The organism is Synechococcus sp. CCY9202 (assembly GCF_034931685.1).
Lineage (GTDB): Bacteria > Cyanobacteriota > Cyanobacteriia > PCC-6307 > Cyanobiaceae > CBW1002.
The window spans coordinates 1-176,475 of sequence record NZ_JAYGID010000030.1; the positions used below are offsets into that span (position 1 = coordinate 1).

Here is a 176,475-nt window from a genome sequence, read left to right on the forward strand (position 1 = left end):
AGCTCTAAACTTTCGCTTGAGCTTTCATCGCAGAGAAGTTTGTCGCTCACCCAAATCCTGCACTGGCGCACAGTCTTCAGTTGGGACCACCTTTCGACTGACCGAAAGGGTTCGAGAGTGCACACAATTATTTAGCCTTCCTTCTGGACTTCTCCATTTGGATCTCTCCTCATGGTTCTTTCCTTTCGGTTCGCTTCACAATCCCGTGACTTTCCCAGATCTCAGATCCGGTTCGCTTCAGTCACCCACAGCTGGTTTTCACCCAGTTCTGACCCAAGGCGTGAGACCTCAAGGCAGCACCACATCACCGCAGGTTCCCGTCGCTTAAAATGTTTGACGGGACCTCACACCTCTACCGCTCGTTTCGTCATCCTCGACACCGCATCAAACGGGCTTTGACTCCACACTGGCGCCAGCACAAGGCTGGTCCACTGCGAACTCAGAACCGTTCGATCCGATCAAAATGACGCGGTAGAAGCGTCAGTTCCTAAACTTTTCAATTGTCCAGGTGCTGCCTCCACTCCCTTGGCCTCTCGGCTCCGGGTCGTCTCGGCGCGTCGCCTCTCAGCGACTCAGGAAACCTACAACACCGGTGGCTCGCGCCTCCTTCGTCGTAAGCACGCACCCTTCACCCTTCCAGGCAAACGGCACTCGCCCTCAGTGCCTCGCGGCACCGAAGACTCTGCGTTTCCACCGGTGCTCTCGCTCCCGGTGTGCTGCGCAGTCCAAAACCATACCCCATTCACCTTCGATTGCGCAAGCCCCCACTGATGGGGCCTTTCACCGCTTGCCTGGCAGTCCCGACCTCTGAAAGCCAGCTCAGCCGGACCGGCGCCGGCCGAAGCATCTTCATTGGAAGGCACAGGGGCCTGGAGCAGCGACGAATCAAGCGCCAGAGGGGAACAGGCAGGAAACAGAGAAAGGGGAAGGCAGGGATGGTCGGACAAAACCCGGAACCCCTGAGCACCCTGATCTGGTCGACAGGCTGGGCGGACCTCCGCTCAGACTCAGACGCGAGCGGGGCAGGGACGTCTGAACCTTTGTTGCATGCCAAGACAGCTGCAGTCGCAGACACAACCCAAGTCCAAGCTCCCGATCCAGGCCTGGACCACATCGCCAGCTACGGATCCAGCCCTGGCCCTGAGATCTCCTTCTTGGACCTGAGACCTCCTTCTTAAACCTTGCAGGGCTGCGCCGAAGCAGCTGTGCGCATGGAAAGCTCTGCTGCAGCGATCAGGCCCCATGCATTCCTGAATTGTTCCAGCCGTGGTTCATGGCCGGTACAACGTTTCTACCGTTGGCCCAAGCTCCCATGGAGGCCCGTGTCCCGACCGTTCAGCCAACAGCACCAAAGGGTTCGGCCCAGCTCCAAAGAAGACGCCGTGGTGATCCGCGCCCAGGAGCACTTCGAGCGCACCCTGGTGAGGGTCAAGGGTGAACTGGTGGGATCGGTGGCCGCGCTCGACCATCCGCGCCGCTCCGGAGAGGCCAATTACGGCGAGGTGTTCCTGCGGGACAACGTGCCGGTGATGATTTACCTGCTGCTGCAGGGCCGTTTTGAGGTGGTGCGCAACTTCCTCTCTGTCTCGCTGGAACTGCAGAGCAACGACATCAAGACCCGCGGTGTGTTTCCCACCAGCTTTGTGGAGCAGGACGGGGTCGTGCTGGCCGACTACGGCCAGCGATCGATCGGACGGATCACCTCAGTCGACGCCAGCCTGTGGTGGCCCATCCTCTGCTGGCTGTATGTGAAGCGCAGCCGTGACATGGAATTCGGTGCCAGTCAGCAGGTGCAACGCGGCGTGCAGTTGCTGCTGGACCTGGTGCTGCATCCCACCTTTGAGGGCACGCCCGTGCTGTTCGTGCCGGACTGTGCCTTCATGATTGATCGTCCGATGGATGTCTGGGGCAACCCGCTGGAGGTGGAGGTGCTCCTCTACGGCTGCCTGCGCAGCTGCTGCCACCTGATGGAACTGGCCCAGCGTGACCGCATGAGCCGACTGCTGCATCAGCGGATCGAACTCACCCAGGAGTGGATGCATGATCTGCGATCCTTCCTGCTGAAGCACTACTGGGTGACCAGCAAAACGGTACAGGTTCTGCGGCGCCGGCCCACCGAGCAGTACGGCGACCACCAGCACGAGAACGAGTTCAATGTGCAGCCTCAGGTGATCCCCCCTTGGCTGCAGGACTGGCTCGAGAACCGGGGCGGCTACCTGATCGGCAATATGCGCACCGGCCGGCCGGACTTCCGCTTCTACAGCCTCGGCAACTCCCTCGCCTGTCTGTTCGGCCTGATCACGGCACCCCAGCAGCGGGCCCTGTTCCGGCTGGTGCTGCACAACCGCGAACATCTGATGGCGCAGATGCCGATGCGCATCTGCCATCCCCCCATGGAGGCCGACGAATGGATGAATAAAACGGGATCAGACCCAAAGAACTGGCCCTGGAGTTATCACAACGGCGGGCACTGGCCCAGTCTGCTCTGGTATCTGGCCGGTGCTGTGCTTCTGCATGAGCAGCGCCACCCCGAGGCGGACGTGCTGCTGATGGGTCAGATGCGGGCCATGATGGAAGAGTGCTACTGGGCCCAGCTCAACCAGCTGCCGCGTCAGCAATGGGCCGAGTACTTCGACGGACCCACCGGCACCTGGGTGGGTCAGCAGGCACGTACCTACCAGACCTGGACGATCGTGGGCTTTCTGCTGCTGCACCACATGCTGCGAGTCAACCCCAGCCAGGTGAGCCTGATTGATATTGAGACCCCTTGAAGAAAGAGCAGCGCAACCCAGCCTGGTCAGATAGCGAGCGATGCACGTGCAACTAATTCGCTGCATGAAAAAACCCCGGAATCTACCGGGGCTTCATTAGTAGCAGACTGTTTGCTCGTCGTTATAGCAGCTGATCAGAACAGGCCGAGGGTCAGAGATTTGTCGATCGGCAAAGCGGCTCCAATGCCGAGATAAATCGTGAAGACGGTGCCGAACAGAAACGCTGCCATGGCGACCGGGCGACGGAAGGGATTCTGGAACTTGTTGAAGCTCTCGATGAAGGGAATCAGCATCAAGCCGAGGGGAACCATCGTCTGCAGAGCAATGCCCAGCAGCTTGTTGGGCACAACCCTCAGGATCTGGAAAACCGGGTACAGGTACCACTCCGGCAGAATTTCGAGAGGAGTGGCAAAGGGATCAGCCTTATCCGCCAGCATGGCGGGATCAAGCACGGCGAGCCCAACCACACAGGCGATGGTGCCCAGGATCACCACCGGGAAGATGTAGAGGAGATCGTTGGGCCAGGCTGGTTCACCGTAATAGTTGTGGCCCATGCCCTTGGCCAGCTTGGCCCTCAGCTTGGGATCGGTGAGGTCAGGCTTCTTGAGGATGTGCATGACGGAGGCCGTGAAAGGGGAGCCGGCAAGCCGGCGTGAACCTGGAGTTGAAAGCTAGGAAGGAGACAGGCTCGAGGGAGGCAGCAAGCCAGACCAGTCCTGCTGGATTGCAACACTTCGCAAACCGGAGCCCAGGCCAAGGGTGGCCTGGACCGGCCTGGATCACAAGGGACCAGAGATTCCTTGCTTGCGAATCATCAGGAAGTGCATGAGCATGAAGACAGCCAGCAGCCAGGGCATCACAAAGGTGTGCAGGCTGTAGAAGCGGGTCAGCGTGGCCTGGCCGACACTTTCACCACCCCGCAGCAGTTCGACCATGAAGTCGCCCACCACAGGAACGGCTGCCGGAACGCCACTGACGATCTTCACGGCCCAATAGCCCACCTGATCCCAGGGGAGCGAGTAGCCGGTGACACCGAACGACACGGTGATCACGGCCATGGTGACGCCAGTGACCCAGGTGAGCTCACGGGGACGTTTGAAACCACCGGTGAGATAGACGCGGAACACATGAAGAATCAGCATCAGCACCATCATCGAGGCGCTCCAACGGTGGACCGAACGGATCAGCCAGCCAAAACTGACATCCGTCATCAGGTACTGAACCGAAGAGTAGGCCTCAGCGACCGTGGGCTTGTAGTAGAAGGTCATCGCAAACCCAGTGGCGAACTGGATCAGGAAGCAGACCAGAGTGATGCCGCCAAGGCAATAAAAGATATTGACGTGCGGTGGCACGTACTTGGCGGAGATGTCGTCGGCGATCGCCTGGATTTCCAGGCGCTCCTGGAACCAGTCGTATACAGGTGACGACTTTGCGGCAGGAGAGGAATTCGCCATGCAGCGGGCGGCTTTGGTTGCGAGAGTCTACCGACCGCCCGAAACCCTCCGTGAGCGCGCAACGGCAGTCCCCCCCGCCGAACCGAATCCCGTCGCAGAGCCCGCCCAGCCGCAGGCCCTGGCTGGCGTGGGCACGTGAACCCTGGCAGCGCCGGCTGGGACGGGGGCTTGGGCTCACCCTCTTGCTCGTCCTGCTGCTGGCGCCCTGGAGCGCCCCGGCGGCACTGGCCCTCAACGACGCCCAGCAACTGGTGGTGGAAGCCTGGCGGCTGGTGAACCAGAGCTACGTGGATCCCGGCCGCTTCGTGCCGATTCACTGGCGCAGGCTGCGGCAGAAGGCCCTGGAGCAGCCGATCAGCAGCTCGGCGGACGCCTACGCGGCCATCGAAACGATGCTGACCCCACTCGACGACCCCTACACCCGCCTGCTGCGACCCGCCGAATTCAGCACCCTGCAATCCGCCACCCAGCAGGGCACCGTGACCGGCGTGGGCCTGCAGCTTGGCCTGCGTGCCGACGACGAACAGATCGTCGTGATCGCCCCGCTGGACGGCTCTCCGGCTGCCGATGCCCACATCGCCAGCGGTACGGAGGTGCTGGCCGTGGATGGCCTCGACACCACTGGGCTGGGACTCGATCTGACCGCAACCCGGCTGCGGGGCGCTTCCGGCAGCACCGTTCTGGTACAGCTGCGGGACCCGCAGGGTCAGGAGCGGGAGGTCGAACTGGAGCGGCGCCAGGTGGACCTGCGGCCGGTGCGCAGCAAACGGCTGCGCCAGGGCAACCTCACCCTCGGCTACCTGCGCATCACCCAGTTCAGTGAACCGGTGCCGGAACTGGTGCAGCAGGCGATCGCCGACCTCACCGGCAAGGACATCGAAGGCCTGATCCTCGATCTGCGCAACAACTCCGGCGGACTGGTGAGCGCCGGGCTCGCCGTGGCCGACGACCTGCTCAATGGGTCCGTGATCGTGGAGACCGAAGACCGCGGCGGCATCGGGGACCGCCAACAGGCCCATCTCGGCGTGCTCTACGACGGCCCGATGCTCACCCTGGTGAACGGCGGTACGGCCAGTGCCAGCGAGATCCTGGCCGGCGCCCTGCAGGACCAGGAGCGCAGCCGGCTGGTGGGCAGCCGCACCTTCGGCAAGGGCCTGATCCAGACCCTGATTCCCCTGGGAGATGGCAGCGGTCTGGCGGTGACGGTGGCCCGCTACCTCACCCCGGATGGTCGCGACATCCAGAACCAGGGCATTCGGCCTGATCTGGAGCTAAGGGCGCCGGAACCGCTCGATCCGGGGGGGGAGGACGACACCTGGTTGGAGGAGGCCCAGCGGCTGCTGACCCACCAGATCCAGCAGGCACAAGCGCCGACCCAGGCCCAGTGATGGGCCAGCGCACCTATCACGATCCCCTGCATGGGGCCATCCAGCTGGATCGGCAGGATCCGGCCGAAGCCCTGGCGATCGACCTGATCGACACCGCACCGTTCCAGCGGCTGCGCCGGATCCGCCAGCTTGGACCGGCGTTCCTCACCTTTCACGGTGCCGAATCGAGCCGCTTCACCCACTCCCTCGGCGTGCTGCATCTGGCCCGCCTCGCCCTGCAGCGGCTGATCCGCCACGACCCCTCCCTGGAGGAGCACAAGGCGGTGCTGTTTGCCGCGGCCCTGCTCCACGACCTGGGCCACGCCCCCTTGAGCCACACCGGCGAGGACATGTTCGGGCTGCGCCACGAGCGCTGGTCTGCGCGGCTGGTGCGGGATCACCCGGCTCTGCGGCAGCGCCTCGATGCGGAGGGCGCCGGTACCGCCGATGCGGTGGCGGATCTGCTGGAGCACGGCCGCTATCCCCGCCAGGCGATCGGGGCCCTGGTGAGCAGCCAGCTCGACTGCGATCGCCTCGACTACCTGGTGCGGGACAGCTACAGCGCCGGCATCCGCTACGGCCAGCTCGATCTCGAACGCATCCTGGCGGCCCTGACGCTCGCGCCCGACGGCAACCTCGCCCTTCACCCCAAGGGGCTGATGGCGGTGGAGCACTACCTGGTGGTGCGCCAGCTGATGTATCGCAGCGTCTACAACCACCGTCTCAACGTGGTGTGCAACTGGCTGCTCAGCCAGGTGATCGCCGTGGCGCGGCGGCTGGGTCCAGGGCAGGTGTTCAGCGACACGGTGATGGGCCGCTGGCTGTGGCACAGCGACGAGCTGGACCTGGAGACCTACCTGGCCAACGACGACCTGCGCTGCGGCTATCACCTGCTGCGCTGGCGGGAAGAGGGGCCCGAGGAGCTCAGGGAGCCCTGTGCCCGTCTGCTGGATCGGCGCCTGCTCAAGGCCACCGACGTGAGCGATCTGGCCAGCACCCAGCGACTGGAGCTGCTGGCCGAGGTGCAGGGGATGGCCCGGCGCCAGCAGCTGGTGGCGGAACGCTGCTGCGGGCTGCAGCAGAGCCAGAACCGGGGCTATCACCCTTACAAAGGGGGGCTGCGGCTCTGGGATGGGGAACGGCTTGAGGCGCTCGAAACCCGGTCGCCCCTGGTGCGAAGCCTGATCCAACCGGTGGAGCAGGCCTGGCTGATCCATCCTGCGGAGGTACGCGAGCCCTTGCAGCAGCGCCTGGCGGAACTGCACACCTAGCCTTCGCCCCAATCGAATCCGGAACGGATGGCAGCGGTGTTCCTGGCGGAGGCTCCGGGCCAGCCCCACCGGCTGGTGCTGAATGCGACGCCTGATGGGGCCAGCGGCGTCGAGGAGGTGCGCTATGCCCTTGGGGCCTCACCGCCACCGGGCTGGGTGGAACTGGAGGCACTGGATCTGAGCCTCACCCTGCCGCAGCTGCGGGCCATCCAGGAGCTGCTGGACACGGCAGGGCACGCCCTGCTGCGGGTCGTCAGCCGCAGCGACGACACCCTGGTGGCCGCGGCCGCCCTCGGCGTCGAGAGCGGCTGGCCGCCGCCACCGCGGAACGCTGAGCTTGGAGCCGATCCCGGCGAGATCCCTGCCTCAGCAGTGGCTTGCACAACCGGCCAGGAGCTCGAATTCCTGATCCATCGGGGCACCCTGCGCTCCGGGGATCATCTGCAGGCCCCCGGCTCGGTGCTGCTACTGGGGGACGTGAACCCCGGAGCCCGGATCAGCGCCGCCGGCGATGTGCTGGTCTGGGGCCGGCTGCGGGGCGTGGCCCATGCCGGCTGCCAGGGCGATGACCGGGCCCGGATCGTGGCCCTGCAGCTGCGGCCCCTGCAGTTGCGCATCGCCGCGGCCGTGGCCCGGGGCCCTGCGGAGCCGCCACCGCCTGGCCTGGCGGAGGAAGCCCGGTTGATGGACGGAACGATCCGGATCGATCCCGCCGGCCCCCAGCTGCTGCGGCCCGGGGGGAGACTGAGCGCAGCCGAGCGGTTCAGCGGTTGATCAGCCCGAAGCCGCCCAGCACCCCGGCCACCGCCATGAACCACAGGGGGGAGATCCGGGTGCGCAGCATCAGCACACACACCACCACAGACACCACAACCCCGGGGGGGTTGTTATCGGCGGTGTGGAGGATTTTCAGGCCCACCGCGAACAGGATGCCGAGGGTGATCGGCCCCAGACCCCGCTCAAAGGACACACGCCAGGGGGAAGTGCGGAAGCGCTGCCAACCCAGACAGGCCAGCACCATCAGCAGGGTGGAGGGCAGCAGGATGGCGCATTCGGCGCCGTAGGCCGACAGCAACGCCCAGAAGGGACCCTCACGCTGGGCCGCCCCCAGGCCAAGCAGGCCCACGATCATCGAGCTGGGTCCGGGCGCCGCCTCGGCCAGGGCGTAGAGATCGGCGAACTGGGCATTGGTGAGCCAGCAGAACTGCTCGACGCTGAGATGGTGGTATTCGGCCAGCAGGGTGTTGCCGCCCCCCAGGGAAAACAGCGACAACGACAGAAACTCACCGATCACGCGCAGCAAGGTGCCCAGATCCGAAAGGGACGCGGGAGTGCAGGCCTGAGCCGTGGTCAGAAGGTGGGTCGATGGGGACACCCAGATCAGAGGCGGCATCAGGAAGGGCCCGATGGAGTTGTGCCTGGACGGGGCCAGTACCAGGCCATCGCCAGCGGACCCAGGACCAGCACCACCGGAACGAGGCGCAGATGCCCCAGGGTCAGGGCCAGGAAGGTGACGGCCGCCAGCAGCAGGGCCATGCGGTCGTTCAGATAGGTGTGCAGGATCTTGAACCCCATCGACAGGGCCATGCCGGCGGCGGCGGCCACCACGCCGGCAAGCACCCGATCCACCGCCGGCAGCCCATGCAGCTGGAAGTAGGCCAGCCCCACCAGCATCAGCAGAGTGAAGGGCACCAGCAACATGCCGGCCAGGGCCACCAGAGCGCCGGGCAGGCCGCCAAACCTGGTGCCGATGTAGATGGCCATGTTGATCTGATTCGGCCCAGGAAACAGACGGGCCACCGTGAGCCCGGTGATGAAGGCCTCATTGCTCATCCAGCGACGCTGTTCCACCACAATCCGCTGGCTCCAGGCCGACAGGCCACCGCCGAAGGAGGAGAGGGCGACCTGGAGCATGCCGCCGAAGAGGGCCCCCAGCCCGGGGGGCGGGGCCAGGGCGAGATCCTCGTCATTGGGATCCCGATCAGGGAGGACCACGCCCTCAGGAGGGGCACCCATCAGTCGTGCACGAAGTGGGGATCGGGCGGCAGCTCACCCGCCTCATGCAGGCTCGGATCCAGCGGGTCGGGAGCCTCGTATTTGCAGGCCTGGTCCCAGTCGGCCTCGAAGGTGGCCTTGAGGCGCTGCACCACCGCGGGGGCATCACTCTCGATGCCGAGTTCACGCCGCAGGTCGAAGGCGCTGCGGTCGATGTTCATCGAGCCGGTCTGGGCAAAGGCCCCATCCACCAGGATCAATTTGGCGTGCAGCTTGAGGTGCCTCTGCCGGCGCACCTTCACCCCGAAGCGCCGCATCACCCGCAGGGAGGAGAAGGTGTCGTAGATGTCCCAATCACTGATGCCGTGCTTGCCGCCGCACAGCACCCGCACCTTCACGCCCCGCTCCCGCGCCGACAGGATGCGCTCGAGGATCACCGCATCCACGAACTTGGGATGCTGGATCCAGAGGGTGCGACGGGCGGCGTCAACGATGCGGGCCATCTGGCCTCGGCTGTGCATGCTGCTCCACACCAGGCCCACGGAGAGATCGGGCTGGAAGAAGGTGCGGTTCCAGTCGGCCTCGAAGCCAGCGATCACCTGCTCGATCACCGGCGCCGCGTAGGTGACCACGCCGTAGTCGCGGGTCTGGGTGAAATATTTGTCTGAGAGGTTGAAGGTGGCGATCAGGGCACAGTCGCGATCCACCACCAGCGACTTCTCATGGGTCACCGGAAAGGCCTCGCTGGTCCAGGCCACGGCAATCCCCCAGCCCTGCAGGCGGGCGTAGGTCTCGTCGTTCCAGCGGTCGCCGCCGGAGGTGTGGGGATTGAGCATCACGCGCACCTGCACGCCCCGCTGCTGCGCCCGCAACAGGGCCTGCTCCACCGCCTCGGACTGGAGCTTGAACTGCTTGAGACGCAGCTCCGAACGGGCCTGGTCGATCAGCGCCACCACCGCATCGGCTCCGTCGTCCGGCATCACGATCAGGTGCTGATGGCTGCGGATCGGCACCGGCGGCGATGCGGCTGTCGATTCGGCCACGCGTCTATCCCGGGCAGGGGGAAGGGAAGGAACCCCGTTCTATCGGGGTCCGGGTCCGGTGGCCCGCATCAGGCAGCACCACCAGTGCCTGGTGATGGCCTTAACCTGCTGCAACGCCAGCCAGTGCCGTGACCGCCGCCCCGACGCGCATCATCCTGATCTGCTCTGGAAAAGGCGGAGTGGGCAAGACGACCCTCACCGCCAACCTGGGCATCGCTCTGGCCCGCCAGGGCTCCCGCACCGCTGTGCTGGACGCCGATTTCGGCCTGCGCAACCTCGATCTCCTGCTGGGGCTCGAGAACCGGATCGTCTACACCGCCCAGGAGGTGCTCGCCGAGACCTGCCGCCTGGAGCAGGCGCTGGTGAAGCACAAGCAGGAACCCAACCTGGCTCTTCTGCCGGCGGGCAACCCGCGGATGCTGGAGTGGCTCACCCCGGAGGACATGCAGCGGATCGTCGCCCTGCTGGCCGAGCGCTTCGACATCGTGCTGATCGACTGCCCCGCCGGTATCGAAGACGGCTTCCGCAATGCCGCCGCCGCGGCCCGCGAGGCGATTGTGGTGACCACCCCGGAGGTGTCCGCCGTGCGGGATGCCGATCGGGTGATCGGGCTGCTCAACACCCAGGGGATTGAGCCGATCCAGCTGGTGCTCAACCGGGTGCGGCCCAAGATGATGCTCAACCAGGAGATGCTGGCGGTGAGCGATGTCACCGACATCCTGGCGCTCCCGCTCCTGGGGTTGGTTCTCGAGGACGAGCAGGTGATCGTCTCCACCAACCGGGGCGAGCCGCTCACCCTGAACGGCAACGGCTCACCGGCCGCCAAGGCCTACCACAACATCGCCCGGCGGCTGCGGGGCGAGACCGTCCCCCTGATCGATCCGGCCAAGGAGGGACAGGGCCTGCGGGCCAAGCTCGGCCGACTCATGCAGACCCGGATTTTCTGAACCGATGACCCTGCGCGATTTCATCAACCGACTGCTGGGTCGTCAGCCCGCCAGCGCCACCATGGCCAAGCAGCGGTTGCAGCTGGTGCTGGCCCACGACCGCAGCGACCTCAACCCGGAGCTGCTCGAGAAGATGCGGAGCGAGATCCTTGAGGTGGTGTCCCGCTACGTGGAGATCGATGTGGAGGGGGGCGATGTCAGCCTTGAAACCGAAGACCGCGTCACCGCCCTGGTGGCCAACCTGCCGATCAAGCGAGCCCGTGCCGTCCCCCTGACCGCCGTCGCTGAGCAAGCGGAAGGCTGAGCCAGCGCATTGCTGAGCCGCCAGAACGCTGAGCCTGTCCGCCCTGGGGAATCCTGCAGACAGCTCAACCCGGATCGATGGCTCTCTGCACCAACACCGCTGCTTTCCCCCTGTCTCCGCTCACCCGGGCGGAACAGCGGGTGCTGCAGCAGCTGCGCTGTGGCTTCAGCAACAAGGGCATCGCCGCTGTGCTGGTGGTGAGTCCGCGCACCGTCGAGAGCCACATCTCGAACCTGCTGGCCAAGACCGGTTGCCGCAACCGCACCCAACTGCTCCTATGGGCGCTGGGGGAGCGATAAAGTCAGCTCGGGCCTGAGGGCCCGGCCCTTGCCGGCTTAGCTCAGCGGTAGAGCAGCGCTTTTGTAAAGCGAAGGTCATCGGTTCAAATCCGTTAGCCGGCTTCCTGACTCCCCGAACAGGTGCGTTCCTGGAGTCCGTGTTCAGGCACGGACCACGGCGGCCCGAGGAACGATCTGACGCAATCGCTTGAGTCTGGGCCCTCAACTGGCAGGCTACGACCGCTCGCCATCCTCCAGAAAACCTGTCTGCTCGACATGCAGCAGGCACTCGGCACTGCTGGGGAAGATCCGGAACACCTGGATGGTGCCGGTGGTCTCCAGAATCACTCGCAGCTGACTGCTGAGGCTGCAGAGGAAGAGCTCCTGCCCCTGCCGGCGCAGCATCTTGAGTGCGGTGATCAGGCAGGAGAAGCCGCTGCTGTCCATGAAGGTGATGGCGCCGCAGTCGATCAGCACAGAGCGGGGATCGCCCACCGTGAGGCTGTGAATACGGTCACGCAGATCGGCACCGGTATCGGCGTTGATGAAGCCCTTCGGCCGAAGGATGTGCAGTTCAGCCATGGGTCTTCGGCGCCCGGTGCGGACAGTCAAGGGTCAAGGGCACCACGTCACCATCGTCGCAGCCAGCCGCAGCTCACACCCCCATGGGCCACTGAAGGGCCAGGATGATCACAGACCAGACCTATCTGGACCCTCTGTCCTGGTGCCCACCGGTTCGATGGCCAACGACCAAGAGCTGCCTCCTCCGGTGCTGCCTGAGCATGAGGGCGCGTCCTGCCGGTTCCCCCCACCCTGCCCACCACGGCGAGCCTGGAGGCTGCCCTGGAAGCGATGCGTTCCAGCCTTCGAGAGGCGAGCGACGCCTCAACGGACGAGGAACAGCTCACCGGCAACTGCGTGCTGGTGCTGGAAGGGCAGCAACTGGTCGGGATTCTCACCGAACGGGACGCGGTGCGGTGGGCGTTGAGCGACCGGCCCCCCAACGAGATCCTGCTGGGTGCGGTGATGACCCATCCGGTGATCAGCAGGCAGCGGCATGAATGCCTCGACATCCTGGCGACCATGAGCCTGCTGCGCCGGCAGCGGATCCGCCACCTGCCGATCGTCGACGAACGGAACCAGCCAGCGGGCATCGTCACCATCACCAGCCTCAATCGTGTCCTGAAGGAGACCTTCTTCCTGCGGTTTCGACAGGCGGTGGAAGTGATGAGCACCACCGTTGTGACGGTGCGCCCCCAGGACACACTGCGGCAGGCCATTCAGACCATGGCGCTGCGGGGAATCAGCTGCGTGGTGGTGACGGAACCGATCCCCGGCCGACGTGGGCCCAGCCGTGAACGCCCGATCGGCATTCTCACCGAACGCGACATCCTCCAGATGCGCCGACTTGCGCTCGCCATCAGCACAACGCGGGTCGACGAGGTGATGAGCGCCCCTCTCGCCTGTATTCACCCCGCCGACGACCTGGCCGCCGTGCGGGATCGGATGCAGAAACTTCGCATCAGGCGGATGGTGGTGGCCAATGATGACGGCGAACTGGTGGGCCTGATCACCGAAAGTAATCTGATGCAGAGCATCGATCCGGTGGATCTCTATGGCGTCTACGAGATTCTGCAGCGGCAGGTGACCATCCTCCGCGAGGGCCAGTTCCAGCTGCTGAGTCGTCAGCGCTTCGATCTCTCCCGTGCGCTGGCCAACGGAGAATTCAGACTGGTGTATCAGCCGCTGCTGAATCTGAGCCAGGGAAAGATCCGATCGGCCGAGGCCCTGATCCGCTGGACATCACCCCAGCACGGCACGGTTCCCCCCTGCGATTTCATCCCCCTGGCGGAGCATTCGGGCTTCATCGTGGAGCTGGGGGATTGGATTCTCGAAACCGCCTGTCAACAGATTCACCACTGGCTGCAGGCAGGCGGTCAGCCGATCCAGATTGCCGTGAACGTGACGGCCCATCAACTTCTGGAACCTCAGTTCGTGGCCAAGCTGCTGGGCATCGTGGAGCGTGCCGGCATCCCCCCGGCCCTGTTGAAACTGGAACTCACCGAAAGCGTGCTGGTGGAGAACACCATGGCAACGGCCCACTGTTTCCAGGAACTCCAGAAGCAAGGCATCCAGATCGCCATCGACGACTTCGGCACCGGCTATGCGTCGCTCTCCTATCTACAGCACTTCAGCTTCGATACGCTCAAGGTGGATCAGAGTTTCGTGCGCGGCATCCACACCAACCCCAAGGCTCAGGTGATCGTGCATTCCGTGCTCGACATGGCCGAAAAAATGGGATTCACAACCGTCGCCGAAGGAGTGGAATTTCCTGAAGAACTGCAGTGGCTTCGCAATGCCGGCTGCCAGGTGATTCAGGGCTATCTGATTGGCAAACCCTTGCCGCCCGAACAATGGAGGCCTGAGTGGTTGTCCGGTGCTCTCTTGCCTCCGATCGGCGCCACGACCGAATCAGATCGTCATGGGGAGGCTCAAGAAGCTCTCTCAAGCCAATGAGGTTGCGTTGCGTCGCCGGTAGACAACCATGAGTCCGGCAGGGGAAGACGGTTCAGGGCTGGGCTTGCCCTTGCCGTGGAAGCCGAATCTGTCACGGGCCCTGCGACCACGGCGCCTGCTGCAGGAGTTCCTGCCGATCGTGGCCCTGCTGAGCGGTCTCCTCAGCCTCGGGATCTGGCCATTGGTGCACTCCATCGAAGAAGCCGAGCTGGCCACTCTGCGAGCAGAAGCCCAGGGAGCTCTGCAGGAATCCAGACGGGACCTCAATTGGCGCTTCTTCGAAACCCTGGCTGACATTCGGGTCATCAGCCAACTGCCACGGGTCCGAGAAGCTGTGAACAACCCTTCACCGGATCGGCTGCTGGTCCTGAACGGAATCTTCCACACCTTCATGGAGTCCTATGGCCGCTACAGCGCCTTCAGCCTGATCAACCGGCAGGGGACAGCGGTGGTGCAGGAGACCATGACGGGCCTGGTATCCCCTCGGCTGCCATCCGAGCGGAACACATCCACAACCTGTGGAGAGATCACCCACGAGCATCCCTCCTTGCTGGCCAAAGCATGGTCCTTGCCCGCCGGGCAGTTTGTCGTCAGCTCCGTGTATCACCACAAGGTGGCCAATCAAGGCTGTGAACCCCTACTGGCGTTGGCCGTTCCCCAGGCCGATGCAACGGGGAAGGTTCGATTTGTCATGCTGGTGCATGTTCTTCTCAGCCCATTGCTGCAGGAACAACGCCGGATCCTTCAGCTTCACCACACATCTGCACTGACGGCGATTCTCGATGCTCAAGGCCATCTGATCAACAGCAACACACCCGGATTCAGAACCAGAAGTGCTCCAGATGGCTGGAGTGCAAGACCGGATCTGGACACCTGGCGATCGATCCAGCACACCTTGTTCCAAGAGCGCGCCACCCAAGGCTCTCTGCTGGTGGACAAGCAAGGCCTGTTCATCTTTGCCCAGGTGAACCCGCTGAATACCGAGCAGGTCCTGGTTCAATCAGGCAAAGGCGTGATCCGGCCGAGCCGCCGGATCCTGGCCATGGAACCCCAGGCCTGGCCCTGGGTGTTGCTCATTCAGATCCCGACCAAGAGCCTCCAGGCTCGCGAATTCCTGGGACAGAGCGGCAGCGGAACGCTGCTGGTGGTGCTGTATCTGAGCACCGCACTGCTGGCCCTGAGCCTGGCCTACGCCCGTCTGCTGGGCAAGATCGGCCACGAGGAGGAGCAGCGCCACAGCGCCGAACTCGAGCTGCTGGCCCGCACCGACAGCCTCACCGGTCTGCCCAATCGCCGCAGCCTCGAGGAGCTGGCCAGTTACGAACTGGCGCGGTGGCAGCGTCACCGCATCCCGCTGGCGATCCTGATGCTGGATCTGGATCATTTCAAGTCCGTCAATGACCAGTACGGCCATGCGGTGGGCGATGCCGTGCTGGTGGCCTTCAGCCGCAGCTGCCAGGCGGAACTGCGCAACACCGACACCCTCGCCCGCTGGGGCGGCGAGGAATTCCTGGCCCTTCTCCCCAACACCGACCGTTGCCAGGCCGAGACCCTGGCCGAACGACTCCGCCAGGCCGTTGCAGCGATATCCATCGCGACATTGCGCATCACCACCTCGATCGGGATCGCCACCTGCCATGACGATTCCGGCAACTTCGACAACCCTGTTGCGAGAAGCGGATGAGGCTCTCTATGCCGCCAAGGAAGCCGGTCGCAACTGTATCCGCCACGCAGCGACTGGCCTGCAGACACCCTCAGAATGGGGATGAGTGTTCGGGGCTGGCTGCTCGGGGCTGGCTGTTGGGAAAGAACAGAGGACGCGCGCTGATCCCTGATAGCTGGTCAGCGTTCGCCTGCAAACATCCAGACAGCGGCGGCCAGCACCAACCAACCCAGGGGCGCCAGGTTGAACAGCTCGGTGCCAATCCCCATCAGTGGGGTCAGAAACCAGTGCACCACGGCCATGGTCAGCGCCACCACCAGGGCCAGAATCGCCATCGTTCAGAGGTGCCCCAGCGCTGTCGGCAGTACAGCACCCTGGCGCAGCACGTGCCACTCTCCCGGTTCTCTCCAAGCCACCACCGAGCTGGCCTGGCCGGACGCCACCGGCCAAGGCAGAGGAGCCAGTAAGGGCAAGTCCGGAAACTGATCAGCCGCCTCCTCTGCTGTGGTGGCCGCCGGTTCGCCTGAGCGGTTGGCACTGGTGGTGGCCAGCGGGCCGCTCAAGCGCAGCAGGGAGCGGATGGCCGCACAGTCGGGCACCCGCAGCCCGAGGCTGTGGCCGCCGGGATGGAGCGCCTCCACCAGGGCGCCGCGGCACGGCAGCACCAGGGTGAGAGCCCCCGGCCAGCCCTGCTCGGCCAGGGCGAGCCACTCCTCCTGCCACACCAGAGCCAGGCTGCGGCGGAACTGATCCAGATCCGCCGCCATCAGGATCAGCGGCTTGTCCGGGGGCCGGTGCTTGAGACGCCAGATCTGGGCCGCATGCTCCGGCCGTGCCGCCAGGGCGGGCAGGGTGTCGGTGGGGAGGAGGGCTGCGCCCCCCTGCTGCAATCGCGCCGCCAGGGCAGGGGCATCGAACACGGTCATGGCGGAATGGCGGACGGAAACCGCGACGGCGCGCAGGGTCTAGCGGGCAGCTGGCGACTGTGGGGCACGCCGGGCCAGCGCGAAACGGAGAGTCCCCTCCAGATCCGACGCTGCATTCACATCCTGCAGAGCGGCGGCGGCGAGCAGGTCCAGCACGGCGGCACTCTGATCATGGTGGTGCTCCAGCAGCAGCAGGCCACCGGGTGCCAGGGCCTCAGCAGCCCTGGCGGCAATGCAGCGCAGGGCCGCCAGGCCATCAGCACCGCCATCAAGGGCCAGGCGGGGCTCGTGATAACGCACCACCGGATCGAGCTTGTCGACAACCGCGCTCGGGATGTAGGGAGGATTGGCCACCACCAGATCCAGGCGACCCCACCAGGGCCGCAGCGGCTCCCACCAGTGGCCCTGCAGGGGGGTGATCTGCTCTTGCACGCCACTGACCTGCCAGTTGTTGCGTGCGATCACCAGGGCCTCAACGCTCAGGTCCACCGCCAGACCACGGCTGGCGGGCCAGGCACGCGCCAGGGCCAGGGCCAGGCAACCCGAGCCGGTGCCGAGATCAGCCCAGAGCAAGGAGGAGTCCGTTGGCGGGCCCATCGTCAGGGCCAGCTCCACCAGCAACTCGGTCTCCTGGCGGGGGATCAGCACCCCTGGTGCGACCTGGAGCTGGAGATCGCGCCAGGGGCAAAGGCCCACCAGGTATTGCAGGGGAACGGCCGTGGCGAGGTGCTGGTTCCAGAGCGCGGCGAGATCCTCCAGCGAGAGGCGCAGGGTTAGCTGCCGGTCTGGGTGGAGCCGCAGGGCCTGCAGGTCTGTCCAGGCCACCCCTCCGGCCAGATCGAGCAACCAGTCGAGGTCGGTCGCATGGCCTCCCTGCCCCAGGCAGCGGCGGCGCCACGCCAGCAAGGCCGTGGCACTGACGCGCAAGGGGTTGGACGGAGCCACGCAACGGCGAGCGGCGACGCGGCCGGCCTTGACTGGTTCCAGGATGCTGCGCAGCTCAGCTGGGTCGCCAGCAGAGGCCCGGTTCAGCCTGCAGCACCCCCGCCAGTTCGAGCTGCAGCAGGGCGGTGACCAGCTGATCAGCCGGACGGTCGAGGCGATGGCAAAGCTGCTCCAGCGAGGCACCAGCCCCCACCGCCTCCACCAGGGCCTGTGCGGGTTCCGAGCAGACGACTGCCGAAGCCCCGCAGCCGATCGCCGTGGGGAGCCCAGCACCCTTGCGGGCCAGGGGGCCGGGCCCCAGCTGGCAAATCAGATCGCCGGGCTCCAGCAGCGGCGTCGCGCCACGGGCCAGCAGCCGGTTGCTGCCGGCGGCAGACGGCTTGCCCGTATCGGCCGGCACCACCCAGAGCGGCAGCCCCTCCCGCCAGGCCCGCTCGGCCGAATGCAGGGCGCCACTGCGCTCGGGGCACTCCACCACCACCACGGCGGCGGCCAGGGCCACCTGGAGGCGGTTGCGTTCGGCGAAATGGCCCGGCCGCACCGCCGCACCGGGGAGCTGTTCGGTGACCAGCAGGCCCCGCTCGCCCACCTGCTGCTGGAGCTGGTCGTGATGGCGCGGATAGACCCGATCGAGCGGTGTACCCAGAACCGCTACCGGCGCTCCGCCGCCGCGCAGGCAACCGTCATGCACCGCTCCATCGATGCCTTCAGCCAGGCCGCTCACCACTGGCCAGCCCGCCCCCGCCAGGGCTTCCCCAAGCTGCCGCGCCACGCTGAGGCCATGCAGGGACGGCCGCCGGGTGCCCACCACCGCCACCGCCTGACGACGCCGCAGCGGCGCCCAGAGACTGCCCCGCCCACGCCAGTGCAGGGCCAGGGGCGGGCGCTCCAGCCAACGCACGGCGGGCGGCAGGGATGGATCACCGGGCAGCAGCAGGCGGCGATCCTCGCGGCGGTGCAAAGCCGGATGACAAAGGGGATCGTCTCCCCAGGAGAGCCGAAAGGCCACCACCTGCTCTGCGAGCCGAGCACCCCAGCCGGGGAGAGCCTCCAACTGCCGGCGGGGCGCCCGCCAGGCCTCCTCCAGGGAGCCGCAGCCCTGCTCGAGGGCTTGCAATCGCTGCCAGCCCAGGCCTGGGCAGCGGCACCAGAGCCGCCACCAGAGCCGCCGCCGCGCCGGCCAGCCCACCAATGGCTGAGGCGAGGCCAGCACTGAAGCCGAAGCAGATTCAGCAGACAGCAGCTCAGCAGGCCTCGACACCTGCAGCGCAGCCAACGACCCTCGAGGTGGCTCGCCGGAGCCGCCAAAAACCCCACGCACCAGCTCCCCCACCGAACCGCTCGCCGCAGAGAACAAGCGTACTATCCACGAGTCTGATCCGGGCCGACCTCCAGGCGCTCGATCGCCTTGTGCAGATCATCCGGGAGGCGACGCACCAACCGGCGACGTTCCGGGCCTGCCGAGAGGTCGACCAGCACAAGCTCGACCCGCGCCTCGGCGGCCAGTCCTCCCGCCGGCCCCAGAAAGCGGCTACGCCAGGGAAGTCTCACGCCACTGCGGGGCAACACCTCACTCCAGAGCTCCACCGAGTCGCCATGCAACAGGGCCTGGCGGTAGTCGATCGTCAACGAGACCACCGGCAGCTCCAGCCCCCGCGCCGCCAGATCCCGGTACGCCAGGCCTGCCGCCGCCAGCGCCTCCACCCTTGCCTCCTCAAGCCAGGCCAGATAGGCGCCATGCCACATCACGCCAGCGTGATCCGTGTGCTGGGGCAGAACCCGGCGGCGCAGACACCATCCACGATGGGGAGCAGTGCCGGTCTCGATCTCGGAGGAAGGGAGTTGTCTCTGCATCACGGTCTTCACCAGGGGGCTCTGTCTGCCCATCCATCGGCCATAGGCTGCCGCAGAGCTGGACCTGTCCTGTGTTCCGCAATCTTCTGATCGCCGATTCCGGCAAGGGTCATGTGGAGGAGATGGTGCGCATGCTGCGCGACATTCCCCCCTGCCGACAGGCCCGCATCAACCTGCTGCATGTGGTGCCCGAGCAGGCGGGTGAAGACTTCCAGGAGCACTGGCAGAAAGCCGCTGGCATCGTGGCCGAAGCCGTGCAGCGGCTTGGACTCAACCCCGGTGATGTGAACACGATCATCCGCCAGGGGGACACCAAGCAGACCGTGCTGAAGGTGGCCGATGAGCTCAACGCCGATCTGATCGTGATGGGCTCCCGCGGCCTGGGACGTCTGCAGTCGATCCTGAGCAACAGCACCAGTCAGTACGTCTTCCAGCTCTCCACCCGCCCGATGTTGCTGGTGCGGGACGACCTCTACGTGCGCCACGTCAACCGCGTTCTGGTGACCGTGGACGGCACCGGCGTCGGCGATGACGCCCTGCGCATGGCCTGTGAGCTGGTGCGCGACATCCCCGGCGGCAGCCTGATCGGCGTCCACGTGACGCGGTACGACATCACGCCATCCCGGGGCGGCAAGAGCCCGGTGGACGAGGTGCTGGAAAAAGCCGTGCTGCGTGCCCGGGGCTTTGGGGTCGAGATGCAGACCCTGCACCGCACCGGCGACATCGGCCGCACCGTCTGTGCGGCCGCCGAGGAAGCCAAGGCAGACCTGATGGTGATCGCCTCCCAGGACCGCAGGCCTCTGGTGGCCCAGGCCCTTGTCGACCTCGACAGACTGCTGGGCAGTTCTGTGAGCGACTACATCCGCGTGCATGCTCCGGCCCCGGTGCTCCTGGTTCGCGAGCCGGAAGGGCGTCGCTGAGGCCAGAGCCCGGCAACTTGATCAGCCATGGCCTCTGCTGCTGGGCGCTGGCCTCTTCACTGAGCAGCTCTTCAGTGAAGAGGGGCCACAGCAGGCGGCCGGCAAGACAACCGGCAAGTCAAAGGCTGTGCTTCTCAGACCTGAGCTGATGGCGACCAGGCAAGAGAAGCAGCCCCAGTCAGCGGCCAGAACAAGCACGGCCAATCAGGCGCGCAACCTCAGCCAGAGTCCAGATCTACGCCAGGGGCAAAACCGGCTCAAGGCTCCTAGCAAGCCAGCGGGCCTGGCAGGCAGAGAGCCAGCCAGACCCGCTGACACCTGAAGAGACCTTGAACTGAAGCCCAGATCAGGAGATTCAGTTCAACCCGAAGACCGATCAGCCGCCCTGACGGCTGCTGGTCTGAATGTAAAGAATGATCAAAAACACCGCGGGCACCAGAACAAACAGGAGGCTGGCGACGAAACCGAGATCGTTGGTTTCCATAGCAGTGTCGGAGATCCTGGGAGGGTATCACCGCCATTCGGCACTCTTTTCGGCCCCTTCATCGCTCGTTGTGATGCAGCCCTCTCAGCCCTCAAGCGGATCGCTGGGAAGGTCAGCCAAGCGGATGTCACCCTGGGCGCCTTCCGTTGGGATCTCCTCAGGGGCTTCGATCGGCTCGGGCGGAGCGGGCCAGGCAGTGGGCCCCTCGGGCAGTGGCTGCTGGCTGACCTTCGCCAGCACAGCGTCGCGATCGGAAAGACCAACCTGGGGGCGGGTCAGCACCAGCACCGAGCCGTTCACGAGGGTCTGACAGGCGAGTCGCCAGCCCTGGGGCCGGCCGCGCAACTTCTGCTCTTCCACCGCCGTGCGCGGGCTCAGGGCCGACGGCTTCTCCGGGTCTTCGACGATCTCGACAAAACAGGTGATGCACTGGCCGCAACCACCGCAGTTGCCGAGCTTGCCCTTGAGGCCATAGAGCTCCAGCCCCTGGCGCAAGGCCACCTCCCGCAGGTTCTCCCCCGGGTAGCACTCCACATCCTGACCTTCACGCACGAATCGGATCACGGGCATGGCGTCTATCCAGCTCAGCCCCCATTCTGAAACCCGCAGTTGCGCTCCGTAACTCAGGCTCCCGCCGGACCGGGCACAACCCTTACGATCACCAGCACTGATCGGCTCAATGGCTTTTTTCAGCCACTGGGTCAATCGTTGCTGGCCAACCCCATCGACCGGATGGGCGACGGCCAGCTCCCTGTTTCCCCGGACCTAACCCCCATGGGATTGCCCTGGTATCGGGTGCACACGGTCGTGATCAACGACCCGGGCCGTTTGCTCGCCGTGCACCTCATGCACACCGCTCTGGTTGCCGGCTGGGCCGGCTCCATGGCGCTCTATGAGCTCGCCATTTTTGATCCCTCTGACCCGGTGCTCAACCCCATGTGGCGCCAGGGCATGTTTGTGATGCCCTTCATGGCGCGTCTGGGCGTGACCGGCAGCTGGGGTGGCTGGAGCATCACCGGTGAGACCGGTGTGGATCCAGGCTTCTGGAGCTTTGAAGGTGTGGCTGCTGCCCACATCATTTTCAGTGGACTGCTCTTCCTCGCCGCCATCTGGCACTGGACCTTCTGGGATCTGGAGATCTGGCAGGACCCACGCACCGGCGAACCGGCCCTGGATCTGCCCAAGATCTTCGGGATCCACCTGCTGCTGGCTGGCCTCGGCTGCTTCGGCTTCGGCGCCTTCCACCTGACCGGCGTCTTTGGCCCCGGCATGTGGGTCTCAGACCCCTATGGCGTCACCGGTCACCTGGAGGCCGTTCAACCCTCCTGGGGACCGGAGGGTTTCAACCCCTTCAACCCAGGCGGCATCGTGGCTCACCACATTGCCGCCGGCATCGTGGGGATCATCGCCGGCATCTTCCACATCACCACCCGCCCGCCGGAACGCCTCTACAAGGCTCTGCGGATGGGCAACATTGAAACGGTGCTGGCCAGCGCCATTGCCGCCGTCTTCTTTGCAGCCTTCGTGGTTGCCGGAACGATGTGGTACGGCGCCGCCGCCACCCCTGTCGAGCTGTTCGGCCCCACCCGCTACCAGTGGGATCAGGGCTACTTCAAGACCGAGATCAACCGTCGCGTTCAGACCGCACTCGACAACGGCGCCAGCAAGGCCGAGGCCTATGCCTCGATTCCTGAGAAGCTCGCCTTCTACGACTACGTCGGCAACAGCCCGGCCAAGGGCGGTCTGTTCCGTGTTGGTCCGATGGTGAATGGCGATGGCCTGCCCACCAGCTGGCTGGGCCACATCTCCTTCACGGACAAGGAAGGCCGTGATCTGGAAGTGCGCCGCCTGCCCAACTTCTTCGAGAACTTCCCTGTGGTTCTCCAGGACAAGGACGGCATCGTGCGCGCCGACATCCCCTTCCGCCGGGCTGAAGCCAAGTACTCCTTCGAACAGACCGGCGTCACCGCCACGGTCTACGGAGGCGCACTCAACGGCCAGACCTACACCGATCCTGCAGACGTCAAGCGCCTGGCCCGCAAGGCACAGCTGGGTGAAGCCTTCGAATTCGACCTCGAGCGCTACCACTCCGATGGCACCTTCCACAGCTCCCCGCGTGGCTGGTTCACCTTCGGCCACGCCACCTTTGCGCTGCTCTTCTTCTTCGGTCACATCTGGCACGGTGCCCGCACCCTCTACCGCGATGTATTCGCCGGCATCGACCCCGATCTCGGCGAGCAGGTGGAATTCGGTCTCTTCCAGAAACTGGGAGACCGCTCCACCCGTCGTCTGCCGGAGGGCTATGCACCTCCTGCCGGCTCCCCGCTCAGCTGACCGCCAGTTCCTTCGAGGTAACCCATGGAGAGCTTCGCTTACATCCTGATCCTCACGCTGGCCATCGCCACCCTGTTCTTCGCCATCGCCTTCCGCGATCCCCCGAAGATCGGTAAGTGAGAGTCCACTTGCGGCTCCAGGGTCGCTTTTCAACCCCCGCCACGGCGGGGGTTTTTTCTTGGCAGCACCTGGCAAAGCCATGCGATCTGGAGCAATGTTCCGTGGCTGTTGCAACGCCGGGCAGCATCTGTCGCCCCGCTGGCTATTGCCGAATCAGAGGATCGCTGTCTAAGCTAAAAAAATACGCGTCGCACCTTCAGGGATGCAATGTCCCTCCTGCCAACACACGGACAGTCGGGTGCTCGAATCCCGTGCGGCCGATGTCGGGCGAAGCGTCAGGCGCCGCCGCGAATGCCTGGAGTGCAGCTTTCGCTTCACCACCTATGAGCGGGTCGAAACCGTCCCGATCACCGTGGTGAAGCGCAGCGGCGGTCGTGAGATCTTCAGCCGCCACAAGGTGTTGCATGGCCTGATCCGCGCCTGCGAGAAGACCGGCATCGAACCGGCCTGCCTCGAGAGTGTGGTGGAGGAGATTGAACTGCACCTGCAGCAGCGGGGTGGACGCGAGGTTCCCAGTGCCGAGATCGGTGAACTGGCGCTGCAACGCCTGGGGGATCTGAGCGAGGTCGCCTATGTGCGCTTTGCCTCGGTGTACCGCCAGTTCCAGGGCATCAGCGATTTTGTGGCAGCCCTCGATGGGCTCAGCCGTCGGGAGACCAGCAGCAAGGAGAGCCTGGAGCCGGTCTCCCTGGCCTCCGTGGGCTGAGTCGGACGACCACCAAGGGATGGCCTGCTGGCCAGAGAGGGACGACCTGCCTGTAGGTTGGGAGATTGCGTTGGTTTCGCTGGCGGGCGAACGCAACGCTCCCTTCCCATCTGCCGCCGGCAGACCGCCGTTTCAACATGACCGTAACCCCTTCCGAAGCCAGCGCTCTGGAGAGCACGGCCGAGATCGCTGCAGACGTGGATCAGGCCTTCGCCGCCGACACCGAACTCGATCTGGGCATTCCGGAAGAGGTGCCCAGCGCCGATGACCCCAGCAGCCGTGCCGTGAGCCGCGACCTGGATGGCGTGGGCTTCACCCTGGATGAATTCGCAGCACTGCTCAGCAAATACGACTACAACTTCAAGCCCGGTGACGTGGTGAACGGCACCGTGTTCGCCATGGAGCCCAAGGGCGCCATGATCGACATTGGCGCCAAGACGGCTGCCTTCATGCCTCTGCAGGAGGTGTCGATCAACCGGGTCGAGGCGCTCAGCGATGTGCTCGAACCCGGCGAGGTGCGCGAATTCTTCATCCTCAGCGAGGAGAACGAAGACGGCCAGCTCACCCTCTCGATCCGTCGCATCGAGTACCAGCGTGCCTGGGAGCGGGTGCGGCAGCTGCAGAAGGAAGACGCCACGATTCACTCCGAGGTGTTCGCCACCAACCGCGGTGGTGCCCTGGTACGGGTCGAAGGTCTGCGCGGCTTCATCCCCGGCAGCCACATCAGCACCCGTAAGGCCAAAGAAGAGCTGGTGGCCGACTTCCTCCCCCTCAAGTTCCTGGAGGTGGACGAAGAGCGCAACCGCCTGGTGCTCAGCCATCGCCGCGCCCTGGTGGAGCGCAAGATGAACCGCCTCGAGGTTGGCGAAGTGGTGATCGGCACCGTGCGTGGCATCAAGCCCTACGGCGCCTTCATCGACATCGGCGGCGTCAGCGGCCTGCTGCATATCTCCGAGATCAGCCACGAGCACATTGAGACGCCGCACACGGTGCTGAATGTGAACGACCAGATGAAGGTGATGATCATCGACCTCGACGCCGAGCGGGGCCGGATCTCCCTGTCCACCAAAGCCCTCGAGCCCGAACCGGGCGACATGCTCACCGACCCCCAGAAGGTGTTCGACAAGGCCGAGGAAATGGCGGCCCGCTACAAGCAGATGCTGCTGGAGCAGGCTGAGGACAACGAGCCCATGGGCGTCACCCTCGACTGAGGCACCCCGTTTCCGTTCGGCTTCACCGCGCAGCCTCTGTCCCCTTGTCCATGGCCCATCTGACGCTGCGCGGCCAGCCCATCGGCCGCTTCGCAGCGGTGCTGTTCGACAAGGACGGCACCCTCAGCCACAGCGAACCGCTGCTGATCACCCTGGCCGAGGCCAGGGTTTTTCATGCGGTGCAGCGCCTGATCGCCGCCCATCCGGAGCGGGCCCGCGATGGCAGCAGCACCGAACTGGAGACCTTGCTGCGCCGGGCCTACGGCCTCGATCAGCACGGTGTCCATCCGGCCGGCACCACAGCCGTGGCTTCCCGCGAACACAATCTAATCTCCACCGCCACCACCCTGGCCCAGGTGGGGGTCGGCTGGCCTGAGGCGTTGGCCCTGGCGCATGCCGTGTTCAGCGACACCGATGGCCTGCATGGGGAGGGTGCAGCAGCCGCGCGCCCCACCGACGGGCTGATGGAGCTGCTGATAGCGCTCTCTGGCGCCGGCCTGCGTTGCGGTGTGATCAGTAACGACGGCACCGCCGGGATCCGCCATTTCCTGCATCACAACGGGCTGAGCGGCTTCTTTTCGGCCAGCTGGAGCGCCGATCACCACCCCTGCAAACCGGATCCTGGTGCGGTGCATGGGCTGTGCGCGCTCCTACGGGTGCAGCCGGCCGAGTGCTTGCTGATCGGAGATGCCAACAGCGATCTGCGCATGGCTCTGGCGGCGGGTCTCCCCACCGCCCTCGGGTACACCGCCGGCTGGCAACGACGACCACCACTGGACCCCCTGTTTCCCCAGTTGCAGCACTGGTCTGACCTGGCCGTCATCGAGACGGACGAGCCGAGCGCCGTGAGCTGGGCGGTGTCAGGCAGCAGCGTTACCGAATAAGCTGCCCGCCTGATCCATCAGCCAGCGTGGGATGAGCCGTTACGTCTTTACCTCTGAATCGGTCACCGAGGGGCATCCCGACAAGATCTGCGATCAGGTGAGCGATGCGGTACTCGACGCCTTACTGGCCCAGGACCCCGCCTCACGGGTGGCCTGCGAAACGGTGGTGAACACCGGCCTCTGCCTGATCACCGGTGAAGTGACCACCACCGCCCGGGTGGACTTCAACACCCTGGTCCGCGGTGTGATCCAGGAGATCGGCTACACGGGCGCCCGCGCCGGTGGCTTCGATGCCAACAGCTGCGCCGTGCTGGTGGCGCTGGATCAGCAGTCGCCCGATATTGCCCAGGGCGTGAACGAAGCCGATGACCACGACGGCGACCCCCTCGATCTGGTGGGTGCCGGCGATCAGGGCATCATGTTCGGCTACGCCTGCGACGAAACCCCGGAGCTGATGCCGCTGCCGATCAGCCTGGCCCACCGGCTGGCACGGCGCCTGGCGGAGGTGCGCCACAACGGCAGCCTCGGCTACCTGCTGCCCGACGGCAAAACCCAGGTCAGCGTGGTGTATGAGAACAATCAGCCGGTGGCCATCGACACCGTGCTGATCTCCACCCAGCACACCGCCGAGATCGACGGCATCAGCGAGGAGAACGCCCTGCGCGAGCGCATTGCCGCTGATCTCTGGGATCACGTGGTGCTTCCCGCCACCGCCGGCCTGACACTCCAGCCCCGCAAGGAAGCGACCGACGACGGTCCAGCCACCCGCTTCCTGGTCAATCCCACCGGCAAGTTCGTGGTGGGCGGCCCCCAGGGTGATGCGGGCCTCACCGGCCGCAAGATCATCGTGGACACCTACGGCGGCTATGCCCGTCATGGCGGTGGTGCCTTCTCCGGCAAGGACCCCACCAAGGTGGACCGATCCGCCGCCTATGCCGCCCGTTACGTGGCCAAAGCCCTGGTGGCCGCCGGTCTGGCGAAGAAGGTGGAAGTGCAGCTCAGCTACGCCATCGGCGTGGCCCGGCCCGTGAGCATCCTGGTGGAGAGCTTCGGCACCGGCCGCATCAGCGACGAGAACCTCACGGCGCTGGTGCAGGAACACTTCGATCTGCGCCCTGGCGCCATCATCGAAACCTTCCAATTGCGGGAACTGCCCGCTCAGCGGGGTGGGCGCTTCTACCAGGACGTGGCTGCCTACGGCCACTTCGGCCGCACGGATCTCAACCTTCCCTGGGAAGACGTGGCCGCGATTGCCACCACGATCCAGCAGGCCACCCAGGATCTGGTGGCAGCGGCCGCCTGATCCTGGCTTCAGCGGTCGTCAACGCGGAACCCACCCATCGATAGGCCAGAGCCCGACAGCGATCCAGTCCCACAGGACTGGTCGCTGGGCGTGGACCTGGGCAGCAGCGGCCTACGCATTGCCCTGATCGATGGGGCCGGCCAGCGACAGGCCGACGAATCCTGCGCCTACCCCGCTCCGTTCCCAGATCCCGGCGGCTGGCGCAGCGGACTGATCGCGCTGGTGAATCGGCTTCCACGGCCATGGCGCCAGCGGATCGGCGCCATCGCCGTGGACGGCACCTCCGGCACGCTGCTGCTCTGCCATCCCGATGGTGAGCCGCCAGCAGGCCAGCTGGGCCAGGCACTGCCGTACCACCAGGCCTGCCCAGACAAAGCTGCAGAATCAGCCACCCTGGCCGCAGATTGCCAGGCTGCCGCCAGTCCCAGCGGCAGCCTGGCCCGGGCCCTGCGCCTGATGGATCACGCAGCAGCAGCGGGCTACGGGCCTGCGGATCTGTGGCTGCGTCATCAGGCCGACTGGCTGATGGGCTGGCTGCTGAACGACTGGCGCTGGGGCGAGGAAGGCAACAACCTCCGCCTCGGCTGGCTCTTGCCAGACTCGGCGACAGGAGACGGGCACTGGGCCGGAGCGATCCGCCAGCAGGCCTGGAGCCCTGCCCTGCCTCAGATCCGGCCCAGCGGCACCGGCCTGGGCCCCCTGGCGCCGGCCTCGGCGGCGGCCCTCGATCTGCCCGCCAGCTGCCTCGTGATCGCCGGCAGCACCGACAGCAACGCCGGGGTGCTCGCCGCCGACCCGGCCCCAGACGACGGCATCACGGTGCTGGGCACCACCTTGGTGTTGAAACAGTTCAGTGCCGTGCCGGTCCGGGCGCCTGGGGTGAGCTGCCACCGGCTGGCGGGGCGTTGGCTGGTGGGGGGAGCCTCGAATGCGGGCGCGGGCATCCTGCGCCGCTTCTTCGACGACGCCACGATCGAGGCCCTCAGCCGGCAGATCGATCCAGGGCGGCCCAGCGGCCTCGACCTGCTTCCCCTGCCCGGCACGGGCGAACGGTTTCCCGTGGACGATCCGGACCTCAGGCCTCGGCTCGATCCCCGCCCCGTGAGTGATGCGCTCTACCTGCAGGCCCTGCTGGAGGGGCTCACGGCGATTGAGCGGGCCGGCTGGCAACGGCTGGCAACCCTCGGCCTGCCTCCGGTGCGGCGGGTGATCACGTTGGGGGGAGGGGCCCGCAATCCGCAGTGGCGCGCCCTGCGCCAGCAACGCCTGGGCCGAACCGTGCTGAACCGGCCGGCGCTGTCGGCCGCCCTCGGCATGGCGCGCCTGGCCAGGCAGGGTCTGAGACTGGGCCCGTCCCCCACCGATTCCCCATGAACGACCGTCTGCGCACCGTGATCTCGATGGCCCTGTTTGTGGTGCTGGCGGGATACGTGGGCTTCAGCGCCATCCGCCTGGGCCTGCTGCTGTGGCAGCGCTTCGGTGCCGCCTGAGGGGGAGCCGGCAGGGAAGGGGCCCGGCGCGAGCGCCAGAATCAGGCCGACCCCACCCACCCGTTGTCCCATGGCCGCCGACCCCCTCACCACCGCCGTGAGCGATCGGATCTGCAAGCACATGAATGAAGACCATGCCGAAGCAGTGCTCTCCTATGCCCGGCACTACGCCGGCATCAGCGGGGCGGCCCAGGCCCGCATGCTGGCGGTGAACCCCGAAGCGATGCGGCTGGAGGTGGACGGAGCCAGCGTCGAGGTGGCCTTTGATCACCAGCTCAGCGACAGCGAGGATGCCCATCGCACCCTGGTGGCCATGCTGCGGGCGCTGCCGAAGCCGGACGCCAACGCCTGAACCCGCTGGGTCCGCGTTGGGGAATCCTTTCGCCAGTTCGACTGCCGCTGGCAGCTGCCGTTCTGGTCACCTCCCATCGTCCCTGCCCCCAGCTGTCGCCGCCTGATCCGATCCAGCGGGCGCTCAACCTGATCAGCCGTCCCTGTTGCCCCCTCTGCCGCCGTGCCCGGGCCAGCAGCGACGAGAGCCGCGGCGATCAGCACCACTGGCCCTGCGGCCCCTGCCAGGAACGCCTGGACCTGCGGTTTCCCTGCCTGCACGAGAGTGCTCCACTGCCCTGGTGGGCAGTGGGCAGCTACGACGGTCCGCTGCGCCAGCTGCTGCTGAGCCTGCGCAGGCACGCCGATGGCGCCACCAGCCGCGACGCCATCGCTGGCCTGTTGCAGCAGATGAGCCTGGGTCTGCCGCTCTGGAAGCAGCCGCCGCTGCTGGTCGCCATTCCCAGCTGGAAGCGGCGCGGCAATCCCCTGCCGGCACTGATCTGCGACGAACTGCAGCGGTTGCTCGGCTGCGGCAGCCGAGCACTCCTGGAGCGCAGCCGCCCCACCCTGGGACAACACCACCTGGGCCGAGCCCTGCGGCTGACCAACCAGGCGGGTGCCTTTCGCTGCAGCCAGGCCAGACCAGTCCAGTCGGGGCCGCGCCAGCCGGTGCTGTTGATCGACGACATCCTCACCACAGGCGCGACCGCCTGCGCGGCAGCCGCCGCCCTGGAGGAGAGTGGCTGGCGGGTCGCCGGCCTGCTCTGCCTGGCCCGAACGCCGGCGCTGGGTGGTGATCTAAGATCTGCGGGTCGCTGAGGCGACGGGCCGGGATAGCTCAGTTGGTAGAGCAGGCGACTGAAAATCGCCGTGTCCCCAGTTCAAATCTGGGTCCTGGCATCACAATTTTATTCGATCCTGATCGCCTGTGATCGGAAGGGATGATGATCCCCTCCCAAGCCAGGCATAGAAGGCTTCCTTCGCCTCGGATCACGCCTGGATAGGGAGCCTTTGGACATCAGCGCCATGGCTTTAGCCTGATTTGACTGCTTCACCAGTAAATCGCAACACCCACGCCGCCTCTCCTGCTCCAGGAAAGCCTCTGGGACGCACCTCCAGCACACCTCTCGCAGCACGACAGACTTGCCCATGACGCCACCTCGGGGTCTTCGCAGCCTGGGGGCCTGCCGGCCAGCAGCATCGGCCCGCCTTCACCTGATGCCGCAGAGGCAGGACTGAAGCATGGGAAGTCCGATCGATAAGGAGACCTTCCTGGCGCGGGCACGAACCCGCTTCGGCCAGCGCTACGACTATCGCGACATCGTGTACAAGAGCTACAAGACACCGATCAAGATCCGCTGCAGCCTGCACCCGGTGAAGCTGATCACGATCACGCCGGAAAAGCACCTGCAGACCACCGGAGGCTGCAAGTTCTGCCTGCGCGACAGCCGCATTCAGATGCTGGAGCGGGAGCTGCGCCGCGACCCCGCCGATCGCCCCCAGGCCCTGGACAAACCCAAAGCCTCCCGCCAGGTGCCGCAAGCCGGCGGCTGACGCAGGCTTCACCGACGCCGGAGCAGCCGCCAGATGCACGGGCAGAATGGGCTCATTGCTGCCGAGGCCGATGCCCGTACCACCACTGGCCTCTGATCGGCTGTATGACAACGCCGACAGCTTCGCCCAGAGCTTCGATGCCGCCTGGAAGGCCCTGGGCAACAGCCCAGAGGACGCCAACCACAGGATTGACCTGGTGCTGGACCAGCTCCGCGACCACCCCTTCCTGCTCAGCCGACCGGCCATGGCCCGCCAGGTGGCTGACTTTCGGATTCGCCTCCTCGGTTTGTAAGGTCTGACGCCATGAGCAGCTCTCTCGGTCGGCTGGTGGGCATGCTGAGCGCCGGCTTCAGCAATCAGGCCCAGGCGTTCGACAACCCCCCCCTCTACGCCCACATCCTGGTCCACTTCCGGCCCTTGCCACAGCTGGCCCCGGGGTCGTTGCTGCTGGAGCAGTCGTACGCGATTGCGCCGGCAGTCCCGTACCGGATCCGGGTGCTGCAGGCTGAGGAGCGGCAGGGAAGCCTGATCATCCGCAACCAGGCCATCCGGGATGACCGTCGCTTCTGGGGTGCCATCGACGACGCCGAGCGACGCGACCAGATCGTCGCCGACGATCTGCTGCCCCTGGAAGGTTGCAATTACGTGGTGCGCGAGCAGGGCGAAGGATTCGTGGGCGAGGTGGAGCCGGGTTGCCGCTGCCTGGTGGAACGCAAGGGCAGCACCGCCTACCTGGTCAGCAGCTTTGACATCGATAGCCGCGGCATGCGCACCATTGACCGTGGCCATGACCCCAGCACCCACGAGCAGCTGTGGGGATCGCTGGCAGGCCCGTTTGAATTCAGCCGCACCCACGACTACAGCACCGAGATTCCCGCCTCCTGGGGCGATACCTTCCGGATCTGAACAACGCGGGGAGCTGTCCCCTCAGCCCTGGACAAAGTTCATGAAACATAGAAGAGCGACATCAATCTTGAAGTGGTGAAGCGATGTAATAAGCCGCGCCGAACGGACCCATTTCCGCCAGAAGCCCCATACCGTTCAGCACGTTATTCACACCAGGTATGGCACTGCCCCTTCTCAGCACCAACCCCACCGCGATCAACGCGAGAGTCCAGGGATTCACCACAGGAAGTGAGCAGGATGCCGGACGACTGGCCCAGCGGCTGCCCAGTGAAACCGCCGCTCGTAGCCGGGAAGAGGTCGATGCTCTGATTGAGCGGGCCTATCAGCAGATCTTCTTTCATGCCTTCCGGGTCGACCGCGATCCGGCGCTGGAATCGCGGCTGCGCAACGGCCTGATCAACACGCGTGACTTCATTCGCGGCCTGCTGTTATCACAGACCTTCCGGGATGGCTTCTACCGCTGCAACAGCAACTACCGCGTGGTTGAACAGATGGTGGGCCGCGTTCTGGGGCGGCCGGTGCATGGCCAGCAGGAACAGATTGCCCTCTCGATTCTGATCGCCGAACAGGGTCTTCCAGGCCTGATCGACACCCTGCTCGACTCCCAGGAATATCTCGAGGCCTTTGGTCTTGACGAAGTTCCCTATCAGCGCAACCGGGTGCTGCCAGGACGCGCCATCGGCGCCATTCCCTTCAACCAGCAGGCACCGCGTTACGACCAGTACTGGCGCGAAGCCACGAACCGCCGGGCTCCAGCCGGCGGACTGGGCTCGGGAGCACGGTTTTCCGGCGAAATCACCTCGCCGTCCTGGAAGGGCGGCAAGCCTCCGGAATGGGCCCAGCGTCTCTGGCTGGGCCTGGCCGCCGTGGGCGCTCTGGAAGTGGGCCGGGTGCTGCTGACCACCGCCGGAGCCATGCTGAGCACCGGCCCCTGAACGGATCAGGCCGTTTGCTGCGCCAGTGGAACCTCGTCATCCATGAAGGCCTGTTCCTCCTCTTCCGGGAACGGATCAGGCGGGAAGGGATCCGTCGTGATCCTCACCACCTGATCACCGCTGGCAGCTTCTGGCCTGGCAGTGTCTGGCTTGGCGGCTGACGGGCTGGACATTGCGGCAGGAACGACCTGCAGCCTGGCGGGAGGTGCGGCGTTGGATCGCGCCTCTTCGCCGCCCAGCAGGATTTCCAGTCGCTCCAGCCGATCTTCGGTCTCCAGCAGGCGCAGTTCCGTTTCCTCGGCCTGATGGGCCGCCGCCGCGTTCTCAGCGTGCAGCCGCTCCAGGCTGCGAGCTTCCTGGGCATTCAGCCGCTCTTCCAGATCCAGAAGGCGATAGGTGAGCGTCTCAGCGACCTGCGACAGGGATTGAAGCTGCTCAGCAAGTCGCAGGGCGGGATCGGCAGCCTCGGGAGCCGTTGCCATCACGAGGAGTTCGGAGATGTGGGCGGATGGTATCGGCCCTGCCCAGACTGGCCAGAGGGGATAGGCCGCAGACACTCGGCCAGCCAGAGCAGGCGAAACATTTGTAACGATTCTGAAAGCCAGCCCGGAGATAGAAACCGCCCCCATAGGATCCGGCTGAAGCCTCTTGGTCAGAACCGCCAGCGGCTTCCCACGCCACCGGACGTCTGCCGATGACGTCCTCGGCACCGTCTTCTGCCTGTCCGCTTCCGCCCCCCGGCCCCTCACGCCCATGACTCTCGCCAACGCTGCCTACCTAGGCATCGAGCGCTTCTCCAATGCACGGAACAAGGAGAACTGGACGAACGGAACGGAGGTCAGGGCCTATTAGAAGTGTGTCCCAGTCAGACTGGTTGGTCCCGTTCCTCTGCGTTGTCCTGCGTGGGAACCGCTCCTCAGCCTTGGGATCCCAGCTCGCAACGCCAGCCACCGCAACCGATCTGATCAGCTTCCTCAAGGCGCTGCCCGATTGCCGCATGCGCCGGGGGATTCGATTCCCTCAGTGGTGGATGCTGCTGGTGGCGATCCTCGCGATCCTGAGTAACCAGGGCTCACTGGTGGGAATGGAGCGATTCGCCAAGCGCCACCGCCAGACACTCAACGAGCTGCTGGGCACTGATTTCGGCAAGTCGCCGTCGGACTCCACGTTCCGGTTGCTGCTGGCTCAGCTCGATGTGGAGGGATTTGAGGGCCTGCTGCAGCAGTGGATGGCGGCCCAGCCTGGCGTGGCAGAAGGCTTGAACACCCTGGTCTGCGACGGCAAGACCCTGAGGGGTTCGATCGATGAGAACGCCTCTGGCGCAGCGCGTTTCATTGCCCAGGTGAGCCTCTACTCGAACAGCCTTGGTGTGGCAATCGCCCAGAGCACCTACGCCACTGATGCCGGCGGGGAAATCCAGGCCCTGCGCAAGCTGCTGGATCGTGTGGAGCTCGATGGGGTGCTGGTGCAGGCGGACGCCCTGCATGCCAACCGCCCTTTTTCCTCTACCTCGAACAGCGTGACGCCGACTTCCTGATTGCCGTGAAACACAGTCGCCGCAAGGGTTTTCAGATCATCAAGGATCGACTGACCTACGGCAGGCGGGTGCCGCTCAAAACCTGCAGGCAGGAGATCGATCACGGGCGCGACATCACCTGGACCCTGGGCGGTATGCCGGCTCCGGCGTGGGTGGTGGAGAACTGGCCCGGCAGCGCCACGGTGGTCGCCGTGCGCAGCGAAGGCATCCGAGAGGGCAAGCCTGTGGATGAAACCCGTTACTACGTCACGAGTTTGCGCGCTGGCGCCAGGGCCTTGCTGCAGCACGTGCGGGATCGCTGGAGCATTGAGAACAGCTGGCATTGGCCTCGCGACACCCAGCTGCGAGAAGACGCCCACCGCTACCGCGAGGAGAACGGCGTTCAGATCCTGGCCACGCTCAGAAGTATGGCCATGAATGCACTGCGGCTGGATGGGTTCTGGTCCATCGCTGAAGGACTCGCCGCTCTGTCGCACGACATCAAGGGATTACTGCGGCTACTGGGCTGGCAAGAGCCACTGCAGCTACTCGCCTCTGGATAACTTCTAATAGGCCCTGGAACGGAGGTGGATAAGTCCACCCTGATCCGGGCCGTCTACCAGCAGGTGCTCGGCAACCAGTACATCATGGAAAGCGAGCGCCTTGAGGGTCCCGAATCCCTGTTCCGGCGCGGCTACCTGAGCGTGCGTGAGTTCGTGCGTCAGGTGGCCAAAAGTGGCCTGTACCGCCAGAAGTTCTTCGAGAACTGCAACGCCTATCGCTTCATCGAGCTGAATTTCAAACACCTGCTCGGTCGCGCTCCCCAGAACAAAGCAGAGATGCTGGAGCACTTCACCATTCTCCAGGAGCAGGGTTTCGACGCCGAGATTGACTCCTACATCGACAGCGCCGAATACCAGAACCGCTTCGGTGAGGAGATGGTTCCTTACCTGCATGGCTGGGACTACTCCATTGGCCAGCAGGGCCTGCAGTTTTCCTACATGCTGCAGCTCAGCCGCGGCGCTGCGGCCTCGGTCAAGGGGGACATCCTCAAGAATCAGTCCCGCCTCAACCCCGCCGTCCACTCCGAAGCTGCCGTTCCGGTGGTGAGCCCCAACGCCAAAGGCTCCGTGTTCCGCAAGGTGCAGGCCGATGGCGTGACCCGCATGGGTGTAGGCGCGTCCGAGGAGGGACGCACCTTCCGGGTGGAGATCACCGGCTTCAGCAACTACCGCCTGCACAAGCGCAGCAATCGCGTGCGCTTCATCCCCTTCAACAAGCTGCTCGAGTACCAGCAGCAAATCCACCGCGAAGGCGGCCGGGTCGCCAGTGTCACTCCGGTCAACTGACCGGATCCTTCTTTCCCCGTTACCCCCGTAGCTCCGATGAAGGTTTCTGCAGGCAACCGCGGCACCAGCTTCAGCAATGACCGTCAGGTGACATTCGCCGTGACTGTCATCGCCAACAACGACTACGCCCGCACGGCGGATGTGGTCATAAACGTGCCTTACACCCGGATGAACGAAACCATGCGCATGGTGCAGCGCATGGGTGGCAAGATCACCGGCGTTCACGTCAGCGGTGGCATCGACACCAATGCCCCCAAGGCTGCGGCTCCGGCCAAGGCTGGCCAGAAGAAGTAAGCGGGACAAGGCCCCGATCGTGGCCTCGCCCCCCTCTTGCAGGGGGCTTTTTCATGGCTGCGCGCTGGACAGGAGGGATCGGGGACAGGCGGGGAAGGGTGCGTGCTACCTCTCGCGCTGTTCTGTGGGGCACACAAGGCTCCCAAGACACCCGCTTCGGGCTGTTTCGCAACCAGCTTTCATCCTGTAGAGGCCTTGCAGCGCAGGCGATCTGAGCCTGCCAATGACTGTTTGTTAAGCGCTGCTGATAGGGGCCATAGGTAGGGCCAACAATATGTGGGCCAAGCGGTGAGGCGGTCTTCGGCCTGCTCGCTCGATTTGGTGCCTTGATCCCCTGGTAGCTGCCGCTGCCGGCAGGGCTCACATTCCCCTCTTCACCCTTCTCTGACCCAGTCGAGAACAGGAGCCTCCCCCCAATGTTTGACGCCTTCACAAAGGTGGTCGCCCAGGCTGATGCCCGTGGCGAATTCATCAACGCCGGTCAGCTCGACGCCCTAGGCGCCATGGTGGCCGAGAGCAACAAGCGTATGGATGCCGTGAACCGCATCACCTCGAACGCGTCTAGCATCGTCACCAACGCTGCCCGCAGTCTCTTCGAGGCCCAACCTGCCCTGACAGCCCCGGGTGGCAACGCCTACACCAGCCGCCGCATGGCTGCTTGCCTGCGCGACATGGAGATCATCCTCCGCTACGTCACGTACGCCGTGTTCACCGGCGACTCCTCCGTGCTGGAAGACCGCTGCCTCAACGGCCTGCGCGAGACCTACCTGGCCCTCGGCGTGCCCGGCGCTTCCGTCGCAGAAGGCGTCCGTAAGATGAAAGAATCCGCCATCTCGATCGCAAATGATCGCAACGGCATTACCGCCGGCGACTGCTCTGCACTGATGAGCGAGATCGGCACCTACTTCGATCGTGCCGCTGCGGCAGTAGCCTAAATTTTAAGCACAAAGTAATTTTTTAGTCAGGTACTCCCATGAAGACCCCTCTCACCGAAGCTGTTTCAGCAGCTGATTCCCAAGGCCGCTTTCTGAGCAACACTGAGATCAACTCGGCATTCGGTCGATACAACCGTGCAAAGAGCGCCCTCGCAGCAGCAAAGGGATTAACAGCGAATGCGGACAGTCTTGTCAATGGTGCTGCACAAGCCGTTTACAGCAAGTTCCCTTACACCACCCAGATGCAGGGTGCCAACTACGCTGCTGATGCCCGTGGCAAAGCAAAATGCAGCCGTGATATCGGCTACTACCTGAGAATGGTTACGTATTGCCTCGTAGCTGGTGGCACTGGGCCGATGGATGAGTATCTGATTGCTGGCATTGATGAAATCAACCGTGCCTTTGAGCTGTCTCCTTCGTGGTACGTAGAAGCTCTCAATTATATTAAAGCCAATCATGGACTTTCTGGTGAGCCAGCCACTGAAGCCAATAACTACCTGGACTATGCAATCAACGCCCTAGTTTGATTGCATATAACGGATTTTTACATTCTCGGGCTCCCCATGTGGGAGCCCTTTCTTTTGAAGGCTAGGGCTTGAAGCTGCAGTTTATAAAACAATAATGCAGCTAGCAAGTGCAGCTCAGGCAAGAATGCATGCCATCTGCTATAGCATTTGCGCACTACTATTTGAGGGCATAGATTATTCTGTTGGACCATTCGATATCATTCTGATAAGCAAAGAAGCCTCCGCATTTGTCTTTACCTCATCTTTTCATGAACATGACGTTCCAGCAGCCCGAGCAGATCATACACTTAATAAAGCAAGCAGGAGAAGGAGCGGAGATTATATACAACTCAGGAGCTATGCGTCTTCGCATTGGCCTCAGGAGTGACGACATATCACTTTGGAGATCTCATTTCTTGACTGATCCCAGTGAAGCTAATCTTCTCGTTGCATGCGAGGATGGCGATGGCGAGTTAAAGCAGACGCGCCTCACCTGGGTCGTAGGTTCTTCTATTCGGACAACTTTTGTGTCTGGAAAGAAAGAAGCCAAGGCGCTTTTGGAAGCAATCGGTGTAGTAGCCCAGCTAGCCAGCCTAGCTTGCGATCGCTGCTATGGATTAGGCGAATCGACTGTATGGGCATTCTACTTGGACCGCAACAAGACATTGTCCGCAACTCCACTCGGCTCATGTTCATAACAACAGAAACCGAATATAGAACGAAGATTAAACTTCTTGTCAGGCAGGCTAATGTATGCGGACTTGGCTCAAGAGAGACGATACCCGTTGAAGTTCGAACGATTATCAGGACTGCTGATTCAGCAAGGCGTCCACTGAGCCTAAACGAGATAGAATATATCTGTGCGATTTGCAAAGGTTCAGAGAAAGCTGTTATCGAATTAATCGAGAAGTCGCCTAAGATGATTGCTGAAGCGAGCGCGTCGCTACTACACAAGCAACCAGGATTGATAGCGCAAGGGGGAGAGCTTTTTCCTGAGCACAGAGCAGCGGCCTGCTGGAGAGACTGCGAGCAATTTATCAGAGTAGTGACTTATGGGGTGGCGTCTAATTGCACGGTAATTACCGACAAGGCAGGTATGAAATCATTATTGGAACTCTATATGGTATTGGGAGTTCCCGTAAAAGCGCTTTTACACGTCTTGACAGAATTAAAGAATCTCTCAGTCAATAGACTTAGAAGATCAGGCTATGAGCGTGAAAGTACCTGCGCTCAAGGTGCGTTTGATGACTTGATATGCGCGCTAAACCCAAAGAGTGAATGACTACTCGAGAACTACCATCAGGCATTAAGGTTGTAGCAGGACATTCGGCCAACCCGATTTGTCCTCTAGAATGCAAGAGGTATAAGAAATTCTTAAGACAACCAGAAAGAACTCTTCCTATGCATCCTGAAGCCCAACTCAAAATCACTTTGTTACCAGAGAATCCACAGCAATGGCATCCCCCAGAGACCTGCGAACCTGAAATGGTCAATCAAGTGCCGCTTGATGCCCGCGGAGCCCGTTGGTCACATCGAGTACTAACCCCTCTAGACCTAAGAGAATCTAAACTATGCCGAGCTGATCTAAGGGGCGCTGATCTTTCTGGCTGCCAGCTTGATGGCTGCAATCTCAAGTTAGCTCGTTATGATATGAACAGCAAGTTTCCCGAGGGATTTAATCAATTCAGATCTGGAGCTGTCGGACCCAAGGCTTATCTGAATGGGGCATTTTTTAATGGTGCCGACTTAAGGAGTATGGACTTAACTGAAAGTAGTTTCATGGGGGCCTATCTCAGTGGCTGCGACCTTAGTGGCTCTGTGCTAGTTGGTGCATGCTTGGTGGGGGCTGATCTTCGCTTTGCAAAGCTACAGGGGTGCAGCTGTAAAGGAGCACGCTTTACGGGTAGCCAGCTGAATCAGGCCGATTTACGCGCGGCTGATTTCAGTAACACATCCATAGAGACTGCAGAGAGCATTCAGGGGGCTGATTTTAGTTGGGCCTCCGGGATCAATTCTGAGCAACTGACAAACCTTTTATCACGGCCACACACCGAGCTTGATTGCTGGAACCCATTCACTCGTACGACAACTCGGGCCTCTCTGGAGTCGCTTCGGTGCTGAGGGAAAGCGACACGAAAACTGCGAAGCGCTGAACTGCCAACTAGGGCGTCCAAGGGACAAAAGGGCACCCACATCACTGGAGGGTGCAGTCAGTCAGAGGGAGTTGAGTTTTATAAAGCAACCAGCAAGCTTGTCCGATGAGTCTTGGATAATGATATCGCTTCGCCCACGCACCCATGCCATTCGGCCCCGCCTCGATTCTCGGTGTTGAACGCTTCGCTCAAGACTGCGAGGCACCCCTGGAGTTGGCGCCTGGTGATGATGACGCCACCAAGGAAGCTCTGATCCGTGCTGTATACAAGCAGGTCCTCGGAAATGCTTATGTCATGGACAGCGAGCGTCAGCTGGTTGCCGAATCACAATTCAAATTAGGCGAGATCAGCGTGCGTGAATTCGTGCGCACCATTGCAAAAAGTGAACTCTATCGCACACGTTTTTTTGATGCGTGCGCTCGATACCGCTATATAGAACTGGCGTTTCGCCATTTGCTTGGGCGTGCGCCCGCTAGCTTTGAGGAAATGCGCCGCCACGCAGAGCGACTTGATGCAAGCGGCTATGAATCAGACATCGACAGTTTTCTCGACTCTGATGAATACCAGAACACCTTTGGTGAATGGACAGTCCCGTACCAGCGGGGCTGGAGGACTGAATCCTGCGCCACTCTCCAGGAGTTCACATGGTCGTTCCAGCTACTGCGGGGAAACAGCAGCAGCAGCCTGAAGGGAAACCTCGCTGGGATCCAGAGTCGGCTGGGCGGTGCAGCCTACCAAAACCGCCCGCTCCCGGTGGTGGCACCATCATCGATCGATTCACAGGGATGGAGTTTCCGCCCATCACCAAACCTCGGCGATGCCGCTACTCGCAGTGGCGTTGGCGCAGGGGAAGAAGGAAAGGTCTATCGGGTTGAAGTCACAGCATATCGTGCAAATAATGTGCGGCGTGTCTCCCGATACACGAAGTCCAATCGTGTCTATTTTGTTCCCTACAACAAGCTATCAGAGCAGTATCAGCGCATTCATCGTGAGGGAGGGAAAATAGCTAGTATTACCCCTGTTTGACAAGTTCCGAGTGCGGGCAGAGGTCAGCTCTCCTTTTCATGAATGTCCACAGACTTCTGTGCATCCGCGCCAGCACTATGACAGCTTTAAAAGGCTTTTAAATGCCAGGACGACCACACCAAGTCCCTCATTCCTCCCTAGCCATGTCAATGAATCAATCTCCGGCACTAGGATTTGGTGCCACACAATTACTAGACGCACCTGCCAGCTTTTCGCGACGGCCGAACCATCAGCCTACAGAAGCAGCAACGAGCAACGACCGATTCAGAAATCAGCAAGAACTAAACGATCCTGGGGCGTTTACAGCCAACGATAACGCCACCTATCAGCTTGCAGTGATTGCTGCCTATCGCCAAGTATTCGGCAATGTTCAGCCGATGGAGAGTGAGCGTCTGCTGAGTGCCGAATCGCAACTCCGCAATGGAGATATCAGCGTTCGTGGATTCGTGCGCCGCCTTGCGCTATCAAGTTTTTATCGCTCTCGCTATTTTGATGCAGTGTCTCCGCATCGTGCTGTTGAACTGAACTTCAAGCATCTACTTGGTCGCCCGCCGCAGGACGAAGCCGAGATCAGTGCCCATGTAGCAACGGTTGCCACCTCTGGATTTGAAGGTGAGATTAACAGCTACCTTGATTCCGACGAGTATTTGCAGACATTTGGTGAGGACACTGTTCCTTATCCCACCAGTTGGAATTCTCCTCTGGGTCAGCCACAGTCTGCCTTCAACCGGATGGCGGCTCTCGAGCAGAACTTCGCAGGAAGCGATACCGCTGTGGGGAATAAGAGTCAGCTATTGGGTAACCTTGCAAGAGGCTACAGCCTCTCAATCAAGGTTCCTGCTCAAGTCTACAGGTCTGGAAACGCAGGCAGCGTGAATCGATCAATGGCGGGAGGTACCCGTGGGATGTTTGAGCCCGTCAGGCGTATCAATGCCGATGGGGGTGACTCCGCTCCGATGCGCGGCGATCTTTACGTTGGCTTCGGTCTTGGCCAACGAGATCAGGAGGTGTTTGAGCGCAGCGGTGGTGAGACCGCTGATCAAATTGCCGGGCTGATACGTGCAGCCTATCGCCAAGTGATGGGCAACCCCCATCTGATGGAAAGCGAGCGGAGCCTCACAGCAGAGAGCCAGTTCGCGGAGGGCCGGCTCAACACGCGTGAGTTTGTACGTGCAGTCGCCCTTTCTCCTGATTACCGGCGCCGCTTCTTTGAGAGCAACGCCCCCTATCGCTTTGTAGAGCTCAACTTCAAACATCTTCTGGGTCGAGCTCCACTCACTCAAGCAGAGGTAAGCGAGCACATCCAACGGCTCGCTAACGATGGCTACGAAGCCGAAATCAACAGCTATATTGATAGCGATGAATACCAGAATCTGTTTGGCGAGAACACCATCCCGTTTGCTCGTATCAGCTCAGAACAAGGTCGCTCCCAACTAGCATTCAACCGTCATCTTTCGCTGGCAGGGGGCTATGCATCGAGCGACACAGTCCAATCTGCATCGAATCTGGTGATGTCGGTGGCCACCAATACGGTGCCCAGCAATTGGTCCAACACGACGCAAAGGATCAACCGCATCGGTGCCAACGCTGGCACCACCGAGCCAACCGGCAAGCGCTATCGGATTGTCGTTCAGGCCCAGCCTGCGGGAGGCCGGCAGCGCACGCCGAATGCGACCTATCTCGTCTCAGGGAAAGACATGACCAGCCAGCTCGGTTATGTCCATCGCCGAGGTGGTCGGATCCTCTCGATCACTGAAGTGCTTTGATCGCTACAAGGCGATCACAACTTCGCTCACTCCAGTTCACAACCACATTCAATCTGTCTCCTCCCATGCCTGCAGCTACAATCGCCATAGCAGACGCAAGTCTCTGTCAAGAGTCTGCACAAGCCATTATCCGTGCGGCCTACCGCCAGGTATTCGGCAATGCCCATCTGATGGAGGAAGATCGCAGCGCTACTGCAGAAAGCCTTTACATCAACGGCGATCTCAACGTCCAGGGGCTGGTGACCGCCCTTGCCCTATCAGATAGCTACCGCCGTCTTTTCCTGGAGAAGAATGGGCCCTATCGCTTCGTGGAGCTCAACTTCAAGCACCTCCTAGGTCGCGCACCCCGCAATCAAGCTGAGGTTAGCGAGCATGTGCAGCGACTTGCCAACGAAGGTTATGAAGCTGAAATCAACAGCTACACCTTCAGCGTGGAATACATCAATGCCTTTGGCCTAGATGATGTACCCCACATGCGCGGCAGCCAAAGCCAAATCGGTGAAAGCAACGCCACTTACATCCGTTCGAAGGCCCTTGACAACGGCTTTGCCGGATTTGACGGAAGCCATCAGTCCGTGCTTCTGAGCAGCATTGGCACCGACACTGCACTCTTTGCTGGCAGCAAGGTCCCAGGACCTGGAAATCGAGACAGCAAGCGTTACGCCATCACCTGGACCACTGCGAACCCAGTGGGCTTGCGTCGCCGTTCCGTGCAGACATCGGTCGCTCCCTACAGTTCCCTGACGACAACGATTCAAGGCATCCAGAAACGAGGCGGACGCATCCTTTCTGTTGCAAATACTTAACAACCATGGGCCTGGAGTCAATCCAGGCCCCCTTTCCCAGTAGCGTCAGTGGGCGACTGGATAGTCGGGAATGATTGTTTTCCCAAAGTTCAATCGCCATCGAATTCTGCTCAGGACAAGTCAAATGCCTCTATCGCCGCGCCAATACAATCAGAAAAAGGGCTCATGTGAAAAGCATGCAGGCCATTCAGGGAGTGGCGTTTCCATTGCAAAGGCCCTAATGGTCGAGTCCATGGTTTACATGGTGCACAACTCTCAAGCTCTGCAAAAAGGCGAACGTTGAATCTGATGCTTCGAGATCGAGGTAAAGAATGAATCTCGAAACATTTGTCTTGCAGAGCGAAGGGAACTGGCGCTGTATGAGAAGCGGCCACTCGCTTGCATTTCGGCAGTTCGAGGAAGTACTGAGCAGTATCACGATCAAGCAGCTTTCACTTGATGATCCCAAGGTAACTGATCTGATAGCAACCGCTGACGAGCCAAAGGGTAAGCCTTGTTCACCTTTTTTTATGGAGTGGAGTGCGGAGAGTGACTGGGAGCCTGATGATCCATCGCTCGTCAGTCAGGGATCATGTGTGTTGGTGCCATTTCCTACAAATGCAGAAGAAGGACTTCTGCTTCGCAGTGTAGGGTATGCAGAACCTGAGCAAGCTATCGGTAAATATTGCTTTCTTTCCGATGGCACGTTCACACTCACAACGCGCTACGGGCAATCCATTGCAGAGGAGAGAATCTGGTTCGTATCAGAACATGTACGCTGTCGTTCCTCGGTGCTAAGAACCTCGGCAGGCTCTGGTGTTCTACAGACTTCGTTTTCGTCAGAAGTCCGCCGACTTAGTCTCTAAAGTAAGAGCTGTTCTAGTCGTGGATTCCTCTCTACTCTTTGCCAAGACTCTTTGCGGCCATTATAGCAACCTTGATCAGGCCCAGCTAGATCCTTCAAAGTTCGCGCGCATTAATATCTTCTTTATGCCCCTCCCCTGGGAGGTGCTCCGTGCACCGGGCATTTATTCTGAACAGAGCTACGACCATGATCCGTGGCGCCCATACCGACAAGGAGTTCATCGCCTGAGCCGATGTGATGATATTCACATCGTTCAGAATTTTGGGCTTGAGCAGCCGGAACGGACCGCCGGAGCTGGTCTGCATCCTGAACTTCTCCAAACGATCGATGCCAATGCCCTCATCGAGCGATGCGGCTGCGCCATGCATTTTCGATGCGTTGATCCTGGATCCTACCTTGGTGAACTTGAGCCGGGTCAAAAGTGTTTGATTCCCCGCGATGGGAAACTCACCTATCTCGTCAGCGAAGTGCAGCTCAATCAGGAGCGTTGGAGCAGTCGAGATCGTGGCTTTGACCCCCTCACTGACGCCCCGATCTGGGGTTCAGAGCATGGGATGCTACATTTTTCAAGAATTCAATCCTTTGCAGACCAGTTAGACGATAGCTGGCTGCAAACATAACAGGATGAGCCGCGAAGATACGCTATGATGCGCACAAATGATGCTCATAAGTTGCTGAAGGCGTGGATCCGATCGCAGCATTTAATCTGCCTAGGCACAGACTTCATCTTTGAAACTGTTGATCAATCGCACGTGGAACGATTCGAGCAGTGCATGCTGGATTGTGGTGGGCACGTGAGGGAAGTGCGCGCCGTGGGAAATTGGCCAATGGGCCCCAACCGATCATTCAAAGTGTTGAGGGCTGTGGCTTCTATACCAAGACCTGGCGGAGAAGAACTTGTCCAGTACTGGGCCAGCCGTGGAGGCAGGAGCACCCGTTTTTCGGAAATTAACCGCTGATGGGTCGCAACAACTGGAGACGAGCCTGCACGTAAGGATGGGTTTCTTTGCTATTGATCACTTCATGGTCTTCGCCAGAATCGATCAATTCTTGAGCCATTGCTGCCGCATAGCGGCATTCCCACCAGGGTGTGCGTTCGACATCTTGCCAGCGGCTGAGATGCCGCTTACACAGCAGGGGATCTAATGAGGCCAGAGCCAATAGTGCTGCAGCTTTTGATTTGACGAATTGCGGCCTTTGGTTGTCAACCGCCTCGACGAGCCACTCTGTAATCATCGCCATGGCTTCCATGGGCCATCGTTTATGGGAACCAAAAAGTCGAATAAAAAAGTAATGCGCACCATAATCATTATGCGCATCCTCGAGCCAGCCTCGCCGCAACAGCGGCCAGAGAGCCTCAGTTGGTCCTTGCCGCAGTGTCTGAAGTGCCAGATAGCAACGGCTGAAGTCAGTTCCAAAAAACTCCTGAATCAGGAATGCATTGTCAGGCTCATCGTCATAGCGATGCACCAACACCAAAGCGCTTGGATCATCACGCATCAGAGCATCAAGTGCATCCGTCAATACCATCCCCTCGCATTCCATTGCGCCCTCCGGCCAGAGAGCCTTGAAAGCACGCATCCGAAATACGGGGGAAACCGGTGCCTGGAGGACACTCGCGAGAAGATTAATAGCACCAGCATTGATCACATCCTGGATAGCAGACTGGCGATCCATCTGATTCGGCAGAGTGAGATGGTCTTCAAGGGCCAGTAGCTGATCACGCTGATCTGATAGCAAGGCAATGGCACAGAGAGCTGCCCCGCGCACACCAGGATTGGAATCGTTCTGGAGGCTTTGAATCGCTGCCAAGGCAGAGCGAACCTTCAATCCAGCCAGGCTCTGGATCAAAACCCGACGATTCTGGGCAGGATCAGCCAGGCAATCGATCATCACCTGATGCAACATTGAATCCATACAACCCAATTCCTGAAGAGCCCAGGCACTATTTTCAACGAGGTAAGGATCGTCACTCTTGAGGCAACAACCGATAGCCGATATTGCTTGTTGTGCATTCAGACGACCAAGCACCTCGACCGCCTTACGCTGGGCTAAACGGATGGGCTGCTCTACGGAATCAACAGCAAGAAGTTGCAGGAGGGCTTTCTCGGTGGAGTCTCCAGGAAAATTGATCAGGTGAGAGGCCGCCATGTAGTAATCGCTGGCCGATTCAAGTGCCTCAAGGGGCTGTTCTAAAATCCGAAGAGCCTCCTGCTGGGTGAGGCCAAGATGAATGTTGTCGAAACGGCTCACGGATGGCGCTGCAGGGGTGGCTCTAGATTCACACCTAGCACCATTGCAGGCCAGGAGGCCCAAGCAAGCCGTTCGTTAAGAACTTTCCACATATTGGCGGTCTGCTTGTTGTTGGTGCACCATGGGCCAGCGTTGTTCCTGCCAACATGGGGCCTTTTCTGACCAACTCCTTTGTGATCAAATTGAGCCTTGGCAAGGGTGCAAGACTGAATTCACCACAACAGTTGTGCGTTCCTTACGAACTACTCAGCCGCACACTGGATCTCATCAATCACCAAGGAGCAGGGGTGCAGGATGTTTCCGTGCAGGGGGCCACAAGCACTCAAACCCCTCCAGCCCAGACCCCCCCTGCAGCGGTGTCAACGGAGAAACAGCCTCGGGTTGCTGGAAGGAGGCAGCGTCGGTCGCGCGGCTCCTAATCATCCTTGCATCGCGAAAACGCCATCGGCAGGACGACCCTGCTTCATAGCCTCCCAGCCGATAGCGCGCAAAAAGGTTGGGCCGTCCATCGTTTCCACCACATCCACACCCCAGGCCCCCAGCGTCAGGGGAGAACCAGCTGAGCTTGGACTGTCCTTGCGCCCGCCAAGGGCCAGCAACTGATGCCCATCGGTATGGCCGCAGGCCCGCCGAAACCCCCGCCATGCCTGGATCAAGTCAAGGGCCAGATCCGTAGGTGCCAGCTCCGATTCGATGCGAACGAGCCAATGGGGATGATCCAACGGCTCTGCCGAAACAATCGCTGAAGCGTGCGCCTTCAACCCTGCTGCAAGGTCCACCGCGTTGAAGGGTGGTACGCCCGGCTCTTGTACCTGGAGGTTATGGGACAGAACGAAGCAGGTCATGCCGGATGCCGTGTGTTACAACGACCCTAGGCGGCCGCCAATGCAACTTGATAATGCTTCCACCCGCTAGCCAGCAGCCGTGAATGACAGCCAATGCTCGCCGATCAGCGGGCAACCCCTCCAACTGAGCGAAGAGGAAGCCAGCCAACTGGCGGAGGAGCTCAAGCACCAGCTCCGGTGTGGACAGGTGCCTGGTGCCAACAGCAGCAGCATCGAAAGAATGGTGGCGGGCCTGGGCGACCGGCGTGGTCTGATGCGACTCACCTTCGCTGAAAGCCTCGGGGTCGTTGGCCAAGCAGCCGTGCCAGCCCTTTGCAAGGCCCTTGAAGGCCACGACAACGTCACGGTGCGGCGTGCCGCCGCCAAGACCCTCACCCTGATCGAAGATCCACAGGCTTTGCCAGTCCTGCTGAAGGCCCTCCTGCATGACCCTGACCCAGTGGTTCAGGGGTCTGCCGTGGGAGCGATGGCTGCACTGGGCGCGGAAGCCGTTGATGCACTCCTGGGTGTCCTGATCAACCCCAAGAGCAGTTCTATGCAGCTGGGCTTGGCCAGTTGGGGGCTTGCTTTTGTTGGCGCGCGGGCCCCTGAAGCATTGCGCGAGGCCGCAGGCTCCGAGCATGCGGAGATCAGAGCTGCTGCAATTGCTGCACTAGGCGATCAAATCCAAGCTCAGGGGGATGAAGCCGCAAGAGATCTCCTGATTCGTGCACTAAGCGATCAGCATGTCGATGTGCGGGCCGAGGCAACCACCTTGCTCGGCAAGCTGCATGATTCTTGTTGGGCAACACCACACCTCATCCCGCTCCTCAATGACGAAGCGGGCCAGGTGCGCAAGAACGCAGCTCTTTCACTGATGAAGCTTCAAGCAAGCGACGCGTTACCAGCCCTGCGCGAGCACCTCCAGTGCGAGCACGAACCAGATGTGACGGCCGTGTTACGAGTTTCCATCAGCCAGCTCGAAAGGATCTGATCTTGATCCTCAAGCCAAGTCAGCTACCGTATTGACGGGCGTTTAGATCCTCGATCCTGATCAGGGCCGAGCTCACAGTCTCCCGCACGTAATCATCAGTTGCCGGGTCATCAAGCAGCTGCTGTAAGACTGGCTCAATATCAGGATGATCGATCTGTGCCAACGCATTGACCGCTGCAACTCCTTGAGCTGGATTGTTACCGCGACTCACCTGCAGCAAGAGAGGCACCGCTTGGCGACCCACCTGACCTAACGCCATGACGGCTGCGACCGCAACCACAGGTGAGCGATCATCAAGGGCTTCACGCAAAACCGCCATGGCCTGCTCAGTAAACGCTTGACCTACGTAGTTGGAAGCCAACTGGGCATAGGCTTTAATGCAACTTGCCCTCACCGTGTCATCGCTACTAGTGCTGAAGCACTCTGCAATCGGCTGCATCGAGCGCGCACCGAAGGCCCCAAGCCCCCGAACAGAAGCTCGACGCAGAGACACATCCGGCTGATCCAGGAGCGCGATCAAACGCGGGATTGCTTCGTCTGGCCAATGTTCGACCATGGCCGTGAAGGCGCGCGTTTGAATGTAGGGGTTGGGATGGGCAAGATCTGCAAACAGTTGATCGAGATCGGGGGGGTGTGGCATCGAAGCAGTCGCTGTTTTGAGGCTGGGAAGGGGAACCTAGGCCGCCACGACCCGCCGATGGAAAGCCTGAAACAAGACATGAAAAAGGGGGCCTTTCGGCCCCCGGATGGCAGCATCAAGAATGAGGCTCAGGAGAGCGCATTGATGGCGTAGTCCAGGTAGGACTTGAACTCGTTCAGAGCCTGAGGGCTCATGTCACGAGGGGAGCATGCGCGGTCGCGGGTGAAGGTCAGCGCTTCCACGTAGGCAGCCGTCGGCAGACGCAGGGTGCGATAGACCTCGCGGGCGCCTGCGATGCCCCACTCGTCCAGGGGGCCGGTTCCGCCGACCACGAGGCAGTAGTTGATCAGGCGCAGGTAATGCGCGATATCGCGGTAGCACTTGTCCACCTTGGTCTGATTCTCACCAGCCTCGCCGGCTTGCTTGAGGTAAGGATACTTGCTGAAGCAAGCATCACCTGCTTCTTTGGTCACTTTGTCCAGGCCTTCGGCAAGCTTTTCCGCAGCTTCCAGGCGTGCAGCAGCACGCTGGATATTGCCCTGAACGGCCTCAAGGTCATTCTGAGAGGGGAAGCGACCGGCAGCATCAGCGGCGGTCACCACAGTGGTTGCAACAGATTTCATCGTGGGTCTCAACAGAAAAGGGTGGAGTTGTTAAAGATCAGGATTGATCCCTTAATTTGTTCAGCTCAGCGCGCCGATCACGCGATCAAAGTAGGAGGCTGCTTCAGCAACCAAGGCGGAGCAATCACCCTTCACGGTTTCCATCTTGCGGAAACGGGTCTCAACAGGATTGGTGCCGCTGGTGTTGGTCTCGTTGATATGAGCCGTAGAAGAAGCCTTCATGATGGCCACAGCGCGACCAGCCGATTGCAGGGGCACGCCGAGGGCGATGTAGGTTTCCTTCAGGCCGTTCAGGCAGCGGTCATCCAGCACGGAGGCATCGCCGGCCAGCAGGGCATAGCTGATGTAGCGCAGCACAATCTCGCCATCACGCAGGCAGGCAGCCATGCGGCGGTTCGGGTAGCAGTTGCCGCCAGCCTGGATCAGGCCGGTGTTTTCGCAGATCATGCCGGTCACAGCATCGGACACGATGCAGGAGGCATTGCTGGTGATGGCGTTTACCGCGTCGAGACGCTTGTTGCCTTCAGCCACATAGTTACGGAGAGCGGCCAACTCACCGCCACCGATCGGAGCAGTTTTGGCGTCAGCGCTGACGACAGCGCGAGAAAAGGCGTCGAGCATGGGGGTCGGGACAGGGGGAGGATGCTTGGTCGAGTATCGGCTGAAGCCAATGGCGCGAACCACCAGGGACTGATGATTTCCGCTCTCTTCACCTGAGCACCCAGGAAAACTACGGCCATCCCCACTCGCCATTCCCCGATCCGATGCATCACGCAAACTTTCGTGATCCCGGTCGCCGGCACTCCCTGGCTTAGTGCTCGCAGTGCTTCTGGGAGGCGGTGGGCGGAGATGGCGCGCGCCATTGCCAGAGGAAACCGCCTTCTTCATTTTTTGTTCCGGATTGGCGGCCGGTGCTCAGAGGGCTGGTGTTTGCTGGACAGCTCGCCAATAAGCTGAGGAATGACAGTGAGCTTCCACCATGTCCAGCGCCAGTTTTGATGCGGTCGCGGCCGACGCCATTGCTGAGCCGTCTCCGAGCCGGGAGGAGCTGCAGGAGGCCATTGAGCAGCTCGAGGCGTTCCGAGATCGGATTGTGAGCGACGTCACGGGCATGGGCCAGAAGCTGAAAATGCCACAGCAGCAGGTGGCCTTCACCCTGTCCCAGCATCCCGAGCTTCAGAGGATCGAGTCGGTTCTGGCCCAGCTCCAGCTCCAGATCGCTGAGCTGGCCTAGCCCTTTCCCATTCACTGCTGCCTCTGCAACCATGGCGCCTGCCCAATCCATGCGTGAGTTCCTGGAGGCCAGTCGTGGGGTCTGGCTGACTCGTCGAGCTGTCCATCACCTCGACCATCAGGACGACGAATCTGGCGATTCCAACCTCGTGATCGAGCCTTTCAGCTGTTTTGATCCTGCCGTGGAGCAGATCTGCCAGGCCCTCGACATTGACCCAGGCCTGGCCGCTGGAGGAGCTCGCTTCTGGTGGGAGAGCAATCTCAAACCCTTGGCCCGAACCGAAGACCAGGCCGCTGTAGTCATTGACATCCCGATCGAAGGCGATCCATCCCGGGGATTCCTAGTGCGGGACAAGGGCTACGTGGAGAAACAGCCGGTGCTCAGTGAATACGCTTTTTCCCCTGATGGCGTGATGACGGTGACGACCCGCTACGACAGCAATGTGGGCACGGAGCGCTGCTGGTTTGTGACAGATCAGGTGCGCATGCGGGTGAGTTCGGTGCAGTGCCTCGATGGTGTGTCAATGACCACCTATTGCACGGAGCTGCGTTGCCCATCTGTTGAGGATCTTCAAGCGGTTCGGGCCAGTGCCGAGGCCCTGGCCACCCGTCTCGTGTCCCTGACCCACTGAACTGCTGAACTGCTGAACTGCTGCGCTCGACGATGTTTGATCCCTTTCTCCAGGAACTGACCAGCAGATTGGAAGCGTCGGGGGGCCATCCCCTGCCACCGCCCGATGGGCTGGCCGAATGTCGATCTCAGAAGCAACAGAGCGTGATTCGAAGCTGGCTGTGGCAGGTGCCAGGATTTCGGCGTTGGCGCGTGACCAGATTGGATGCCGGTGACAGCCTGCAGGTGCTCAATTCTGTGGCTTATCCCGATTTCTCCAATGATCAGCCTTTGCTGGGCATCGATCTTCTCTGGTTTGGTGCCCGCGGAAAACTAGTTGCCGTGCTCGATTTTCAGCCACTGGTCCAAGATCAAGACTACCTGGATTGTTATTATCAAGGGCTACGCGAGCTAATCACTCATTACCCAGATCTACACGGTGCCGAGGCGATGCGCTCCTTTGATCCTCATCAGTATTTTTCACCATGGCTGCTTTTTTGCCGTGGGGGAGCTGAGCAGGCCCAGGGATCACTGCCCAGTGCTTTTACACTCTTTCTTGACTGCTACTGGCAACTCAGCGCTGCAGCCGACCATCGCACTTCACAGATCACCGCTGAGAAGGTTCAAAGCCTGCAGGAGGATTACGACGTGTATAGCGCTGAGCGCGATCCAGCCCACGGACTCTTCACCAGCCACTTTGGCAAGGCCTGGTCTGATCGTTTTCTGCACGAGTTCCTGTTCCCCGCAAGCCGTCAGCCATGACCTCTTCCCGCTCCAACAGTCTTGAACCCGTCAATTTCTCGAACTGGCGATGGCAGCCCTTCCTGGAGCATGCGGTCAAGGTGCTTCAGCAGTTCAATCCCATCGCTTACCCGATACCCCAACAATTTCTTGAGCAAGCCGGAGCCACTGGGTCCAAGGCCCAACCCGTAGCAGTCCACACCGCCACCTGGGCGTGTCAAACCGAGAAATTGCGCCAGGTGAGGGCTGCCTGCGTGGAAGCTGGAGCAGCGGCTTCCGTTCTCAACCTGGTGATCAACCCCAGCTGCCGGTACGACCTGCCGTTCTTCGGCGCCGATCTGGTGACCCTGCCCTCCGGACACCTGCTGGCGTTGGATTTGCAACCGGTCGACCGTGGGGATCCACTTCACACACAGCCTGTCTGGAATCGTTTGCTGCCCATCTTTGAGCGCTGGAAACCACTCTTGCCCCATGGTGGTCCAATTCCTACAGAAGCAGAGCCTTACTTCTCTCCAGCGTTCCTCTGGGCTCGCCTGCCACTGGGTGAATCTTCAGATGAACTCATTAAAAGCACTCTATTCGATGCTTTTGCTGAGTACCTCAATCTCTACGTCGATCTAGTGCGCGAAGCACAACCGGTAGCAGAAGAGCGCTCAAGGTTTCTGCTTGATGGCCAACGGCGCTACACCCACTATCGCGCAGAGAAGGATCCCGCGCGCGGAATGCTCAGCCGCTTCCACGGTGCCGAGTGGACCGAAGCTTATATCCACGAGGTGTTATTTGATTTGGATCTTCACTACCCTGCATAGTCCGAGATCAAAGCAGGCCGAGCGCATGAAGCGGTCCCCGTCCGCTGATCAGCTCCAGCAGGAAAGCGGAAAAACCCACCATCGCCAAGCGACCATTCCAAACCTCCGAGCTGTTGTTCCAGCCCCAGGCCCACTTGTCCTGGGGATAGAGCTTCACCTTGGTGGGCAGGGCCGCCGCCTGATCCAGGTTCACTTCCGGGCCTTCGAGGGCGTGTTGCACCAGGTGGGCGAGGCCATCGATGAAGGCGGGGCTGGTGTCCAGCGCCGGCACGCGCCGGAAGTTGGTGATGCCTGCTTCGGTGGCGATCTCGCGGTACTCGATGTCGATCTCTTCGAGCGTTTCGATGTGCTCGCTCACGAAACTGATCGGCACCACCACCAGGTCCTTCACCCCCGATTCCCCCAGTTCATGCAGGGCGTCATCGGTGTAGGGCTTGAGCCACTCCACCGGACCGACACGACTCTGGTAGGCCAGGGTGAAGGGGTTGGTGTGGCCCAGGTCCCGCTCCAGCCGCTGCATGATCAGCCCTGCGCAGGCCTGGATCTCCTGCTGGTACGGGTCGCCCGCCTCCTCCACATAGCTCTTGGGCACGCCGTGGGCGCTGAAGAACACGTGGGCGCTGGCCGGATCGGGGCAGGCGCGGATTTCACGGGCGATCAGTTCGGCCATGGCGCCGATGTAGCCCGGATCGTCGAAGTAGCTGCGGATGCAGCGGATGGGCAGACGGGCGAAGGCAGGATCGGCCTGGCGCAGGCGCTGCAGCTCGCGGAAGCTGGAGCCGCTGGTGCTGATCGAGAAGTGGGGGTAGAGCGGCAGCACCACCACTTCATCGATGCCGTCGGCCTTGATGTCGGCCACGGCCGACTCGGTGAAGGGATGCCAGTACCGCATCGCCACGTAGCTGGAGGCTTCGATGCCCCGTTGCCGCAGGCTGCTCTGCAGTTCGCGGGCCTGTTGCTCGGTGATGCGGCGCAGGGGTGAGCCGCCGCCGATCGAGCGATAGGCCGCCTGCGACTTACCGGCCCGCAGGCTGCTGATCAGCCAGGCCAGCGGCTTCTGTAACGCCGGATTGGGCAGCCGGATGATCTCCGGATCGGCGAACAGGTTGTAGAGGAAGGGGCCGACGTCCTGAATCCGCTCAGGACCGCCGAGGTTCAGCAACAGCACGCCGACCTTGCCGCACACCTTGGACATGGCCTACCGATCCAGCTATCCCTTCATGGTATGACCGGATCTGGGGTCAACAGGGAGATCTCAATGGAATGGGACCAGCCGCGGAAAAGCAGACATGGTGTTGCAGCAGAGATGACGACAATCACTGCCCACTGCCAGAGGGAATCATTTTGCATCTGCAGGAGTTGAAGGGCAAGCATTCATCTGAGGCGATCACCAGCCTGCCAAAATAGAACAGTCAAAAATCAAGGATGATCTCATGACCGAGGAGGGCTTATCCAAACAGGCTAGATCAGGTTCTGATCGGCAGTGGGAGTTAATGCGAGCCAGCTTCGATGGCGACTGGCTGGGGACGACGACGTGGTACGACAGAAACGCCAACGGCATGGATCTGAACCGCGGCATGTGCAGCCCTACAGAATCGCGGTACGCCATTCGGTTTTCTGATGCTGATACAGGAGAGTGGCATGGAACAGGTCTTCGATTTGCCCCGGGTGGAGAACGCCGATTCCCCCTGGATCGACACCACTACAACCTCGGCCATCACTGCTGGCATTTCCCGGAGACCGCAGGTCAGTCAAGCCTTGAGGTTGGCGAGAGCACAACGCGAGCGGGCCATGAAGTGAATTTTTTCAATGGCCGCTCCCGATCGATGCTTGTTGCCCTCTATCAGCGCCAATGTGACGGCCGGATGATCCTGGATTCAATCGCAGCCACCCCGTTTCGCTGTCAACGGGCAAGACCCGATCCCGACCGTGAACAGATGCAGTCTGTAGACGCCTTATTGTCGGCTGTCGCAGGATGGCGTGGGATCGAGCAGGAGCTGAGACCGGGCGTGCAGCATGGAGCATTTGTATCAACCAAAGGGGCACCTGAATTCGATGCAAACACCTTTTGCTCACAGGATGTGAATGGCATGTTTGCAGATAATTTGATTTGCAGCCTTCCCGATGAAATGCCAAAGGGTGAATTCAATCTCCAATTTGGCTGCTTGCTAAATCCAAAGAGTTTTGCCCATCTCATCATCGCTTACGATGCAAATTATAAACTGAGTCGCTGGGTAGAGCGTCGATATCAACCAACCATACACGGATAACCGAAGGTGAAGCCAATTTGCTTCAGCTTTTCGTTGCTAACGCGCGCATTGAGAATTCGATCAGTCGTGTCAATTGTCAACCACTTGGCCAAAGGCAAGCCAGCTCTCTCGCAGAGGCGATCTGTAAGCTCTTGGCCACTCAGTTGTGTATCGTTAACAAGATTATAGGTCTCATCCAGGCCTTGATCGAATGCGAAGCAAACACCCCGGACAATGTCATCGCGGTGAATCCAGCACGGAACATTCTGGCCGTTGCGTTGCACCAATCCACCAGCCGCTGATAACAGCATGGATGGGATGTCACGCCCTGGGCCGTAGATGCCTCCCAGACGAAGCACGCAGACCTTGATTTTGTCAGAGCGGATGGATCCCATCATCTCTTCTGCTTGGAGCAGAACCTGATTGACAGGATGCATATCGCTTATCGGGGCCGTTTCGTTGGTGAGGGCACCATGGCGGTTGCCGTACACGCCGCAGCTGCTCAGATGGACGATCTGCAGAGGTGTGTTGCGGGGGCGTCGATCCAGCGTCTCGACGAGTCGTTGCAAACCACCGAGAAAGGTTTTCCGGTATTGGCCCAGATCAACCTCGGAACCCTTCGAGGGCGCGAAGGAAACCAGAATGCCATCCAGATCAGCGGTGAAGTCAAGGTTGGTGCTGGGGTCCGTCGAGTCAAAGATCAGCGGGGTTTCCACAAGCTCGGCCAACTCGCCGAGGCGCTCACGCCGGGTGGTGGTAGCCCACAGCGCGTGACCCTCCTGCTTCCAAGCCCTGGCAACCTCCTCGCCCACATAGCCGCAGCCGAGGATGGCACGCCGTTCGCCCGAGGGCAGGACGGGTCTCTCCTGCTTGGCCAGCAGCTGGTAGAGGGAGGCCAAATCTGGGGAAGTTGTCACAGCGGGCAACTCAACAAGTGAATATTTGTAAAGCATAGGAATCCAGGCCGCTGCCGGTGTGCTGATGAATACCGTCTTGCCAGGACAGGCTGAAAAGGCCCTCCCATGGGAGGGTTGATCACCGATGCGGTGCTTTCATGCCCACCTATCGCGTTGCTGCCGCAGGCCTGGAGGCCATGCAGGTCAACGTGCCCGGCTGCAGTGGAGATGCTCTCAGCCTGGCACTGGGGCCGCTGGGGCTCAGCGACTTCAGGGTCGAGCGGCGCAGTCAGGACGGGCGCCAATGGTTTTTTCAGGCAACCTTCAAGCCCGGCGGCATCGATGCACCGGCCGCCGGGCTTGTCACGAGGTTGGTGAGCGTCGATCGCATTCTCGACTGACGCCATGGGAGCCCCGCAATGGCCCACGGCCTCTGCGCAGTTGTGGATCGCCTGCCTGACCTGCAACAGCCCTGCAGGAAGCTGGTCCTGGAGGGGACACCAGCACGGTGCCCGCCTCAGCCCCCAATCAATCGCGAGCTGGTACGGAAGATTAAGTTCTTTATGGTTTTTACTTGCCCCAAGCCTGAGCCCATCGCAGCAGTCAATACTTTCTTTCGTTTGCTTCCTGTCTGCTCAATGACCCTGCCTGTTCTGGCCACCAAACCTCTCACCAGCAACGCCAGGGTCAGCAACTTTCTGGCAGCCAGCGAAGAGACCTCTCGCCAGATTGGTCGGCAGGCCAGTCAGCTTGATGGAGCTGCCGCCGATGCCCTGATCGAGCAGGCCTATCGCCAGGTGTACTTCCACGCCTTCAAGCGCGACCGCGATGCGATGCTCGAGTCGCAGCTGCGCTCCGGCCAGATCAGCACCCGCGAGTTCGTGCGCCAGCTGCTGCGCTCGGAGAAATTCCGCAACGACTTCTACCGCTGCAATAGCAATTACCGCGTGGTGGAACAGGTGGTTGGCCGGGTGCTGGGCCGGCCGGTACACGGCCAGCAGGAACGCATCGCCTGGTCGATCGTGATCGCGGAGCAAGGGCTGCCGGCCTTCATCGATGCCCTGATCGATTCAACGGAATATCTGGAAACCTTCGGGGAAGACCTTGTGCCCTACCAACGCGCCCGGGTGCTGGCCGGCCAGTCGGTGGGCACAATCCCCTTCAACCAGCAAGCCCCCCGCTACGACGCCTACTGGCGTGACACCATGGCCGTTCGCGCTCCCGGGGTCGGCAGTGGCAGCTGGGCAGGCTGGCCGCGTCCGGCTTGGCTGGTCAACCAGCCCACCCCGGCTGTGCAGAACGCTTGGCGGTATTTTGTGGCGACTGGTGGCTTCGTGCTGACCGGACTCGTGCTCTGGATAGCCCTGGCGATGTTGAGTACGGGAGCTAAGGGCTAACCCGAGCCTCAGGTTTCCCGATGCGCAGCCGAGACCGCAGTACGCGCGGCTCCGATACTGCTGGGTTTGACGTGACAGCGCAAGCAGGCCTGCCGGTGCCGCTGGCGCTCACCGGCATCAGCAGTGTCTGACCCACCCGCCCTCAGGCCACCACTGCCTCGGTGCTGCCGCTGCGCTGGCGGCGGGTGAGGAAGCCGAACAGCACCTTGCCGATGGCAGCAATCAGGTTGCCCTCCAGTTCCTGGAACATCGTCATGTTCAGGTGGAAGGCGTGGTTGGCCTCCGCCACGATCCGATCGGCCGTGGCCTGATCGATCGGCAGGGCGTCAAGGGTGGCGCGGTAGTTGGCCTTGAAGCCCTTTTCGTCGGGAATGGCGTCGAACGCGTAGAAGCGCAGGCCGTCGTGCTCGCCGAGGTTCATCGCCTTCTGGGCGATGGCCTTGAGGATCTGGCCGCCGGAGAGGTCGCCGATGTAGCGGGTGTAGTGGTGGCCCACCAGCAGTTCGGGCGACTCCTGGGCGATCTGATGAATGCGAGCGACATACTCCTGGGCGGCCGGGGTGGCCTTGACGCTGTTGCGCCAGCCTTCGCCGAAGTAAAAGGCCAGGTCCTGCTCCAGGCTCTCGCGCCGGTTCAGTTCAGGGAAGCCCACCGGGCCCACCACCGGATGGCCGGCGGCTCGCAGCTTGCCGATTTCCTGCTCCATCGCGTCATACACGAAGTAGAGGTCGGCCACCAGGGTGCGGTAGCTGGCCTTGTCCACCACGCCCTTGAGAAAGCAGCTCACGAAGCCGGTGTTTTCGGCCATGGTGTGGGCTTTCTTGGTGCCTTCACGCAGCTGGGAGGCAAGGGCAATGGTCATGGTTGGCGATCAGGAGGTCAGTCGTGCCGGTAAAGCACGTCGTCAACTTAATGGGCGCAACAAGTAAGGGCCTCTTTCTTTGCAAAGGATTGCCTGTCTTCACAGCGCGACCAGCCCCCTTGATACTCAATCACGACTCCCATGACAAGAACGTTCTCCGCAGAGTGTGACGTGTTTGCCAAGGTGGTCGTCCAGGCCGATGCCCGCGGCGAATTCCTGAACGCTGGTCAAATCGATGCCCTCGCCGCCATGGTGGCTGAGAGCAACAAGCGTATGGATGCCGTGAACCGCATCACCTCCAACGCTTCCAAGATCGTCACCAACGCCGGCCGCGAGCTCTTCGCTCAGCAGCCCGCACTGATCGCCCCCGGCGGCAACGCCTACATCCACCGTCGCATGGCTGCCTGCCTCCGCGACATGGAGATCGTTCTCCGCTACATCACCTACGCAACCTTCACCGGTGACGCTTCCGTTCTGGAAGATCGCTGCCTCAACGGCCTGCGCGAAACCTACCTCGCCCTCGGCGTCCCCGGCGCTTCCGTGGCTGAAGGCATCCGCAAGATGAAGGACGCCGCCCTCGCGATCGCCAACGACCGCAATGGCATCACCCCCGGCGATTGCTCCGCCCTGATGTCCGAAATCGGCACCTACTTCGATCGCGCAGCTGCCGCTGTCGCCTGATCGGTCTCTAACAGGTTCACCTTCAACTTCTCCTTCAACCAATGAAGACCCCCCTCACCGAGGCCGTCGCAGCCGCCGATTCCCAGGGCCGCTTCCTCTCCAACACCGAGCTCAACGCCGCTTTCGGTCGTTTCGAGCGCGCCAAGAACGCCCTCGAGGCCGCCAAGGTGCTCACCGCCAAAGCTGATGAGCTCGTGAACGGCGCCGCCCAGGCCGTCTACAACAAGTTCCCCTACACCACCCAGATGCAGGGGGCCAACTACGCCTCCGACGCCCGTGGCAAGGCCAAGTGCGCCCGTGACATCGGCTACTACCTCCGCATGGTCACCTACTGCCTCGTGGCTGGTGGCACCGGCCCCATGGACGAGTACCTGGTCGCTGGTCTCGACGAGATCAACCGCACCTTCGAACTGTCCCCCTCCTGGTACGTCGAAGCCCTGAACTACATCAAGGCCAACCACGGCGTCTCCGGCGACGCCGGCGTCATCGCCAACAACTACATCGACTACGCCATCTCGGCCCTCGTCTGATCCCGATCCGAGCCTGCGTTCCCTGCGGGTTCGTTCGCTCCCTGATCCCAAGCCCCCCTCTCGGGGGGCTTTTTTGTTGCGCAGGCCCTTCGCCAGGAGGCTGCGGCTGTCAGCATCGGCAACATCTGACCAGCAGTCTGCGGGCCATGAGCGGCAGCGGCGATTCCCAGGCCATCCCGGCGGAGGGCGATCCGATCGACGAGGCGGAAGCGCTGCGGCGCCTCCGGTGCAGCGACGATCCCTCGGCCCAGTACTACGCCGCCTGGTGGCTGGGGCGGGCGCGCAGCAGCCATCCCGACACCGTGCCATTGCTGCAGTTCGCCCTGCAACAGCGGCGCCCCCGCGACCCGGGAGCCGGCGTGGAGGAGAACGCGGTGGCACGGAACGCCGCCCGGGCCCTGGGCAAGCTCGGTCCGGCCGCCGCCCCAGCCATCGGCGACCTGCTGGAGACCCTGGACGACCCCGATGACGGTCTGCGGGAGGCGGCGGCACGAGCCCTCGGTGACCTCAGGGCCGCTGTTGCCGTCGAGCCCCTGCGGCGACGCCTGGCCAGTGGACCGGCGGGGGCCGGCGCCCAGCAGAGCAACAGCCCCCGCTTGGTGGAACCCTGCGAGGCCCTGCTGGAGGCCCTGGGTGACATCGGTGTGGCCAGCGACGAGGTTCTGGCGGTAATCCGTCCCTTCGTGGAGCACGAACGGCCGCTGATCCGCAGCGCGGCCTGCCGCGCCCTGCTGCAGCTCACCGGCGAGGCCCACTGGGGGGAGCAGCTGGTCGTGCTGCTGCAGCATCCCCAGCTGCAGGTGCGCCGCGCCGCCCTGATGGATCTGGGAGCGGCGGGCTGGCGGCCTGCCCTGCAGCCCATTGCCACCACCCTGGCGGAGAACAGCCTCAAGCTGATTGCCTTGCGGGGCCTGGTGGAGCAGGGTGACGATCCCCCGACCCAGGTCGATTCTGAGATTGCGGCGGTGCTGGAGGCGATGGATGCCCTGCTCTGAGAGCCTGAACCGATGACGATCTCCCCTTCAACGACGGGCGAAACCACCGATCTCCAGCTCACGCAGGAGCTGATCGAGCGGGTGCAGCAGGCCAGCACCGCGCTGGAGTTGCTGCAGGCCACCCAGTCCCTCGCCGCCGCCACCCACCCGGCCGCCGCCGCCTGCCTGGTGGATGTGCTCGGCTTCAACAATCCAGGCGCCGCCGTGGCCGCGGTGGATGGCCTGATCGCCCTGGGCCCCCAGGCCGTGGAGCCGATCCTCGACAACCTGGATGGCTACAACTACGGCGCTCGCGCCTGGGCCGTGCGTGCCCTGGCCGGCATCGGCGACGTGCGGGGCCTGGAGGTGCTCGAAGACGCCCTGGCCCAGGACATCGGACCGAGCGTGCGCCGTGCTGCCGCCCGGGGGCTCGGTCAGCTGCAGATGCAGGAGCTGGCGGAAGCCCCCCGTGCCGCCCTCATCGAGCGTTGCCTGCGGGCCCTGGAGGCGAGCTGCGGCGATGGCGAATGGGTGGTTCGCTACGCCGTGGTGGTGGGCCTGGAATCCCTGGCCGCCCAGCTGAGCCCCGCCTCAGAGTTCCGGCAACGGCTGCACCAGGCGCTGGAGGGTCTCTGGCAGAGCCCTCCCGAGGCCACGCCCGTCGTGCGACTGCGGGCGGAGCAGGCCCTGCAACGCCTGGAGGGGCAACATGGCTGAACCGCGTCTGCTGTTCGTCTGCCTCGGCAATATCTGCCGCTCGCCCGCTGCGGAGGGGGTGTTTCTGCATCTGCTGGCCCGCGAGGGCCTGGAGCAGGCCGTCGTGGTGGATTCGGCCGGCACCGGCGGCTGGCACGTGGGCCGGCAGGCCGACCCCAGGATGATGGCCGCCGCGGCCCGGCGCGGCATTGCGCTGCCGAGCCGGGCCCGCCAGATCGAGCGCGCCGACCTGGACCGCTTCGATCGCATCCTGACGATGGACGAGGACAACCTCAGGGCGGTGCAGAGCCTGGCCCGCGCAGGACGGCAAGGATCCATTGGGAAAGGCGCAGAGGGAAAAGACGCCCGGGGGCCAGCCCCCAGTAGTGCCCTGATCGAACCGATCACCACCCATTGCCGCCGCTTCAGGGCGCGGGAGGTGCCGGATCCCTACTACGGGGGCGAGGAAGGCTTCGAGCAGGTCCTGGATCTGCTGGAAGACGCCTGCAGCGGACTGCTGGAGGCATTGCGCGCCAGTCTGGATTGAACCCCTTTCGGGTCAGCCCTGCAGGGGCTCAGCGGGAGCGGGCCAGGCATCCTCCGGCACCCGCTCGCGGAACAGGTCGACGAGCCGCTGGATCACGGCCTCGATCGTCAGGCCATCGGTGACCAGGGCGACAGCATCTTTGGCCTGCAGCAGCGGCGCCACGGCACGGGTCGAGTCGAGATGATCCCGTTCGGCGATCTGCGCTTCCAGCTCCGCCAGGGGCGGCACTGCGAACCCCCTCTGCTCAAGATCGAGGGCGCGCCGGCGGGCCCGTTCCGCAGGGGTGGCCGTCAGGAACACCTTCAGCTCGGCGTCGGGAAACACGGCGGTGCCGATGTCGCGGCCTTCCGCCACCAGACCTCCCCTGCGGCCCAGTGCCTGCTGCTGGCGTGTGAGCACGTTGCGCACGCAGGGCTGGGCCGCCACCTGCGACACCAGGGCCGTCACCGCGGGGGAGCGGATCGCCTCGGTGACATCCTGCCCATCGAGCTTGACCCGCTGGCTGCCGTCCTCCGCCAGGCTCAGCTGCAGATCGAGGAGCTGCAACTGCGGGGCCAGGTCAGCGAGAGAGGACAGATCGAGGCCCTGGCGCTGCACCCACCAGGTGAGAGCCCGGTACATCGCCCCCGTATCGAGATAGAGCAGGCCCAGCCGCTGAGCGAAGGCACGGGTCACGGTGCTCTTTCCGGCACCGGCGGGGCCATCGATGGCAACGATCGGGGGACGGCTCATCAGAAAGGTGTGATCGATCAGGCGACTGGAGCCGCAGCGGGCAGCCACCGCCAACAGGCAGAACGGGCTCGCCTGCCGCAGGGGCTGGAGACCATGGGGCTCCACCAGCTCCCCATACTCCACTGCCAAACCCACCGCCTCCAACTGCGCGCGGACAGCCTCCAGCAATGGAGCGGCCTGCCGCTCTCCAGAGCGATAAAGCTCCGCCGCCCGGGCCAGGGCAACAGGGAGCATCGCCGCCCGCTGCCGCTCCACCGGGCTGAGGTAGCGATTGCGGGAGCTGCAGGCCAGCCCATCAGGTTCCCGAACAGTGCCGCAGCCCTGCACGGTCACCGGCAGGGCCAGATCCGCCACCACACGCCGCAGAATCACCAGCTGCTGCCAGTCCTTCTCCCCCAGCAGGAGACGATCAGGACGCACCAGCGCCAGCAACCGGGCCACCACGGTGGCCACACCCTCGAAGTGACCGGGGCGCTGGCGACCACAGAGCGAGGCCTGCAGCTGGGCCGGTGGCTGGATGCGGGTGAGGGCGGCTTCACCGCCCGGATAGATCTCCTCCGCATTCGGAGCGAACAGGGCGTCAGCGCCCGCCGCCGCCGCCAGGCCTGCATCGGCTGTCAGATCCCGCGGATAGCGCTCGAAATCCTCACCGGCTCCGAACTGCAGCGGGTTGACGAACACACTCACCAGCACGGCCGGTGAACCGGAGCCCCCCCCCCGAGCCGCCCGACGGATCAGTTCCTGATGGCCCCGATGCAGCGCGCCCATGGTGGGCACCACATGGAGTGGGCGGCCGGAGGCGCGGATCTCGGTGCACCAGCGGCTCAGCTCCGTGCGCGACGTGAGCAGGGGAAAGGGCAGGCGAGACACAGGATTGACAGCAAAAGCCCATCCGCCAGGTTGACGGATGGGCCAGGGGCTGAGGCCGGGTCGGGCTCAGCGCAGGACTTCGAGCTTCACCTGAGCAACACCGCTGGAGACCAGACCGAGATCCTGAGCGGCACCATGGGCCAGATCGATCACACGGTTTCCGTGGAACGGACCCCGGTCGTTGATGCGGACCACCGACGACCTCCCATTGCGGAGATTGGTGACCCGCACCTTGGTGCCAAAGGGGAGAGTGCGGTGAGCTGCTGTACGGGTACCGGGCCGGAACACCTCACCATTGGCGGTGCGGTTGCCGAAGAAACCGGGCCCATACCAGCTGGCCTGACCGGTGATCACCTGTGCCACTTCGGGCAGACGAACCGAAGCCGATGCCAAAGGGGCGATCGGCGCCTGCTGCATCAAGGACGGCTTGGCGGGAGCCGAGGAATCTTCAACCTGACGAATGGCAACGGCTGAACTCGGAGCAGAGGAAGCAGCCAACGCCAGATCCGAAGTCCCCTTGGCTGGAGCCACGTCGATGGAAAGGCCATCCAGGGCACCGCTCAAGGTCAGTGGAGTTGTTCGGCCGACTTCCGCTATGGCAGGGAAGACAGAACCGGCACCAGAAATCAGGGCGGTGAGAACACCGAGAGAAAATGTTGCTCGCATGACAGGCGAAACTCGCCGCCCAAAGCAACTGACATCCAAGGATCAGATGACCAGTTGACGATGACTTCAAGCCTCAATTGCGGAAGAGGTAGAGGCAGAAGCCGTCGGCGGAGTTCCTATCGGGAAATGACGACGAGCAGAACTTAACCGCACTGGACCAGCCAATTGGTTATCCGTGGACAACCGATTGGCGATCAGGAACTGTCATCATTCCCCAGATTCTTGACACCTACAGGCTTCGCCCGCCCCACGCCAGCCTCGGCCCATCAGCAAGGTCAATCACTTAGATAAGCTGCCCTGATTAAAACTTGTGCCGATTCGAGAATCGACCACCGAATTCGTGCGTAACGGATCGCTGGACGGCGGCAAGTCGAGGGTCGGGGAGCGAGAAGCGGCAGGATCGGTGGAAGACGAGCGACGCCTGGAGACACCCTGAATGGATTACCGCACGGCAGGAGTGGATGTGGTGGCGGGGCGAGCCTTCGTTGATCGCATCCGCAGCAGCGTTGAATCCACCCGCCGCCCGGAGGTGGTGGGTGGTCTGGGCGGCTTCGGCGGGCTCTGCCGCCTGCCCGAAGGCCTCAAGCGCCCCCTGCTCGTATCAGGAACCGATGGGGTAGGCACCAAGCTGGAGCTGGCCCAGGCCCACGGTCGCCATCACGCCGTCGGCATCGACCTGGTGGCCATGTGCGTCAACGACGTGATCACCAGCGGCGCCGAACCTCTCTTCTTCCTTGACTACATCGCCACCGGCAAGCTCAGCCCCGAGGCCATGGCGGCCGTGGTGGAAGGCATCGCCGACGGTTGCCGCCAGAGCGGCTGCGCCTTGCTGGGTGGCGAAACGGCGGAGATGCCCGGCTTCTACGGCCCCGGCCGCTACGACCTGGCCGGCTTCTGCGTGGCCGTGGTGGAGGAAGACGAGCTGATCGACGGGAGGGCGGTGCAGGCGGGCGACCGGATCCTGGCGGTGGCCAGCAGTGGTGTGCACAGCAATGGCTTCAGCCTGGTGCGCCGCATCCTGGAGATGAACCATGTCACCCAGGACACACGGCTGCCACAGACCGGAGAGCCCCTGATCGACACCCTGCTAGAACCCACCCGTCTCTATGGGGCCCTGGTAAAGGGGCTGCGGCAGCGGCGTCTGCCGCTGCATGGCATGGCCCACATCACTGGCGGAGGCCTGCCGGAGAATCTGCCCCGCAGCCTGCCGAACGGGCTCCATGCCGCCATCGAGGCCGGCAGCTGGGAGCGACCGCCCCTGTTCCGCTGGCTGCAGCAGAGCGGCGAGGTGCCCGAAGCCGACCTCTGGAACACGTTCAATCTTGGGGTGGGTTTCTGCCTTGTGGTGCCGCAGGCCGCCAGCGAGACAGTGCTTGAGGCCTGCCGCGAGCTGGGTCACCAGGCCTGGCTGCTCGGTGAGGTGCGACAGGGCGAGGTGCCGGCGGAGGCACCACTGGCCGGTTTGCCGTACTGAAGCCAGGCGCCAGGGCGCCGGTGGGGTCATCCGCCCTGCTTAACCTTCCTCAGCGCCCGCTCCACCGCCTGCCGGCAACACGGCACCGAGGCCTGCGGACGCTGCGCGTCGCATGTCATTCGTTTTCTGAGCCCATGTTCGATACCTCCAAACGCATCACCCGGCGACGTAGCTCCGCCGGCCCCAGGCCTCCGGTCCGTCCACAACGCCCCCGCGAAGGATTCACCGGACCTCGCAGCGGCGGCCTGCGGCCCACCTTCCTGGCCCTGCGTGATCACGGCAAGGTCTACGTGGCCGATCTGCCGCGCCTGTCAGACGGCCAGCTGGCCCACGTGGCCAAGGAGGCGCAGGAGGTGCTGGAAAGCCTGCGGCGGCGTCTGGAGGAACTCGAGGGTCAGGTGTCCCTCAGCGAAGCGGAGCAGGACACCCGCATCCGGGCATCCACCAAGCGGGACGTAACCGAACGGTTCATCGGCGCCATTCAGGAGGAGCAGGAACTGCGGCGCAGCAACCCGGCGTTGCGGGCTGCCGCCGGCGAATCCCTGGCCCGTGCCTTCCTGGAAGTGGCACGCCACCGGTTACCTGGTGCCACCTTCGACTCCCTGCTGCAGGAAGCCTTGGCGGCCTGTGGGCCAGACGGTTCCGAGGAGAGCACGCAGAGCGAAGCGCCTGTATCCGTGGGTTCGCCAGCGCCACTGCTGCGACGGCTGGACGGTCCGGTCGTGGTGGCGGCAGCCGAGGAACGCCCGCGCGCGCTGCCGGTGGTCCTTACCCCAGCCCCCGAGCCGGCCGAAGCCATCGGCTGAGCAGGATCGAATCAGGCGCTCTGGAAGGGGTTGGCAGGCATGCGGACCCGATTGGCAAGGGCCAGGTCATCCAGCCCCTGACGCTCCGCCTCGCTCAGCGTCCAGGAGAGGGCCGCCGCTGCGGCGTCGACCTGCTCCGGTCGCCGCAGCCCCGGGATCGGCATGGCGCCATGGGCCCGGCACCAATTGAGCGCCACAGCCGCTGGCGTGGCCCCACGGGAGCCAGCGATCTCCTGGAGGGCCTGCAGCAACGGTTGGGCTGCCGGCAACAGCCGCCGCTGCAGGGCGCCCCGGGGACCCGACAACGTGTCGGCCAACTCTCCAGGCGGCTGGCCGAGCACCCCAAGGGCCAGGGGGCTGTAGGCGATCAAGGCGATGCCCAGCTCCCGGCAGACCGCCGCCACACCATCGGGAGCGATCGGCTCAGGAGCCAGCAGGGAGAGCTGCACCTGCAGGCTGAGGATCGGGATGCCGCGTTCAGCCAGGCGGGCCTGCACCTGCCGCAGGCGCCGCGGCCCCATGTTCGACAACCCCAGACCGGCCACCTCCCCTGCGATCACCAGGTCGGCGAGGCCATCGAGCAGCGGCGCTTCCTGCCAGGGCGCATACCGGGCCGTGCTCCAGTGCAGCTGGACCCGGTCCAGTTTCCCCTGGAGACGCCGGCGCGAAGCGGCGAATGCCCGGCGGAATCCCCCCCGCCCCCAGCGCCAGGGGAAGGGTGCCAGCTTGGTGGCCACAGTGAGCCGTTGCCGTTCCAGCGGCGAAAGGACCCCACAGCAACGGCCCAGCAGGTCCTCGCTGCGGCCATCGAAACGGCCCGTGCCGTAGGAATCCGCCGTATCAAAGAAATGGAGCCCCCGGGCCAGAGCTTGCCGGAAGGTGGCCTCCAGCTGGGGATCCTGGGAGGGCTCGTAGCCCCAGAGGAGCCGGTTTCCCCAGGCCCAGGTACCGACGCCGATCCCCGGCTGGGTGGTCTGCAGCGCCATTCCCCGAACCCCATGAACGGAAACGCCATGATCGTGCTGCCGCTCCCCACTGCCTCCAGCCCGATGTCCTCCCTGCCCGCAGAACCAAGCGCGGTTCAGGCCAGAGCCACAGCCGGCGCTGCTGTGGCGACCAAGCCAGCAGAGCCAGCCGTGCAGCCACAGCCTGATCGTGTGCTCTGCCAGCACTGTGGCCGCACCGCCAGCAACGACATCAGCTGCCAGGGCATCTGCGTGGCCGATTCGGGCTACTGAGCCTCGGCAATGCCGCCAAAACGGGCAGCGGTGCCACGATGCCGATGCGCAGCGTGCCGAATCTGGTGAGAGCGGCTACAGCCATGGCGCTCTGCATGTGCTTCGGAGCAGTCGAAGCCCTGGTGTCCCCAGGGGCAGCTGGCAATCCCCCGGAAGATTTCGGCCGCTGGGAAACCTCAGTGAGCCACTGCCGGTGGCAAGCGCTGGTCCTTGAGGCTGGGCCGGCGCCGCCTCAAGGACCAGCGCCACAGCGCGCGGCCCGGGCAATCCAGCGCGTTGGGGCGGCCCGTCCTGCCAGCCGGAGGCAAAACTCAGACAGCCAGCAGCCCCTGGAGCGGCCGCGGCCTACGCACCCTCCGCCACCTCTGCCGAGCCTTGAGGAGAGCGCCGCAAACGAGCCTGGAGATGGCAACACGCTCTCGGGAGAGACCAGGGAGCCCCCTGCAGTGCCTGCCGAGTCACCCGCGCATGCTGCGGCAGCCCCGATGAAGGCAGCGGTCCTACCGAAGAGCAACCTCAACGGGAGGCATGACCTGCCGGTGGGCGATGAGCCCGACGCCGCGCAGGAAAGCCGGGGCTGCCAGAGCCTGCGCCTCGATCAACTGATGGAGGGACTGCTCAGCATCCAGATCATCGGCCGCGGGGGTGGCTCCCGCTTCTCGAGTGAGCAACTGGTCTTCGTGGGACTGCTGGAGCCAGGCAGTGCCTCCCTGCAGTGCCAGGCGGGTCGATGCAGCCCCCAATGGCCCCTGCTGGTGAAGGTGAGCACGGTCGCCAGCCGCAGCTACGACGACCAGGGGTTGGTGACAAGGCTGCCCAGCAGCCGCCTGGCCCGGGGGGAGTGCCGCCTCGATCGACACCACTTCCGCTGCGAAGCCCATGACGGAGACGGTGGACTGTGGCGCGTTGAGGGCGACCACTGAGGGAGACGACTGAGGGCGACGACCGAGGCCCCGCAAAGGGTTGCAACAACCACTGGCGGGCCTACAGATTTCCTTTAGGATTGGTCCATTGGAGGACGTCATGCTGCACACCACATCGCTGCTGGCCCTGGTGGGCGCCGTCGGATTCGCCCTGCTCTCGGTGATGTTCGGCATCTTCACCTGAGCGCAGGCGCGCTGCCACTCGGCTCGGAAGCCAGAGATTCAGCTCAGCCACCATGAACTCCAGCTGGAGTTCGGATCATCAAGGCGGCACCCAGATTCGAACTGGGGGTAAAGGATTTGCAATCCTCTGCCTTACCACTTGGCCATGCCGCCGGCCGGGGAGCAAACTCCCTGCAGCGGATCGTATCAGCCATGGCATGCCCTCCCGTCTGCTTGTCCTGAGCAACGGCCACGGCGAGGATCTGATCGCCCTGCGCATCCTTGAGGCCCTGCGGGAGCAGCAACCGGACTGCCAGCTGACGGTGATGGCCTTGGTGGGCCTCGGCCAGACCTACGCGGCGGCCGAGGCCGCCGGCTGGCTGCAGGTGGTGGGCCCCCGCCGCTGCCTGCCCAGCGGTGGCTTCAGTAACCAGAGCCTGCGGGGCCTGCTGCGCGACCTGCGGGCCGGCCTGCCCCTGCTCTCCCTACGGCAGTGGCGCTGGGTGCGGCACTGGGGCCGTGCTGGCCATCCGGTACTGGCGGTGGGGGATCTGCTGCCCCTGCTGCTGGCCTGGAGCGGTGGCGGCCCCTACGGCTTCGTGGGCACCCCCAAGAGCGACGCCACCTGGGCCACACCACCGCCACCGGGCTGGGGTCGGCCCGGCCTTGATGACCGCTATCACCGCTGCAAGGGCAGTGAATGGGATCCGTGGGAATGGGCGCTGATGCGCGCCGATCCCTGCCGTCTGGTGGCCGTGCGGGACCGACTCACAGCCCGCGGCCTGCGGAACCACGGCGTTGCCGCCCTCGCCCCGGGCAACCCGATGATGGACGGATTCCATACCGAGGCCGTGCCCATCGGCCTGCGCCACGGTCGGCGGCTCTTGCTGCTGCCCGGCAGCCGCCTGCCGGAAGCGCTCGGCAATCTGGAGCGTCTGCTCGAGGCCGCGCTGCAGGTGCGGGTCAACGGGCCCCTCCACCTGCTGCTGGCCTGCGGCAACCAGCCCACCAGCGCGGAGCTGGCTCCGCTACTGAGCCGGGCTGGCTTCAGCAGCACCTGCCTGAGCGCGGAGCAGGGCACGATCGGCGCGCGGGACAGCTGGCGGGCCGGCACCATCGAACTGCACGTGGGTCCGGGCTGCTTCGGCCGCTGGGCAGCCTGGTGCGAGCTGGGGCTCGCCACCGCCGGCACCGCCACCGAGCAGCTGGTGGGGCTGGGGGTGCCGGCCCTCTCCCTGCCGGGCCCCGGGCCACAGTTCAAGCCGGGGTTCGCCCGCCGCCAGTCCCGCCTGCTGGGTGGGGCCGTGCTGCCCTGCCATACCGCCGCTGAACTGGCCCGCACAGCGACGCGCTGGCTGGACGACGCGGAGCTGAGGCAGCGGCTGGGAACCATGGGCCGCCGCCGTATGGGCCCCGCCGGCGGTAGCCGGCGACTGGCGGAGCTGATCACGCAGCACCTGCTGGCGTGAGCACCGGCCCTGACACCCCGCCGCTGCGGCGGATGATGAGCGGAGCCTCAGACTCTGCCCATGGTTGCCATCCCCGACCGTACCTACAACGCCGCCTGCGGCCGGCTGGCCAGCCGGCTGGGAGTGAGCCTCGCTTCCGCCCGGCGCAAGGTGGACGTGCGGGCCAGTCAGGAAGGCCTGCGGGACGTGGCCTCCAAAGTGGCGCTGGCCGAACGGATGCTGGAGGAGGTGATCGCCAGTGGAGTCGACAACGAGGCTCTGCTCTCCTCGCTGCTGGGGGCGGTGAGCAGTGAGGAGTACTTCCTCGATGAAGACTGAACCGGGAAGTGGACGGCCTTCCAGGACAACCGTCTGAGATCAGGCGGACGCTGGCTGCAGAACCGGCGGATCATCGGTTGCCACCGCTGGAGTGCTCGAACAGAAGCGGAAAACGGTTGCGATCCAGCTCGGCGAACACCGGCAGGCAAGCAAAGCACCGCAACGCCAGATCCCAGCGATCTTCCCGCTTCAGCATGGTCTCAAGCTGATCGCGCGCAGGCAGCAGATAGCGCACATCACCGGCGGCATAGGCCAGCTGGGCCTCACTCAGGTCTTCGACCCTGCCCCAGTCAGAGCTCTGGGCCTGCTTGTCGAGTTCCACCCCCACGAGCTCCTGCACCACATCCTTGAGACCGTGCTTGGGGCTATAGGTGCGGCCCAGGCGGCTGGCCACCTTGGTGCAGAAGATCGGATCCACCGCGATGGCGAGGTTCTCAGCCAGGGCCGCCACATCGAAGCGGGCGAAGTGGAACACCTTTTCGATCGCCGGGTTCTCCATCAGGGCCTGGAGTCGCGGCGCCGCGTCCTGGCCTCGGGCCAGGCGAATGCAGCAGACGTTGTCGTGGTCGTCGCAGATCTGCACCAGGCAGAGCCGGTCGCGGCCGTGAATCAGTCCCATCGCCTCCGTATCGACCGCCAGGGCCCGGGCTCCGGCGTAGAGCGCCTGCCACTCGGCATCGAGATCCCCGTCGAACACGGCGAAACGGGCGGGGGCGGAACCGGGGGCCGGGGCCATGGCAGCGACAGACGACTTCCCCCATGGTGATGGAGGGCCCTGCCCGGCGGAATCCACGGGCTGGCCACACCGTCCACAATGGAGAGCCTTCACACCGCGTCCGCCAGGCGGCACGCTCCCTTGCCCCGCCATGCCCACCCTGGGTTCCACCTTTCTGCTCACCCTGCTGCTGGCCATCGGGCTGGTGTTCTTCCTGCGGGCCGCCAGCAAAGACCGCACCACCGTGGTGGAGGTGCATTCGCCGCGGCCTCCGGTGGAAGTGTTGCAAGGCCTGAGTGACTGGCTCACGGCGCGGGGCTGGCAATCGGCTGGCGGCGATCCGGATCTCCGGCTGCTGCGCTTCCAGGGACAGGTGGGCTCCAGCACCGCCCTGGCGCTGCTGCTGTCGCTGCTGGGCGGCATCGGCGCCGCCTGCCTCGGCCTGGTGCTGCGCCAGTTGCTGCCCGTCCTGGGCTGGTGGCCACTGTTGCTGGCCCTGCTTGGCCCGGCGGCGGGGTTGGTCTACCGGCGCCGAGCCGAGCGGGCCGAGAGCGTCGAGTTGCGCCTGATCAATGAGGAATCGGCCAGCGGCAGCACCTTGCGCCTGCGCGCCCACCGCGACGAGCTGATCGCCCTGGAAGTGGAGCTGGGTGCGCAATTGGAGCTGGCCAGCGACGGCGCCCTGCTCAGTTCACCGATCTGATCTGGTCCCCCATCTGATCTGGTCGCCGATCTCAAGCCTGCGTTCAAAGACTCCATCCCCCGCGAACCATCACGGTTTCCCTTCTCCCCCTTTGCCCCCCATGCGGGTTCTGCGCCTCTCCCTGCTCACGGCCCTGCTGCTGGCGCCGCTGCTGAGCGCGGCCGGAGCCCGCACCCCCCTTCTGCCTGGCAGCGATCCCCTGACGGGCCCGCGCTCCAGCCTGGCCAAGGACTGGCAGGGGATCCGCCCCGTGACACCCTCCATCCCGATCCTGGTGTTGGCAGGCCATGCCGATTCTCAGGAGATGGACGGATCCGGTACCAGCGGCGCTGCCGTGGATCTGGGCGGCGCCGCACCGATGGATCCCAGCATGCGGGACGAGCTCTACTGGAACCTGCTCACCGCCAGGGCGGTGGTGGAGCTGGGCCGCCGCAGCGGCCTCAACATCGCCTTCTATGAGCCGCCGGCCCGCACGATCGCCGAGGCGGATGATCCGCGCACCAACTGGAGCGTGGGGCGGAACCACGTGGCCCAGGGCGGCTATGCCCTCGAGATCCACTACGACGCCTACGGGCCCGATGGTGTGGGGTCCGGGCTGATTCCACCGCTGAGACCCTGGAGCCGCTCGCGAGTGGATGAAAGCCTGGCCGCGGCCTTCGGCCCCTATCCCCTCGGCTATCGGGGCGGACTGGGGGCACCGCGGCGCGGCATCGCCATCCTCGAAATCGGCAAGCTGGAAGGTCCGCTGGAGGACAGCCTGCGGGATCCCCAGCGCCGCCAGGCCACGATCGAGGCGATCGCCGGCCGGGTGGTGGAGGCCCTCCGAGCCGGAGTGGCGAGCCCGTTCAGCCCACCGCCTGATGGGGTTGGCAGCGCTCCACCAGGGTCGAGTCCTCGAGCCAGTTCTGCGGCCTGGTGAACACCTCGGTGAGCAGCGCCTCGCGGCTGCCCGCCTCAGGCATGTAGCCATATTCCCAGCGCACCAGCGGCGGCAGGGACATCAGGATCGATTCGGTGCGGCCATTGGTCTGCAGCCCGAAGATCGTGCCCCGGTCGAAGACCAGATTGAATTCCACGTAGCGGCCGCGGCGATAGAGCTGGAAGTCGCGCTCCCTCTCGCCGTAGGGGGTGTCGTGGCGTTTCTCGGCGATCGGCACGTAACTGGGCAGGAAGGCATTGCCACAGGCGCTCGCCAGGGAAAACAGCTGCTCCCAGGTCTGGGGGAGCGGACCGATCGCCGTTGCGGCCGCCGCCGCCAGGCCGCCTGGATCCTGGCCCTTATAGAGCAGGCCACCGGGATCCTGATAGTCGTAGAAGATGCCGCCGACGCCGCGGGTCTCAGCCCGGTGGCGCAGGAAGAAATACTCGTCGCACCAGGGCTTGAACACCGTGTAGTAGGCCGGATTCACCGAATCGCAGGCGGTCTTGAGTGTCTGATGGAAGTGCTGGGCATCCTCCAGGAAGGGGTAATACGGGGTGAGGTCGGCACCGCCGCCGAACCACCACACCGGCCCCGCCTCGAAGTAGCGGTAGTTGAGGTGAACCGTGGGGATGTAGGGATTACGCGGATGCAGCACCATCGAGGTGCCGGTCGCGAACCAACGCTGGCCCGCTGCCTCGGGGCGCTGGCTGAGGATCGAAGGCGGCAGCTGGTCACCCTCCACCTCGGAGAAGTTGACGCCCCCCTGCTCGAACACCCGACCGTTCTTCATCACCCGCGAGCGGCCACCGCCGCCTTCGGGCCGCTCCCAGCTCTCTTCCTGAAAGCGGCCCTCGCCATCGAGCTGCTCCAGGCCGGCGCAGATCGAATCCTGCAGCCCCATCAGCAGGGCCTTGGCACGGGCACGGGAGTCGGCGGGGGGCATCTCCATGAAGGTGGGCACCGCTGGGGCTGGGAAGGTGGTTTCACCATTCCAGCCCGCCGGGTCCCCAGACAAGGCTTCGAGAGCGTCTGTCACGGGTTCGTGTGCTGGTTCACCAGGGGTGACGGACCCGGCCGGACAGCAGCCGCCATCGCCCTCCTTAGGATCCAGCCACCAGTGACCCGCCGGCATGGCCACCCCGGACCAGGCGCACGCCGCCCTCCAAGCCCTTCAGGATGCCGGCAGCGGCCGCGGCCTGATCGAGCTGGAGTGGATCCAGCAGGTGCGGCTGCAGGAACGGCGCGCCGTGTTCAGGCTGGCGCTGCCGGGGTATGCCAACGGTCAGCGGGAGCGGATCGTCGCCGAAGCCCGTGCCGCCCTGCTGGCCCTCGACGGGATCGACGACGTGCAGATCGAACTGGCCCAGCCGGTGCAGCAGGGCGCCCCGATCGGCGGCGCCGGCCATGGGCCGGGCCAGCTGCCTGAGCGGCAGTCCATCCCCGGCGTGCGCCAGGTGATCGCCGTCAGCAGCGGCAAGGGGGGCGTGGGCAAGAGCACCGTGGCCGTGAACCTGGCCTGCGCCCTGGCCCGCCGAGGCCTGCGGGTGGGCCTGCTGGATGCGGACATCTACGGCCCTAACGCCCCCACCATGCTCGGCGTGGCCGACCGCACCCCCGAGGTGCGCGGCAGCGGCGACAGCCAGATTCTGGTGCCGATCGAGAGCTGTGGCATCGGCATGGTGTCGATGGGCCTGCTGATTCAGGAGAATCAGCCGGTGATCTGGCGGGGGCCGATGCTCAACGGCATCATCCGCCAGTTCCTCTATCAGGCCGACTGGGGCGAACGCGACGTTCTGGTGGTGGACCTGCCCCCCGGCACCGGAGATGCCCAGTTGAGCCTGGCCCAGGCCGTGCCGATGGCCGGGGTGGTGATTGTCACCACGCCCCAGCAGGTGTCGCTGCAGGATGCCCGCCGCGGCCTGGCGATGTTCCTGCAGATGGGCGTGACCGTGCTCGGCGTGGTGGAGAACATGAGTGCCTTCATCCCCCCCGATGCGCCGGACAAGCACTACGCCCTGTTCGGCAGCGGTGGCGGCCAGCGCCTCGCCGATGAAGCCGGTGTGCCCCTGCTGGCGGAACTGCCCCTGGAAATGAGCGTGCGCGAGGGCGGTGACAGCGGCCTGCCTGTTGTGATCAGCGCCCCTGAATCGGCGACGGCCCAGGCCTTCATGGCCCTGGCCGATCGGATGATGGCGCTCACTCCGGCGGCGGCCTGATCCATGGTCAGCGCCCTGGCCCGCTCCAGCGCGGCGGGCCGCCGCGGCCTGTTCTCGAAGCGGCGGGCCTGGCGCCGTCGCCCCCTGCAGGACGTGGACCTGATCCTCTGGGGTATTCCCCTGGCGATGACCCTGGTGTCGGGAATTCTGATCGCCAGCACCCAGCGCCAGGCCGCCTACGCCGAGTGGTATCAGCACTGGATCACAGCAGCGGTGGGAATGGGTCTGGCCCTCCTGCTCGCCCGGGTTCCGCTGAGGCGCCTGCAAAGCCTGCAGTGGCCGATCTACGGCCTCACCGTGGCCAGCCTGATCGCCGTTCGCGTGATCGGCACCTCCGCCCTGGGGGCCCAGAGCTGGATCAACATCGGTGGCTTCTACGTTCAACCCTCTGAATTCGCCAAGCTGGCGGCGATCCTGCTGCTGGCCGGCGTGCTGTCGGGCTACCCGGTGGAGCGGCCGGTCGATCTGCTGCGCCCGACGATGGTGATCGGCCTGCCCTGGATTCTGGTGTTCATGCAGCCGGACCTGGGCACCTCGCTGGTGTTCGGTGCCGTGCTGCTCACCATGCTGTTCTGGGCCGGCATGCCCCTGGCCTGGGTGCTGCTGCTGCTCTCCCCTCTGTTCACAGCCATCCTGTCGGGCACCCTGCCCTGGGCCCTGACCGGCTGGATCCCGCTGATGGGGGTGATCGCCTGGCGCTCCCTGCCCTGGAAGCGGCTGGCCCTCACGGTGGTGCTGGCCGTGCAGGGCCTGTTTGCCGTTGCCACCCCATGGCTGTGGAGCCACGGCCTCAAGCCCCACCAACAGGATCGGTTGGTGATGTTCCTCGACCCGTCCAAGGATCCTCTCGGCGGCGGCTATCACCTGCTTCAGAGCAAGGTGGGCATTGGCTCCGGTGGACTCTGGGGCACCGGATTGATGCAGGGCAACCTCACCAAGCTGCGCTTCATCCCTGAACAGCACACCGATTTCATCTTCAGCGCCCTGGGCGAGGAGACCGGTTTTCTGGGATCCATGCTTGTAGTGGCGGGCTTTGCCCTGCTCATGTGGCGGTTGCTGCAGATCGCCGGCAAAGCCACCAGTGATTTCGAATCCCTTGTGGTGGTGGGAGTCGGGGCGATGCTGATGTTCCAGGTGGTGGTGAACATCAACATGACCATCGGCCTCGGACCGATCACCGGCATTCCCCTGCCGTGGCTGAGTTACGGGCGATTCGCCATGTTGGTGAACTTCATGGCCCTCGGCCTGTGCGCCTCGGTGAACCGCCAGTCCCGTGCCAGCCGCGGGCGCTGGTGATGGAGCACGGCTCCACGACATTGTCGGCATTACGCCAGAGCCTGTCCGCCGCCGTACCTGCGGGCCACAGCGACGAAGACGGTGTGCGCCGCCAGTGGTGGGCGGCCCTGGCCACCCTTCAGGAGGATTTCCTGCTGCCGCAGCTCCCGTTGCGGGGCCTCTGGCTGGCGGCACCCCTGCCCGCCCTCTACGAGCCGGAGCTGCTGCTCCACCTCAAGGGCTGGGTGTGGGCACCGGACAGCCTCGAGCGGCTGCGGGGCTCCGTCGCTCCCCTGCTGCCCGGCGGCGCCGGGTCAAGGGGCACGCCAGCGCCTGGACAACTTCCCGGGTTCGAGCGGCTGCAGCTCAGCGACGACGACGGCAGCGATCCCCTGCTGTTGCTGATCACGCCACGCCTGCAGGTGGCCCTCTGCCTGGATGGTCCGCCCCGGGAGCGGCGACTGGTGGCCCGCTTCGATCCAGCCGGCCTTTCGGCCGCCCTGTCGCTGCTGGATCGGCGCCTGCAGCAGCAGCGCCCCAGCGCCGCCGCAGAGCTGCGCCGCGCCCTGCGGGAACTGGGCCCCCTGGCCAATGCCGAAGATGTCGCCCTGCAGTTCTGGCCGAGGATGGCGGAGCGGCTTGGAACGATCGCCCCCAGCCTCACCCTGCAGCCGCTGGTGCATGGCGGCAACCGGGCCGAGACCCCACGGGCGGTGAGCAGCGAACTGGCCCTGCTGGAGGCGCTCACCCATGAGGTGCGGACCCCCCTGGCCACGATCCGGACCCTGATCCGCTCGCTGCTGCGCCGCAGCGATCTCTCCGCCGTGGTGCGCGAGCGCCTCGAACAGATCGACGGCGAATGCAACGAGCAGATCGATCGCTTCGGCCTGATCTTTCATGCCGCTGAGCTGCAGCGCCAGCCCGAGAGCGACGAGAGCGGCCATGGCGAACGGGAACGGCTGGCCCGCACCGATCTGAGTGCGCTGCTGCGCCAGCTGGAACCTCTGTGGCAGCGCCAGCTGGAACGGCGCGGCCTGCAGTTCGAGCTGCAGGTGGCCGACGAGCTGCCACCGGTGCTGAGCGATCCGAGCCGGCTGGAAACGATGCTGGGCGGCCTGGTGGACCGCTTCAGCCGCGGCCTCAGCGGCGGCAGCCGCGTGCGCCTCAGCCTCCAGCCTGCCGGCAATCGGCTCAAGTTGCAGATCTGCAGCGAAGGAACCCGCCCCCAGCGCCCCGAAGACCATCGACGGGTGGGACCCGTGCTGAGCTGGGACCCCGAAACCGGCAGCCTGCAGCTCAGCCGGCAGGCCACCCAGCGGCTGTTCCATCGGCTGGGCGGACGGCTGGCGGAGCGCTCCGGCAGCGATATCACGGTCTTCTTCCCCGTCTGCTGAGCGGGCCGGTCTGGGGCGCCCTGGCGATCGGACGGTTTGTTGACGGGTGTGAAGACTGCCGAGAGGGTGGCGGAACCATGAAAATCACGGTGCTAGTTTCCGCCTGAAACGGTCTGCCGACTCCCCATCCAGGAACAGCTATGACAGCAACGGCGCTGAGCGGTCAACTCCCGAAGTACATCGGCAGCACCGGCGGCCTCCTGAACTCCGCCGAGACCGAAGAGAAATACGCGATCACCTGGACCAGCAGCAAGGCCCAGGCCTTTGAGCTGCCCACCGGTGGTGCGGCTGAGATGAACGAAGGCGAAAACGTGATGTATTTCGCCCGCAAGGAGCAGTGCCTGGCCCTGGGCACCCAACTGCGCACCAAGTTCAAGCCTAGAATCGAGGATTACAAGATCTACCGCATCTTTCCAGGCGGTGACACCGAATATCTGCACCCCAAAGATGGTGTCTTCCCCGAGAAGGTGAATGAGGGGCGCTCGATGGTGGGTCACACCCCCCGTCGCATCGGCGACAACCCCAATCCCTCGGCTCTCAAGTTCAGCGGTAAGAACACCTTCGACGCCTGAGCCGTACTGGCCAAGACCTATAACAGCGGGGCTAGGCGCCCCGTTTTTTTTGCCCGCCTGCCGCTGCAATGGTCCCTTCCGAGCGCCCCAGCCAGCGCACCACCGGTCTCGACGGGGATGTCCTGGACGGAGGGTGGTTCGATGAGGCCTTCCACGCCCAGGCGGCGGCAGGCCTCAGCTTCCTGCCGCTGTGGAAACGCTGGCCCGCCGACCTGGAGACGCCCCTCACCACCTGGCTGAAGGTGGGCCAGGCCAGCCACCATGGGGTGCTGCTGGAGTCGGTCGAAGGGGGCGAACGCCTGGGGCGCTGGAGCTTTGTGGTGAGCGATCCGCTCTGGACGCTGACGGTGCGCGGCGAAGAGGGGGAGCGCTGCTGGCGCGACGGTCGGCGCGAAAGCCTGCACGGCAATCCGTTCACGCAGCTGCGCCAGGCCCTGGAGCCGGTCTGCCCGGCACCGGTGCCGGGCCTGCCGCCGGTGGGGCAACTGTTCGGCTTCTGGGGCTATGAGCTGATCCATTGGATCGAGCCCACCGTCCCGATCCATCCCACCGACCCCCTGGGGCCACCGGATGGCTGCTGGATGCTGGCCGACAGCCTGCTGGTGTTCGACCAGGTGAAACGTCAGATCACGGCGGTGTCCTACGCCGATCTCAGCGGTGGCGCCGATCCGGCCCAGGCCTGGCAGGAGGCGTTCGCACGGATCGAAGCCCTGGAGGCCCGCATGCAGGCTCCCCTGCCCTCCGGCCTGACGACCCTGGCCTGGAACGATCGCGCCGAACTGGCCGAGCCACCCAGCAGCAACCGCAGCCAGGCCGACTTCGAGGATGCCGTGCGTCAGGCCCGCGCCCACATCGCCGCCGGCGACGTCTTTCAGCTGGTGCTGAGCCAACGCCTCGAAAGCCACGTCATGCGGGACCCGTTTGACCTCTACCGCAGCCTGCGGATGGTCAACCCCTCGCCGTACATGGCCTTCTTCAACTTCGGCGGCTGGTACCTGATCGGTTCCAGTCCAGAAGTGATGGTGAAGGCGGAACCTGCCAGCGATGGCAGTGGCGCCATCAAGGCCTCCCTGCGGCCGATCGCCGGCACCCGTCACCGCGGTGACAATGACACCGAGGACAGGGCCCTGGAGGCTGAGCTGCTGGCCGATCCGAAGGAGCGGGCCGAGCACGTGATGCTGGTGGACCTGGGCCGCAATGATCTGGGCCGGGTCTGCAGGCCAGGCACGGTCAAGGTCACCGATCTGATGGTGATCGAGCGCTATTCCCACGTGATGCACATCGTCAGCCAGGTGGAGGGTCTGCTGACGGCGGATCGGGACGTCTGGGATCTGCTGATGGCCTCCTTTCCGGCTGGCACCGTCAGCGGTGCCCCCAAGATCCGGGCCATGCAGCTGATCCATGCGCTGGAACCCAACGCCCGCGGGCCCTACTCGGGGGTGTATGGCGCGGTGGATCTGGCAGGGGCCCTGAACACGGCCATCACAATCCGAACGATGGTGGTGCTTCCCGCCGCCGACGGCGGCTGGCGGGTACAGGTGCAGGCCGGCGCCGGACTGGTCGCCGATTCCCAGCCCACCGCCGAATACCAGGAAACCCTCAACAAGGCGCGCGGCATGCTCAAGGCCCTGGCCTGTGTGCAGACTCCAGCGCGGCACCCGTTCGGTGATGGGGTCCGGGCATGAGCCGCCCTCTGCTGCCGAAGGGATTTGAAGTGGAACTGTTCACCGGCCGGGCCGACGGCACGGTGGTGGGCTGCTCCGCCGAAGTGGCTCGCCGGTTCCCCGATTTCGTGACCGAGCCGGATCGTCGCAACCTTGAGTACACCACCCCGCCGGAGGCCAGTTACCAGCGCCAGCTGGAGCTGTTGCTGGAACCGCGGCAACGGCTGCGGCCCTGGCTGACGGAGCGGCAGCTCACCCTGCTGCCGGGCAGCACCCTGAGCCTGGGGGACAGCTGTCATTTCGAGCGGTCGGATCCGGACAACCCCTATCACGGGTACATCGAGTCCACGTACGGCACCTTGGTGGTCACCGCCAGCGTGCACATCAACCTGGGCCTCAGCGACATGCCGGCCCTGTTCGCCGGGCTGCGGCTGCTGCGCTGTGAGGCAGCCCTGCTGCTGGCCCTGAGCGCCAGCTCCCCGTTTCTCGATGGCGCGGTGATGGGCGCCCACTCGCAACGCTGGCTGCAATTCCCGCTCACTCCTGCGCAGGTGCCGCTGTTTCGCGATCACGCCCACTATGTGGAGTGGATGGCGGAGCAGCTGGCAGCTGGATCGATGCAGAACGTGCGCCACCTCTGGACCTCGGTGCGGCCCAACGGGGACGCCAGGCCCCACCAGCTCAACCGGATCGAGATCCGCATCTGCGATCTGATCACCGATCCGCTGCTGCTGCTGGCGGTGACCGCCTTCGCCGAACTGCGCCTGCACCAGCTGCTGGCAGACCCGGCAGCCCACGATCCCCTGCGGGCCAGCCCTCTGGACGCCCAGGCCCTGGCCCAGCTGGCCGATGCCAATGATCAGTCCGCAGCCCGCTCCAGCCTGCTGGCCCCCCTGACCCACTGGCGCACGGGCCGCACGATCATGGCGGCCGACTGGATCCGCGAGAGCCTGGAGACGATGGCCCCGTTGGCGAACGACCTCGGGCTCACCAGCGTGCTGGCCCCGGTGCAGCGGGTGATCGACCAGGGCAATCAGGCGATGCGCTGGGTGGAGCGGCAGCGATCGGGCAGCACCATCGCAGAGATCATCGCCAGCGAGGCCCAGGTGATGGAACAGCAGGAGGTCCGGGGCGCGGAGCCCAACGAGACAGACAGCAACCCCCCTTTGGGATGATCATGACCCGTTCCGCCATGCCGTTCATCCCGATGCGGGAGTCGCTTGCCACCAGCACCGAGCCCAAGCCTCTGGTGAGCCAGCTGCTCGGCGAACGACTGGAGCTGGTGGAGGACCTGTGGGAAACGGTGCTCCGCAGCGAATGTCCACCGGAGCAGGCAGATCGGCTGGTGCAGCTGAAACAGCTCAGTGCCACCGATCCTCTCGAAGGCGGCGCCACAATCCTGCCGAACGCCACCTCGACCGACGCGATCGTGCAGCTGATCCGCGGCATGGATCTCTCCGAGGCGATCGCGGCCGCGAGAGCCTTCTCGCTGTACTTCCAGCTGGTGAACATCCTCGAGCAGCACATCGAGGAAGACAGTTATCTCGAGAGCCTCAAGCTTCAGCCCGAACCGCCCAGCACCGATCCGTTTCTGCCGCCTCTGGCCAGCCAGACCGAACCGGCCACCTTCCGGGAGCTGTTCCAACGCCTGCGCAACCTCAACGTTCCGCCGGCCCAGATCGAGAACCTGCTGCGGGAGCTGGATATTCGCCTGGTGTTCACGGCCCACCCCACCGAGATCGTGCGCCACACCGTGCGCCATAAGCAGCGGAAGGTCGCGGCCTTGATCCAGCAACTGCAGCGCAGCAGCCTGGCCAACATCGAAGATGACCAGCGCATCCGCCTGCAGCTGGAAGAAGAGATCCGGCTGTGGTGGCGTACCGACGAACTGCACCAGTTCAAACCCTCGGTTCTCGATGAGGTGGATTACGCCCTGCATTACTTCCAGCAGGTGCTGTTCGATGCCATGCCCCAGCTGCGCCAGCGCCTGCGGACGGCCCTGAGCGGCAGTTACCCCGACGTGCTTTCGCCCCGCGATGCCTTCTGCAGCTTCGGCTCCTGGGTGGGCTCCGATCGGGACGGCAATCCTTCGGTGACACCGGAGATCACCTGGCGCACAGCTTGTTATCAGCGTCAGCTGATGCTGGAGCGCTATATCCACTCCGTGGGCAAGCTGCGCGATCAGCTGAGCATTTCGATGCAGTGGAGTCAGGTGAGCCCAGCCCTGCTGGAATCCCTGGAAATGGATCGGCTGCGTTTCCCGGAGATCTATGAGGAGCGGGCGGCACGCTACCGGCTGGAGCCCTACCGACTGAAGCTGAGCTACACGCTGGAGCGGCTCCAGCTCACCCGTCAGCGCAACCAGCAGCTGGTGGATGCCGGCTGGGAATCCCCCTGTGACGGCCACTCGGGCCTGCCGTCGGCCTTTATCGGTGATGGCAGCGGGGTCGGCAACCTCGCCTCCCCGCCGCCACCGGAACTGCACTACGGCTCGGTCGACGAATTCCGGGCTGACCTTGAACTGGTGCGCGACAGCCTCGAGAGCACCGGACTGGGTTGCGAAGCCCTGGAGAGCCTGCTCAGCCAGGTGCACATCTTCGCCTTCTGCCTGGCCAGCCTGGACATCCGCCAGGAGAGCACCCGTCACAGCGATGCGCTCGACGAGGTCAGCCGCTATCTGCAGCTGCCCGTGCCCTACGGCGAGATGGATGAGGAGCAGCGGGTGAGCTGGCTGCTGACCGAACTCAAGACCCGTCGGCCGCTGGTGTCTCCGGCGGTGCGCTGGAGCGATGCCACCCACGAGACTCTGGCGGTCTTCCGGATGCTGCAGCGCCTGCAGCAGGAATTCGGCGCCCGCATCTGTCGCACCTACGTGATCTCGATGAGCCACACGGTGTCGGATCTGCTAGAGGTGCTGCTGCTGGCCAAGGAAGCGGGCCTGGTGGATCCGCTGGCGCCCCACTCTTCGCTGCTGGTGGTGCCCCTGTTCGAAACGGTGGAAGACCTGCAGCGGGCTCCCGCGGTGATGGAGCGCCTGTTCTGCGAACCCTTCTACCGGGCCCTGATCGCCTCGGGGGAAGAGGGCGGCCCACCGCTTCAGGAAGTGATGCTGGGCTATTCCGACAGCAACAAGGATTCCGGTTTCCTGTCCAGCAACTGGGAAATCCACAAGGCCCAGATCGCCCTGGAAGAGCTGGCCAGCCAGCACGGGGTGGCGCTGCGCCTGTTCCACGGCCGCGGTGGATCGGTGGGTCGCGGTGGCGGACCGGCCTATCAGGCGATCCTGGCCCAGCCCAGTGGCACCTTGAAGGGCCGGATCAAGATCACCGAACAGGGGGAAGTGCTCGCCTCCAAGTACTCGCTGCCGGAGCTGGCCCTCTACAACCTCGAAACCATGACCACGGCTGTGCTGCAGAACAGCCTGGTCAGTGCACCGGTGGATGACACCCCCAGCTGGAATGAGCTGATGGCGCGGCTCGCCGCCCGCTCCCGCGATCACTACCGCGCCCTGGTTCACGACAACCCCGATCTGGTGGCCTTCTTCCAGCAGGTCACCCCGATCGAGGAAATCAGCAAGCTGCAGATCTCCAGCCGGCCGGCCCGGCGCAAGAGCGGCGCCAAGGACCTCTCCAGCCTGCGGGCCATTCCCTGGGTGTTCGGCTGGACCCAGAGCCGCTTCCTGCTGCCCAGCTGGTTCGGCGTGGGTGCAGCCCTGGAGGAGGAGTTGCACCGGGATCCCGGCCAACTGGAACTGCTGCGGCTGCTGCACCAGCGCTGGCCGTTCTTCCGCATGCTGATCTCCAAGGTGGAGATGACCCTCTCCAAGGTGGACATCGATCTCGCCCACCACTACGTGCAGGCCCTGGGGCGGGAGGAAAACCGCGACGCCTTCGAGCGCATCTTCCAGACGATCGCCGCCGAGTTTCAGCGCACCCGTGACCTGGTGCTGCGCATCGCCGGGCAGGAGCGCCTGCTCGACAGTGATCCGGCCCTGCAGCTGTCGGTGGATCTGCGCAATCGCACGATCGTGCCGCTCGGATACCTGCAGGTGGCCCTGCTGCGGCGCCTGCGGGATCAGAATCGTCAACCACCGATGAGCGAAGCCACGGCCGCCGGCCAGGACGGGCGGACCTACAGCCGCAGCGAGCTGCTGCGCGGCGCCCTGCTCACGATCAACGGCATTGCCGCCGGCATGCGCAACACCGGTTGACCGTGCTGGACTCCCTGTTGATTCCGTTCCGCAGTCAACCCGCCGCACCCCGGCTTCGGGAGGGCTACCGCCTGCTGCAGGATCCGATCCCCTCGCCGGAAGAACTGAATCGGTTGATGGGCGCCTGCGGCGAGCAGCCCCGGGCCAGCCAACGCTGGCTGCAGGCGATCGAACGCAGCGCCTGGCACCTGGCTGTGCGCGGACCCGATGGACGGTTGGTGGGATTCGTGCGCTCCACCAGTGATCAGGCCCTCAATGCCAATCTCTGGGATCTGCTGGCCGATCCCCAGGACCCCGACCCGACCGAGATCCTGGCGGCGCTGCTGCATGGGGCCCTGACGCGCCTGCGGCGGGAACTGGGCGGCTGCAGCGTGTCCCTGTCCGCCCCTCCTGAGGCGATCCTGCCGCTGGAAGCGCTGGGGTTTCTGGTCGATCCCGGCGGGATCCGCGCCATGGGCCTGTCGCTGGGCTCTCCCGGGGGAAACCGCTGAGTTGAAGGCCAGAGGCGCGACAGGCCGTATTCGCTGCAGGGCGGAATCGGACCAACGGGGCGGGCATGCCATGAAAAAGCCCTGCCGTTCAGATCGGCAGGGCTGAGATCGTCAAGGCTGACCACGAGCATGGAGGGACTCGAACCCCCGACCCTCAGAACCGGAATCTGATGCTCTATCCAACTGAGCTACATGCCCCTGCGGTGAGGCGCCTGCGTCGAGCCGAAGCTGACGGCCGGACCGGAACCGACCCTGAAACAGCGATGTCCGGAGAAGGGGTCCTGCGGATGTGCTGCTCAAGGCAGACCTCGAGGTGTCAAAGCCCCGCTGCCGGCAGGGCTACCTTAACCGCACGCCGCACCTGAGCCATCCGGCTGCATCGCCTGGAGCTGCGCCAGTTCCGCAACATCGAGCACCTCCGGCTGGAGCTACACGAGCCGCGCCTGCTGGTGGTGGGGCCCAACGGCGAAGGCAAGTCGAACCTGCTGGAGGCGGTGGAGCTGCTCTGCAGCCTTCGCTCCCACCGCACCGGCAGCGACCGCGACCTGATCCGCCACGGTCACAGCCTCAGCCAGCTGCAGGCGATGTGCTCCGACGGCGACCAGTTGCAGCTGGAGCTGAGGCAGCGGGGGGGACGGATCGCCAGTCGCAACGGCAAGGTGCTCGAGCGGCAGCTGGACCTGCCAGGGCGGCTGCGCTGCGTCACCTTCAGCGCCCTCGACCTCGACCTGGTGCGGGGGGAGCCCGCCCTGCGGCGCCAGTGGCTCGATCGGGTGGTGCTTCAGCTTGAGCCCGTCTACGGCGACCTGCTCAGCCGTTACGGCCGCCTGCTGCGGCAGCGCAGCCAGCTGTTGCGCCGCGGCGGCCCCGTAACCCAGCGGGAGGACCTGCTGGATGCCTTCGATCTGCAGATGGCGGCGATCGGCACTCGGCTGCACCGGCGGCGCTGGCGGGCCCTGCGGCGGCTCGAACCCCTGGCGGCGGCCTGGCAGGAGCGCCTCAGCGGCGGCCGGGACCAGCTGCGGCTCGAGTACCGAAGCGGCACGCTGCTGGAGGGGGAGGACGCCGAGGCACCCTGGCGGGAGGCGATGGTGGCCCAGCTGCTGCTGCAGCGCAGCGAGGAGCTGCGGCTGGGCCAATGCCTGGTGGGTCCGCAGCGGGATGAAATCGCCCTGCTGCTGGGGGAGCAACCGGCGCGGCGCTACGGCTCAGCCGGCCAGCAACGCACCCTGGTGCTGGCCCTGAAACTGGCGGAACTGGCCCTGGTGGAAGAGGTGGTGGGCGCCCCCCCCCTGCTGCTGCTCGACGATGTGCTGGCCGAGCTCGATCCGCAGCGCCAGCGCCTGCTGCTGGAGGCGGTGGGGGAGGGCCACCAGTGCCTCGTCAGCGCCACCCATGTCGACGGCTTTGGCGAGGGCTGGCGGCAGGCCGCCCAGCTGGTGCGCCTGCGCGGCGGCAGCCTCGGGCCTGAACCGAAGGCGTTGACGGCGGACAAGCGGGACGCGGACTCGCTGGGGGCGGAATCCGGGCCCTGATCGGCGCGTCAGAGGCTGGATTGCGCCACTTCCTGCACCAGCCAACGACTTTGGGGCGTATGGTGGTCCCTGTTTGTCTGGATTCAATGAACCAGAGCCTGCCCTGCCTCCACCCCAACCCGGGATGGACTGGTGCTCACTCCACCACCCCCACCGCCCTGCAGAGCGTGAGTGGGACCAGTACCACCGATACGGTGGGTAAACACTGCATCCTTGAGCTCTACGACTGCACGTCTGCCAAGCTCAACGACGAAGCCTTTCTCAGGACCGCCATCACCACAGCAGCGAAACGTGCTGGCGCCACCCTGCTCAATCTGATCACCCATCATTTCGATCCCCAGGGGGTCACCGGGCTTGCCCTGCTGGCCGAATCGCACATCTCGATTCACACCTGGCCCGAATCCGGGTACGCGGCCGTGGATGTGTTCACCTGCGGTGACCACACCATGCCCGAGCTGGCCTGTGCGGTGCTCTGTGAAGAACTGGAGGCCCGAACGCACAAGCTCACCAGCTTTCGACGCGAAACGCCGGAGTGCATCGCCGGGGCAGATCGGGATCCGATCCTGGCGGCCGCCTGACCCCTGCACACCACCGCTGACTCAGCGGTTGGATCTGGATCAGCGTTTGGATCTCCAGGCGCCAGCCCAGTTAGCGCGCCGCGAGCGCTTGAAGCACCCTGCTGGGTGCTTTTTTATGCTCCCCAAAACGCAACAGTCCTTGCTCATTGAGCCCTCAGGACCAACGCAGCCATCGCCACATGCTCAGGGGTGATCGCCAATCGCCAGCCCGGCCGTCAGGGGCAGCTGTTGACGTCGTGATCGAGTCCTCGGTTGAGCTTGCCGCTGACCAAGCCTTCCAGGTCCAGGCTCACCGCCGTGAAGCCCAGGCCCAGCAGAGCCTCCACCAGCTCCTGTCGGAAACCAGCGGAACTACCACCATCGGCCAGCCGCGCCAGCAGCTCCGGCAGTTGGGCGGCGGGCAGCTCGATCCGCGCCGTTTCGCCCTGGCTGCGTACCCGCAGATCCCGCAGCCCCCGCTGGCGTAACCAGTCCTCGGCCGCGGCCACCCGCTGCAACCGTGTGGTCGTGATCGGCTCGCCATAGGGAAACCGCGACGCCAGACAGGGCTGGGCCGGCTTGTCCCACCACGGGAACCCAAGCGCGCGGGAGATGCGACGCACCGCCTGCTTGTCGAGGCCGAGATCGGCCAGGGGAGAACCCACCCCGTGCTCACGGGCCGCGTCGATGCCGGGGCGGTGGTCGCCGAGATCGTCGAGGTTCACGCCATCGAGCACGGGCGCCCCGCCGGCAGCGGCGGCCAACGGCGCCAGCAGGCTGTGCAGCTCGCGTTTGCAGGCGTAGCAGCGCCGTTCCGGATTGCTGCTGTAGGCAGGATCGTTCAGCTCGGCGGTGGGAATCTCCCGGTGCCGCAGGCCCAGCCAGGCCGCCTGCAGCCGGGCCTCCTCGCGCAGATGGGGCGCCAGGGCCGGCGAGACACCGGTGATTGCCAGGGCGCCCTCGCCCAGTTGCTCTGCCGCGATCGCCGCCACCAGGGTGCTGTCCACACCACCGGAATACGCCACCACCACCGACTCGAATCCGGCCAGGTGCTGCCGCAGCCGTTCCAGGCCTCGCTCCAGAGGCTCCGGCAGATGCTCGATCCGGGGATGGGCCATGGCGGCAATCCTGGCAAGCGCTGGGGCGGTCCGTCGTTAGCATCGATCTGCCGCCGCTCCTGCGATGTCTCCCCCCGCCAGCAGCACCCAGACGCCGCAACGGGGCACCGGCCGCGGCATCGGCATCCGTACGGCGGCCGGCAGTGACGAACGCGCCCATGGCCAGCTGCACGTCTACGACGGCGATGGCAAAGGCAAGAGCCAGGCGGCCCTGGGCGTGGTGCTGCGCACGATCGGGCTGGGCATCTGTGAGCAGAAGCGCACCCGGGTGTTGCTGCTCCGTTTTCTCAAGGGTCCGGGTCGGGCCTACGACGAGGATTCCGCCATCGAGGCGCTCCAGCAGGGCTTTCCCCATCTGATCGACCAGGTGCGCACCGGCCGCGGCGACTTCTTCACGGCCGAGGAAGCGAGCCGCTTCGATCGCCAGGAAGCCCAGCGGGGCTGGGACATCGCCAGAGGTGCGATCGCCAGCAACCTCTATTCGGTGGTGGTGCTGGACGAACTCAATCCGGTCCTGGACCTGGGCCTGCTCGACACCGACGAGGTGGTGCGGACCCTGTCGGCCAAACCGGCTGGCATGGAGGTGATCGCCACCGGGCGGGGAGCACCCGGCGCCCTGGTGCAGCTGGCTGACCTCCATTCCGAGATGCGCGCCCATCGCCGCCCCGATGACGCCGATGGGGAGCCGGGTCAGGCCCAGGGCCTCGAAGGCATCGAGATCTACACCGGGGAGGGCAAGGGCAAATCCACCAGTGCCCTGGGCAAAGCCCTGCAGGCGATCGGCCGGGGCATCAGCCAGGACAAGAGCCACCGGGTGCTGATCCTGCAGTGGCTCAAGGGGGGCAGCGGCTACACCGAAGACGCCGCGATCGCGGCGCTGCGCGAGAGCTATCCCCACCTGGTGGATCACCTCCGCTCCGGCCGTGACGCAATTGTCTGGCGGGGCCAGCAGCAGCCGATCGACTACGTGGAGGCCGAGCGGGCCTGGGAGATCGCCCGCGCCGCCATCGCCAGTGGGCTCTACAAAACCGTGATTCTCGACGAGATCAACCCCACGGTCGATCTGGAGTTGCTGCCGGTGGAGCCGATCGTGCAGACCCTGCTGCGCAAGCCCGCCGAAACCGAGGTGATCCTCACGGGTCGCTGCAAGAACCTGCCGGCCTACTTCGACCTGGCCAGCGTCCACTCCGAGATGGTGTGCCACAAGCACTACGCCGAACGCGGTGTCGACCTCAAGCGCGGCGTGGATTACTGATCGTCCATCGGCAGCCGATCCGGCGGAGACGACGCCAGGGTCTTGTGCTCCTGCCAATGCTCCTCCAGCTCCGCCGCTTCGTGGGCGATGAAGCGCCCGAGCAGCAGGCCCACCAACAGGGATATGTAGAGGGTACTGCTCACACTCAGCAGGATGGCGAAGCGCTCACCCACTGGGTTACCGGGAAGCACATCGCCATAACCCAGACCGGCCACTGTCACGAAGCTGTAGCAAAGGAGCCTGTCCCTGAGGGCCTCATGGCTGCCCACGGCCCCCAGCAGAAAGGAACCCGGGTGCACCACCTCAATGGCGGTGGCCACCATGCCGCCGGTGAGGCCAAGATGCACATAACCGCCAGCAGCGCCGGCCAGCACGGACAGGTTCACCCTCGGCACCCGTGCCAGGAGCCTCACCAGCCGCACGGAGGTGGTGATGAAGAAAATCGCCACCAGGAGCAGAGTGGCCACCTGCAGGTGGCCTGATGGCCAGCCCCGAAACAGGGAAGGAACCCAGATGAGCAGCCCGGTGACGAGCCCGAGCCACTGGTAGAGCGCACCGATGCAACGTCCTCTGAACGTGGGCAGCAGCACCGGCAGTGTCCGAACCGACTGCAGAATCAGCAGATCGAAGACGATCGGCGCCACCAGGGGCTGCGGGAAGGGCCCCACCTCATTCGCCAGGGGCATCAGCAGTACCGGCATGATCGAGGCCGCCAGAAAGGCCGGAAACTGGCCCTCCAGGGCGATCAGCCGGCGCTGAGACACGGCGGGCCCATGATCATCGGTTGGGCCCGCGAAGCGGACCCGCAGCCACCGCCTCAGTAACGGGGCACCGATGGATCCACCTCCTGGCTCCAGGCGTCGATACCCCCAGCCACATTGGTGCCCTCGATGCCATGACGGCCCAGGGCAATCAGGGCCTTGGCACTGCGGCCACCGAGTTTGCAGTGCACGTAGAGCTTCTTGCCCTGGGCCAGCCGGCGCACATCGTCAATCGCCTCGCCACTCTCAATCCGATCGAGCGGCACCAGCAGGGCACCGGGAATCACGGCAATGTCGGCCTCAGGGGGATTGCGCACATCGACCAGCAGGATGTCCTCCAGCTCGCCGTCGATGATCGTCTTGAGCTCGGCGACGGTGATGCTGGGCACACTGCCCGCCTCTTCCTGGCCGGGGGCGCTGCCGCCCACGCCGCAGAACTCCTGGTAATCAATCAGTTCGTTGATCACCGGCCGCTCCGGGTTGGGCCGCAGCTTCAGCTCGCGGAACTTCATGCCCAGGGCATCGAACAGCAACAGGCGGCCGCTGAGGGTGGTGCCGATGCCGGTGATGATCTTCACCGCCTCGGTGGCCTGGATCACGCCGATGATGCCGGGCAGAACGCCCACCACGCCGCCCTCGGCGCAGGAGGGCACCATGCCCGGCGGCGGCGGCTCGGGGAACAGATCGCGGTAGTTGGGGCTTTCGGCATCGAGGTTGAACACCGTGGCCTGGCCTTCGAAGCGGAAGATCGAGCCGTAGACGTTGGGCTTGCCCAGCAGCACGCAGGCGTCGTTGACGAGATAGCGGGTGGGGAAGTTGTCGGTGCCGTCGCAGACGATGTCGTAGGGCTCAATGATCGCCAGAGCGTTCTCACTGGTCAGGGCGGTCTCGTAGAGATCCACCTGGCAGTGGGGGTTGATCTCGAGGATCCGGGCCTTGGCGGATTCGATCTTGGGCTTGCCCACCCAGCTGGTGCCGTGGATCACCTGCCGCTGGAGGTTGGAGTGATCCACCACGTCGAAATCGACGATGCCGATCCGGCCCACGCCCGCGGCGGCCAGATACAGCAGCAGCGGCGAACCGAGGCCGCCGGTGCCCACACACAGCACCGAGGAGGCCTTGAGACGCTTCTGGCCCTCCATGCCCACCTCCGGCAGGATCAGGTGGCGGGCGAAGCGGGCCACCTCGTCGGGGCTGAGCTGCACCCCGGTGGTGTCGGGAGGAAGCATCGGAGAAGCGCGACCGGTCAATCCACCATTGTCCACGCCAGCGGCAACGGCTGGGTGTCCTCCTCGGTCAGCCACCAGCAGCGCAGGGCCCAGCCCGTGCGGGGCAGGTCTGCACGGGTGCTGCCGCGAGGGTCGCCATCGCCGCCAGGCGGGCCCGCGATCACCAGCAGGGCAGGGGGAAAGGCGAGGCGCCGGTCGGTGGCCGAGGGCAGGGGCGCACTGGCGGGATGGCTGTGGGCCGCCCCCAGGACCGTCAGGGCACGGGCCCGTCCCCACTTCTGGGCCAGCAGCTGCTCCCGCGGATCGATCGCGAAGCGGCGGCCCCGCTCCCCCATCGGCTGCCACCCATTCAGACAGGGCCAGATCCGCTCCACCTGCCAATGGGCCTCCCGGCGGCAGCCCAGCAGCAGGGCACAGCCTTCGGCAGGGCTGGCGGCGGCCAGCAGGGCATCCAGGCAGGTCAGCCCCCGCCGACGGAAGCCGATCCGCGCTGGCCAAATGGAGCTCACACCGATACCTTGGCCCTCGATCGTTTCAAATTGTGCGGCTCCATTCATGAGCGATACCACCACCTTGAATGAGCCCGACCTGAAGGAAGCCGGCAGCGACGCAGGCGAGACCAGCACCTCGAGCAGCCCGTTCGGCTCCGGTGTGGGCGACGCCACCGTGAATTTCGCCGAGCGCTACGGCGACATCCTGACCAAGGTGAACACCACTCTCGACCAGGTGGACTGGTCCTTGATGGGTCGGATCGCCAAGGGCACCGGTGTGTTCCTGGCCGTGATCGTGGCGCAGATCCTGATCAAGGGGGTGCTGGACACCATCAATCTGCTGCCGGTGGTTCCCGGGCTTCTGGAGCTGCTTGGCCTTGTCGTGGTGGGCCAGTGGAGCTGGCAGAACCTGACCACCAGCGAGAAGCGCAACGCCGTGCTCGCCCAGATCCAGGCCCTTCGCAAGGAATACCTCGGCTGAGCGGCCATCATGGGCTGGGTGGTTGGTTCGTGGGGCGGCCTGACAGCAGGATTCAGCCCAGCCGCAGCAGGCCATCCAGGCTCACCTGGGCCTGTTGCCGGTAGGAGCCACCAAAGAGATTGGCGTGGTTGAGCAGGTGGTAGAGGTTGTAGAGCTCCACCCGCACCCGATGCCCCGGGGGGAGGGGCCACCCGGCCTCGTAGCCGGCAAAGAAGGCCGGTGGGAAACCACAGAAGAGGCGCGCCATTGCCAGATCCACTTCCCGATCGCCGCGATACACGGCAGGATCAAAGATCGCGCCCCGACCGTCGTCGAGCAGGGCGGCATTGCCGCCCCACAGGTCGCCGTGCACCAGCACGGGCTCAGGCTGGTGCCCTTCCAGCCACTGGGGCAGACGCTCCAGCAGAGTGGTCGCCTGGCGCAGCGGCGCGCCGCCGCGTGCGACCCACTCCAGCTGGGGAAGCAGGCGACGGTCTCGGAAGAACTCCACCCAGCTGTCGCACCAGCCGTTGACCTGGGGGGCGGCCCCGATCCAGTTGTCCTGCGGCCAGCCGTAGCGGACATCGACGCCATCCAGGCTGCGCCGGTGCAACAGAGCCAGGGAACGGCCCAGCTGCTGCCAACCCAGCTGGCGCCGTGCTGCAGCATCGCCACGCTGACTGGCTGAGCTGTTGGCGGTCGCCTGGCTGCCGCCCGAAGGACAAAAGGGCAGCCAGTCGGTCACCAGCAGGGCAGCCTCTGCCACCAGCCCCACAAAGACGGGCTGGGGCACCGCCAGCTCAGGGGGTGCCGCGGCAGCCAGGGCGCCTAACCCATCGGCCTCGGCCTGCAGCAGCGGCAGATCGGCTGGCTTCACGCTCTTGGCGAACAGGCTGTGGTGTGCGGAAAACCGCAGGCGCCAGGCGCGGCCCGTGCAGCCTCCGCCGACCGGCTCCACCGAGGCCGGCGCCTCACCGCAGTGATCCCGGGCCCAGAGACCCAGCTGGGACGGGAGCATGGCTCGCACCGGCCAAGGGAACGCTGCCAGCATGCCGGGATGACGGAGGCGCACGGCACGCAGTCGCAGGGCACGGGATCTGACGGCACCGAGGCCCACGGCCCAGTGGCGGTGCTGGGGGCCGGAATCGCCGGCCTCACGGCGGCGGCCCTGCTGGCCCGCGCCGGCCTCAAGGTGGATCTGCTCGAGGCCCACCACCAGAGCGGCGGCTGCGCCGGCACCTTCAGGCGCGGCCCCTACGTGTTTGATGTGGGCGCCACCCAGGTGGCCGGCCTGGAGGCAGGTGGCATTCACGCGCGGCTGTTCGCCCATCTGCACCAGACCCCGCCGGCGGCCACACCGCTGGATCCGGCCTGCGTGGTGGATCTCCACGACAGCCAGCCGCCGGTGCAGCTCTGGCGCGATCCGCTGCGCTGGCAAGCGGAACGGCAGCGCCAGTTCCCCGGCAGCGAACGGTTCTGGCAACTCTGCGCCTGGCTGCATCGCACCAACTGGGCCTTCGCGCTGCGGGATCCGGTGCTGCCACCGCGCTCGCTCTGGGATCTGGGCCAGCTCTGCGGTGCCCTGCGGCCAGCCACCCTGATCAGTGCCCTGGCCACGGGCGCCACGGTGGCCGATCTGCTGGCCCTCTGCGGCTGCAGCCACGACCAGCGCCTGCGGCGCTACCTCGACCTGCAACTGAAGCTCTACTCCCAGGAACCAGCCGATCGCACCGCCGCCCTCTACGGCGCCACCGCCCTGGCCGTGGCGCAGGAGCCACAGGGGCTCTGGCACCTCGAGGGTTCGATGCAGGAGCTCAGCCGGGCGCTGGAGGACAGCCTGGCCCGCTGGGGCGGCCGCCTGCGACTGCGGCACCGGGCGCGTCAGCTGGAGCGCCGCGATGGCGGCTGGATCGTGCGGGGAGAGAAAGGCGGCAACACCCCCTTTGCCCTGGCCTGTGAGGCGGTGGTCTGCACCCTGCCCCCCCAGTGCCTGAGCGATCTGCTGGGCGAGGCGCTGCCAGCGGGCTACCGGCAGCGCCTGCAGCACCTGCACGACCCCTCCGGCGCCCTGGTGCTCTATGGGGCCGTGCCGCGCTCGGTGCTGCCGCCCCACACCCCCAGCCACCTCCAGCTCGACTGGCCATCTCCGGGCCCACTGTTCGTGTCGGTGAGCCAGGAGGGCGATGGACGGGCGCCCCAGGGGCAGGCCACCGTGATCGCCAGCGTGTTCACGCCGGCCCGCCCCTGGTTCGGCCTGGACGAGACCGAGTACCAGGCGCGCAAAGCCCAGGCCGGCACCGCCATGGCGGCCGGCCTGGAGCAGCTGCTCGGGATCGGATCGGCCGACTGGCTGCACCGGGAGCTGGCCACACCCCGCGGCTTCGCCGGCTGGACCGGACGGCCCTGGGGCTATGTGGGGGGGCTGGGCCAGCACCCCAGCCGCTTCGGGCCCTTCGGGCTGGCCAGCCGCACACCAGTGCCGGGGTTCTGGCTCGGCGGCGATTCCATCCATCCCGGCGAGGGCACCGCCGGCGTGAGCCTCTCCTCGCTGATGCTCTGCCGCCAGCTGCTGGCGGAGCGCGGCGAGCCCCTGCGGATCTGAACCGAACGGGTCAGACGAACTGGGGGCGCAAGTCGCGGCAGTCGGTCAGCAGCTGCTGCAGCTCCGCCCAGTCTTCCCGGCGCACCAGCTGCTCGAGCTGATCAAGGCTATGGCGGTAACCGGCCAGAGCCTGCAGCACCGCCTCCCGGTTGCCACGGGCCATCAGGGTGCCCAGCTCGGGGTTGCCGCCCCCCACCCGGGTGGTGTCGGCGAAGCCGCTGGAAGCCAGGGTCCGCACCAGGCTCGGCAGCGAACTCATGAACGAAGACTGGCTCTGGGATGACGGGCTCAATGCTGGCTGGCCCTCGCCAGCACTGCTCCGATCAGCGGTCTGGAGGAGTGCCGCACTCACCAGCACCGGCAGATGGGAGATCAGGGCCACCGCAGCGTCGTGGGCCCTGGCCTCGCAGCACACCCAGCGGGCTCCGAGGGTCGCAGCCAGGTCAGCCACCAGGGCGAGCGCCTCGGGGTCGGTGTCGTCAGCAGGGGTGACCACCCAGGGACGGGCAACGAACAGGTCGCACACACCGGCCTCCACGCCGGCCTCGGCGGTGCCGGCCATGGGATGGCTGGGCACGAAGCGGCGGGCCTGCCGCTCCCCGCCCAGCCGCCGCAACGCCGCCGACCACACCGGCAGCAACGGCCCCTTGACCGAGCCCACATCGGTCAGCACCGCCTCGGGGGGCAGAGCCTGCAGCAGGTCTGGCGGCGGCGCCAGCAGCTGATCCAGGGGCAGCGCCAGCACCACCAGATCGCAGCCTGCCAAGACCCAGGGATCGGTGCTCACCACCGAAGCCAACCCCCGGTCTCGGGCCCTGGTGGCGGTGGCCTCACGGCGCACCAGGGCCCGCACCTCGGCTCCGGCCGTCTGCAGGTCGAGGCCGAGCGATCCGCCGATCAACCCGAGACCCACCACACCCACCGGGCCATGGCGCCAGGCAGGCCGGGGCTCGGCGGGGTTGGTCATCGTCGCTGCAGCCGGGTCGGACCAGCTTCCTACGATTCGCCCATGCTGGAAGCCCTGGCCCATCAACAGCTGAAAGCCCTGCTGCGCCAGGAGGGAGCAGCCGAGTGGCCGCATCACCTCAGCCTCAGCCGGCTCGTGGCCCGCAGCCTGCGGCGAAGCGATCACACCTTGATCCGGCTCACCCCCGGCACCGGCCCCGACTGGTGGATCAGCCTGCTGGTGCCGCTGGCCCTCAGCGACGCCCCCCTGGCTCTGGTGCTGAGCCAGGATCTACGCCAGCGCCTCCTGCAGATGGAGTTGCCGAGGCTGCGGGCCGTGAACCTTGCCCTCCCCCTCTGGGAAGGGTCTGGCCCTTGCCCACCCCATCGGATCTGGCTGCTGGACCACGCCGAGCTGATGGAGGCCTGGCGGAATGGCCAGCTGGGGGAGCACCAGCTGGTGATCCCGGAAGCCGAAACCCTCGAGCCGAAGCTGCGTCGTTCGCTGGCGGTGCGGATCACTGCCGATGACTGGAACCGGTTGCTGCGCAGCCAGCCGGCGGCCGAAACCAGCCTGATGGCCCTGCACGACCGGTTGAGCCGCCGGGTTCTGGAACCGCCGCGTCAGCCCAGCGGCCTGGTGGCCATCGCCCCAGAGGAGGAAGCACCGCTGCGCCAGCTGCTCGCCCTGCTCGGCCCCCTGCCGCCCCCCTGGGACCAGTGGCTGGAGCAGGGGGGAGATGGCTGGAGCAGCTGGGCCGAGGTGGACATGCGGCTGTTGCAGTGGACCCTGCACCGCCAGCCCCTGGAGCCCCTGCATGCCCTGGCGGGCCTGCTCAGGGGGCGTGGAGCCGTGCTGCTGGGCCAGCTGGCCAGCCCGATTGCTGTCCGCCGGAGCACCCAGGCGCATGGCGCAGCCCCCGAGGCCGTCCTCGGCCTGACGCCCGAGGTGGTGGTCGACCTGGGGGATCCTCCCCTGGCCGATCCGCTGCCGCTGTTCGCACCCCTGCGCCAACCGCTGCCCAATAGCCCCGTCTTCGCCCAGCACCTGCTGGAGCAGAGTCGCCGGCTGGTGCTGGGGCAGGCTCGGCTGAGCGTGATCCTCTGCGACGACGAAGGCCTGCGGCTCAGCCTGGCCAGTGCGATGGCGGCGGAATTCGGCCGTCGGGTGGAACACGAATCCACCACTCCCGATGCGAATGGGATTCTCTGCGCCCGCTGGAGCTGGTGGCTGGAGCAGCAGGAGCGGCTGCCGCTACCGGGTCAGATCCTGGCGGCCACCTTGCCGATCGCCAGCCTGGAGGATCCCCTCACCGCCGCCCGGGTCGCCGCCCTGCGTCAGCAGGGCCTCGACTGGTTCCGGGAGCTGCTGCTGCCCGAGGCCGTGAACCGGCTGCAACGCTCCGTGGCAGGCCTGCGCCGCGGCGGCGGACGCCTGGCCGTGCTGGACGGACGCTTGCGCAGCCGCAGCTGGGGGGCCACGGTGCTGCTGGCCCTGGAACCATGGGCGAGCCTGAGCCGCCTGCTGCCCAACTAGCGTTGCCGGCAGTTGCCACTGCTGCGCGGATGGGGGAAGCTAAGCGTCGTTCCACCCAGGGCCTGCCACCGCGGGGGCCCAAGCCATCCGCAGGCAGCGGCACGAGCCCGGAACGTGTCGCGCCGTGGCTGCCCTTGAGCAAGGACCAGGCCAACCGCTTCGTGGCGATCACCACCCGTGGGGCCTGGTTCGGTATCGGCGCGCTGGTGCTGTTCTGGGTCACGGTGCGCTTCATCGGCCCCGCCGCAGGCTGGTGGACGCTGTCGGACGGCTGACTCCTGCGCGGCAGAGGCGGAGCCCAGCAGGCAGGAGGCACCTGAGCGACAGCAGCGATTGCCAGCGGACGCTGATCAAAACCGACGGCGCCCGCGAAAAACTGAAGAAAACATTAGGATTGCGCCACCGACCCGCTGGCCCGTCATGTTCCCGCGTCTGGCTGAGCAATACCGGACCCTCGTCCACGACCTGGTGATGAGCCTGCAGGCGCTAGCCCGCAGCCTCCAGGACCGGGGCTGTGTCGCCACCTGCTACGTGTGTGGCGATGGCAGGGATGGTCATGGAGCCTCGTTCGTGGCCGACCTGGGCGACAACCACACAGTGCGTTTTCTCGTGTCTGACTTCGGCATCACCTGGGTCGAATCCCGCGACGGGCACGAACTGGTGAAGCTGGAAGGTGCCGAAGCCATTCAGGAGCTGCAGCGCGTCACCCAGATCCTGCAGCAGCCTGAGCCCACTCCGATTCACTCCGTTCTGAAGTCCGGCGGTCCTCGTCATCGCGGCTCGCGGGCCGCCAGCGAGCCGATCGAAACGGCCGCCTGAATCGCAACGGCTGAAGGTAAGGCTGGCCAGGTGGCCCCTGGCGCCCCGGCGGGTCAGCCGCCGGTGGCCGCAGGAGCTGTGCTGCGCGAGGAAGATCGGGTTCCAGCCGTGGCACCTGCAGGGGACCCGGCCGCCGCAGGAGCATTCAACTCAAGCGGTGCAGCGCCAAGATCCTCGACCAGGGCGCGGGCCGGATCATCGGACAGGTCAGCGCTCAGCTTGGCTGCCGCCGCCAGGGGCCGCAACGAGTTGGCCGTCACCTCCGATCCTTCCGTGAGTTTCTGGCGGGTGATCGCCTCGATCCGCTCCTTCTGCTCGGGGTTCTGCTCCAGCCAGATGATGGTGTTATCACGGCCCTGGCCGATGTTGTCGCCCTCGTAGCTGTACCAGGATCCCTTACGCGTCACCACCCCGATTTCCTCGGCCAGATCCAGCAGGCAACCGAGGGTGCTGATGCCCCGGCCGAACAGGATGTCGAACTCGGCGATGCGGAAGGGTGGAGCCACCTTGTTCTTGGCCACCTTCACCTTGGCGCGAATGCCGTATTCCTCGGTGCCGCGCTTGAGCGTCTGGATCCGGCGGATGTCGAGCCGCACCGAGGCGTAGAACTTCAGCGCATTCCCACCGGTGGTGGTTTCGGGATTGCCATAGGTGACACCGATCTTTTGCCGCAGCTGGTTGAGGAAGATCACCGTGCAGCCGGACTTGCCGATGTTGCCGGTGATCTTGCGCATCGCCTGACTCATCAGGCGGGCCTGGCTGCCCACCGCCAGATCGCCCATCTCTCCCTCAATTTCGGCCCGGGGCGTCAACGCCGCCACCGAATCGATCACGACGATGTCGACGGCGGCTGAGCGCACCAGCTGGTCGACGATCTCCAGGGCCATCTCACCGGTATCCGGCTGGGAGACCAGCAGGTTCTCGATATCCACTCCGAGGGCCGCGGCGTAGACCGGGTCGAGCGCATGCTCGGCATCAACGAAGGCCGCAACGCCACCGCGGCGTTGCACCTCGGCGATGGCATGGAGCGTGAGGGTGGTCTTGCCGGAACTTTCAGGGCCATAGACCTCCACCACCCGGCCCTTGGGATAGCCGCCCCCCAGAGCCAGATCCAGGGTCAGGGCGCCGGTGGAGACGGTTTCCACCCGCATGCGGGAGGCGTCGCCCAGTCGCATGATCGAGCCCTTGCCGAAGTTGCGCTCGATCTGGTTCAGCACCAGGCCCAGCGCCTTGTCACGCTCGCTGGCGGAGCGGGCCTCGAGGCTGCGGGAGGCGGCGGACACGGCCTTGGAGTCAGGGGTCATGGAAAAAGCGGCGAGAACAGGCCGGTGCGATCGGAACGGAGACGGGGCGCCGCACAACGTGCGACAGAGAAGGCGGCAACGCCAGGAGCAGGGTCAGCGCCAGGGCAAGGCGAGCATCAGAGAGCGTGGCGGGTACACACAGTGACCCAGACAGACAGTCGCGGATCCAGAGACGATGACAGCGGCAGACGCCGCGGCAGTGGCAGACGCCGCGGCAGTGGCAGAAGCAACGCCAGGGGCAGTGCCAGAACCAAGGGCAGTGGCAGAGCTAGAACGACAGAGTCGGCTCCACACCATCAGTGCCACCTGAAACGGCCGGTGTATCACGGCCGATGCGTCAGCGACACCGCGATCGCTGCACCCACTGCACAACTCCAACCACTGCGCCAACACGCCCAAGCCCAGCCTCCAGTCTAGTACGGGCGTACTGTAGCGAATCCGGGCCAGCGCGCCAGCGGTGCGGCGAAGGACTCCGGGGTCAGCAGGTCGATGCCCTGGGGCAGTGCGCAGGCGTCGTCGGGGCCGAGATAGCCCCAGCTCACCAACAGGCAGACCACCGCCTCAAGACCGGGCGTGGCTCGCACCTGTTCCAGGGTTGGACGCCGATCCTCCAGAAATCCGATCGAGGCCACCTCAGCCCTCAGGCGCAGCAGCACATCCGGCTTGCTGCCCTGTTCATGGCCGTAGACGGCGCGGGGTTCGAGAGCGGCAGCGGCCAGCAGCTCGGCGGCGAAGGCCCCGCCCTTGGTGGTGAGCACGGCCCAGTCAGCCCCCTCCAATGCCAGCCGGCGCAACCGCTCCGGCACCCCGGGGTAGAAACGATGCAGAGCCAGCCAGGCCTGCCGATCGTTGGCAATCGCCTCGCTGCGGACCTGTTCGAGCGCCTGCTGCAGTTGCGGCGCCCTCCAGCCCCGCCGCTCCAGGGTCGGTGGCAGAGACGCGGCATAGTCCTGAAGCAAGGCTGCCAGATCCAGGTCCGAACGGCCGAGCTCGGCGGCCATCAGCACCATCTCCCAGCCCTTGTGGATCAGGGGCCGCAGCTGCAGAAAGCCGGCAGGGGCCTGCTCAGGAAGACAGAGCGAAGGATCCAGCCGCAGGGCGGCCCGGCGGGATGACCACCAGTACTCGGCCATGCCATCCACCAGCACACCGTCGAAATCGAAGACGAGTAATGGGGTCGGGGAAGGCGAAATCGCCACAACAGACTGAAAAAACTGGGCCGCTAGGATTCGAACCTAGGAATGGCGGGACCAAAACCCGCTGCCTTACCACTTGGCGACGGCCCAAAGCGCTCGAGCGAGGCAGTTCGGGAGCAGGGACTCCGAAGCGGCGATCGTCGGTCGGCTCCGGCCTTGAGCCGGTGCTCAGATAGTTACCCACAGCGCCCGGTCCTTCGTCAATCTCCCGGCCGCAGCACCGGGCCAGGCCGCACTCCGATCAGGCCGGGAACACCCGCAACCGCTGCTCCAGGCCGCGGCCGAACACAGCACTGCGCAGGCGATAGCGACCCACCAGCTCGGCCTGCATCTGCCGCACGCGCTCACTGCGGGGCAACAGCTCCACGGGGCGGCCATGGGGAAGCACCACCTGCTCCACCGCCAGGCGGCATTCCTCCAGGGCCGCCAGGGCATCGTCGTGAGCGGCACTGCCGTGCCCCAGCCTCGATCGTGGCCCTTCCAGCTCACCGACCGACGCGTGAACCGGGCCGCGCCGGTGGCGCTCCAGCAGGCGCTCGACACCACGCTGCACCTGGGCGAGCGTGTCGGACTTGATCACCAGGATCGGCAGCCCCAGCCGCTGGGCCTCACGGCGTCCCTCCGGATCGCGGCCGAGCTGCTGACGCACGCTCAGCACCACATCGGCCTGCTCGAGGCCATCCACCAGCTGCAGCGACCAGCGGCGGCTGCGCTGCAATTGCTCCAGCAGGTGGCGGCTGATGCCGATCGGCAGCAGCCGCAACGGCGCCTGTACCGGCGCCACCGACTGCGGGTCCAGCTCCGGGTTCAGCTCCGGGTTCAGCTCCGATTGCGAGTCCGGGTCAGCGAACTCGGCGGGGGTCGGCGAGACGGCCGCAGAGCGGCGATGCAGAACCGGTTGGCGGGGATCGGGCAGCGGCACCGGAGCAAGAGCCGCTGCCTTCGGACGATGGGGCGCCACGGGTCCCCGGGCTGGCGCGGGGGCTGACTCCTGCCAGTGCACCTGTCCATCACTGCCCAGCTCACGGATCTGGGGGCGGGCGCTCTGGCCCCGCAGCATCAGATCCACCGTGCCGGCCACATCCCGGTGGATCAGCCAGCGGCTGCGGCTGTGCATCTCCACCGCCAGGGGGAAGGTGGGTTCAGCCGCCCGCTCCAGCACCGTCTTCTGGCTGCGGCGGCGGCGGGCCTCCTCATCGCCGAGCGTCACCGACTGGATTCCCCCCACCAGGTCGGAGAGGGTGGGGTTCTTGATCAGGTTGGCCAACGCATTGCCGTGGGCCGTGGCCACGAGCATCACGCCCCGCTCGGCGATGGTGCGGGCGGCCTGGGCCTCGAGTTCGGTGCCGATCTCATCGATCACGATGACCTCCGGCATGTGGTTTTCCACCGCCTCGATCATCACCTGGTGCTGCAGTTCCGGTCGAGCCACCTGCATCCGCCGGGCCCGACCGATGGCGGGATGGGGGATGTCGCCGTCACCGGCGATCTCGTTGCTGGTGTCGATCACCACCACCCGCTTGGCCAGCTCATCGGCCAACACCCGGGCAATCTCCCGCAGGGCGGTGGTCTTGCCCACGCCGGGCCGGCCCATCAACAGCAACGACTCTCCGGAATCGAGCAGATCCCGCACCATCGCCACGGTTCCGAACACGGCGCGGCCCACCCGGCAGGTGAGCCCCACCACATCGCCACTGCGGTTGCGGATGGCGCTGATGCGGTGCAAGGTGCGCTCGATGCCGGCCCGGTTGTCGCCACCGAAGGGACCGAGCTGATCCAGCACGGCCGCCAGATCGCCGCGGCTGATCGCCCGGCTGCCCAGGTCGAGCGCCCGGCCGGGATAGCGGGCCTCCGGCACCCGACCCAGATCGAGCACCACTTCCAGGAGCTGCTCATGGCCGTCGATCGCCAGCAGGGATTCCTGGACCACCGGCGGCAGCACCTCCAGCAACCGGTCGAGATCGTCGGTGGTGCGCCGGAGCAGGGTCGGATCGGCCACAGGGGCAGGGAGGCCGGCTGGTAGGGACGGACGGCAGACCTCGATGCCCGTTCTAGCCAGCAGTTCCGGCCCGGCGTCCGCCGGCGGATCTGGGGATCAGGAGGCTGGCGGCAACCAGGGACGCACCAGCGCGTCAGCAAGCGTCAGGGCCTGCGGCCAGAGGTCGCCCTCCTCCAGCAGCGGCCGCTGGCGGCTGGCCGCCTCCTGCAGCAGGGGTTGCAGCAGACGGCGGGCCACACTGCCGAAGGCCACACCGGCGGCGCCAGCCCGGCGGCGGCCCAGACGCCGACCCAGGGCCTCCAGCCGCGGCAGGGTGCCGTCATTCGTGCCGCCGGCAAGCTGCAACGGCCCGGGAGGAGCCAGAGGAGTCAGGTCCTCAAGCAGGCGCACGGCGGCATGAGCGGTGCCATCACCCACATCCCCGCTCATCGGACGGCCATCCAGCTGCCAGAGCGGCCGAAAACCGCAGGACCGCAGCGCCGCATGGCGCTGCCAGAGCTCAGCCGCCAATGATTCGGGCCCAGGCGGCGCAGGAGGTGGCGACTCCCCCGCACCCCCTGCCCCGCTGCACACGCCTGCACCCCGCTCCAGGCCACAGCTCACCGCCAGGCGCCGCAAGGGGACGCCACTGCGGTCCACCTCGGCGAGACGCTGCCGAAACGCCTCACCGCGGCCGGCCTGGGTGTGAATCTCCACGGCATCGGGTTGGAGCTGGGCGAGCAAGGCGGGCACCAGGGCACCCTCCACCGTTTGAGCCCTCTCCTCGATCAGCCCAAGCGGACAGGTCGGCAGGCAGCGACCGCAGCCGTAACAGCGGCTGGTGATGACGCCGCCGGAGGGCCCGATGGCGAGGGCAGGACAGACGCGTTCGCAGGGGCGCGGGCAGTCCGCAGGACAGCGAGCGGGATCGAACCAGGCCTTGCGGAAATGGGGATCGTCCCCATCACTGAGGCTCACCATCAGCCAGGGCTGTGCGGCACCGCGCTCACGGGCCCAGGCAATCCCACGCCGTGCGGCCGACACCACGGCGGCATCCGCCGCCAGATCCAGGCAATGCACCCCGGCGAGGGTGTAGATGCCGGCCAGATCCTCAAGGGCGCCAAGATCCTGATTGCTGGCACCGCCGATCCACTTGACCCAGTACCCGCCGGCCAGGGCACGATCAGGAAGGGCCAGGGGGTCCAGCCGCACCCTCAGCCCCGCAGGGAAGATGGCTGGAGCTCAGCCATCCGCCAGCTCGGCCAGGGGCTGCCAGCGCAACGACCTGGCACCGCCCATCTCCACCACGACCTTGAAGCGCGGCTCGCGCCGGCTGAGCGCCACCAGGGAGGCCAGTTCGGCCTTGGAGAGCACGGCCCCCTCCAGCAACCAGAGCAGGATGGGTGCCTCGCCTTCCAGCAGGCTTCCCAGCTGGGGCATCACCCGCTGCACCGCGCCAACCGCCGCGCCGCGGCCAACGCTCTGGTGACCGAGATGGGGCGGGCGCACACCATGCAGTTGGAAGAGGTAGGCCTCGGGATCTCCGAGGCCGCGGGCCGTGGTGAGCTGAGCCCGGTAGCCGGCCGCCCGCAGACGCCGCAGCAAGCGGGTTTCGGAACCACCTTCCAGGGGCACGAACAAGGCAAGGGCGCCGGCGTTCTCCAGGTCCTGTCGGAAACCGCGGCCGGTGAGCAGCAGGGGCATCGGAGCGGGAGGAACGGTGGCAGACACCAGTCTGACAGCCCTGGAGGCAAGCGGCAGAGGATCCGGGAGGCCGCTGCGCCAGATCCAGGCAGAGCTCAACAGGGTCATCTCAACCAAATGCTATATTGATTTCTTGTGCTGCAGATCTGTGCCCGTCCGCTAGCCGGGCCTCCAGAGCTCTGCACAAAGCTCGCCCGTGGAGGTGAGCTTCCCGGCCAGTGCGGCTCCAGCAGCGATTATCGCTGTGCGATCCGCCGGGAAACTGCTGACAGGAGCGGCTCTGTTCAGAGCCGGACCACTCCCGCCGCAAGTCCCAGCCCGCTGATTCGCTTCGCTAGCCCCGGCCTCCGGCCGTTTCTGCGACATCCCGAATTCAGCTTCACCGCTTCACCGGTGCCTTGCGGCACGGGGGCTGCGGTGGTCCTGCTGGCGTCGTTCCCCTTCCTATGTCCATCGGCATTCTTGGGAAGAAACTGGGCATGTCCCAGTTCTTCGACGAAGAGGGCAGATCCATCCCGGTCACCGTGATCGAGGCTGGTCCCTGCCGCATCACCCAACTCAAAAGCGACGGCACCGACGGTTACACCGCCGTGCAGGTCGGTTTCGGCGAGATTCGCGAGAAGCTCGTCAACAAGCCCGCCAAGGGCCACCAGATCAAATCCGGTGACCAACCCGTTCGCCACCTGCGCGAATACCGCGTCGACAACCTCGACGGTCTTGAGTTGGGCAACCCCATCACCGTCTCCGATTTCGAGGCGGGCCAGAAGGTCGATGTGAGTGGCGACACCATGGGTCGTGGCTTCTCCGGCTATCAGAAGCGCCACGGCTTCAGCCGCGGCCCCATGACCCACGGTTCCAAGAACCACCGCGAACCCGGCTCCACCGGTGCCGGCACCACGCCGGGCCGTGTCTACCCCGGCAAGCGCATGGCAGGCCGCTACGGCGGCAAACAGATCACCACCCGTGGCCTCACCATCCTCAAGGTGGATGCCGAGCGCAACCTGCTGGTGGTCAAGGGTTCGGTGCCCGGCAAGCCCGGCGCCCTGCTCAACATCCGCCCGGCCAAACGGGTGGGCGCCAAGGCCGCGACCTGAGGAGGAGAACCATGGCTGAATGTGTTGTTCGCGATTGGCAGGGCAAGGAAGCCGGCAAGGCTTCACTTGAGCTCAAAGTCGCCAAGGAAACGTCCGCCGCCGATCTGGTGCATCGCGCCGTCGTGCGGCAACTGGCCCATGCCCGGCAGGGCACGGCCAGCACCCTGACCCGGGCCGAAGTGGCCGGTGGTGGCCGCAAGCCCTACAAGCAGAAGGGCACCGGCCGCGCCCGTCAGGGTTCGATCCGTACACCCCTCCGCCCGGGCGGTGGTGTGATTTTCGGCCCCAAGCCGCGCAGCTACAACCTGGCGATGAACCGCAAGGAACGTCGCCTTGCCCTGCGTACCGCCCTGATGAGCCGTCTCGATGACCTCATCGTGGTGAAGGGCTTCGGTGCCGAGCTTGAGGCCCCCAAGACCCGTGAGGTCACCGCCGCCCTGGGCCGTCTCGGCATCGAGGCTGGCCAGAAGGTGCTGCTGGTGCTGGATGGGGCCAACGAGGCGGTGCGCCTGTCGGTGCGCAACCTCGAAAAAGTGAAGCTGATCGCCGCTGATCAGCTCAACGTGTTCGATCTGCTCAATGCCAAGAAATTGGTGGTGGGTGAGGAAGCACTCGAGAAGATTCAGGAGGTCTACGGCGATGGCTGAACGATTTGCAGGCCGGCTCGCGGATGTGATCCGCCGGCCGCTGATCACCGAGAAGGCCACCCGGGCCCTCGAGCTGAACCAGTACACCTTTGAGGTGGATCACCGCGCCGCCAAGCCCGACATCAAGGCGGCGATCGAATCCCTCTTCGACGTCAAGGTGGTGGGTGTGAGCACGATGAATCCACCACGCCGCACCCGGCGGGTGGGGCGATTCGCCGGCAAGCGCGCCCAGGTGAAGAAAGCGGTGGTGCGCCTGGCCGAAGGCAATGCCATCCAGCTGTTCCCTGAGTCCTGAGGGGTCTGAAACACCATGGCAATCCGTAATTACCGTCCCACCTCTCCCGGCACCCGCACCCGGGTCGCGACCGACTTCGCTGAAGTCACCGGTCGCGGCCGTGAACGGGGTCTGGTGGTGGCCAAGCACCGCCGCAAGGGCCGCAACAACCGCGGTGTGATCACCTGCCGCCACCGCGGCGGCGGCCACAAGCGTCTCTATCGCCTCGTCGACTTCCGTCGCGACAAGCACGGCGTGGTGGCGAAAGTGGCGGCGATCCACTACGACCCCCACCGCAACGCCCGTCTGGCGCTGCTCTTCTACACCGATGGTGAGAAGCGCTACATCCTGGCGCCGGCCGGCATCCAGATCGGTCAGCAGGTGGTCTCCGGACCCGAGTCCCCGATCGAGACCGGCAACGCCCTGCCCCTGTCGTCGATCCCGCTGGGCTCAAACGTCCACAACGTCGAGTTGTACGCCGGTCGTGGCGGCCAGATGGTGCGCACCGCCGGTGCCAGCGCCCAGGTGGTGGCCAAGGAAGGCGACTATGTCGCCCTGAAGCTGCCGTCCACTGAGGTGCGCCTGGTGCGGCGTGAGTGCTACGCCACCCTCGGCGAGGTCGGCAACTCCGAGATGCGCAACACCAGCCTCGGCAAGGCCGGCCGCAAGCGCTGGCTCGGTCGTCGTCCTGAGGTGCGTGGCTCGGTCATGAACCCCTGCGACCACCCCCATGGTGGTGGTGAGGGCCGTGCCCCGATCGGCCGCTCCGGCCCTGTCACCCCCTGGGGCAAACCGGCCCTGGGCCTCAAAACCCGTAAGCGGAACAAACCCAGCAATCGGTTTGTGCTCCGGAAACGTCGCCGCACCTCCAAGCGGAGCCGTGGCGGACGCGATTCCTGATGTAACCCACCGCTTTGCTCTCCGCTTAAACCGCTATGGGACGTTCACTCAAGAAAGGTCCGTTCATTGCAGACAGCCTTCTGCGGAAGGTCGAAAAGCAGAACGCCGCCGACGACAAGTCCGTGATCAAGACCTGGTCACGCGCTTCCACCATCCTGCCGATGATGATCGGCCACACCATTGCCGTTCACAACGGCAAGAGCCATGTGCCGGTCTACGTGACCGAGCAGATGGTCGGTCACAAGCTGGGGGAATTCGCCCCCACCCGCACCTTCCGGGGCCACATCAAGGACAAGAAAGGAGGTCGCTGACGCCATGGCCAACATCACCCCCAACAGCCCAGCCCTGGCTCACGGCCGCTACATCCGCGGTTCCGTCTCCAAGGTCCGTCGGGTGCTCGATCAGATCCGCGGCCGCACCTACCGCGAGGCGCTGATCATGCTCGAGTTCATGCCTTACCGCTCCACCGGCCCGATCACCAAGGTGCTGCGCTCCGCAGTGGCGAATGCCGAGCACAATCTCGGTCTCGATCCGGCCACCCTGGTGGTCTGCCAGGCCAGCGCCGACATGGGTCCCTCCATGAAGCGCTTCCGGCCCCGCGCCCAGGGTCGCGCCTACGCGATCAAGAAACAGACCTGCCACATCAGCATTGCTGTGGCTGCTCCCACCACCTGACCCCCGAGGACACCGAACGATGGGACACAAGATCCATCCAACCGGACTGCGCCTGGGGATCACCCAGGAGCACCGGTCCCGCTGGTACGCCCCCAGTCGTACCTATCCCACCCTCCTGCAGGAGGACGACCGCATCCGCAAGTTCATCCACAAGAAATACGGCTCTGCCGGCATCAGCGATGTGCTGATCTCGCGCAAGGCCGACCAGCTCGAAGTGGAACTCAAGACCGCACGCCCCGGCGTGCTGGTTGGCCGCCAGGGAAGCGGTATCGAGGATCTGCGCAGCGGCATCCAGAAGACCCTCGGAGATACGAGCCGTCAGGTCCGCATCAACGTGGTCGAAGTCGAGCGGGTCGATGCCGACGCCTTTCTGCTGGCTGAATACATCGCCCAGCAGCTGGAGAAGCGTGTCGCGTTCCGCCGCGTGATGCGCATGGCTGTCCAGCGCGCCCAGCGCGCCGGCGTGCTGGGCCTGAAGATCCAGGTGAGCGGACGCCTCAACGGCGCCGAGATCGCCCGGACGGAATGGACCCGTGAAGGTCGTGTGCCCCTGCACACCCTGCGTGCCGACATCGACTACGCCACCAAGGTGGCCACCACCACCTACGGCGTGCTTGGCATCAAGGTGTGGGTGTTCAAGGGCGAAGTGCTTCCGGGCCAGCAGGAGAAGCTCCCCGTGGGGGCAGCCCCGAAGCGCCGGGCCAGCCGTCGGCCCCAACAGTTCGAAGACCGTTCGAACCAAGAGTGATCAGGAGGCCTGAACCATGCTGAGTCCACGACGCGTCAAATTCCGCAAACAGCAGCGGGGCCGCATGCGCGGCACCGCCACCCGCGGCAACACCATCGCTTTCGGGCAATTCGCCCTGCAGGCCCAGGAATGTGGCTGGATCACCTCCCGCCAGATCGAAGCCAGCCGCCGAGCGATGACCCGCTACGTCAAGCGGGGCGGCAAGATCTGGATCCGGATCTTCCCCGACAAACCGGTCACCATGCGCCCCGCTGAAACCCGGATGGGTTCCGGTAAAGGCAACCCGGAATTCTGGGTGGCGGTGATCAAACCCGGCCGCATCCTCTTTGAGATGGGTGGTCCTGAGATCACCGAAACCATTGCCCGGGAGGCCATGCGGCTGGCGCAGTACAAACTGCCCGTCAAAACCAAGTTTCTGAGCCTGGCCGATCAGGAACCTGCAGACCAAGACCAGGCCGCCATCGCAGTGGAGTCCTGATCATGGCCCTTCCCGACATCGCCGAGGTGCGCAAGCTCACCGAGGGCGAGATCACCGAACAGATCGACGCCACCCGGCGTTCCCTGTTTGATCTGCGTTTCCAGCAGGCCACCCGCCGCCTGGAACATCCGCATCGCTTCAAGGAAGCCCGCATCAAGCTGGCTCACCTGCTCACGGTGCAGAGCGAGCGTCAGCGCTCCAGCGCCTCCTGATTTCCTCCCCCATTCCCATGGCACTCAAGGAACGGGTCGGCACCGTCGTCAGCGACAAGATGGATAAAACGGTGGTGGTCGCGGTGGAAAACCGCTTCCCCCATCCCATCTATCAAAAGACGGTCAGCCGCACCACCCGCTACAAAGCTCACGACGAAGGCAACGCCTGCCGCGTCGGCGATCGGGTCCGCATCACCGAAACCCGCCCTCTCAGCCGCACCAAGCGCTGGATGGTGGCCGAGGTCCTGTCCACCACCGGTGCCGCCCCGGCCCCCGGCAGCAACTGAGCAGGACATCCCGATGATTCAACAGGAAACTTTCCTCAACGTCGCTGATAACAGCGGCGCCAAGCGCATCCAGTGCATCCGTGTGCTGGGCACCAACCGTCGCTACGCCCATGTGGGTGATGTGATCGTTGCCGCCGTCAAGGACGCCATGCCCAACATGGGCGTCAAGAAGTCGGATGTCGTCAAGGCCGTGGTGGTTCGCACCCGCGCCACCCTGCGCCGCGAAACCGGCAACGCCATCCGCTTCGACGACAACGCCGCCGTGATCCTGGGGACTGACAACAATCCCAAGGGAACCCGCGTGTTTGGCCCCGTGGCCCGCGAACTGCGGGAGCGGAACTTCACCAAGATCGTGTCCCTCGCTCCGGAGGTGATCTGAGATGGCCACTGCCACCCCCAAAGTCAAGCCCCAGACGCGCATCAAGATGCGCATCAAGAAGGGCGACACCGTGCAGGTGATCTCCGGCAAGGACAAGGGCAAGACCGGCGAGGTGCTGCGCACCCTGCCGATCGAGAACCGCGTCATCGTGCAAGGCATCAACCTGCGCACCCGCCACGTCAAGCCCACCCAGGAGGGCGAAACCGGCCGCATCATCACCGAGGAAGCTTCGCTGCATGCCTCCAACGTGATGCTCTATTCCACCGACAAAAAGGTGGCTAGCCGCGTTGAAATCGTGGTGGAGCCCGACGGCACCAAAAAGCGCCGCCTCAAGAAGACCGGCGAAGTTCTCGACTGACCTGCGCCGCCTGCAGCCAAGGCCACACCTCTGGCTGGAAGCCTTTACAGCTAACGCTTCACCCTCCACTCCATCTTCCCGATCCCTTCCGCCTTCTGACCCCGACCAGAAGTGCATTCCCCTCCCCCCGTCATGTCACTCAAACAGCGCTACCGGGAGACGATCCAGCCCAAGCTGCTCAAGGATCTGAACCTGTCCAACATTCACGAAGTTCCCAAGGTGGTGAAAGTCACCGTCAACCGGGGCCTCGGTGAAGCCGCCCAGAACGCCAAGGCCCTGGAGGCCTCGATCGCCGAGCTGGCCACGATCACCGGTCAGAAGGTGGTGGTGACTCGCGCCAAGAAGGCCATCGCCGGCTTCAAGATCCGTCAGGGCATGCCAATCGGCGTGGCCGTCACCCTCCGGGGTGAGCGCATGTACGCCTTCCTTGAGCGTCTGTTGAACCTGGCCCTTCCCCGGATTCGCGACTTCCGCGGCGTCAGCCCCAAGAGTTTCGACGGCCGGGGGAATTACACCCTGGGGATCCGGGAACAGATCATCTTCCCCGAAATTTCCTACGACAAGATCGACGCCATCCGGGGCATGGACGTCACGATCGTGACTACCGCCCGTAACGACGAAGAGGGCCGGGCCCTCCTCCGCGAGATGGGGATGCCGTTCCGTAGCAACTGAGCCCTCTTCCGGACACGACCATGGCCAATCACGACCCGATTTCCGACATGCTCACCCGCATTCGCAATGCGAGTGAGAAGCGTCACCAAAGCACCAAGATTCCCGCCTCCCGCATGGCGCGCAGCATCGCCAAGGTGCTGCAGCAGGAAGGTTTCATCGCCGAGATCTCCGAAGCGGGTGAAGGCGTTGAGAGCCATCTCGTGCTCGAACTCAAGTACAGCGGTAAGCACCGCCAGCCCACGATCCGCTCCGTGCAGCGGGTGAGCAAGCCCGGCCTGCGCATCTACAAGAACACCCGCCAGCTTCCCAAGGTGCTGGGCGGCCTGGGTGTGGCGATCATCTCCACCTCCAAGGGTGTGATGAGCGACCGTGACGCCCGCAAGCAGGGCGTCGGCGGCGAAGTGCTCTGCTACGTCTACTGATCCGGGAGTTCGATTCATGTCACGTATTGGTAAAGCGCCCATCCCCGTTCCCGACAAAGTCGCCGTGAGCCTTGAGGGGCTCACCGTGACCGTGAAGGGTCCCAAGGGAGAACTGAGCCGCACCCTGCCGGAGGGCGTCAGCATCGCCCAGGACGGCAACACTCTTCTGGTGAGTCCCGTCAACGAGAGCCGCCGCTCCCGTGAGCGCCATGGCCTCAGCCGCACCCTCGTCGCCAACATGGTGGAAGGGGTCAGCCAGGGCTTCACCCGCAAGCTCGAGATCGTCGGCGTGGGCTACCGCGCCGCCCTTCAGGGCAAGAAGCTGGTGGTGAGCGCCGGCTACAGCCACCAGGTCGAGATGGTGCCCCCCGACGGCATCAGCTTCACCGTGGAGAACAACACCACCGTGCTGGTCTCCGGTGCTGACAAGGAAGTGGTGGGCAACGAAGCCGCCAAGGTGCGCGCCATTCGTCCGCCGGAGCCCTACAAGGGCAAGGGCATCAAATACGAGGGCGAGCGCATCCTGCGCAAAGCCGGTAAGACCGGCAAGAAATGAGGTCTGCCTGAGCGTCGTTACCCCGTACTTCCATGTCCACCGTCTCCCGCAAACAGCAGACCCAGAAGCGCCATCGCCGTCTGCGTCGCAATCTCACTGGCACCGCCGAGCGTCCGCGCCTGGCCGTGTTCCGCTCCAACAATCACATCTACGCCCAGGTCATCGACGACTCCGCCCAGAACACCCTCTGTGCGGCTTCAACCCTCGATAAAGACCTTCGTACCAGCATCACGGCCGCCGGCACCTGCGAAGCTTCCGTCGTCGTCGGTCAGCTGGTCGCCAAGCGTGCCCTCGCAAAGGGCATCCAGCAGGTGGTCTTCGATCGCGGCGGCAACCTGTACCACGGCCGGGTCAAGGCCCTGGCTGACGCCGCCCGGGAAGCGGGCCTTCAGTTCTGATCCCTGCTCTCAACCATGACCGAAACCAACGATCAAGTTCAATCCAACGCCATCCCGGGCGCAGCTGATGTTCCCGCTGCGGCCGAAGGCCAGCAGCAGGAACAGCGCCGCGGCGGCCGCAGTGACAACCGGGGCGACCGCAAAGGGGGCCGGGGTCGCGACAACCGTCGTGGCCAGGAGCGCGACTCCGAGTGGCAGGAGCGCGTCGTTCAGATCCGCCGGGTCTCCAAGACCGTCAAGGGCGGCAAGAAGATGAGCTTCCGGGCCATCGTCGTGGTCGGCAACGAGCGCGGCCAGGTGGGCGTGGGTGTCGGCAAGGCCGGCGACGTGATCGGTGCCGTGCGCAAGGGCGTTGCCGATGGCAAGAAGCACCTGGTCAAGGTGCCCCTCACCCGCCACAGCTCGATCCCCACTCTCAGCAACGGCCGCGACGGCGCTGCCAGCGTGCTGATCCGCCCCGCCGCTCCCGGTACCGGGGTGATCGCAGGCGGCTCGATCCGCACGGTGCTGGAACTCGCCGGCATCAAGAATGTGCTGGCCAAGCGCCTGGGCTCCAAGACGCCGCTCAACAACGCCCGTGCCGCCATGGTGGCCCTGCAAGAGCTGCGCACCCACAAGGAGACCGCCAAGGAGCGTGGCATCTCCCTCGAGCAGATCTACTCCTGAGGCCATCCATGTCGCTCAATCTCCAATCTCTCAAGCCCCAGGCCGGCTCCCGCCGTCGCAAGCTCCGCAAGGGCCGCGGCATCGCCGCCGGCCAGGGCGCCAGCTGCGGCTTCGGCATGCGTGGTCAAAAGTCACGCTCGGGTCGTCCCACCCGCCCTGGCTTCGAGGGCGGTCAGATGCCCCTGTACCGCCGGGTGCCGAAGCTGAAGCACTTCCCGCTGGTGAACCCCAAGTTCTTCACCGTGGTGAATGTGTCCCGCCTCGCCGATCTCGCCGCCGGCAGCGTCGTGACTCTCGACTCCCTTACGGAAGCGGGCATCGTGACCAGCCCCAAGCATCCCCTCAAGATCCTGGGCAACGGCGAGCTCACCGTGAAGCTCACCGTCCAGGCCGCCGGCTTCACCGCCAGTGCCCGCCAGAAGATCGAAGCCGCCGGCGGCAGCTGCGAGCTGGTCGACTGACCAGCCGCATCCGCAACCCTTAGGGTCAGAGCCGTCTGTCAGCGCCTTACGGCCCGACAGACGGCTTTTGCTTTGTCCGGCCAACGCCAGGGTTTCCCTGACACCCTGGTCCTTCCCCCCCTTTCCCCTTCCTCGCCATGCTCGTCAGCCGGGGCCGCAACCCCAGTGCCGGAGAAATCCTCAGCCAGTTGGTGCAGGCCAAAGGTCTGCGGGACCGGGTGCTGATCACCCTGGGCCTGCTGTTGCTCGTGCGTCTCGGGATCTACATCCCCGTACCGGGCATCGACCGGGTCGCTTTCCAGGAGTTCCTGCAGCGGGGCGGACAGCTGATCGGCTTTCTGGACATCTTCACCGGCGGCGGTCTTTCCACCCTCGGGGTCTTTGCCCTCGGGATCCTGCCCTTCATCAACGCTTCGATCATCCTGCAGTTGCTGACCGCAGCCCTGCCGCAGCTGGAGGATCTTCAGAAGAACGAAGGTGAGGCCGGGCGCCGCAAGATCGCCCAGATCACCCGTTACGTGGCGCTGGGCTGGGGCATTCTCCAGAGCACGGTCTTTGCCCTGATCCTGCGGCAATACGCCCTGCCGGGGATCAGCGAGCCGGTGTTCGTGATCCAGACCTCCCTGGCGCTGGTGACGGGCTCGATGGTGGTGATGTGGATCAGCGAGGTGATCACCGAGCGCGGGATCGGACAGGGGGCCTCCCTGGTGATCTTCGTGAACATCGTCGCCACCCTGCCCCGGGCGCTCGGATCGACGATCGAACTGGCTCAGAGCGGCGACCGTTCCACCGTGGGCGGCATCGTGGTGCTGGTGCTGGTGTTTCTGGTCACGATCGTGGGCATCATCTTCGTGCAGGAGGGCAGCCGCCGCATCCCGATCGTGAGCGCCAAACGCCAGGTGGGAGGAGCCAATCTGCTGGCCGCCCGCCAGAGCTATCTGCCGCTCAAACTCAATGCCGGTGGCGTGATGCCGATCATCTTCGCCTCGGCCGTGGTCTTCCTGCCGCTCACGATCGCCAACGTGACCCGCAATCCCTGGCTGATCCGCATCGCCGGCTATCTCAACCCCAACAGCAGCACCCCCTGGCTGTATGCCCTGCTGTTTTTCGCCCTGATCTGCGGCTTTTCCTTCTTCTACGCCTCTCTCACGGTCAATCCCGTCGACATCGCCAGCAACCTCAAGCGCAGCGGCGTGGCGATTCCCGGCGTACGCCCCGGGTCTGCCACGGCGCTGTATCTCAGTGGTGTCCAGAATCGACTCACCCTGCTGGGCGGCCTCTTTCTGGGGGCCGTGGCGATCATTCCCTCCGCCGTGGAAGGCGCCACCCAGGTGCGGACCTTCCAGGGGCTGGGTGCCACCTCACTGCTGATCCTGGTGGGTGTGGCGATCGACACCGCCAAACAGGTACAGACCTACGTGATCTCCCAGCGCTACGAAGGTCTGGTGCGGCAGTAGTTCATCAGGCCAGGACGACTTGCCCCCCCCTTGTGTGTTCCGTTCCGCCCGCCGCTCCAGCGACGGGGTTCACCATCTGACGATCCGCCATGAAGCAACGTCTCCTCTTCCTCGGTCCTCCGGGTGTGGGCAAAGGCACCCAGGCGCAGCAGCTGGCAGCACGCCGCGAGCTGCTGCATCTCTCCACCGGCGACCTGCTGCGCAGCGAAGTGGCGGCGGGCAGTGAACTGGGCCGCGAGGCGGAAGCGGTGATGGCCCGGGGCGAGTTGGTGAGCGATGCCCTGGTGCTGGCGATCGTGCGCAACCGTCTTCAGGACCACACGGCCGGGTGGCTGCTGGATGGCTTTCCCCGCAACACGGCGCAGGCAGCGGCGCTCGGTGAGCTGCTCGAGGAACTGCAGCAGCAGATCGAACTGGTGGTGCTGATGGAGCTCGATGACGACCTGCTGCTGCAGCGGCTGCTCTCCCGTGGCCGCGTGGACGACAACGAGACGGTGATCCGCCATCGCCTCGAGGTGTATCAGGCCCAGACGGCCCCGCTGATCGACCATTACCGCAACCTGGGACTGCTGGAATCCGTGGAAGCCTCGGGAACGGTGGAGGAGATCGCAGAGCGGATCGAAGCCCTGGTGGGTTGACCCTTGTGATAGGGTGCTCGTTTGCAAAATCGGAGAGCCCACCGCCCATGAAGGTGCGTGCCTCAGTCAAGAAAATGTGCGAGAAGTGCCGGGTGATCCGCCGCCACGGCCGGGTGATGGTGATCTGCACCAATCCCAAGCACAAGCAGCGCCAGGGTTGAGCCATCCGGCTCCTCCCTACTCCACGAGCTCTGCGGATCCGCCCCTGCGCTGATCCATCCTTTCCTCCCCGACCCGACCGTGGCCGTGCTCACTGCACCCCATCGGGTCCTTTGCCCATTCGAACGTTTCATCTGTGGCTCGGATTGCCGGTGTCGATATCCCTCGCGACAAGAGGGTCGAGATTGCTCTCACCTACGTCTATGGGGTCGGGCTGACGCGGGCCCAGCAGATCCTGGCCAAGACCGGCGTTGACCCTGACACCCGTGTCAAGGACCTCAGCGACGCCGATGTTCAGAAGCTGCGGGGCGCCGCCGAGGGTTACACCCTCGAGGGTGACCTGCGCCGCCAGGAGGGCATGGCCCTCAAGCGTCTGCAGGACATCGGCTGCCTGCGGGGCCGCCGCCATCGCGCCGGTCTGCCGGTGCGTGGCCAGCGCACCCGCACCAACGCCCGCACCCGCCGCGGTGCCCGTAAAACCGTGGCCGGCAAGAAGAAGTAAGACGCGACACCGCTCCTGCGGCTCCGCTCCCTTCTCGTCCATCTCCCCACCCTGCCGCCCTTCGCCGCTGCTGCTTCGGCCGCAACGGCAACCCGAATCGCACCAGCCAGGTCGCCTGGCGGCCGCATCGGTTCATCGGGCGTCACCAGGGTGTTCCGTTCAGTCCTCCGATCACCTCCCTGCAACCGCAGGGCCTTTGCCATGGCCAAGCCAGCCAAGAAATCCGGCGCCAAGAAAACGAAGCGCAACGTCCCCAACGGCGTCGCGCACATTCAAAGCACCTTCAACAACACGATCGTCTCGATCACCGACACGGCCGGTGAGGTGATCTCCTGGTCGTCCGCCGGGGCCAGTGGCTTCAAGGGCGCCCGTAAAGGCACGCCGTTCGCTGCCCAGACCGCCGCTGAAGCCGCCGCACGCCGGGCCCTCGAGCAGGGCATGCGCCAGATCGAAGTGCTGGTGCGTGGCCCAGGCTCCGGCCGTGAAACCGCGATCCGCGCCCTGCAGGTGGCCGGTCTGGAAATCACCCTGATCCGTGACGTGACCCCCCTGCCCCACAACGGTTGCCGTCGTTCCAAGCGCCGCCGCGTCTGACCCGTCGTTAGCCCAGCCGCTCGCGGCGTCCGTTCCCACTCCCGACCCTTCAGACCGTGCTCCACTACCAGATCGATCGGATCGAGCATCAGATCGCTGACGACCGTTCCCAGACGGGGGTGTTCCTGATCGGCCCGTTGGATCGGGGTCAGGCCACCACCCTCGGGAACGCCCTGCGCCGCGTCCTGATCGGCAGCCTTGAGGGCAGTGCCATCACTGCCGTGCGGATCGCCTCCGTCAACCACGAATACGCCACGGTTCCAGGCGTCCGTGAAGACGTTCTCGACATCCTGCTCAATTGCAAGGAGATCCCGATCAGCAGCCGCAGCCGCGAGCTTGAGATCGGTCGACTGGTCATGAACGGCCCCGCCACCGTGACCGCCTCCGACCTGCAGTTCTCCTCCCAGGTGCAGGTGATCGACGGCCAGCGGCCGATCGCCACCGTGGCCGAAGGCCACAGCCTTGAGATGGAAGTCCATGTCGAGCGCGGCGTCGGCTATCGGCCCGTCGATCGCCACAGCGAAGACACCAGCGCCATCGATCTGCTCCAGATCGATGCCGTCTTCATGCCGGTCAAGCGTGTCAACTACACGGTCGATGAGACCGCCGTGGGCGAAGGCGGTTCCGCCCGGGAGCGGCTCCGCATCGAAATCGAGACCAATGGCAGCATCACGCCGGATGACGCCATGGCCCAGGCTGCCAACCAGCTGATCGCCCTGTTCCAGCCTCTGGCCAGCCTCACCATGGCGGAGGAACCCGGTCCGGAGATCGAGCCTTCAGCCGAAGCCCAGATTCCGCTCGAGGAACTCAATCTCTCCGTGCGGGCCTACAACTGCCTCAAGCGGGCCCAGGTCAACTCCGTGTCCGACCTGATGGGCTTCAGCTACGAAGATCTGCTGGAGATCAAGAACTTCGGCTCCAAGTCTGCCGATGAAGTGATCGAAGCCCTGGAGCGCATCGGCATCTCCCTGCCCCAGAGCCGCACCACCGCCTGAGCCGCGGCATCCCACCCCGTTCCGTCCCTGTCCGAGCTTTTCCGTCATGAGACACCAGTGCCGAGTGCCCATGCTGGGCCGTCCCGCAGACCAGCGCAAGGCGCTGCTCCGCGGCCTCACCACCCAACTGATCCGCGAAGGTCGCGTCACCACCACCAAGGCCCGTGCCAAGGCCCTGCGTGACGAAGCCGAGCGCATGATCACCCTGGCCAAGGACGGCACCCTGGCGGCCCGCCGTCGGGCAATCGGCTACATCTACGACAAGCAGCTGGTCCACGCCCTGTTCGACAAGGCCCAGGATCGCTACGGCGACCGCAACGGCGGCTACACCCGCATCATCCGGACGGTTCCCCGCCGCGGTGACAACGCCGAGATGGCGATCATCGAACTGGTCTGAGCCTGGCGGTGGTGCCGACGCGCCCCCAGCCCAATGCTGCGTTCCCCCTTGGCCGCGGACGCCTGAAGGCCTCCGCGGTTTTTTGATGGCCTGATTCTGTCCAGCGGAGCCGCTGATGACCGGCTTGAAGTCGAGCGCACCACCCAGTGCTTCCGCCAGCACGGCCGATCAGACTGACACCGGATCCGCCAACCGCGAAGCGACCAACAGCGAAGCCACCAGCGGCGAACACCGCCGCCGGATCGCCCTCTGCCTGCAATACGACGGAGCGGCCTTCTGCGGCTGGCAACGCCAGCCGCGACACCCCAGCGTTCAGCAGACCCTGGAGGAGGCCATCGCCAGCCTGGATCCACCCAGCCTGGATGCACAGCGACCGGTGCGAACCATGGCAGCGGGCCGAACCGACAGTGGCGTCCATGCCGCCGGCCAGGTGGCGCACTTCGAAACCAGCGGCCCCATCCCGGCTCAGCGCTGGCCCAAGGCCCTGAATGGCCGCCTGCCGGCCTCCATTCGGGTGGTGGCCGCCGCCGAGGTGCCGCTGACCTGGCATGCCTGCTTCAGCGCCACCTACCGGCGCTACCGGTACACGATCCATAACGGGCGCACCCCCAACCTCTTCCTGGCCCCCTGGACCTGGCACCGCTACCAGCAGCGGCTCGACGAGCAGGCCATGGCCGACGCCCTGGCGGGCATGCTCGGCGACAACGACTTCTCCGCCTTCCAGCGGGCCGGCAGCAGCCGCCCCCATGCCCGCACAACCCTGCAGGAGGTGATGGTGGATCGGCAGGGAGACCTGGTGGTGGTGGAGATGCAGGCCACTGGCTTCCTCTACGGCATGGTGCGCCTGGTGATGGGGCAGCTGGTGGCCGTGGGCGAGGGTCAGCTGAGCGTGGATGGCTTCTCGCGGCGCTGGCGCCAGCAGGCGCGCGAACAGGTGAAGGAAGCAGCGCCGCCCCAGGGGCTCTGCCTGCTGCGGGTGGGCTATCCGGAGGAGGTGTTCGTCAAGAGTGCCTGGTACGATGGTCAACCGCGGTTTGCCTTGGCGATCCCCGATTCGCCCTGACCCCAGTCGATCAGCCTGATCGACCGGGATTGGGGGGATCAGCAGGCGATCATCCAGCCCCGCCTTCTCTGCAGCCGCCACTGCGCGCAGCCGTGCCTGACCCCATCAGGGTCAATATCGGTGACGCGGTAGGTTGACTGTTGAACTGTCCTGCCCCATCCGCCGCGATGGGCCCAACCCATCCGGCCTGCCGGTGCGATGAACAAGACATCCCTTCCTTCCATCGATTCCCTGGATCGCCAGTGGTACGTCGTCGACGCTGAGAATCAGACTCTTGGCCGTCTCGCCAGCGAAGTGGCTCAGGTGCTGCGGGGCAAGAACAAGCCCTGCTACACCCCCCACCTCGATACCGGCGATTTCGTGATCGTCATCAATGCCGAGAAGGTGAAGGTGAGCGGCAACAAGCCCACCCAGAAGCTCTATCGCCGCCACTCCGGTCGCCCTGGTGGCATGAAGACCGAAACCTTCGCCCACCTGCAGGGCCGGATTCCCGAGCGGATCGTGGAGAAGGCGATCAAGGGCATGCTGCCCCACAACGCCCTGGGCCGCCAGCTGTTCCGCAAGCTGAAGGTCTACAAGGGCATCGATCATCCCCACGCCGCCCAGCAGCCCCAGGCTCTCGCCCTCGACCCCGCCACTTCCGCCCAATGAGCAGCAATTCCGTCGTCTACTGGGGCACTGGTCGCCGCAAGACCGCCGTTGCACGGGTGCGCATTGTTCCCGGCACCGGCAGCGTCACGATCAATGGCCGCCCCGGCGATAACTACCTCAACTACAACCCCGTCTACCTGGCGGCCGTCAAGGCTCCCCTGCAGACGCTGGGTCTTGAATCCGATTACGACGTCCTTGTGAACGTGCGCGGTGGTGGCCTCACCGGCCAGGCCGACGCCATCAAGCAGGGTGCCGCCCGTGCCCTCTGCGACCTGTCGCCGGACAACCGCAAGCCCCTCAAGACGGAAGGCCACCTCAGCCGCGACCCCCGCGCCAAGGAGCGCCGCAAGTACGGCCTCAAGAAAGCCCGCAAGGCTCCCCAGTTCTCCAAGCGCTGATCTTTTCTGTTCGCACTGCTCTGTTCGCAGCCATGCCCAAGGCCGACATCCACCCCACCTGGTATCCCGATGCCAAGGTGATCTGCAATGGAGAGGTGGTGATGACCACTGGCTCCACCCAGCCCGAACTGCACGTCGACGTGTGGAGTGGCAACCACCCCTTCTACACCGGTACCCAGAAGATCCTCGACACCGAGGGCCGCGTTGATCGCTTCATGCGCAAATACGGCATGGGCTCCACCGACACGGCTAAGGTCGATGTCTCCAAGAAGGATGCAGCCCAGGCCTGAGGCTTTCCTTCAATCTGCTCCACTCAGCCGGATGCCCCTGGGCATCCGGCTTTTTGATGGCTGCGCCCCATCCCGCGCCTCCCTCCCGTCCCCTCAGTTCCTGCATCGCTGTGATCGATCAAGCTCTGCTGCACGAACGCCTGGCCACCGCCTGCACCACCTTCGCGGCCCTGGAGCGTCAGCTGGCCGATCCGGCGGTCACGGCCGATCCGGCCCAGCTGCAGACGATCGCACGGGAACGCGCCCGGCTCGAGCCGCTTGTGCGCGACTATGCCGACCTGCAGAAATGCGAGCGCGAACGGCAGGAAGCGGTGCAACTGCTCAAGGAGCATCGCGGTGACCCGGCCATGGAGGAGCTGGCCGCTGAGGAGCTGGAGCGGCTGGGGGCCACGATCGATCAGCTGCAGCAACGGCTGACCCTGGCGCTGCTGCCCCACGACCCCCGCGACGAGCGCAGCGTCATGCTCGAGATCCGTGCCGGTGCTGGTGGCGACGAAGCCGGGCTCTGGGCGGGAGATCTGGCCCGCATGTACGACCGCTACGCCCAGGGCCAGGGCTGGCAGGTCCAGCCGGTGAGTGCCTCGGAAGCGGAACTGGGCGGCTACAAGGAACTCATCCTGGCGATCCGCGGCTACGGGGTCTACAGCCAGCTCAAGTTCGAGGCGGGGGTGCACCGCGTCCAGCGGGTGCCTGCCACCGAATCCCAGGGGCGGGTGCATACCTCCACGGCCACGGTGGCGGTGATGCCGGAAGCAGATCCGGTGGAGGTGCAGATCGATCCAGGCGAGCTGGAGATCAGCACAGCCCGCTCCGGCGGCGCCGGCGGCCAGAACGTGAACAAGGTGGAAACGGCAGTGGATCTGCTGCACAAGCCCACCGGTATCCGCGTGTTCTGCACCCAGGAACGCTCCCAGCTGCAGAACCGGGAACGGGCCATGGAGATCCTGCGGGCCAAGCTGTTGGAGCGGGAACTCGCCGCCGCCGCCGCCGCGGAGAGTTCAACCCGTCGGGCTCAGGTGGGCAGCGGCGATCGCAGCGAAAAGATCCGCACCTACAACTACAAAGACAACCGCACCACCGACCACCGCCTGGGACGCAATTTCGCGCTCGAACCCGTGCTGGCGGGCCAGCTGGGCGAGCTGATCGGGGCCTCGATCGCCGCCGAGCAGAGCCGGCAACTGGAAGAGCTGGCCCGCCAGGCGAGCGGGGTCTGAACCCAGGCTGGAGCTTCAGAACCAGCGGTTTTCAAGGCCGTGAGCATCAACCGGATCAGGCGGCACCGATCAGATATTTGGCCCACTCCGCGTGGCGACCGGCCCGGATCTGACGGCTGGCCTCGAAATTGAGCCCGCTGTGGGGACGATGGGGCTCCTGCAGCAGCGGCATGCCGGCTTCGCGAGGCGTGCGATTGCCCTTGCGCACATTGCAGCCCAGGCAGGCGGTGGTGACGTTCTCCCAGGCATCGGCGCCGCCACGGCTGCGGGGCACGATGTGATCGATCGAGAGCGGTTGGGTGGTGCTGGCGCAGTACTGGCAGCGGTGGTTGTCGCGCTGAAACAGATTGCGGCGGGTCAGGGGCAGGGGCTTGTAGGGCACCCGCACGAACTGACGCAGACGGATCACGGTGGGCAGCAGCAGATCCGGCCGGATGACGCGGCTGGAGTCGTGCTCCAGGCCTTCGGCCTTTCCCTTGAGCAGCATCACCATGGCGCGACGCCAGTGGGTGATATTGAGCGGCTCGTAGGACGCATTCAGAACGAGAACGTGGCCCATGCCAGCCCCTCTGATTGCAGTCCATGCTAGAGGCGTTCTCCGCGCGCGACTGTGTTCCACGCCTCCTTCGACGGCACCGGCAGCGACGCGCGGCGGCTCCTGGCTGCCGTGGAGAGGCGCTGATGTCCTCCTCGCCGCTCAGCACACCCCTGGCACCCCATGAGACCGGCCAGTCCAGGCAACGGGCCTGGGTGGAAGTGAATGCCGGCGCCATCCGCGCCAACGCCCGCGCCCTGCGCCGCTTCATCGGTCCGCTCACCGAGCTGATGGCCGTGGTCAAGGCGGATGGCTACGGCCACGGTGCGGTGCTGGTCGCCGAGGCCGCCCTCGCCGGCGGCGCCAGCTGCTTCGGGGTGGCCACCCTTGCCGAGGGAGTGGAACTGCGCACCGCCGGGATCCGGGCGCCGATTCTGGTGCTGGGCAACCTCACCCAGGTGGAGGAACTGCGCAGCTGTCTGCGCTGGCAGCTGATGCCAACGATCAGCAGCATGCGGGAAGCCCTGCTCTGCCAGAACCTGGCCAGCGGCAGCGGTCGTTCGATGCCGCTGCAGCTCAAGCTCGACACCGGCATGGCCCGGCTCGGCGCCGACTGGCAGGACGGCCCCCGCCTGGTGGCGGCCCTGCAGGACCTCGATGCTGTGGAGCTGGTGGGGCTCTATTCCCACCTCGCCCACGCCGATGCCTGCCCCGACGAGGACGACGGCCTGACGCGCGAGCAGCAACGCCGCTACGAGAGTGTGCTGGACAGCCTCCGCCAGCAGAGGCTGAGCTGCGGGCACCGCCACCTGGCCAACTCGGCCGGCACCCTGCGGGATCACGCCATCCACTACGACCTGGTGCGGGTCGGGCTGGCCCTCTATGGCCAGGAGCCAGCCCCGCATCTGGCCGGCCGGGTGCCGCTGCAACCAGCGATGCAGCTACACGCCCGCGTCTCCCTGATCCGGGAGGTGCCGGCGGGGGTGGGGGTGAGCTATGGCCATCGCTTCCGTACCAGCCGCCCCAGCCGACTGGCGGTGGTGGGCATCGGCTACGCCGATGGCGTCCCCCGCCAGCTCTCGAACCAGCTGGAGGTGCTGTTCCGAGGGCAGAGCCTGCCGCAGGTGGGCGCGATCACCATGGATCAGCTGGTGCTCGATGCCACCGACACCTCCGAGCTGGAGGTGGGATCGGTGGTGACCTTGCTCGGGCAGCAGGGCGACCGCAGCATCGGCCCGACCGACTGGAGTGAGCGCTGCCACACCATCCCCTGGGAGATCCTCTGCGGCTTCAAGCACCGGCTGCCGCGGCTGGCCGTGAGCGGCGGCGGCGAGGGCTGAGGCTGCCGGCCCACTGATAAGCTCACGGAGCCACTGGAGAGGTGGCTGAGTGGTTGAAAGCGGCTCCCTGCTAAGGAGTTACAGGAGGCAACTTCTGTCGAGGGTTCGAATCCCTCCCTCTCCGTTTCCAAAGCACAGACTCCCCGACTTCCGCTCAAACGGAATGTCGGGGTTGTCGATCGGGCCTGCGGCACCCGGCCCGGAGTGGCTCAGACCGGGCCGCTGTAGCGCAGCAATTCGGTGGTGATCGCCGGCAACAGGGCCGGATCATCAGCACACGCCTGCCCTTCGCTGAAGATCACCAGCAGGAACGGCAGACCGTTCTCGGGTTCCGCATAGGCGGCGTCATGGCGCGCCTGGCTCATCCAGCCGGCCTTGCTCCAGAAGGGTGTCTGCAGCGGCAGGGCTTCGCCGATGAAGCCATCCACCTGATTCTCCGGATCGGCCTGCCGTTCCAGGGGATCGAGCGAGCGGGCCAGCAGGTCCTGCATGCGCCGGCACGCCGGCGGCGACACCATCGCGCCTGCCATCACCCCATGCAGAACCCGGGCCACGGCATCGGTGCTGAGGCGGTTGCGATTCTGCAGATCAGGCCCGTAGAACTGACGTTCACGGCCGTAGGGGCCATCGCCCCAGGTCTTCTGGCAGGCATTACAGCCCTCCAGCTCAGGCCAGGCGAGCTCGGTCAGCCAGCGGTTGACGATGCCGCGCTGGTGGCACCAGGAGCTGTAACGATGCGGCGGCAGCTCAGGGCCACTGGTGGTGCCGCTGAGCAGATCCATCACCAGTGCCGTGGCGTCATTGCTGGAGTCGCGGATCATGTCGGCCAGGGCCCGGCGCAGCTCCGGCCCATCGCCAATCAGCTGGCGCTGCAGCCAGGCCTCGGCGGCCACCAGATAGATCAACTTCACCACACTGGCGGGATAGCGGAGGCGATCACCGGCCCAGGCAGCACCGGTCAGCGGTCGCTGCCAGAAGCTGGTCGGATCCAGGTCATGGGCCTGATGTCGCAGGGACTCGGGGTAACGCAACCAGGTGATCGACAGCCGCTGACCCAGCCCTTCCCGCCCCTCCAGCTCCAGAGCCGCCACCAGATCGGCGAGGCGCTCGGCCATGCCCGGATCCGGGTTGTAGAACACCATCTCCGCCGAGCAGCGTGATGGCGACATTAAGCACTCTGCCGACCGGCAGCCCGGCGGCCCGCGAGCTGCTGGAAGCGGGCAGCCTCTGGCAGCTCACCGCGCCACTCAACCTCTACAGCCGGGCCCACGGAGCCGGCCTGGCCACCCAGGCGGCGGCGGGGCGGGTGCTGCAGTTGCGCGATGGCACCAGAGCGGGCGCACCAGGGGAAGCGGCGCGTCTGAGGGTCCGACTGCTGGAGGACGGCTACCCCGGCTGGATCGAGCCGAACCACCTGCTGGGCCACGCCGTGAGCGGCAGTCGACCCCGCAGCCAACGCCTGCAACGCCCCCAAATCGAAGCCCGCCTGCCGGCGGTGCTGGCGGCGGCAAAAGCCGCCATGCTCCAGCCCAACACCTACCTGTGGGGCGGATCGCTCGGGCCTGATTTCGACTGCTCCGGCCTGGTTCAGACCCTGTTTGCCAGCCAGGGCATCTGGCTGCCACGCGATGCCTACCTGCAGGAACGTTTCTGCCAGCCGGTGGCCGTCCGCCCGGGAGCGACGGCGCTGCTGCGACCAGGCGATCTGATCTTCTTCGGCACACCGCGGCGCTGCACCCATGTGGGCCTGCACCTCACAGGCGGCCGCTACCTGCACAGCTCTGGGGTCGCACACGGCCGCAATGGCATCGGCATCGACGACCTCTCGCCCCACAATCCGGATCCCGTGGCACGCCACTACCGGTTGGAACTGCGCGGCGCCGGCCGGGTGATGCACTGCCACGACGGCAGCGCCTGCGGAGACTGATGCCAGTCTCCGTTTAGGGTTCGGCTCGCCTCCGGATCCGCCGCCATGCCGGCCCCCACCCTGCCCACTCTTTCGGTGGTGGTGCCGCTCTACAACGAAGAGGACAGTCTCAGACCCTTGGTGGAGCAGCTGCTGGCTCAGCTGCGGCCCCTGGGGATCCCCTTCGAGCTGGTGCTGGTGGACGACGGCTCGCGCGATCGCACCCCGATTCTGCTGCAGGAGCTGGCCAGCACGATCCCCGAACTGGTGGCGGTGCTGCTGCGTCGCAACTACGGCCAGACCCCCGCCATGGCGGCGGGCTTCGATGCCAGCCGCGGCCCCGTGATCGTGACCCTCGACGGCGATCTGCAGAACGATCCGGCCGACATCCCCCTGCTGCTGGACACCCTGGACCAGGGCTATGACCTGGTGAGCGGCTGGCGCTACCAGCGGCAGGATGCGGCCGTGAGCCGCCTGCTGCCCTCCCTGCTGGCGAACCGCCTGATCGCCCGGGTCACCGGCGTGAAGCTGCACGACTACGGCTGCTCACTCAAGGCCTACCGGCGCGAGGTGGTCGAGGACATGAACCTCTACGGAGAGCTGCACCGCTTCCTGCCGGCGCTGGCCTTCATCGAAGGGGCCAGGATCACCGAAGTGAAGGTGAGCCATCACCCTCGCCGCTTCGGCACCAGCAAATACGGGATCGACCGTACATTCCGGGTGCTGATGGATCTGCTCACGGTGTGGTTCATGAAGCGCTTCCTCACCAGGCCGATGCATGTTTTCGGCCTGGGAGGCCTGGTGGGGATGGGCCTGGGACTGCTGATCGGCGCCTGGCTGCTGGTGGAGAAGCTGCAGGGCGCCAACATCGGCGACCGCCCCCTGCTGCTGATGGCCCTGCTCTGCTTTCTCACCGGGGTTCAGCTGTTCTGCTTCGGCCTGCTGTCGGAACTGCAAATGCGGACGTATCACGAGAGCCAGGGACGACCGATCTACCGCGTGCGGGCCACCTTGCGCGGCAGTGCCAGCGGGTGATCCCGGATTTCAGCCTCGGCACCAAGCCTTCATGGGCGCCGCCAGCAGATGGCGGTGGGCAAGGCCACTGGGACGGCATCTTGCGAACGGCCACTGGAGGGAGGTCTCGAGGAGATGGCAACAGCGGCACTGGAAGGAGTGAGAGGCCTCAGGCGGGGATTGAACTTTTATGTCGCCCCTCAACAGCGCCAGGGGTCCCTTTCAGACCTCTCCGTACAGTATCGACGATTCCTATTGGCCTATGCCATGACTGGAGAATTTGCAGCGGCCTGGTTGCCCTCGGTGTTCGTTCCCCTTGTGGGAATCCTGGGCCCAGCCGTGGCCATGGCCCTGTTGTTCAACGTGATCGAAGCGACCGACTGAGCCGTCGCGATCGCCTCCGGGTCTACCCGATCCCGTTCCCCTCATTCCGCCACCATGACCGTGACCCCCGTGGCCGACCCGACCGTCGGCAATCTGGCCACTCCCGTCAACAGCAGCTACTTCACCAAGGCCTTCCTGAACGCGCTGCCCGCCTATCGCCCTGCCCTGTCTCCCAACCGTCGCGGCCTGGAAGTGGGCATGGCCCATGGCTTCTTCCTCTACGGCCCCTTTGCGATCTGCGGACCGCTGCGCCTCACCGACTACGCCAGCACCGCCGGTCTTCTGGCCACCATTGGTCTGGTGTCGATTCTCACGGTGTGCCTGTCGATCTATGGCACTGCCGGCTCCGGCCCGAACGTCCAACCCCCTGACGCCACCATCGACAATCCGCCCGCCGACCTGTTCACCAAGGCAGGCTGGGCCGAATTCGCCAGCGGCTTCTGGCTGGGTGGCTGCGGCGGCGCCGCCTTCGCCTGGTTCCTCACAGGCACTGCCGTTGTGGCTCCGCTGGTGAACATCGCCGGTGGCGTCTGGAGTGTGAGCTGAGCCTCTGACTCGGCTTCAGCATCAACACAACCTGCCTGGACAGTCTTCGTACTTCTTTCCAAGCAATCCCCCGCCCAAGAGCAAACCAAAAAGCCCCGCCAAGGCGGGGCTTTTTCTGCGAAAGAATCTAGCTGGAAGCTACTGGGATTGAATCATTCATATTGAATCATTCTTTCAGCGCGATTGGCCGAAGGATTACACTCACTTCATGGACATCAGCAAGCCTGGAATCAGGCGACACTGCTGAGAGGGAGGCAGAGGCAGAGAAAGATAGCAGGCTGATGAAAGAAGACCATAGAAATCGGCCTAAAGAGACTAGGCCTTGAGACGACACTGCCACGCCGCAAGAGACAAGCCTGGAAACAGGTGGCGACAGATCCACCGACGATCTGCAGGCAATAAGATTAGCCAGCGGCCGCCAATGGGCTTGACGAAGCTCAGCAACATCTACTGCTACTGAAGACTTGCCTGATTCCTATTCCTGACCAGCAAACAGAAGCGTTAGGGCCCAGACTCGATCGCCCTAAAGCTGAAGACGGGCAAGGGCGAGGATCACCACAACGCCAACCAAAGGCAGAGGCCGACAATCACGCCGCAACCAGACATAGAGAGTCCCTGCAATCGGAAGCAACCTACGCCATCGTCCTGAACTGCGATGTCCCAGCTTGCAGCCCCTAGCCCTCTTCTATCTTCCCCGAGCTCTCGGATTCACCAAGAAAAAGGCCACAGGCGCTTGCAAATTGACAATTGGCGATTGGCGATTGATCGAGGCTCACACCATGCGCCTCAAGTGGCATGGCTCACATACCTGCTGCAGCGGGTTCAGAAGCTGTAAACGCGAGACCGGAATGGCAAAAGCAAAAGGGCAAAGATTAAGCAGAAACAATGCAGAACCGTTGCTTCATCATCAACGAGTCGCAACCGATCAGATGAGCAAGAACCCGCTGCTATAGACATCTTCACTGGCACCTAGCCTCCCTGAACCCGATGACCAAGGACCCAAGAACCCCACGGTATAGCCAATCGGCAAACGTCTTCTTGGTCGAAACATCAAACACTCTTCACCAGCACACCAACGAAAAACCCCCGGCACAAGGCCAGGGGTGTCATCGTCCCTCGAGTGAAGGCAGGTCGAGTGAAGGTTATCGAGCCGGGCCAACGCGTGGCGCCGCGAAACCTCAGCCGAACTTGCCCGAGGTGGAAGCGATCAGGAAGGCAGCGTAGGTCAGGATGTAACCCACTGTGAAGTGAGCCAGACCAACCACACGGGCCTGAACGATCGAGAGAGCCACAGGCTTATCGCGCCAGCCCACCAGGTTGGCAAGCGGAGTGCGCTGATGCGCCCAGACAATGGTCTCGATCAGTTCCTGCCAGTAACCCCGCCAGGAGATCAGGAACATGAAGCCAGTGGCCCATACCAGGTGACCGAACAGGAACATCCAGGACCAGACGGCCAGGTTGTTCGAGCCAAACGGGTTGTAACCGTTGATCAGCTGGGAGCTGTTCAGCCAGAGGTAATCACGGAACCAGCCCATCAGATAGGTACTGGATTCGTTGAACTGAGCCACGTTGCCCTGCCAGATGGCGAGGTGCTTCCAATGCCAGTAGAAGGTGACCCAACCCACGGTGTTCAGAGCCCAGAAGACTGCCAGATAGAAGGCGTCCCAGGCAGAGATGTCGCAGGTACCGCCACGGCCAGGGCCATCGCAGGGGAAAGAGTAGCCGAAGTCCTTTTTATCGGGCATCAGCTTGGAACCCCGGGCATCCAGGGCGCCCTTCACCAGGATCAAGGTCGTGGTGTGCAGACCCAGCGCAATGGCGTGGTGCACAAGGAAATCACCAGGCCCGATCGGCAGGAACAGATCGGTATTGCCATTGATGGCATCCAGCCAGTAGTGATCGCCAGGGATGTTGGCCGAAGCCAGGGAGGCGGCACTACCAGGATTGGAGAGCAGCACGTCCATGCCGTACATCGCCTTGCCGGAAGCGGCCTGGACGAACTGGGCGAAGACGGGCTCGACGAGGATCTGCTTCTCGGGAGTTCCGAAAGCCACGACCACGTCGTTGTGGACGTAGAGACCCAGAGTGTGGAAGCCGAGGAACAGGGAAACCCAGCTGAGGTGGCTGATGATGGCTTCCTTGTGGTCGAGCATCCGGGCAAGAACGTTGTTCTTGTTGGCTTCCGGGTCGTAGTCGCGGATGAAGAAGATCGCACCGTGGGCGAAAGCACCGCACATCAGGAAGATGGCGATGTACTGGTGGTGCGTGTACAGCGCAGCCTGCGTTGTGTAGTCCTTCGCGATGAACGCGTAAGACGGCATCGCATACATGTGCTGAGCCACCAGGCTCGTCACCACACCGAGGCTGGCCAGCGCCAGACCCAGCTGGAAGTGGAGCGAGTTGTTGATGGTGTCGTAGAGACCCTTGTGGCCAGCTCCGAGGTCACCAGGGGTGCCCTTGGGCGGGTTGTGGGCTTCGAGGATCTCGCGGATGGAGTGACCGATACCGAAGTTGGTGCGGTACATGTGACCCGCGATCACGAAGATCACACCAATCGCCAGATGGTGATGGGCGATATCCGTGAGCCAGAGGGCTTCGGTCTGGGGGTGGAAGCCGCCCAGGAAGGTCAGGATCGCGGTACCCGAGCCTTCGGCGGTGCCGAAGACCTGATTCAGACCATCGGGATTCTGGGCATAGACGCCCCAGTTACCGGTGAAGAACGGAGCCAGACCAGCGGGATGGGGCAGCACCGAAAGGAAGTTGTCCCAACCGACGTGCTGACCGCGGGCCTCAGGGATGGCGACGTGAACGAGGTGACCGGTCCAGGCGATGGAGCTGAAGCCGAACAGAACAGCCAGGTGGTGGTTCAGACGGGACTCAGCATTCTTGAACCAGGCCAGGGAAGGCCGGAACTTGGGCTGAAGGTGGAGCCAGCCGGCGAACAGAGCCCAAGCCGACAGGATCATCATGAAGATGGAGCCCTGATACAGCTCGGCGTTGGTGCGCATACCGATCGTGTACCACCAGTGGTACAGACCTGAATACGCGATGTTCACCGGAGAGGAAGCGCCCGCCTGGGTGAAGGCGGCAATCGCGCCTTGACCGAAGTGGGGATCCCAGATCGCATGCGCGATGGGACGGACGTGCAGAGGATCGGCGACCCACTGCTCAAAGTTGCCCTGCCAGGCGATATGGAACAGGTTGCCCGAAACCCAGAGGCCAATGATGGCCAGGTGACCGAAGTGGGTGGAGAACAGCTTTTGGTAAAGCCGCTCCTCGGTCATGCCGTCGTGACTCTCGAAGTCGTGAGCCGTGGCAATGCCGTACCAAATACGGCGGGTTGTCGGGTCCTGTGCCAGACCCTGGCTGAACGAAGGAAATTTCGTTGCCATTGGGAAAGGTCAGGAAAGGTCAGCCGACCGCAATGATGCGGGCCAGGAAGAAGGACCAGGTGGTCGCGATACCGCCCAGCAGGTAATGGGCGACACCAACGGCACGGCCTTGGGTGATCGAGAGCGCCCGCGGCTGAATGGCGGGGGCAACTTTCAGCTTGTTATGAGCCCAGACGATGGACTCAATCAGCTCTTGCCAGTAGCCGCGGCCACTGAACAGGAACATCAGGCTGAACGCCCAGATGAAGTGGGCACCCAGGAACATCAGACCGTATGCACTGGAGGACGAGCCGTAGCTGTTGATCACCTGTGCGGCCTGAGCCCAGAGGAAATCGCGGAGCCAGCCATTGATGGTGATGGCACTCTCAGCGAAGTTCCCGTTGGTGATATGCGAGACGCTGCCGTCTGCATTCACGGTTCCCCAGACATCGCTCTGCATTTTCCAACTGAAGTGGAAGATGACGATCGAGAGGGAGTTGTACATCCAGAACAGACCCAGGAACACATGGTCCCAAGCCGAAACCTGGCAGGTACCGCCACGGCCGGGGCCGTCGCAGGGGAAGCGGAAGCCGAGGTTGGCCTTGTCAGGGACAAGACGGGAACTGCGGCTGTACAGCACACCTTTCAGCAGGATCAACACCGTCACGTGGATGGTGAAGGCGTGAATGTGGTGCACCATGAAATCTGCCGTTCCCAGGGGAATCGGCGCGGCAGCAACCTTGCCACCCACGGCCACGACAGCGCCGTTGAACACCTCGCTCACACCCGCCAGGGCGTTGGGAGCGGTGGTGCCGGCTGCTGCGGCGTGAAGACCCTGAATCCACTGCGCGAAGATCGGCTTCAGCGCGATGGCGGAGTCACTGAACATGTCCTGGGGACGTCCCAGGGCACGCATGGTGTCGTTGTGGATATACAGACCGAAGCTGTGGAAGCCCAGCCAGATGCACACCCAATTGAGGTGACTGATCAGGGCGTCACGTGCCTTGAGCACCCGGTCGAGCACGTTGTCGATGTGCTTGGCGGGGTCATAGTCACGCACCATCGCGATGGCGGCGTGGGCACCGGCACCGACGATCAGGAAGCCACCGATCCACATGTGGTGGGTGAAGATCGAAAGCTGGGTGGGGTAGTCGATGCCGATATAGGGATAGGGAGGCATCGAGTACATGTGGTGCGCCACAATGATGCTCAGCGAACCCATCAATGCAAGGTTCACGCCAAGCTGGGCGTGCCACGAAGTGGTCATGAACTCGAAAAGTCCGTCATGACCTTTGGGAGCTGGGAAGAGCAGAGGATCGCCCTTCTGGCCCTCAAGGATTTCCTTGATGCTGTGGCCAATGCCCCAGTTGGTCCGGTACATGTGACCGGCAACAATGAACAGGACCGCAATCGCCAGGTGGTGATGGGCGATGTCTGTCATCCACAGACTGCCGGTGACAGGATTCAGACCACCCTTGAAGGTGAGGAAATCACTGTAGGCAGCCCAGTTCCCGCTGAAGAACGCCGAGATGCCGGCACCAAAACCGGGGAACAACTGAGTCAGCAGCTCCTGGTTGAGGAATTCATGGGGAAGGGGGATGTCCGCCACCGAAGCGATGGTCTTGCCGTTCAGCACCAGCGGTGAGCCAGCGTCGATGGCATCCATCAACTGGGTGGTGGGCAGGGACACATGCAGCAGGTGCCCCGTCCAGGACAGGGAACCCAGGCCGAGCAGGCCAGCCAGATGGTGGTTGAGCATGGACTCAACGTTCTGGAACCACTCGAGCTTGGGAGCCGCCTTGTGGTAATGGAAGACGCCGGCATTGAGCATCAGGCCGGCCATCACCAAGGCACCGATGGCGGTGGCCATCAGTTGGGTTTCAGAAGTGAAACCCCAGGCCCGCCAGACGTGGAACAGGCCTGAAGTGATCTGAATGCCGTGGAATCCGGCACCCACATCACCGTTGAGAATTTCCTGGCCAAAGATCGGCCAAACCACCTGAGCCGAAGGCTTGACGTGCAGGGGGTCGGCCAGCCAGCCGGTGTAGTTGGAGAAGCGGGCGCCATGGAAGAAGGCACCGCTCAACCAGATGAAGATGACGGCCAGATGGCCGAAATGAGCCGAGAAGATCTTGCGAGAAACCTCTTCAAGATCACTCGTGTGGCTGTCGAAGTCGTGAGCGTTGGCGTGGAGGTTCCAAACCCAGGTGGTGGTTTTGGGACCCTTGGCGAGGGAGCGATCGAAATGCCCGGGTTTGCCGAACAGTTCGAAGGTCGCCGGAACCGGGTTCCGATCGACCTGGGCTTTCGCCGTTTTCCCACGCTCTGGTGGGCTGATGGTCATCGAGACGTTCCTCGAGGGACGGGGTCGAGGTGGAGGTCCACCCCTTACACCCGCTGTGGCGAATTCGGCGCGGAACGCCGGCGCCGCCACGGCGAGTGACGGGCCCTATGAACAGAAAGACGAGCGTCCTGCCCATGGGCGCCAGGCGAACAAGGGTCTGCCCAAAAGGGCGAAAACGCTTGCTACGACTGGTGCGAGGGGCCCCTGAAAGGGGACCGCTGGCGAAAGTATAGGGGTCAGTTTCAATCGGATCCCCCCGCCAGTTACAAAGGTTCAATCCCCGCGCTTTCCAGGCCTGGCAAGGGGTTTGACAGGGAGCGAGTCACATCGAGAGACCCCAAAATCCAGAGTCTGCACTAGCACCAGACGCGAAAGACTTGCTACCAGAGCTATAGACAGCTGCCTGCCTTGGCGATCGGTGAGCAGAATGCCTGCAGACGACGATGAATCGGACGTGCGATCAGACCTGCAGGGCACGAAAGGGTCGCAACGTCAGAGCCAGCGGGCATTCGGGCGAGTCTGGGAATCTGGATGGGGGCGCATGGGATGGAGGTGGATCCCCCGACCGGTTCTGAGCTGGATCAGCGGCACGGCCGGGGACCAGAGACCGGCCTTGGCGAGGCCCGCCGGACGGCTGATGACACGGCTGTTCAGCTGGATCGTGCTGGTGGGCCTGGTGGTTGGGGCCTCAGGTTGTAGCGCGGTGGCGGCCCGAGTGGGCTTCGGACCCAAGCAACGTCAGGAGGGCGGGGCCGGCATCCTGAGCCGGCCGACCCCTTCCGCCCTGCGGGAGGTGGCGCCACCCCCAGGAGTCCAGCAACTGATGGGCGCCCTGGGGGAGCATCAGCCCAGGGTGGAAATCCTCAGCCCCCGCAACGGATCCACCCAGGCTGAGGGTGACTGGATCCTGCAGCTGGCCGTGCGGGACTGGCCCCTGGTGGACGCCGGTCCCCTGGGACTGGGCCCCCATCTGGTGGTGCAAATCGATGGGGATCCCCCGATCCGCCTGCACGACGCCGATCAGCTGGCGCTGAACTTGCCGCCCCTGTCGCCCGGCAGCCACCGGATCACCGCCTATGCCGCCAGGCCCTGGGGTGAGGCCGTCAAGAGCCCTGGCGCCCAGGCCCAGATCGTGGTGCACCGTGTGGCCGCCAACCCCCTCGGAGTGCCGGCGGTCGGATCCCCCCAGCTGATCGTGGCCAGTCCAGCCCTCACCGTTTCCGCCGAACCGGTGCTGCTCGACTGGCTGCTTCTGGATGCGCCGCTGCAACATCTGCGGCCGAACGACGACAGCTGGCGCCTGCGCGTCACCCTGAACGGCGACAGCTTCCTGGTGGATCGCAACGACCCCCTCTGGCTGCAGGGCTGGCGTCCGGGCTCCAACGCCCTTGTGCTGGAGCTGGTCGATGGCCAGGGCGAACCCCTGAATGCGCCGTTCAACAGCCTGGTGCAGGAGGTGCGGCTTGAACCCGGGCCCAGGCCGATCTGGCAGGGAGGCCGCCTCGATGCCCTGACCGTGGCCCAGCTGCTAGGGGAAGCTCCGCCACCGCAACCCGAGGTCGCTGAGACCGTCGAGGCCGTCGAGGCATTCGTTCCGACGATCCCGCCGGCGCTGGAGCCATCACCTGAAGCCTCACCGGCCCTTGAAGAGGACTCCCCCCGGTCGCCCCAGGCAGACCTAGGCAACGATCAGGACCAGGCAAAACAGCTGGAGCAGAGTCCGGTCAGTCGCGAACCTGTGGAGTCCGAGCTTCCGGATGGCGCCGCTCAGGCGCCTAAGCCGCAGGAATCTGTGCAACAGGAGCTCAAGCCACAGGGCGCAGACACCAACGCTGGCAGCAGCAACGAGGACAAGGAATCAGGACCCGAGCCGATCGAGGCCGCACCGACTCTGAAGACCGACACGATGCCCTCCCCACCAGCCGATGTGACCACGCCGCTCGTCATCCAGGAGGAAGCATGAGCCTGGAACGCAAAGGGCCGGTGCTGGGCCTGGGCTTCAGCGAAGCCGCGCGGGCCCTGCTGGCCCAGCTGCAGCAGGCCGGCCTAGTGGATCGCGTGCGACTGCCTGGCAAGGAGTCGAGGCCAGGGCTTGAGCCAGGCGCCGGGGTCAGCGCGGCGGATGACGCATCCGACCCGGCCAGCTGGCTGCGGCACCACTGGGACGGGGCCAGCGCCGTGGTGGCGGTGGGAGCCTGCGGTCTGGTGATCCGCCTGGTGGCGCCACTGCTGCAAGACAAGTCCAGCGACCCAGCCGTGGTGGTGCTCGACCCGCAGGGACGCTTCGCCATTCCACTGCTTGGCGGCCATGCTGGCGGCGGCGAAGCACTGAGCCATCGACTGGCGGCCCTGCTGGGCGGGCAGGCTGTCGTCACCGGCGCCAGCTCAGGCCAGGGCCGACTGGCGCTCGACAGCTTCGGCACAGCCTGGGGCTGGCGCCGGGGCAGCGGCGACTGGACCCGGCTGATGCAGCGAGCCTCCCCGACGGCCGGCGACCTCCTCCCTTCTCCAGGCTCTCCCCTGCTTGTGCAGCAGGACTGTGGCGAAACGGGGTGGACCGCCCTGGAAGCCAGCCAGGCTCTGGGGCTTCAGGTACAGGGAAGCCAGACTCCTCGCCAGCAGACCACAGCTGAACCATCTGCCGATCTCTGGATCACCGCTTACCAAGGCCGTGGCTGCCGCTGGCATCCCCCAACCCTCTGGCTCGGCATCGGCTGCGAGCGGAACACCAGTTCCAGCCTGCTGGAGCGCCTGGTGGCACGCGGCCTCAGCAGCAGCGGACTGGCCCGTGAAGCCGTCGCCGGCCTGGGCAGCATCGACCGCAAGGGCGACGAGCCGGCGCTGCTGGAGCTGGCGGAGCGCCATGGCTGGCCGCTGCGGCTCTTCGAGGCCAACGCTCTGGATGCCATGGCCGTGCCCAACCCGTCACAGGTGGTGGCCGGTGAGATGGGCACCGCCAGCGTGGCGGAAGCGTCGGCCTTGCTCGCCGCCGAGGCGATCACGCCCTGGGGCATCACCTCCTCTGCCCATGGGACCGTCCCCAGCCCCCGTCTGCTGCTGACCAAGACGATCGAGAAGGCCGGCCCCGGGGAATCCGGAGCCGCCACCCTGGCGATCGCCTTCAGTCCGCGGCAATCGGCGCCGGCCCGGGGCCGGCTGGATCTGGTCGGCAGCGGACCGGGCAGCCTCGATCTGCTCACCCCCGATGCCCGCCGTGCCCTGGCGGAGGCCACCATCTGGGTGGGCTATGGGCTCTATCTCGATCTGCTGGAACCCCTGCGCCGGCCGGATCAACAGCGCATTGACGGGAAACTCACCGAGGAGCGTCAGCGCTGCGCCACCGCCCTGGAGCTGGCCGGGGCCGGCCTGCCCGTCGCCCTGATCTCCTCCGGAGACAGCGGCATCTACGGCATGGCTGGCCTGGCCCTGGAGCTCTGGGGCCAACTGCCCAGCGATCAGCGACCGGCGTTCGCGGTGCATCCCGGCATCTCGGCGCTGCAACTGGCGGCGGCCCGCTGCGGCGCCCCCCTGATGCACGACTTCTGCACCATCAGCCTCAGCGATCGGCTCACCCCCTGGGCAGTGATCGAACGCCGGCTGGAAGCGGCCGCCGCCGGTGATTTCGTGGTGGCGCTCTACAACCCCCGCTCGCGAGGCCGGGACTGGCAGCTGGATCGGGCCCTGGAGCTGCTGCTGCAAGGGCGCCCCAAGACAACACCTGTGGCCCTGGCCCGTCAGCTGGGCCGAGCGGAAGAGGCCGTGACCCTGCACACCCTGAGGGATCTGCCGGTGGAGCAGGTCGACATGCTCACCCTGGTGCTGGTGGGTAACAGCAGCAGCTACGTCTGCGATGGGCGGATGGTGACTCCGCGGGGGTATCCAGGCGCTGAGCTCAGCTGACCCCACCAGAGCTTAAAAAGAAGAATCGGGGTAACAGGATTGGGCCGCCTTGTGATCAGCGGGTTCCGCAGGTCATCGCCGCCTGCTCTGGATCCTGGGCCTGGTTCTGGCCTTGATCGTCTGGGCGAATCCGGTTCTCCCGCAAGGAAGGAACCCCACTGTTGAGCTTCGACCTGGTGGTGGTGCTCTCGGCCTGCGCCCTGGACCGCTTCAGGACGGGTCATGACGCCTTCGGTCACCAGACCGGGGACGCTGTGCTCCGGGGCAGGGCGGATCTGGTGCGTCCTGCCTGCGGGCTTCGGATCTGGTGGCCCGAATCGGCGGCGATGCGCTTCTGGTGGCCCTCACTGGCGGCGAGTGGCGAGCGAACCCGTGTCCCTGGTGGAGCAAAGGGGCATCGATCGACGACCTGATGGCGCGGGCGGATGAAGCCATGGACGGGGACAGGCAGCACAGGGTCGTGACCTGGTCGTGACCATTCCCCCGACGGGTTGCGTGGATCCCTCCGCCAGGGTGACCAGGCCCAACCCTGTGTCATCGCATGTGTCCTTCATGCGGCAGGGATCGTGATCCCCGCAGATTGAATCCATTTAAAATAGACCGAGGCCCAATCAATCCATCATGAGTCATCACGGCTCTTTCCTGACACCCACAGGGCCTGCCGACATCCGCCGCCAGTTGTTAATTTTACATCTGGCGATGGTCGGGCTTTTCCTTCTCGATCTGGCCCTGCCGCGCAACGTCCCGCTGCTGCCCTATTACTTCCTGGTGGTGGCGCTCTCGGCGAGCGTCGTGACGCCACGCCGGATGATCCCCCTGATTGTGCAGGCCTATGCACTGGCGATCGCGTCGGGGCTCTACTGGGGCTTCTTTCCCTCGACCGACTACCTCACGCGCCTGCTGGCACTCTCCGGTGTGGTGGCTGTGGCCGTGCATCTCGCGGCCCAGCGTGCACGGGAGTCAGCACAGCGACGCCGCAGTGAGGAGCTCTTCAGGACCACGATCGACAATTCCGCCGCCGGCGTGGGCCTGACCGATGCCAGCGGTCGCTTTTTCCTGACGAACCCGGCCTTCTGCGAGATCCTTGGCTGCGACCCCCAATCCACCCACTCCCTGCACTGGCAAGACATCACCCATCCGGACGACGTCAAGCGCGAGCAGGTCCTCGTGGAGGAGATCCTGGCCAACCGGCGCTCCAGCTATCGAATCAAGGTGCGCATTGGTTCGGACAGGGAACGGCCCGTCTGGATCGATCTCTGCGTGTCCTGCTCCCGGAACCCGAGCGGAGATGTGGAGTTTCTGATCGGCCAGTTCATCGACATCACGCGCCAGGTTGAGACCGAGGGGGCCCTGAACAGGACCAAGCAGCTGCTGCACCGCACCCTGGAACAATGCAGTTTGGGCCTGGCGCTGTGCGCCCCGGATACGGGGACCATCCTGCAGGCCAATGGGCAGCTCAGCTCCCTGCTGGGGCTGGGCCCGGCCGTGCTGGCCCGGGGAAGCCTGAAGCAGGTGTTTGCCGCCCTGGAGCTTGTATCCGTGGAGGATGCACAGTCCGCAACACCGATGGACCCTGCCGCGCTGGAGGGCGTACTGCGCGGTGAGATCGACGGCTACAGCGTGCGGGTGAGGTTCCGGCGGGCGGACGGGCAGAGGGGCTGGGGGAATCTGCAGCTCAACAACCTCCGCGATGCCCATGGTGCGGTGGAGCATGTGCTGCTGGAGCTCGACGAGATCACCGAGATCGTGGCCCAGACGGAATACCTCCTGACAGCTGCCGCCGCCGGCGTGGTGGGGGTCTGGGACTGGGATCCGGTGAACGATGTGCTCACCTGGGATTCGGTCATGTACCAGCTCTACGGTGTGGATCCGGAGAAGTTCTCCGGTGCGGTGGAGGCGTGGTCGCAGACGGTCCATCCCGAGGACCGCCAGTTCGCTCAGAGCGAACTGCAGGCGGCCGTGCGCGGCGAGCGCGAGTACGCCCTCCGTTTTCGGGTGGTCTGGCCCGATGGAGCGGTGCGTTACATCCAGGCCGCGTCGCGCCGGTTCTTCGATGACGCGGGCAAGGTGGTGCGGATCATGGGCGTGAATTACGACGTCACGGAGCTGGTGCAGGCCCAGCAGCAGCTCAAGGCCGAGCAGCAGCGGCTGAGCATCACCCTCGATTCCCTGCTCGATCCCCATCTACTGCTCGGGCCGGTGCGGGACGAGGAGGGGCGGATCACGGATCTGCGCATCCTGCGGGCCAACCCCGCCGCCGCTGCTTACAACCACATGCCCCTCGACGAGTTCGTGGGGAGCACCCTGCGGCAGTTCTGGCCGGGTCATGTTGAGAACGGACTGTTCGATCGTTATCTGCAGGTGCTGGCCACCGGAGAACCGCTGGTGCTTGATGAGTTCGAGTACCACCAGCATGAGGTGCATGGCGGCATACGGCAATTCGACATCCGTGTGGTGAAGGTGGGCGACGAAATCAGCGTCATCTGGCGCGATGTGACGGAGCGGATCGCCATCAAGAAGGCGCTGGAACTGCGGGCCGCCACTGACAGCCTCACCACCTTGCTGAACCGGGAGGAGGTCTTCACGCAGATCGAGCGGCTCATGGGCCGCGACCAGCGCCGGGGAGGGGAGCTGGCGGTGCTGTTCTGCGACCTTGACCGCTTCAAGGAGGTGAACGACACCTACGGCCACCAAGCCGGCGATGCGGTGCTGCAGGCCATGGCCGAGCGGCTCCGATCCTGCCTGCGCGCCTCGGACCTGGCCGCCCGGATCGGCGGTGATGAGCTGATAGTCGTGCTCCCCGGAGTGCAGGGCCTGGAGGATGCGATCGCCATCGGGGAGAAGCTGCGGCGCCTGGCGAGTGAACCGGTGCCGATCCCCGAGGGGGAGGCGCAGATCACGGTGAGTGTGGGGGTGGCTCTGGCGCGCCCCGGCGAATCGATGGATGACCTGATCGCCCGGGCCGATGGCGCGATGTACGCCGCGAAGGAGCGAGGCCGTAACCAGGTGGTGGCGATCCCGGCCTGAACGCCACCGGTTATGCCCACCCGGTTGATCTGCATGGAGCAGAGGTCCGCGAGACCTGTCCTGACAGGGAGCTGCCCCTTCCAGCTAGCAAACTGCTGGCGGGGAAGCGAGGAGAAGAGTCGGGATGACAGGATTCGAACCTGCGGCCCCTTCGTCCCGAACGAAGTGCGCTACCAAGCTGCGCCACATCCCGATTTCCGGAGTGTAAGGGATCGCCCCAGCCGGCTGGCCGAGACCGGTTTCTAGAGTCGTGCATTGCGCCCGGCCATGGTGACCAGCCAGCCCACCCCCACCAAACCCGAGTGGCTCCGGGTGAAGGCGCCCCAGCGGGAGCGGATCGGAGCCGTGGCGGATCTGCTGGTGGACCTGAAGCTCAACACGGTCTGCCAGGAGGCCAGCTGCCCCAACATCGGCGAGTGTTTCGCCGGAGGCACGGCCACCTTTCTGATCATGGGGCCCGGCTGCACACGGGCCTGCCCCTATTGCGACATCGACTTCGACAAGAGCGTGCGCAGCCTCGATCCCAGCGAACCGGAGCGGCTGGGGGAAGCGGTGAGCCGGATGGAGCTCAGCCACGTGGTGATCACCTCGGTGAACCGCGACGACCTTTCCGACGGCGGTGCCAGCCAGTTCGTGGCCTGCATCGAAGCGGTGCGCCGCCGCTCGCCCCTCACCACGATCGAGTTGCTGATCCCCGACTTCTGCGGCAACTGGGAGGCCCTGGCTGCGGTGATGGCGGCCGCGCCCGAGGTGCTGAACCACAACATCGAGACCGTGCCGCGTCTCTATCGCCAGGTGCGGCCCCAGGGGATCTACAAACGCTCCCTGGAGCTGCTGCAGAGGGTGCACGAAAGCTGGCCCCGCACCTACACCAAATCAGGCCTGATGGTGGGACTGGGCGAACACGACGCCGAGGTGGACGACGTGCTCCGCGATCTGCGCGCCCACGCGGTGGACATCGTGACCATCGGCCAGTACCTCTCCCCCGGCCCCAAGCATCTGCCTGTGCAGCGCTTCGTGACACCCGCTCAGTTCGAGGGCTTCCGCCTCCATGGTGAGGACCATCTGGGCTTCCTGCAGGTGGTGAGCTCGCCGCTGACCCGAAGTAGCTACCACGCCGGGGAGGTGCAGCGGTTGATGCGGGAATTCCCCCGCTGAGCACCAGGGAGCCCGCGCTGGTCCATCACCGGAGTGGCAGCAGGATGGTCAATGGACAGGAAGCAACTGTCCCTCCCGGGAGAGTGAATCCATGTCGTGACCGCAGTGGACACAGCCACTCAGGCGGCCACTGCCTCCCGTTCGGTCAGGCCAAGGTTGGCCTTCTCGCTGGGGGGCACCAGCACCTTGAAGCGGGGCTTCCAGCTGGGCCAATCGGCCAGGATCTGGGCCGCCCGGCTGCTGCCGGTTGCCTCCAGATGGGCCTCCAGCAAGGGCCGCAGCAGGGCCTCCTGCTCAGGGGTGGTGAGGTCGCAGAGGGCGACGATCTCCGGGTTGAGACGATCGCGCAAGGCGTCGTCTTCGTCCAGCAGGAACGCCACACCGCCGGTCATGCCGGCAGCGACATTGCGGCCAGTGCTGCCCAGCACCACCACCACGCCACCGGTCATGTATTCGCAGCAGTGGTCACCGGCACCCTCCACCACGGTGGCGGCACCGCTGTTGCGCACGGCGAAGCGCTCACCGGCGCGGCCCAGGGCGAACAGCTCGCCACCGGTGGCCCCATAGAGGCAGGTGTTGCCGAGGATCACCTGGCTGCCAGGGTCATGCACCCCAGCTGGGGGCACCACGGTGATGCGACCGCCGTTGATGCCCTTGCCGACGTAATCGTTGGCCTCGCCCACCAGCCGCAGTGTCATGCCCTTCAGCAGGAAAGCGCCGAAGCTCTGGCCGGCGGCACCGTCGAAACTGAGATCGACACGACCACCAAAGCCCGTGTTGCCGTAGCGGGCGGCAATCTCGCCGGAGAGGCGGGCACCCACACTGCGATCAGTGTTCACGATCGGCAGGGTGCGAACCACCGCACTATGGCCGTCGATGGCCGCCATCACGGCGGGGTCAGCCAGCAGCTGGTCTTCCAGCACCGGACCGTTGCCGTGGGCCTGGCCGTCATGGCGAAGCCAGATGCGGTCAGCAGCAGCCTCAATCGGAGCCAGCAGACAGGAGAGATCCAGCGATCCGGTCTTGGCCAGTGCCACGTCGCGCATCTCGAGCAGATCGGTCCGGCCGATCAGGTACTCCAGGCGAGCCACTCCGAGCACGCTGAGCAACTGGCGCACTTCTTCAGCGATAAACAGGAAGAAGCTCACCACATGCTCGGGCAGACCGGTGAAGCGTTGACGCAGGGCCTCCTTCTGGGTTGCCACCCCCACCGGACAGTTGTTGGTGTGGCAGACGCGGGCCATGATGCAGCCCTCGGCGATCATCGCCACCGAGCCGAATCCGTATTCCTCGGCGCCGAGCAGGGCGGCGATCAGCACATCCCAGCCGGTCTTGAGGCCTCCATCGGCGCGCAGCAGAACCCGATCGCGCAGGCCGTTCTCCAGCAGGCTGCGGTGCACTTCAGTGAGCCCCAGCTCCCAGGGGCTGCCGGCATGTTTGATCGAGCTCAGCGGTGAGGCTCCGGTGCCGCCATCGTGGCCGGAGATCTGAATCACGTCGGCGTTGGCCTTGGCCACGCCGGCAGCAATGGTGCCGATTCCAATCTCAGACACCAGCTTGACACTCACCTTGGCGGCGGGATGTACCTGGTGAAGGTCGTGAATCAGCTGGGCCAGATCCTCAATTGAATAGATGTCATGGTGGGGCGGCGGCGAGATCAAGGCCACGCCGGGCTTGCTGTTGCGAAGCCAGGCGATGTAGGGGTCCACCTTGGGCCCCGGCAACTGACCACCCTCGCCGGGCTTCGCGCCCTGGGCCACCTTGATTTCCAGCTGGCTGCCGCTGCGGAGGTACTCGGGAGTCACACCGAAGCGCCCCGAAGCGATCTGCTTGATCGCCGAATTGGCCGAGTCTCCGCGGAGAAGGCCGCGGATGGTGGAGAGAGTGGCCGAGTGGCCCTGATCGTCCACATCGGCGAGGGGCCGGAAGCGGGCAGGATCCTCACCGCCCTCGCCACTGTTGCTCTTGCCGCCGATGCGGTTCATCGCGATCGCCAGCACCTCGTGGGCCTCCCGCGAGAGGGCCCCCAGGCTCATGCCACCGGTGCAGAAGCGGCTGCAGATGCTCTCGACGCTCTCCACCTGATCCAGAGGCAGGGGTTCAGGAGCCGGTCGCAACTGGAGCAGATCCCTCAGGGCTGTGACCGGACGATTCTCCAGCAGGGTCTTGTAGGTGGAGAAATGGTCGTACCCAGGACCTTGCTTCACAGCGGCGTGCAAGGCCTTGGCCATCTCCGGGCTGTTGAGATGGAACTCACCGCCAGTGCGGTACTGCACAAAGCCCATGAACTCCAGCTTGGTGCGGTTGAGTTCGGGATAGGCCTTGGCGTGGAAGGCCAGGGTCTCGCAGGCCAGATCAGTGAGGCTCAGACCGGCGACGCGGCTGGTGGTGCCCTTGAAGGCCAGCTCGATCAGATCGGCGCCGATGCCGATCGCCTCGAAGATCTGGGCGCCGTGATAGCTGGCCAGAAGGGAGATGCCGATCTTGGAGAGGATCTTGCGCAGGCCATCTTCGAGTGCCTTGCGCACGTTCGCCTGGGCCTGGTCCACACTGAGGGCGGGCAGCTTGCCGCGCTCGATCAGCGACTGGGTCTTGGGGTGGGCCAGCCAGTGGCGGGTGGTTTCAAACGCAAGCCAGGGGCAGACAGCACTGGCGCCATAGCCGATCAGGCAGGCGAGGTGGTGAGTCGTCCAGCACTGGGCCGTGTCGACCACCAGGGAACAGCGCAGCCGCAGCCCGAGGTTGAGCAAGTGATGGTGTACCGCGCCCACCGCCAGCAGAGGGGGGATGTAGGTGATCGTCGACCCAATCCCCGCGGATCCACCCTCAGGACCCTGCCGATCGGAGAGCACCAGGATCTGGCAGCCGTTCCGCACCGCTTCGGCAGCGGCATCCCTCAGGCGCCGCACGGCCACCTCAAGGCCAGCGGGGCCAGCGGTCACGGCATAGAGGGTGGAGAGGGTGCCCAGAGGGATGTGATGAGCACCCAGGTCAGCGAGTTCGGCCTCATTGAGGACGGGGGTCTCGAGATGGAGCCCGGAGGCCGCCTGCGGCTCGGGCTTCAGGGCGGACCCCCGCCGCCCCAGGAACATCTCGAGGCTCATCACCAGCTTTTCCCGCAGCGGGTCGATCGGCGGGTTGGTGACCTGGGCGAAACGTTGCTTGAAATAGTCGAACAACAGGTGGGGCTTACTGGAGAGCACGGCCAGCGGGATGTCGTCACCCATGCAGTAGGTGGGCTCCTTCGCCGCTCCGGCCATGTCCTCGATCACCAGGTCCAGGTCTTCGGCGCTGAAACCGAAGGCGGTCTGGTGCTGCAGCAGGTCCAGATCCCCGAGACGCTGCTCCTGCTCCCAGGGCTGCGGCAACAGGCTGCGACGGTGCTCAGCCAGCCAGGCGCCATAGGGGTGACGGGCCGCCGCTTCCTCCTTCACCTCCCAGTTGTGGAGGAGGCGGCCGTTCTCGAGATCCACCGCCAGCATCTGGCCGGGGCCGAGCCGCCCTTTCTCCAGGATGCGGCTCTCCTCCAGATCCACCACACCGGTCTCCGAGCCCATCACCACATAGCCATCGGTGGTGATGCAGTAGCGGGCCGGCCGCAGGCCGTTGCGGTCGAGAGTGGCGCCGACACTGCGACCATCGGTGAAGACAAGCAGGGCAGGACCGTCCCAGGGCTCCTGCAGACAGGAGTTGAATTCATACATCGCCTGGATGGCCGGGCGGCTCTCCAGCTCGGGCTGGTTGAGGAAGGCTTCCGGCACCAGGGTCAGCAGGCTGTCGGTGATCGGCCGACCGCTGCGCACCATCAGCTCAAGGGTGGCATCGAGGTTGGCCGAATCGCTGAAGGCGGCGTTGACCACCGGCCGGATGTCCGCGGCGCTGTCACCCCATGCGTCCTCGAGGTGGGCTTCAGCAGCTCGGGCCCAGTTGAGATTTCCCAGCAGAGTGTTGATCTCGCCGTTATGGCCCAGCAGCCGCATCGGCTGCGCCAGGGGCCAGCGGGGCAAGGTGTTGGTGCTGAAGCGGCGGTGATAGACCGCGAAGCTCACCGCGAAGCGCGGATCCCGCAGGTCGCCGTAGAAGGCGGCCAGCACGGCGGAACGCACCATGCCCTTGTAAACAACGGTGCGACCACTGAGGGAGGCGAAATAAAGGTCGTTCGGGCCGGGGCCCCAGGCTTCGCGAGCCCGGTCGCCGATGCGGCGGCGCAGGCGAAACAGCAGGGCCTCAAGGGCGTCACCATCCTGCTCGGACGCGAGCAGCCACTGCTCGATGGCCGGTGCAGTCTGGCGCGCCAGAACCCCCAGCACCTCAGGAGCAACAGGCACCTTGCGCCAGCCAAGCGAGCGCAGATCCAGCCGCTCAGCCTCCTGCTCGCAGAAGTGGCGGGCCTGCTCCCGCAGGCCTGCATCTGCCGGCATGAACACCATGCCCAGTCCGCGCACACTCCCCTCCGCCGCTGCCGCCTCGGGCCAGACGGCCTCGAGATAACCCCAGGGAATGCCACAGAGCAGCCCGGCACCGTCGCCGGAATCACTGTCACCGCCACAGCCACCGCGGTGCTCCATGCATTCGAGCCCTCGCAGGGCCTGCTGCAGCACCCAGTGGCTCGGCTCACCATTGAGGTGCGCCAGAAAACCGACACCGCAGGCATCCTTCTCCCCGGCCACGGCCGCCGGCGCCGGGCTGTCGCAATGGGGCCAAACGGGCTGGGTGTAACGGGGCATAACGCTGGACGGGACCTGCGGACACGACGTGCGACTGCTAAGACCGATGGCGGTATGGCCCCGGCGATACGCAGAACGGTCCATCGTAGGGACCGACACTACCGAAGTTGCACCCCTGACGCCGTTCCAATCGCGACCCACCGGTTCCGCCGAGGCACCCGTTGTCGCGGCTGGTTCCGCCAGGGGCGTCCTGCACGCTCACGGATCCTTGCAGCGCGGCACACCCCATCCATCAGGGTTAGGTTTCCGCCCTCTGCCGCAGCCCGCCATGGTCCTGGCCCCGTTGCTGCTCCTGCTCGCCGCCGATTCCGTGGCGGCCTTGCCCCAGGCGCTGGCCTCGCTACCGGCGCCACCGGTCCTGACTGCTGAAGCCACGCGACTTCCGGGCGCTCCGCCCACCCCCAGCCGCTCGGCTCAGCCGTGGTTGGGGCAGATCCGATCCGTAGCCCAGCGCGACAGCGCAGGCACGGCCGTGGTGATCAACGGCCAGCGTCAGCAGGCCCGCTGGGAATCGCGGCAATCGCCTGCCGGCAGTTCGGAACTGTGGCTGCCGCTGGAGGTTCTCCAGGGGCAACTCGGTGTGAGCAGCCGCACCATCGACGGCGGCACCCTCGATCTGGAGTGGTACGGCCGCCCCTTGGTGGTGCCGGCGGTGGACCAGCGCAGCCTCGACGACGAAGTCGCCGTGAACGTGCTGCCCCTGCTGAACGCGGTTGGGGTTCAGACGCGCGTCGTGGGAGACGCTCTCCACCTGGAATTACCGCCGGCGGCCCTCCTCGGTCTGCGCAGCTCCACCCCAGACGGCACACGCCGGGTCGTTCTCGATCTCAACGCGCCTGCCCTGGTCCGGCAGGAGGGAAGCCGGCTCTTTGTGGCGCTCGAAGGGTCCCCCGACCAGCTCCGCCAGCTCGCCGCCCTGGGCCTTCAACCCCGTGCTCGCAGAGGCGGCGTCGAGCTGGGCGTCAGCGCAGGCACCCGCCTGAGCAAACTCTTCACCCTCGGCACCCCACACCGCCTGGTGGTCGATCTGGCCGGCGATGGCGCCGCTGCCAGCTCCTCGGGCGCCCCTGCCGCCAAGCCTGCACCGATCGATCCACGGCTTCAGGCGCTGCTGGGCCGCGACCTCCGCTGGGACCGCCAGACCCGCACGGTGGCCGGCCGCAATCTGCGGATCAACAGTGTCGTGATGGATCCGGCGGCCAGCTCACTGCAGCTGCGAACCCTCACCCGCAGTGACGGCATGCAGGGACTCAGCTCCCTGTCGGATCTGGCACGCCAGCAGGACGCCCTGGTGGCGATCAACGGTGGCTACTTCAATCGGGTGCGCCGCCTGCCGCTCGGGGCCCTCAAGGAGGGTGGCCGCTGGCTGTCGGGGCCGATTCTCAACCGCGGTGTGATGGCCTGGAGCGGCCAGCAGCTGCCCCAGTTCGGCCGGCTGCAACTGCAGGAATGGGTGATCGACGCCAACGGCAGGCGCACACCCCTGACGGTGCTCAACAGCGGCTATGTGCAGCGCGGCCTGAGCCGCTACACCGCCGACTGGGGAGCCGCTTACCAGGCTCTGAGCGGCTCTGAGTCAGGGGCCCTGATTCAGAACGGTGTCGTGACCCAACTCTTCGACGGCACGGCTCTGGCACGCGGCATCCCCCTGCCCGAGGGCAGTTCCCTGCTGGTGGCCCGCGCCGGAGCGCCCCTTCCCTGGAGCCCGGGGGAGCGTCTGCAGATCGACAGCCGGCCCAGTTCCACCCTTGGGCAGGCCGGCTCTGTCATGGGAGGCGGGCCGTTGCTGCTGCAGAACGGCCGGGTGGTGCTGAACGGAACCGCCGAGGGCTTCGGCGATGCCTTCCTGCGCCAGGGAGCCCCCCGCACCGTGGTCGGCAGCGACGGTCGCCGACTCTGGCTGGTCACCCTGGAGGGGGTGGATCAGGCCGGGCCCACCCTCAGCGAAACCGCCTGGGTGCTCCAGCAGATGGGCCTGCGCGATGCGCTCAATCTCGATGGAGGCAGCTCCACCGGGCTGGTCATGGGCGGGCAGCACACGGTCAAGGGCCGCGGCGTGGCGGGCTCGGTGCACAACGGCCTCGGCCTGGTGCCCGGAGGTCGCCCCATGGCCCGGATCGAGACCGCAGCACCCTGAAACTCGGGCGTGGGCGGCTGGCACACTGGATCCACGCTTAGCCTGTTGCATCTCCGCCCATGCCCAAGGGTCACAGCCTGCGCCTGACGGCGGCGGCGGCGGCAGAACTGGGACGCCAGGCCGCCGTCGCCGGCACCCCCGGGATGATGCATCTGGATCTGATCGACGGCAGCTGCGAGCGCTGGGCGATCCGCCTGCGCCCGGGCCATCTGGCGGGCACGCCAATCGCCCGGGCCGATGGCATCACCCTGTTCGCACCCGCCGACCAGCAAGGGCTTCTGACAGGCCTCAGCCTGGATTACCGCGGCGACCTCAGTGGCGGAGGCTTTCTGATCCGACCCGTTGGCAGCATCCGTGCCTGCGCCTGTGGGGCCGCCTTCAGCCGTTCGTCAGAGGAGCGTCCGACGACCCAGTAACGTGGTGGATTGTCGAAATCGGTCGGACGTCCGACCAGTCCTCCCCGAGAAGCACTAAGGCCCTCGATGCCCACCATTCAGCAGCTGATCCGCACCGAACGGCAGCGCTTGACCCGCAAGACCAAGTCTCCGGCCCTGCGCGCCTGCCCCGAGCGACGTGGTGTGTGCACCCGCGTGTACACCTCCACCCCCAAGAAGCCCAACTCAGCTCTGCGCAAGGTGGCTCGCGTGCGGCTCACCTCGGGCTTTGAGGTGACCGCTTACATCCCCGGCATCGGCCACAACCTGCAGGAGCACTCCGTCGTGCTGATCCGCGGCGGCCGTGTCAAAGATCTGCCAGGCGTTCGTTACCACATCATCCGCGGCACCCTCGATACCGCAGGCGTGAAGGATCGTCGCCAGAGCCGTTCGAAATACGGCGCCAAGACCCCGAAGGGCTGATCGTTCTCAGACCTTCCTCATCTCCTGCCCCCCGCCCCTAACCCAGGTCCATGTCCCGCCGTAACGCCGCCGAGAAGCGCCCGGTTCTTCCCGATCCCCAGTTCAACAGCCGCCTCGCCTCGATGATCGTGGCGCGCCTGATGAAGCACGGCAAGAAGTCGACCGCTCAGCGGATTCTTTCCGACGCCTTCACGCTGATCAACGAGCGCACCGGCACTGATCCGTTGGAACTGTTCGAAACCGCCGTGCGCAATGCCACTCCCCTGGTGGAGGTGCGGGCCCGCCGGGTCGGTGGTGCCACGTATCAGGTCCCCATGGAAGTGCGTCAGGAGCGGGGCACCGCCATGGCCCTGCGCTGGCTGGTCAATTATTCCAGGGCCCGCAACGGCCGCAGCATGGCTCAGAAGCTGGCGGGTGAACTGATGGATGCCGCCAATGAGGCCGGCAGCGCCGTACGCAAGCGGGAAGAAACCCACAAGATGGCCGAGGCCAACAAGGCTTTCGCCCATTACCGCTACTGAGGCGACCCCACGCAGAGATCCTGTTGCGGCCGGATCTCTGGGATGACACGTGTGCCCCATCGGATCGGCCTGCGCCTGACCGTTCGGCCGCTTTGTAAAGTAAGTCCCGCATTTTTCACGACCCCCTTCGGAGACAGTCCCCGTGGCCCGCGCCTACCCCCTGGAACGCGTCAGAAATATTGGTATCGCTGCCCATATCGACGCGGGCAAGACCACAACGACCGAACGGATCCTGTTTTATTCGGGCGTCGTCCACAAGATGGGCGAGGTGCACGACGGCGCTGCTGTCACCGACTGGATGGCCCAGGAGCGGGAGCGGGGCATCACGATCACCGCGGCGGCCATTTCCACCAGCTGGAAAGACCACCGCATCAACATCATTGACACCCCCGGTCACGTGGACTTCACCATTGAGGTGGAGCGCTCCATGCGAGTGCTGGATGGCGTGATTGCGGTCTTCTGCGCGGTCGGTGGCGTTCAGCCCCAGTCGGAAACAGTGTGGCGTCAGGCGGACCGCTACAAAGTTCCCCGCATGGTGTTCGTCAACAAGATGGACCGCACCGGCGCTGATTTCCTCAAGGTCTATGGCCAGATCAAGGATCGCCTCAAGGCCAATGCCGCCCCGATCCAGCTGCCGATCGGCGCTGAAGGCGAACTGAGCGGCATCGTCGACCTGGTGAAGAACAAGGCTTATATCTATAAAGATGACCTCGGCAAGGATATTGAGGAGGCTGATATCCCCGCCTCCATGGCCGATGAAGTCGCGACTTGGCGTGAAAAGCTGATGGAATCAGTCGCCGAAAACGATGAGGAGCTTCTTGAAGTCTTCCTCGAGACAGGCGAGCTGACTGAAGCCCAGTTGCACAAAGGGATTCGCGAAGGCGTTCTCAAGCACGGCCTCGTGCCGATGCTCTGTGGTTCAGCGTTCAAGAATAAGGGGGTTCAGCTGCTGCTCGACGCCGTGGTGGATTACCTGCCCGCGCCGATTGACGTTCCCCCCATTCAAGGCCTGCTGCCCGATGGCACCGAGGCCCTGCGGCCCTCGGACGACAGCGCTCCCTTCAGCGCCCTTGCCTTCAAGGTGATGGCCGATCCCTTCGGCAAACTGACGTTCATCCGCATGTATTCGGGTGTTCTACAGAAAGGCAGTTACGTACTCAATTCCACCAAGGACAAAAAAGAGCGCATCTCCCGCCTGATCATTCTCAAGGCCGATGATCGTGAGGAAGTTGACGAACTTCGTGCCGGCGATCTTGGCGCCGTTCTTGGCCTGAAGGACACCACCACCGGAGATACACTCTGTGTGGAAAACGATCCGATCATCCTGGAATCTCTCTACATTCCCGAGCCTGTGATCTCGGTGGCGGTGGAGCCCAAGACCAAAGGCGATATGGAGAAGCTCTCCAAAGCCTTGCAGTCGCTTTCAGAAGAAGATCCCACCTTCCGGGTCCGCACCGATCCGGAAACCAACCAGACCGTGATCGCCGGCATGGGCGAACTCCATCTGGAAATCCTTGTGGACCGGATGCTGCGCGAATTCAAGGTGGAGGCCAACATCGGCGCCCCTCAGGTCTCCTATCGGGAAACCATTCGCGCCAGCTCCAAAGGTGAGGGCAAATTTGCCCGCCAGACCGGAGGCAAGGGCCAGTATGGCCACGTGGTGATCGAAATGGAGCCTGGAGAGCCGGGTTCCGGCTTCGAGTTCGTCAACAAGATTGTTGGCGGCATCGTGCCGAAGGAGTACATCGGCCCTGCCGAACAGGGCATGAAGGAGACCTGCCAGTCAGGCGTGATCGCGGGCTTCCCGATGATCGATGTGCGGGTCACCATGGTCGACGGATCCTACCATGATGTGGACTCGTCGGAAATGGCCTTCAAGATCGCCGGGTCGCTGGCCTTCAAAGACGGCGTCAAGAAGTGCAATCCTGTACTGCTTGAACCGATGATGAAGGTCGAGGTCGAAGTTCCCGAGGATTTCCTCGGCTCGATCATCGGCGACCTCTCCTCCCGCCGCGGCCAGGTGGAGGGGCAGTCCGTCGATGACGGACAGTCCAAGGTGCAGGCCAAGGTACCGTTGGCCGAGATGTTCGGCTACGCCACCCAGCTCCGATCCATGACCCAGGGTCGGGGTATCTTCTCGATGGAATTCAGCCATTACGAGGAAGTTCCTCGCAACGTGGCCGAGGCCATCATCTCCAAGAATCAGGGCAATTCCTGATCTTTTCTCTACTCACTAACCCCCCCGATTCTTCCCTTCCATGGCTCGCGAGAAGTTCGAAAGGAACAAGCCTCACGTCAACATCGGCACCATCGGCCATGTTGACCACGGCAAAACCACCCTGACGGCTGCCATCACCAACGTGCTGGCGTCCCAGGGCATGGCCAAGGCCCAGGCCTACGACGAAATCGACGGCGCTCCCGAAGAGAAAGAGCGGGGCATCACGATCAATACCGCCCACGTCGAGTACGAAACCGACAAGCGGCACTATGCCCACGTCGACTGCCCGGGCCACGCCGATTATGTGAAGAACATGATCACCGGTGCCGCCCAGATGGACGGCGCCATCCTGGTGGTGGCCGCCACCGACGGCCCGATGGCCCAGACCAAGGAGCACATCCTGCTGGCCAAGCAGGTGGGTGTGCCCGCTCTGGTGGTCTTCCTCAACAAGAAGGACATGGTCGACGACGAGGAAATCCTCGAACTCGTCGAACTGGAGATGCGTGAGCTGCTGAGCAGCTACGACTTCCCCGGCGATGACATCCCGATTGTGGCTGGCTCCGCCCTCAAAGCCCTGGAGTACATCCAGGGCGGCAAGAAGGCCGTGCGTGGTGAAGACGAGTGGGTCGACAAGATCCTCGACCTGATGGATGCCGTTGACGAGGCCATCCCCGAGCCCGAGCGCGAGATCGACAAGCCGTTCCTGATGGCGATCGAAGACGTGTTCTCGATTACCGGTCGCGGCACCGTCGCCACCGGCCGGATTGAGCGCGGCAAGGTCAAAGTGGGTGAGACGGTCCAGATCGTGGGCATCCGCGACACCCGCGAGACCACCGTGACCGGGGTCGAAATGTTCCGCAAGCTGCTCGACGAGGGCATGGCAGGCGACAACGTCGGCCTGTTGCTGCGTGGCATCCAGAAGGAAGACATCGAGCGCGGCATGGTGCTCGTCAAGCCCAACTCGATCAAGCCCCACACCAAGTTCGAGGGCGAGGTGTATGTGCTGAAGAAGGAAGAAGGCGGCCGCCACACCCCCTTCTTCGCCGGTTATCGCCCGCAGTTCTACATCCGCACCACGGATGTAACCGGCCAGATCACCGCCTTCACCTCCGATGAAGGTGAGAACGTGGAAATGGTCATGCCCGGCGACCGCATCAAGATGAGTGCCGAGCTCATTTGCCCGGTCGCCATTGAGCAGGGCATGCGCTTCGCCATCCGCGAAGGTGGTCGCACCATCGGTGCCGGCGTGGTCTCCAAGATCGTCGCCTGATCCGGCTTGCCGCCGCTTCTGATCTAGGTTGAAGGGGTCGGGGCCCAAAACCCCGCCCCTTTTTGTGCACCTCGACAACTCACCCCTCCCGCCGACCCTGTCAGGTCGGGTTTCCTGCGCGCCTCTCCATGTCCACTGCCATCGCCCAGCAGAAGATCCGCATCCGTCTGAAGGCCTTTGACCGCCGCATGCTGGATCTCTCCTGCGAAAAAATCATCGAAACTGCCGATCACACCGCTGCCACGGCCATCGGTCCGATTCCCCTGCCAACCAAGCGCAAGATCTACTGCGTGCTGCGCTCCCCCCACGTGGACAAGGATTCCCGCGAGCACTTCGAAACCCGCACCCACCGCCGCATCATCGATATCTACAGCCCCACCTCCAAAACCATCGACGCCTTGATGAAACTGGATCTCCCCAGTGGTGTCGACATTGAAGTCAAGCTCTGAATCTGTCGCGTTTTCAGCCGCTGGATGACCCACCCCCGTTGCCGGTCCGTCCGGTGGCGGGGGTGTTCTTTCTAGGATCAACCATTCTTGACCACCCCGTTGCACGCCTTTCCGCCTGTCCCGAGCCCCTGCTGCACCAGCGCATCCAGTAGCCGTCCAGCTGGAGCGGGGCGACCCTTCACCTGGGCAGGAATCACGGCATGACCAGTACCCCGACTATCCGGGAACTGCCCTTGTTCCCGCTGCCCGATGTGGTGCTGTTCCCGCAGGAAGTGCTGCCGCTGCACATCTTCGAGCCGCGCTACCGGATGCTGCTCAGCACGGTGATGGCTGAGGATCGACGCTTCGGGGTGGTGCGCTGGGATCCTCAGGAGCAGCACATGGCGTCCGTGGGGTGCTGCGCCGAAATCCTGCACTGCCAGACCCAGCCGGACGATCGCAGCAACATCGTGACCATGGGCCAGCAACGCTTCCGGGTGCTGGAAATCGTGCGCGAAGCCCCGTTCCGGGTGGGCCTGGTCAGCTGGATCGAGGATGAAGTCTCAAGCAGCCACGACGACCTGCAGACGCTCACCGCCGCTGTGACCCAGGCCCTGCAGGATGTGGTCGAACTGACCGGCAAGCTGGTGGGCAAGCCCGCTCACCTGCCCAACGACCTGCCGGATCTGCCCCGGGAACTGTCGTTCTGGATCGGTTCCCATCTGGGTGGCCCCGTGGCCGATGAGCAGCAGGCCCTGCTGGAACTCACCGACACCGGCGACCGCCTGCGGCAGGAATACGAGCTTCTCGACCAGACACGCCGCCAGCTCGCCGCCCGCACCGTTCTGATGGACACCTTCCGTGATCTCGGGGACAGTGAGCCCGACGCGGACTCCGATGGTGATTCAGCAGGAGACTCCGAGCCTGGCGGCCAGGGCTGAACATGGCGAATCTGACCCTGCCCCTCGTGGGGACAGCCCTGCTGGCCGGGGGGCTGGTCGGAGCATTCTGGCTCTGGCAGCGCCAACGGCGCAGCTTCTCCAGCACCGCCAGCGTGGCGGCGGCCTACGACCGCTGGACCGAAGACCAACTGCTGGAGCGGCTCTGGGGCGAGCACGTGCACCTGGGCCACTACGGCAATCCGCCGCGCCGGTGCGACTTCCGCGCCGCCAAGGCCAGCTTTGTGCATGAGCTGGTGCGCTGGAGCGGACTCGACCAGCTGCCGCCGGGCAGTCGGGTGCTCGACGTGGGCTGCGGCATCGGAGGCAGCGCCCGCATCCTGGCCCGCGACTATGGCTTCAACGTGCTGGGCATCAGCATCAGCCCCGCCCAGATCGCTCGTGCCCAGGCCCTCACGCCAGCCGAACTCACCTGCCGCTTTGCGGTGATGGACGCCCTGGCCCTCGATCTGGAGCCCGCCAGCTTCGATGCCGTGTGGAGCGTGGAGGCCGGTCCCCACATGCCGGACAAGCAGCGCTACGCCGATGAACTGTTGCGGGTGCTGAAACCGGCGGGCCTGCTGGCCGTGGCCGACTGGAACCGGCGCGACCCAGCCGATGGACACCTGAACCGCGTGGAACGGTGGGTGATGCGCCAGCTGCTCGAGCAATGGGCCCACCCGGAGTTCGCCAGCATCCGCTCGCTGCAGCACAACCTGGAAACCAGCCCCTGGGGCGGTGGCATCCAGATCACCTCCGGCGACTGGAGCCGCCAGACGCAACCCTCCTGGATCGAGTCGATCCTCGAGGGTGTCCGCCGGCCGGGGGCAGTGCTGGGCCTCGGCCCAGGCGCCGCCCTGCAGGGCCTGAGGGAAACGCCGACCCTGCTGCTGATGGACTGGGCCTTCCGCACCGGAATGATGCAGTTCGGAGTGTTCCGCGGCCGGAAAGGCAGCTAGGCGGCCTCTGCGTTGGCGGGAGTCGCCGCTGCAGCAGTATCCGCTGAGTCCGCTTCGGCGAGGCTGGTGATCGGATAGGCCCCGAACAGCATGACGTGCTCACACAGGGGCCGCAGGCGGTCCAGAGCACGCTCCAGCCGGGCGGTGGCGTCGGTGGGATCCGACGCGATGAACTCCAGATCGACAAAGAAGATGTATTCCCCCATCTCCCGTTTGGATGGGCGCGATTCGATCCGGCTCATGTTGAGACCCTCGGCGGCGAAGCACTGCAGGGCCTCCAACAACGCGCCGGGGCGATTGGCCTGCAACGAGAAGGCGAGGCTGGCCAGCGCACCAGTCCGGGCGCGGGGACCGCGGCGCAACAGCAGAAAACGGGTGCAGTTGCCCGGCACATCATTGATCGGATAGGCCAGCACCTCCAGGCCATGCTCAGCGGCGGCCTCGCGCGACGCAATGGCTCCGCGGAAGCGACTGCCGGCCACCAGCCGGGCCGCCTCGGCGGTTGAGCTGGTCGGCAACTGCACAGCTGCGGGCAGCTGGGCCGCGAGCCACTGGCCGCACTGGGCAAGGGCCTGGGGGTGGGAGAGCACTTCGCTGATGTCGGCCAGGCTGCCGCTGCCCATCAGAGCGTGGCGGATGGGCAGCACCAGCGCCCGGGCAATGGTGAGATCGGGATGCTCCCACAGCGCATCCAGGCAGGTGGTGACACCACCTTCCACCGAGTTTTCCACCGGCACCACCGCCGCCTCACAGTCCCCATCGGCCAGGGCCCGGATCACAGCACGGATCTCCCGCTGCGGCACCAGCTCAGGATCGGCGATGCCCTCCAGGCGCGCCAGATGCCCGGCCGCCTGTTCGCCGTAGGTGCCCGTCGGACCAAGGAAGGCAAGGCGCATGGGCTCGGGACTGCTCACGGTGGACCGATAAGATCATGCCGCGTCGGCCTGCCGGCCATGTCCGTGGCCTTCAGCGCCAGCCAGTCGCTGAAACTGTCCCTGCCCGCCGAGGACTGCGATCGGGTCGGGCTGCTGCCCCCCTATCTCGACGATGAGGAGCGCGTCATCGGCGCCCTGCTCGATCCCAGTCAACTGGAACGATTGGAGGCGGGTCGCTACCGCTACGCCGTCACCCGGCTGCAGGTGTTCCAACTGCAGATTCAGCCGGTGGTGGTCCTGCAGGTGCGGCGCCAGCCTGGCAGGATCGAACTCAACGCCATCGACTGCGAGCTGGAGGGGCTGGGCCTGATCGACGACTTCCAGCTCACCCTGCAGTCGTGGCTGGAGGCTGCGGACACCGGTCTGGAGGGGGAGGCCACCCTGGCGGTGACCGTGAGCCAGCCGCCGCTGCTGAAGCTGATTCCCACCAAGGTGCTGGAAGCCACCGGTCACTCGGTGCTCAGCCGCATCCTGCTGGGCATCAGAACCCGGGTGGGGCAGCAGCTGCTGGGGGACTTCCGCGACTGGTGCACGCAGGCTTGAGAAAACTGCGGCGGTGCAGCGCGGTGGGCCCCAGCCGCTGCAGGGCCGCGCGATGCTGCGCAGTGCCATAGCCCCGGTGCCGTTCGAGGCCATAGCCGGGGAACTGCAGGGCCAGCCGTTCGAGCAGGGCATCGCGGCACTGCTTGGCGAGCACGCTCGCCGCCGAAATGGCCGGGCAGCTGGCATCGCCGCCCACCAAAGCGCGCTGCTCACCGGACCAGCCCCGCAGGGGCAGGTTGCCATCCACGAGCACGAGCTGGGGCCGCCTGGGCAGGCGTTGCAGAGCGCGGTGCATCGCCCGCTCCGTGGCCGGCCGGATGCCATACCGATCGATCTCGGCAGCACTGGCCTGACCGAGTGCCCAGGCGAACGCCTCGGCCTCGATCAGCGGCACCAGGGCAGCGCGGCGGCGGGCCGTGAGCTTCTTGCTGTCGGTGAGCCCCGCAGAGACCAGAGTCTGGAATGCCTGGGCCGGCAGGATCACCGCCGAGGCGAACACCGGGCCGAACAGGCAGCCGCGTCCCACCTCGTCCACGCCAGCACAGACGAGCGGATCGCGATCCTGCCAGGACTCCGGCCGCTGCGCCACCATGGCACCGAACTCAACCGCTGGCTGAGGAGCGGCGGCGGCGGCGGCGGGGCTCGCCATTGTCCTCGGGTTCCGCAGCGGCTTCGGCGGCAACCGCCGCGGGAATCGCCACGGCCACTGGCTCAGCAACGGCCGCTGACGAACGGCTGCGACTGCGGCGAGGCGCCGGATGGCTGGAGAAGGAATGGCTGGGCACGGTCACCGTGACCACGTCTTCGGGACCCTGATCAACGGGCAGGGGCGTAATCGCCACCGAGGCCGGTCCGATCGGGGAGGACTCGCTGACGATCGAACCGGCACCGACCTGGGTCGCCAGCGGAGCGGCATCCCCATGGCTGCGGCCGTTGCCGCTGGCGTCACCGCCTCGACCACGGCGGCGACGGCGCGGGCCGGAGGCCGCCATCTGCTGGCGGGCCTCCTCCAACACCAGTTCGGGATCAACACCTGGACGGGCGATCCGCACCACAACATTGTCGGAAGCAGGGGGCGAATCCAGCAGCAGGGAGGGATTGAGGCCCATCCAGCCATACACCAGCTCCTGATCCGGCTCCATCGGCACCACCACCACCTGGGGCTCCTGGCGCCGCGGGCCGGACTCTGTCGCCGAAGACGGGATGGCAGCCGGCACCTCGACCGGAGCCGCGCCCTCGGAGCTGTCCTCGATGGCGCTGGGGAAGGTGGTCAACTCAGGCAGCTCACTGCCAGAAGCCGCACGACCGCCCCGGCCTCCACGCCGCCTCCGGCCACTGCCACCGGCCTCCGCGGCTCCGGGACTGGCCACCTCTGCCCGGGCCGATGCCGCCGAACGCACCAGACCGGTCATCGTGGCCAGGGGCTGGAGCGTGTCCTGGCCGGGCAGCACCGCCACGTGGCCAAGACCGCCACAGCTGGGGCAGGCGCGGCCGAACAGCTCGTAAAGATTCTGGCCCTGCCGTTTGCGGGTGAGCTCCACCAGGCCCAGCTCGGTGAGCTGGGCAATCTGGGGACGGGCCGCATCGTGGCGCACCGCATCGGTGAAGTACTCGAGCAACTGCAGTTGATCACGGCGCGAGTCCATGTCGATGAAGTCGATGATCACGACCCCACCGATGTTGCGCAGCTTCAGCTGGCGGGCAATTTCAACCGCCGCCTCACAATTGGTCCACAGCACCGTTTCCCGGGCGTTGGCGGAACGGGTGAAGGAACCGGAGTTCACATCGATCACAGTGAGCGCCTCGGTGGGCTCGATGATCACGTAGCCGCCCGAGGGCAGATCGACCCGGGGCTTGAGCGCATCGCGGATCGCCGCATTGACGCGGAAGTGCTCCAGGATCTCGCCGGGCTCCTGGTGATATTCGACCAGGAGATTGGCCTGATCCGCGCCCAGGAAGGCATTGACCCGCTCCACCGCTTCGTGGGTGTCGACCACCACCCGCACCACCTCAGGCGTATAGAGATCGCGCAGCACCCGATGGACGAAATCCTCATCCCGGTTGAGCAGGGTGGGCGGACTGGCGGTCTCGGCGGCCTGCTGGATGCCTTCCCACTGGCGCAGCAGGGATTCGAGGTCGTCGATCAGCAGATCTTCGCTGACGCCCTCGGCTTCGGTGCGGATCAGCAGGCCAGCGCCGGGGGGCTTGATCAGGACGCCGAGTGCCCGCAGGCGGTTGCGCTCGTTTTCGCCATTGATCCGGCGGGAGATGTTCACCCCCTGGCCGTGGGGCTGGAGCACCAGAAAACGCCCCGGCAGCGTGAGGTTGCCGGTCAGGCGTGGGCCCTTGGTGCCGGTGGGTTCCTTCATCACCTGCACCAGCACGGTCTGGCGCGGCGCCAGCAGCTCGGTGATGCCGGCAGCCCCCTTGCGGAGCCGGAGTGGACCGAGATCGGTGACGTGAATGAAACCGTTCTTTTCGCTCTCGCCGATGTTGACGAAAGCAGCGTCGATCCCGGGCAACACGTTTTCGACGGTGCCGAGATAGACGTCACCAATCTGGTAGCGGCCCTGGGCCACGACCAGTTCATCAACACGCTCGTCGTTGAGAACCGCGGCGATCCGCAGGTGCTCGGCAATGACGATCTGCTGGGGCATGGAAAAATTCTGGGCTCGAAAGAGCGCCGCCAAGGGTGAATCGACCCGCCCCTCAGAGGACCCTGCGAGGCGATGGCGCGTGCGTCAGCACGCCGGTGGGACTGTCAGCGGAACGGCAAGCCAGCGACAGCCCATCCGGAAGAAATTGAAGACGCAGACGCGCTGCGTCAGGCGAGCCGCGGAGGAACGTCCGGGGAAGTGGGTCGCAAGGGAGCGACTTGTTCGAAGAAACGTTCTGGCGGCGGAATGCTCGATCCGACCGTCGTTGGGGAGACCGGCGAACTTTTCTGCCGTCCTGCAGGCAAATTAGCACGCTCGCAAGATCAGCCCCTGCCGCTGGGTTCTGGAGGCCCGCAGTCGACAGCCCAAAGCCTCGCCAAGCCAGTGGATCACCTGCTCCGGCCGCAGACTGCGCCCCTGGGGATCCACCCAGGCCCGGACAGTCACGACCGCTTCAGCGGCATTCAGGCCGGCGTCAGCGCTGGTGTCCACGGCGAGGTCGAACAGATAGGGCCGGCAGTCCCGCTGCCGTGGTCGGCCTTTTTTATCGGTGTCCTCCCAGAGGAGCGCATCGGCCTCCAGCAGCGCCGCCACAGCCTCCTGCCAGCGCTGCCATGGCACCGGCTCCGGCTCCACGGGGCTGGCCGTGAACCGCCACAGGGCCGCTTCGACCTCCTGGGACAGGCTGGGGCCGAACACCGCCACCTCCCCGACCGAGAGCAGGCAGAACTCCGCAGGCAGCTCAACCTGCAGCGCCTGGAGCACCGCCGCCGGATCGCAGGCCTCGGTGAACTCCAGATCCATCCATTCCCCCAGTCCTTCCACCCCCAGCGGCAACGAGAGCGCGAACTGCAGCCGGGGCAGGGGGTGAAACCCACCGGTGAAGCTCACCGGCAGACCGCTGCGCCGCAGGGCCCTCTCCAGCAGCCGCACCGTGTCGAGATGGCTGATCAGGGCCAGGGAGCCGGTCTTGGCGAACCCGAAGCGCAGCCGGAACACCCGCTCGCTGGCCGGGGCGCGCTGTGCCTCCAGGGGGGGAATCGGCGGCGGCGCGATCACCACGTTATGACCCAGTTCCGGCCCGCAGACACCGCAGCTGCTGCAACCGGCGAAGGAACAATCCGGCACCACCAGGGCCGCCAGGGCCCGTTGCAGATCCTCGGCCAGCCAGCGCTTCTCCAGCCCCGCATCGATGTGATCCCAGGGCAGGGGCTGGGCGCAGAACGCCTCCAGGTCCTCGACCGAGAGGGCCTCGGCGCTGCTCCAGGCCCCCATCTCCAAGGCCCTGTAGCGCCCCCCCAGGCCGGCCGCCTCGATGGCGGCGGTCCAGGCGGCATGGGTGCGATCGGCCGACTCGAACCAGGCATCGAGGCCGGCGCCGGCCCGCCAGGCCGCCTCGAGCACAGGCGCCAGGCGTCGATCGCCGCGGCCAACGAAATCCTCGATCGCCGAGAGGCGCACATCGGTGAAATTGGTCTTGATGCCGCGCAGCTGGCGCAGGGCGGAGCGCAACAGCTGCTGACGCCGCACGAACTCCGCGGTGGAGACGCTGTGCCACTGGAAGGGCGTGTGGGGCTTGGGCGTGAAGTTGCTGATCGTGAGGTTCAGCTCCAGCCGGCCCAGATCGGCGCAGTCGCGTTGCAGGGCGCGGCAGGTATCGGCGATGCCGAGCACATCGGCATCGGTTTCACCCGGCAGACCGATCATGAAATAGAGCTTCACCTTGCGGTAACCGCTCTGCATCGCCGTGCGAATGCCCCGCAGCAGCTCCGCGTCGGTGAGGCCCTTGTTGACGATGTCGCGCAGGCGCTGGGTACCGGCCTCCGGCGCAAAGGTGAGCCCCCCCTTGCGGGTGCCGCCGAGGATATGGGCGATGTTCTCGTCAAAGCGATCCACCCGCTGGCTGGGCAGGGTGAGGCTCACATTGCGCTCGGCCAGCCGGTTGCGCAGTTCCACACCCACCGCGGGCAGGGCCAGGTAATCGCTGCAACTGAGCGAGAGCAACGAGAAATCGCTGTAGCCGGTGCGGCGCATCCCCTCCTCCACCGCCTCGATCACCGCCTCGGGTTCGACATCGCGGGCCGGACGGGTAAGCATGCCCGGCTGGCAGAAGCGGCAACCACGGGTGCAGCCGCGCCGGATCTCCACCGTGAGGCGGTCGTGCACCGTTTCGATGTGGGGCACCAGCCCCATGGCGTAGTGGGGCATCGGCGTGGCGGTGCGGCGCTGGATCCGTGGCGGCAGCCCTGGCTCCATGGGCTGCAGGCTCACCCCATCGGCAGCTGGGCCGTAGAGAGCCGGCACGTAGACACCCGGTACCTGGGCCAGATCGCGCAGCAGGGCGCGGCGGCTGAGGCCGGCGGCACGGGCCTCCGCCACCACCAGGCCGATCTCCGGCAGCAGCTCCTCGCCATCGCCGAGGGCGACGAAATCGAAGAAGGCGGCATAGGGCTCGGGGTTGCTGGTGGCCGTGGGACCACCGGCGAAGATCAGGGGCGGCGCAGCGGGATCATCCAGAGGCAGATCTCCCCGATCGACGGCGCGGATCGGGATGCCGGCCAGCTCCAGCATCGTGAGGATGTTGGTGCCGCCCAGTTCGTAGCTGAGGCTGAAGCCAAGGATGTCAAAGGCCGCCAGGGGGCGGCGGCTCTCCACCGCGAACAGGGGCTGCCGCCGGTGCCGCAGCCGGTCGGCCAGATCGGGGGCGGGCAGGTAGGCCCGGTCACAGAGCTGAGCGGGAAGGGAATTGAGAATCGAATAGAGAATGATGTGGCCGGTGTTGCTCGCCCCCACCTCGTAGACCTCGGGATAGGTGAGGGCCCAACGCACCCCAGCCGCTCGCCAGTCGCGCTCCCAGTCGCGCGGCATCACCCCCAGCTCGTTACCCAGGTAACGGGCGGGCTTGCTGATACCCAGATCGACCAGGGCATCGAAATCGATCGGGGCAGAGCCAGGGTCGACAGAGACAGCTCGGGCAGCCACTGCGTCGTCAGCAACAGCCGTGGCGGAGGAAGCGGTGGAAGGCACGGCGGGCACGGCTTGGCAGAGCTTGATGCTATGCAGCGCCGCAGACGGCACCAGAGCCGGTGCTCTGCTGGGCAGCTCAGCAGAGCAAAGGCCGCTGCCGTAGGACAATCCCCCCAGCGATTCCCGCTGCGGCGCAGCCCCCCCTCTTGCGATGGTTCAGGTCAACGGCAACTACCTCAAGCTCAAGGCGGGCTATCTGTTCCCCGAGATCGCCCGACGGGTCAAGGCCTTCAGCGAGGCCAACCCCGAAGCCGCCATCATCCGCCTGGGCATCGGCGATGTGACCGAACCACTGCCCGAGGCCTGCCGCATTGCCATGAAGGCCGCGATCGACGCGATGGGCACCCGCGAGGGCTTCCACGGCTATGGCCCCGAACAGGGTTATCTGTGGCTGCGCGAGAAGATCGCCGCCACCGACTTCCAGGCCCGCGGCTGCGCGATCACCGCCGAGGAGATCTTCGTTTCCGACGGCTCCAAGTGCGACAGCAGCAACATCCTCGACATCCTCGGCGAGGGCAACCGCATCGCCGTGACCGATCCGGTGTATCCGGTGTACGTGGACAGCAACGTGATGGCGGGCCGCACCGGCGAGGCCGATGCCGCGGGTCAGTACGGCGGGCTCACCTACCTGCCAATCAATGCCGAGAACGGCTTCACTGCTCAGATCCCCAGCGAAACGGTGGATCTGATCTACCTCTGCTTTCCCAACAACCCCACCGGCGCGGTGGCCACCAGGGAGCAGCTCAAGGACTGGGTCGACTACGCCCGCGCCAATGACGCCCTGATCCTGTTTGATGCCGCCTACGAGGCCTTCATCCAGGACCCCACTCTGCCCCACTCGATCTACGAGATCGAGGGGGCACGGGAGTGTGCGATCGAGTTCCGCTCCTTCTCCAAGAACGCCGGCTTCACCGGCACCCGCTGCGCCCTCACCGTGGTGCCCCGCGGTCTGATGGGCACCGCCGCCAATGGTGAGAAGGTGGAGCTGTGGGGCCTGTGGAACCGGCGCCAGTGCACCAAGTTCAACGGGGTGAGCTACATCGTGCAACGGGGTGCCGAGGCCGTGTATTCACCCGAAGGGCAGACCCAGGTGAAGGCCCTGATCGACTTCTACATGGAGAACTCCGCGATCATCCGCCGCGAACTCAGCGCCGCGGGACTGCAGGTGTACGGCGGCGAGCAGGCCCCCTACGTCTGGCTGAAGACCCCCGAGGGCGTGGATTCCTGGGGCTTCTTCGATCGGCTGCTGAGCCAGGCCCATGTGGTGGGCACCCCCGGCAGCGGCTTCGGTGCCGCCGGCGAGGGCTACTTCCGCCTCTCGGCCTTCAACAGCCGCGCCAACGTGGAGGAAGCGATGCGCCGGGTGCGGGCCCTGTGAGTCAGGTGATCTCCAATCCGGCCCTGCAACCGCAAGCCCAGGGCGAATCGATACAGTTGGCCCTGGTCATGCTGGAGTCCCTCATGACGCCTCCTTCCCTGGTGCTGCCTGTGGCTGATGCCTCCAGGATCCACGTGTTGGATGCTGCCGCTGGCGCCAACCCACACGCCACTGCCACACCCAGCAGTTCCCCCGGCGGGGCGGCGGTGATCGAGAAGACGACGGAGCGGGTGCGCAAGCCCTCCCCCCGGTACAAGGTGCTGCTGCACAACGATCCGGTCAACTCCATGGAATACGTGGTGACGACCCTGCGCCAGGTGGTGCCCTCGCTCAGCGAGCAGGACGCGATTGCCGTGATGCTGGAGGCCCACAACACCGGCGTGGGTCTTGTGATCGTCTGCGATCTGGAGCCGGCGGAGTTCTACTGCGAAACCCTCAAAGGCAAGGGACTCACCAGCACGATCGAACCGGAGACATGAGCCTGGCCGGTGCCGCCGGTCCCTGGCGCTGGCTGGCGGGGCTGCTCTACGTGCCCCTGCTCTATGGAGCGGGATGGCTGCTGGCCCTGCCCCTGCCCCTGGAGCCACAGGATCGCCCCCTGATCGGCACCGGCTTCACTCTGGCCCTGTTCCTGCTCAGCCTGCCCCTCTGGGTGGGCCGGATGTGGCGGCAGCAGGCCCCCTGGACCTCGCTGGGGGTGCTCGGCCCCGCACCGGCTGTGCTGCGGGCGCTGCTGCGGGGCCTGCTCAAGGCCCTGCTGTTGTTGCTGGTCCTCAGCCTGGCCCTGGTGCTGGGCGGCTGGGCCCGCTGGCAAGGAGCCGTGTCACTGAGCGATTGGATCAACGCCCTGCTGCTGATGCTTGGGGTGGGCTTCGCCGAGGAACTGGTCTTCCGCGGCTGGCTGTGGGGCGAACTCACCCAGCTGCTGGGGGGCAGCCGCACGGCAGGCCAGCGGGCCCTGCTGGCCCAGGCGGTTCTGTTCAGCCTGGTGCACACCCGCTTCAACCTGGGTCCGGCGGCCCTGCTGGCCCTGCTGGGCGGACTGGGGCTGCTGGGCCTGGTGCTGGGCCTGCAGCGCCGCGCCGATGGGGCACTGCTCTGGGGCGCGATCGGGCTGCACGGCGGCCTGGTGGGGGGCTGGTTCCTGCTGCAGGGCAGCCTGCTGCAACTGTCCAACCAGGCCCCGGCCTGGCTGGTGGGTCCGGGGGAGGTGGCACCCAATCCGATCGGTGGGTTGGTGGGATGGCTCGGCCTGGGGGCACTGCTCTGGGTGCGGCGGCGTTGGTGGGCCCAATCAAGCGGCTGAGCGTTCGGCTGGTTGCCTGGTCAACGGACTGCTTGACCAGGCACTGCCTTCTCAAAGCACTGATTAACTCAGCGCACCGCTGTCGCAAGGGCCCGGCGCCCTTCCACCGGCGCATGCAGGGCCTCCTCCAGGGGAGCGGTGCCGTAGTCGCGCTCGAGCAGGGCCATCACGGTGCGACCGAAATCGGCGGGGTTGCGTTCGAAGGCCTCCAGACAGATCCGGCCGAAGGTGCTGCCCATCGGCTCGGGGTTCCAGAGCAGCTTGCGGGCCGTCCAGGGGAGCATGCTCATCGGGTCGTAGCCCGGCTGGATCAGACCCTGCTCGAAGCCGTACTGCTCCAGATGGGTGTGGGGCTGCAGGCCGATGAAGAAGATGGCCGGTTCCACCTTGTCGGCGCCGAAGATCTTCTCCAGCTCGCGGTGGTAGGCCACGGTCTGGCGGATCGTCTCGGGCCGCTCATCGATCACGTTGAACGAATAGTTCACCGACACATGCTCCCGAAAGCCGGCCCGGGCCAGCAGGCGGCAGTTCTCCAAAACAGTGCGCAGGTTGTAGCCCATGCGCATCTTGCGCACCAGTTCCTGGGAGCCGGAGGTGATGCCGATCTCGAAGTAGTCCATGCCGGTGGCAACCATCAGCTCGGCCAGCTCGGCATCGATGTTGTCGGCGCGGATGTAGGCGGCCCAGCGGATGTCGGTCATGCCGTCGGCCTGGATCGCCCGCAGCAACTGCTTGGCGTCTTCGATGTAGCGGCGGGCGGGGATGAACTGGGCATCGGTGAACCAGAAGCCGCGCACGCCCCGGTCGTAGAGCTGCCGCATCTCCCGCACCACCTCCTCCACCGGGTTCACCCGCACCGCCTTGCCTTCGACCACGGTGTAGACGCAGTAGCAGCAGTTGTGGGGGCAGCCGCGCTTGGTCTGCACGCCCACGTAGAAATCGCCCCCCTCCAGATACCAGTTCAGCTGGGGCCAGATCGTTTCGATGTAGGCGTAGTCGCAGGCGGTCTTGCTCAGGCTCAGCGGCTGCTCATGAATCAGGCCGGGCCTTGGCGCTTCACCCACCACATAACAGCGCTCGCCACTGAGGGACTCCCCCCGCAGCAGCTTCTCCAGCAGGGGCTCGCCCTCCCCCACGGACACCACCGTGCCGCGGGGCAGGCTGCGGCCCAACTGCTCGTAGAACACACTCACGGCGCCGCCACCGATCACGGCACGGGCCTCGGGGGCAAAGCGCCGCGCCCGCCGCAGCCCGCGGCGCACCAGGCGCAGGTTGCGCCACAGCTCCCCGTAGAAGGCACCCATCAGCCGCAGACCTCCCATGGCACCGCGCAGGCGCCGCAGGGGATTGCGGGCGTAGAACACCTCAAAGGAATTCTGCAGCGGATTGCCGCCACGCCCATCCACCGGCGCATAGATCTGAATGTCTCGCCAGGAGAACACCAGCAGGGTGGGCCGGAAGGCCTCGATCGTGTGGAGCAGCACCCGCTCCACATCCAGCACCGGCAGGGCCGCCAGATCAAGAATCCGCTGCGGCAACGCCGGGAAAGCCTTGTGCAGATGATCGGCCAGATAGATGGGCCCGATCGGGAAAATGGGATTGCAGGGCAGGCGCACCAGCAGAACCCGTTGCTGGCTCGGGGCGCTCCGATCAGGCAGGGTGCTCACTCCGATCCGGCTCCAGCGGGGTCAATGGTCAGCGGATGTGGACGCTAACAAGCACGTCCGAAGGGCGAGGGGGCCAGCCCCGGGACAGAGGGAGGGGAAGCCGCCCATCTCAGAAACTTCATGAACCCCCTTTACAGATCCGCAACATTCCGTTACGGTCATTGCCAGGCGGAGCACCGCCGTGGAGGGGTTTCCCTCAGCGGATCCCCGTCCATACCTCTTCCGGAGCCTCCGGGCCCTGGATTACCAACCCCTGTTCTCATGACCACCACTCTCCAGCAGCGCCAAGGCGCTTCTGCGTGGAATCAGTTCTGCGAGTGGGTCACCTCCACCAACAACCGCCTCTATGTGGGCTGGTTCGGTGTGCTGATGATCCCGACGCTGCTGAGCGCCACCATCTGCTTCATCGTTGCCTTCATCGCCGCTCCCCCCGTCGACATCGACGGCATCCGTGAGCCCGTTGCCGGCAGCCTGATCTACGGCAACAACATCATCTCCGGTGCTGTTGTTCCCTCCAGCAACGCCATTGGCCTGCACTTCTATCCCATCTGGGAAGCCGCCAGCCTCGACGAGTGGCTCTACAACGGCGGTCCTTACCAGCTGGTGGTGTTCCACTTCCTGATCGGCGTCTTCGCCTACATGGGCCGCGAGTGGGAACTGTCCTACCGCCTCGGCATGCGCCCCTGGATCTGCGTCGCCTACAGCGCCCCTGTGGCCGCTGCCAGCGCCGTGTTCCTGATCTACCCCTTCGGTCAGGGTTCCTTCTCTGACGGCATGCCCCTCGGCATCTCGGGCACTTTCAACTACATGTTGGTGTTCCAGGCTGAGCACAATATCCTGATGCACCCCTTCCACATGCTGGGTGTGGCCGGTGTGTTCGGCGGCAGCCTGTTCTCCGCCATGCACGGCTCGCTGGTGACCTCCTCCCTGGTGCGTGAAACCACCGAGAGCGAGAGCCAGAACTACGGCTACAAGTTCGGCCAAGAGGAAGAGACCTACAACATCGTGGCAGCCCACGGTTACTTCGGTCGCCTGATCTTCCAATACGCTTCCTTCAACAACAGCCGCAGCCTCCACTTCTTCCTGGCTGCCTGGCCCGTGGTCGGCATCTGGTTCACCGCCCTGGGCGTGAGCACGATGGCCTTCAACTTGAACGGTTTCAACTTCAACCAGTCGATCCTCGACGGCCAGGGCCGTGTGGTGAACACCTGGGCCGATGTGCTGAACCGCGCTGGTCTGGGCATGGAAGTGATGCACGAGCGCAACGCTCACAACTTCCCGCTCGATCTGGCCGCCGCTGAAGCCACCCCCGTGGCTCTGATGGCTCCTTCGATCGGCTGAGGTCAAGCTTCAACCAACAGGCGGTTGAATCTTCAATCTCCTTTCTCGCCCTTCTCTCAAAGAGAAGGGCTTTTTTGTGTCTTGGGCTCGGATCGATCTGATCCATCAGCCGGTAAAGCGGTCAGCCGGTAAAGCGATCAGCCGGTAAAGCGATCAGCCGGCGAAGCGATCGGCCGCGGGGCCGCATACCCCCACATCCGCGCAGAACAGGCCTCCGGCCAACGGCTGCTGGGCGCAGGCCTCAGTCCCGAGCCCGCGGCGCGCCGTGGTGATGAACAGACGATCCAGGGAGGGGCCTCCAAAGCAGCAGGAGGTGATCTGGGTGCAAGGCAGATCCACGATCCCGATGCAATCGCCGGTCTTGGGGTTCCAGCGGGTCACGGCCGAACCTCCATACAGGGCAATCCAGAGCATGCCCTCCTGATCGATGGTCATGCCATCGGGAAGGGCGTTCCAGTCGGCGGGAATCTGCAGGCAGATTCGAGCAGGGCCGGCAAGCTCACCACCAGGGGTGATGGGATAGGCCACCACCTGCAGTGAGGGGGAATCGATCAGATAGAGACAAGACGCCTCCAGGTCCCAGGCCAGACCATTGGAAATGCTGAGGTTGGGCACCAGGCACCGACTCTGCAGCGATGGCTCCAGGCACCACAAGGCACCGGCCCCCGGGGTGAAATCCAGGGCCATCGAGCCCGCCCAGAAGCGGCCCCAGGGGTCGCACTTGCCATCGTTGAACCGGTTCAGGGGTTGATGGCGTTCCGGATCATGCAGCGCCGTGAGCTGGCCAGAGCTGGGATCGAGTCGGTGGAAGCCGTTGGCGCAGGCCACCAGCAGATCTCCCCGCTCCGTGGGGACCACACAGCCCACCATGCTGCCCAGATCGAGCCAGCGATTGTCACGGGTCTCCACGTCAAACAGACCGACCCGGTTCGCCTCGATATCAACCCAGAGCAGACGATTGGTCTCCGCCCACCAGGTCGGCCCCTCACCCAGCAGCGCGCGGGCGTCCAGAACGCACTCGGCGGACCAGCGGGGGAGCGAAGCCATCGACGGATCACCGCTGGCCGGAGTCTGACGCGTTGCTCTCTGCTCAGCCGGAAGGGGTAATCAATTTAGGTTGACGCCGATGCCGATCGCCCTCGGCCATCCCGCCGCTGACCCTGGATGATCGCCTCCATCACCCTGTTCACGATCATGTTCGCCCTGGGGATGGGCCTGCAGCCCCAGGCCTTCGGGTCCATCCGTGAACGGCCGGCCCTGTTTGCCCGAGTGCTGGTGGGCTCCTGCGTGGTGGTGCCCCTGATCGCCCTCGGGCTGCTGCTGCTACCGATCAGCGCCGCCCTCTCCACACCGGCTCGCCTGGCCATCGCCTTGATGGCGATCTGCCCGAGCGCGCCCCTGACCCTGCGCAAGGCTGGTAAGAAAGGCGGCGACAGGGAACTGGCCGCGGTGCTGCAGGTCGACGCCGCCGTGGCCGCGATCGCCTCAATCCCCGTTCTGGCGGATGTGTATCGGGCCGCCTTCGCGGTTCAAAGCTGGGATCTGGGGCCACAGGAGGTGGCCCAGCAGGTGGGCCTGTCCCAGGTGCTGCCTCTGCTGCTGGGGTTGGTGCTGCGCCAGCGCTGGCCGCAATTGGCGCAGCAGTGGCAAGGACCGCTCGACAAGCTCGCCAACGCGCTGCTGGTTCTGCTGCTGGCCGTGGTGCTGGTCACCACAGGCCCCCTGCTCCTTCCCTTCGTGACCGCCAACTGGATCGCACTGGGATTGATGGCGACCCTGGTGGCGCTTTGCCTGGGGCTGGGCTACGGCCTCGCGGGAGCCACACGCCACGAGCGGATCACGGTCTCCCTGGTGACCTCGATGCGCAACCCGGGGCTGGCCCTGCTGTTTGCCGGCACCTATGCCCCTGAGCTGCCAGCCATCAAGATTGCCATCCTCGTTTACGTGCTGGTCACCGTGGTGCTGTCGATTCCCTTGCTGCAGACGCTGAACCGTCAGCCAGCCCAGGAGATAGTGAACAGTTGATGGCAGTCCGCCCCTGGTTCCGGCTCGCTTCCACCCTTCTGGTCGCGGCATGGCTGAGCATGACGGCCGCTCCAGCGCGATCGGAGCAACGAGCTGGCGAAGCGTCCGCGTCAGCCTTGCTGCCCTCCTGGCGTCAAGGCGCCGCCCGCGAGCGTCTGCTCGATTTCCTGCGCACGGTCACCACGGAGGGGGGAGAGGGCTATGTGCCGCCCGAGGAACGGATCGCCGTGTTCGACAACGACGGCACGCTCTGGTCGGAGCAGCCGATGTATGTCCAACTGGCCTTTGCGATCGAGCGCGCCCGTGGGCTGGTGGATGAGAGGCCGGAGCTGGCGGCCCATCCGGCCGTGGCCGCCGCCATCGGCCCGGATGGCGAAGCCAGGATGCGGAACCTCGGCATGGAGGGGCTACTGGAGCTGGTGGGACTCACCCACGCCGGCATGAGCACCGACGCCTTCACCGACCTGGCCCACGCCTGGATCCGCAGCGCCTGCCATCCCACCCTGCGGCGGCCCTACACCTCCCTCCTCTACACCCCCATGCGGGAGCTGCTCGACCTCCTGCGCGCCAACGGCTTCCGCACCTACATCGTTTCGGCCGGCGGCTCCGCCTTCATGCGGGTCATCAGCGAGGAGCTCTACGGGATTCCACCGGAGCAGGTGATCGGCTCCAACATCCGCACCCGCTATGCCCTGCAGAACGGTCGCCCGGTGATCCTGCGGGAGGCCGGGCTGGAGGTGCTGAATGATGGGCCCAGCAAGCCCCTGCTGATCGAGCGCGTGATCGGCCGCCCTCCGATCGCGGCCTTCGGCAACTCCGATGGGGATCGGGAGATGCTGGCGTGGACCACGTCCTTTCCCGGGGCACGGCTGGGCCTGCTCCTCCACCATGACGATGCCGAGCGGGAGGTGGCCTACGACCGGCACTCGGCCTTCGGCAGACTCGACAGAGCTCTCGATGAGGCGTCTGGCCATGGCTGGACCGTGGTGAGCATGCGGGACGACTGGGCGCAGGTGTTCCCGGAGCTGGAGGCGACAGCGGCCGCGAAGGCCTGCCCCTGACGGCCGCGATGCAGGGTCTGGCTTGGGAGTTGGCCGAACAGACGGCGGTAGTCGCGTGCGAAATGCCCCGGGTTCAGAAAGCCCCACTGCAGGGCCAGCTCCGCGATGGACACGGTCTGTGGATCGGCCGCGAGCAGCTCCCGGCGGAGTCCGTGGAGCCGATGCAGCTTGATGTAGGCCATGGGGCCCATCCCGAGATGCTCCCGAAAGCCCTGGAGCAGGCTCCGGCGGCCGGCGTGGACCTGGCGGCAGAGGGCCTCGAGAGTGATCGGTTCCCGGGGATGGTCCTGCACCCACTGCTGCACCTGCTTGACCAGTTCGAACCGGGTGGGAGCTGGGCAGAGGCTGGCATGGCTGTTGGTGCCGTGAACCATGGCCTCCAGCACCAGAGGCAGCAGATCGTGTCTCAGCCGTTCCGGGGGCGCGGCGCAGCTGGAGAGCAGGGTCAACAGAAACTTGCGCAGGCGCCCGTGCCGTTCGGGACTGATGCGGAGGCAATTGGAGGTGAGGGCACTGGATTCGACATCAGCCCAGCCGAGTTCGCTGCTGAAGCGCTTCAGGCGGCTGCGCTGCAGCATGATCACGCCGAGATCGAGCACCTCCAGCGTGGAGAGGTGAACATCCGAACAGACCGTGAGACCGAACAACATGTCCGGGAGCACTGCCACGCCATGGGCACGCAGCGGCGCACTGGCCTGGTGCTGCTGCCCAGGGTTGAGCACGAGGGCCACCATCTGCTGATCGGCGGGTTTGGGTCCCGTGATGTGAAGCCTGCGGTTGACCCGCAAGCGCAACAGGCGCAGGGGTCCGAGCGTCCTGACGGCCAACTGACCGCCCATCTCACCACCGGAGAGCTGGCAGGGCTGCAGATCCAGGCCAGCCTCGACGAGATGGAGGGCCAGCTGCTCAACGCCGTCGAACGACCACAGCCGATCCATCGCAAGGATTGCACTTTTTGAGTGGTCCAAGCCTGCCACCCTCATCACTATGGGCAGGTGGTGTCCTACACGCCCCCTCCCGAGCCCCTCCGCGACAGCCATGCCCAACGGTCAACCCAACATCCTCATCCTCTGGGGCGACGACATCGGCCAGAGCAATCTGAGCTGCTACAGCGATGGCCTGATGGGGTACCAGACCCCCAACATCGACCGCGTCGCCAAGGAGGGCGGCCGCTTCATCCACTATTACGCCGAGCAGAGCTGCACCGCCGGCCGGGCCGCCTTCATCTCCGGCCAGAGCGTGTTCCGCACCGGTCTGAGCAAGGTGGGGCTGCCCGGGGCCGAGCTGGGGTACCGCTCCGAAGACCCCACCATCGCCGAGCTGCTCAAACCGCTGGGCTACCGCACCGGCCAGTTCGGCAAGAACCACTTCGGCGACCGCGACGAGCATCTGCCGACAATGCACGGCTTCGATGAGTTCTTCGGCAACCTCTACCACCTCAATGCCGAGGAGGAACCGGAGCTGCGCGATTATCCCAGGCAGGAAGACTTCCCCGATTTCAAGAAGAACTTCGGCCCCCGCGGGGTGTTGCACTGCTGGGCCAATGGCGACGGCACCCAGCGCATCGAGAACACCGGCCCGCTCACCAAGAAGCGGATGGAAACCGCTGATGAAGAGTTCATCAAGGAGGCCAAGCGCTTCATCACCGATGCGGTGGCCTCCGGTGAGCCGTTCTTCGTGTGGTTCAACACCACCCACATGCACTTCCGCACCCACGCGCGGCCCCAGGACATTGGCCAATCGGGGCGGTGGCAGTCGGAGTATCACGACGTGATGATCTATCACGACAACTGCATCGGCCAGATGCTCGATCTGCTCGATGAGCTGGGCATCACCGATGACACGATCGTGATGTATAGCACCGACAACGGGCCGCACATGAACAGCTGGCCCGATGCCGGCATGACCCCCTTCCGCAACGAGAAGAACTCCAACTGGGAAGGGGCCTACCGGGTGCCCGCCCTGGTGCGCTGGCCCGGCAAGATCGCCCCGGGCACTCTGTTCACGGAGATCGTGAGCCACCTCGACTGGCTGCCCACCCTGGTGGCGGCGGCGGGGGAACCGGAGATCAAGGAGAAGTTGCTCACCGGTCATCAGGTGGGCAGCAAGACCTTCAAGATCCACCTCGACGGCTACAACATGCTCGACTACTGGACGGGCAAGGCCGACAAGAGCCCCAGGATCGAGTTCTTCTACTTCTCCGACGACGGCGACCTCACCGGCCTGCGCTACGACAATTTCAAGATCGTGTTCATGGAGCAGCGGGCCACCGGCACGCTGCAGGTGTGGGCCGAGCCCTTCACGCCGCTGCGGGTTCCCAAGATCTTCAACCTCAAGACTGATCCCTACGAGCGGGCCGACATCACCTCCAACACCTACTGGGACTGGATGCTGGATCACGCCTTCATGCTGGTGCCGGCCCAGACGATCGTGGGGCGGTTCCTGGCCACGTTCCAGGAGTATCCGCCCCGCCAGAAGGCGGCCAGCTTCTCGCTGGAGGAGGTGATGGAGAAGATGACCGCCGCGGCGAGCGGCGGCGGCTGAGGAACGCATCGCTCCGCGGAGTCGCCATGGCCCTGGATCGTTCACCTGCCCCGGCTCTCCGGCCGGGGCGCCCGCCGGCGCGGGACATGGCCTGGATCCCCGGGGGCAGCTTCAGCATGGGCTCCGACCACCACTACCCGGAGGAAGCTCCGGCCCACCGGGTGGTGGTGGTGGGCTTCTGGATCGACCGCTCACCGGTGACCAACGCCCAGTTCCGCAAGTTCGTGAAGGCCACGGGTCACGTGACCCTGGCCGAGCGGCCGGCGGATCCGACGGACTACCCCGATGCCCTGCCGGAGCTTCTGGCTCCGGCCTCGATCGTGTTCGTGCCACCGCCCGGACCGATCGGCACGGGCGACCCCTACCGCTGGTGGCAGTACCTGAGCGGAGCGAACTGGCGCCACCCCGAAGGCCCAGGCAGCTCGATCAAGAACCGCGAGCACCATCCCGTGGTGCATGTGGCCCATGAGGATGCCGAGGCCTACGCCACCTGGGCCGGCAAGCAGCTGCCCAGCGAAGCGGAATGGGAGCGGGCCGCCCGGGGCGGGGTGGAAGGGGTTGAGTTCGCCTGGGGGGAGGAGCTCCACCCCGGCGGCCGGCCCATGGCCAACACCTTCCAGGGGGACTTCCCCCATCACAACAGCCTGCTCGACGGCTGGGAGCGCACCTCGCCGGTGGGGGCCTTTCCGCCGAACGGCTACGGGCTGCTCGACATGATCGGCAATGTGTGGGAGTGGACCGATGACTGGTATCAGCACCATGGCGCCGATGCCGAGGTTCAGCGCCATCAGGACCAGACCAAGACAGGCTGCTGCCCCATCCCCAATCCCCGGGGAGGCTCCCGTGAGGCCAGCATCGACCCCACCTCCCAGCACCAGAGCATGCCCCGCAAGGTTGTGAAAGGAGGATCGTTCCTTTGTGCTCCCAGCTATTGCCGCCGCTACCGACCGTCGGCACGCATGGCCCAGGGAATTGATACATCCACCTGCCACATGGGATTTCGCTGCATCGTGCGGAGCTGATCAATGGGCCTGGCCACCCTGATGGACCTGGGGATGGAGCACATCGCAGAGCCACTTCGGCTGTGCCTGGAATTTCTGTCGCTGCTGTGTGTCGCGATTGGCCTGGTGATCACACTGCTGCAAGGATTCTGGCCTCGCAGCCGACGGCAGAAGGGTCCACGATCCTTAAATCGCAGCCGACTCACCTTCGGCACCTGGCTGTCCATGGCACTGGAGTTTCAGCTGGGCGCCGACATCGTTTCCACCACCGCCACCCCCTCGGAGCAGAACCTGATCCAGCTGGCCACCATTGCCGTGATCCGCACCCTGCTGAATCTCTTTCTGGCCAAGGAATTGGAAGCCGAACAGAAATTGGAAGACCACATCACAGACCTTTTCGCTAGCCCTGTCAGGGAGCCAAGGCGATGACCAACCTCAACAACGAACTGGCCAAAGAGCGCAGCCGGGCAGCGGCCGAGCGCACCATGATGGCCTGGATCCGCACCTGCCTCTCCCTGATCAGTTTCGGATTCGGCCTCGACAAGATCATCGGTGCTATCGAGCGCTCCCGCTTCGAAGGCAGTTCCCATGCCGGAATCAGCGTGCGGCTGATTGCAATCGGATTCGTTCTCACAGGCATTCTGGCGATGGCAGCGGCAACACGCCAACACCTCCGCGTGCTCAAACGACTACAACGGGACGACTTTGTTTATATCAGCCAATCATCAATCGCCATCTTCACGGCCATCGCCCTCACCCTGATTGGGATCGCCGCTTTAGTCCTGCTCCTTGCCGGAGCCGCCAGCGCTTGAGTGGTGAACTGAAGGCCCAGAGCATCACACAACCGCGTCGATCAATCCGCCCCCCTTCCTATGCCACCAATCATTGGCCTGTTGGTGAGTCTCACCATATTTACGGTCATGTTTGCCCTGGGTCTGGGGCTGCGGGGATCCACCTTCGCCCTGAGCCGCCATCAACCGGCAGTGCTCGGCCGGATTCTGATCGGTACCTGCCTGCTGGTTCCCCTGGCTGGACTGCTGCTGCTGGAGCTTCCCCTGGCGGCCAAGTTGTCTGTGCCCGTCAGATTCGCCATCGCCCTGATGGTGATCTGCCCCAGCGCGCCGCTGGCCCTCCGCCGGACGAGCTCACCGGAAAGGGCCTCCGGACTGGCCGCCCGCATTCAGGTGTCGGCAGCCCTGGTGGCGATCCTCTCGATGCCTTTGCTGGCGGGGCTGTTCACCCTGGTCAGGCCGGTGAGTGGCTGGGACATTCGTCCACTGGACATCGCCCTCCAGGTGACCCGGGTTCAACTGATCCCGCTGGCCGCAGGGCTGCTGGTGAAAACCTGGCGACCAGGCTGGGCCGAGCGCTGGACCAGCACCATCAACAAGGTGGCCACGGCGCTGCTGATGGTGATGGTCGTGGTGTTGCTGGCAATCACCGCCGGTCAACTGATTCCGTTCCTGAGCCAGAACCTCTTCGGCCTGCTGGTCATGACCGCCATGGTGGCGATCAGTCTGGGCATCGGCTACGGCTTGGCAGGTCCAGATCCGAAGGAGCGCCCCACGGTGGCCCTGGTGACGAGCACAAGAAATCTGGGGCTGGCCGCTCAACTGGCCGTGGTCTACGGCGCCTCGATCAAGGGCCTGATTCCTGCGGTGTTGTCCTACACCTTGATCAGCACCATCGTTTCCATCATTGTTCTGAAGCTACTGGCAGCCCGCGTGTCGATGGAACAGCCCAAGAGCAGGGCGGGCTAGGAGCCTGTCGCGCATAGATCACCGCCCGCATTCTCCACATACGCCCCTGAATCTGCTCAGATCTCAGTGACTGCAATGGATCTGGTCGATAGCATGGGGCATGAGCAAGCCCAAGACCTTCCGGCCCTGGACTCCGGGACAGACCAGCTTGATGCCGCCGTCGCCGATTGACTGGCTGCCGAGCGATCACCTGGTGTTCTTCCTGCTGGAGCTGGTGGAGGAACTGGACTTTGGGCTGATCATGTCTCCCGCCCGGCAGAAGGATGCCCGCGGTGAGAAGGGGTATGACCCCAGGATGCTGACGCTGCTGTTGCTGTACGCCTATTGCATCGGCATGGCCTCGTCTCGCAAGATCGAGCGGGCCTGCCATGAGGATGCGGCTTTCCGCGTGCTGACCGGTAACCAGCAGCCGGACCACAGCCGCATCAGCGACTTCCGCCGCCGCCATCTCGGAGCCCTGGAGGAGCTGTTTGTGCAGATCCTGC

Annotated in this window: 181 protein-coding genes, 7 tRNA genes and 2 pseudogenes; 136 read left to right on the forward strand and 54 right to left on the reverse strand. The window is 65.1% G+C overall.

What is annotated here, in order from left to right; genetic code table 11:
• The first annotated feature begins 1,322 nt into the window (after positions 1-1,322).
• Entirely contained in the window at positions 1,323-2,771 is a 1,449-nt protein-coding gene (locus VB777_RS04000) for a glycoside hydrolase 100 family protein (RefSeq protein WP_197158831.1), read from the forward strand.
• 134 nt (positions 2,772-2,905) lie between these two features.
• On the opposite strand, the gene petD is transcribed toward VB777_RS04000, so the two are convergent.
• Both petD and petB read right to left on the reverse strand, forming a co-directional pair.
• Positions 2,906-3,388, reverse strand: coding sequence for a cytochrome b6-f complex subunit IV (gene petD / locus VB777_RS04005; protein WP_197158830.1), 483 nt, complete (start codon positions 3,386-3,388; stop codon positions 2,906-2,908).
• A 162-nt stretch (positions 3,389-3,550) separates the two neighbouring features.
• Positions 3,551-4,225 (reverse strand): cytochrome b6, encoded by a 675-nt coding sequence (petB, locus tag VB777_RS04010; protein WP_323247257.1) that lies wholly within the window; start codon positions 4,223-4,225, stop codon positions 3,551-3,553.
• A gap of 122 nt (positions 4,226-4,347) precedes the next feature.
• Between petB and ctpZ the strand changes: the two genes are divergently transcribed.
• Genes ctpZ through VB777_RS04025 form a run of 3 tightly spaced genes read left to right on the forward strand, consistent with a single transcriptional unit; the run spans position 4,348 to position 7,637 of the window.
• The gene (gene ctpZ / locus VB777_RS04015; RefSeq protein WP_416238306.1) at positions 4,348-5,613 is read left to right on the forward strand and encodes a carboxyl-terminal processing protease CtpZ; all 1,266 of its coding nucleotides are present in this window, start codon (positions 4,348-4,350) and stop codon (positions 5,611-5,613) included.
• On the forward strand, positions 5,613-6,863 hold the full coding sequence (locus tag VB777_RS04020) for an HD domain-containing protein (protein ID WP_323247261.1): 1,251 nt from the start codon (positions 5,613-5,615) through the stop codon (positions 6,861-6,863). Before ctpZ ends, VB777_RS04020 begins: the two co-directional genes overlap by 1 nt.
• A 27-nt stretch (positions 6,864-6,890) precedes the next feature.
• A complete protein-coding gene (locus VB777_RS04025; protein WP_323247263.1) occupies positions 6,891-7,637 on the forward strand; it encodes a septum site-determining protein MinC in 747 nt (248 codons plus the stop codon).
• Here VB777_RS04025 and VB777_RS04030 read toward each other — a convergent pair.
• The 3 genes from VB777_RS04030 to VB777_RS04040 are packed head-to-tail and all read right to left on the reverse strand — an operon-like array spanning position 7,627 to position 9,901.
• Positions 7,627-8,256, reverse strand: coding sequence for a chromate transporter (locus VB777_RS04030; protein ID WP_323247265.1), 630 nt, complete (start codon positions 8,254-8,256; stop codon positions 7,627-7,629). The two genes, VB777_RS04025 and VB777_RS04030, sit on opposite strands and share 11 nt — an antisense overlap.
• Positions 8,256-8,879: a chromate transporter gene (locus VB777_RS04035; protein WP_323247267.1), complete on the reverse strand. Its 624-nt coding sequence runs from the start codon at positions 8,877-8,879 to the stop codon at positions 8,256-8,258. Before VB777_RS04035 ends, VB777_RS04030 begins: the two co-directional genes overlap by 1 nt.
• Positions 8,879-9,901, reverse strand: a complete 1,023-nt coding sequence (locus tag VB777_RS04040; RefSeq protein WP_323247269.1) for a phospholipase D-like domain-containing protein — start codon at positions 9,899-9,901, stop codon at positions 8,879-8,881. Before VB777_RS04040 ends, VB777_RS04035 begins: the two co-directional genes overlap by 1 nt.
• Before the next feature lie 128 nt (positions 9,902-10,029).
• On the opposite strand from VB777_RS04040, the gene minD reads away from it, so the two are divergent.
• The 4 genes from minD to VB777_RS04060 all read left to right on the forward strand — a co-directional run bounded on the left by minD (position 10,030) and on the right by VB777_RS04060 (position 11,553).
• Complete coding sequence (minD, locus tag VB777_RS04045; protein WP_197158825.1) at positions 10,030-10,848, forward strand: septum site-determining protein MinD; 819 nt, start codon at positions 10,030-10,032, stop codon at positions 10,846-10,848.
• Between the two features lie 4 nt (positions 10,849-10,852).
• Entirely contained in the window at positions 10,853-11,152 is a 300-nt protein-coding gene (minE, locus tag VB777_RS04050) for a cell division topological specificity factor MinE (protein ID WP_323247271.1), read from the forward strand.
• Positions 11,153-11,229: 77 nt separating this feature from the next.
• Entirely contained in the window at positions 11,230-11,451 is a 222-nt protein-coding gene (locus tag VB777_RS04055) for a helix-turn-helix transcriptional regulator (protein ID WP_323247272.1), read from the forward strand.
• A 30-nt stretch (positions 11,452-11,481) separates the two neighbouring features.
• Positions 11,482-11,553, forward strand: a tRNA-Thr gene (locus VB777_RS04060).
• A gap of 111 nt (positions 11,554-11,664) precedes the next feature.
• On the opposite strand, the gene VB777_RS04065 is transcribed toward VB777_RS04060, so the two are convergent.
• Positions 11,665-12,012: an STAS domain-containing protein gene (locus tag VB777_RS04065; protein WP_323247274.1), complete on the reverse strand. Its 348-nt coding sequence runs from the start codon at positions 12,010-12,012 to the stop codon at positions 11,665-11,667.
• A gap of 213 nt (positions 12,013-12,225) precedes the next feature.
• Between VB777_RS04065 and VB777_RS04070 the strand changes: the two genes are divergently transcribed.
• Entirely contained in the window at positions 12,226-13,947 is a 1,722-nt protein-coding gene (locus VB777_RS04070) for an EAL domain-containing protein (protein ID WP_323247435.1), read from the forward strand.
• 70 nt (positions 13,948-14,017) lie between these two features.
• Positions 14,018-15,631: a diguanylate cyclase gene (locus VB777_RS04075; RefSeq protein ID WP_323247276.1), complete on the forward strand. Its 1,614-nt coding sequence runs from the start codon at positions 14,018-14,020 to the stop codon at positions 15,629-15,631.
• A gap of 158 nt (positions 15,632-15,789) precedes the next feature.
• Here the strand turns inward: VB777_RS04075 and VB777_RS04080 are convergent, their stop codons facing one another.
• From VB777_RS04080 to VB777_RS04100, 5 genes are all read right to left on the reverse strand, one after another.
• Positions 15,790-15,945 (reverse strand): hypothetical protein, encoded by a 156-nt coding sequence (locus VB777_RS04080; protein ID WP_323247278.1) that lies wholly within the window; start codon positions 15,943-15,945, stop codon positions 15,790-15,792.
• A 3-nt stretch (positions 15,946-15,948) separates the two neighbouring features.
• A complete protein-coding gene (locus tag VB777_RS04085) occupies positions 15,949-16,536 on the reverse strand; it encodes an L-threonylcarbamoyladenylate synthase (RefSeq protein ID WP_323247280.1) in 588 nt (195 codons plus the stop codon).
• Positions 16,537-16,575: 39 nt separating this feature from the next.
• On the reverse strand, positions 16,576-17,481 hold the full coding sequence (gene prmC / locus VB777_RS04090) for a peptide chain release factor N(5)-glutamine methyltransferase (RefSeq protein WP_323247282.1): 906 nt from the start codon (positions 17,479-17,481) through the stop codon (positions 16,576-16,578).
• A 55-nt stretch (positions 17,482-17,536) separates the two neighbouring features.
• Positions 17,537-18,694: a DNA-processing protein DprA gene (locus VB777_RS04095; protein WP_323247284.1), complete on the reverse strand. Its 1,158-nt coding sequence runs from the start codon at positions 18,692-18,694 to the stop codon at positions 17,537-17,539.
• A gap of 149 nt (positions 18,695-18,843) precedes the next feature.
• Entirely contained in the window at positions 18,844-19,335 is a 492-nt protein-coding gene (locus VB777_RS04100) for an acyl-CoA thioesterase (protein ID WP_416238307.1), read from the reverse strand.
• 71 nt (positions 19,336-19,406) lie between these two features.
• Here VB777_RS04100 and VB777_RS04105 point away from each other — a divergent pair, with 71 nt between their 5' ends.
• A complete protein-coding gene (locus VB777_RS04105) occupies positions 19,407-20,255 on the forward strand; it encodes a universal stress protein (protein WP_323247288.1) in 849 nt (282 codons plus the stop codon).
• A 376-nt stretch (positions 20,256-20,631) separates the two neighbouring features.
• On the opposite strand, the gene psbM is transcribed toward VB777_RS04105, so the two are convergent.
• Complete coding sequence (psbM, locus tag VB777_RS04110) at positions 20,632-20,739, reverse strand: photosystem II reaction center protein PsbM (RefSeq protein ID WP_197158811.1); 108 nt, start codon at positions 20,737-20,739, stop codon at positions 20,632-20,634.
• 84 nt (positions 20,740-20,823) lie between these two features.
• Entirely contained in the window at positions 20,824-21,309 is a 486-nt protein-coding gene (locus VB777_RS04115; protein WP_323247290.1) for a 2Fe-2S iron-sulfur cluster-binding protein, read from the reverse strand.
• A 204-nt stretch (positions 21,310-21,513) separates the two neighbouring features.
• On the opposite strand from VB777_RS04115, the gene psbB reads away from it, so the two are divergent.
• The 14 genes from psbB to VB777_RS04185 all read left to right on the forward strand — a co-directional run bounded on the left by psbB (position 21,514) and on the right by VB777_RS04185 (position 32,515).
• On the forward strand, positions 21,514-23,073 hold the full coding sequence (gene psbB, locus VB777_RS04120) for a photosystem II chlorophyll-binding protein CP47 (protein ID WP_323247437.1): 1,560 nt from the start codon (positions 21,514-21,516) through the stop codon (positions 23,071-23,073).
• Between the two features lie 24 nt (positions 23,074-23,097).
• The gene (locus VB777_RS04125) at positions 23,098-23,193 is read left to right on the forward strand and encodes a photosystem II reaction center protein T (protein WP_006042122.1); all 96 of its coding nucleotides are present in this window, start codon (positions 23,098-23,100) and stop codon (positions 23,191-23,193) included.
• 202 nt (positions 23,194-23,395) lie between these two features.
• Complete coding sequence (nrdR, locus tag VB777_RS04130) at positions 23,396-23,899, forward strand: transcriptional regulator NrdR (protein ID WP_323247292.1); 504 nt, start codon at positions 23,396-23,398, stop codon at positions 23,897-23,899.
• Between the two features lie 137 nt (positions 23,900-24,036).
• On the forward strand, positions 24,037-25,110 hold the full coding sequence (locus VB777_RS04135) for a 30S ribosomal protein S1 (RefSeq protein ID WP_197158807.1): 1,074 nt from the start codon (positions 24,037-24,039) through the stop codon (positions 25,108-25,110).
• A 50-nt stretch (positions 25,111-25,160) separates the two neighbouring features.
• The gene (locus tag VB777_RS04140; RefSeq protein WP_323247293.1) at positions 25,161-25,994 is read left to right on the forward strand and encodes an HAD-IA family hydrolase; all 834 of its coding nucleotides are present in this window, start codon (positions 25,161-25,163) and stop codon (positions 25,992-25,994) included.
• Between the two features lie 31 nt (positions 25,995-26,025).
• Positions 26,026-27,297: a methionine adenosyltransferase gene (gene metK, locus VB777_RS04145; protein ID WP_323247295.1), complete on the forward strand. Its 1,272-nt coding sequence runs from the start codon at positions 26,026-26,028 to the stop codon at positions 27,295-27,297.
• A gap of 84 nt (positions 27,298-27,381) precedes the next feature.
• Positions 27,382-28,671 carry an FGGY-family carbohydrate kinase gene (locus VB777_RS04150; RefSeq protein ID WP_323247439.1) on the forward strand — a complete coding sequence of 430 codons (1,290 nt, stop codon included), beginning with the start codon at positions 27,382-27,384 and terminating at the stop codon, positions 28,669-28,671.
• Positions 28,672-28,857: 186 nt separating this feature from the next.
• Positions 28,858-29,139 (forward strand): DUF2470 domain-containing protein, encoded by a 282-nt coding sequence (locus VB777_RS04155; RefSeq protein WP_323247297.1) that lies wholly within the window; start codon positions 28,858-28,860, stop codon positions 29,137-29,139.
• 287 nt (positions 29,140-29,426) lie between these two features.
• Positions 29,427-29,939 carry a ComF family protein gene (locus VB777_RS04160; RefSeq protein WP_323247299.1) on the forward strand — a complete coding sequence of 171 codons (513 nt, stop codon included), beginning with the start codon at positions 29,427-29,429 and terminating at the stop codon, positions 29,937-29,939.
• An 8-nt stretch (positions 29,940-29,947) separates the two neighbouring features.
• Positions 29,948-30,020, forward strand: a tRNA-Phe gene (locus tag VB777_RS04165).
• Positions 30,021-30,362: 342 nt separating this feature from the next.
• Complete coding sequence (locus VB777_RS04170) at positions 30,363-30,674, forward strand: hypothetical protein (RefSeq protein ID WP_323247301.1); 312 nt, start codon at positions 30,363-30,365, stop codon at positions 30,672-30,674.
• 70 nt (positions 30,675-30,744) lie between these two features.
• The gene (locus VB777_RS04175) at positions 30,745-30,966 is read left to right on the forward strand and encodes a hypothetical protein (protein ID WP_323247303.1); all 222 of its coding nucleotides are present in this window, start codon (positions 30,745-30,747) and stop codon (positions 30,964-30,966) included.
• A gap of 11 nt (positions 30,967-30,977) precedes the next feature.
• Positions 30,978-31,580 carry a chromophore lyase CpcT/CpeT gene (locus VB777_RS04180; protein ID WP_323247305.1) on the forward strand — a complete coding sequence of 201 codons (603 nt, stop codon included), beginning with the start codon at positions 30,978-30,980 and terminating at the stop codon, positions 31,578-31,580.
• Positions 31,581-31,738: 158 nt separating this feature from the next.
• Positions 31,739-32,515: a phycobilisome rod-core linker polypeptide gene (locus VB777_RS04185; protein ID WP_323247307.1), complete on the forward strand. Its 777-nt coding sequence runs from the start codon at positions 31,739-31,741 to the stop codon at positions 32,513-32,515.
• Between the two features lie 5 nt (positions 32,516-32,520).
• Here the strand turns inward: VB777_RS04185 and VB777_RS04190 are convergent, their stop codons facing one another.
• Positions 32,521-32,997 carry a hypothetical protein gene (locus tag VB777_RS04190; RefSeq protein ID WP_323247309.1) on the reverse strand — a complete coding sequence of 159 codons (477 nt, stop codon included), beginning with the start codon at positions 32,995-32,997 and terminating at the stop codon, positions 32,521-32,523.
• Between the two features lie 317 nt (positions 32,998-33,314).
• Here VB777_RS04190 and VB777_RS04195 point away from each other — a divergent pair.
• From VB777_RS04195 to VB777_RS04255, 13 genes and pseudogenes are all read left to right on the forward strand, one after another.
• Positions 33,315-34,594, forward strand: a pseudogene (locus tag VB777_RS04195) (ISAs1 family transposase).
• 24 nt (positions 34,595-34,618) lie between these two features.
• Positions 34,619-35,380, forward strand: coding sequence for a phycobilisome rod-core linker polypeptide (locus VB777_RS04200; protein ID WP_416238304.1), 762 nt, complete (start codon positions 34,619-34,621; stop codon positions 35,378-35,380).
• A 36-nt stretch (positions 35,381-35,416) separates the two neighbouring features.
• Entirely contained in the window at positions 35,417-35,674 is a 258-nt protein-coding gene (locus VB777_RS04205; protein WP_323247310.1) for a phycobilisome linker polypeptide, read from the forward strand.
• Between the two features lie 416 nt (positions 35,675-36,090).
• Positions 36,091-36,609 (forward strand): phycocyanin subunit beta, encoded by a 519-nt coding sequence (locus tag VB777_RS04210; protein ID WP_323247312.1) that lies wholly within the window; start codon positions 36,091-36,093, stop codon positions 36,607-36,609.
• A 38-nt stretch (positions 36,610-36,647) separates the two neighbouring features.
• Positions 36,648-37,136, forward strand: coding sequence for a phycocyanin subunit alpha (gene cpcA / locus VB777_RS04215; RefSeq protein ID WP_213203214.1), 489 nt, complete (start codon positions 36,648-36,650; stop codon positions 37,134-37,136).
• Positions 37,137-37,749: 613 nt separating this feature from the next.
• Positions 37,750-38,397, forward strand: a complete 648-nt coding sequence (locus VB777_RS04220) for a phycobilisome polypeptide (RefSeq protein WP_323247314.1) — start codon at positions 37,750-37,752, stop codon at positions 38,395-38,397.
• Positions 38,398-38,600: 203 nt separating this feature from the next.
• Positions 38,601-39,236 (forward strand): pentapeptide repeat-containing protein, encoded by a 636-nt coding sequence (locus tag VB777_RS04225; protein WP_323247441.1) that lies wholly within the window; start codon positions 38,601-38,603, stop codon positions 39,234-39,236.
• A 176-nt stretch (positions 39,237-39,412) separates the two neighbouring features.
• Positions 39,413-40,294 (forward strand): phycobilisome linker polypeptide, encoded by an 882-nt coding sequence (locus tag VB777_RS04230; RefSeq protein WP_323247316.1) that lies wholly within the window; start codon positions 39,413-39,415, stop codon positions 40,292-40,294.
• 143 nt (positions 40,295-40,437) lie between these two features.
• Entirely contained in the window at positions 40,438-42,060 is a 1,623-nt protein-coding gene (locus tag VB777_RS04235) for a phycobilisome rod-core linker polypeptide (RefSeq protein WP_323247318.1), read from the forward strand.
• A gap of 65 nt (positions 42,061-42,125) precedes the next feature.
• Positions 42,126-42,866, forward strand: a complete 741-nt coding sequence (locus VB777_RS04240; protein ID WP_323247321.1) for a phycobilisome rod-core linker polypeptide — start codon at positions 42,126-42,128, stop codon at positions 42,864-42,866.
• A gap of 311 nt (positions 42,867-43,177) precedes the next feature.
• Positions 43,178-43,711: a phycobiliprotein lyase gene (locus VB777_RS04245; RefSeq protein ID WP_323247323.1), complete on the forward strand. Its 534-nt coding sequence runs from the start codon at positions 43,178-43,180 to the stop codon at positions 43,709-43,711.
• A 19-nt stretch (positions 43,712-43,730) separates the two neighbouring features.
• Positions 43,731-44,330 (forward strand): chromophore lyase CpcT/CpeT, encoded by a 600-nt coding sequence (locus tag VB777_RS04250; protein WP_323247325.1) that lies wholly within the window; start codon positions 43,731-43,733, stop codon positions 44,328-44,330.
• Between the two features lie 27 nt (positions 44,331-44,357).
• Positions 44,358-44,669 (forward strand): CpeR family transcriptional regulator, encoded by a 312-nt coding sequence (locus VB777_RS04255; RefSeq protein ID WP_323247443.1) that lies wholly within the window; start codon positions 44,358-44,360, stop codon positions 44,667-44,669.
• Here the strand turns inward: VB777_RS04255 and VB777_RS04260 are convergent.
• Both VB777_RS04260 and VB777_RS04265 read right to left on the reverse strand, forming a co-directional pair.
• Positions 44,659-45,963 (reverse strand): HEAT repeat domain-containing protein, encoded by a 1,305-nt coding sequence (locus VB777_RS04260; RefSeq protein WP_323247327.1) that lies wholly within the window; start codon positions 45,961-45,963, stop codon positions 44,659-44,661. The genes VB777_RS04255 and VB777_RS04260 overlap by 11 nt on opposite strands.
• A gap of 419 nt (positions 45,964-46,382) precedes the next feature.
• Complete coding sequence (locus VB777_RS04265) at positions 46,383-46,808, reverse strand: DUF2656 family protein (protein WP_323247329.1); 426 nt, start codon at positions 46,806-46,808, stop codon at positions 46,383-46,385.
• Positions 46,809-46,887: 79 nt separating this feature from the next.
• Here VB777_RS04265 and VB777_RS04270 point away from each other — a divergent pair, with 79 nt between their 5' ends.
• On the forward strand, positions 46,888-47,781 hold the full coding sequence (locus VB777_RS04270; RefSeq protein WP_323247331.1) for a HEAT repeat domain-containing protein: 894 nt from the start codon (positions 46,888-46,890) through the stop codon (positions 47,779-47,781).
• Positions 47,782-47,800: 19 nt separating this feature from the next.
• Here the strand turns inward: VB777_RS04270 and VB777_RS04275 are convergent, their stop codons facing one another.
• The 3 genes from VB777_RS04275 to cpeB form a co-directional block, all read right to left on the reverse strand.
• The gene (locus VB777_RS04275; RefSeq protein ID WP_323247333.1) at positions 47,801-48,421 is read right to left on the reverse strand and encodes a HEAT repeat domain-containing protein; all 621 of its coding nucleotides are present in this window, start codon (positions 48,419-48,421) and stop codon (positions 47,801-47,803) included.
• 128 nt (positions 48,422-48,549) lie between these two features.
• Positions 48,550-49,044 (reverse strand): class 1 C-phycoerythrin subunit alpha, encoded by a 495-nt coding sequence (gene cpeA / locus VB777_RS04280; RefSeq protein WP_254927675.1) that lies wholly within the window; start codon positions 49,042-49,044, stop codon positions 48,550-48,552.
• 60 nt (positions 49,045-49,104) lie between these two features.
• The gene (gene cpeB, locus VB777_RS04285; RefSeq protein ID WP_213203226.1) at positions 49,105-49,665 is read right to left on the reverse strand and encodes a class 1 C-phycoerythrin subunit beta; all 561 of its coding nucleotides are present in this window, start codon (positions 49,663-49,665) and stop codon (positions 49,105-49,107) included.
• Between the two features lie 358 nt (positions 49,666-50,023).
• Between cpeB and VB777_RS04290 the strand changes: the two genes are divergently transcribed.
• The 4 genes from VB777_RS04290 to VB777_RS04305 are packed head-to-tail and all read left to right on the forward strand — an operon-like array spanning position 50,024 to position 52,437.
• On the forward strand, positions 50,024-50,278 hold the full coding sequence (locus VB777_RS04290; protein WP_254927674.1) for a hypothetical protein: 255 nt from the start codon (positions 50,024-50,026) through the stop codon (positions 50,276-50,278).
• A gap of 49 nt (positions 50,279-50,327) precedes the next feature.
• Positions 50,328-50,909: a phycobiliprotein lyase gene (locus tag VB777_RS04295; protein WP_131457123.1), complete on the forward strand. Its 582-nt coding sequence runs from the start codon at positions 50,328-50,330 to the stop codon at positions 50,907-50,909.
• A gap of 32 nt (positions 50,910-50,941) precedes the next feature.
• On the forward strand, positions 50,942-51,649 hold the full coding sequence (locus VB777_RS04300; RefSeq protein WP_213203228.1) for a 15,16-dihydrobiliverdin:ferredoxin oxidoreductase: 708 nt from the start codon (positions 50,942-50,944) through the stop codon (positions 51,647-51,649).
• Positions 51,646-52,437: a phycoerythrobilin:ferredoxin oxidoreductase gene (locus VB777_RS04305; RefSeq protein ID WP_323247336.1), complete on the forward strand. Its 792-nt coding sequence runs from the start codon at positions 51,646-51,648 to the stop codon at positions 52,435-52,437. Before VB777_RS04300 ends, VB777_RS04305 begins: the two co-directional genes overlap by 4 nt.
• A 7-nt stretch (positions 52,438-52,444) precedes the next feature.
• On the opposite strand, the gene hemH is transcribed toward VB777_RS04305, so the two are convergent.
• Complete coding sequence (gene hemH, locus VB777_RS04310; protein WP_323247338.1) at positions 52,445-53,632, reverse strand: ferrochelatase; 1,188 nt, start codon at positions 53,630-53,632, stop codon at positions 52,445-52,447.
• Between the two features lie 238 nt (positions 53,633-53,870).
• Between hemH and VB777_RS04315 the strand changes: the two genes are divergently transcribed.
• Positions 53,871-54,707 carry a hypothetical protein gene (locus VB777_RS04315; protein ID WP_323247340.1) on the forward strand — a complete coding sequence of 279 codons (837 nt, stop codon included), beginning with the start codon at positions 53,871-53,873 and terminating at the stop codon, positions 54,705-54,707.
• On the opposite strand, the gene VB777_RS04320 is transcribed toward VB777_RS04315, so the two are convergent.
• A complete protein-coding gene (locus VB777_RS04320) occupies positions 54,686-55,585 on the reverse strand; it encodes an NAD-dependent epimerase/dehydratase family protein (protein WP_323247342.1) in 900 nt (299 codons plus the stop codon). The genes VB777_RS04315 and VB777_RS04320 overlap by 22 nt on opposite strands.
• 155 nt (positions 55,586-55,740) lie before the next feature.
• Between VB777_RS04320 and VB777_RS04325 the strand changes: the two genes are divergently transcribed.
• Entirely contained in the window at positions 55,741-55,983 is a 243-nt protein-coding gene (locus VB777_RS04325) for a hypothetical protein (protein WP_323247343.1), read from the forward strand.
• Between the two features lie 237 nt (positions 55,984-56,220).
• A complete protein-coding gene (locus VB777_RS04330) occupies positions 56,221-56,979 on the forward strand; it encodes a phycobilisome rod-core linker polypeptide (RefSeq protein ID WP_131456973.1) in 759 nt (252 codons plus the stop codon).
• A gap of 142 nt (positions 56,980-57,121) precedes the next feature.
• On the opposite strand, the gene VB777_RS04335 is transcribed toward VB777_RS04330, so the two are convergent.
• Positions 57,122-57,841 carry a heme oxygenase (biliverdin-producing) gene (locus tag VB777_RS04335; RefSeq protein WP_323247345.1) on the reverse strand — a complete coding sequence of 240 codons (720 nt, stop codon included), beginning with the start codon at positions 57,839-57,841 and terminating at the stop codon, positions 57,122-57,124.
• Positions 57,842-57,982: 141 nt separating this feature from the next.
• Between VB777_RS04335 and VB777_RS04340 the strand changes: the two genes are divergently transcribed.
• From VB777_RS04340 to VB777_RS04360, 5 genes are all read left to right on the forward strand, one after another.
• A complete protein-coding gene (locus tag VB777_RS04340; RefSeq protein WP_323247348.1) occupies positions 57,983-58,522 on the forward strand; it encodes a phycocyanin subunit beta in 540 nt (179 codons plus the stop codon).
• Positions 58,523-58,563: 41 nt separating this feature from the next.
• On the forward strand, positions 58,564-59,052 hold the full coding sequence (gene cpcA, locus VB777_RS04345) for a phycocyanin subunit alpha (protein WP_323247350.1): 489 nt from the start codon (positions 58,564-58,566) through the stop codon (positions 59,050-59,052).
• A gap of 146 nt (positions 59,053-59,198) precedes the next feature.
• A complete protein-coding gene (locus tag VB777_RS04350; protein ID WP_323247352.1) occupies positions 59,199-60,047 on the forward strand; it encodes a HEAT repeat domain-containing protein in 849 nt (282 codons plus the stop codon).
• Positions 60,048-60,059: 12 nt separating this feature from the next.
• Entirely contained in the window at positions 60,060-60,743 is a 684-nt protein-coding gene (locus VB777_RS04355; RefSeq protein ID WP_323247354.1) for a HEAT repeat domain-containing protein, read from the forward strand.
• Entirely contained in the window at positions 60,736-61,269 is a 534-nt protein-coding gene (locus tag VB777_RS04360) for a low molecular weight protein-tyrosine-phosphatase (RefSeq protein WP_323247356.1), read from the forward strand. The genes VB777_RS04355 and VB777_RS04360 overlap by 8 nt, the downstream gene beginning before the upstream one ends.
• Positions 61,270-61,281: 12 nt before the next feature.
• Here the strand turns inward: VB777_RS04360 and VB777_RS04365 are convergent, their stop codons facing one another.
• Positions 61,282-62,862 (reverse strand): bifunctional pantoate--beta-alanine ligase/(d)CMP kinase, encoded by a 1,581-nt coding sequence (locus VB777_RS04365; RefSeq protein WP_323247445.1) that lies wholly within the window; start codon positions 62,860-62,862, stop codon positions 61,282-61,284.
• Between the two features lie 75 nt (positions 62,863-62,937).
• The gene (locus tag VB777_RS04370; RefSeq protein ID WP_323247358.1) at positions 62,938-63,537 is read right to left on the reverse strand and encodes a septal ring lytic transglycosylase RlpA family protein; all 600 of its coding nucleotides are present in this window, start codon (positions 63,535-63,537) and stop codon (positions 62,938-62,940) included.
• A gap of 436 nt (positions 63,538-63,973) precedes the next feature.
• On the opposite strand from VB777_RS04370, the gene purM reads away from it, so the two are divergent.
• Both purM and VB777_RS04380 read left to right on the forward strand, forming a co-directional pair.
• The gene (gene purM, locus VB777_RS04375) at positions 63,974-65,011 is read left to right on the forward strand and encodes a phosphoribosylformylglycinamidine cyclo-ligase (protein ID WP_323247360.1); all 1,038 of its coding nucleotides are present in this window, start codon (positions 63,974-63,976) and stop codon (positions 65,009-65,011) included.
• Between the two features lie 134 nt (positions 65,012-65,145).
• Positions 65,146-65,817 (forward strand): 2-hydroxyacyl-CoA dehydratase, encoded by a 672-nt coding sequence (locus tag VB777_RS04380; RefSeq protein WP_197171762.1) that lies wholly within the window; start codon positions 65,146-65,148, stop codon positions 65,815-65,817.
• A gap of 11 nt (positions 65,818-65,828) precedes the next feature.
• Here the strand turns inward: VB777_RS04380 and VB777_RS04385 are convergent, their stop codons facing one another.
• Complete coding sequence (locus VB777_RS04385) at positions 65,829-66,803, reverse strand: aldo/keto reductase (RefSeq protein WP_322757683.1); 975 nt, start codon at positions 66,801-66,803, stop codon at positions 65,829-65,831.
• A 737-nt stretch (positions 66,804-67,540) separates the two neighbouring features.
• Here VB777_RS04385 and VB777_RS04395 point away from each other — a divergent pair.
• Positions 67,541-67,978, forward strand: coding sequence for a hypothetical protein (locus tag VB777_RS04395; protein WP_323247362.1), 438 nt, complete (start codon positions 67,541-67,543; stop codon positions 67,976-67,978).
• A 265-nt stretch (positions 67,979-68,243) separates the two neighbouring features.
• Here VB777_RS04395 and VB777_RS04400 read toward each other — a convergent pair.
• Positions 68,244-68,314: transfer RNA gene (locus VB777_RS04400), tRNA-Cys, on the reverse strand.
• 44 nt (positions 68,315-68,358) lie between these two features.
• Here VB777_RS04400 and VB777_RS04405 point away from each other — a divergent pair.
• Together VB777_RS04405 and VB777_RS04410 are read left to right on the forward strand one after the other, a co-directional pair.
• Positions 68,359-69,609 carry a lipid-A-disaccharide synthase-related protein gene (locus tag VB777_RS04405; RefSeq protein WP_322757684.1) on the forward strand — a complete coding sequence of 417 codons (1,251 nt, stop codon included), beginning with the start codon at positions 68,359-68,361 and terminating at the stop codon, positions 69,607-69,609.
• 60 nt (positions 69,610-69,669) lie between these two features.
• Positions 69,670-69,927, forward strand: a complete 258-nt coding sequence (locus VB777_RS04410) for a hypothetical protein (protein WP_197156991.1) — start codon at positions 69,670-69,672, stop codon at positions 69,925-69,927.
• A 70-nt stretch (positions 69,928-69,997) separates the two neighbouring features.
• On the opposite strand, the gene VB777_RS04415 is transcribed toward VB777_RS04410, so the two are convergent.
• The gene (locus VB777_RS04415) at positions 69,998-70,663 is read right to left on the reverse strand and encodes a ribonuclease D (protein WP_197156992.1); all 666 of its coding nucleotides are present in this window, start codon (positions 70,661-70,663) and stop codon (positions 69,998-70,000) included.
• Positions 70,664-70,793: 130 nt separating this feature from the next.
• Here VB777_RS04415 and VB777_RS04420 point away from each other — a divergent pair, with 130 nt between their 5' ends.
• Positions 70,794-71,345 (forward strand): cofactor assembly of complex C subunit B, encoded by a 552-nt coding sequence (locus tag VB777_RS04420; RefSeq protein ID WP_197171753.1) that lies wholly within the window; start codon positions 70,794-70,796, stop codon positions 71,343-71,345.
• 100 nt (positions 71,346-71,445) lie between these two features.
• Entirely contained in the window at positions 71,446-72,264 is an 819-nt protein-coding gene (locus VB777_RS04425; protein ID WP_322757686.1) for a hypothetical protein, read from the forward strand.
• Here VB777_RS04425 and hemF read toward each other — a convergent pair.
• A complete protein-coding gene (gene hemF / locus VB777_RS04430) occupies positions 72,191-73,216 on the reverse strand; it encodes an oxygen-dependent coproporphyrinogen oxidase (RefSeq protein ID WP_322758882.1) in 1,026 nt (341 codons plus the stop codon). The two genes, VB777_RS04425 and hemF, sit on opposite strands and share 74 nt — an antisense overlap.
• A gap of 181 nt (positions 73,217-73,397) precedes the next feature.
• On the opposite strand from hemF, the gene VB777_RS04435 reads away from it, so the two are divergent.
• From VB777_RS04435 to VB777_RS04470, 8 genes are all read left to right on the forward strand, one after another.
• Positions 73,398-74,483 (forward strand): Mrp/NBP35 family ATP-binding protein, encoded by a 1,086-nt coding sequence (locus VB777_RS04435; protein WP_197171749.1) that lies wholly within the window; start codon positions 73,398-73,400, stop codon positions 74,481-74,483.
• A 3-nt stretch (positions 74,484-74,486) separates the two neighbouring features.
• The gene (gene rodA / locus VB777_RS04440) at positions 74,487-75,779 is read left to right on the forward strand and encodes a rod shape-determining protein RodA (RefSeq protein ID WP_323247364.1); all 1,293 of its coding nucleotides are present in this window, start codon (positions 74,487-74,489) and stop codon (positions 75,777-75,779) included.
• Positions 75,779-77,152, forward strand: a complete 1,374-nt coding sequence (locus VB777_RS04445) for a sensor histidine kinase (protein ID WP_323247366.1) — start codon at positions 75,779-75,781, stop codon at positions 77,150-77,152. The genes rodA and VB777_RS04445 overlap by 1 nt, the downstream gene beginning before the upstream one ends.
• A gap of 140 nt (positions 77,153-77,292) precedes the next feature.
• Entirely contained in the window at positions 77,293-77,724 is a 432-nt protein-coding gene (locus VB777_RS04450) for a photosystem I reaction center subunit II PsaD (RefSeq protein WP_197156998.1), read from the forward strand.
• Positions 77,725-77,792: 68 nt separating this feature from the next.
• The gene (locus VB777_RS04455) at positions 77,793-79,409 is read left to right on the forward strand and encodes an anthranilate synthase component I family protein (RefSeq protein WP_197157000.1); all 1,617 of its coding nucleotides are present in this window, start codon (positions 77,793-77,795) and stop codon (positions 79,407-79,409) included.
• Positions 79,406-80,563, forward strand: a complete 1,158-nt coding sequence (gene gshA, locus VB777_RS04460) for a glutamate--cysteine ligase (RefSeq protein ID WP_323247368.1) — start codon at positions 79,406-79,408, stop codon at positions 80,561-80,563. Before VB777_RS04455 ends, gshA begins: the two co-directional genes overlap by 4 nt.
• Positions 80,560-83,598, forward strand: coding sequence for a phosphoenolpyruvate carboxylase (gene ppc, locus VB777_RS04465; RefSeq protein ID WP_416238305.1), 3,039 nt, complete (start codon positions 80,560-80,562; stop codon positions 83,596-83,598). The genes gshA and ppc overlap by 4 nt, the downstream gene beginning before the upstream one ends.
• A 2-nt stretch (positions 83,599-83,600) precedes the next feature.
• On the forward strand, positions 83,601-84,089 hold the full coding sequence (locus tag VB777_RS04470; protein WP_231598257.1) for an N-acetyltransferase: 489 nt from the start codon (positions 83,601-83,603) through the stop codon (positions 84,087-84,089).
• Positions 84,090-84,213: 124 nt separating this feature from the next.
• On the opposite strand, the gene VB777_RS04475 is transcribed toward VB777_RS04470, so the two are convergent.
• Positions 84,214-84,287 (reverse strand) — tRNA-Arg (locus VB777_RS04475).
• A 185-nt stretch (positions 84,288-84,472) separates the two neighbouring features.
• Between VB777_RS04475 and recF the strand changes: the two genes are divergently transcribed.
• Together recF and speD are read left to right on the forward strand one after the other, a co-directional pair.
• A complete protein-coding gene (gene recF, locus VB777_RS04480; RefSeq protein WP_323247451.1) occupies positions 84,473-85,624 on the forward strand; it encodes a DNA replication/repair protein RecF in 1,152 nt (383 codons plus the stop codon).
• Positions 85,625-85,710: 86 nt separating this feature from the next.
• Positions 85,711-86,202, forward strand: a complete 492-nt coding sequence (gene speD, locus VB777_RS04485) for an adenosylmethionine decarboxylase (protein WP_322757689.1) — start codon at positions 85,711-85,713, stop codon at positions 86,200-86,202.
• A 215-nt stretch (positions 86,203-86,417) separates the two neighbouring features.
• Here the strand turns inward: speD and larE are convergent, their stop codons facing one another.
• Complete coding sequence (gene larE, locus VB777_RS04490) at positions 86,418-87,299, reverse strand: ATP-dependent sacrificial sulfur transferase LarE (RefSeq protein WP_197157008.1); 882 nt, start codon at positions 87,297-87,299, stop codon at positions 86,418-86,420.
• Between the two features lie 64 nt (positions 87,300-87,363).
• On the opposite strand from larE, the gene VB777_RS04495 reads away from it, so the two are divergent.
• Positions 87,364-88,554: a cob(I)yrinic acid a,c-diamide adenosyltransferase gene (locus VB777_RS04495; RefSeq protein ID WP_323247370.1), complete on the forward strand. Its 1,191-nt coding sequence runs from the start codon at positions 87,364-87,366 to the stop codon at positions 88,552-88,554.
• On the opposite strand, the gene VB777_RS04500 is transcribed toward VB777_RS04495, so the two are convergent.
• From VB777_RS04500 to VB777_RS04510, 3 genes are read right to left on the reverse strand one after another with little or no spacing between them, the layout of a single operon-like run.
• Entirely contained in the window at positions 88,548-89,318 is a 771-nt protein-coding gene (locus VB777_RS04500) for an ion channel (RefSeq protein WP_323247372.1), read from the reverse strand. The genes VB777_RS04495 and VB777_RS04500 overlap by 7 nt on opposite strands.
• Before the next feature lie 53 nt (positions 89,319-89,371).
• Positions 89,372-90,544: a molybdopterin-synthase adenylyltransferase MoeB gene (gene moeB, locus VB777_RS04505; protein ID WP_197157013.1), complete on the reverse strand. Its 1,173-nt coding sequence runs from the start codon at positions 90,542-90,544 to the stop codon at positions 89,372-89,374.
• A gap of 17 nt (positions 90,545-90,561) precedes the next feature.
• Positions 90,562-91,053 carry a M67 family metallopeptidase gene (locus VB777_RS04510; RefSeq protein WP_231605399.1) on the reverse strand — a complete coding sequence of 164 codons (492 nt, stop codon included), beginning with the start codon at positions 91,051-91,053 and terminating at the stop codon, positions 90,562-90,564.
• Between the two features lie 46 nt (positions 91,054-91,099).
• Between VB777_RS04510 and VB777_RS04515 the strand changes: the two genes are divergently transcribed.
• Complete coding sequence (locus tag VB777_RS04515) at positions 91,100-91,516, forward strand: CAAD domain-containing protein (RefSeq protein WP_197171732.1); 417 nt, start codon at positions 91,100-91,102, stop codon at positions 91,514-91,516.
• Positions 91,517-91,568: 52 nt separating this feature from the next.
• On the opposite strand, the gene VB777_RS04520 is transcribed toward VB777_RS04515, so the two are convergent.
• Positions 91,569-92,513, reverse strand: a complete 945-nt coding sequence (locus VB777_RS04520; protein ID WP_323247375.1) for a fructosamine kinase family protein — start codon at positions 92,511-92,513, stop codon at positions 91,569-91,571.
• 39 nt (positions 92,514-92,552) lie between these two features.
• On the opposite strand from VB777_RS04520, the gene crtD reads away from it, so the two are divergent.
• Positions 92,553-94,097 (forward strand): C-3',4' desaturase CrtD, encoded by a 1,545-nt coding sequence (gene crtD / locus VB777_RS04525; protein WP_323247377.1) that lies wholly within the window; start codon positions 92,553-92,555, stop codon positions 94,095-94,097.
• A gap of 10 nt (positions 94,098-94,107) precedes the next feature.
• Here the strand turns inward: crtD and VB777_RS04530 are convergent, their stop codons facing one another.
• On the reverse strand, positions 94,108-95,064 hold the full coding sequence (locus tag VB777_RS04530; RefSeq protein WP_323247379.1) for a prephenate/arogenate dehydrogenase: 957 nt from the start codon (positions 95,062-95,064) through the stop codon (positions 94,108-94,110).
• A 42-nt stretch (positions 95,065-95,106) separates the two neighbouring features.
• On the opposite strand from VB777_RS04530, the gene VB777_RS04535 reads away from it, so the two are divergent.
• The 3 genes from VB777_RS04535 (at position 95,107) to VB777_RS04545 (ending at position 97,398) form a co-directional block, all read left to right on the forward strand.
• Positions 95,107-96,579 (forward strand): helicase, encoded by a 1,473-nt coding sequence (locus VB777_RS04535; RefSeq protein WP_323247381.1) that lies wholly within the window; start codon positions 95,107-95,109, stop codon positions 96,577-96,579.
• A gap of 29 nt (positions 96,580-96,608) precedes the next feature.
• A complete protein-coding gene (locus tag VB777_RS04540) occupies positions 96,609-96,854 on the forward strand; it encodes a DUF2839 domain-containing protein (RefSeq protein ID WP_197157026.1) in 246 nt (81 codons plus the stop codon).
• A 145-nt stretch (positions 96,855-96,999) separates the two neighbouring features.
• Positions 97,000-97,398, forward strand: coding sequence for a DUF1815 family protein (locus tag VB777_RS04545; RefSeq protein ID WP_197171721.1), 399 nt, complete (start codon positions 97,000-97,002; stop codon positions 97,396-97,398).
• Between the two features lie 53 nt (positions 97,399-97,451).
• On the opposite strand, the gene recA is transcribed toward VB777_RS04545, so the two are convergent.
• The 6 genes from recA to VB777_RS04575 all read right to left on the reverse strand — a co-directional run bounded on the left by recA (position 97,452) and on the right by VB777_RS04575 (position 103,580).
• Complete coding sequence (gene recA / locus VB777_RS04550; RefSeq protein WP_231598188.1) at positions 97,452-98,702, reverse strand: recombinase RecA; 1,251 nt, start codon at positions 98,700-98,702, stop codon at positions 97,452-97,454.
• 413 nt (positions 98,703-99,115) lie between these two features.
• Positions 99,116-99,835, reverse strand: coding sequence for an HAD family hydrolase (locus VB777_RS04555; RefSeq protein WP_323247453.1), 720 nt, complete (start codon positions 99,833-99,835; stop codon positions 99,116-99,118).
• An 81-nt stretch (positions 99,836-99,916) separates the two neighbouring features.
• Positions 99,917-99,988, reverse strand: a tRNA-Gln gene (locus tag VB777_RS04560).
• Between the two features lie 151 nt (positions 99,989-100,139).
• The gene (locus tag VB777_RS04565; protein ID WP_323247383.1) at positions 100,140-101,897 is read right to left on the reverse strand and encodes an AAA family ATPase; all 1,758 of its coding nucleotides are present in this window, start codon (positions 101,895-101,897) and stop codon (positions 100,140-100,142) included.
• Between the two features lie 96 nt (positions 101,898-101,993).
• Entirely contained in the window at positions 101,994-103,082 is a 1,089-nt protein-coding gene (locus VB777_RS04570) for an LdpA C-terminal domain-containing domain (RefSeq protein ID WP_416238308.1), read from the reverse strand.
• Positions 103,083-103,118: 36 nt separating this feature from the next.
• The gene (locus VB777_RS04575) at positions 103,119-103,580 is read right to left on the reverse strand and encodes an NAD(P)H-quinone oxidoreductase subunit N (protein WP_323247455.1); all 462 of its coding nucleotides are present in this window, start codon (positions 103,578-103,580) and stop codon (positions 103,119-103,121) included.
• A gap of 446 nt (positions 103,581-104,026) precedes the next feature.
• Here VB777_RS04575 and rplC point away from each other — a divergent pair, with 446 nt between their 5' ends.
• From rplC to prfA, 30 genes are all read left to right on the forward strand, one after another.
• Entirely contained in the window at positions 104,027-104,674 is a 648-nt protein-coding gene (gene rplC / locus VB777_RS04580) for a 50S ribosomal protein L3 (protein ID WP_197157030.1), read from the forward strand.
• An 11-nt stretch (positions 104,675-104,685) separates the two neighbouring features.
• Positions 104,686-105,321, forward strand: a complete 636-nt coding sequence (rplD, locus tag VB777_RS04585) for a 50S ribosomal protein L4 (RefSeq protein ID WP_197157032.1) — start codon at positions 104,686-104,688, stop codon at positions 105,319-105,321.
• Positions 105,314-105,616 carry a 50S ribosomal protein L23 gene (locus tag VB777_RS04590; protein WP_323247386.1) on the forward strand — a complete coding sequence of 101 codons (303 nt, stop codon included), beginning with the start codon at positions 105,314-105,316 and terminating at the stop codon, positions 105,614-105,616. The genes rplD and VB777_RS04590 overlap by 8 nt, the downstream gene beginning before the upstream one ends.
• A gap of 15 nt (positions 105,617-105,631) precedes the next feature.
• Positions 105,632-106,495 (forward strand): 50S ribosomal protein L2, encoded by an 864-nt coding sequence (gene rplB / locus VB777_RS04595; protein WP_197157035.1) that lies wholly within the window; start codon positions 105,632-105,634, stop codon positions 106,493-106,495.
• A gap of 35 nt (positions 106,496-106,530) precedes the next feature.
• Positions 106,531-106,806 carry a 30S ribosomal protein S19 gene (gene rpsS / locus VB777_RS04600; RefSeq protein WP_197157037.1) on the forward strand — a complete coding sequence of 92 codons (276 nt, stop codon included), beginning with the start codon at positions 106,531-106,533 and terminating at the stop codon, positions 106,804-106,806.
• A gap of 4 nt (positions 106,807-106,810) precedes the next feature.
• Positions 106,811-107,170, forward strand: a complete 360-nt coding sequence (gene rplV, locus VB777_RS04605; protein ID WP_197157039.1) for a 50S ribosomal protein L22 — start codon at positions 106,811-106,813, stop codon at positions 107,168-107,170.
• A 19-nt stretch (positions 107,171-107,189) separates the two neighbouring features.
• Positions 107,190-107,918 carry a 30S ribosomal protein S3 gene (rpsC, locus tag VB777_RS04610; protein ID WP_197157041.1) on the forward strand — a complete coding sequence of 243 codons (729 nt, stop codon included), beginning with the start codon at positions 107,190-107,192 and terminating at the stop codon, positions 107,916-107,918.
• Between the two features lie 16 nt (positions 107,919-107,934).
• A complete protein-coding gene (gene rplP, locus VB777_RS04615; RefSeq protein ID WP_197157043.1) occupies positions 107,935-108,396 on the forward strand; it encodes a 50S ribosomal protein L16 in 462 nt (153 codons plus the stop codon).
• 2 nt (positions 108,397-108,398) lie between these two features.
• Positions 108,399-108,608 carry a 50S ribosomal protein L29 gene (gene rpmC, locus VB777_RS04620; RefSeq protein WP_197157045.1) on the forward strand — a complete coding sequence of 70 codons (210 nt, stop codon included), beginning with the start codon at positions 108,399-108,401 and terminating at the stop codon, positions 108,606-108,608.
• 17 nt (positions 108,609-108,625) lie between these two features.
• Positions 108,626-108,895, forward strand: a complete 270-nt coding sequence (gene rpsQ, locus VB777_RS04625; protein WP_197157047.1) for a 30S ribosomal protein S17 — start codon at positions 108,626-108,628, stop codon at positions 108,893-108,895.
• A gap of 13 nt (positions 108,896-108,908) precedes the next feature.
• Positions 108,909-109,274 carry a 50S ribosomal protein L14 gene (rplN, locus tag VB777_RS04630; RefSeq protein WP_197158907.1) on the forward strand — a complete coding sequence of 122 codons (366 nt, stop codon included), beginning with the start codon at positions 108,909-108,911 and terminating at the stop codon, positions 109,272-109,274.
• 1 nt (position 109,275) lies between these two features.
• Entirely contained in the window at positions 109,276-109,632 is a 357-nt protein-coding gene (gene rplX / locus VB777_RS04635; protein ID WP_197157049.1) for a 50S ribosomal protein L24, read from the forward strand.
• Between the two features lie 132 nt (positions 109,633-109,764).
• Positions 109,765-110,304: a 50S ribosomal protein L5 gene (rplE, locus tag VB777_RS04640; protein ID WP_197158908.1), complete on the forward strand. Its 540-nt coding sequence runs from the start codon at positions 109,765-109,767 to the stop codon at positions 110,302-110,304.
• Positions 110,305-110,324: 20 nt separating this feature from the next.
• On the forward strand, positions 110,325-110,726 hold the full coding sequence (gene rpsH, locus VB777_RS04645) for a 30S ribosomal protein S8 (RefSeq protein WP_197157050.1): 402 nt from the start codon (positions 110,325-110,327) through the stop codon (positions 110,724-110,726).
• 16 nt (positions 110,727-110,742) lie between these two features.
• The gene (rplF, locus tag VB777_RS04650; protein ID WP_197157052.1) at positions 110,743-111,282 is read left to right on the forward strand and encodes a 50S ribosomal protein L6; all 540 of its coding nucleotides are present in this window, start codon (positions 110,743-110,745) and stop codon (positions 111,280-111,282) included.
• A gap of 32 nt (positions 111,283-111,314) precedes the next feature.
• Positions 111,315-111,680 carry a 50S ribosomal protein L18 gene (gene rplR, locus VB777_RS04655; RefSeq protein ID WP_197157054.1) on the forward strand — a complete coding sequence of 122 codons (366 nt, stop codon included), beginning with the start codon at positions 111,315-111,317 and terminating at the stop codon, positions 111,678-111,680.
• Positions 111,681-111,695: 15 nt separating this feature from the next.
• Positions 111,696-112,346 (forward strand): 30S ribosomal protein S5, encoded by a 651-nt coding sequence (gene rpsE / locus VB777_RS04660; RefSeq protein WP_197157056.1) that lies wholly within the window; start codon positions 111,696-111,698, stop codon positions 112,344-112,346.
• Between the two features lie 8 nt (positions 112,347-112,354).
• Positions 112,355-112,807: a 50S ribosomal protein L15 gene (gene rplO, locus VB777_RS04665; protein WP_197157058.1), complete on the forward strand. Its 453-nt coding sequence runs from the start codon at positions 112,355-112,357 to the stop codon at positions 112,805-112,807.
• A 137-nt stretch (positions 112,808-112,944) separates the two neighbouring features.
• The gene (secY, locus tag VB777_RS04670; protein ID WP_197171717.1) at positions 112,945-114,264 is read left to right on the forward strand and encodes a preprotein translocase subunit SecY; all 1,320 of its coding nucleotides are present in this window, start codon (positions 112,945-112,947) and stop codon (positions 114,262-114,264) included.
• Positions 114,265-114,353: 89 nt separating this feature from the next.
• The gene (locus VB777_RS04675; RefSeq protein WP_322757700.1) at positions 114,354-114,902 is read left to right on the forward strand and encodes an adenylate kinase; all 549 of its coding nucleotides are present in this window, start codon (positions 114,354-114,356) and stop codon (positions 114,900-114,902) included.
• A 47-nt stretch (positions 114,903-114,949) separates the two neighbouring features.
• The gene (gene rpmJ, locus VB777_RS04680; RefSeq protein ID WP_007100636.1) at positions 114,950-115,063 is read left to right on the forward strand and encodes a 50S ribosomal protein L36; all 114 of its coding nucleotides are present in this window, start codon (positions 114,950-114,952) and stop codon (positions 115,061-115,063) included.
• Between the two features lie 134 nt (positions 115,064-115,197).
• Positions 115,198-115,563: a 30S ribosomal protein S13 gene (gene rpsM, locus VB777_RS04685; protein ID WP_197157063.1), complete on the forward strand. Its 366-nt coding sequence runs from the start codon at positions 115,198-115,200 to the stop codon at positions 115,561-115,563.
• A gap of 201 nt (positions 115,564-115,764) precedes the next feature.
• The gene (gene rpsK, locus VB777_RS04690; RefSeq protein ID WP_010311626.1) at positions 115,765-116,157 is read left to right on the forward strand and encodes a 30S ribosomal protein S11; all 393 of its coding nucleotides are present in this window, start codon (positions 115,765-115,767) and stop codon (positions 116,155-116,157) included.
• A 56-nt stretch (positions 116,158-116,213) separates the two neighbouring features.
• On the forward strand, positions 116,214-117,152 hold the full coding sequence (locus VB777_RS04695; RefSeq protein ID WP_197157065.1) for a DNA-directed RNA polymerase subunit alpha: 939 nt from the start codon (positions 116,214-116,216) through the stop codon (positions 117,150-117,152).
• Positions 117,153-117,198: 46 nt separating this feature from the next.
• Positions 117,199-117,549, forward strand: coding sequence for a 50S ribosomal protein L17 (rplQ, locus tag VB777_RS04700; RefSeq protein WP_197157067.1), 351 nt, complete (start codon positions 117,199-117,201; stop codon positions 117,547-117,549).
• Between the two features lie 115 nt (positions 117,550-117,664).
• Complete coding sequence (truA, locus tag VB777_RS04705) at positions 117,665-118,612, forward strand: tRNA pseudouridine(38-40) synthase TruA (RefSeq protein WP_323247394.1); 948 nt, start codon at positions 117,665-117,667, stop codon at positions 118,610-118,612.
• A 198-nt stretch (positions 118,613-118,810) separates the two neighbouring features.
• Positions 118,811-119,263, forward strand: coding sequence for a 50S ribosomal protein L13 (gene rplM / locus VB777_RS04710; protein ID WP_197157071.1), 453 nt, complete (start codon positions 118,811-118,813; stop codon positions 119,261-119,263).
• The gene (gene rpsI, locus VB777_RS04715; RefSeq protein ID WP_197157073.1) at positions 119,260-119,661 is read left to right on the forward strand and encodes a 30S ribosomal protein S9; all 402 of its coding nucleotides are present in this window, start codon (positions 119,260-119,262) and stop codon (positions 119,659-119,661) included. The genes rplM and rpsI overlap by 4 nt, the downstream gene beginning before the upstream one ends.
• 32 nt (positions 119,662-119,693) lie before the next feature.
• Positions 119,694-119,951 (forward strand): 50S ribosomal protein L31, encoded by a 258-nt coding sequence (gene rpmE / locus VB777_RS04720; protein WP_323247396.1) that lies wholly within the window; start codon positions 119,694-119,696, stop codon positions 119,949-119,951.
• A 113-nt stretch (positions 119,952-120,064) separates the two neighbouring features.
• Complete coding sequence (prfA, locus tag VB777_RS04725) at positions 120,065-121,165, forward strand: peptide chain release factor 1 (protein WP_323247457.1); 1,101 nt, start codon at positions 120,065-120,067, stop codon at positions 121,163-121,165.
• Between the two features lie 55 nt (positions 121,166-121,220).
• On the opposite strand, the gene VB777_RS04730 is transcribed toward prfA, so the two are convergent.
• Positions 121,221-121,724, reverse strand: coding sequence for an HNH endonuclease (locus tag VB777_RS04730; protein WP_197157077.1), 504 nt, complete (start codon positions 121,722-121,724; stop codon positions 121,221-121,223).
• A 122-nt stretch (positions 121,725-121,846) separates the two neighbouring features.
• Between VB777_RS04730 and alr the strand changes: the two genes are divergently transcribed.
• Entirely contained in the window at positions 121,847-123,040 is a 1,194-nt protein-coding gene (alr, locus tag VB777_RS04735) for an alanine racemase (protein WP_197171714.1), read from the forward strand.
• A gap of 35 nt (positions 123,041-123,075) precedes the next feature.
• Positions 123,076-123,164: transfer RNA gene (locus tag VB777_RS04740), tRNA-Ser, on the forward strand.
• An 85-nt stretch (positions 123,165-123,249) separates the two neighbouring features.
• Here the strand turns inward: VB777_RS04740 and VB777_RS04745 are convergent.
• Complete coding sequence (locus tag VB777_RS04745; RefSeq protein WP_197157079.1) at positions 123,250-124,182, reverse strand: serine hydrolase; 933 nt, start codon at positions 124,180-124,182, stop codon at positions 123,250-123,252.
• 17 nt (positions 124,183-124,199) lie between these two features.
• On the opposite strand from VB777_RS04745, the gene VB777_RS04750 reads away from it, so the two are divergent.
• The 4 genes from VB777_RS04750 (at position 124,200) to VB777_RS04765 (ending at position 126,890) form a co-directional block, all read left to right on the forward strand.
• Entirely contained in the window at positions 124,200-124,967 is a 768-nt protein-coding gene (locus tag VB777_RS04750) for a C40 family peptidase (protein ID WP_197157080.1), read from the forward strand.
• Between the two features lie 45 nt (positions 124,968-125,012).
• The gene (locus tag VB777_RS04755) at positions 125,013-125,981 is read left to right on the forward strand and encodes a glycosyltransferase family 2 protein (protein WP_322757704.1); all 969 of its coding nucleotides are present in this window, start codon (positions 125,013-125,015) and stop codon (positions 125,979-125,981) included.
• Positions 125,982-126,227: 246 nt separating this feature from the next.
• On the forward strand, positions 126,228-126,344 hold the full coding sequence (locus VB777_RS04760; protein ID WP_197157084.1) for a photosystem I reaction center subunit VIII: 117 nt from the start codon (positions 126,228-126,230) through the stop codon (positions 126,342-126,344).
• A 54-nt stretch (positions 126,345-126,398) separates the two neighbouring features.
• Positions 126,399-126,890 carry a photosystem I reaction center subunit XI gene (locus tag VB777_RS04765; protein WP_197157086.1) on the forward strand — a complete coding sequence of 164 codons (492 nt, stop codon included), beginning with the start codon at positions 126,399-126,401 and terminating at the stop codon, positions 126,888-126,890.
• Positions 126,891-128,068: 1,178 nt separating this feature from the next.
• On the opposite strand, the gene psaB is transcribed toward VB777_RS04765, so the two are convergent.
• Both psaB and psaA read right to left on the reverse strand, forming a co-directional pair.
• Positions 128,069-130,282 carry a photosystem I core protein PsaB gene (gene psaB, locus VB777_RS04770; RefSeq protein ID WP_197157088.1) on the reverse strand — a complete coding sequence of 738 codons (2,214 nt, stop codon included), beginning with the start codon at positions 130,280-130,282 and terminating at the stop codon, positions 128,069-128,071.
• A 19-nt stretch (positions 130,283-130,301) separates the two neighbouring features.
• On the reverse strand, positions 130,302-132,605 hold the full coding sequence (gene psaA, locus VB777_RS04775; protein ID WP_197157090.1) for a photosystem I core protein PsaA: 2,304 nt from the start codon (positions 132,603-132,605) through the stop codon (positions 130,302-130,304).
• 637 nt (positions 132,606-133,242) lie between these two features.
• Between psaA and VB777_RS04780 the strand changes: the two genes are divergently transcribed.
• From VB777_RS04780 to VB777_RS04790, 3 genes are all read left to right on the forward strand, one after another.
• Entirely contained in the window at positions 133,243-134,568 is a 1,326-nt protein-coding gene (locus tag VB777_RS04780) for a hypothetical protein (protein WP_323247399.1), read from the forward strand.
• Positions 134,565-136,505 carry a precorrin-3B C(17)-methyltransferase gene (cobJ, locus tag VB777_RS04785; protein ID WP_322757707.1) on the forward strand — a complete coding sequence of 647 codons (1,941 nt, stop codon included), beginning with the start codon at positions 134,565-134,567 and terminating at the stop codon, positions 136,503-136,505. The genes VB777_RS04780 and cobJ overlap by 4 nt, the downstream gene beginning before the upstream one ends.
• A gap of 699 nt (positions 136,506-137,204) precedes the next feature.
• Entirely contained in the window at positions 137,205-139,532 is a 2,328-nt protein-coding gene (locus VB777_RS04790; RefSeq protein WP_323247401.1) for a diguanylate cyclase, read from the forward strand.
• A gap of 119 nt (positions 139,533-139,651) precedes the next feature.
• Here VB777_RS04790 and VB777_RS04795 read toward each other — a convergent pair.
• Positions 139,652-139,725 (reverse strand) — tRNA-Pro (locus VB777_RS04795).
• Between the two features lie 74 nt (positions 139,726-139,799).
• On the opposite strand from VB777_RS04795, the gene lipA reads away from it, so the two are divergent.
• On the forward strand, positions 139,800-140,690 hold the full coding sequence (lipA, locus tag VB777_RS04800) for a lipoyl synthase (RefSeq protein ID WP_323247403.1): 891 nt from the start codon (positions 139,800-139,802) through the stop codon (positions 140,688-140,690).
• A gap of 119 nt (positions 140,691-140,809) precedes the next feature.
• Here lipA and gltB read toward each other — a convergent pair whose 3' ends face one another.
• Positions 140,810-145,417 carry a glutamate synthase large subunit gene (gene gltB, locus VB777_RS04805; RefSeq protein ID WP_323247405.1) on the reverse strand — a complete coding sequence of 1,536 codons (4,608 nt, stop codon included), beginning with the start codon at positions 145,415-145,417 and terminating at the stop codon, positions 140,810-140,812.
• Positions 145,418-145,685: 268 nt separating this feature from the next.
• Here gltB and VB777_RS04810 point away from each other — a divergent pair, with 268 nt between their 5' ends.
• The 9 genes from VB777_RS04810 to VB777_RS04850 all read left to right on the forward strand — a co-directional run bounded on the left by VB777_RS04810 (position 145,686) and on the right by VB777_RS04850 (position 154,745).
• On the forward strand, positions 145,686-147,554 hold the full coding sequence (locus VB777_RS04810) for a phosphodiester glycosidase family protein (protein WP_323247407.1): 1,869 nt from the start codon (positions 145,686-145,688) through the stop codon (positions 147,552-147,554).
• A gap of 59 nt (positions 147,555-147,613) precedes the next feature.
• Positions 147,614-147,970: an AIR synthase gene (locus tag VB777_RS04815; RefSeq protein WP_197157114.1), complete on the forward strand. Its 357-nt coding sequence runs from the start codon at positions 147,614-147,616 to the stop codon at positions 147,968-147,970.
• Positions 147,971-148,036: 66 nt separating this feature from the next.
• Entirely contained in the window at positions 148,037-148,411 is a 375-nt protein-coding gene (rpsL, locus tag VB777_RS04820; protein ID WP_197157116.1) for a 30S ribosomal protein S12, read from the forward strand.
• A 50-nt stretch (positions 148,412-148,461) separates the two neighbouring features.
• Positions 148,462-148,932 (forward strand): 30S ribosomal protein S7, encoded by a 471-nt coding sequence (gene rpsG, locus VB777_RS04825; RefSeq protein ID WP_197157118.1) that lies wholly within the window; start codon positions 148,462-148,464, stop codon positions 148,930-148,932.
• Between the two features lie 142 nt (positions 148,933-149,074).
• Positions 149,075-151,150, forward strand: coding sequence for an elongation factor G (gene fusA, locus VB777_RS04830; protein WP_197157120.1), 2,076 nt, complete (start codon positions 149,075-149,077; stop codon positions 151,148-151,150).
• A 40-nt stretch (positions 151,151-151,190) separates the two neighbouring features.
• Positions 151,191-152,420, forward strand: coding sequence for an elongation factor Tu (tuf, locus tag VB777_RS04835; protein ID WP_197157122.1), 1,230 nt, complete (start codon positions 151,191-151,193; stop codon positions 152,418-152,420).
• A gap of 128 nt (positions 152,421-152,548) precedes the next feature.
• Complete coding sequence (rpsJ, locus tag VB777_RS04840; protein ID WP_197157124.1) at positions 152,549-152,869, forward strand: 30S ribosomal protein S10; 321 nt, start codon at positions 152,549-152,551, stop codon at positions 152,867-152,869.
• 200 nt (positions 152,870-153,069) lie between these two features.
• Positions 153,070-153,789 carry an LON peptidase substrate-binding domain-containing protein gene (locus VB777_RS04845; protein WP_323247410.1) on the forward strand — a complete coding sequence of 240 codons (720 nt, stop codon included), beginning with the start codon at positions 153,070-153,072 and terminating at the stop codon, positions 153,787-153,789.
• Between the two features lie 2 nt (positions 153,790-153,791).
• Positions 153,792-154,745, forward strand: a complete 954-nt coding sequence (locus VB777_RS04850) for a methyltransferase domain-containing protein (protein WP_323247412.1) — start codon at positions 153,792-153,794, stop codon at positions 154,743-154,745.
• On the opposite strand, the gene pheA is transcribed toward VB777_RS04850, so the two are convergent.
• Complete coding sequence (gene pheA, locus VB777_RS04855; RefSeq protein ID WP_197158910.1) at positions 154,742-155,641, reverse strand: prephenate dehydratase; 900 nt, start codon at positions 155,639-155,641, stop codon at positions 154,742-154,744. The genes VB777_RS04850 and pheA overlap by 4 nt on opposite strands.
• A gap of 57 nt (positions 155,642-155,698) precedes the next feature.
• Between pheA and VB777_RS04860 the strand changes: the two genes are divergently transcribed.
• The gene (locus tag VB777_RS04860; RefSeq protein WP_197157130.1) at positions 155,699-156,223 is read left to right on the forward strand and encodes a DUF1997 domain-containing protein; all 525 of its coding nucleotides are present in this window, start codon (positions 155,699-155,701) and stop codon (positions 156,221-156,223) included.
• On the opposite strand, the gene VB777_RS04865 is transcribed toward VB777_RS04860, so the two are convergent.
• The 3 genes from VB777_RS04865 to VB777_RS04875 form a co-directional block, all read right to left on the reverse strand.
• Complete coding sequence (locus VB777_RS04865) at positions 156,162-156,815, reverse strand: ribonuclease HII (protein ID WP_323247459.1); 654 nt, start codon at positions 156,813-156,815, stop codon at positions 156,162-156,164. The two genes, VB777_RS04860 and VB777_RS04865, sit on opposite strands and share 62 nt — an antisense overlap.
• Positions 156,816-156,825: 10 nt before the next feature.
• Positions 156,826-158,880 carry an Rne/Rng family ribonuclease gene (locus tag VB777_RS04870; protein WP_323247414.1) on the reverse strand — a complete coding sequence of 685 codons (2,055 nt, stop codon included), beginning with the start codon at positions 158,878-158,880 and terminating at the stop codon, positions 156,826-156,828.
• Between the two features lie 306 nt (positions 158,881-159,186).
• Complete coding sequence (locus tag VB777_RS04875; RefSeq protein WP_323247461.1) at positions 159,187-161,862, reverse strand: TIGR03960 family B12-binding radical SAM protein; 2,676 nt, start codon at positions 161,860-161,862, stop codon at positions 159,187-159,189.
• A 196-nt stretch (positions 161,863-162,058) separates the two neighbouring features.
• Here VB777_RS04875 and VB777_RS04880 point away from each other — a divergent pair, with 196 nt between their 5' ends.
• From VB777_RS04880 to VB777_RS04890, 3 genes are all read left to right on the forward strand, one after another.
• A complete protein-coding gene (locus VB777_RS04880) occupies positions 162,059-163,285 on the forward strand; it encodes an LL-diaminopimelate aminotransferase (RefSeq protein WP_323247416.1) in 1,227 nt (408 codons plus the stop codon).
• Between the two features lie 137 nt (positions 163,286-163,422).
• Positions 163,423-163,764, forward strand: coding sequence for an ATP-dependent Clp protease adapter ClpS (clpS, locus tag VB777_RS04885; RefSeq protein WP_323247463.1), 342 nt, complete (start codon positions 163,423-163,425; stop codon positions 163,762-163,764).
• Entirely contained in the window at positions 163,761-164,591 is an 831-nt protein-coding gene (locus VB777_RS04890; protein ID WP_323247418.1) for a CPBP family intramembrane glutamic endopeptidase, read from the forward strand. The genes clpS and VB777_RS04890 overlap by 4 nt, the downstream gene beginning before the upstream one ends.
• 68 nt (positions 164,592-164,659) lie before the next feature.
• Here the strand turns inward: VB777_RS04890 and VB777_RS04895 are convergent, their stop codons facing one another.
• A complete protein-coding gene (locus VB777_RS04895) occupies positions 164,660-166,258 on the reverse strand; it encodes a photosystem II high light acclimation radical SAM protein (RefSeq protein ID WP_323247420.1) in 1,599 nt (532 codons plus the stop codon).
• Positions 166,259-166,519: 261 nt separating this feature from the next.
• Here VB777_RS04895 and psbA point away from each other — a divergent pair, with 261 nt between their 5' ends.
• Positions 166,520-167,599: a photosystem II q(b) protein gene (gene psbA, locus VB777_RS04900; protein ID WP_197156957.1), complete on the forward strand. Its 1,080-nt coding sequence runs from the start codon at positions 166,520-166,522 to the stop codon at positions 167,597-167,599.
• Between the two features lie 153 nt (positions 167,600-167,752).
• Here the strand turns inward: psbA and VB777_RS04905 are convergent, their stop codons facing one another.
• Entirely contained in the window at positions 167,753-168,646 is an 894-nt protein-coding gene (locus tag VB777_RS04905) for an SMP-30/gluconolactonase/LRE family protein (RefSeq protein ID WP_322757716.1), read from the reverse strand.
• A gap of 117 nt (positions 168,647-168,763) precedes the next feature.
• Between VB777_RS04905 and VB777_RS04910 the strand changes: the two genes are divergently transcribed.
• Complete coding sequence (locus VB777_RS04910; RefSeq protein WP_323247423.1) at positions 168,764-169,624, forward strand: bile acid:sodium symporter; 861 nt, start codon at positions 168,764-168,766, stop codon at positions 169,622-169,624.
• 116 nt (positions 169,625-169,740) lie between these two features.
• Positions 169,741-170,685: an HAD family hydrolase gene (locus VB777_RS04915; protein WP_323247425.1), complete on the forward strand. Its 945-nt coding sequence runs from the start codon at positions 169,741-169,743 to the stop codon at positions 170,683-170,685.
• A gap of 68 nt (positions 170,686-170,753) precedes the next feature.
• On the opposite strand, the pseudogene VB777_RS04920 reads toward VB777_RS04915, so the two are convergent.
• Positions 170,754-171,725, reverse strand: a pseudogene (locus tag VB777_RS04920) (helix-turn-helix domain-containing protein); the annotation flags it as partial.
• Between VB777_RS04920 and VB777_RS04925 the strand changes: the two are divergent.
• The 6 genes from VB777_RS04925 to VB777_RS04950 all read left to right on the forward strand — a co-directional run.
• Positions 171,724-173,229 carry an arylsulfatase gene (locus VB777_RS04925; RefSeq protein WP_323247427.1) on the forward strand — a complete coding sequence of 502 codons (1,506 nt, stop codon included), beginning with the start codon at positions 171,724-171,726 and terminating at the stop codon, positions 173,227-173,229. The pseudogene VB777_RS04920 and the gene VB777_RS04925 overlap by 2 nt on opposite strands.
• Positions 173,230-173,255: 26 nt before the next feature.
• Positions 173,256-174,251, forward strand: a complete 996-nt coding sequence (locus VB777_RS04930) for a formylglycine-generating enzyme family protein (protein WP_323247429.1) — start codon at positions 173,256-173,258, stop codon at positions 174,249-174,251.
• A gap of 3 nt (positions 174,252-174,254) precedes the next feature.
• Positions 174,255-174,659, forward strand: coding sequence for a DUF1622 domain-containing protein (locus tag VB777_RS04935; RefSeq protein WP_322757721.1), 405 nt, complete (start codon positions 174,255-174,257; stop codon positions 174,657-174,659).
• A complete protein-coding gene (locus VB777_RS04940; RefSeq protein ID WP_322757722.1) occupies positions 174,656-175,042 on the forward strand; it encodes a YidH family protein in 387 nt (128 codons plus the stop codon). The genes VB777_RS04935 and VB777_RS04940 overlap by 4 nt, the downstream gene beginning before the upstream one ends.
• Positions 175,043-175,102: 60 nt before the next feature.
• Positions 175,103-175,990, forward strand: coding sequence for a sodium dependent transporter (locus tag VB777_RS04945; RefSeq protein ID WP_323247431.1), 888 nt, complete (start codon positions 175,103-175,105; stop codon positions 175,988-175,990).
• 100 nt (positions 175,991-176,090) lie between these two features.
• Positions 176,091-176,475: transposase (locus VB777_RS04950; RefSeq protein ID WP_323247433.1), on the forward strand; the 385-nt coding region annotated here is incomplete at its 3' end.

Bases quoted from the DNA above. Each gene is read 5' to 3' on its own strand.
- petD (WP_197158830.1), bottom strand. From the start codon at position 3,388: ATGCACATCCTCAAGAAGCCTGACCTCACCGATCCCAAGCTGAGGGCC.
- petB (WP_323247257.1), bottom strand. From the start codon at position 4,225: ATGGCGAATTCCTCTCCTGCCGCAAAGTCGTCACCTGTATACGACTGG.
- VB777_RS04020 (WP_323247261.1), top strand. From the start codon at position 5,613: ATGGGCCAGCGCACCTATCACGATCCCCTGCATGGGGCCATCCAGCTG.
- VB777_RS04025 (WP_323247263.1), top strand. From the start codon at position 6,891: ATGGCAGCGGTGTTCCTGGCGGAGGCTCCGGGCCAGCCCCACCGGCTG.
- VB777_RS04030 (WP_323247265.1), bottom strand. From the start codon at position 8,256: ATGCCGCCTCTGATCTGGGTGTCCCCATCGACCCACCTTCTGACCACG.
- VB777_RS04035 (WP_323247267.1), bottom strand. From the start codon at position 8,879: ATGGGTGCCCCTCCTGAGGGCGTGGTCCTCCCTGATCGGGATCCCAAT.
- minE (WP_323247271.1), top strand. From the start codon at position 10,853: ATGACCCTGCGCGATTTCATCAACCGACTGCTGGGTCGTCAGCCCGCC.
- VB777_RS04055 (WP_323247272.1), top strand. From the start codon at position 11,230: ATGGCTCTCTGCACCAACACCGCTGCTTTCCCCCTGTCTCCGCTCACC.
- VB777_RS04065 (WP_323247274.1), bottom strand. From the start codon at position 12,012: ATGGCTGAACTGCACATCCTTCGGCCGAAGGGCTTCATCAACGCCGAT.
- VB777_RS04080 (WP_323247278.1), bottom strand. From the start codon at position 15,945: ATGGCGATTCTGGCCCTGGTGGTGGCGCTGACCATGGCCGTGGTGCAC.
- VB777_RS04085 (WP_323247280.1), bottom strand. From the start codon at position 16,536: ATGACCGTGTTCGATGCCCCTGCCCTGGCGGCGCGATTGCAGCAGGGG.
- VB777_RS04100 (WP_416238307.1), bottom strand. From the start codon at position 19,335: ATGCAGAGACAACTCCCTTCCTCCGAGATCGAGACCGGCACTGCTCCC.
- psbM (WP_197158811.1), bottom strand. From the start codon at position 20,739: ATGGAAACCAACGATCTCGGTTTCGTCGCCAGCCTCCTGTTTGTTCTG.
- VB777_RS04115 (WP_323247290.1), bottom strand. From the start codon at position 21,309: ATGCCCGTGATCCGATTCGTGCGTGAAGGTCAGGATGTGGAGTGCTAC.
- psbB (WP_323247437.1), top strand. From the start codon at position 21,514: ATGGGATTGCCCTGGTATCGGGTGCACACGGTCGTGATCAACGACCCG.
- VB777_RS04125 (WP_006042122.1), top strand. From the start codon at position 23,098: ATGGAGAGCTTCGCTTACATCCTGATCCTCACGCTGGCCATCGCCACC.
- nrdR (WP_323247292.1), top strand. From the start codon at position 23,396: ATGCAATGTCCCTCCTGCCAACACACGGACAGTCGGGTGCTCGAATCC.
- VB777_RS04135 (WP_197158807.1), top strand. From the start codon at position 24,037: ATGACCGTAACCCCTTCCGAAGCCAGCGCTCTGGAGAGCACGGCCGAG.
- VB777_RS04140 (WP_323247293.1), top strand. From the start codon at position 25,161: ATGGCCCATCTGACGCTGCGCGGCCAGCCCATCGGCCGCTTCGCAGCG.
- metK (WP_323247295.1), top strand. From the start codon at position 26,026: ATGAGCCGTTACGTCTTTACCTCTGAATCGGTCACCGAGGGGCATCCC.
- VB777_RS04155 (WP_323247297.1), top strand. From the start codon at position 28,858: ATGGCCGCCGACCCCCTCACCACCGCCGTGAGCGATCGGATCTGCAAG.
- VB777_RS04170 (WP_323247301.1), top strand. From the start codon at position 30,363: ATGGGAAGTCCGATCGATAAGGAGACCTTCCTGGCGCGGGCACGAACC.
- VB777_RS04175 (WP_323247303.1), top strand. From the start codon at position 30,745: ATGCCCGTACCACCACTGGCCTCTGATCGGCTGTATGACAACGCCGAC.
- VB777_RS04180 (WP_323247305.1), top strand. From the start codon at position 30,978: ATGAGCAGCTCTCTCGGTCGGCTGGTGGGCATGCTGAGCGCCGGCTTC.
- VB777_RS04185 (WP_323247307.1), top strand. From the start codon at position 31,739: ATGGCACTGCCCCTTCTCAGCACCAACCCCACCGCGATCAACGCGAGA.
- VB777_RS04190 (WP_323247309.1), bottom strand. From the start codon at position 32,997: ATGGCAACGGCTCCCGAGGCTGCCGATCCCGCCCTGCGACTTGCTGAG.
- VB777_RS04205 (WP_323247310.1), top strand. From the start codon at position 35,417: ATGAAGGTTTCTGCAGGCAACCGCGGCACCAGCTTCAGCAATGACCGT.
- VB777_RS04210 (WP_323247312.1), top strand. From the start codon at position 36,091: ATGTTTGACGCCTTCACAAAGGTGGTCGCCCAGGCTGATGCCCGTGGC.
- cpcA (WP_213203214.1), top strand. From the start codon at position 36,648: ATGAAGACCCCTCTCACCGAAGCTGTTTCAGCAGCTGATTCCCAAGGC.
- VB777_RS04220 (WP_323247314.1), top strand. From the start codon at position 37,750: ATGGGCATTCTACTTGGACCGCAACAAGACATTGTCCGCAACTCCACT.
- VB777_RS04225 (WP_323247441.1), top strand. From the start codon at position 38,601: ATGGTCAATCAAGTGCCGCTTGATGCCCGCGGAGCCCGTTGGTCACAT.
- VB777_RS04230 (WP_323247316.1), top strand. From the start codon at position 39,413: ATGCCATTCGGCCCCGCCTCGATTCTCGGTGTTGAACGCTTCGCTCAA.
- VB777_RS04235 (WP_323247318.1), top strand. From the start codon at position 40,438: ATGTCAATGAATCAATCTCCGGCACTAGGATTTGGTGCCACACAATTA.
- VB777_RS04240 (WP_323247321.1), top strand. From the start codon at position 42,126: ATGCCTGCAGCTACAATCGCCATAGCAGACGCAAGTCTCTGTCAAGAG.
- VB777_RS04245 (WP_323247323.1), top strand. From the start codon at position 43,178: ATGAATCTCGAAACATTTGTCTTGCAGAGCGAAGGGAACTGGCGCTGT.
- VB777_RS04255 (WP_323247443.1), top strand. From the start codon at position 44,358: ATGCGCACAAATGATGCTCATAAGTTGCTGAAGGCGTGGATCCGATCG.
- VB777_RS04265 (WP_323247329.1), bottom strand. From the start codon at position 46,808: ATGACCTGCTTCGTTCTGTCCCATAACCTCCAGGTACAAGAGCCGGGC.
- VB777_RS04275 (WP_323247333.1), bottom strand. From the start codon at position 48,421: ATGCCACACCCCCCCGATCTCGATCAACTGTTTGCAGATCTTGCCCAT.
- cpeA (WP_254927675.1), bottom strand. From the start codon at position 49,044: ATGAAATCTGTTGCAACCACTGTGGTGACCGCCGCTGATGCTGCCGGT.
- cpeB (WP_213203226.1), bottom strand. From the start codon at position 49,665: ATGCTCGACGCCTTTTCTCGCGCTGTCGTCAGCGCTGACGCCAAAACT.
- VB777_RS04290 (WP_254927674.1), top strand. From the start codon at position 50,024: ATGTCCAGCGCCAGTTTTGATGCGGTCGCGGCCGACGCCATTGCTGAG.
- VB777_RS04295 (WP_131457123.1), top strand. From the start codon at position 50,328: ATGCGTGAGTTCCTGGAGGCCAGTCGTGGGGTCTGGCTGACTCGTCGA.
- VB777_RS04300 (WP_213203228.1), top strand. From the start codon at position 50,942: ATGTTTGATCCCTTTCTCCAGGAACTGACCAGCAGATTGGAAGCGTCG.
- VB777_RS04305 (WP_323247336.1), top strand. From the start codon at position 51,646: ATGACCTCTTCCCGCTCCAACAGTCTTGAACCCGTCAATTTCTCGAAC.
- hemH (WP_323247338.1), bottom strand. From the start codon at position 53,632: ATGTCCAAGGTGTGCGGCAAGGTCGGCGTGCTGTTGCTGAACCTCGGC.
- VB777_RS04315 (WP_323247340.1), top strand. From the start codon at position 53,871: ATGACCGAGGAGGGCTTATCCAAACAGGCTAGATCAGGTTCTGATCGG.
- VB777_RS04325 (WP_323247343.1), top strand. From the start codon at position 55,741: ATGCCCACCTATCGCGTTGCTGCCGCAGGCCTGGAGGCCATGCAGGTC.
- VB777_RS04330 (WP_131456973.1), top strand. From the start codon at position 56,221: ATGACCCTGCCTGTTCTGGCCACCAAACCTCTCACCAGCAACGCCAGG.
- VB777_RS04335 (WP_323247345.1), bottom strand. From the start codon at position 57,841: ATGACCATTGCCCTTGCCTCCCAGCTGCGTGAAGGCACCAAGAAAGCC.
- VB777_RS04340 (WP_323247348.1), top strand. From the start codon at position 57,983: ATGACAAGAACGTTCTCCGCAGAGTGTGACGTGTTTGCCAAGGTGGTC.
- cpcA (WP_323247350.1), top strand. From the start codon at position 58,564: ATGAAGACCCCCCTCACCGAGGCCGTCGCAGCCGCCGATTCCCAGGGC.
- VB777_RS04350 (WP_323247352.1), top strand. From the start codon at position 59,199: ATGAGCGGCAGCGGCGATTCCCAGGCCATCCCGGCGGAGGGCGATCCG.
- VB777_RS04355 (WP_323247354.1), top strand. From the start codon at position 60,060: ATGACGATCTCCCCTTCAACGACGGGCGAAACCACCGATCTCCAGCTC.
- VB777_RS04360 (WP_323247356.1), top strand. From the start codon at position 60,736: ATGGCTGAACCGCGTCTGCTGTTCGTCTGCCTCGGCAATATCTGCCGC.
- VB777_RS04370 (WP_323247358.1), bottom strand. From the start codon at position 63,537: ATGCGAGCAACATTTTCTCTCGGTGTTCTCACCGCCCTGATTTCTGGT.
- purM (WP_323247360.1), top strand. From the start codon at position 63,974: ATGGATTACCGCACGGCAGGAGTGGATGTGGTGGCGGGGCGAGCCTTC.
- VB777_RS04380 (WP_197171762.1), top strand. From the start codon at position 65,146: ATGTTCGATACCTCCAAACGCATCACCCGGCGACGTAGCTCCGCCGGC.
- VB777_RS04385 (WP_322757683.1), bottom strand. From the start codon at position 66,803: ATGGCGCTGCAGACCACCCAGCCGGGGATCGGCGTCGGTACCTGGGCC.
- VB777_RS04395 (WP_323247362.1), top strand. From the start codon at position 67,541: ATGAAGGCAGCGGTCCTACCGAAGAGCAACCTCAACGGGAGGCATGAC.
- VB777_RS04405 (WP_322757684.1), top strand. From the start codon at position 68,359: ATGCCCTCCCGTCTGCTTGTCCTGAGCAACGGCCACGGCGAGGATCTG.
- VB777_RS04410 (WP_197156991.1), top strand. From the start codon at position 69,670: ATGGTTGCCATCCCCGACCGTACCTACAACGCCGCCTGCGGCCGGCTG.
- VB777_RS04415 (WP_197156992.1), bottom strand. From the start codon at position 70,663: ATGGCCCCGGCCCCCGGTTCCGCCCCCGCCCGTTTCGCCGTGTTCGAC.
- VB777_RS04420 (WP_197171753.1), top strand. From the start codon at position 70,794: ATGCCCACCCTGGGTTCCACCTTTCTGCTCACCCTGCTGCTGGCCATC.
- VB777_RS04425 (WP_322757686.1), top strand. From the start codon at position 71,446: ATGCGGGTTCTGCGCCTCTCCCTGCTCACGGCCCTGCTGCTGGCGCCG.
- hemF (WP_322758882.1), bottom strand. From the start codon at position 73,216: ATGGAGATGCCCCCCGCCGACTCCCGTGCCCGTGCCAAGGCCCTGCTG.
- VB777_RS04435 (WP_197171749.1), top strand. From the start codon at position 73,398: ATGGCCACCCCGGACCAGGCGCACGCCGCCCTCCAAGCCCTTCAGGAT.
- rodA (WP_323247364.1), top strand. From the start codon at position 74,487: ATGGTCAGCGCCCTGGCCCGCTCCAGCGCGGCGGGCCGCCGCGGCCTG.
- VB777_RS04445 (WP_323247366.1), top strand. From the start codon at position 75,779: ATGGAGCACGGCTCCACGACATTGTCGGCATTACGCCAGAGCCTGTCC.
- VB777_RS04450 (WP_197156998.1), top strand. From the start codon at position 77,293: ATGACAGCAACGGCGCTGAGCGGTCAACTCCCGAAGTACATCGGCAGC.
- VB777_RS04455 (WP_197157000.1), top strand. From the start codon at position 77,793: ATGGTCCCTTCCGAGCGCCCCAGCCAGCGCACCACCGGTCTCGACGGG.
- gshA (WP_323247368.1), top strand. From the start codon at position 79,406: ATGAGCCGCCCTCTGCTGCCGAAGGGATTTGAAGTGGAACTGTTCACC.
- ppc (WP_416238305.1), top strand. From the start codon at position 80,560: ATGATCATGACCCGTTCCGCCATGCCGTTCATCCCGATGCGGGAGTCG.
- speD (WP_322757689.1), top strand. From the start codon at position 85,711: ATGAACCAGAGCCTGCCCTGCCTCCACCCCAACCCGGGATGGACTGGT.
- larE (WP_197157008.1), bottom strand. From the start codon at position 87,299: ATGGCCCATCCCCGGATCGAGCATCTGCCGGAGCCTCTGGAGCGAGGC.
- VB777_RS04495 (WP_323247370.1), top strand. From the start codon at position 87,364: ATGTCTCCCCCCGCCAGCAGCACCCAGACGCCGCAACGGGGCACCGGC.
- moeB (WP_197157013.1), bottom strand. From the start codon at position 90,544: ATGCTTCCTCCCGACACCACCGGGGTGCAGCTCAGCCCCGACGAGGTG.
- VB777_RS04515 (WP_197171732.1), top strand. From the start codon at position 91,100: ATGAGCGATACCACCACCTTGAATGAGCCCGACCTGAAGGAAGCCGGC.
- VB777_RS04520 (WP_323247375.1), bottom strand. From the start codon at position 92,513: ATGCTCCCGTCCCAGCTGGGTCTCTGGGCCCGGGATCACTGCGGTGAG.
- crtD (WP_323247377.1), top strand. From the start codon at position 92,553: ATGACGGAGGCGCACGGCACGCAGTCGCAGGGCACGGGATCTGACGGC.
- VB777_RS04530 (WP_323247379.1), bottom strand. From the start codon at position 95,064: ATGACCAACCCCGCCGAGCCCCGGCCTGCCTGGCGCCATGGCCCGGTG.
- VB777_RS04535 (WP_323247381.1), top strand. From the start codon at position 95,107: ATGCTGGAAGCCCTGGCCCATCAACAGCTGAAAGCCCTGCTGCGCCAG.
- VB777_RS04540 (WP_197157026.1), top strand. From the start codon at position 96,609: ATGGGGGAAGCTAAGCGTCGTTCCACCCAGGGCCTGCCACCGCGGGGG.
- VB777_RS04545 (WP_197171721.1), top strand. From the start codon at position 97,000: ATGTTCCCGCGTCTGGCTGAGCAATACCGGACCCTCGTCCACGACCTG.
- recA (WP_231598188.1), bottom strand. From the start codon at position 98,702: ATGACCCCTGACTCCAAGGCCGTGTCCGCCGCCTCCCGCAGCCTCGAG.
- VB777_RS04555 (WP_323247453.1), bottom strand. From the start codon at position 99,835: ATGGCCGAGTACTGGTGGTCATCCCGCCGGGCCGCCCTGCGGCTGGAT.
- VB777_RS04575 (WP_323247455.1), bottom strand. From the start codon at position 103,580: ATGCCCCTGCTGCTCACCGGCCGCGGTTTCCGACAGGACCTGGAGAAC.
- rplC (WP_197157030.1), top strand. From the start codon at position 104,027: ATGTCCATCGGCATTCTTGGGAAGAAACTGGGCATGTCCCAGTTCTTC.
- rplD (WP_197157032.1), top strand. From the start codon at position 104,686: ATGGCTGAATGTGTTGTTCGCGATTGGCAGGGCAAGGAAGCCGGCAAG.
- VB777_RS04590 (WP_323247386.1), top strand. From the start codon at position 105,314: ATGGCTGAACGATTTGCAGGCCGGCTCGCGGATGTGATCCGCCGGCCG.
- rplB (WP_197157035.1), top strand. From the start codon at position 105,632: ATGGCAATCCGTAATTACCGTCCCACCTCTCCCGGCACCCGCACCCGG.
- rpsS (WP_197157037.1), top strand. From the start codon at position 106,531: ATGGGACGTTCACTCAAGAAAGGTCCGTTCATTGCAGACAGCCTTCTG.
- rplV (WP_197157039.1), top strand. From the start codon at position 106,811: ATGGCCAACATCACCCCCAACAGCCCAGCCCTGGCTCACGGCCGCTAC.
- rpsC (WP_197157041.1), top strand. From the start codon at position 107,190: ATGGGACACAAGATCCATCCAACCGGACTGCGCCTGGGGATCACCCAG.
- rplP (WP_197157043.1), top strand. From the start codon at position 107,935: ATGCTGAGTCCACGACGCGTCAAATTCCGCAAACAGCAGCGGGGCCGC.
- rpmC (WP_197157045.1), top strand. From the start codon at position 108,399: ATGGCCCTTCCCGACATCGCCGAGGTGCGCAAGCTCACCGAGGGCGAG.
- rpsQ (WP_197157047.1), top strand. From the start codon at position 108,626: ATGGCACTCAAGGAACGGGTCGGCACCGTCGTCAGCGACAAGATGGAT.
- rplN (WP_197158907.1), top strand. From the start codon at position 108,909: ATGATTCAACAGGAAACTTTCCTCAACGTCGCTGATAACAGCGGCGCC.
- rplX (WP_197157049.1), top strand. From the start codon at position 109,276: ATGGCCACTGCCACCCCCAAAGTCAAGCCCCAGACGCGCATCAAGATG.
- rplE (WP_197158908.1), top strand. From the start codon at position 109,765: ATGTCACTCAAACAGCGCTACCGGGAGACGATCCAGCCCAAGCTGCTC.
- rpsH (WP_197157050.1), top strand. From the start codon at position 110,325: ATGGCCAATCACGACCCGATTTCCGACATGCTCACCCGCATTCGCAAT.
- rplF (WP_197157052.1), top strand. From the start codon at position 110,743: ATGTCACGTATTGGTAAAGCGCCCATCCCCGTTCCCGACAAAGTCGCC.
- rplR (WP_197157054.1), top strand. From the start codon at position 111,315: ATGTCCACCGTCTCCCGCAAACAGCAGACCCAGAAGCGCCATCGCCGT.
- rpsE (WP_197157056.1), top strand. From the start codon at position 111,696: ATGACCGAAACCAACGATCAAGTTCAATCCAACGCCATCCCGGGCGCA.
- rplO (WP_197157058.1), top strand. From the start codon at position 112,355: ATGTCGCTCAATCTCCAATCTCTCAAGCCCCAGGCCGGCTCCCGCCGT.
- secY (WP_197171717.1), top strand. From the start codon at position 112,945: ATGCTCGTCAGCCGGGGCCGCAACCCCAGTGCCGGAGAAATCCTCAGC.
- VB777_RS04675 (WP_322757700.1), top strand. From the start codon at position 114,354: ATGAAGCAACGTCTCCTCTTCCTCGGTCCTCCGGGTGTGGGCAAAGGC.
- rpmJ (WP_007100636.1), top strand. From the start codon at position 114,950: ATGAAGGTGCGTGCCTCAGTCAAGAAAATGTGCGAGAAGTGCCGGGTG.
- rpsK (WP_010311626.1), top strand. From the start codon at position 115,765: ATGGCCAAGCCAGCCAAGAAATCCGGCGCCAAGAAAACGAAGCGCAAC.
- rplQ (WP_197157067.1), top strand. From the start codon at position 117,199: ATGAGACACCAGTGCCGAGTGCCCATGCTGGGCCGTCCCGCAGACCAG.
- truA (WP_323247394.1), top strand. From the start codon at position 117,665: ATGACCGGCTTGAAGTCGAGCGCACCACCCAGTGCTTCCGCCAGCACG.
- rplM (WP_197157071.1), top strand. From the start codon at position 118,811: ATGAACAAGACATCCCTTCCTTCCATCGATTCCCTGGATCGCCAGTGG.
- rpsI (WP_197157073.1), top strand. From the start codon at position 119,260: ATGAGCAGCAATTCCGTCGTCTACTGGGGCACTGGTCGCCGCAAGACC.
- rpmE (WP_323247396.1), top strand. From the start codon at position 119,694: ATGCCCAAGGCCGACATCCACCCCACCTGGTATCCCGATGCCAAGGTG.
- VB777_RS04730 (WP_197157077.1), bottom strand. From the start codon at position 121,724: ATGGGCCACGTTCTCGTTCTGAATGCGTCCTACGAGCCGCTCAATATC.
- alr (WP_197171714.1), top strand. From the start codon at position 121,847: ATGTCCTCCTCGCCGCTCAGCACACCCCTGGCACCCCATGAGACCGGC.
- VB777_RS04745 (WP_197157079.1), bottom strand. From the start codon at position 124,182: ATGGTGTTCTACAACCCGGATCCGGGCATGGCCGAGCGCCTCGCCGAT.
- VB777_RS04750 (WP_197157080.1), top strand. From the start codon at position 124,200: ATGGCGACATTAAGCACTCTGCCGACCGGCAGCCCGGCGGCCCGCGAG.
- VB777_RS04755 (WP_322757704.1), top strand. From the start codon at position 125,013: ATGCCGGCCCCCACCCTGCCCACTCTTTCGGTGGTGGTGCCGCTCTAC.
- VB777_RS04760 (WP_197157084.1), top strand. From the start codon at position 126,228: ATGACTGGAGAATTTGCAGCGGCCTGGTTGCCCTCGGTGTTCGTTCCC.
- VB777_RS04765 (WP_197157086.1), top strand. From the start codon at position 126,399: ATGACCGTGACCCCCGTGGCCGACCCGACCGTCGGCAATCTGGCCACT.
- psaB (WP_197157088.1), bottom strand. From the start codon at position 130,282: ATGGCAACGAAATTTCCTTCGTTCAGCCAGGGTCTGGCACAGGACCCG.
- psaA (WP_197157090.1), bottom strand. From the start codon at position 132,605: ATGACCATCAGCCCACCAGAGCGTGGGAAAACGGCGAAAGCCCAGGTC.
- VB777_RS04780 (WP_323247399.1), top strand. From the start codon at position 133,243: ATGACACGGCTGTTCAGCTGGATCGTGCTGGTGGGCCTGGTGGTTGGG.
- cobJ (WP_322757707.1), top strand. From the start codon at position 134,565: ATGAGCCTGGAACGCAAAGGGCCGGTGCTGGGCCTGGGCTTCAGCGAA.
- VB777_RS04790 (WP_323247401.1), top strand. From the start codon at position 137,205: ATGGTCGGGCTTTTCCTTCTCGATCTGGCCCTGCCGCGCAACGTCCCG.
- lipA (WP_323247403.1), top strand. From the start codon at position 139,800: ATGGTGACCAGCCAGCCCACCCCCACCAAACCCGAGTGGCTCCGGGTG.
- gltB (WP_323247405.1), bottom strand. From the start codon at position 145,417: ATGCCCCGTTACACCCAGCCCGTTTGGCCCCATTGCGACAGCCCGGCG.
- VB777_RS04810 (WP_323247407.1), top strand. From the start codon at position 145,686: ATGGTCCTGGCCCCGTTGCTGCTCCTGCTCGCCGCCGATTCCGTGGCG.
- VB777_RS04815 (WP_197157114.1), top strand. From the start codon at position 147,614: ATGCCCAAGGGTCACAGCCTGCGCCTGACGGCGGCGGCGGCGGCAGAA.
- rpsL (WP_197157116.1), top strand. From the start codon at position 148,037: ATGCCCACCATTCAGCAGCTGATCCGCACCGAACGGCAGCGCTTGACC.
- rpsG (WP_197157118.1), top strand. From the start codon at position 148,462: ATGTCCCGCCGTAACGCCGCCGAGAAGCGCCCGGTTCTTCCCGATCCC.
- tuf (WP_197157122.1), top strand. From the start codon at position 151,191: ATGGCTCGCGAGAAGTTCGAAAGGAACAAGCCTCACGTCAACATCGGC.
- rpsJ (WP_197157124.1), top strand. From the start codon at position 152,549: ATGTCCACTGCCATCGCCCAGCAGAAGATCCGCATCCGTCTGAAGGCC.
- VB777_RS04845 (WP_323247410.1), top strand. From the start codon at position 153,070: ATGACCAGTACCCCGACTATCCGGGAACTGCCCTTGTTCCCGCTGCCC.
- VB777_RS04850 (WP_323247412.1), top strand. From the start codon at position 153,792: ATGGCGAATCTGACCCTGCCCCTCGTGGGGACAGCCCTGCTGGCCGGG.
- pheA (WP_197158910.1), bottom strand. From the start codon at position 155,641: ATGCGCCTTGCCTTCCTTGGTCCGACGGGCACCTACGGCGAACAGGCG.
- VB777_RS04860 (WP_197157130.1), top strand. From the start codon at position 155,699: ATGTCCGTGGCCTTCAGCGCCAGCCAGTCGCTGAAACTGTCCCTGCCC.
- VB777_RS04865 (WP_323247459.1), bottom strand. From the start codon at position 156,815: ATGGTGGCGCAGCGGCCGGAGTCCTGGCAGGATCGCGATCCGCTCGTC.
- VB777_RS04870 (WP_323247414.1), bottom strand. From the start codon at position 158,880: ATGCCCCAGCAGATCGTCATTGCCGAGCACCTGCGGATCGCCGCGGTT.
- VB777_RS04880 (WP_323247416.1), top strand. From the start codon at position 162,059: ATGGTTCAGGTCAACGGCAACTACCTCAAGCTCAAGGCGGGCTATCTG.
- VB777_RS04890 (WP_323247418.1), top strand. From the start codon at position 163,761: ATGAGCCTGGCCGGTGCCGCCGGTCCCTGGCGCTGGCTGGCGGGGCTG.
- psbA (WP_197156957.1), top strand. From the start codon at position 166,520: ATGACCACCACTCTCCAGCAGCGCCAAGGCGCTTCTGCGTGGAATCAG.
- VB777_RS04905 (WP_322757716.1), bottom strand. From the start codon at position 168,646: ATGGCTTCGCTCCCCCGCTGGTCCGCCGAGTGCGTTCTGGACGCCCGC.
- VB777_RS04910 (WP_323247423.1), top strand. From the start codon at position 168,764: ATGATCGCCTCCATCACCCTGTTCACGATCATGTTCGCCCTGGGGATG.
- VB777_RS04925 (WP_323247427.1), top strand. From the start codon at position 171,724: ATGCCCAACGGTCAACCCAACATCCTCATCCTCTGGGGCGACGACATC.
- VB777_RS04930 (WP_323247429.1), top strand. From the start codon at position 173,256: ATGGCCCTGGATCGTTCACCTGCCCCGGCTCTCCGGCCGGGGCGCCCG.
- VB777_RS04935 (WP_322757721.1), top strand. From the start codon at position 174,255: ATGGGCCTGGCCACCCTGATGGACCTGGGGATGGAGCACATCGCAGAG.
- VB777_RS04940 (WP_322757722.1), top strand. From the start codon at position 174,656: ATGACCAACCTCAACAACGAACTGGCCAAAGAGCGCAGCCGGGCAGCG.
- VB777_RS04945 (WP_323247431.1), top strand. From the start codon at position 175,103: ATGCCACCAATCATTGGCCTGTTGGTGAGTCTCACCATATTTACGGTC.